We start from the raw sequence: 230,686 nt of genomic DNA, 5'->3' as shown, positions 1-230,686 counted from the left end.
ATTTTCAGGGGATGTTTTTGGAAGTCATTACCATGATAAAAGATTGTTTGATGACCAAGTTAGCGATTTCTTTTATGCTTTTAAATATTACTATGACCATATTATGAGACCTTTTAAATCTTATGTTTTAAATGCTTTAAAACTGTATGACAAACTTAGTATAGAGATAATAGCACCTCTACACGGTCCAATATTAAGACAAAAACCCTATAAATATATGGAATATTATAGAAATTGGAGTCAAAAAGATTATAAAGAGATTAGTCATGGGAATAAGATTTTATCAATTTTTTATATTACAAGTTATAAAAATACAAGAGACATGGCTGAAGCAATTTTCGATGGAGCTGAAAGTGTTGAAGGGATTATAGCAAATGTTTATGATTTAACTTCCCTAGAAGAATCAAATATGATAAATATTTTAGAAGAAAGTGATGGAATTTTAATTGGGTCACCAACAATTAACTCCGATGCTCCTAAACCAGTTTGGGATTTACTCTCTTGTATGATGTATCTAGAAAAACGTGGAAAAACCGGTGGTGCTTTTGGTTCATATGGTTGGAGTGGCGAAGCTGTTGATATGATTAACCATAGGCTAAAATCATTAAGCTTTAGAGTACCTCCAATGGAATCTATGAAAATAAAATTAATCCCTACAAAAGAGGAGCTAAACCAATGCTATAGTTATGGGGTAGAATTCGGTGAAATTTTAAATGGTAAAATGATTGAAATTACTATGAATTAATTGGTGATGGGTATAAACTACAGTAACTTTGACTAAAACTATTACTTATACTCATCACCTATTGATTTAATTGTTAAATTACTTATTTACCAATTTTTTCTGCGATAGCTTGGATATCGGCATCTGATAAAGAGGCAACTTGTCCTTTCATAAGAGCTTTCATTGCTCCACCGTAAGATCCATCTTTATAACCTTTTAGTGAATCTACAATCTCTTGCTTAGTCATATCTTTAATAATTTTAGATTTTCCTAAAGCAACCTTCTCACCATTTGCACCATGACATGCTACACACTTTGCATATGGATTTGCAAAAGCAACACAAGCTAACACTGAACTTAAAAGTAAAACTTTTTTCATTTCTTCTCCTTTTTTTATATTGTTTGAAAAATTGTAATAAAAAATTGTGGAAAAAAAATAGACTCAGGTCAAGAAAATATTTTTTTTATTCTATTAGTTAAATTTAATCTTATTGCACTATATCTCATAACTTTAGATAAACTTTTCCATTGAGTTTTTTCATAACATGGATTTTCACAATTTCTACATCTAGGTTTAATCTCATGGGGGCACTCTTTTAATCTATCAAAAGAGTAAGAGATTAAGGTATTACACTCCTCGCAAAGAGAGATAGAAGTTTCAAAGGAAAGATTTTTATACTTGAATTTATAAAGATTGTTTTTTTGATTTGTATGTTTATCTTTACAATATTTTGTAAAAAATCTATTTAAAGTATCAACTTCACTTTGAAATTTTTCTTCTGTCATAATATTTTTATTACCCTATTTTTATTGTTAAATATTTTTTCAACTCTATCTTGCCAAAGTTTTCCAAACTCTATTTTTTCATCATTTGTTGCTTTATTTTCCATTAGTTTTTGCATAATCTCTTGGATTTTCTTATCTGGTTCAATCAAAGTAGGATTATAGATAATTTCTACTGATTCTTTTGTATCTACTCTTGTAAACTTTACATTTGTAGTAATTTTATCATTAAATTTCATTAATCCATATCTAGTGAATCTACCATTTAAACCTTTAAAACCTAAAGTTTCAGTAGCACCTGTAATTTGGCTTATCACATTTGCAATAACTCCTGCAACACCATCTTTTGAATCCTCTTTAAAACTTACAAAAATCTCACCTCTTTTAGGGGTTTCATTTTTGTAAAGTTCTTTTAGGGCAACTTGTGTCATTAGATATGCTCCGGCAACAGTTGGACACGAGTGCCCTGCACTTTTTACTATATCTAAATATGAAAACTCTACTTCACCATTTTCCACTGAACCTAAGATTGCTGATAGTTCATCTTTTAATTTTATGGTTTCAATTTCATCAAAAAATTTTGGATATCTCATCTATTTTCCTTTTATTGTTTTATTCTTACTAATGTTTTTGCATATCTAACTGACCAAATTATAAACATAAAAATCCAAAGCCAAGAGCTAAGGTGTAAAAATCCCATATAAATCATTGAATCATTTAAAAATAAAACTGAGGCTAATATTCTTGATACAAGCACCACTTGTGTTAAAACAAATACAAATTTTGTAATTTTATCTGCAATAATTTTTTGAGCTGGTACTGCATGACCCATAACAACCCTACTTCCAAAACCTATAAGTAAAGTTGCAACAAATCCTAAAGCGAAAATATGTAATGACAGTTTTAAAGAATAAATTTCAAAAATTGATTCAATAAATAAAGCTATAAAACCTATTTCAAACCAAATAAAAGAGATAACTTTTATTGAGATAATTGCAGGAGATTTTTTATAAATATTTAAATTGATAACAATATATCCAAAAAATATCATCGCAACAAAAGAACTAATTTTTAAGAATAAAGAGAATTCAAATTGTAAAGATATACCTAAACACAAAAATATAAGTGTTGATATTTCTCTTATATATTTTGGTTTTTTCCATGATAAAGTTTGCATATATGAACTGTAAAATGCAGGAATCATTCTTTGGGCAACTAAAAAAACTAAACTAATTAAATATGAAAAAAAGATAAGTAAAGATAAATTTATTTGAAAAACAACTTCTAAAACTAAAAAAATTGCACCAAATAAAAATACTAAATTTAGATAAATTGAATCTTTTTTAAAAGTTGCACGACCTTGTTTTATTGTGTCATAAAAAATCTTTACAAAATAAAACATCACTAAAGCAACTACTATTTTTCCTATTTTTTCAAAACCAATTAAAACTAATATAGAAGCCATTTGGAAAATAAACCAAGGTATTAAATATTCGTTTTTTGTAATAACTTTTGAGCCATTAAACTTAGGCATAACAGTTATTAGAAAACCTAAAAAAGCATTTGTAAATACTGTATAGTTTAATCCAAAGCCATGAATTAAGGCAAAATCTAAAGGTAATTTTCCTAAAAACGATATAAATGTTAATAACATAGAAACAAAAGCAAAAAATATTGCAGCGGTAAAATATAACTGGTGTGATTGAGAAGTAAATCTATCCCACCATTTCTCTTCTATTTTTGGTATAAAACCATTTTGATTTGTTGAAAATTGCAAATTATTCCTTATTTAAAAAATGAAAAAACAAATATAGCAATTTTGATAATGTATATCATTGACATATGTCAATAAAAATTTAGTTCTTTTAAACTAGAATGTTAAAACAGTTTGAAAAATGGGGTATATATGTTTTTTGGTTTATTTAAAAAAAAAGAGTGGAAAAATGAAAAAAAGCCAATTTATGTTTGCAAACATTGTAAATTCACTTGTAAATCCTGTGATGAGATGTATTGTTTTACTTGTTATGCAAATAATGCTAACCCTTGCCCTAGATGTGGCAAGAGAAATATAGATTTCAAAAAGTAAAAAATCTTATATTTTTAGTTTAATTCACTAAGTCCAGAAACCTTATAAATTACATCTTTTAATTCATTCAGTTTTTTAACCACAGCATCATTACATGGTTTATCTAAATTGTATCTAGTATCCATAAATTCATATATATTGTCTATATTTGAAAACACTTCTTTTATCAATTGTTCTTTTATTTGTTCTTGAATAGTCATAGAAATTCCTTTTAAAATTATCCACTTATATGCAATTTTTATTCCCAAATTCTAATTTCTTTTCAATGGAACACTATGTGCATTATTCATTTTCAATAAAAATGCTAAAAGGAGAGATGATGAGTTGTTCATGTACATCAAGTAGCACACAAGAAAGTTTAGAACAAGAGGTAATGGATAAGATTAACAATCACCCATGTTATAGTGAAGGGGCTCACCAACACTATGCAAGGATTCATGTAGCAGTTGCCCCTGCTTGTAATATTCAATGTAATTACTGTAATAGAAAGTTTGACTGTTCAAATGAATCTAGACCAGGTGTTACTTCAAATAAATTAAGTCCTGAAGATGCTGTTAAAAAGGTATTATATGTTGGTGGTGATATTCAACAACTTTCAGTTGTTGGTATTGCTGGACCAGGAGATGCTTTAGCTAACCCTAAAAAAACATTCGACACATTTAGAATGTTACACGAAAAAGCGCCAGATCAAAAACTTTGTTTATCAACAAATGGACTTAAACTTCCAGATTATGTTGATGAGATGATAAAATATAATGTTGACCATGTTACAGTTACAATCAATTCTGTTGATGAAACTGGTGAAATTGGTGCAAAAATTTACCCATGGGTTCACTGGAATCACAAAAAAGTATTTGGAGCTGAGGGTGCAAAAATTCTTTTAGAACAACAACTAAAAGGTATTAAGATGTTAGTTGAAAATGGGATTTTAGTAAAAGCAAACTCAGTACTTATTCCAGGAGTTAATGACCAAGAATTACCAAATGTAGCTAAAAAGCTTAAAGAACTTGGTGTATTTTTACATAATATTATGCCTTTACTTTCTAAAGAAGAGTATGGTACATATTATGGATTAAATGGACAAAGAAGTGCAACTGACCAAGAGGTTATGGCTGCACAAGAAGCATGTGGTATGGATATGAAACTAATGAGCCACTGTAGACAGTGTAGAGCAGATGCTGTTGGTTTAATTGGTGAAGATAGAGGGGAAGAGTTTACTCCTGATGTATTCCAAGATATGACTTGGGAAGCTTTAGAAGAGCAATATGATATTGAAGGTAGAAAGAAAAAGCACGAAGTTATTGAAAACTGGAGAGCTGCACTTGATGCTGCGAATGATAGAATTAAAATCGAACAAGCTTCAAAAGAGGAATTAAGTAGTACAGGTGAAACAAAACTTGTAGCTGTAACAACTGCTGGAGAGGGAACAATCAACCAACACTTTGGTAATGCAACAGAGTTCTTAATCTACGAAGTTGGAGACAAAGCACTTAAGTTTGTAATGCATAGAAAAGTTGAAAATGCTTACTGTAAAGGGCCTGAAGATTGTGATGGTTCTTATCCAATTGAAGAGATTAAAAATACACTAAAAGATATTGATATTCTTTTAACAGAAAAAATAGGTGGTTGTCCACAAGATGAACTTAATACAATTAACTTAATCTCAGATGATTCATACGCACTTCAACCAATAGAAAAATCTGTTTTTGAAGCTGCAAAAAAATATTTCTTCCAAGAAAAACAGTTAGAAGCTGAATTAGGGTAATCCCTAATTCATCCCCATAATATTTATAAACGGAACACTTTTTGCATCTATTAGTTTAATACTAATAAAGAGGTAAATTAAATGTTTCTAATAAACGATACAACTTTAAGAGATGGTGAACAAGCCCCATATGTTGCATTTAATACTAAAGAAAAATTAGATATTGCTAAAAAACTTTTTGAAGCTGGTGCCGATGAACTTGAAGTTGGAATTCCAGCAATGGGACAAAAAGAGCAAGATGATCTTAAAGAGATATTAGCATTAAATTTACCTATTAGAATTATGAGTTGGAATAGAGCAACTCTTAATGACTTAGAAGCTTCAATAAATTGTGGATTAAAAGCCGTTGATTTATCAATCCCTGTTTCAGACATCTTAATAGATGTGAAATTTGGTGGAGATAAAGACAAACTTTTAAGACAATTAGAAACTGTAGTTTTAGAAGCTAAAAAAGAGGGGCTTTTTGTATGTATTGGAGGGGAAGATTCTAGCCGTGCTAACTTAGATTTTTTAAAAGAGATTATGAGTTTAGGAAAATCTATAGGAGCTGATAGATTTAGGTATTGTGATACCGTTGGGATATTAACACCCCAAAAAACATATAAAAATATAAAAGAGTTAAGTTCATTAAAACTGCTCGATATTGAGATGCATACACACAATGATTTTGGTATGGCAACAGCAAATGCAATTTCTGGTTTTGAAGCAGGAGCAATGAGTGCTAATACAACTGTAATAGGTTTAGGTGAACGCGCGGGCAATGCATCATTCGAGCAGGTTTTAATGAGCTTAACAAGACTTTTTGGAAAAAATGTAGATATAAACTCTGAAAAATTAAAATCTTTAATTCAAAGTGTTAGTCTCGCCTCAAATAGAAGAATAGATACAAATCTTCCAATTATTGGTGAATATATCTTCGCCCATGAATCAGGAATTCATGTAAATGGAATGATGAAATCAAAATCAGCTTATGAACCATTTACCCCAAATGAAGTTGGTTTACAAAGAGCCTTTCCTATTGGAAAACATTCAGGAACCTCAACTTTATTATATCACTTACAAGCAATGGGAATTAATCCCGATAAAAAAAGACTTCAAGAACTTTTACCAATAGTAAGAGAGATTGTTACAAATAGAAAAAAAGTATTAGATAGTACTGAATTAAAAGAGTTATACCTATGTTCGTTGGATATTTAAGAAACGATTTTGAAGAGGATATCTCTGATTTATTAGAAAGTGATAAACTTTTTGAATTGGAGTTATTAAAACAAACCTATAATGTATTTCCACAATATTGCTTTGCGGCATATGAAAATGGAAATATTGTTGGTGTAGTTAGTGCCTATGAATTTCATAAACACATTTTTATAAATGTTATAAATGTTTTAGAAAACTATGAAGAGGTTTTAACAAGACTTTTAAAACTTCTCATACAAAACACTTCTAGTATGAATATTTTTGTATTAATTGATTTTAAGAAAAAACAGTTTGTTGAAGCTTTTAATTTTCAAGAACATTCTCTATTTGTTAGATATATGCATAGTGGAGAAGCAGTTCCTTTTAATTTTTCAAACTCTATTGCAAAACAAGTTAGTGGTGAAAACTATGATGATGTTTCAATAAAAATTGATAAACAAGTATTTATGGACAATAGAGAAGATTACATAAAAACAGATTGTACCTTTTCAAACTCTTTAAAACTATCAACCCAAACAGGGTTTTTACACTCATATGTAGTAAATAAAAGATTTATTAGAGTTTCACCTTGGCTTATGCAAAGTGAGTCTTATTTAGATGCAGAAAAACTTCTAAGGGGTGTTTTATACTATAGGGGATTAAAAAAGATTTTCGCCTATGCTCCAAAAGATGTAAAAGAGATAACAGAGCTTTATGATAGTTATAAATTCAAAAAAGATGGTACCTATTCCTTAATGTACTTAGGGGAGAAACCTGAATTAAAGTTAGAAAATCTATATGCAATATAATCAAAAAATATATAAAAAATAGACAATAAATTTGAAAAAAGGAGATGAAATTATGGCAGGATTAACTGAAGAACAAAAAGAGAAGAAAAAAGAACTAGCAAAATACAAAAGAAAAGTTGTTGAACTTGCTGGTGTTGTTCATGATATTGTTGAAGATACTATCTGGACAGATTATGATAAATTACCAGATTTAAGTGAACAAATTGCCGTTGCTATGAAAGAAGTTAATGCTTTCAAAGAAGCACATCCATACTTAAAATAATTTGGAAATATTATGGAAGATTTAAAAAATAAAAAAATCTGCGAATGTGGAGAAAAAACAATCCAAGAAGCAGTTAATATTTTTCAAGGAACTGATCTTCCATATAAAAAAGCCAAAAAACTAGTAACTGGATGTAGTAAGACTTGTTGTAGAAAGCCTTTAATGGCTTTATATAATATGGTTGACTTTGGATTTATTGATTATGAAGAGATCTCTTTTTTAATAGATGCAATGAATGATAGGTTAAAGGGATAATAATGAGTGATATTGATGATTTTGTAAGATGGGTAAGAACTAATAGATTAGAATCTACCATTTCAACAAATGATGATGATATATTTATGATGACCCATCTAGATTTGACTAAAAAAAAGATTCGTGAATTGCCTGAATCAATTCATGTTTTAAAATCTTTGAGTGTATTAAAACTTTCAAATAATAGACTTTCTAAGCTTCCTGATTCAATTGGACAATTAAAAAATCTAAAAAACCTTCAATGTGAAAACAATCTTATTGAAAAACTACCTCCATCTATTGGAAATTTAGAAAAATTGATGATTTTAAATCTAAATGGTAATAGATTAGAAACTTTGCCTGAAGAGCTTTATAATCTAAAAGCACTTACACGACTAACTTTAGCAGCTAATAAAATCAATAAATTAAGTCCAAGTTTAGGCAATCTTACAAAACTATTATATTTATCATTGGATACTAATGAATTAAAAGAGCTACCCGACTCTTTTTCAAATATGAAAACTTTATATTATTTAGATTTGTCATTTAACCACTTAAGTTATCTTCCAGAGTCAATTTCAGCAATTGATGAGCTTGAAACATTGCTTCTTGAAGGTAATCATTTAAAAAATTTACCCTCATTGGAATCTCACGATATGTTAATAAAACTTGATTTAAGTGATAACAACCTCAAATCATTGGATTTTAATGTTAGTAAATTAGAAGATTTAAAGATATTTATTTTAGATAATAATGACCTTGAATACTTGCCAGATGAGATTTGTCAATTAAAAAAATTAACAAGTTTAAGTGTTAGTTCTAATTCTTTAATCAAGTTACCTAATAATTTAGGAAATCTTGAAAAGCTTGAAGAATTGGATATTGAGGACAACAATATTGAAAGTTTGCCAGATTCAATTGAAGAATTGATGAATCTAAAAAACCTTTATATTGGTGGAAATAAAGATTTATCAAGACCTTTAGGAATGGATCTTGAATATTGTGATGTAGTTTAACAATTTAACAAAGGAGGAGAAGACTATGAGCGAATTTGAAATTATGGAAGTAGAAGTATTAAGTTTACTTCAAAGAAATGCAGACGATGATTATGCAAAAAATACACTTGCACCGTGGATTGCAAAAACATCATTAAGAATGGGGCACTTATACTCAGACTTAGGATTAATTAGCAGAAAAGAGATGAACAGGCTTATGACTAATAACTTTGCATCTTTAGCTAAAATCAAACCAAAAGATGTAAGATGGAAAAAATACCTTTATGACTCAATTGGTAAAACAGCTCCAGCTTGTGCAACTTGTAGAGATATATCAAATTGTTTTAATTGTGAGTTAGCTTCTTAAAGAGCTAAACTCATTATATATATCTTTATTTTTTGAATAAATTTTATAAATCACTTTATCGTAAGTAAATTCAAGATAATTTGCTTGCAACCATAACCTATGGGATTTAGAAGCTTTAATTCTATCTTCATCACTAAGTTTTTTATTTAGATAATCTTCTGCTATATCATCATCTATTCCATAAATTGGGTCTCCTAATATTTTATGCCCAATTGAGTATAAATGTACTCTTATTTGATGTTGTCTGCCCGTTATAGGTGTAACTTCAACTAATGTAATATCTTTTTTTTCATTGTATTTTAAAGGTTTAATGTGTGTTATTGACTCTTTACCCTCATCTTTTTCACAAGTAGTCATCCTAACACCAATAGCTTTCCCCTCTTTTTTTAGATTTTTATCAATTGTTTGTTCTTTTTCAATTTTCCCTTCAACTATTGCAAGATATGATTTTTTATACTCTTTGTTTTCAAACATTGTTGCAAGTTTATTTGTAACCTTCTCATTTTTACCCACTAATACTAAGCCTGAAGTTTCTGCATCTATTCTATGAGCTTGGTTTGCATTCTCTCCTAAATGATACCTAATCTCATCCAAAAGAGAGTAAGGAGTGTTCTTTGATATAGGATGAATCATCAAGTTTGAAGGCTTATCAAAAATTGCAAAATCCTTAAAAATATGTAAAGGTTTTAAACCTCTAGAAACCCCCTCAAAAAGTGCTATGTAAATGCTATCTTCTCTTATTAATTCATTGATTTTGTAAGGGACATGATTTGAATCAAAAACTCTTGCTCTTGATATCAAACGATTGGCAGAACGGGGCTTGTAGCCCAAATCTTGCAACATAAATATTTGTATTTTTTTATTTTTTATAGCATCAAATTTCTTTAAAGTAAACGGCAATATTATTTCCTGAAATTAAGTAAAAATTCAACAAAAATTAAACAAAATCTTTGTCTTATTTAGATAGCATATCATACTTAAATTATCAGAAAAAATTGATAAAAACTAATAGAGAATAGATTATAAGGGATTATAGGATGGTTGAAAGATATGCTAGAGAAGAGATGTCAAAACATTGGACTCAACATGCAAGATACGCAGCATGGTTAGAAGTAGAAAAAGCAGCAGTAAAAGCTTGGAATAAATTAGGATTAATTCCAGATGATGATTGTGAAAAAATTGTAAATAATGCAACATTTTCAGTTGAAAGAATTGAAGAGATTGAAGCGGTAACTAAACACGACTTAATTGCATTTAATACAAGTGTTTCAGAGTCATTAGGAGATGAATCAAGATGGTTCCACTATGGTATGACTTCATCTGATGCAGTTGATACAGGTGTAGCTCTTCAAATGAGAGACTCTTTAAAAATCATAATTGAAGATGTTAAAATGTTAATGGAATCAATTAAAAAAAGAGCCGAAGAGCATAAGTTTACTTTAATGGTAGGAAGAAGCCATGGTATTCATGGTGAACCTATTACATTTGGTCTTACATTAGCTGTTTGGTATGATGAAGTTGCAAGACATCTTAAAAACTTAGAGGAGACTATGGAAGTTATTTCTGTAGGTCAAATCTCAGGAGCTATGGGTAACTTTGCCCACGCACCACTAGAACTTGAAGAATATGCAATGGCTGAATTAGGTTTAAAACCTGAACCTTGTTCAAACCAAGTTGTTCATAGAGATAGATACGCTAGACTTGCAACTGCCTTAGCACTTTTAGCATCATCTGTTGAAAAGTTTGCTGTTCAAGTAAGACACTTACAAAGAACAGAGGTTTATGAAGCTGAAGAGTATTTTGCAAAAGGTCAAAAAGGATCTTCAGCAATGCCACATAAAAGAAATCCAATTTTAACTGAAAATATCACTGGACTTGCTAGAACTATTAGAGCATATGCAGCTCCTGCTATGGAAAATGTTGCATTATGGCACGAAAGAGATATATCTCACTCTTCAAATGAAAGATTTTGGTTACCAGATGCATTTATTACAACAGACTTTATGTTACATAGAATGAACAGTGTAATTGCTAACTTAACTGTTATGCCTGAAAATATGATGAAAAATTTAAACTTAACTGGTGGTTTAGTTTTCTCTCAGCGTGTTTTACTAGAATTGCCTAAAGCTGGAGTAAGCAGAGAAGATGCTTACAAAATCGTTCAAAGAAACGCTATGAAAGTTTGGGAAGAGATTCAGCAAGGTAAACCAACAATAAATGAAGAGGGTGAGTCTTTATACTTAGGTCACTTATTAGCAGATGAAGACCTAAGAGCAAAACTATCTGAAGAACAAATCAGAGAGTGTTTCAACTACGATTATTATACAAAAAATGTGGATGCTATATTTAAAAGAGTATTTAAATAATTAACTTATAAAAGGGATAGGGGTTAAACTAAGATGGCAATAATGATTCAAAAAAGAAATGGTAGAAAAGAGGTTTTAGATATTACTAAAATCCAAAAGATGACTATAGAAGCTACTCAGGCTCTAGATGGTGTATCTCAAAGTGAACTAGAGCTAGATGCTCAAATTAAATTTATTGATGGAATGAGTTCTTCAGATATTCAAGATGCATTAATAAAAACTGCAGTTGAAAAAATTGATATTGATGTCCCAAATTGGACTTTTGTTGCCGCAAGACTTTTTGTATTTGACCTATATCACAAAGTTGGAAAAGTTACTCATGGAATCAAAGGTGAACCTTACTGCCATTTAAAAGATTACCTAAGATATGGAAAAGAAGCAGGAAGATTACTTCCTTCTTTAGGTGAAGGTTATGACTTAGATGAGTTAAATGATTATATTGACCCATCAAGAGATTACCTTTTCAACTATCTTGGAATCAAAACATTATACGATAGATATTTAATCAAAAATAGAGATGGTAATCCAATTGAATTACCACAACAAATGTTTATGGCAATTGCTATGTTCTTAGCACAAGATGAAGAGAATAAACAAGAAAAAGCAAAAGAGTTTTATGATGTAGTTTCAAAATTTGAAGTTATGTTAGCAACTCCTACATTATCAAATGCAAGAACAAATAGACACCAATTAAGTTCTTGTTATATTGGTTCAAGTCCAGATAATATTGAAGGTATCTTTGATGGATATAAAGAGATGTCACTACTTTCTAAATATGGTGGTGGTATTGGTTGGGACTGGAACCAAATTAGAGCATTAGGTGGAGTTATTGATGACCATAAAAGTGCTGCTGGTGGTACTGTTCCATTTCTTAAAATCACAAATGACATTGCAATTGCAGTTGACCAATTAGGTACAAGAAAAGGTGCTATTGCTGTTTACCTTGAGCCTTGGCATATGGATATTGTCGATTTCATCGATTTAAAGAAAAACTCTGGTGAAGAGAGAAGAAGAGCACATGATTTATTCCCTGCACTTTGGATTACAGACCTATTTATGGAAAGAATTGCTGAAGATTCATACTGGACTTTATTTGACCCATATGAAGTAAAAGATTTATCTGAATTACATGGTGAAGCATTTATTGAAAGATATATTGCTTATGAAAATGATGAATCAATCACTAAAGAAAGAATGAAAGCAAAAGAGTTATGGAAAAAAATCTTAACTTCTTATTTTGAGTCTGGTTCTCCATTCCTTTGTTTCAAAGACAACGCAAATAGAGCAAATCCAAACAACCATGTTGGACATATTAGAAGTTCTAACCTTTGTACAGAGATTTTCCAAAATACAAACCCTAACCACTATAAAATCAAGTTAGAATATGTAGACGGTACAATTGAAACTTATGAAGAAGATGATTTAGTATTAGTTGATGGTGGACAAGAGAAAAAAGCGAACAAAGTTACAGCTCTTGATTCTGTAAATGGGAAAAGAGTATTTATTGTTGAGAAAGAGAAAACAGATGGAGATACAGCTGTTTGTAACTTAGCATCAATTAACCTTTCTAGAATCAATACAAAAGAGGATATTGAAAGAGTTGTTCCAATTGCAGTTAGAATGTTAGATAATGTAATTGACTTAAACTTCTATCCACTTAGAAAAGTAAAAGCAACTAACTTAAAATCAAGAAGTATTGGTCTTGGTGTTATGGGTGAATCTCAAATGCTTGCGGAACAAAAACTTGTTTGGGGAAGTAATGACCACTTTAAAAAGATTGATTCAATTATGGAAGCAATCTCATACAATGCAATTAAAGCATCAAGTGAACTTGGTGTTGAAAAAGGTGTTTACCCAACATTTGAAGGTTCTAACTGGTCAAAAGGTATTATGCCACACGACCATGCACCACAAGCAGTTAATGCACTTGTAGATAAAGACCTTTTTGATGCTGGATATGATTGGGATGCATTAAGAGAGCAAGTTAAATCAAAAGGTATGAGAAATGGATACTTAATGGCAATTGCTCCAACTTCATCTATTTCAATCCTTGTTGGAACAACACAAGCTATTGAACCAGTTTATAAAAGAAAATGGTATGAAGAGAACTTATCAGGACTTATCCCTGTAGTTGTACCAAACCTTAGTCCTGAAACATGGACATATTATACACCTGCATATGATGTTGACCAATTAGATATTATTAGAGCTGGTGCAGTTAGACAAAAATGGATTGACCAAGGGCAATCTTTAAATATCTTTATGAGTTTAGATAAAGCAAGTGGTAAATACCTACATGAGATTTATATGTTGGCATGGAAACTTGGACTTAAATCTACTTATTATTTAAGATCTCAGTCTCCTGAAGCATCAAATGATGTAGAGGATAGAAGTATGGAATGTTCAGGTTGTCAATAAGATAACCTTACATTTTTGTCATACAAAAAGTTTTGTAAATTAAATAAAATATCAAAAAATATAGAGGAAAATTAAGTGGGAAGAAAAACAATATATAACCCAGAATCAAAAGAGAACTTAAACGACAGAAGAATTTTTGGTGGAAACCCAGATGGTATGATTAACTTTACTAAGATGAAGTACCAATGGGCATTAAATCTTTGGGATACAATGGAAGCAAATACTTGGTTTCCTAAAGAAGTTCAAATGACAGGAGATGCAAAAGATTATAAGTATCTTACTGTTGCAGAAAAAAGAATGTATGACTTAGTTTTATCTCAATTGATTTTTATGGATTCATTACAAACAAATAACCTAATGGATAATATCAATCCATATATCACAGTTCCAGAAATCAATGCTTGTCTTTCAAGACAATCTTATGAAGAAGCAAACCACTCTAAATCATACGCAGTTATGGTTGAATCTATTTCTGATAATACAGATGAGATTTATGATATGTGGAAAACAGATGCTAAATTAAAAGAAAAAAATGATTATATCGCTGCTGTTTATAAAAACCTTGCAGGTGATATTACTGATGAAAAAATCGTTTTAGCAATGTTTGCTAACCAAATCTTAGAAGGTTTATATTTCTATGCTGGGTTTGCTGCTATGTATGCACTTGGTAAATCAGGGAAAATGTTAGGTTCATCTCAAATGATTAGATTTATTCAAAGAGATGAAGTAACACACTTACTTTTATTCCAAAACATGATTAACTCAACTAGAAAAGAAAGACCTGATTTATTCACACCAGCACTAGAAGAGCAAGTAAGAGCTATGTTTAAAAAAGCTGTTGAACTTGAAGCTTCATGGGGAGCATATGTAACTCAAGGTCAAATCCTTGGATTTACAGATGCAATTATTGAACAATATATTCAATACCTTGCAGATAGAAGACTAGAAGCAGTTGGATATAAACCAATGTATAATGTGAAACACCCTATTCCATGGGTTGATGGTTATGCATCGTTTAATGATCAAAGAACTAACTTCTTTGAAGGAAACGTGGTAAATTATTCTAAGGGTTCGATAGACTTCGACGATTTTTAAAAAAGAGTTTCATTAATAACTCTTTGTTGGAATTTCTGCGTTATCGCAGAAATTTCACTAGTCACTTACTACAGTAAGCTCCTAATAAAATCTCCACTCTAGCCTTGAACTTCCTAAAAAATTGCAATCACTAAAACTCTTTTTAGATATAATATTTAAACTTATTGATAAGGAAAATGAATTTGAAAAAAATTATAGGTTGGACATTATTTGTAATTGGACTGATATGTATTTCTATTGGTATTGAAATAATATGGTCATCAGTAATAATGGTTTTAGGAATAGGAATAAGTCAATATAAATTTACAAGAAGTAGTAACATAAAAGACAATATATTAAAAAGTCAGAATATTAAAAAAATAAGAAAATTGATAAAATAAAAATAAAAGGTAGAATATGTTTAATTTTAACTTTTAGTGGATTTGCTTTTGCACTGACTACTCAAGTAAGACATTTAGCTGGATATTTTGTGAATGACATTTTATTTGTGTTGTTATTTATTTTTATAGCTTTAGTAGGAATGTATTTGTCTACGCCATATTTGGAAAAAGTGATGAAAGAAGGTGAGTGGTAAATTAATAAAGAATAAAATAGAATTGAGTGTGTAGTCCTAACAAAAATAGAAATATGATTCATAATGACTTATTAACTGAAAAATATTTATATGAAATGGAAAATTTGCGCCATATAAAACCCAGCCTTTGTTAAAGCCAAGGATTTTGGAATAATTTTTGGTAAAGAACGAGTATGTTTGAATAAAAAGAGTGACTAACTCACTCTTTTTATGAGTTACGCAGTTCAAAAAATTATGAGAAAATTCAAGGGAAGTCGTAAGACCTTTAACAACTTGGCTGGTTGTTTTTGCCATACTTTTTTCAATAAAAAAGTATGAAAGCGAAGAACAAAAGTTCTTCAAGAGAAAAATTATTCCAACTTAGAAAATTATGATAAAATACCAAAAAAGTTAAAGACCTCAAACTCTTTAACCACTTACGTTCTTCCTATTAAAAAAGAAGAAGAAATAAAATGGAAAACAATGATACAAGAATCAACCACATTAGCGACAATCACACAACTTATACAAGTATCAGTTGCACCAGTATTTTTAATAGCAGGTGTTGCCGGGCTTTTAAATGTATTTACAGGAAGACTAGCAAGGATTATTGATAGATTAGAGAAATTAGATAACTCATTAGTTCAAGCAGAAGAAGAAAATCCAAATTTTAAGATGACAGAGGCTCAAGAAAAAAGAAGAAAGTTTCTAGTTAGACGTATGCAAAATATAAATAGAGCAATTTTCTTTGGTACAACTACAGGGTTTATGATTGCCTTAGTTATCTTTAGTATATTTGCAAGTTCATTGATGAATTTTGATGCACATTTTGTGATATCTGTTTTATTTATTTTTTCTATGGTTTCACTAATTGTTGCCTTACTTTTATTTTTAATAGAGATACATGATACAACATCATTTATCAAAGGGAAAAGTCACAATATCAAATTAAAGTAGTGAATAAATCTTCATTACTTTACATTTTCTTCAACTTGTTATAAAATCTATATTATGGAAATAGGAAACAACACTTCAACATACGGCTTTAATGTCGACTATTTTTCAAGGGCAAATGCTCAAAAACAAATTGTGTCAGAAAAAAATGGGACACAAGAAGATACAAGAGGTCTTGAAAAAAATGATGCCTCAAAAAAATCTGAAGAGAATAAAGAACAATCAAATAAAAATAATACAGAACTTACCCAAGATGAAAAACTTCAACTAAACCAATTAAAAGCTGCAGATACAAAAGTTAGAGCCCACGAAGCAGCACATCAAAGTGGTCCAGCAGCTTCAGGTGGAGCTTCTTTTACCTATGAAAAAGGGCCAGATGGTGTTATGTATGCAGTTGCAGGAGAAGTTCCTGTTAGAATACAAACAGGCTCAACTCCTCAAGAGAGTATCTCAAATCTACAAGGTGTAATTGCTACAGCATTAGCTCCAGCAGACCCAAGCCCTCAAGATTTATCTGTAGCTTCAAAAGCTAGGGTTATGTTAATGAAAGCTCAACAAGAGTTTGCACAAGAGATTCAAGATAAGTTATCAAAATCAAATGAATATTCCCAAAATGCAATAAATCAGTATGAACAAAATAGTAATTCTGAATCAAATGATAAAAGTGCAGAGATAACAGCTTAAAACAAATCTGCTAAAGTAGCTCCAAAAAAATAAAATTTTTTTATTTAGAAAAAGTATCAATATTTATATTAATACTCTATTCTAAAATAATTGGCAGAACGGAAGCTACTAAAAGTAATGCCATAAAAATATTAAAGATTCTAATACTTTTTGTATTTTTAATAAATCGTTTTAAAAATACTCCCCCTAATGCCCAAGTATTACATGAAACAATAGCTGAAAGTAAAAAGATAAAAGTCAAAATTAAAATTTGTCCATAGTTATCCTCTTTTGCTGTTATAAAAATAGAGATAGCTGTAACACCCATAATCCAAGCTTTTGGATTAACCCACTGAAATATAGCTGCTTGTAAAAAAGTAAAAGGTCTACTATCTCCATCCTCCTTCACATCATAGGTACTTGTATTTGTAGCTATTTTATATGCCATCCAAACAAGATATAAAATTCCAACTATTTTTAATACAGATAAAACAATAGGATATTTTTCAAAGATTATTCCCATTCCTAATCCAATTAATAAAAGCATAAAAGGAAACCCAACTATAATTCCCCCTATATGAGGAATAGTTCTTTTAAAACCAAAAGTTAAACCTGAAGATAAAAGCATAATATTATTAGGTCCTGGTGTAATTGCACTTGTAATTGCAAATGTTCCTATAGAAAAAAGCATAGTAAGGGTAAAAAAATTTTCCATCTATTTCTCTCCATATAATTTTAAATAAATTTTCTCTCCAAAAGAATTAACAACCAATGCTGAAACAATTAAAAATGATGCAAGTATTTTTATTAAACCAATTTGTTCATGAAATATAAAATATGAACCCATAAGTCCAAAGATTGGTACTAACAATGAAATTGGAGCAACACTAGACACAGGATATTTATGTAACAAATTATTCCAAACCCAATATCCAAAAAGTGTTGTTGGATATACTTGAAAAAGAATAGAAAATATTGCTGTATTATCTAAATGTTCAAAAAAACTTGTAAATACAATCTCCCCTTGTGTAAAAAATGCTAATACAAAAAGAGGAAGAGGAGAAAATATACTAGCCCATACCATAAAAGAAAATAGGTTTTTTGTTCCTGCTTTCTTTACAATTATATTTGTAAAGCTTAAAGATAGCGCAGCAACTAAAATCAAAACTAATCCAATAAAAGTAACCGAACCATCAGTTACGCTAATAATTAATGTCAACCCTAATATTGCAATTGCAAATGCAAATTTTTTTAGAATATCTATCTCTTCTTTTAAAAACAATCCCGCAAGAATAACAGTAAAAAATGCACTAAACTGTAAAATAAGTGATGCCATTCCAGCGGATACTCCAAAATATATCCCTAAAGATACAATTCCCCATAAACCAACTCCAAAAAGTAAGCCATAAGTAATTATATATTTCATACTTACATTTGGTTTTTTAATAAAAAATATCAATGGTAAAGAGCATAATAAGAACCTCATTCCTGAAAGTATAAATGGATCAAGAGAGGTTAATCCTAGTTTTATTACAGAGAAATTAACTCCCCAAATAAATGTAATTAATATAGCTAATAAAAAATCTTTTTCTTTCATAAATACTCTTTTTAAAAATAAAAACATATTTTAGCTGTAAATTTTTTTTTACTCTTTACTATTTATGTTATAAAAGTTATCTATTTTTGTCATAAAAAGTGTTATAATTTGTTTTACTTTTTATTAAAGGTTGTTGATTTGCAAAAAAGAAAGACATATAATAAAAATATTCAAATAGTAAACGACACTATGTTTTATATTTATGAACATATTGATACAGATATAAATATAGATGAATTAGCGGCAAGTTTTGGTATAAGTAAGTTTCATTTTCATAAAGTATTTAAAGAGTATATGGGGATAAATCTATATGAAACAATAAAATCAAATAGATTACAAAAAGCTTCAAGTCTTCTTTTGACAAATAAACTTTCTACAATTACAGAGATTGCAAATTTATGTGGATATAGTTCTCAAACATCTTTTATCAGAGCTTTTAAAGAGAGATTTCATCAGACACCAAAAGATTGGAGAAATGGTGGATATAAGGAATATTCAAAATTAATTTTAGAAAAATCAATAATCTCTTTTTATAAAAAACCTGATTTTAATATGCTTCAACCAAAAATTGTGAAAACTACTCCAAAAAAAATGTATTATATTCGAAATAAAGGCTATATAACAGAAGATGCAAAAAAAGTATGGAGACAACTATTAGCTTGGGTTTATACAAATAATATTAAAGAATACGACCAAATAGCAATCTATCATGACAATCCTGCTATAACTCCCCATGAAGATTGTTTCTATGTTGCAGGGATTATTCCTAAAGAGGATATTGATTTATCAAATACTAGTTTGCCCTCTTTTATGACCCCTGAAGCATTATACGCCACCTTTGAAATAGATGGGAAAATAGGAGATGTTCTTAGATTTATTCAGTGGGTATATCATGAATGGTTACCTAAAAGTGGCTTTGAAACTACAATAAAACCATCTTATGCAATATTTAGAAAAAACCAATTTTTAGAAGAGGATGAAAAGTTTGAGGGGACTTATTATATCCCTATTCAATATATTTAATCAAAAACTCAAATAATTCTTAAAATCTTTGTGATAAACTACATCACTTTATTTTGGAGTTCAAAATGTTTACAGAGATAATTACACCTAGATTTTTAGAAACTGATGCCCTAGGACATATAAATAATAATTCTTATGGAGTATGGTTTGAAGCTGCAAGGGATAAGTTTTTTCGTATTTTTAATCCCAATTCAAATATAAAAGAGTGGAATCTAGTTATGGCTCATAGCTCTTTTGATTTTTTAAGTGAAGTTTTCTGGGGAAAAGATGTTGTTATAAAAACAGGAATTTCAAAAATTGGAAACTCTTCAATTGAATTGGTTCATGCCGTTTATCAAGAGAATAAATTATGTACAACAGGAAAAGCTATAATCGTTCATTATAATTTTAAAACGAAACAATCAATGAAAATACCTGATAATATTAAAGATAAATTAGAAGAACATATTTTTCAAAAAAATTGGCCTAAAGAGATAAAAGAATTAGGAGATTAAAATGATAAATGTAAATAGACTAGACCACTTAGTTTTAACAGTAAAAGATATAGAAAAAACTGTAGATTTTTATACAAATATTTTAGGAATGCAAAAAGAGATTTTCAAAGTCTCAAGAGTTGCTTTAAAATTCGGAAACTCTAAAATAAACCTACATGAACTTGGAAATGAATTTGAACCAAAAGCACAAAATGTAAAAGAAGGCAGTGCAGATTTATGTTTTATTGTAGATAACTCTTTATATGATGTAAAAGCTTTTTTAATTTCACATAATATAGAAATAGAAGAAGGTATAGTTAAACGAACAGGAGCAAATGGAAACATCCAATCAATTTATATAAGAGACCCTGATTTAAATCTAATAGAACTATCTACTTATATCTAAAACCTTTCCCACTATATGAACCTCATCTTTATTATAAACTAGATGTGAAAACTCTGGGTTTATAGAAATAAAGTTCTGGGAAGTTTCATCATACTTTTTAACCCACATTTTACCTTCAAAATGAACCACATAAATTTTTTCATCTAAAACTATTTTTTGTGATAAATCTACAACAATTACCTCTTTATCCAAAATCTTTGGTTGCATTGATTTTCCATCTACAATTAAAGCAAAAAGAGACTTTTCATTAAACTCTTCATCATTTATTAAATCCCTTTGTATTATTAGTACTTTTGTTTTATTATCATCAAAAATATCTATATATTCTAATTTTATAGTATCTATTTTAAATCCTTTTTTATAAGTAATATTACAAAAATACTCTTGTGAAGAACTAAAAAGATATAATTTTAAATGGAATTTGAGATTTTAATTTATATCACTATTTTTTTAACTCTTGCAGCCTTTGTTCATGGAAGTGTAGGGTTTGGCTTCCCTATGATTGCAACACCACTCATAGCAATGTTTACAGACCTTCAAACAGCTATTATTTATACACTTATTCCAACACTACTTGTTAATATACTTAGTATTAGAAGTGAAGGAAACTTCTTTGAAGCTGTAAAAAAATTTTATCCTTTAGCTATTTTAGCTATGATTGGTAGTGCTATAGGTACTCAAATTATAATTTACTTTAACACCGATTTATTCAAGTTTATTCTAGTATTTGTAATTCTTTTATATTTGTTTTTTGATTACAAAAAAGTAGAATTCCCTTTTATTCGTGAAAATCCAAATATCTCTAAAACTATATTTGGGATTGGCTCAGGAATAATTGGAGGTCTTACAAATGTAATGTCTGCTACATTAATCATATATGTTTTAGAATCAAAGTTTACAAAAAAAGAGATAGTTCAATCTTTTAATATCTGCTTTTTATTTGGTAAAGTAGTTCAAATTATTCTTTTCACTTGTGCAGGTATTTTTACACAAACAGAGATATCTCAATCTTTATTGCCATTAGTTTTTATTTCAATTGCTATATTTGTAGGTATTAAAATTAGAAATAAAATAAACCCAGTTGCCTATGCTAAGATGGTTAAAGGGGTACTTTTTTTAATAGCTATTGCCCTTTTTATTCAGACAATTTAAATATTTACAAAAAACTATTTTTCTAAAAAATTGTTTTTGATTCTTTCTAAAAGATTGCAAACAAGTTCCTTTTCCTCTTCTGTAAAACCTTTATATGTCAAATCTAAAAGTTTTGTAGAAATCACATCAATTACAATATATTTTGTATCAAGCCCTTTTTTTGTGAGCCTTACTAAAGTACTTCTACTATCATCTGTGTTTTTTAACTTTTCAAGAAGTTCCATTTTTTCTAGTTTATTTACAAGTGCCGTAACTGTGGACTTATCTTTATTTATCTCGTGGGTTATTTTACTCATAGGAACACCCTGCTCATTATTGTAAAGAACTACAAGAATACTTCCATGAGAGGGTGCTAAACCATCAAGATTATGTTTTTTTAATTCCTCAACAATAAGCTTGTTTGCACTATTATCAATAGTTGCTATTGTTGAAATAATTGAATTTGTTTCAATCATTAGTTTTATATCCTACTATTTTTATTAAAATAATAACCATAATTTCTTTAAAACTATAAAGTTCAATTAAAATTTCCCATTATTATTTAGCCATTTTTCTTTAGATGGAATCTCTTCTATTGTATCCCAATGTTCTACTATTTTTCCATTTTCAACTCTAAATAGATCATAAAAAGAGTGTGCTTTTCCATGCCATGAACCTTCACTTACAGTTAAAACAAAATTACACTCACCAAGTATTTTATGAACTTTTTTGTAAATGAACATATCGTTTTGACTAATTAGATAATCTATTGCTTCTTTTAAACCATCAAGTCCATCTTTTACATATGGATTGTGTTGTAAATATTTTTCAGTTGAAATATATTCTGTGATTTTATTAGGGTTTTTACCCAATAAAATATCTTGAACAAAGTTTTTAACTAACTTTTTATTTTCTTGAGTCTTATCTAAATCAGTAATATTACTTTCCCCATCAATTTGACCTCTTCCACTTGCAGTTACTTCAACAACTTCTTGAAGATTGTCCCAATGTTCTACAATTTTTCCCTCTTCAAATCTAAAAATATCAAAACCAATTTTTGGACCAAAAAAATTGTATTTTGTATGGGTAAATACAAAATCACCATCTTCAAATACTCTTTTTACATCAACTTTGGCACTATTTTTAGGAAGTTGTGATAAAAGTTCACCAAAACCTGATATCCCATCTTTAACAGCTAAATTATGCTGAATATATTTATTAGGATTAATATACCCTACTGGCTTTGTATTTCCATTCTCTATAGAGTTAAGTAGCTCTACAACTTTTTGTTTGTTTGTAATCATTTCATTCTCCTTTGATTGTTGAGCAAATACACATCCACTAAACACCGAAGCAACTAAAAAAGATGCTAAAAATTTTTTTGTCGTAATTAATTTCATGTTTATTCCTTTTTATTTTAGTTTGATATCCAACTAAACAGATAAGTGAATTATAGTTTGATATCAAACTAATGTCAAGTCTTTTTAAAATTTTTTTTAAATTTGTTAGTTAATGCTTATCTTGAAAGTGGCAAAGTAAAGTAATATTGATGAGGAGGGAGTTTTTAAAACGCATCCTCTTTGTGGTAGTATTTATTTACCCCATTAAAACCTTCTAAAAAGTACAAAAAGTGATTTACAGTTCTAATCTCTTCTTCTGTAATTTTTCCTTTTAAGCTAGGCATTGTATCAAAGTGTTTTACAACACCTTCAAGACAAATTGATTTTGATTTATTAGGATTATTTACATATTCTACTAAGAAATCTGCAGTTTCCATTAAATGAAATTCCCTATCATCTGGGCTTCCAATTTGAGATTTTAATCGAAATGAGATTTGATTTCCCGTTGGGGCTAAAAGTTTAAGGGTTCTATTATCCTCTTCTAAAAAGTTTTTTAAAAGAGTTTGCATTTGTATTGATTTTTGATGACAGCTACTACATTTTGCCTCAAATATCTTTTCCCCTTCATTATACAACTTTCTGTCAAATTCATCTGGCAAAGCAAATAAATAACTAATAAAACAGAAAAATAAGGCTACAACTTTCATTATTACTCCTTTTTATTTAACAATTTAAACATCTGGGCTAAATTCTCAAAGTCCTTTTCATTTAGGTTGTAAACTTGTGCTTGCATAATACCCCCTAAACCACTTATATTTTTATTACTATTTTTATACTCTTTTAACGATTTTATAAACTCTTCTTTTGATAATTGTGAAATCTTAATACTTCTACCTAATGCCGCAATTTCGCCTTTTACACCATGACATGCAACACATCTTTTATAAACATCATTTATATCATTAGCTAATAGATATGAACATAGTGATATTAGAAAAAATAAAGTTAAAATTTTATTCATATATATTGCTCCTTTCAATGCATTTTTAGATTATATTTAAATGCAAACAAATTAAACTTAGAATTTTTTGTTAAATAAAATACTTATTTTTCCCCTTGTTTTAAAGAATTTTGATTAACAATAAGATAGAATGTTATACAAAAATAAAAAAAAGATTAAAAATGAGTTCAGAAAAAAAAGTAATAATTCTATTTTTATTGTTAATTGTATTTATTGTTGGTTGTGTTTATAATCATTTACCAGAAATGATGAAAAAACAACAAGAACTTCAAAATGAACCTAAACAAGAAGTACTTTCAGATAATAATAAAGAGCAAGAACAAATTTTAGTAGATGAAAAACCTAAAGATTTAGAAGAACCAGTAATTCATCAGGATGAAACTTTAGTTGAGCCTAATGAAACAATTCAAGAAGAACCTCCAATTTTAGAAAATACTACAAATGAAACCCAAGATGTAGTTGAAAAAGAAGAAGAGATTATTGAAGAACCAAAAGAACCTTTAATCACGACTCCAGAGAATTATATTAGAGAGGGTGATGAAAAAAGAATTGAAGAGTTATCTTTTCCAACACAAGAACTTCAGCTTCAAATAAATGAATATATAGATAATAACCCAATCTCATTTAAAAGAGGTAAATATACAATTGCAAACAATAAAAGTGTTGACTCAATAAAAGAGATTGTTAGAATTTTAGAAGAAAATCCAAATATAAAATTAGAAATTGCAGGGCATACTGATGCAGCAGGTTCAAAAGATGTGAACTTAATATTTTCCCTTGAAAGAGCGAAAACAGTTGTAAAAGTTATGGAAAACCTTGGAATTGATGAAAATAGAATTAAGGCAAGAGGATATGGTGAAGGTATCCCCAAAAATGCACAAAATGTTTATTCTCCTGAAAACAGAAGAGTTGAATTTAATATTGTAGAGGAATAAAAAGTGATAGAAATAGCATCGGAAATGGTTTTATGTTTAGTAATTGCAGCGATAATTGGTATCCTAATTGGATTTATAATAGGAAAAGCCTTTGGAGGAGATAGAACCCCTGTTTATAACACAGTAACAGCCCATGGTGGTGCAGCAGCTGGTAATATCTACAATAAACCATTAATAAGAAGTGCCCCAAGACCAAATGGAAAAGATATATTAAAAAATATTGAGGGCATTGACGCTGAGTTAGAAGAAAAACTAAATGAATTAGGGATTTATCATTTTGATCAAATTGCTAAATGGAGTCCAAAAAACTGTCACTGGATTGAAGAGTATTTAACTTTAGAAGATGACCAAATTAAAGAACAAAATTGGGTAGAACAAGCAAAAGGCTTATCAACTATTGTATAGCCTTCTGCCTAATTAAAGTTTTCACACAAACTTCTATCATATTATAAACCTTATCAAACCCTTCAAATCCATCAAAAAAATAAGGGTCTGGTACATCCTCTCCGTCAAAACCAAAATCTCCCAATTTAAGAGGATTTTTACAACCTAATTTTTTTAGATTTTTGATATTAGAATCATCTAATCCTACAATAATGTCATATTTTTCAAAATCCTCTAAAGTTACTTGTCTTGCCCTTTGAGAAGAGATATCAATTCCATTGTCTTTAGCAACTCTGATAGAGTTTTCACAGGGTGGTTCACCAATATGCCAACTTCCAGTTCCTGCACTTTCACATACCAAATCAATATTGTTTTGATTACAATATTCATTTGCAATGCCTTCGGCTAATGGCGACCTACAAATATTACCTAAACATACAAAAAGTATCGATTTCATTTGTTTTTTAATCCTATATCGATGTATTTTCTAATCTTGCTAATCTCATTTAAATCCAACTGCGAACTTATAACTTCTTTAGAGTCGTCTCTAGTTTCATCTCCCCATGGTGAGATTACTCCACTCCCTTTTGCCATATTATCATCTGCACTATTTGCAATTAAGACATAACATTGATTTGCTATAGCTAAGGCCTTTGTCATAGTTTCAAAATGGGTTTTTCTTTTAGCTCCCCACATAGATGGATTTAGAATTAAATCTGCCCCTAAAACCTTCAACCAATATTCAGGAAATCTAATCTCAAAACAGATTAATGTTGCAATTTTAATACCATCAATCTCAATGATTTTCATATTTTCTAATTTACCCTTTGCAAAATGTGCAGGCTCATCACCAAGGGGGAATAATCTATGTTTTGACTGACTATGGATAACTTTTCCCTTATGAAAAATATATAAAGTGTTGTAATATTCAATATCCTCTTTTTCAATAAAAGTTAAAGCTATTGTTTTATTTTGTGAAAGTTTTTTTATTTTTTTCTTTGCTTTTATTGCAAACTCTGAAGCTTCATCCATCCTATCATATGAAAAACCTGTCAAACAAAGTTCAGGTGCTAAAATAAAAGAGCCATCTTCACATTTTTCGATTAATTCTAGTAATTTATCAAGATTTTTTTTAAAATTTTTTTTAGTTTTTGTTTGTAGTGCTATTAATTTCATTTAATACCTTTTTAATCAAATTTTCTACTGCATTTTGATATGTAAGTGCAGTTGCATGGGAACTTGCTTCATATTTTGTAACAATTACAGGATTTGTATTTGATGCTCTAATCAATGCCCAGCCATATTCAAAAATAATTCTTATACCATCAACACAAATTATATCATTTATAATAGGAAATCCCCTTTGAGGATTTGTAATCAATTTGTTAAGTTTATCTATTATTAAAAATTTTTCCTCATCTTTAACCTCTATTTCTATATTTGAACTTGTATAAACTTTTGGCAGTTTTTCCACCTCTTTATCTAAATCAAATCCTAAATGAACCAATTCTAAAACTCTCAAAGATGCATATATCGCATCATCAAAACCATAATATCTATCATTAAAAAAAATGTGTCCTGAAACTTCTGCTGCTAAATCTGCATTTAACTCTTTTAGTTTAAGTCTTAGATTTGAATAACCAGTTTTATTCATAATAGTTGTTCCATGAGTATTTATCTCATCAAAAATATTTTGTGAATAGGTTACTTCCCCAATAATAACTGGATTTTTCATTGTCTTAGAAAAAAGATAAGCTAAAGTATCACCTTTTATATCATGATTTCTAGTTAACACAGCTATTCTATCCGCATCTCCATCAAAGGCAAAACCAAGATTTGAATCTATTAGTAAAGCTTTTAAATCGAGTAGATTTTCATTTTTTGAGGGGTCTGGATGGTGATTTGGAAACTCCCCATTTGGTTTTGTATAGATAGCTTTATAATTTAAATCTAATTTATCAAAAATCTCTGTTATTACAGTATCTGCTACACCATTTCCACAATCTATTGCAAAGGAGTTTGGGAGTGATTTTAGATGTTTAAATTCCTTTACCATATAATCAATATATAAAGATTTTGCATCTATTTTTATAGCTTTAAAATTATCTTCTATTTGAATATCTTTATTTTTAACTATTTCTTCATAAAGACCAAGTAATTCTTTATCAAAAAAAGGTTCATTTTTAAAGGTGATTTTAAAACCATTATATTTTTTATCATTATGGCTACCTGTTATCATAATTGAAGCATGGGGTTTGATTTTTTTATCATCTATTTTATACTCTTGATATGAAGCAAAATAATTGACCCCTGTAGCAACAAGTCCTATATCAAGAATATTACAAGAGGCTTTATTTAATCCAGAAACTAAACCATTAAAAAGCTCTTTTGAGTGTGTTCTTATATCATATCCAATAACAATATATAAATCTTCATTTATCTCTTTTTTGAGTCTAATACCAAGAAAATATCCAATCTGTTTTGCTTTTTTAAAATCTAATTGTGTTGGGACAAGCCCTCTAATATCATATTGTCTAAATATAGTTTTATCAATCATGGGTCTCTTTTTGTATAATAATAGCTATTATTATACTCAAAAATTCTTTTCTTCTAGATTTAGTAAAAACTCTTTTTTATCAACACCACTTGAGTAACCACCTAAAGTTCCATTTTTTTGTATTATTCTATGACATGGGATTAAAATTGAAATCATATTTTGACCATTTGCATTTGCAACAGCTCTAGAAGCATTTGGTTTTTTTAAAAGTTGGGCTTCATCTTTGTAAGATATTTTTTCACCATAAGGTATTAGTTGTAAAACTTTCCATACATCTTGTTGAAAAGGTGTACCTACTAATTGCATAGGAATAGTAAACTCTTTTCTTTTCCCTTCAAAATACTCATCTAACTCTTTTTGTAAACATTCAAAATATTTATTATGTGCAGGTATTGCTTCTGTATTAAAAAACTTTTGAATCTTTTCAATTTGTTTTTCAAGGTGTTTTGAATTAAAAAAACTCAATAAACAAATCCCTTTTGAAGTAGCAGCACATAACATATCTCCCAAAGGTGTAGTAATTGTTGAAGTTGCCAAAATATTTTTCTTTATAGTTTGTTTATATGGTCTCATAGAATATCCTTAGTAAGGGAGAATTTTAACATAAAAGATATAATATCATATGCAAAATGAGATTAACAAAAAAATAAAAGTTTTATATGTTGAGGATGATGATATTGCAAGAGAAAATGGTTTAGAGTACTTAGAAAACTATTTTGAAAACTTATATGAAGCATCAGATGCATTAAGCGCTTTAAAACTTTATGGTGAAATTAAACCAGAAATCATAATCACAGATATTCAAATGCCAAAACTAAATGGCTTAGAGTTTATAAAAAATATTAGAAAAAAAGATAAAAAAACTCAGGTTATTGTTTTAAGTGCATATTCAAATAAAGACTATCTTTTTTCTGCCATAGAATTAGGTTTAGTAAAATATTTAATAAAACCTATAAAGGAAAAAGAGTTTGAAGAAGCTTTAAGTCTTTGTATAAAACATATAGAAAATGATGATTCAAATATTATACATCTATCTGAGAATTTTACTTTTGATTTGTATAACAAAACTTTAGTAAATGATGGTGAACTAATAAAACTAAGAGCAAAAGAACTAGAACTGCTATTTTTACTTTTATCTAACAAAAATAGATATGTTACCTACAAAGAGATTGAAAATTTTGTATGGAAAGATTCAGTTATGACAAAAGATGCTTTAAAAACTTTAATGAAAAATTTAAAAACAAAAATACCAAAAAATATAATTAAAAATCTTTCAGGAAGTGGATACAAAATTGATCTATGATTTAAATATAGTTTTAGCTTATGGTATAACCTTTGGAATAGTTATAATGACCATTGTTTACACTTTTGTTAGATATATCTATTCTAAGGATATATTTTATATTAGTTATTGTTTAACACAATTTTTCTCTTTAATTTTTATTGTTTCTTCTAGTAAATTGTTTAATATACCTCATCTTATAGAAGAACTTTCACTACTCTTAGCAACTTTATCTTCTTTAGTTTTCGCAATAAATTTTTATGAGGGTAAGTTTTTCCCAAAATTAGAAACCTTTAAAGAATTAGTTATAAACACAATCATTTTAAATATAATTATACTAACTGCTTTTTATCACTATATGCTTTTTGAATATCTTCCATATACAATTATTTATGCCATTTTATTTATATCTGTTGCATTTAATTTAAAGGATGGATTTAAAGCTAATTTTGCATATGTAATAGGTTGGTCGATTTTTTGTTTTGTAGTATTTATTTTTGATTTTAAAACCTATTATGAACATCAAGGTTTTATGGACTTAGTTTTAGTTGCCTTTGCCATTGAAGCAATACTGTTTACTTTATCCCTTGCTTATAAATATAATAGTCTCCAAAAACAAAACAAAAGTATAGAGGATATGCTTTTACAACAATCTAGACTTGCTAAATCTGGTGAAATGATAGAGAATATTACCCACCAATTTAGACAACCCCTTAACAATATTTCATATATTTTAATCAATTTTAAAAAAAGATTTGAAAATAAAAAACTAGATAGTGAATATTTTGAAAAGAAACTAACTCAAGCAAATGAACAATTAGACTTTTTATCAAAGACAATAGATGACTTTAAAGAGTTTTACGCACCCTCTAAGAAAAAAGAGTACTTTAGTATTAAAGAGGTAATTGAAAATGTTTCTACAATTTTAAGTGCAGATTTAAAAAAAAGAAATATCCAAGTTTTTATTGATTTTAAAGTAAGTGAAGAGATAAAAATATTTGGTATTAAAAATGAACTTTCTCAAGTTTTATTAGCATTAATCTCAAATGCAAATGATGCATTAAAAGATACAGAAAATCCAATGATTAAAATTGAAGTTGATTCTACTTCCGCTGAAGTTATAATCAGAATAATAGATAATGCAGGTGGTATTAAAAAAAGAGATTTAGATAAGATTTTTGAACCATATTTTACAACAAAAGAAAATGGTTCAGGAATTGGTTTGTATTTAACAAAGGTTATTATAAGAGATAGTTTTAATGGAAAAATAGAAGTAGCCAATAATAAAGAGGGAGCGGTTTTTTCCCTCTTTATTGAAAAAGCTATTTAAGTAAATCGTTTCGTGGATAGATAAAAGAGCTTTCTTTTATCACATTTATTTTTGGATTGTTTTTATCATAAAATTTTATTTTAGTTTTTAAGGGAGTATCTTTTTTATTTGATAAAAGTAATTTCTCTTTTACCTTAATAATTAAAACTGTTTTCACCCTTTGTTTTGGATTTAAATTAACTTCTCTAAATCTTTTTACTTCATATTTGTCATTATCTATTAATTCAACACCTAAATTTAAAGTTTTTCTGCTTGTATTATGTAAAGTAATTAGATAATTATTTGAAACTAAACCATTATCTTCAATATTGTAAAGTTTTGTGGTTTTATTTATATTAACTAAAAACTCTTCTTTACCCGATGCAAAATATCCTGCTAAAACAATACAAAAAACTAAAGATGCTAAATAAGCAATATTTCTCTTTGAAAAAATTGTATTGATTCTTTTTTTAATTACTGCATTAGTGCTTCCCCATTCAATAAGTGAAGCTTTTCCCAGTTTAGCCATTACTTTACTACAAGCATCAGAACACTCTAAACAGTTGATACACTCAACTTGTAAACCTTTTCTAATATCAATATGGGTTGGACATATTTTAACACAAGCTTCACAGGTTGTGCACTCTTCATTTGAATTCCATTGCTTCACATCAAAAATAGATTTTTGTCCATTATTATAAATATTGCCACCTCTATTTGTATTATATAAAACCTGTTTAGTGTCATCATCATATAAAACTGACTGTATTCTAGAATAAGGACATGCAAAGGTGCAAAAATCTTCTTTCATAAATATAATATCAAATATTAAAAATAATGCGATACTTATAACAAACATGAAAAGAATAAGATGTTCACTTGGATTTTGTATATAAATAAAAAAATCCTCAGGGGGAACAAAATATAACATAAAATTTGATGCGGCAACAAAAGATAAAATTATCCATAAAAATACACCAATATATTTTTTGATTTTATTATTATTTTTTGAATAATCAATATCTTTTTGTTTGTTTTTTATTCTCCTTAAACCTAAAAGCCATGACTCAATTAAGTCTCTATAGATTACTCTAAATATAGTTTGTGGACAGGCCCATCCACACCAAACTCTACCAAACATTGCTGTTAATGCAAAAATCCCAATAAACAAAAACATTAATAAAAACGGCATTATATATAGTTCATTCATATTAAAAACAAACCCTATAAAATGAAATTGCAATTTATCAAAGGATAAAAGCAAGATATGGTTTCCATTTATTGTTATAAAAGGAAGCAGAAGTGTAAAAATTGTAATTACACCATAACTTATGTATCTTTTTTCAGAATAGTTCATATTTCTCTCCAAATTTTTTATTGTGACACTTTAGTGACAAACGGTGTTCATTTAGTGGCATGGAATTCTTTTTTATAATTTTTGTTATAATTTTGAAAAATTTAAAGGAAAATATATGTTAGAACTTTCAAATATCTATCTATTTTTAATAGCTTCATTTTTATTATGTCTTGCTCCAGGACCTGATAATATCTATGTCTTAACCCAAGGGATGACAAAAAGTAAAAAAGCTGCTGTAATCACAACCTTAGGTTTAACAACAGGAATTATTGTTCATACAACAGCTGCTGCATTTGGAATCTCTGTAATTTTCAAAACTTCTGAAATAGCTTTTAATATCGTAAAATATGCTGGAGTTGCTTATCTACTTTATCTAGCATATCAAGCTTTTAAATATAGAAATGAGCCTTTAGATTTATCTGTACAAAACTCATCAGGTGAATTAAAAAAACTTTATATAAAAGGTTTTTTTATGAATGTTTTAAATCCAAAAGTTTCAATTTTCTTTTTAGCATTTTTACCTCAATTTGTCACACCAGCAAATGGAAATGTTCCTATGCAGATGATTACTTTGGGTTTAATTTTTATGGTCTTAACAATTATTGTATTTTCATCAATTGGAATAGCTGGTAATGTTTTAAGTGCAAAACTTATAGAAAAACCTAATATTGTTAAATATATGAATATCATGACCTCTTTTGTTTTAGGTACTCTTGCCGTAAAGTTAGCCTTATCTTCAAGATAGAAAATTTTTAATAATTTATTTAATTATATAGGAGTATAATTAGATAAAGGAGAAGTTATGAAAAATCGTTTTATCTATTTGATATCTATTATTTATCTAATTACTGCAACTACTTTATTTGCTCAAACAAAACGGTATGAAGTTAAGTCAGCAGTTATAAATTACAAAATAACAGGTAGTGGCTCTATGATGGGGATGCCCACAAAATTAAGTGGAAATAAAACACTTTATTTCAAAAATAATGGGGCAATTGAATTATCTAAAGAACAAAGAGTTCAAATGATAATGGGACAAGAAGAAAAAGAAGATGAAATAGTAAAATTTGACAATGGTGTGATTTATAGTGTTGATGAAGAAGAAAAAGTAATTTATAAACAAACTATTTCAAAAGAGCAAGAAACTATATACTTTAATCAAGATGGTGAAAAAGGATTAAAATCTCTTGGCGGTGTAAAAGTTGGTAGTGAAAAAATAGCTGGATATAAGTGTGATATTTGGGACTTAAGTGGAGTTTCTATGTGTATTTATAAAGGAATCCCTTTAAAAATAAAAACTGAAACTATGGGGATAATAGAAACTCAAATTGCCACAAAAGTTCAGCTCAATATCTCAATTGATGAAAATAAATTTAAATTACCAAACTATCCTATTAGAACCATTAAAGATATAATGGAAGAGAATCAAAAACAAATGGAAGATTTGTCTCCAGAACAACAAAAAATGATGGAAGAGATGATGAAAAGTATGGGTGAGATGTTTGATCCAGAAAAATAAATCAAAGTTAAACTAATGGCTTATGCCATTAGTTTACTTCATCGGTGTATACACATACATTAAAATCTTCAACTAAACCGTTTTTATCCACACAATGTGTTTCAAAAAAATTAGTAATATATGGTTTATTACAATGAAGTTCGAAAGCTTCTTTTGATTCCCAAATCTCATTAAATACTATAGGAAATGATTTACCCATTGCATTTGGATGTTCAATATGTTTTGTTACAATATATTGAATACACCCATCTTCTCTGGTTGTTTGTGGTTCAAGACTTTGAAGAGTCTTTAAAAGCTCTTGCTCTTTTCCCTCTTTTGCTTTAAATGAAGCTATACAGTATATTTTTTTTGACATTATCTTATTTGTCCTTGACCATAAATTTTATATTTAAATGTTGTTAAATCATTTATTCCCATTGGCCCTCTTGAATGAAGCTTATTTGTTGAAATACCAACTTCTGCACCTAATCCAAAAGCTCCACCATCAGTAAATCTTGTACTTGCATTTGCATATACACAAGCAGCATCTACTTCATTTAAGAACTTATTTACAATTGAATAGTTTTCACTAATAATTGCTTCTGAGTGACCTGAACCATATTTACCTATGTGAAGAATTGCTTCTTCTACATTTTTAACAACTTTTATATTTAATATATTTGCTAAATACTCAGTATCATAATCTTCATGGGTAGCACAATCTATTTCAATATATTCTCTAGTTACTTCACAACCTTTAAGTTCAGTCCCCGCTGCAATAAAAGCCTCATATAAAGGTGGTAAAATATAAGCAGCTACTTCTTTATGAACTAATAAAGTCTCCATTGCATTACAAACACCTGGTCTTTGAACTTTTGCATTTATTGCTATTTGAATCGCTTTTTTATGATTTGCATCTTTATCTATATAGATATGACAAAGACCTTTATCATGTTTTACAACTGGTACTGTTGCATTTTCACTTACATATTTAATTAATGCAGCTCCACCTCTTGGAACAATAAGGTCAACATACTTATCTTGTTTAATTAAGTTTGCAACACCTTCACGACTTGAATCTGGTAAAAGTGCAATGGCCTGTTCAGGAAGTTTGTTTTTAGCTAATACATGTCTTAAAACATTTGCAATAGCATTATTAGAGTGTTCAGCTTCTTTTCCACCCTTTAAAACACACACATTACCACTTTTAAAACATAATGCTGCTGTATCAGAAGTAACATTTGGTCTGCTTTCATAAATGATTCCAATAACACCAATTGGAATTGAAACTTTTTGAATATTTAATCCATTTTCAGTAACCCATCCATCAAGAGTTCTTCCAACAGGTTCTTTTAGTGTTGCTATCTCTCTAATAGCATCAGCCATACCTTTAACTCTATCACCATCTAGATATAGTCTATCAAGTAAGGCATCAGAAAGGTTGTTTAGTTTACCTTCGCTCATATCTTTTGCATTACAACTTACTATAAAGTCACAATGATCCATAAGAGCATCAGCCATTTCATTTAGTACTTTGTTCTTTACTTCACCACTAAGTGTAGATATTTCTCTACTGATTTTTTTTGATTCTTCTAAGAATTGTGTCATGTAATTTTCCTATACTCTTTACATTTTGAAATATTTTATCTAAAAAAGCCTAAGAAAAGGGGAGTTTAGTTGAGAGTGGCAGTGAATGTTTCACTGCCAAAAAGTGTTATTAAAGTTGAGCGTTAATCTTATCCGCTAATGCTTGTTTTGATTGAGCACCAATAACTTGGTCAACTATTTCTCCATCTTTCATAAATAAAATTGTTGGAACTGATCTAACACCATATTTTACTGCTAAATCTTGTTGTTCGTCTGTGTTTACTTTACAAATGTTTGCTTTTCCATCAAACTCAGTTGCTAATTCATCAATTACGGGAGCAATCATTCTACAAGGTCCACACCATGGAGCCCAAAAGTCAACTAAAGAAACACCTGTTCCTACAGTTGAATCAAAGTTATCAGCTGTTAATTCAATATATCCTGCCATTAAATATCCTTTTAAAATTTTTTGTGCATGAATATTAACGGAATAGTGAACAAAAGTCAAGTACATACTAAATAGTATTATAGTTACTTTTAGGTAACTATAAAAAAGATTTATGTAAAATATGAGTATTAGGGGAGTTTGATATGGAAGCAAAAGAGTATAATTGTTTTTTTCAATTGGCAACGGATATGATTGGTGGGAAATGGAAAGGCATGGTTCTTTGGGCATTAAAAAAAGATGTTAAAAGAAATGGTGAGTTAAAAAAGCTTATACCAAATATTTCTCAAAAGATGTTAACTCAACAATTAAGAGAACTAGAAGAAGTAGGAATTGTTGAACGTATTGTTTATCCAGTAATTCCGCCAAAAGTGGAGTATAGATTAACTTTAAGTGGGAAAAAACTTATACCCATATTAGAGCAATTACATGATTGGGGAAAAGAGTTTGCAAAGGAAAATAGTATAAATATTATAAAAGATGCAAATTGTGTGATTGATTAATATGAAAACTTTTGAAAACACTTTAGATAAAACATTCCATTTCTCTTCATGTGATATATGTGATGCTGCTTGTTGTAAAGGATCAAATGGAACCATTTATTCCCAACTTTTAATTGAAGATTTTAAAGAAATTTTTGAACGATTTCCAATTGTTTTTATGATAGGTGATTTAAACTACCTAAAACCTGTTGTACTTCTTACTAATGGTTGTGATAAATGTAGATACCTTTTAAATGAAAGATGTTCAATTTATGAAAAGAGACCTTCTATTTGTAAGGTTTACCCTTTAAGTCCACACTTAACAAATATTCCTTTTATAGACCTATCATGCCCTGCTGTAGGAGAAAAAGGTGAAATAATAATAGATAATGGTTCCATAAAAAAACCATTTCAACATAAAGTTTTTAAAGATTATCAAAACAAATATATTGATATGCATTTCCATTTTGAAAAATTCAATAAAGCGGAAAATTTGAAATTTTTAATAGAGATAAGAGGAAACAAATTTTATAAATTTAAAGAGGATTTTGAAGATGAATATTTAAAACTCCATCTCTCCTCTTTAAAAAATCTTGATAAATATTTTAAAATTTAACTAAATATCTTCCCACAGCTTTTCCTGCTAATAAAGCTGTATAAGCTGCTTTAACTTCATCAAGACTTATCTCATTTGTTAAATTATCTAAACTATCAATTTTAAAATCACCTGCAATTTTTTCCCACGCAGCTATTTTTTTCTCTAATTTTGCTTCAACAGAATCAATACCAATTAATCTTATTCCTCTTAAAATAAAAGGGAAAACATTTGTTGGTAATTCATGGGATGATGTTAAACCACAACAAGTAGCAACCCCATCATATTTTACAACTTTTAGTGCTTCAGCTAAAATATTCCCACCTACTGTATCAATAACTCCATCATACTTTTCACTTCCCATAGGTCTTTTATTCTCGACATCAAAATCTGCTCTTAATATAACCTCTTTTGCTCCAAGCTCTTTTAAAAATGGTATTTTGTCCTCTTTACCTGAAATAGCTGTTACATTAAATCCTAATTTACTTAAAATAGATACTGCAATTGAGCCAACTCCACCCGTTGCCCCTGTTACTAGAACTTCACCTGATGTTATACCATTATTTAATAATTCATTTACAGAAAGTGCCGCTGTTAGTCCAGCTGTTCCATATGTCATAATCTCTTTATCTGAAATGCCCTCTGGTATTTTTACAAGCCATGATGCTGGAACTTTTACAAATTCAGAGTGACCACCATCTGTATTCATCCCTAAATCATAACCCGTTACTAAAACTTTTTCACCAACTTCAAAATCATTTGAGTTTGATTCTACGATTGTACCAGCAACATCAATACCTGTAACATGAGGAAATACTCTTGTAACACCTGGATTTCCAATAGAACTTAATGCATCTTTGAAATTTAATGATGAATAAGTTGTTTTTATTAAAACCTCATTTTTACTAATTTGTGGTTTGTCAATCTCTTTAACACCTGATTGGAATTTTTTATCTTCTAATTTTTCTACAACATAAGCTTTCATAATTCTATTCCTTTTAAATATTTATTTAAAAGGGACCATTTTTTTAAGACTTCTTTTAGCAAAAGAAATAAATTCTCTTTAAAGAAGCCTTGTGCACGCACTCTCTTTGAGAAATCCTAAAGAGAGCAACGAGTTGCTCTTGTCCCATTTAATTTTGTAAAAGTCTAACAAATATATGATATAATTGCAAGTACTAACAAAAAACATAGGTACTATCTAAAAGTATACTATGTGATTTTATGGAGTTTATGATGACAAAAAGAATAGAAGTTGAAGAAAATTTTGAAAAATGTCCTGTTGAAACTGCCCTTGATGTTTTAGCAGGAAAATGGAAAATTTTAATTTTATGGTATTTAAGACGTGATACATTAAGGTTTAATGAACTTCAAAAACTATTACCTAGAGTTACTCAAAAAATGTTAATACAAAAACTAAGAGAGCTTGAAGAGGATGGGATTGTTCATAGAGAGGTTTATCCAGTAGTACCCCCAAAGGTTGAGTACTCTTTAACAAAATATGGTAAAACTTTAAAACCTATTTTAAAACAGATGTATTTATGGGGAGAGATTCACAAAGAAAAATTTCCAAAATAAATTATTTTGGTTTTTTTAGGGAAAAATAGATTACTGAACTAATTCCAGCATTTGATAAAATCATTGTCATAATCATAATTTGATACCTTACAGCAATTAAAGGGTCAACTCCAGATAAAATTTGCCCTGTCATCATTCCAGGTAAAGAAACAAGACCTACGGCAAGTAAAGAATTAATTTGAGGTATCATACAAGCTTTAAAAGCTATTTCCCTTGCTTTTTCAAACTCTTCGCCCCTTTGAATCTCTTTTTCAAATCGTTCAATAGCTAGGGATAAAGCATTCATTGCATTTGAGAATACCATTCCCGCAATTGGAATTACATACCTTGCTTCAAAGGGTGGTTTTAACTCCAAAACAAGTATCACTATAATACCAAGATTTATAAATCCAGAAATAGCTACAGAAGAAAATATTTGACCATAATGTTTTAAAGATTTATTACTAGTAACTCTTAATGTAATCCATGCGGAAATAGTAATCATAAAAACCATAATTGCTAAATCAACATAAATACTTTTTGTTTCAAAAATAAAAACTAATAGGTAACCAATTGCAATAAGTTGGATAACCATTCTAAAGGTTGAAATTAATATTTCATTACTGTTAAATGTCCATTTTTTATAAAAATACCAAACAAAGATAAGTGGAATAAAAGTAAGAGATAAATTAAAAAATGATATTGTTTGCATAAACTATCATTGATTAGAACTAAGTAAATCTTTCAAACTATCTAAGGGATTTTTACCATCTAAGATTAGTTTTACTTCTTTTGCTATAGGAGTATATATTTGATGCTTTTGAGATAGTTTATTTATAGCTTCAGCAGTCATTACACCTTCAGCTACTTCCCCTAACTCTTCTAAAATCTCTTCGATTGATTTTCCCTGAGCAAGTCCAAGTCCAACTCTGTAATTTCTACTTAGTGTACTACTTGCAGTTAAAAACAAATCTCCAGCTCCTGAAAGTCCAATAAAACTAGACTTTTTAGCTCCAAAATGTTTTCCAAATCTCTGCATTTCAACTAAACCTCTTGAGATTAAAGATGCCCTTGCATTATTTCCAAGATTTAATCCAGCACAAATACCACTTGCAATAGCAAGAACATTTTTGTATGCGCCTGAAACTTCTGCACCAATTACATCTTTTGAATAATATACTTTCAAAAAGTTCGGGAAAAATGGTTCAAACTCATTATAAAGTTTTTTTGATTTTGAATTTATAACAATAGCAGCAGGAAGCCCTTTTATAACTTCTGCGGCAAAAGAAGGGCCAGAGATAAAGCCAATATTTTTTGAAGGGACAAACTCTTCATAAATCTCATTTAAAAATTGTCCACTTGAAGCTTCAATCCCTTTTGAAGCAACAAGTATTTTTTGATTTTTATATACAAAATTATCTCTCAACCATTGTTTTATTTGTTGCGCAGGAATTGCAATAACTAAATATTCACAATTTAAAGCAGTATCTAAATCAACAAAATTTCTAATATCTTTTTTTGTTCTTGATGTTATTAGACATTCTTGTTTTTGAGAAAGAGCGAAATGTAGGGCTTGTCCCCACTTTCCTGCTCCTATTACTGCAATTGAGTTTTTTGTCATTTATGATAATCTTTGCTTTAATAATTCATTTACTTTTGCTGGGTTTGCACTACCTTTAGAAGCTTTCATTGTTTGACCAACAAAAAATCCAAATAGTTTTTCTTTCCCACTCTTATACTCAGCAACTTTATCTTCATTTGCAGCTAAGATTCCATCAATAATCTCTAAAATAGCTCCATCATCAGATACTTGTTTAAGTCCAAGTTTTTCAATAACTGCATCAACTTCTACATCATTTTCAACTAAATAATCTAAAACCTCTTTAGCTGCTTTTCCAGATATTGTTCCATCTTCAATTCTTTTTACAAGTGTTGCTAATGTTTTTGCTTCAACAGGAGAGTTTTCAATAGAAACACCTTCTTTAAATCTTCCTGGTAATTCAACAGTTAACCATGTAGCCGCATTTTTACCTGAGATACCCTCTTTCATCATCTCATCAAAATAATGAGCCATTTCTAAAGAAGCAGTTATTACAGAAGCATCATACTCTTTAAGTCCAAACTCTTTTACAAATCTCTCTTTTTTCTCATCTGGAAGTTCAGGAATTTGTGAATATTTTTCCATCATCTCATCAGTTATGATTAATGGTAAAAGATCTGGGTCTGGGAAATATCTATAATCAGCGGCGTCTTCTTTTCCTCTCATCGATCTAGTTTCACCTGAATCTGGGTCAAAAAGTCTTGTTTCTTGAACAATCTCTGTATCATGAATCCCATCTTCCCATGCTTCAATATGTCTATTTACTTCGTATTTAATAGCTTTTTCAATGAACTTAAATGAGTTCATATTTTTAATTTCGCATCTAGTATAAAGTTTGTCATCACCTTTAGGTCTAATAGATACGTTAACATCACATCTAAAAGAACCCTCTTGCATATTTGCATCACTAATACCTAAATATCTTACAATTGAATGAAGTTTTTTAAGATATAAAATTGCCTCTTCTGCATTTCTCATATCTGGTTCAGAAACGATTTCAAGTAGTGGAGTTCCTGCTCTATTTAAGTCTACATGGGAAACACTTCCTGCATGGATATTTTTACCTGCGTCATTTTCTAAGTGAGCTCTTGTTACACCTATTGTTTTAGAAGTTCCATCTTCAAAGTCAATAACCAATTCACCAAGACCAACAACTGGTACTTCAAATTGTGAAATTTGGTATCCATTTGGTAAGTCTGGATAAAAGTAGTTTTTTCTATTAAAAATTGATTTTTGATTAATTTGTGATTTAAGAGCAGTTCCAAGCATAATTGCTTTATGCACTGCTTCTTTATTTAATACAGGTAAAGCTCCTGGAAGACCTAAACATGTTGGACAAACATTTGTATTAGGCTTTTCCCCAAAACTTGTTGCACATGAACAAAAAAGTTTTGACTTTGTATTTAACTGTACGTGTACTTCTAATCCAATAATAACTTCAAACATTGATGACATCTCTCCTCTACCTTACTATTTTTATATCTGCAGATAGTTTTAGTTTCTCAAAATAATCTTTTAAAAATGTTTGTTCTCTATCTTGCATAATTATGTTAAAAATTCTATCTTTTACATCTTCAAAAGCTATTGTTTGTTGATTCTCTTTTTGAACAATCATTAATGTAACAAATTGTTTATTTGATGTAAAAATTGGTGTAAATTGATTTATGTTTGTTTCATTAATCACATATCTTAATTGGGGATTTAAATTAGTTTGGTCTAAATCAACTGGAGCTCTAGTAACGCCTGGTAAATTTACCATTGGATTTTGAGTTGCATTAATTAAGTCTGCTTTATTTGCTGAAGAATACTGAATAGCTTTTACATTTGAAGCTGCTTTAAATTGATTTTGATTATTTTCATAATAGATTTTTAAATCTTCTTCAGTAGCAATTTTAACATTTCCTCTAACTAGCTTTTGAGTTAGTTTCTCTCTAATAATTTGCTGTTTTGTTTGTTCTTCATAAGCTTCATAATTTTTATATTTTTGTTTAATTATTGATTTGAAAGTATATAAATCCATACCATTTGAAGCTGCAATTTTTTCTAAATAATTATTTACATCAAAAATATCAGCTGTAATATTGTTTTTTTCAACTATTTCTTGAAATAAAGCCTCATCAACTAATTGACTAACTGCTTCTTCTTTAGAAAGGTTTCTTTCAACTTTTCTTTTTTCAATATCATAAAGAGTGATTGGTGTATCATTTACAACTAAAGCTATCGCATCAACCATACCTGCAAATGCAACACTTGAAGTTAAAAGAAGAGTAAAAAATACTTTTTTACCTGTTGACAGAATTCCATATTGTTTCATCATTTTATCCTTTTTCTTAAAAACAGATATTTTACCAAAGAAAAGGTAAATATCTGTTTTGTCAAAAAAAGATTAGATGTTTTTAGCTTTTGAAGTTCTATCAATTAGATAGAAAATTGAGTTATAATCTAATCCTGAGTATTCACTAAGACCAATTTCACATGTCTTAGAAGTAGAAAATGCAAGTTTTGCATCTTTTACATCATCTTTTAAAAATCTTAGTGCTGATTTGTTTAATTCTGGGAAATTGAAACCTCTATCTCCTGCAAATCCACAACATTTTACATTTTCAGGAACAATAACTTTTTTAGCACACATACTAGCTAACTTCACAAAGTTTTCATGTAATCCCATTTTTCTTGTTGTACAATTTGTATGAATTGTGATTGGGTCATCAATTTTTTCAAATTCTAATGCATCAACTAAATATTCAAGAGAGAAATCAATTGGTTCATAGATTTTCATATTTGAAGAGAAATTATCAAGCATCTTCTTAGTACAAGTACCTGTTTCACAAAGTACTGGAATCTCACCATTATTTGTGATTTTTAATAACTCTTTTTCTAATTCATCCGACTTCATTTTTTCTTGTTCTTTAAACCCTTTTGAAGCAAAAGGGGTACCACAACAAAGTTCATTTAAATTATCTGGAAATAAAATTTGAAAACCAGCTTTTTTAAGAACTCTAACTGTTACATCAAATAGTTCTTCTTCCACGCTACTTTCGCTACTTTTACCCATAGACCTTGCTAAACAAGATGGGAAATATACAATTTTTTTATCACTTGATTTTTGTTCAAATGTAATATCAATATTGGTAGCCTTTGGTAGATATGGTGACCATTTTGGAATTGCTCCACCTGACCATTCTCTAAATGTTGATGTAAGTGAATTCATAGAAGCAGTTCCTAATATCTTATGAACTAAATTTGCTCCACCTAAACCAAATCTCATTCCACTTAATGTTGAAGCATAATTGTTTGCAATTTTTGTTGCAATAGAGTTTGCTCTAGGAGTAATTTGTTCGTATCTTAGATGTTTTGTTAATGCTCCTGTATCAATTTTTACAGGACATGCTGTTGCACATAAAGAACAAGCTGCACAAGTATCAACTCCATCATATTGGTATAGATCTTTATACTCTTTAGCTTCTTCTAATTTTCCTTCACTTTCTAGTTGTGAAATAAGTCTATTTAGTGTAATTCTTTGTCTTGGAGTTAGTGTTATATCATTTGAAGGACAAGTTGGTTCACAAAATCCACATTCTATACATTTATCTACTAAATCGTTAGTTGCAGCCATTGGTTTTAAATTTTTCAAGTGAGCTTCTGCATCATCATTGATAATTACACCTGGGTTTAACAAGTTTTTTGGATCAAAAAGATTTTTAATTCTTTTCATCATTTCATATGCAGTTTTACCCCATTCAACCTCAATGAAAGCTGCCATATTTCTTCCTGTACCATGTTCAGCTTTTAAGCTTCCCTCATATTTAACAGCAACAGAATTTACAACATCATTCATAAACGCATCATATCTTTTCACCTCTGATTCAATTGAAAAATCTTGAGTAAATACAAAGTGAAAATTCCCTTCTAAAGCATGGCCAAAAATAAGTGCTTCATTGTAACCATGTTTTTTAAATAGTTCTTGAAGTTCTAAAGTTGCTTCTGCTAATCTTTCAATAGGATAAGCAACATCTTCAATAATAACAGTAGTTCCAAGTTCTCTAACTGCTCCAACTGCTGGAAATAAACCTTTTCTAATTTTCCAATATAAAGTATACTCAGCTACATCTTTAGTAAAATAGATATCTCGTACTACTTTAAATTCAGCTAATAATTCTTCTAGTTGTTTAATTTGTACATCAAGTGCTTCATCGCTAACTGCTCTTGTTTCAATTAATAAGGCAGTGACATTTTCATCAAAATCTTTGATGTATTCGGGCATAGCTGGGTCATTTTCAATACTTCTAAGCCCTGCTCTATCCATTAACTCAACAGCATCAACAATAATTGTTCCTGCTTCCCTTGCAAGTTTTAATTTTGTAACAGCATTACATGCCTCTTCAACATCTTTAAAATAGATTAAGGCACTTGATTTATCTTTTAAATCTTCAACTGTTTGGTAAGTAATCTCTTCAATAAAAGCTAATGTTCCTTCACTTCCAATAATTAGGTGTTGTAAAATCTCAAACTCATCTTCAAAATCAATTAATGCATTTAAAGAATACCCACAAGTATTTTTGATTTTAAATTTTTTCTCAATTTTTGCTCTTAATTCTTCGTCATTTACAGTATCAGATGCAATTTGTTTTAAACCTTGTAAAAAGTCACCATGTGATTTTCTAAATGCTTTTTTTGATTCTTCACAAGCTGTATCTAATTTTGTACCATCTTTAAAAATAAGCTTCATTGATGATAAAGTCTTGTATGAGTTTTGTGAAATACCACAACACATACCAGAAGCGTTATTTGCGGCAATTCCACCAATCATCGCGGCATTAATTGAAGCTGGATCTGGCCCAATTTTTTTACCAAATGGTGCTAAGATATTATTTGCTTCAAGTCCAGTTAAACCTGGTTCTAATGAGATTAAAGATTTATCATCTGAAACTCTAAAGTCTCTAAAGTTTCTTGATGTAACAATTAAAATTGAATCAGAGATTGCTTGACCTGAAAGAGAAGTTCCAGCTGCTCTAAATGTAGAACTTAGTTCCATTTCATGTGCCAATTCTAAAATTGTCGCCACCTCATCTGCATTATCAGTTTTGATAACAATTTTAGGAGTTAGTCTGTAAAATGAGGCGTCAGTGCCATACGCATAAGTGTGTAATTTATCTGTAAAGATATTCTCTTTTTTTAGTTTTTGTGAAATTTGATTAAAAAAATCTAGATATTTCCCTTCTAACATTATCTTTCCTTATTTCTTCATTTTTATTAATTATATATTTTTTGTGTGATATTAATATGTTATTTTAGGGCTATTCAAGGCGTGGGACCGTGTAGATTCTTTGTTGAGGATCATCAATAAAACTGTTCATCCTATCACAAATTTGTAAGATAATATTTTCAATTAAATCAATAACTAATGACATTTTCACCTTTAAAAAGAGAGTTTTAAAACTCTCTTTTAATTACATATCTGCACTCATACCGAAAAATTCTGGATAGAATGCAACTATAAATAATACTATAATTTGTATTGCAATAAAAGGAACTACCCCTTTATAAATTTGTCCCGTTGTAACACCAGCTGGGGCACATCCTTTTAAATAGAACAATGAGAACCCAAATGGTGGGGTTAAGAACGATGTTTGTAAGTTCATTGCAATTAAAATAGCAAACCATACTGGATTTATTCCAAGTGTTTCTGCTACTGGAATTAAAATTGGAACAATAATATATGAAATTTCAATAAAGTCAATAAAGAAACCTAATACTAAAATTGCAAGCATTGTAAATATTACAAATCCCCATTTTTCATCACCCGGTAAACTTAACATTGCATGTTCAACAATCTCTTCTCCACCTGTATATGAAAATACCATAGAAAATGCTGTAGCACCAATTAAGATACCAAATACCATAGATGTTACTTTTACAGATTCTAAAGCAGCTTCTTTTACCATATTAATAGTAAATGTTTTATACATTAAAGCTAATGCAATCGCACCAATACACCCAACTGCAGCTGATTCAGTAGGAGTTGCAACACCTGCAAAGATAGAACCAAGTACAAGAATAATAAGAGTTAATGAAGGGATAATATCAATTAAAGCTCTAAATACTTGTTTTTTCTTGCTTCCACGATTTGGATCTGATGGAATTGCAGGCGCCATATTTTTATTTGCGAATGATAAAATCAAAATATATAAAATATAAGCTCCAACAAGTGCAAGACCAGGCCAAACTGCAGCAGCAAAAAGGTCCCCAACAGGAACTTGAAACACGTCACCTAAAATAATTAATACAATAGATGGAGGGATAATCTGTCCTAATGTTCCTGAAGCACATATAGTTCCGCAAGCCATTGGGGTATTGTATTTATATTTCATCATAACAGGAAGTGAAATAACACCCATTGCTACAACTGATGCTCCAACAACACCTGTAGATGCTGCTAATAATGTTCCAACTAAAACTGTTGAAATTGCAACACCACCTCTAATTTCTCCAAATAAAAACCCCATAGATTCTAAAAGTTTTTCAGCAAGACCTGTTTTTTGTAAAACAATACCCATAAAAATGAACATAGGAATCGCCATTAAAATTGTACTTTGTTGAATAGAGAAGATTCTAAAAGGCATAAACTCAAACATAGATATACCTTCAAGCCAACCTTGACTTAATAAATCCATGAATAATTCACCCTCACCTGCATTTGAGAATATTTCAATAAACCCAGCTGCTATACCAAAAAATACAGAAACAGCTGCAAATGTAAAAGCTACAGGAAAACCTATAATTAGCATAAACAAAGCAGTAAAAAACATAACTATACCAATCATTTAGATTCTCCTTTCTCTATTTTTTCATCATCTGTACCATCAATATTTACAATATGATGTTCATGTCTTTCTAAATCACATTTTAAGTTCTCAATTTCACCTTTTAAGTTATACTCATCAAGTACACTATAACCTTTATATATATTAAGATTTTTGATAAAAAATCCAATTGTAGTGATAATTAAAAGTAAAAAAGATAGCGGAATAAGTGCTTTAACTATCCATCTGTATGGTAATCCACCTGGGTCTCCACTCCCTTCCATTGTATTTAATGCTTCTCTTACAGGAGCCAAAGAATCAATTCCAACTAAAATAGAAATAGGTAGAATAAATACTATTGCCCCAAACATATTAATCATTGCTTTTTTTCTTGGACTTAATCTATCATAAACTAAGTCAACTCTAACATGTCCATCCTCTTTTAGTGTATAACTGATTCCGATTAAAATAATTACTGAAAATAGGTGCCATTCCATCTCTTGCATTGCAATAGAACCAGATTTAAAAAAGTATCTCATAACAACATCATAAAATACATTTAAAATCATAAGTACCATTGCAAAAGCTGTCACAAGACCGATTATATCTGCAAACTTATCAAAACCACGTTCTAGTTTTAATAACATAAAAATTCCTTTGGGTATATTGTGTATATGTTAATAGGTAAGAAAAACATATCCTTCTTACATTTATCTTACCTATTTTTAAATAAAGCAACCCCTAAAAAAGGGGTTGAAGTAAAAAGATATTATAAGTTATCTTTTAAGTAAAGATAATCAGACATCTCTGTCCATTTTCTAGCTTTTTTCTGATATGCTTCTTGTGAATCTAAAATCTCTTTTAATAAAGGATTTTTAGCTTTCATCTCTTCTCTTAATTCTAAGTTAACTTTTTTCATAGCATCCATAACTTCTTTTGGGAAAGTTTTGATTTTAATATTTGGATAATCTTTCTCAATTGATGCCCAAGCTTCTGCACTCATATGGTAGTTTTGTAAATACATATCATGTGCTGCAGCTTTCATTGCAGTTTCAACGATTGCTTGTAAATCTTTTGGTAATTTATTAAACGCTTTTTCATTGATTAAGAATTGTAAATCTAATCCTGGTTCATGCCATCCTGTATAATAATATGGAGCAATTTTGTTGAATCCCATGTTGATATCCATTCCAGGCCCAACCCATTCAAGAGCGTCAATAGTTCCTCTTTCAAGTGAAGTATATAATTCACCTGGAGCAATATTAGTAACAGTTAATCCTAATTTAGCCATGATTTCACCAGCAAATCCTGGGATTCTCATTTTAAGACCTTTTAAGTCATCAACAGTATTAATCTCTTTTCTGAACCATCCACCCATTTGGTTTCCTGAACTTCCACCTGGATAAGATAATACTTTATGTGGTGCATATACTTTTTGAGTTAATTCTTTACCTCCACCATAGTAAAACCATGCATATTGTTCTGGTGTAGTTAAACCAAATGGCATAGTACTTAAAGGTAATGTATTGATATCTTTACCTTTCCAGTAATATGATGCAGAGTGACCCATTTCATATTGACCACCTTTAACCATATCTAAGATACCAAGTGCTGCTTTGTGTTTATTTGATGCATCAACTCTAATTTTAAGTCTTCCATCAGACATCTCTTCAACCATTGCTGCAAATTTTTTAGGTGCATCAATAAATGGTGATAGAGTTGGTCCCCAAGTTGTTGCTAATTTCCATTTGTATACTTTTTTTGCCATAGCATCTGTTGTTGCTAATCCAGCAACTAATGCAGTTGCTACAAGTAGTTTAGTAGTTTTACCAAACATATTCATGTGATCTCCTTTTTTTGTGTCTCGAAAAAATTGTAACAATCATACATGATAATGATATGACATTTTAGTAAAATTTCATGATAAAATCCCTATAAATCGGGCTTTGTGAGCATATGTTCATAAAAATAGCAAATTGCTATTTCCATGCTATTTTTGACTATTTAGTCCACTTTAAATTTATATCCAGTATCAACTACTGTTTCAATATAATCTTTTTTTACAACTTTTCTTAAACGTCTAACAAGACTTCTAATTGATTCAATTGATACAAAAGAACCTTCCCAAACATAATTTTCTATTGCCTCATAAGTTAATACTTGATTCTTTTTTGTTAAAAATAGATTGATTAAGAGTCTCTCTTTCTTTGTTAATCTTTGAGTTTCACCATCAATTGTTATTGTTGAAGATTTATAATCAAAGTAACAATCTTTATCAAAGGTGATTATATCATCTGTTATTTGACAAAGTCTTTCAACTTTTATTTCAAGTTCATCTATAAAAAATGGTTTTTTTAGATAATCATTACATCCAAAATCATATGATTCTTTTATCACATCAAGCTCAACAGAAGCTGAAATTATGATAACTGGAACTTCTGAGTAAAATTCTCTAATTTTTTTTAAAATTTTTATCCCATCAACATTTGGCACATTAATATCTAATATAAAACAAGAAAAACCTTCCATTATATTATTGAAGGCTTCTTTACCATCAACATAACTAAATACCTTGTATCCTTTTAATTCAAGCCTTTTTTTTATTGTTGAATTTAGCTTAACATTGTCTTCAAGAAGCATTATTTTCATTTGCTAACCTTTTATTATGAGGAAGTTTAATTGTGAATATAACATGTTTGTCTTTATTTTTTACATTAATTATACCATTCATCTTGTCTTCAATTATTACCTTTGCCATATAAAGTCCAAAACCTGTACCATCTTTTTTAGTAGTAAAATATGGTTCAAATATTTTGTCAATGATATTTTCATTTATATTTCCAGCATCATCAATAATCTCAATTGTAGTATAGGTATTACAACTTGAGATATTTATAGTAATATTGTATTTTTTTGAACTGTTTTTTTCTAAAACTTTATTTTTAGCATTATTTATCAAGTTTAGTAAAACCTGTTTAAACTCATTTTCATACCCATAAATTAAAAGTTCCTCTTTATCATACTCATAATTGAAATGAAGATTTATATTTGAGTAAAATATTTGTTTACCGATGATTTCAAAAATATCTTCAAAGGCTTTTCTAATAGCAAATAGTTTTTTACTAGTAGAGGGTTTTAAAAAGTTCCTAAAGTCACTTAGGGTTTTTGACATATATTTTATTTGAACCATTGAATCATTTACAAACTCTTTTACTTGAATATCTTTTAATTCATTTAATAAAAATGAGGTTTGTATATCTTGAACTTGCGCTGATAATTCAACTAAAGGCTCATTCCATTGGTGGGCAATGGCAGCTACCATATCACCCATTTCAGCTAGTTTTCCTTGCTGTATTAAAAATTGTTTTTGTTGTATTCTTTCTGTTATATCATCCATTATACAAACAATTCCACCAATAGAACCATCATTGTCTAAATATACCGCTTTATTTATAATTATATGACGCATATGATTGTTTGGTAGATGAAGTGTAACTTCAGATGTATTAGTTCCATGGGTTTTTAGAAGTTCTTCATCTACTTGTTTATTTTTCTTTGCTACTGCTGGGTCAAAAAAATCTTTAGCTGTTTTCCCAATAACCTCTTTTTTAGGAACACTTAAAAGTTCGCAAAATGCTTTATTACAACCTAAAAACTTACCATCTTTGTTTTTATAATAGATTGGATTAGGCAAGGTATCAAGTAATACTTTATCAAATTTGATTCTATTTTGTAAATCTTTTTCAACAATTTTTCTTCTTTGAATATTTGCCTTCATTGAAAATACCATAATAAGTAAAACCGCAATTATAGTTACAGTGATTATTACTAACTTTGTATATTTTCTAATAAATGTATGGGGTTCATTTATTATTGTGTAATCTTTTAAAATCTCTGAAACATCTAAATCAAATCTATTTAACTCATTATAATCAAAAAGATATTTGTTTGGAGATTTTTCTAAAACTGGAATATCATAAACTTTTTCACCATTCAAAACCCGTAAAGCCATTTTAGAAACAGCATCTCCTTGAGCTTTTGCAGACGTTAATAAACCTCCAACAATCCCATAATCTAAGTAAAAATCCCAAAGTCCATAAAGGGGAACTTTAGCTACCTTTCTAATCTCTTTTACACTTTGTCTATAAGTAAAGTATTTACCTGTTTTATCTTTAAACAGTAAAACCAATAAAATGGCACTATTCGAATCTAGTTTTGTAATCTCATTTTGAATATTTTTTATATCTAAATCATCTATATATTCAATTTTTAATCTATTTTTATATCTTTTCATAATTGGTTCTAAATCTTTTTTCATGGCCATACCAGTTTTAGATTTATCATTGATAATTATTAATTTCTGTAAATGTGGTTGGAGATTTAAAATCAGTTCAAAGTTTTTTTCTAAATCAACTTGCTCTACAACTCCACTCATATAGTGGGTTACAAAATTTTCATCTAAAATTGATTTATTAAAATTATTAATTCCACAAAAAAGTACTGGGGAGGTGGGAAATAAAAAATCGTGGTATTTAACTAAAAAATCAAAAGCATTGTTATCACTTACAATAACCAAATCAAATTTTCTGTTTGCAATTTTTTCTTTATATAAATTTGCTAATTTATAAAAATAGTTTTCCCCCGCAACCCTTTTTGTATCCATATAAAAAGTTGTAAGTTCAATATTATCGTAGGGTTCAAAGTTTTTTTCTATTGCTTTAGAGATGTCATCTGTCCATTTATACCCTTTATGATAAGAATGAATCAGTAACACCTCTTTATTTTGTGCATATAAAAAGTTTAAAAAAAGTAATAAAAATAGGATTGTTTTTTTCATAAAAGATTATATCATTAATCAATAAAAATTACATATCCTGATTTTGGTCCATGGGCTCCTATTACTAATGATTGTTCAATATCTGCAGTTTTAGATGGACCACTTACAAATACACCATATGTTGATTTATCAAAGTTTATTTGCTCATAGGCTTCATGCATATTATGAACAATATTATTCTTATCTACTACAATAACAATATTTTGAGCAATAAAATATAAACTTCTATGTCTATTCTCTGGATTATTTAACCATACCGCCCCATTTTCAGAAACTGCAAAATCACCTTTTACAACTGCTAGATCTATATCTTTTAAATTGTGAGGGTCATTTTCTCCATTAGCATCGAAATTTCCAAGGGTAAAACCATCAACATTTGAAGCTATTTGTTTCTCTTCTGGATATAACTCAGAAATTGTTTTATCCAATTCCTCTTTTTTTATAAAAAGGGCTTTCCCCCCTACACTTTCAAGCATTGTAGAAAACTGCTCATAGGGATTTTCATATTTAATCCCAATATTTTTATAAGAAGGTAACTCTGTATCAACAACTACATTATTGTTTCTAATGCTTTGTAAAATTTGCTCTTTACTTGTCATTTTCTAATCCTTCTTTGTAAATCTCTTTAAAACTTTTCTTTGGAAAAGGTGGTAACTCTCGTCCCTCTCCCCAAACATTAAATTTATTGTATAAAAGTGCCCTTGGCATAATTGGCACTAATTTTCTTGCAACTTTTCCTGCAAATGTAAATAGTTTTGGTTTTGTCATTAACCAAACAGCAGCTTGCATAATAAGTTTTTTCTTAGTTGATATGATATCTTTTTCCCTTAAATCTTGTCTGTGTGTATATAGTTGAGAATCAAGGTCAATTTTAACAGGACACACATTTGAGCAAGAACCACATAATGAACAAGCAAATGATAAAGTTTTATGTTTTTTAGGATCTCTAAATGTCCCTAATGTAGAACCAATAGGTCCAGGAATAACATAATCATACGAATGACCACCACTTCTTCTATAAATTGGACAAGTATTCATACAAGCCCCACATCTAATACAGTTTAAAGCTTTTTTATAAGATTTAGATTGTAAGAAGGGACTTCTTTTATTATCAACAATAACAATATGCATCTGTCCACCTTCAATTGGTCCATGAAAATGTGATGTATATGAAGTTATAGGTTGTCCCGTTGCACTTCTTGCAAGTAATCTTGTAAATACACTTAAGTCTTCAAGTCTTGGAATAATTTTTTCTATTCCCATACATGCAATATGAAGTTTGGGTAAAGAAGCACCCATATCTGCATTTCCCTCATTTGTACAAACAACTACTCCACCTGTTTGTGCTATAGCAAAGTTAACCCCAGTTATTCCTGCGTCTGCATTTAAAAACTTTTCTCTTAAGTGAGCCCTTGCTGCTCTTGTTAAATATGTTGGATCAGAATTTCCCTTTTCAGTATTTAATTCTTTATGGAAAGTATCAGAAACATCCTCTTTTTTTAAGTGAATTGCAGGAAGAACAATATGTGAAGGAACCTCTTTTCTAAATTGAACAATTCTTTCACCTAAGTCTGTATCAACAACCTCTAAACCTTTACCCTCTAAATAAGGGTTTAAGTGGCACTCTTCCGTTAACATAGATTTTGATTTAACAACTTTTTTTACATTGTTTTCTTTTAAAATCTTATATACTATTTCATTATGCTCTTGTGCATCCTTTGCAAAATGAACTTTAATCCCTTTTTTAGAAGCGTTCTCTTCAAACTCTAAAAGATATTTATCAAGGTTTGCCATAGTATGTGTTTTTACTTGATCTGCAAAAGTTCTTAATTGTTCCCATTCAGGAATAGATTTAGAAGCTCTATCTCTTTTTTCTCTTACAAACCATAAAGCTTTATCATGCCAATGCATTCTTTCATCATTTGCAACAAACTCTTTTGCTTTAAGTGGGTGATTATGTACGCTCATTTTCTACTCCCCTACTAAAATTTCAGTTATATGCATAACTTTTACTGGTAATTTTTCTCTATTAATGATACCTTCCATATGCATTAAACAAGACATATCTGCACCTGTTATAATTTGTGCATCTGAATCAATATGATCTTTAATTCTATCTTTTCCCATAGCCACAGAGATATCAGGTTCTGTTACGGAAAAAGTTCCCCCAAAACCACAACACTCATCTTCTCTATTTAATTCAACAAGTTCTATACCTTCAACCATCTCAAGTAAGTTTCTTAGTTTATTGTTATATGGGATATTTAATTCAGTTGGTGTCCCTAAATCTAACATTCTATGTCCATGACATGAATTGTGAAGACCAACTTTGTGTGGAAATTTAGCATCTAATTTTTCAACTTTTATAACATCATGTAAAAACTCACTAATCTCATATATTGATGTTTTTACCTTATTGTACTCTTTATCATCTTCTTCAAAAAATGGTTTATAATGATCTTTTACTGTTACTACACAAGATCCCGTTGGAGCTACAATATAATCATATTTTTTAAAAATATCTACAAACTGTTGTGCTAATACTTTCATATCCTTTGAACATCCCGAATTTGACATTGCTTGACCACAACATGTTTGCTCCATTGGATATTCAACTTCAATATCTAATTTTTTTAAAATGTTTAATGTTGCAATACCACAATTAGGGTAAAGTTCGTTCATAAAACAGGGAATAAACAAACCTACTTTCATTTTCTCTCCTAGTCTGCCTTTTGGCTTTTTCATTATTTAAGTCATTCTAATATCATTATATAAGAAAGGTGTGATAATTTAGAATAAAAAGTTATCTATTTTTAATATTTTTTATATCTATTTTTAATATAATAAAGGAAAAATGCAAAAAAAGACAACTCAAGAAAAACATACACAAATAGCAAACTATACAATGAACTATATATACAATTATATAGATACAGATATAAATATCGATAAACTTGCAAATAAATTTGAAATTAGTCGTGTTTACTTTCAAAATATATTTAAAAATCAAATAGGAAAAAATATTTACGAAGCGATTAAAGATATAAGATTGTATAAAGCTTCTAATTTACTACTTACTAATAAGTCATCTACAATTAAGCAAATTGCTAATATGTGTGGTTACTCTTCACAAACTTCGTTTATAAGAGCATTTAGACTAAGGTTTAATCAAACTCCTAAAGAGTGGAGAAATGGTGGTCATAAGAACTATTCTAATAATATTTTAAAAGATATTGATATCAATTTTGATGAAATTAAAAATCTTGACAAAAGTGAACCAAAAATCGTAAAACTTAATCCTATGAAAATTTATTATCTAAGAAACAAAGGGTACAGTAAAGAGTCATTAAAAAAAACATGGCAAAAAATTCAAGCTTGGATTTACACCAATAATATAACAAACTATAAGGAATTAGCTTTTTACCACGATAATCCTGTAATCACACCAGCAAATGATTGTGTATATGTTGCGGCAGTTTTTGTTGAAGATAAAATAGATTTATCTAATACAAACCTGCCCCATTTTAAAATTTCTGGAGGATTATATGCTTCCTTTGAGATTAGTGGAGTTCATGGGGATATTTTAAGATTATTACAATGGGTGTATCAAGATTGGCTTCCAAAAAGTGGATTTGAGACTACGACAAACCCCGCACATACTGTACTAAGACAAAACCATTATACTCATTCAAGTGGAAGGTTTGAAGCAACTTTATATCTTCCAATACAATATGTTTAAGAAAGTTTTGAAAATCTATTTTTCAATAAATATACTTGTGTCATTGGGTAAATATGGATTTGAAATAGTTACTTTGTTACTTAAACTATTACAAAAATTGATAATTGATTCTTCTTTTATTTTATTAAAGGAGTCTTTTTTTAGAAAATTAAAGGCAAAACCTTTAGTTGAAGAATTAAAACATTTTTCTATTGAATAAAAAAACTCTTTCTCTTTTAATATATTTAAAGCTCCACTACAAATAATATAATCTTTGTGGGGTATCTCTTCTTGTAAAAAATTTAAAATCTTAAATTTATGATTAGGAAATCTTTTTTTCGATTCATTTATCATAAAATCTTCACAATCAATACCTAAATATTCTTTAGGTATAAGCTCTTTATTTTGTAAGAAATATAAATAATCAGCAAAACCACAACCCAAATCCAAAATTGAAGAGTTTTCTAAATCTTTTTGAAAAAACTTTGTCAAAACTTCAAATCTAATATACTGATTTTTCATTGAGTTCCAGTGAACTCCCCTAGCTGTAACTCCAAATTTTTCATAAGAAGTTTTATAAAACTTATGGTTTAAATTAGACATCTCTATTTAGTTTTTCTATAGTAACGCCGTTATCTTTAATAAATTTAGATACAACTTCGGAATTTGTATGTTCATAAGCTCTATCATAAACAATTCTTTTTATTCCAGCAGCAATTAAATTTTTTGAACACTCACTACATGGTTCCAAAGTTACATAAATAGTACCATCTTCTATACTTATACCTTTTCTAGCTGCCCAAATAATAGCATTCATTTCTGCATGAATCTCATAAGTTTTTGACCAATCATGATGTTCTTTTGTATATTCTTCATTCCAATGTTCACTACAATTTATATATCCAGCTGGGGTTCCATTATATCCTGTTGATAAAATTCTTCCATCTTTTACTATAACTGCACCAACTTGTTTTGATACACATTTTGAAGCACTTGCAATTTCATGGGCTATGTTGATAAAGTTTAGGTCACTAATCATGATTTTCCTTTAAAGTTATATATTAATTGCAATAAAATCATAGATTAATTACAAAAATAAAAACTTCTATTTTTTTGTATATTTTTAGTAAATTTTAGTAAATTTCATACTAGTTTTACTTTAAAAAGAGTAGATTTTTTAAAAAAATCAATTTTTAAAAAAGAAATTATAACAAATTTTATGGTATTATTGCCTAAATTTAAAAAGAAAAGGTTAAATATGGATTTTAAAGAAGTAAAAGAATTAATAAGAATTTTTGATAAAAGTGAATTAAGTAAATTAAAATTAAAAGAGGGTGAATTTGAATTAGCTATGCAAAAAGGTTTTGAAGGTGGTACTGTTGTAACTCAAGCACCAACTGCTGTAGCTGCACCTGCACCAGTTGCAGTTCCTGCACCAGCTTCTACTGCAAATAATACAGTAACTTGCTCTACTGAAGATCCAAGTGTATGTGGTGATACAATCAATGCACCTATGGTTGGAACTTATTATTCTTCACCATCTCCAGAAGCACCTGCATTTGTTAAAGAGGGAGATACAGTTAAAAAAGGTCAAACTTTATGTATCCTTGAAGCTATGAAAATTATGAATGAAGTTGAAGCTGAATTTGATTGTAAAATCTTAAAAGTATTAGTTGAGAATTCTGCACCAGTTGAATATGATATGCCACTTTTCTTAGTAGAAAAAATATAAGCTGAGAGTTTCATATGGCTGAAATAAAAAAAATATTAATCGCTAATAGAGGTGAAATAGTTCAAAGAGCTATTAGAACTATTAGAGAAATGGGCAAAAAATCTGTTGCTGTTTATTCTGCAGGAGATAAAAATGCAGCTTATTTAAAACATGCAGATGAAGCTATTTGTATCGGGGATGTTAAATCTATCGATTCATATTTAAATATTCCAGCAATTATTACTGCTGCTGAAATTACAGGATGTGATGCAATTTTCCCAGGATATGGATTTTTATCTGAAAATCAAGATTTTGTAGAAATTTGTAAATTACATGGAATTAAATTTATTGGTCCATCAACAGAAGTTATGGAAAAAATGGCTGATAAATCAAAAGCTAAAGATGAAATGATTAAAGCTGGTGTTCCAGTTGTTCCTGGTTCTGATGGAGCTGTACACTCTGTTGAAGAGGGGAAAAGAGTTGCCTTAGAGATTGGATATCCAATTATGGCTAAAGCTGCTGCAGGTGGTGGTGGTAGAGGTATGAGACTTATTGAGTCTGAGGATAAATTTGAAAACCTATTTACTGCTGCATCTTCTGAAGCATTAGCTGCTTTTGGTGATGGGACTATGTACTTAGAAAGATTTATTAATAACCCAAGACATATAGAAGTTCAAGTTATTGGTGACTCACATGGTAATGCAATTCATGTTGGGGAAAGAGATTGTTCTTTACAAAGAAGACACCAAAAAGTTATTGAAGAATCACCAGCAATTTTATTAAATGATGATACAAGAAAACATTTACATGAAGTTGCTGTTAAAGCAACTAAATATTTAAAATATGAAGGTGCTGGTACATTTGAATTCTTAGCAGATGATAAACAAAATATCTATTTCATGGAAATGAATACAAGACTTCAAGTTGAACATCCAGTTTCTGAAATGGTTTCAGGTCTTGATATTGTTGAGTGGATGATTAGAGTTGCTGAGGGTGAAGAATTACCTTCTCAAGAATCTATTAAATTTAGAGGTCATGCAATTGAAGTTAGAATCACAGCAGAAGACCCAAATAACTTCTTACCTTGTCCTGGAAAAGTTAAACAATGGTTTGTTCCAGGTGGAAGAAATGTAAGAGTTGATTCTCATGTTTATGCTGGATATGTAGTTCCTCCATACTATGACTCAATGATTGGAAAACTAATTGTTTGGGGAAGAGATAGAGAAAAAGCTATCAATATTATGAAAAGAGCATTAAATGAATTTGAAGTTGAGGGGATTAAAACAACAATTCCATTCCATCAAAAAATGATGGAAAATAAAGACTTTATTTCAAATAACTACGATACAAAATATTTAGAAAACTACAAAGGTTTAGAAGACCTATAAATAAGAGTGGGGAACCACTCTTATTCTATAAAAGCTTATATTTATCTTAATTTAGATATAATCCGCCACTTACACGAAAATATAATCTATAGTTTACTTTGAGTCTGCAATTTCAAGGTCCTGTTTAAATATCGATTTACACAGTTTTTTAATTTAACACTTAGTTTTGAGTTAAAGGTTATATTGGTGTGTATTAAATTTACATATTAAGGTAACAAATGACTTTTAACGAGTTTAATTTTAAAGAAAAACTACAAGCTTCAATTGCAGAAGCTGGGTTTAAAGAACCAAGTCCAATTCAAAGAGATGCAATCCCTGTAGTTTTAGAGGGGAAAGATATTGTTGGACAAGCACATACAGGTACAGGTAAAACTGCTGCATTTGGACTTCCATTATTAAATATGATGGAAGCAAATGGTAGTGTTGAAGCTGTTGTTATTGTTCCAACTAGAGAGCTTGCAATGCAAGTTTCAGATGAGTTATTTAGATTTGGTAAAAATCTAAAAATTAATACAGCAACTGTTTATGGTGGACAATCATACTCAAGACAATTAAAACATATTGAAAATGCAGGTATTATTATTGCCACTCCAGGAAGATTTTTAGATCTTTTAAAAGGTGAAAAAATCAATATTAAACCATCTTTTGTTGTTTTAGATGAAGCAGATGAGATGTTAGATATGGGATTTCTTGATGATATAAAAGAGATTTTTACATATCTTCCTGAGCAAAGACAAACATTATTGTTTTCGGCAACTATGCCAACAGCTATTAAAAACTTAGCTAAATCTATTTTAAAAGAGCCGGAATTTATTACAATCACACAAAGTGAAGTTACAAATTCAAAAATCACTCAATCATTTTATGTAGTTGACGAACATGAGAGAGATGATGCATTAATTAGATTATATGATTTTAAAAATCCAGAAAAATCTATTATTTTTTGTAGAACAAAAAAAGAGGTTGATAGACTTTCTACTTTTTTAGTATCTCAAGGTTTCTCTGCAAAGGGACTTCATGGAGATATGGAACAAAGACAAAGAGAAGAGGCTATTAAGGCATTTAAAAAAAGTAAATTAGAGATTTTAATTGCTACAGATGTTGCAGCTAGAGGACTAGATGTTAATGATGTAACTCACGTATTTAATTACCATTTACCATTTGATTCTGAATCTTATGTTCATAGAATCGGAAGAACAGGACGTGCTGGTAAAGAAGGTATGGCAGTTTCAATTGTTACTCCACATGAATTTAGAATGTTACAAAAAATTCAAAAAGATACAGGTGGAAAACTTGAAGCAAAAGTTATTCCAACAATCAATTCTGTAAAAGAGAAAAAAACTGATTCTTTAAAAAATAAAATTATTGAACAAAAAGTTTATGATTCGGGAATTGAATTAGTAGAATCTTTAAAAGAAGCCTATGACTTATCAACAATTGCTCATAAATTAGCTTCTATTTTAACAAATGACACATATGTTAAAGGTGGAAACTACATCGGGAAATCAGAAAATGATATCCAAAGACTTTTTGATAGACTTCAAAATGATAGAGGTGGAGATAGAAACTCTAGAGGTAGAGGTCGAGGTGGATACAACAGAGGTGGTAGAAACAGAAGCGATAGAAACGACAGAGGTGGAAGATCTAGAAATAGAAATTCATCTGATAGAAATTCATCAGAAAGAAGAGGTAGAAGAGCTTAGACTCTTCCTCTTTTACACTTAAATACCATAATAGTTTTTAAGTGTTTTCTTTGCTTTTTTATAAGCTTCCTTTGAACTTTTCCCAAATCCTCTAAAAGCACCATCTTTATTAAAAAACTCAATAGTATTTAAGTTACCTTTTTTCATAGTAATTACTCTAAATACATCATACTTCTTTTTAATTTTAGAGATAGTGTGAGAATCTTGTTCTCTAATGATTGAAATACTCATTTTGTCTCCTTTTTATTTATTTTCTCTATATTTTATGCCTATATTACATAAAATTTTTCATTTTGTCAAGGATTACTTAAAATAAATGATTTTTTTAGGAGATAATCCCTCGCAAATTTTAAAATTTATAAGGAATAAAATATAGACTTTTGAATGTATTTAAGTATTTTAGTAATAAATTTTTTAAGCTTTATTAAAGAATTTGTAAATAAGTTCCCAGTAAAATCCTATCAAACTTAAATTTCAAAACAATTACAAAAAAGGATACTCATTGGATATTAACACAATGGAAAGTTTTGACAGGGCTAGGGAAAAAACCTTACCAGGTTTTGCAAAATTATCACTGGCACTTTTATTTATGGTAGTGGTATTTTTATGGTCTTACAATTCTCATGGTGGAATTCAAAATCACATGTTTTTAGTTATAGGTGCAGTTTTTGGTGCATATATGGCTATGAATATCGGTGCAAATGATGTCGCAAATAATGTTGGGCCAGCAGTTGGTTCTAAAGCAATTACATTAATGTGGGCTATTGTTATAGCTGCAATATTTGAAGCTGCTGGAGCTTTTATTGCTGGTGGTGATGTTGTTAAGACAATTAAAAAGGGTATTATCGACCCTGCTATGATTTCAAATCCTGATATCTTTATTTGGGCAATGACAGCGGCACTGTTATCTGCTGCTTTATGGTTAAACTTTGCAACTTCTATTGGAGCTCCTGTTTCAACTACTCACTCAATTGTTGGTGGAGTAATGGGTGCAGGAATTGCAGCGGCTGGATTCGCGATTGTTTCATGGGGAACAATGGGTAAAATTGCTGCTTCATGGATAATCTCTCCTGTATTAGGTGGTATTATTGCCGCTTCATTTTTATACTATATTAAGCGTAATATAATGTATAAAAAAGATTTAATAGAAGCCGCAAATAAATTTGTACCCATTTTAGTTGCTGTTATGACATGGGCTTTTTCTACATATATCATTTTAAAAGGTATTAAAAAACTTATTAAACTTGATTTCTTTACAGCAGCTGGAATCGGTATTGTTATTGCTGTAATTTGTTATGTTTTAGTTAAACCAGCTATTGCAAAAGCTTCAAAAAAGATTTCAAATGATAGAGAGGGTGTAAATACTTTATTTACTATTCCTTTAATTTTTGCAGCTGCACTTTTATCTTTTGCCCATGGTGCAAATGATGTTGCAAATGCTATCGGACCATTAGCAGCAATTAGTGATGCTGTTATGAGTGCAGGAATTAATACTAAAGTTGGTATTCCTTTTTGGGTAATGGCAGTTGGTGCTGTAGGTATCTCTATAGGACTTGCTTTATATGGACCTAAATTAATTAAAACTGTTGGATCAGAAATTACAGAACTAGACCAAGTAAGAGCCTTTTCAATCGCAATGGCTGCTGCTATTACTGTTATTATAGCTTCACAATTAGGATTACCTGTATCTTCTACACACATTGCAGTTGGTGGTGTTTTTGGTGTTGGTTTTTTGAGGGAATTTCTTGACTCATCAGAATCAAAATTTATTGCAGATACTAGAAAGAAATTTAAAAAAGATAAAAAGATTCTAGAAAACTATGAACTAGAATTAGTAAAACTTGAAAATTTAGAGAAAAAAAGTAAAGCAGACTATGTAAGAATTGCAGAACTATATAGACTTATTGATGAAAAAATTGATCAAGTAAGAGAAGAAAAAAGAGAGTTCAAACTTGCAAAAAGAGTAAAATATGTAAAAAGAGATGCAGTTAAAAAAATTATAGCTGCATGGATTATTACTGTTCCTGCTGCTGCATTATTATCTGCTGCAATTTTCTTTATGATTAAAGGTATTATGGCTTAAAAGCTTAGGTACTACTACATTATGATAAAATGTCCTTTTTATTAAAGGACGTTTTATCGAAGCACTTATTTCAGTTTCAACTATATATCTATTTATTATTATTGGATTTACATTTAAAAAAGTATTTAAAGAGCAAGTAAACGATAGAACACTTGTACTTTTAAGTCTATATTTTTTATCACCAATTCTTTTATTTTGGGGATTAACAAGAGCTCCTATTACAATGGAGTTTTTAACTGCACCCTTAATATATTATATTGCAATTTTTATATGCTTATTTTTTGTATATCTTTATTCACTAAAAGCTTTTAAAAAACAATATCAAGATAAATCAATATTTTTAGCAACTTCTTTAGTGGGTAATACTGGAAACCTTGGGATTCCCCTTGGTATTGCTTTATTTGGTATTCAAAGTGTTCCTTATACCTCAATTATAAATATCGCAAATGTATTTTATATCTATATTTTTTCTGTTTATTTCTTTGCAGGGGATAAATTTAACTTTAAAGATTCAATTAAAGAGATATTAAAAATCCCAGCAATTCATGCTTCAATCTTGGCTTTAGTTTATAACTACAATGGCTTTACTATGAATGATGATTTTGAAAAACTTTTTACCATGGGAGCTTATGCTGCAATTGTAATTCAACTTGTAATTTTTGGTATTTTTATTGCTCAAGTTAAAGTACGAACTGCCAATTGGAAATTAGCATTTAATATCTCTTTATTTAAACACATTATTTTACCTTTAGTTGGACTTTTTGTAATTTTACAATTTGAAATTGACCCTATGATTGCTGCAGTTATCTTTTTAGAATTGACAGTCCCCCTTGCAGTTAATAATATAAATTTAGCTTCTTTATACAATTGTAAACCCATTGATACAACTTTTTCTGTGTTAGTTGGTTCTGGGATATTTGTTTTACTGATGTATTTTTATATTATGATTATTCAACATTTTTTTGGTTTATAAATTATGTGTGGAATTTTAGGTACAAATTTTCTTAATTCAAATTTCGATAAGGCCTTAGAGAATTTAAATAACAGAGGTCCTGATTTTAATAAAAAAGTTCAACTAGATAATAAACTTTTTGGGCATACAAGATTATCAATAATTGATTTAGATAATGAAGCAAATCAACCTATGGTTTTTGATGATATTTTAATTGTTTTTAATGGGGAAATATATAACTATAAAGAGCTGATAAAAAAGGAAAAGCTAGAAGTTAAAACTGCTTCAGATACTGAGGTTTTAATTAGACTTTATCAAAAATATCAAGAAAAATTTTTAAATAAAATAAACGGAATGTTTAGCTTTTGTATTTATGATATAAAAGAGGATAAATATTTTTGTGCTAGAGATAGATATGGTAAAAAACCTTTTTTCTATCATTTTGATGGAAAAAATTTTATTTTTTCAAGTTCTATTAAATCGATTATTCAAATACTTGGGACAACTCCAAAGTTAAATAAAGTTGCTCTATCTCAATATTTACAGTATTTTGTCCCTTTAGGTGAAAATAGTTTTTATCAAGGAATTAATGCCCTAGAAAGTTCAACATATATGATTTTAAAAGATAATACCCTTTCACAGAAAAAGTATTATAAAATAAATACATATAAAAGAATTAAAACAGAAGATGAGGCTTTATCTTCAATTGAAGAACTTCTATTTAAATGCGTTGAATCTAGACTAGTCTCTGATGTGGAAGTTGGAAGTTTATTAAGTGGGGGTATTGATAGTTCGTTAATCTCAGCACTCTATTCAAAAATAACAAATAGAAAAATCAATACTTTTTCAATTGGGTATGATGAATATAAAAACTATTGTGAACTTGATTTTGCAAAAATTACAGCAGAACACATTAATTCTAATCATCATCCTGTAAGTATTTCAAAAAATGATTTTATAGAATATTTTGAAGATACTTTATTAGCCTTAGAACAACCCCATGGGGATAGTGCGGCAATTCCTTTGAATATTTTAACAAATAAAATTCACAATATGGGAATAAAAACAGTTTTAAGTGGTGAGGGTTCTGATGAACTGTTTTTAGGATATGACAATTATGCAAAATTTTTAAAATATTATGATTTTGAAAAAACTTTAAGTGAAGATCAAAATGGATTTTTAAACTCTATAATTAGTGCTTTACAAAATAACACTAAAGAGAGTGAATATTTAAGAAGAATCGTTAAGAAACAGACTTTATACAATTCATTTGGAGAAATTTTTTCAGATTCACAGAAAAAAAGATTGTTTAACAAAGTTCCAACTTTTAAAGCAGAAAATCCTAAAAAAGACCCTGTTGACTGGATGAGTTATATAGATCTTAAAATTTGGCTAGGAGAGGCTTTATTAAGTAAAGTTGATAGAATCTCTATGAGAAACTCTTTAGAGGTTAGAACGCCGTTTTTAGACTACAGATTAGTTGATTTAGTTTTTTCTATTGATTCAAAAATAAAAGTTGGGGATACAAACAAATATCTTCTTAAAAAAATTGCATCTAAATATATCCCTGAACAAATTATTAATAGAACTAAAAAAGGTTTTAATTCTCCATTTAATGAATGGATTCATGAAGAATATAAAGATTCAATTTTAGATACTATTTTATTTGTTAATAAAGAAACTTCATTATTCAATGAAGAATATATAAAACAAATCTACAATTTATCTAAAAATAGAAAATTTAAACAACATTTATGGAGTTTATTTATTTTCTCAATTTGGTATAAAAAGAATTATATTTTTTAATAAGTCTTAAAACTATATAATACGCAAGATTGAAAGGATAGATGCATGAATTTATTAATCCCTGTTGATAGTAATAAAAGGCATGAAGCTTTAATTACAACACTTGACACCTCAACATATTGGGCTTTTGTAGAACTAGATGAAGGACAAATCTCAAGTTGTAAGTTTTATAAAGACAGAAATGAAATTCAAGCTTTCATTGAAACGGTAGTTGTAATTAATGAAGCTGAATATGTATGGCAATTCCAAGAAGAAGGTATTGCAATTTTAGTTGCACCAAAACAAAGAAGTATTGATGAGATTGTAGAAGCTTTTTTATTTAGTGAACTACATGATTTAAGTATTTAAGTTCTAATAAGATAATATTTCACTCTTTTGGTCGTATAACTCAGTGGTAGAGTGCCACCTTGACATGGTGGTGGTCACTGGTTCAAATCCAGTTACGACCACCATTTTCATATAATAATTTTTAATAATTAAAATATATATTTATGATATTTTATTTTAAGTAAAATTTAATCATAATACGTAAGATTTACTTTATTTATGACTAAGGACCGACTTGAGATATTTTGAACTTACTACTTTATTCATTGCCATTGCCATCTCTTTATTTCTTGGCATTAATCTATTTATAGTTAATAGTATCGAAAAGTCTAAAGATCACTTAGCATTAATGATTGAAAATGAAATCCAAAACCATCCAACTGCCTCACAAAATATTGATAATACTGATGTAACTTATGATGAAAATGGTTTTGAAATAGATAATAACGAAAAAGATAACCCAAGCCTCACAGAATCAGAAATTTCTAACTTTGACATCAAAAATAAATAACATTCTTAATTAATAATCTGTTAAAATTTTTTAATCTATTTAAAAAAGGGAAAAAATGAGAAATTTAGTGAAAATACTAGTTATAGTATCTTTAGTTGTAAGTTTTTCTTCTGCAAAAAAAGTTTACAAACTAAAAATGGCTACTACATGGGGACCAACCCTATCTCCATTGTTTGATGCAGCAGTTAATATGGCTAAAATGGCTGAAGAGATGTCAAATGGTGAATTGAAAATTAGGATTGATGCTGCTAATAAGCATAAAGCACCATTTGGAGTTTTAGATATGGTAAAGGGTGGTCAATACGATTTAGGACACTCTGCTTCATATTATTGGAAAGGTAAAGATATTGCAACACTGCCATTTACATCTATGCCTTTTGGTTTAACTGCACCTGAGCAATATGCATGGTTTTATTATGGTGGCGGTTTAGAATTGATGCAAAAAGTATATGCAAGACACAACCTTTATTCTTATCCAGGGGGAAGTACTGGAGTTCAAATGGGTGGATGGTTTAGAAAAGAGATTAATAGCGTAGATGATTTAAATGGTATTAAAATGAGAATCCCAGGATTTGCAGGTGAAATTATGGCAAAACTTGGTGTACAAGTAACAAATATTGCTCCAGGTGAACTTTATACAGCATTAGAGCGAAATAATATTGATGCTTTAGAGTGGGTTGGACCATCAATGGATATAAATATGGGATTTCATAAAGTAGCTCCATATTATTATACTGGATGGCATGAGCCAGCATCAGAAATGCATTTTATGGTTAATAAAAAAGTTTTTGATAAATTACCTAAACACCTTCAAGCAATTTTAGAGAATTCTATGAAATTAGCAGCTTATAATATGTATGCACAAAACTATGATATGAATGCTACTGCTTGGAAAAAGATGAAAGAAGAGTATCCTTCAATTCAAGTAAAAACTTTCCCTAAAGAGGTTATGGATGCTATGAAAAAAGCGAATAAAGAATTAAGGGAAGAGTTATCAGCTAAATCTCCTGAATTAAAAGAGGTTTTAGATTCTCAAGATGAATATATTAAAAAAGTAAGAGAATGGACAAAAATGTCTGACTATTTATATATTAAAGATAATATATAAATCTAATCTATTGATGTGATTAGTTTTTTCTAATCACATCATAAATATCTGTTCTTCTGTCCTTTAGATTATTTACACTTCCAATATTATGCAACTCTTTTAAAAGCTCTAAATCAACGTCAGCAATTAAAATCATCTCGGTATTAGGTGTAGATTCAGCTTTTATACCATTTGATGGAAAAGCAAAATCACAAGGGGTAAATACTGCAGATTGTGCATACTGTATATCCATATTAGTAACTTTTGGAAGGTTACCAACACAACCTGCTATTGCAACATAACATTCGTTTTCAACGGCTCTTGCTTGTGCACAAACTCTAACTCTTGAGTAACCATTTTGGGTGTCCGTTAAAAAAGGAACAAAAAGTATATTCATTCCATCATTGGCAAGTAATCTACTTAATTCAGGAAATTCAGAATCATAACAAATCAAAATTCCAATTTTTCCACAATCAGTATCAAAAGTTTTAATCTCATTTGAACCTTGTAAACCCCAAACTTTTTCTTCATCAGGTGTAACGTGGATTTTTGCATATCTTTCAATCGTCCCATCTCTTTTGCATAAAAATCCAACATTTTGAAGAATACCATCAACTAACTCTGGCATACTTCCAGTGATAATATTTATATTATAAGATATTGCAAGGGCAGAGAATGCATCTTTAAATTGTGGAGTATATTCTGCAAGTTTTCTAATAGCATCTGCTTCACTAAGGTGATTGTATTTAGCCATTAAAGGTGCGTTGAAAAACTCTGGGAATAGTGCAAAGTCACTTCTATAGCTTGATACAGATTTTACAAAATACTCTGCTTGTTCTAAAACCTCATCAATATTTTTATAAGGTCTTACTTGCCATTGAATAAGTCCTAACCTAATTACTAGCTTTTCTTGCATAGGTTTTGTTGTTGCTTTAGTATAATAAATATTATCCCATCTTAGAAGACAAGCATACTCTTTACTCTCAATATCCCCTTCAAGATAGTTTTTTATAACCCTTTTTACATAAAAATCATTTGATAATTGAAAATTTAAAACTGGGTCATAGATTTCCCGTGATTTTACCTTTTGAATATACTCTTTAGGACTTATCTCATTTGCATATTTTGCATAATTTGGTATTCTTCCACCAAAAATAATACCCTTTAGATTTTTTTCTTCACATAGCTCTTTTCTAAACTCATAAAGCCTTCGTCCAAGCCTTAAACCCCTAAATTTTTTATTAATAAAAATATCTACTCCATAGAGCATATTTCCATTTATATCGTGGGTATTAAAACTATAATTGCCCGTAATCTCTTTATAACTATGGGTATCATCAAATTTATTATAATCAACAATAATGGATAAAGCGAATCCTGCTAATTCATCATTTATTTTGATTCCAACTTGTCCCTCGGGAAACTTTTCAATTAATGAATAAAACTCCTCTTGAGTCCATGTCGAATCATCAAGATGTCTATATTCATTTTCCATCAATCGTACAATCTCTAAATGGTCCTCTTTTTTTAGATAAACCAATTCTATTTTGTCAATTTGTTCAATATCTTCCATCTTTATTCTTTTTTATTTATTAAAAACCATTTGGATTAAAACCACCTGTTGGATCAAAACCTGTGTCAAATCCACCTGCAAAACCTGCTCCAGTCATATATTGCATTGACCTATCCTCAAAGCCATTTTGAACAGATTTCATTCTTAAATTCATTATATCTGTTTTAGGGTCTATAAATTGTGGGCATACCATTGTACAGTTTCCACATAAGGTACAGTCCCATACTCCATTATCTTGTATTTTTTCTAAGGTTTGTACCTTGTGTGACTCTTTTTTATCATCAACATATCTTAAAGCTCTTGTTAGGGCATATGGGCCTAAAAATTTATCATTTACTTCATATATAGGGCAAGAGCTGAAACAACTTTGACAAAGGATACAATTACTTTGTGTGTCTATTAATTTTTCATCTTCTTTACTAATTGTAGTTTCTTCTAGTTTATTTAAAAAAGTGTTTGATTTTTTTAAAAGTTTTGATTCGTGTTCTAAATCAACAATTAAATCTTTTATAACTTTTGTATTTTTAATGGGTTCTATTAAATCATTTTCATTTAATTTACTTTTACAAGCTAATTTTTCTACTCCATTTACTCTAAGGGAACAACTTCCGCAAATACCTGTTCTACATCCACATCTAAAAGCTAAAGATTCATCATATTTTATTTTCACTTCAATAAGTGATTCTAAAATAGTTTTATTATCTTTTATATCATAATCTACTATCTCATCAATATCTTGTTCACTGTTAAATCTTTTTATTTTGATATTCATAGAACATCCTCAAAGTAGTTTTTTATTTTGCCATCTTTTAATAAACAAACACTGTTTTTTTCATACTCTAAAGATTTATCTTTAAAATCTACTCTATAATGGGCTCCACGACTCTCTTTTCGTTCAATTGCACATAAAAGAATAGGTTCACATAGGGTAATTAGATTTTTTAGTTCTAATAGTTCAATGAGATTTTTATTATATATTTTATCTTTGTTTTTAATACCAATTTTTGAAATCTCTTCTTTCTTTTTATTTATATAATCTAATGCCTTTATTAATTTCTTTTCTTCCCTAAATAATCCTACATTTACAAAAAAAAGTTTCCCTATCTCTTTTTTTATTTTTAAATAGTCTAAATTAGTTTCTTTTTCAAATATCTCTTCTATTTGTTTTTCATTTTTTTTATATTGGATGTCAGATATACTTAAATCATCAATTTCTTTTGCACTATCACTTGCATTTTTACCTGCAACTTGTCCAAAGGTAATAATTTCTAATAAAGAGTTTCCTCCGAGTCTATTTGCCCCATGAATTCCACTTTGTGAACACTCACCACAAGCATATAAGTTTTTTATACTTGTTTTTGCATCAATATCTGTCTCAATACCACCCATAGTATAATGTGCTGATGGATTAATTGGTATTAAATCCTCTTCCATTTTTAGATTTAAAAAGTCGATTACGAGTCTTCTTTCTTGGGGCATAGCCTCTTGTATTTTCTCAATACCAAGATGCCTTAGGTCTAAATAGACTTTTTCCCCATCATGATTCTTTTTAAAGATTGCCCTTGCTACTTCATCCCTTGGTTTTAATTCATCAATAAATCTATTTCCATCTTTATCAACTAAATAACCACCCTCACCCCTTGCACTTTCACTTATTAAAATGTTTTTATTTTCTAATGTAGTTGGGTGAAATTGAATAAACTCCATATTCGATAATTTTGCTCCTGCTCTAAATGCTGCTGCTATTCCATCACCAGTTGATACAAAAGAGTTAGTTGTAAATTGATGATAAAGACCAGCATATCCACCTGTTGCTAGTATTACAGTTTTAGCAGCTATTTGAATAAGTTCAGAAGTTTGCATATTTAGTACAATTGTACCCTTTACACAATTTTCTTCTACTATTAAATCTAATAAATAGTGTTCATTTAAAAACTCTATCTCTTCTTTAATACATTGGTCATAAAGTGTATGAAGTATTTTTAAACCTGTATAATCTGAGCTGTAGCAGGTTCTTTTAGCTTTTGTACCTCCAAATTTTCTTTGGGCAATACCATAATTTTTATTTCTACTAAAAGGAACTCCTATTGAATCTAACCACATTAATGTATTTTTTGAATTTTCACATAAATATTTAATATTTTTTTGATTTCCTAAATTATGGGACGCTTTATAGGTATCATTTATATAATTTTGATTGTTATCATCATTGGTTTCATTTAAAACAGCATTTATTCCACCCTGAGCTTGACAAGTTTGAGAATGGGTAGGATATGTTTTAGATACTACAAGTACTTCACTGCCATTTTTTTTTGCGTTTAGTGCGGCAGTTAAACCTGCTCCCCCTGAACCAATTATCAATACATCAATCATTTTACTCCCAAAACTCTTTTAAAGCTTCTTTTTGTTCTATAGTTTTTTCTGTAATTGAAGAATCCTTAATTGATATACTAGATTCTTCTCCTATATTTAAATTCTCAATCTCTTTTAAAGCTGCTTCCAAATCCATTTCACTAAGTTCTACTTTTTGTTGTTCAATTTTAGTTTGTTTCTCATCTTTAGTAACTTTTATCTCTTCATTAATTTTTTTATTTGAGTTTGTATTCATCTGTTTTAATCTTAGATAATCTTTCATCATTTTTTCATATTCTGAAAATTCTAATAACATAAAACCAGGTTTACCATCACGTAAAATTATTGCTTTTTCAATCTCTTTTTTATTTAACCTGTCAAATATTTTTTTACTCTTTCTTATTAACTCTGTAGATGAATACATCTCTTCCGAAGTGTAGTGTAAAGGATCCATAATTACTCCTATGCGAATTGTAGTATGTATTATACTATGTATTCTTGTATGTTGTCAAATACTAAATCCATTACCCTATTTCTTGCTTCAGTTGAACCCCATCCAATATGTGGTGTAACTATAAGTCTATCTTTATTTTGTACATTATTTAGTGGATTAGATTTTAACATTGGCTCTTTACTTACTACATCAAGCCCACAATATAGTGATTTATCACTATCTAGTCTATCCGCTAAATCTTTTTCATTTATTATTCCACCTCGTCCAACATTTACTAATATTGCTCCATCTTTAAACAAATTTAGATTTGATTTATTAATCAAATTAAAAGTTGCATCATTTAATGGAGCATGTATTGTTACAATATCAGATTGTGATAATAATTCTTCTAAACTTTTTTGCTCAAAATTTGTATTTGAATTCTTACCAGAAGTAGAGTAATAGCTCACATTACAACCAAAGCTTTTTGCTATAGATGCAACTTTTGTTCCAATTTCACCTAAACCAATAATTCCCCAGTTTTTGTTTTCTAATTCATAAAAAGGTTTGTCAATATGTGTGAAGATATCTGACTCTCCCCAATTACCTTTTTTAACATAGTCAATATAATAATTTAATTTTTGCACAAAATGGAATACATGGGCAAAAGTTACTTGTGTTACACTTGCTGTTGAATAACCAGCAACATTTTTTACTACTATACCTTTTTCTTTTGCGAATTTAAGGTCAATGTTATCTGTTCCTGTAGCTGTGATACATATAAGTTTTAAATTAGAGTTTTCCATTATTTTTTTATCTATTACTACTTTATTTGTAATTACTATATCTGCAGTTTTAACTCTATCAAGAGTTTCATCTTCATTTGTTATGTCATATATAGTTAAATCACCAAGGGTTTCAAATTTACTTATATCAATATCATAACCAATTGTTTTTCTGTCTAAAAATACGATTTTCATTTTGTATACCTTTACATATTTTATTTAGTAAAGGTACCAAAATTTATTTTAATAAGCTATTATTTGTTTTTACTCGAGAAAATTTGTTCTGCCCATTCAGTAATTGGACCTCTAAGAACCTTTTGTAGTTTAATTGCAAAAGTGTTAACTAATTCACTTTCATTTTTTGTTGAGTTTAAAAGTGTAGTTAATGAGTTTGTATGTTTATTTACATAAAAGTTATCAATTTGCTTATTACTTCCTAATACAACAACTTTACATGAGTTATCAATTCTAGACAATACCATTTGCATAGTTTTATTTGACATATTTTGAGCTTCATCAATAATTACAAAAGCATTTGATAAAGTTCGTCCTCTCATCTCTCCAACCCACATGGTTTCTATCCCATAGTTTTGAATAAGTTGTTCCACTCTTTGACTAACTTCTTGATCATCTAATTCTTGAATATTTTCGTTGTTTTTTCTATTTGATTGTTTCTTTTTATATTCAGTTCTAATAATATAATCTAAACTATCCATCAAAGGATGATTATAGATTTTAAATTTTTCTTCTAAACCTGGAAGATAACCAACATCTTCACCCTTATCCAATGATTCTATTGAATTTCTAATATATATAATTCTTTGGAAAAATTTTTGTCTAATAAGTTTTAATGCTCCACTTAAAGCTAATAAAGTTTTACCTGATCCAGCTTTAGCCTCTACAATTAAAACATTGTGAAAATGTGAAAGTATGGCATTTGAGAAGAAAAGTTGCTCTTTATTAAGTGGAACAATTATTTGATTTCTAATTTCACTTTCATCTAAAAGATAGATTCTTTTATTTTGTATATATGTTAAAATTACTTGATCAGAACTTTTAACCTTAAAACAATAACAAAAATTATATGGTTTATAATCTTCATCAAAATCTGTTATTAATGAATCCTCTAAAAATTCTGTTTTTTCAAATGGAATTTCAATACTCTTTATAAACTCATAATTAAACTCTTCTTTATCTGAACCAATTAAAGAATCTGTTTTTATATCTAGGCTTACAGCTCTTGTTCTTGCCATTATATCAAGTGATAAAAATGTAATATCAGAATTTTTATAGTGTTTAAAACAATACTTTGCAACTTCTAAAATCTTTCTATCATTTATGATATTTGGTGCAACATTTTTTGTATTAACTTCATAATCTTCTTTTGAGATTACATCTATTGTTGCATTTTTATTTCCATAAATTTCAAGTCTAACAATTTTATGTCCATCTTCATTGTTAGAACTTATGATATCAGAATTCTCAAGTATTCTTGCAAACTCTCTTGCTTGAAAGTTTATCTCATCAAAACCACTTTTTTTTGTGTCAATTTCATCTAATACAGTCTCAGGTAATACAATCAGATTTTTATTTTCATCACTAAGTTTGAAAATATTTGTAGCATCTTCAAGTAGGATATTAGTGTCTAGTACATAAATTTTATCGAAATTCATTCAGCATCTTTTGGTGTTTGTTTTAATACTTTGTATATTATAAATGCTCCAAAAATTAGTGTGATAATAGTAAACAAAATAGAAAAAGTTTTTGTAATTACATAACCTACAATTAAAATAGATAATACAGTAGGAACTTCATTATATGCTCTAAAGTAATTACCACTTTTTGTAAAATTCCCTTTTTCCAATTGAACTCTATGATATTCTAAAGAAAAAGAATATGCCATTAAAATTAGCACAGTAACAATTTTAGCTTCCATCCAACCGTCACCTTGCAATAAATCTGGTCTTAGATAAATCATAAAAACACCACTAATAAAGGTTGCCCACATTGCAGGTAAACCAATATATTTGTACATTTTATATTCTTGAATTTTCACTACATCTACAAAGTCTTTTTTATTTTTATGTTCTGTATGATAAACATAAAGTCTTGGTTGATAGAATAACATAGCCATCCATGACATCATTGCCATAACATGAAAAACAACTATCCATAGATAGTACTCTAGAAAAATGTCCATTTGCGCCCTTATAGTTTTAATCTTGATTTTTTATTTTTAAAAGCCATTCATTTAATGTTTTTTCGTACCCTACATTTGACGATTCATATACTCTTAAAGGCTTTGTCAAATACTCTTGCTTTACCCATCCTCCAAAATCGTGTGGATACAAATATCCAACATGCTGACTATCTAGATGTTTTGGTATATCCAAAATTTTACCATTTTTTACTTCATTAAGCGCTTTATTGATTCCCACATATGCAGAATTTGATTTGGGACATGATGCTAAATATACAACACACTGTCCTAATATAATTCTACTCTCAGGATATCCAATTTTTGATGTTGCTAACATAGTACTTACTGCAAGATTTAAAGCATTAGGGTTAGCATTACCAATATCTTCACTTGCAAATATTACTAATCTTCTTGTAATAAATTCAACACTCTCTCCACCATCAATTAACCTTGCTAAATAATATAATGCTGCATCTACATCAGAACCCCTAAGGGATTTAATCATTGCACTTGCTAAATCATAATGGGTATCTTTAGAACTAACTCCATCACCAATTACATTTACTCTTAACTCTTTTAATGTTTCATACTTTACATCTAAATCAATTTTAATGGCAAAATTAAGAAGATTTAACATAGCCCTTGCATCACCACTACTTGATAAAATTAAGTACTCTCTAGCCTCTTTATTTATCGTTATTTGTGTATTGGCAATTGCTTTGTCAAGAACCTTAGTCATATCATCTTTTGTAAAGGCTTTAAACTCATATAAAAAAGACCTAGACCTAATTGCACTTGTTAAAGTAAAAAAAGGATTTTCTGTACTTGCACCTATAATTATAGCTTCATAGTTTTCCATTATAGGAAGTAAAACCTCTTGTTGGTTTTTTGACAAACGATGAACTTCATCAATAAACATAATTGGTTTTATCAGTGAGTCTTTATATCTTGTAAAAATCTTTCTTAAATCATCAATTTTTATCGTTGTTGCATTAAAGTAATAGTAATCTGTTCCAATATGTTTTGCAATAATTTTTGCTAGAGTTGTTTTCCCCGTTCCAGGTTTTCCGTAAAAAAATAGATGGGGTATCTCTTTTTTTTCTATTAGTTTGTAAAGAGCTTTGTCTTTTCCAATAATGTGAGTTTGTCCAACAAAATCATTTAGATTTTGTGGACGTAATTTGTTAGCTAAATCATTCATTTTCGTTTAGGAATAATCTTAAATCTTTATATTCATCTTTTGTTAGATATCTTGATTTTCCTGTAGGAAGATTGTTTAGTGAAATTCCACCAAATTCAAATCTTTTTAAATCCATAACTTCTAAACCAAAATGTCCAAAAAATCTTCTAAGTTCCCTATTCTTTCCTTCTGCAATTGCAACTTTTAGTTTAGAGAAATTTTTATTATTTGAGATAATTTGATATGCAATAAATGGCTCAAAATTCATCGATTTTATTTTCGATTTTTCATGTGCACCTGTTGTTGCATCTTCAAGTTCAAGACCATTTAACATGGCCTCTTCTACTTTTTTATGGATTTCACCATTTACTTTTATTTTATAGATTCTTTCAAGTTTTGAATGCATTAATTTATTAGCAACATCAACTGAATCTGTTAAAAGTATTAAACCCTCACTTGAATAATCAAGTCTTCCAATTGGCATAAAGTGTTTATATTTTTTATCTAAAGAATCAAAGATAACTTTTCTACCTTGAGGATCATTTTTAGTTACAAGTTCCCCTTTTGGCTTATTATACATTATTACTGTATACATTCTATTTTTATCTTCTTTGATAATCTTTTTACCAATCCTTACAATGTCATCAGGTTTAACTTTTGTTGCAAGATTTTTTACAGGAGTACCATTAATTGAAACTTTGCCCTCTTCTATTATCTTATCCGCTTCTCTTCTTGAATAATTACTATTATGAGAGATAAATTTATTTAATCTAGTTTCTTCTTCAACTTGCTCTTCATTTTTGCCTTTCATGGCATTCCTTTGGTTTATTTTATACCTGCTTCAATCAGGTCATGAATGTGTAAAACACCAACTATTTTTTTATCTTTATCAGTAACAATCAATAATTGAATTTTAAAATCTTCAACAATCTTAAGTGCATCACTTGCCAAGATATTTTGGTCATCAATAATTTTAGGATTTTTTGTTGCAATCTCTTCAATTTCACAATCCATTGAAAAGTCATCATTCATTAAAGCTCTTCTTAAATCTCCATCACTTAATACAGAGCTTAACTTACCCTCTTCGTCAGTAATTAAAACATTTCCAAGTCTACCTTCACTCATAATTACAATTGCATCTTTTAGCTTTGTTTCACGTGAAACAATTGGAAGATTTTCAGTTCTTAAAAGGTCAGAAACTTTAATAAATAGCTTTTTACCTAAACTTCCACCAGGGTGAAATGATGCAAAATCCTCTTTTTGGAAATTTCTTTTTTTCATTAAACAAACTGCAAGTACATCACCCATTGCCATAGTTAATGTTGTTGAAGAAGTTGGTGCAGTATCTAAAGGACAAGCCTCTTTTGAAACTGAGATATCAAAAAAGAAATCTGAGTATTTACCTAAGGTAGATTTTTTACTTTTTGCCATTGCAATTAATGGTATATCAAATCTTTTTAAATGGGGAAGCAATTGAATCAATTCTTCACTTTCCCCACTATATGAAATACCTAAAACAATATCATCTTTACCAATCATACCTAAATCACCATGCATAGCTTCAGTAGGATGTAGGAAAAAAGATGAAGTTCCTGTACTTGCTAATGTTGCAGCAATCTTTGCACCTACAAGTCCTGATTTTCCTACACCAGTAACTATAAGTTTACCTTTACAATTAACTATTAACTCAATAGCTTTTTCTAAATCAAAATCAGAAATATTTTTCGAAGCATTTATTAATTCATTTGCTTCTGTATCTAATACCTCTTGGGCAATTTTATTAAAATCCATTTTCTACCTTATATAACAAAAATTGTTGGAACTATCACTGGGTATTTTTTATATTTTCTAACACAATGTTTTCTAACAACTTTTCTAATTTCATCTTCAACAATTTTATTGTTTTTGAAGATACCCTCTTTTACATTTTCTAAGAAAGTTAATAATAAATCTTCAATCTCTTTTGAAAATTGTTTATCTAACTTATCTGGTACTAAACCAAAAGAAGAAACTCTTGGTCTTTGTTCCATTTTTCTATCATTTTCATTAATTTGAGCAACAATCATAACAACACCTTCGTTTGCCATTGTTTGTCTATCCATAACAATATCATTAGAAATCTTGTTATTTAATTGATTGTCAATATAAATTTTTCCAGTTTTTACTGACTTAACTTTTTTTAGATATTTTGGACTAACTTCAACTTGTTCACCATCACTCATAATATAAGTGTTTCTTTCAAGAACACCACAATCTATACCAGTTTTTGCATGTTTAACTGCATGGTTATATTCCCCATGAATTGGCATAAAGAATTTAGGTTTTACTAATCTTAACATTAATTTTTGCTCTTCTTGTGCAGCGTGTCCAGAAACATGAATTTCGCTAAAGTCTTGATATGCTACTTGTGCACCAGCTTTAAGTAAGTGATTAATTATTTGAGATACACTTGCTTCATTTCCAGGAATTGCTTTAGCCGATAGGATAATTTGATCACCTGGCTTAATTTTAATATGTCTATGCTCATGAATAGACATTCTATAAAGAGCACTCATAGATTCACCCTGTGAACCTGTAGTTACTATTAATACTTCATTATCTTTATATTTATTAACTTCATGTGCATCAATAAATTGATCTTTTGGGAATTTTATATAACCTAAACTCATTGCTAAGTCTAAGTTTTTTTCCATTGATCTTCCAATAACACAAACTTTTCTACCATATTTCATAGCATGATCAATTGCTTGAGCAACTCTATGAATATTTGAAGAGAAAGTTGACATTATAACTCTACCTTTTGCAGTTGAAAATAATCTATCAAAAGTAGGACCAACAGTCTTCTCAGATTTTGTAAAACCAGGAGAATGAGAGTTTGTTGAGTCAGACATTAATAATAAAACACCCTCTTCACCATAATGTGCAAATCTATGTAAATCTGTAGGGAAACCATCAATTGGAGTATGGTCAATTTTAAAGTCACCTGTATGGATAATTGTTCCAGCTTCTGTTTTAATTGCTAATGAAGAAGCATCAATAATTGAGTGAGTAATATGAATCCATTCAATCTCAAAATCTCCAATTTTAATAGGAACTCTTTTTTCTACTGGTCTAAAGAATTTTCTATGATCTTTGATTTTATGTTCATCAAATTTTGAACCAATCATCTCTAATGGTAATGAAGTACCATAAATTGGAAACTGTAATTCTTTATAAAGATAAGGCATTGCACCAATGTGATCCTCATGTCCATGTGTAATTACAACAGCTTCAATTTTATCTTTGATTTGTCTAATATATGTAAAATCTGGGATTAAAATATCAACACCATGCATATCTTCATCAGGGAAACTCATACCAACATCAACAATAATTGCAGACTTTTCAGTCTCAATTACCATCATATTTCCACCAATTTCACCTAATCCTCCTAAAGGAGTAATTCTAACTTTTGCATTAGTTGAAAGGTTTAACTTGTTATGTGGATTTAATCTATCTTTATGAGATTTTTCATTTATAATATGAGCTTTTTTTAAGTCATTTATCCAAGCACTATTTGTTTTTGATGTATGAGTTTTTGCCCTATTACTATTACTAGATCTTCTTCTTTTTTGTTGATTATTAGTATTTTTTCTTTCACCATTATCTTCAGTAGAATCATTAGTTGTAGTATTATTTTGATTAGCTTGTTTGTTACCTTGATTGTTATTTCTAGGTCTTCTTCTATTGTTTTGTTGTTTTGGTTTTTCTTCGTTTGAAGAAACAGTTTTTTTAGCTATATCTTCTTGATTTTTAGCCTCGTTTTTTTCCATTCTTAACCTTTGTATACATTTGGCTATACAAAGACGCACTTACTTCATGAGGTCTTAAAGTCTCTTTTATATTAAGTTCATTGTAGATATTAGATAAAAATTCTTTATCAATAACAGATGAAAGATTTTTAGATAGTTTTTTTCTTGGTTGAGAAAAACATGCCTTCAAAAACTTTTTAAAATCTTTATCTAATTCTACATTTGTATCTTTTGACACATATAGAATTGAAGAGGTAACTTTTGGTGGGGGATCAAAAGATTCTGGAGGTACATCAAATAGTAACCTACACTCTTTTGAAACCAGTTTTGTAATAACCCCTAAGGAAGAAAACTCTTTATCACCCTCATTTGCGGAGAATTTTTCAGCCACTTCTTTTTGAATCATTACAATTATATTTTCACAGTTAACATCTTCAAATGCTCTTAATATAATATTTGTTGCAATATAGTAAGGTAGATTGGCAATTAAGTCATATTTGCCTTCATATAAACTACCTTTTTTCTCCCAAGCATCTAAAACATCAGTGTGGATCAGTTCAAAACGCTTTTCTTCTATCTCTTTTGCAAACTTAGAATTTAATATACCGATTAAATCGGTATCGACTTCATATGCAGTCGTGTCTTTGTACTTGACTAAATTTTTTGTCAAATCACCTAATCCAGGGCCAATTTCCACAATATGATTATTATTATTGGGCATCGATTGGATGATCTTGTTAAGTACGGTATGATCTTTTAAGAAATTTTGTCCAAATTTCTTTTTTGCTATAACTTTTTCCATAAGAACCAAGAGTATATCTGCTTTTAACTTACAATTAGATAAGATTTTTACATAAAAATGAAGGAACTAATTTGAGTTATTTTGCAAAAAGAATCATCCCATGTCTAGATGTAAAAGATGGTAGAGTTGTAAAAGGTGTAAACTTTGTGGGTTTAAGAGATGCTGGAGATCCTGTAGAAGTTGCAAAAAGATATAATAATGAAGGTGCAGATGAGATAACATTTTTAGATATTACTGCTAGTCATGAAAATAGAGACACTATAGTTGATATTGTAAAAAGTGTAGCTAAAGAGGTCTTTATCCCTTTAACTGTTGGTGGTGGTATAAGAAAGCTTGATGACATCTATAAACTCCTTAATGTTGGGTGTGATAAAGTTTCAGTAAACTCTTCAGCAGTTGTTAATCCTGACTTTATTAATGAAGGTGCAAAAAGATTTGGAAGTCAATGTATAGTTGTAGCAATTGATGTAAAAAAAGTTGCTGATGGCTCTTATCATGTTTTTGTAAAAGGTGGTAGAGAGGATACTGGAATTGATGCTTTACAATGGGCAAAAGAGGTTTATGATAGAGGTGCTGGTGAAATACTTTTAACTTCTATGGATACTGATGGTGCTAAATCTGGATTTGAACTTAATATTACTGAAAAAATTTCATCTTTAGTTGATATTCCTGTTATTGCAAGTGGTGGAGCAGGAACAATGGAACATATGAAAGAAGCCTTTACTCATGGTGCAAGTGCAGCATTAGCTGCATCAATTTTCCATTTTAAAGAGATTGATATAATGGAACTAAAACACTATTTAAGGGAAAATAATATACCTGTAAGGATATAAAATGAAACTATTGAGTCTACTTGTTATTCCAATTTTTCTTTTCTCTTTTGAGTTAAAATTTGAAAAAAAATTTAAGCATGAACTTCCTCATGACACATTAACAACAAATATTAGAATAACTATCGATGATGATAAGCAAAATAGATTAGAAGAAAGATTAAACAAATTTAATGAAAAGATAAAACAATATGATAAAGTTGAAAAAAAGTTCATAAGCTTTTCAGTAAGACCTAAGTATAGGCATGCAATGAATACACCAAAGGTATCAGGATACATTGGTGAATTAAGATATAAAGTAAATTCATATAAAGCACAATATATGGATGAATTTATTTCAGAACTAACTAAACTAAAAAGAAATAGAGATACTGAAATTTCATTAACTAATCTTGCTTGGAGTGTACCTGAAGATACTTACAATGTAACTTTTGACTTATTAAGATTAGAAGCTATAAATTGGGGAATAAATTACACTAATAATATAACTAACGATTTAAATAAAAAATGTACTTTAAAAAGTATAGAGATAGATAAAGAGAATCAATTAATGAGTATCGATACAGGTAAAATATATTCAACTAGTAACATAAAAGATAAAAGAATCCCTATTCCTGATACAAAACAAGAAAATATAGTTATATTTGCAAATTATAAAATGGAGTGTGAATGATTGTTTGTGCAGGAAGAAATGAAACCTTTAGTTTTGCAGAACCAATGGGAGTTGGACTTATTGAGTCTGCCATTAATTTAACAAGAAGATGTTTATTTGATAAACCAGACTTCTTATTGTTTATAGGAAGTGCAGGAAGCTATGGCGAACACAATATTTTTGATATAGTTGAATCAAAAAGAGCTTCTAATTTAGAAATATCATTTTTAAGAGATGATTCTTATACTCCCCTAGATAATGTTTTAGAGTCAGAGAATAAATTAGTTAAAAATGATACTATAGTAAATAGTTCAAACTATATATCTACTAATTTTGAGCTTGCAAAAAACTATAATAACTATGGTATTGGTATAGAAAACATGGAGTTTTTTTCTATTGTACAAGTTGCTCGTGAATTCGAAATACCCGTTGCTGGGATATTTGTTATAACAAACTATACAAATAAAAATGCACATGAAGATTTTATGAAAAACCATAAAGAGGCCATGTCTAAACTAACGAAATATCTTATTGATAAAAATATTATCAAATACGATGCATAACAAACACTTTTACGTTAAAAACTAACATAATAGTTTTTAGGACGTTTCACGTGAAACAAGGAAAGGATAAAATTGGAAAATTCAATTTACGATTACACACTAGATGAATTAAAGGAACAATTAAAACCTAGCTTTAGAGCAAAGCAAGTTTATAATTGGATATATAAAAAATATGTAAACTCTTATGATGAGATGAAAAATATTCCAAATGATTTGAAACAAACACTAAAAGAAAATTATCCAATTAATATTCTTGAAATTGTTAAAAAAGAACAAAGTACTGATGGAAGTATAAAATATCTATTTAAACTAAGAGATGGTCATACAGTTGAATCTGTTTTACTACTTATGAAAAAGAAAAAAGTAAATGAAGATGGTTCAATTGAAAGAAGTGAACAGTTTACAGTTTGTATCTCAACTCAAGTTGGATGTAAAGTTGGTTGTACTTTTTGCCTAACAGCAAAAGGAGGTTTTGTAAGAAACCTTACAGTTGGAGAAATAGTTGACCAAATAGTTGAAATAAAAAAAGACAATAATATTGCTGAAAATAAATCTTTAAATATTGTATTTATGGGAATGGGTGAACCTTTAGACAATTATAATAATTTTGTTCACTCAGTAAAGGTCTTTTCAGAAGAAGAAGGACTTTCAATAAATAGAAGAAGACAAACTGTTTCAACATCTGGACTTTCTTCAAAAATTGAAAAACTAGGTAATGAAAACTTAGGAATTCAACTTGCTATATCTTTACATGCAGTTGATGATGAATTAAGAAGTGAACTTATTCCAATGAATAAAGCATACAATATTAAATCAATTATTGATGCAGTTAAAAAGTTTCCTGTTGATGCTAGAAAGAAGGTTATGTTCGAGTATCTAGTTATAAAAGATAAAAATGATGATATAGCAAGTGCTAAAAAACTCTTAAACCTACTTGATGGAATTAAAGCTAAAGTAAACCTAATTTATTTTAATCCATATCCAGGTACTTCATATCAAAGACCCGAAAGGAACGATATGATAAAATTCCAGGATTATTTAACAAGTAGAGGACTACTATGTACGATTAGAGAATCAAAAGGTCTTGATATCTCAGCGGCATGTGGTCAACTAAAAGAGAAGGACGCCAATGCAAGCTCTTGATTATGCAATGTTAATTTTTATTGCAGCCGTTGCAATTTTTTCAGCAATAGGCTTTTTTATGAATAACAACAAAAAAGACAAATAAGGAAAATTATGACAATTACTAGATTTGCTCCAAGCCCAACTGGATATTTACATATTGGTGGATTAAGAACAGCTTTATATAGTTTTTTATGGGCTAGAAGAAATAATGGAACATTTAGATTAAGAATAGAAGATACAGATACTCAAAGAAACAATGAACAAGCTATGAGTGCAATACTTGAAGCATTTGAGTGGGTAGGTTTAAGTTATGATGGTGAAGTTGAGTATCAATCGCAAAGATTAGAAATCTATAAAAAATATATTCAGCAACTACTTGATGAAGGTAAAGCTTATCATTGTTATATGAGTAAAGAAGAACTTGATGCTTTAAGAGAAACTCAAATGGCAAATAAACAAACTCCAAGATATGATGGAACTTGGAGACCAGAAGATGGTAAGACTCTACCTGAGATTCCTGAAGGAATTGAGCCTGTTGTAAGAATTAAAGCTCCTCTTGAAGGTAAAATTACATTTATTGATGGTGTTAAATCAATTATGAATTTTGAATGTTCAGAAGTTGATGATTTTGTAATTGCAAGAAGTAATGGTATGCCAACATATAACTTTGTTGTAACTATTGATGATGCACTAATGGAGATGACTGACGTAATTAGAGGGGATGACCACTTAACAAATACTGCAAAACAAATCATTATCTATGAAGCATTAGGATTTAATGTACCAAAATTTTACCATGTGCCTATGATTAATAATCCACAAGGGAAAAAGTTATCAAAAAGAGATGGTGCACTTGATGTAATGGATTATAAAAGAAAAGGGTATCTACCTGAAGCACTATTAAATTTCCTAGTAAGACTTGGATGGTCAAATGGTGATCAAGAGATATTTTCAATGGATGAGATGTTAGAACTTTTTGACCCAACAAATATTAACAAGTCAGCATCTTCATACAATGAAGAAAAACTTTTATGGTTAAATGCACACTATATCAAAAATGTTTCTAATGAAAGACTTGCTCAAGAATTGAAATTTTTTGATTGTCATTTAGAAGGTCATGATAAAAAAGAGATGATATTAGATCTTTCAAAAGAGAGAGCTCAAACTTTAGTTGAATTAAAAGAAGCAATAAATAAAATTCTTGAAGTTCCAACTGAATATGAAGCAAAAGGGAGTAAAAAGTTTGTAAAAGAAGATACTATTAAAATCTTAGAAACATATTTACAACTATTAGAAGAGAAAAAAGATACTCTTCATTTAGCATGTGATTATGAGTTAATTACAAAACCATTTATTGAAGAATTTGAGTTAAAATTCCCTCAACTTTTCCAACCAATTAGAATTGCATTAACAGGAGGAACACAAGCTCCATCTGTTTATGATATTATGGCAATTTTAGGTTTTGAAGAGGTAAAAAAGAGAATAAACAACGCAATTGAGAGAAATTTCGATAAATAATAAGAAAATATACTTGCTAATTATCAATAAATAGGGCATAATGTTCATTACTTTAATTAAGGAATAGGAATAATGAACATTTATGTTGGTAATCTATCATATAGAATGAGTGATAGTGATTTAGAGAAAGTTTTTGCTAAATTTGGCGAAGTTAAAAGTGCTAAAGTGATTATGGACAGAGAAACTGGTAGATCTAAAGGATTTGGTTTCGTTGAAATGATGACTGAACTTGCTGGAAATGAAGCTATTGAATCTTTAAACGGAAGTGAAATTGAAGGTAGATCGCTTAGAGTTAATGAAGCAAAACCAAGAGAAGAAAGACCTAGAAGACAATACTAATCTTTTTCTTTTTTTAATTTTCTAGCAACTGTACGTAAAATTTTGATTTTTAATAAGTTTAATATAATGAAACTTGATTAAGGAGAAGAATTTTATGTTGGTTGTCACACTGTCAAAATAAATTTTCAAGTTTCATTATATTTGTGTTGGTTGTTGTCATCGTTTTTCTAAAACTGTAAGAGTATTATAAACTTTTTTTGTGTAGTAAACGTGGGATTTATCCACAAATTAATGGGATAAATCACATTTTGCCATATTTCCACCTTTTTTTAGTGCTAATATATAAAATACTGCTGGAATGATAACTAAAGTTAAAAAGGCGGATGATACCATACCACCTATCATAGGTGCGGCAATTCTTTGCATAACCTCACTACCTACACCGTCAATATACATAATAGGAATAAGACCCCCTAAAATTGCAAATAAGGTCATAAGTTTTGGTCTTAATCTAAGAACAGCCCCTTTATAAATTGCATGGGAGATATGTTCTTTTTCCGGTTCTGGGCATTTTTTTACAAGATTATCCATAGCTTCATGTAAATAAACTAACATTACAATTGATGTTTCAGCAGCAACACCAAGTAATGCAAGGAATCCAACAATAACAGCAATTGAAATATTAAAGTTTAAATACTCTAAATAGAATATACCACCTGTTAAGGCAAATGGTAGAGTAAAGAATATTATAAATGTATATATAATATTTCTAAGGGCAAAATATATTAAAATAAAGATTATTACAAAGGTCAATGGAATAATATAAGTTAATCTTTCCATTGCAGATTCTAAATACTCACTCTGCCCTGCCCACTCATAATAAAATCCTTCTGGAAGCTTTAAATCTTTTAATAAGTTCTTAGCCTCTTGTTTATATGCTGTTGCAGAAATATCACTTTTAGGAGTAATATAAATAAAGTTAACATTTAAAGCTTTTTCAGATTTAATTACAGAAGGACCCTCTTCATATTTTAACTTAGCAAACATACTTAAAGGTTGGAATCCAAGTTTCGTTTTAACTTGAAGATTGTTTAATGAAGTTATATCTTCCCTTTGTGTAGTTTCAAATCTTAAGCTAATAGTATATCTTTCTAATCCATCTAAAAGGGTAGAGATTTTAGCTCCTGCAACACCTAAAGAGATAGTAGAAAGGATATCATTTTTTGTAATACCAAACCTACTTATCATCTCTTCATCAAGATTTATATTTAAATAATATCCTGAGTTAATTTTATCAGTTGATACTGAAAGTGTTTTATCAAACTTTTTTAATATCTTTTCAAATTCTGCCGCTTTATCTTCTAAAGCTTGATGGTCATTACCATAAAGTTTTATCCCTAAAGGTGTTCTAATACCAGTTAGAAGCATATCAATTCTACCTCTAATTGGGTAAGTCCATGAATTTATAAGTCCAGCAACCTGAAGTTTTTTATCCATCTCAGACATAAGTTTTTTATATGTCATTCCAGGACGCCATTGATCTTCTGGCTTAAAAGTTACAATTGTTTCAATCATGGCAAGGGGAGCAGGATCTGTTGCACTATCTGCACGACCAGCTTTACCAAAAACTGTATCAACTTCTGGAAATGATTTTAAAATCTTATCTGTTTTTTGTGTTAACTCTTTAGATAAATCTACCCCAATACCATATGGTGTTACAGGCATATACATAAAAGTTTGTTCATTCATCATTGGCATAAATTCCCAGTTTTGTTTTTTATATACTGGATATGAAGCCAATAAAGTCCCAATAAAAATAAGTACAACTAAAAACCTAAGTTTTAGGGATACTTTCAATAAAGGGGAATAAAGTTTCACAAAAAATCTGTTTAACAAGTTTTTATCTTCACTTAATATTTTACCTTTGATAAAAAATATCATAAGTATTGGTACAACTGTAATTGATAGAATTGCTCCTGCAATCATTGCAAAGGATTTAGTATAGGCTAAAGGTGAAAATAATCTTCCCTCTTGACCTGTTAAAGCAAAAATTGGTAAAAAAGAAACTACAACTAAAATCAAGGCAAAAAAGATTGGACGACCAACTTGTTTAGCAGATTTTATTATAATTTGTATTCTTTCTTCATTTGAAATATTTTCTTTACCTTGAAGATATTTATGGGCATTTTCTACCATAACAATAGTTGCATCAACCATTGCACCAATAGCAATTGCAATACCCCCTAAACTCATTATATTAGACCCAAGTCCAAAAGCTTTCATTAGTAAAAAAGTTAATAATACAGTAATTGGTAGAGTAATAATTATAATAAGTGCACTTCTAAAGTGAAATAAAAATAAGGCACTTACAATCATAACAATAATCGACTCTTCAATTAATGTGTGTTTTAGTGTATCAATAGCTTTATCAATTAAAGAAGTTCTATCGTAGGTTTCTACAACTTCAACACCCTCAACCTTTAAAGTTTTGATTTTTTCTTTAACTGCTTTTATAACAGCATATGGATTTTCTCCATATCTTACAACAACAATACCACCAACTGTTTCACCTTGACCATTTAAATCAGCCATTCCTCGTCTATTTGATGATGTTATATTTACATCTGCTATATCTTTTATTTTTAGAGGGATAGAATTGATAGTTTTAATTGTAATATTTTCTATGTCAAATCTATTTTTTAAATACCCTTTAGCTTGAATCATATGTTCAAAACCATTTTCTAAAATGATTCTTCCACCTTTTTCATCATTATTTGATGTAAGAACTTTTTTTATCTCATTTATAGAAATATCATATTGAACCATTTTATCTTGGTCTAGTGTAATCTCATAATTTTTTATAAACCCACCAATAGATGCTATTTCACTAACACCATCAACTCCAAGTAAGGCAAATTTATAATAGTAATCTTGCAATGATCTTAACTCATCAAGTGATTTTGTATCTGATTTTAAAGCATATTCATAAGCCCACCCTACTCCTGTAGCATCAGGACCAATTGCAACATTAACACCTTGAGGGAAAGTTCCTTGTAATTGAGACAACTGCTCTAAAATTCTATTTCTTGAATCATATAAATCTGTTCCATCTTTAAATATAATATAGATTAAAGCATTTTGAAATGAACTCATAGCTCTTACTGTATCAATATCAGGAAGACTCATAAGGTTTGAAATAAGTGGATAAGAAACTTGTTCTTCAATTGTTTTTGGACTTTGACCTGGCCATTTCACTTGTACAATAACTTGTGGTGGAGATAAATCAGGTAATGCATCTAAACTTGTATTTTTAACAGCCCAAAAAGAGGCAAATGTTAAAACTATTACAGAAAAAAGTACAAGAAATTTATTTCTTATACTATAAGAGATTATACTTTCAACCATGATTTAATCCTACCAGTCATCATCATCTGAACTATATAGTCCATTTGTAATTGCATCTGAATCAAGTAAGAATAATGCATTATCAACTACTTTTTGTCCCTCTTTTAAACCATCAAGTATCTCATATTTATTTGAAGAGATTCTTTTTGCTTTTATCTCTATTGGTTCAAACTGTGATTTTGATAGTTGTTCAAAAGCATAATATTTATCGCCTTTAGATAAAACGGCAGTTTTAGGTAAAGTTAAAATCTCTTTTTGGGTATCTCTTATTAAAACTTTTGCAAACATATTTGGAAATAGTTTTAAATCTTTATTTGGAACAATAAATCTTACATCTACAGTTTTAGTTTTTAAATCAATATTTGGATAAATCTTATCAACTTTTGAAATAACTGGTTTTTCAAATCCATCAATAGTGATTTTTGCTTCCATTCCCTCTTTTAAAAATGTTAAATCTTTTTGATAAACAGAAGCAATAAACCAAAGTTCATCTAAGGGTGCAAGTTGTAAAAGTAGCTTCCCTTTTTTTACAAAACTTCCATTATTTATACTTTTATTTAATATTATAGAATCAATTGGAGAATAAATAGAAATCTCTTCAATAATATTTTTTGAATTTACAATTTTGTTAATAGTTTTTTTATCTAAATCTAAAGATTTTAATTTTTCAATATTTCCCTTTAGTAAATTCTTGTTAATTCTTTTTGCAATCTTTATCTCTTGCGAAATTGAATTTATCTCATCTGAATAAAGAGAAAATAAAGATTCACCTTTTTTTACAAATTTATATTGCTCATTAGCATCAAGTTTTGTTATATATCCATCAAATCTAGTAACAACGTCATAAATTTTTGTTTCATTAATCTTCATATGCCCATAAAAGCTTTTTAAGGTACCTATTTGCTCTTTTTTTACTTCTGTAAGCTTTTTATTGAACAACTGCTCAACTTCAAGAATTTGAGCATTTAGTACTGCAAAGCCTAATAATAGGGATATTATGAGTGTTCTCATTATAAATCCTTGTCAAAATAGTAAGTTTTTGCCAAAGAAGTAAAATAATTCTCTTTTTCATCAATTGCTTTTAATTTATATTTGATTATTTCATTTTGGTTTTTTATTAATACTCTTGTATCAATTTTTTTATACATTAAAGTTGTATTATAGTTTTCAAGTATTTTTTGTAACTCTTCTTGTTTTGGAAGAATCTCTTTTTGAATAATATTAAAAGTTATTAGTGAATCATCTAGATTTTGTTTAATTGTTTCAATTTTATTTTTGAAATTAAATTTTATATCTTCTAATTTATGTTTTAGTTGTACAGATTTTAATTTTGCTTTTGTAGCTTTTATATCTTCACTTCCATAAACAGAAAGTGGAATGGCAAAAGATAAATTAACATAATCTTCAAATTTTTCATCCCTTTGGAAATATGTTAGATTCATTTTTATATCTGAATATTTTTTTTCCTCTTCTAATGAAGAGATTTTTGAACTTTTTTCGATAAGTTTATTTAGTTCTAGAATTTTTGGATGACTTGAGATATCAATAGAAATATTCTTTTCTTCTAAACTTGTATCAAAATCAATTGTTTCAATTTTTTCATAGGTAAGTTTTTCTAGTTTTAGTTTTAAGCTATTAAGTGCCCTTGTAAGTTTTGAAGAGTTTAATTTTAATTCTTTATACATAATTTGTGTATTGATAATCTGTTCTTGAGAAGCTTTATTATATTTATAAAGATTTTTTAGAAGAGACTCAAGTTTTTTTGTATTTATTTTAAACTCTTCAAATAAAGCTAATCTTTCTTCAATAAGCTTAATTTTAAAAGCGTATTCATAAACTAAAGCTTTTAACTCTAACTTTTTATCTTCCAGTTGAAGTTTAGATATTTCATAATCATCAACTGCAATATTTTTTGAAATCTCTAGTTTATCGCCTAGGGGTATATTTTGTGTAATTCCTACAAAATGTGCCTGCATAGGCTCTTTATCCCTTTTTGTTATATCATTTAATTGTAAGTCTGTAGCTCCAAAAGATAAAATTGGATTATTCCACTTATAAGATAAAGAGATTTGTTCTTTTAAAACATCAGTAGAGCTGCTAATTTCTTTTAACGTATAGTTTTTCTCAAGTAAAGAGTTAACTAAATTGTCAAGGGTTTGGGCATTTGATGTTATTACAAAAAATGAAGCGATAACTAAAGATTTTTTTAACATGGTAACTCTTATAGATTTACACTTGATCTAATTTTATGAACTTCACCATCTGCTGTTTTAAACATTAAATGGTATTGCCAAGTTCCACCCATTGAAAAGTTGATTAATATTTTATATTTACCATCAACTAATTCTGCTTTTCCTACTTGTTCCATATATGGCATCCCTGGCATCTCTGGCATGAAAAACTTTGCTTTAACTTTTGCATCTTCTAATGCTTTACCATCTTTTGAAAGTGTTACATAAAAAATATTATCACCAACAACTAATGATTTTTCTGATACTAAATTTACATCATATCCATCTTTTTTTCCAGAAAGATTAATAGGTTCAGCCCATAAAAGACCAACAGTAAGCGCTAAAATAGAAATTAATTTTACTAATTTCATTTTTACTCCTTTAAAAAATTTAACGAAGTATAAAAATCTAATGGGGAAAAAGTGTGGAAGGAAATGAGATTAAAACTTTAAAATAAAAGTTGTACCCTCGTTAACTTTAGAATCAACTTGAATATCAATGTTGTATTGAGTAGTAATATTTTTTACAATATTAAGCCCTATTCCAAAGCCTCCACTTTGAGTTGTGGCTCTAAAGTATCTATTAAAAATATCATTTATTTTTTTTTCTTCTATACCTATTCCAGTATCTTTTATTGTAAGAGTATTGTTTTTTAGTTCTATAAAAATTGAACCTTTCATTTTATTATATTTTACAGCATTTGAAAGCAAGTTATTAAATAATCTAATAAAATCATTTTCATCAATAAAATAGTTTGTATCCTCTAAAGAGGTAGAAATAGATATCTTTTTTCTTTCTGCTAAAGCTTCAAAATATTTTAACTGTAAAATTATTACCTCTTTAAGATTTATATTTTTAAAATCTTCCTTTTCTGAGTTATCTTCTAAAAAAATATACGTTAAATCTTTATATATTTCAGAAATTTTATTAGCTGCTAATTGAATTCTTTTTATCTGTTTTTTAGTCAATTCTTCACTCTCACTTGACATCAAAATTGCACTAATTGGAGTATTTAACTCATGGGTTGTATCTTTTATAAAATTGTTGAGTTTTTCCCTTTCATCTTTTATTGGTTTAAGAAGAAGTTTCGCAAGGTAAAAACCAATTAAAGCTAAAATAGAATATACAATTAAAAATAAAGTGATAATATCTACTTGCATTTTTTTTAAACTTTTAAATAAAAGGTTTTCTTGGATTACAATATAAGCAACACCCAAATGCCCATAAGTAGAGTCATTAACTAGTGTAAAGTTTTGTTCATTTTGAATAAATTGTTTTGTAAAATCAATTTTTTCATTTAAATTACCAATAATCAAATTTTTATCTTTATCATAAAAAGAGATTTTGTAAATATCATTTTTTAAAAACTGTTTTAAGTCTAAAGAGCTATCACTCATATGAGTAAAAATAATCCTTGAAGAGATATTTGAAACAACATTTTGCATTCTTGTTTTTGTCAAATCAAAATATAACTTTTTTTCATTTTGATAATAAAGTATTGCAATTAACATCATCAAAAATAACGAACCACCTAAATATAGTGCAAAAAACCTATAAAATGTTCTCTTTTCATTTCTAGTTAAATCGATATTAAACTCCAATATAAAATTTTGAAGATTATATCATAATAGGTTTTTTTGTTTATAAAAGTTTTCCACACACTTTCCTCATAATTTAAATAAAGTTAAAAATAAAAGGATATGAAATGTATGGATATATGAATATGAACATGACAATGTTTCATGGCTTAGGAATGTTAATTTTTTGGTTTATAGTTTTCTTTTTAATTTTTTCATTTTTTTCAAAAGATAAAGAAAAAAAAGAAGAGACTCCCTTAAATATCTTGAAAAAAAGATTAGCAAAGGGTGAGATATCTAAAGAAGAGTATGACGAACTAAAAAAGACTTTGTCAAAATAAAAATAAAGAGGATAGAATGAATAAACCTTTTTTAATAATTACTACTATAATCATTGGACTTTTTACCTATGGTATAAGCGTTGAAAATAACAAAGTTGAAGGAAGATGGTATACAAAAGAACAAGTAAACTTTGGTAAAGAGGTCTTTATAAACAATTGTGCTTCATGCCATGGAAAAAATGCAGAAAAAACAGTTAATTGGAAAACAAAACTATCAGATGGTTCTTACCCTCCCCCTCCACTAAACGATAAAGCCCATGCTTGGCACCATCCAAAATGGCAACTTATGAAGATAATAAATGAGGGAGGTGCAGCTTATGGAGGCAAAATGCCATCATTTAAAAAAGTTTTAACCCAAGAAGAAAAAGAAGCAGCAATTGCATATTTTCAAAGCTTTTGGTCAGATGAGATTTATGAACTTTGGAATGTTAAATTAAAAGGTTTAAAAGAAAAGAAATAAAATTTTATCATCTACTGAAAAACCCCAAAGATAGTAACTCTTTAAGGTTTCTTTAGGAGGAGATAATGAAAAAGTTTTATATTACTAAAACTTGAATTTATTATATTAATATAAAGTGTACTATGTGTGGAGTTTTATAACTTTTTAACCTTTAATCTTAGAGAATTTAATACAACAGTAACAGAACTAAAACTCATAGCTATTCCTGCATACATTGGACTTAACATTATTCCAAAGAATGGATATAAAATTCCTGCTGCTAAAGGGATTCCTAAAATATTATAAGCAAAGGCCCAAAATAGATTTTGTTTTACAATATTCATACTTTGATGTGAAAGTTTTATACTTTTTACAACAGAGTTTAACTCATTGTTAATCAAAATTATATCCCCAGCATCTTTTGTAATATCAGCTCCAGAATTAAGGGTAATACCAATATTTGCTTGTTTGATTGATGGTGCATCATTTATCCCATCACCGATAAACATAACTTTTGCATCTTTTTGGAATTTTTTAATAACTTCATATTTTTGTGTTGGTATTACTTGAGAATAAACTTCATCTATACCCAATCTTTTAGCAATAATTGAAGCCGTAATTTCATTGTCCCCTGTCAATAAAATTGGAGTAATATTCATATTTTTTAAATCTTTAATTACATCAACTGCTTCATCTTTTAGTTGGTCTTCTAAACAAATAGATCCTATTGTTTCTTTATTTATAGCTACAAAGATTACTCCATTTGTATTTTTTAACTCTTTATTATAATATTCATTATGCTCTTTTGAAATAATTACATTTTCATCATCAAGAAGTTTTTTATTACCTAAAAAGTACTCCTTTTCATCAAACTTTGCTTTTATACCATGTCCTGGAATAACTTGAACATCTTGAATCTCCAATGAACAATTTATATCTTTGTTTTCTATAAAATTTACAATAGCCTTAGAAATAGGATGTTCACTATATCTTTCAATTGAACCAACAATTTGAAAATATTTTTCATCTATATTTGTTTTTGAAACACTAATGTTTCCTTTTGTTAGGGTTCCTGTTTTATCAAAAATGGCATATTTTATCTCTTTTATTTGTTCTAATATCTCTGGATTTTTAATCAAAATCCCCTCTTTTGCTCCCCTGCTAACTGAACTAACTATCGCAATTGGCGTTGCTAATCCTAAAGCACATGGACAAGAGATAATAAGAACACTAATACTTGCAATAATCGCATTTTGGAAATCTCCTATTAAAATACCCCAAACAAAAAAGGTAAGTATAGAAATAGCTATAACTGATGGTACAAATATATTTGCAATTTTATCTGCAAACCTACTAATAGGTATTTGTTTACTTTGTGCAGATTTTAAAAGAGAGATAATCTTCGATAAAGTAGTATCTTGTAATTCTTTTTGAACTTTAACTTTGATAATTCCATTTGTGTTTAATGTACCTGCTAAAACTTCATCATCAACTTTTTTAAATACGGGCATTGATTCACCTGTTATCATAGAAGTATCAATATCAGCTTTCCCTTCTACAATAATTCCATCCGTTGGTATTTTATCTCCTGTTTTGACTAAAACAATATTATCTATTTTAAGAGTGTTTGCTAGTACAGTCTCAACACTTTTATCATCTTTGATTAAATTAGCATTTTGAGGGGCCAGATTCATAAGATTTTTCAAAAAATCACTTGCTTTTTGTTTTGAATTTTCCTCTAAAAATCTTCCTAAAATCATAAAAGTTATAATAACAGCTGCCCCATCAAAGTACATAAATCGTAAATGTTCAGGGAATAAAGATGGTAAGAATAAAACAAATGTAGAATAAAAATATGCAGCACTAGTTCCAAGTGCAACTAATACATTCATATCGTAGTTTTTATTTGTCACAGCTTTGTATGCAAGTTTATAAAATCTTGCTCCACTATAAAATTGAACTATTGAAGCAAGAGCAAATATTACATAAGGTTTGATTGTCTCATCTAAAATATTGAAAAAAGCAAAAATAAAAATTGTAGAAGTGATTAAAATAGATGTAAAAAAAAGTTTTTTAAGATGATTAAAACTTCTTTTTTGCTCCTCTTCTAAATGTTTAAAATCCTCTTCAACTTTATATCCTAGTTTTTCTATACTAGAGATTAGTTTCTCTTTACTGAAAAGTTCAGGGTCTATACTAAATTCACCTTCACTTGAAGCGAAACTAACTTTAGTATCAATAACTCCCTTTTTTTTACTTAAAAATTTTTCAATTCCATTGGAGCAATTAACACATGTCATACCTGAAATATTTAGGTTTATTTTCTCCGTTTTCATTTTATTACTCTTCTATAATTTCGAATCCAAGTTCTTCCATCTCTTTTTTAAATTCAGATTCTTTAGTTTCATTTTCTATATTAACAGTTACCTCTTTTGGTGTAACATTTAAATTAACTTCTATTTCACCAAATTCATCTTCAAGTGATGCTTTGATCATATTTGCACAATTATTGCAAGATATGTTTTGTGCTTTATAAGTTTGTTTCATTTTAATCTCCTTATCTTTTTACTATAAATTGTCCCATCATTCCAGCATCTTCATGTTCTAAAATATGGCAGTGGTACATATATGGAAACTCTTTTGTTGATTCATGTTCAAATTTAACTGCAATCTCTACCGTTTCATTTCCATAAACTAAAACTGTGTCTTTTAAACAAGTTTCATTTTCAAATGTAGCTTTTCCATCCCTAGAAAGAATCCTAAAACTACAACCATGAATATGGAAAGGATGGGGCATCCTTTGTTGATTTTTTATTCTCCAAATCTCTACTTTATTTAATGGTACAATCTCATCAATTCTATTCATATCCATTTGTTTACCATTTATAGCTAACCATCCTGGTCTCATATTTAAAGTAAACTCTCTTATATTTTTTGTAGCAACATTTTTATATTCTTCAATTTCAATAAGGGTACTTGGTATAGAAAATTTTTGAGGTTTTTCATTTTTTACTAAAATTTTAAGAAGGGGTTTGTTACTAAAACCATCTCCAAAATATATCTCTTTGCCAGCTAAATCTGAAAAGTCTACTAATATTTCAGCTCTTTCAGCAGAAGCTAAAAGTAAGGTTTTCATTTTTACAGGTTTAGGAAGGAAGCTTGAATCTCCAGCTATTTGAGTAAACTCTCTTAAGTCATTGAACATAAACTTATTTATTCTTGCATTTGAACCATTCATTATTCTAAATCTAATAGTTTTAGGTGATACTTCAAGAATAGGGTCAATCACGCCATTTACTAAAGAGATTGAACCTGTAACTCCCATCATAGTATCATGCATAGATTGTTTATATAAAAACTGACCTTTCATATCAAATCGTCTATCTTGAAAAACTAATGGGATATCATCTATTCCATACTCCTTTGGCAAATTTAAAGAGTTAGAATCTTCATCTTCAATAATAAATAATCCTGCAATTCCCATAAACACTTGGTATCCAGTTTTTTCATGGGTATGGGGATGATACCAACACATTGAAGCTCTTTGTTCAATTTTATATTGTGTAGTCCAAGAGTTATTTGGTTTAATTGAACGGTTTGGTCCACCATCACTAATTCCAGGTACCTTTAACCCATGCCAATGCAAAACTGTATTTTCTTTAAGAGAGTTTTTCACATTTATTTTAACGGTATCATCTCTTTGAACTTTTATAGTTGGTCCTAAAAAATCTGTATTTACTCCAAAGGTTTTTGTTTTTGCACCATTTAAAAACTCAACACTTCCCTCTTGAACGGTTAAATTAAACTCTTTAATACCATCTCTAATCTTAGGCTCTAAAATTGGTGGAATTGGAAGAGGTTTTGAAAAAGCTGGAAATAATGATATTTTAACTGTTGTTGTATTAGCATTTAAAAATGTAGTTGAACACCCTAATATTCCTAGTTTAACAAAATCTCTTCTTTTCATAACATTCCCTATTTAGTGTTTTTCATAAATTGCTGTAGAACCATCTTTTTTAATAGATAAAACATTATAAGGTTGTTTTACATCTCCTTGTTCCATCCCTGGACTTCCTATTGGCATACCAGGAACCGTAATACCTACAATATCTGGTTTTTCCTCTAACATTTTTTTCACAGCAGAATAATCAACATGACCAATTACTATATAATTATCAATAATAGCTGTGTGACAAGAAGCTAAAGAGGGGTTAATCCCTAGTTCGTTATTTACACTATTTACATCGTTTACCATTCTTACTTTTACATCAATCCCATTTTTTTGCATAATCTCAGTCCATTTTGTACAACATCCGCAATATGGAGTTTTATATACAATCATCTCTTTTGCTGTTTGAGCGAAGCTTAAAGTAGCTGCAAATAGAGTTACAAGTAGTGTTTTTTTCATCTTATTTCCTTTATAAATTTTTTATATATTTTGCTAAAGTTGGTATTTTCTCATCAGGGATATTTTTCATTTGTTGTTTCATAATTTCCCCAAAACCATAATCATTTATAGACCCTGATTTATACCCTTCTAATTTTTTAATCAAAGTAGTAATATTTGAATCTTTTAATGAGGGTACTGCATTCATATAGATTTTTTCTGCTTTATTTCCATGACAAAATTTACATGAACTATATAAAACAGCTCCCTCATCAAAGGAAAATAAATTTGTTACGAATATAAAAAAAATTAATAGATTTTTCATTTTATACCTTTTTTAAATCTTTGAGATTATGACTTTTTAGCGTGGAGAAAGTATGGAAAGTTTAATATTTAAATATAAAACTAATGATATACTTACAAAAATTGGACAATTTAGGATAATAAATGAAAGTTTTATTACTTGAAGATGACACTTTATTAAATGAGATTATTGAAGAGTTTTTACTTGATTTAAACTATGAAGTTGTAACAACTTATGATGGTCAAGATGCCCTTGAAGCTATATATGAAAATAAATTTGATTTACTTTTATTAGATGTAAATGTACCTTCAATAAATGGCTTAGACTTACTAAAAAGTTTAAAGGAAAACTCTATTGATATCCCTACAATTTATATCACATCTTTACACACTTCTAATGATATGAAAAATGGTTTTGAAGCAGGAGCTGATGATTATATTAAAAAGCCTTTTCATTTAAGTGAATTAGAACTTAGAATAAACAATATAAAAAGACTAAGACAAATAGAGAGTAATGGAAAAACAAAATTATCAGATACAATTGAATATGATTTTGATAGTAAGATATTACTTAATAATGGGATTAGTTCAAGACTTTCAAAAATAGAAGCAAAGGTTTTTGAATACCTTTTAAAAAATAAAAATAAAGCTGTATCAATTGAGGAGATTGCCAACAATAATTGGGTTTATGATGAAGCTCCAACAGATACTACTATTAGAACTTATATAAAAAATCTTCGTAAAATATTGGGTAAAGATAGAATTTTAAATATTAAAGCTATAGGGTATAAACTTAGCCTTTAAAATCTAAAGTAAAAGTAGTTCCCTCTTTCTCTTTTGATTGAACATCTATTTTTATATTATATGATTTACAAATATGATAAACGATATTTAATCCAATACCAAAACCACCCTGCTCTTTTGTAGCTCTATAATACCTATTAAAAATATCTTCAAGTTTTTCTTCAGCAATACCTATACCTGTATCTTTAACTTTTAAAACACTATTTTTTAGTTCTATATCAATAGAACCACCTACAATGTTATATTTTATAGCATTTGAAACTAGATTATTAAACAATCTTATAAAATTTTCTTTATCAATTATAAATTTTGTTGGCTCTAAATTTGAAGTGATTTTTAATCTTTTTTTAGAAGCAAAAGAATCAAAATATTCAAGTTGTTCAACTATTATCTCATCAAGGTTTAGATTTGTTAATTTCTTAGGTTTTTTATTATCTTGTAAAAATAGATATACTAAATCTTTGTAAATTTCAGAGATTCTTTTTGCACTTAGATTTATCCTTTGTAGATTTTTTTCTGTTGCTGGTGCACCCGCTCCTGTACTCATTAAAATAGCTGTAATAGGGGTATTTAACTCATGGGTTGTATCTTTGATAAAATTGTTCAATTTTTTTCTTTCATTAATAATTGGAGCAATAAACATCCCTGCTAAATAATAAGCAATAACAGTTATAGTTGAAAAAGTTAAAAAGAAATAAAAATAGAGTTTTTCAAGTAACTCTTCTATTCTCCCATGATAAATATTCTCTTTAATTACAATATGATAAACCCCTAAATGACCCTTAGGTGAACTTTCAACGAGAACATAACTATCATCAATTTTTTGAAGTTTTTTTGATAAGTCAATCTCTTTGCCTTTACTAACTAAAAGATTTCCTATTAACTTTTCATGTTGCTTATCATACAAAGCATATTCATATTTTATAAAATCTGCTAATTTTGTTGTATCTATTGTTAAGTTTGCCATATGGGCATAGATGATACTTGAGGATACTTTACTTGCCACATTTTGCATATTTGAAGTGATTAAATCATATTGGAGTTTTGATTCCATTTTATAAAATAAATAAAATATTATACTAAGTAAAATAAGTGAAGAACCTAGATAAAGTCCTAAAAATCTTCTAAAGGTATTTTTTTCACTTCTTGTTAAATCTATAACCAACCCCTTTAATCGTTTCTATATACTCATCACCCACAATTTTTCTAATATTTTTTATATATGTTCTAATTGTAGAAGAAGTTGGTGAATCTTCATATGACCAAATATTTGAACTTAATTCATCTTGTGATACACATCTATTTGTATTATTTAAAAGATATTTTAAAATTTGTGCTTCCTTTAAAGGAAGTTTTGTTTTGATTGAATCATTATCAATAAAATTTAGTTTTGTATTAAACTTTAGATTTTCACCTATAACTAATTCGTCATCTTCCATATGAAGAAGTCTTTTTATATTGTTTATTCTAAGCTCTAACTCTTTTAATTCAAAGGGTTTTTTCAAATAATCATCAGCCCCTGAATTAAAGCCCTCTTCCACATCATCAACAGAATCTAAAGAGGTTGTAAAAATAGCTGGAGTTGTAATATTATTTTCTCTTAATGATTTTAAAAACTCAAAACCTGTCATATTTGGAACATTTACATCAAGTATAAGTAAATCAAACTGCTCATCATAAATTATCTCACTTGCTTGCATTCCATCATAAGCAACTGTTACATCATAGCCTAGGTCTATTAAGAACTCTTCAACTATTTCATTAAGTATTAAATCATCTTCTAAAAGTAGTATTTTCATGGCAAATATTATATCACATAATAAAAAAATTAATCCACACATACTCTACACACTTACTTAACAAAACTCAATTATACTTCCAATAACAAAACATAAAGGAGCACGAAATGAAACTTATTAAAACTTTTCTTTTAACATCAGTTTTAGGTTTAGCATTAGCAAATGCCACACCTCATACTCTTGATAAATCTCATAGTGAAGTTGGTTTTTCTGTAAAACATTTGATGATTACAAATGTAAAGGGTGAATTTACTGACTATGATGCAAAGATAGATTTTGACTATAAAACAAAATCTTTTAAGATGCTTGAAGCAACAATTAAAGCAGCATCAGTTGATACTGGAATTGAAAAAAGAGACAATCACTTAAGAAGTGAAGATTTTTTTCTAGCAGAAAAATATCCAAATATTACTTTTAAAATGAAATCATATAAACCTGATGGAGATGAAGGGATGATGATTGGTGATTTAACAATTAGAGGAATCACTAAAGAGGTAAAACTAAAAATTGAAGATCTTGGAACAATAAAAGATTTAAAAGGAAATAATAGAGTTGGATTTACTATTGAAGGTAAAATCAATAGAATGGATTATGATTTAAAATGGAATAAGGTTTTAGAAGCTGGTGGCTTTGCAGTAAGTGAAACTGTAAAATTAATTGTAGAAGTTCAAGCAGTTGAACAATAAATAATATAAAATACCATTTAAAAATAAAGGAAAAGATATGAAAAAAAATACTAAAATCAAATTAGCTGGAGTTCTTTTAGGAGCTGCTTTATCAAGTACAGGTGCTTATGCAGGAAGTGGTTCTTGTGGTTCTTCAAAATGTGGTGGAGAAAAGAAAATAGAGAAAAAAGGTTCTTGTGGTTCTGCTAAATGTGGTGGAGAAAAGAAAAAAGAGATGGCTGATGAGATGAGTGGGAACTCAGGTAAAAAAACTGAAATGGCTAAATGTGGTGCAGATATGAAGAAAAAAGTTGAAGGTGCTTGTGGCGCTGGAAAATGTGGGTGAAATGGTGAACAATAATGATTAATCTTAGAGGTTGTGGTTTAGGTTTAAGAAGTGATTTTTTACTTGATATAAAAAAAAGTAAATTTCAACCAGATTGGTGGGAGGTAACTCCTGAAAACTGGATGCATATGCCAAAACTTTATGAAAAAGCATTTGAACAAGCAGTTAATTCTAGACCTACTGTAGCCCACGGATTATCATTATCTATTGGTTCTGTTGACAAGCTAAATAAAAAGTTTGTCAAACAGATCAAAACTTTTTTAGACAGATATAATATAGAATACTATTCTGAACATCTATCTTTTTCCTCACTTGAGGGGAAACAATCCTATGAATTACTTCCTGTTCCAATGACAAAAAACATGGTTAATTTTATAAGCGATAAGATAAAAGAGGTTGAGAATATTATTCAAAGAAATTTGATACTTGAAAATGCAACTTATTATTATGCCCCTTATGCCGAAATGAGGGAAGTTGATTTTATTAATGAAGTATTTGAAAAATCTGGTGCAAAAATGCTTTTAGACGTAAACAATGTATTTGTTAACTCTGTTAATCATGGTTTTAAAGCTAGAAAATTTATAGATGAGATAGATAAAAGCAAAATTGCCTATATGCATATGGCTGGACATTATAATGATGAAGACTCAAAATTAAAAATTGATTCCCATGGAATGCCAATATGCTCTGGAGTTTGGAAGTTATTAGAATATACACTTAAACAAGTTGATGCCCCTGTTATGATTGAAAGGGATAATAATATTCCCCCACTAAGTGAATTAGAATTAGAATATAATCAAATGAAAGAGATTGTAAAAAGAGTTAGAGATGCCCAAAAATAATAGTTTAGAAAAAGATATTCAAAATAGATTTTTTAACATTTTATTAAAACAAGAAAAAGGATATGAAACAACAAATATAGAAGTTTATCAAAAACTTGTTTTCACAAGATATGAAGAGGTTATAAGAAACTCTTACCCCCTTTTAATAAAAAATATTAATCAAATTACTTTGGATAAATTAATAAACAAATTTATGAAAAACACCCCTTCAACCCCTTTTATTTGGAAAATTCCAAAAGATTTTAAAAAGTTTGTAAAAAAAACAAAAGCTTTTGAAAATAGAAAATATTTGTATGAACTTATGTATTATGATTGGATAGAGATTGAACTTTTTATGAAAGAATACAAAACATATAAAAAGGGTAAATTTTCTTATGAAAATAGATATAAAGTATCTAAAAGTGCTAAGTTTAAAGCTTTTAAATACGATATTATCAATAAAAAAATTCAAGAAAAAAGAGATAATTTCTTAGTAATTTATTATGATTTTGAAGCTGATGATGTAATATATAGAGAGATTAATCAATTGATTTTTGAATTGTTTAAAAGAATTGATAAGAAACAAAGCATTGGAAAAATTTTAAAACAACTTTGTAAAGAAAATGATATAGATTATAAAGAGGCTAAAAAGATTTTAGCCCCTGCTTTAGAAGAGTTGTATATAAATAAAGTTTTTATTTAACTCCTACATTTTTTAACAGATTTTGGGTATAAAAGTAAGCAAATATAGCTGCACTATAAATCATAACTAAAATACCAAACCATAAATAAAAATAGTCAAGTGCTAACCAAACTACAAGAATATAAGCAACTAAATATTTTGCAATAATCTGCCTATATAAAGCTATATATAAAATCATTTTAGGTTTTTTTATAGCTTGTAAAGTTGAAACACAAATAAATAAAATCACATAAGCATAAAATATCCATACTTCAACAAGTAGATAATCAAGCCCATATCTAATAACTTCTAAATCTGAATCAAATTGTGAGATTATCAATTTCCCAAATATATATAAAAATATAATCCCAAAAGTAGAGATATAAAAGCCATATTTTAGTGCTGTATTTAAAGTCTCTTGAACCCTATCATATTTTTTTGCTCCAAAGTTGTTTGAGATAATAGATAGAACAGCTGAACTAAGTCCAAGGGCAGGTAAAAGCATAAGCTGTTCAACTCTAAATCCTATTCCATATCCAGCAACTGCTTTTACCCCATAAAGTGTAACAAAATACATCAAGATAATAGAACCAATCGCCATAATAAGCATATTCATAGAAGAGGGGATACCTTGAATTATAAAATCTTTATAGATTTTTAAATGGGGATAAAAATATTTTAAATTCTCAAAATGAATAAGTTTTGTCTCTAATACTTTTTTTAACATATAAATATTATTTAAAACTTGAATTAACACTGTAGCAAAGGCTATTCCTGAAATTCCCATTGCAGGAATAAACCAAAATCCATATATAAAAAGTGGATTTAAAATTAAATTTGCAAAAAAACCAAAAATCAAAGTATTTCTATAAGATTTTGTATCTCCCCTTGAGACTAAAATTGCATTTAATGCAAAATTTGTCATAAAAAAAATTGTCCCTGTAAGTATTACATTTATATAACTTAATGAGGTTTCTAAATACTCACCGCTTGCCCCTAATATTTTAAACAAAGTAGGGGATATTATAAAACCAATAATAGTTAAGGCTACTGCTAAAATTTGCATAAAAAATATCCCTTTATGGGCATATAATGAAGCAAGAAATTTTTTGCTTTTTCCAGATGCATTACCTATTAAAGCAGTAATTGCTGAAGAAAATCCATATCCAAGTCCAATAATAGTAAAAAATATCATAAAAGATAAAGATAAGGCAGAAATTGCTTGAGTTGAAATAAGTCCTGCATAAAAGGTATCAACTACATTATACATTGTATTAAAAAACATACCTGTACTTGCAGGGATTGCTATTTGTTTTAAAAGTGATGGGATATCATCTGTTAAAAGGTGCTTTGATTTAGTTTTCATATGTCATCACTGCCTTGAATTTTTTGAATGATAACCAAATAAAGTTAAATATTTATCAAAAAGAAAATGAAAAAATAGGGAGAGTGCATGAAAAGGAAAGATATCATTCAATCTTAAGATAAATATTTACTTTATAAACGTAGTATAAAAGATTAAAGTGATATAAACGTGGCATTTACTAAATTAAATCAGAAAAATCCTCATTTAAAATTAAAAGTTTTCTATCTTTTTTATTAAAAATAAATCTTGAATCTTTTCGTTCAATAGCTTTCATTATTATAAGTTTTATTTCTCTTTCACTTTTATTGTGTCTTTTTAAATATAAAGTAAAATCAACAATAGAGATAAATTTTTCTTTTGTTTTTTCTTGGGGTTTCTCTTTATTTTCTTGCTGACTTATAAGTTGGGGTTTATATATTGAACGCATCTCATTAAAAGCACTTTGTAAAAGTTCAATCTCTCTATTAAAAACACCTATAATTCTTTTTTGATTATTCTCTAACCTTAAAATCTCTGATCCATGTTGCTTTCTCATCCATTTAATAGACTTTTTTAATAATAATATCTGTTCATCTTTTGCTTTAACTACTTCTTTTATAGTCTCTTTAAAAGTAATCATTTCAACTTTTGGTTCTTCTTCAGAGTTTGTAGCAGTTGGAGAGATTTTTTGAGTATCGTTTATATAAACATAAGTCTTACCAGACTTTTTGATAGATTTTAATTGGTTTTTTTTAATTCTATAATGTACCCCTTGGAGAGAAATACCTAATATTTCAGCAGCTTGAGCTGTTGTAACTAATCTCTCCAAAGTATACCTTACATTTTATCGCTGTCTATTTCAATAACAGTGTGTACATTTCCACGAGGTTTAAAGTCTGCAACAACTTTCATCCATCTTGGTTGTAATTTTTCATAAAGTGTATCAAAAATTTCATTTGCACTATTTTCATGAGAAACTTCTCTAAACATGAAAGAGTTAATATAAATTTTTAATGCTTTTAATTCTATAACTAATTTATCTGGCGTATATTCTAAATAAATTGTTGCAAAATCTGGATATCCACTTCTTGGACATTTTGCCATAAACTCTGGCAATTCAATTTTTATTACATAGTTTTTTTCATTTTTATTTGGCCAGAAATTTTCTTCATTATTGATGTCAAATTCTACAATCTCTTTTTCACCATATTTCATTATATTCTTATCCTTTTAATATTTTTATATTAGATATATTTTTTGTTAAAAGTGCCATTTTATCATAATTTTACTTACATAATTTAGATAAATATCTTAATAAATTTTTAAAACCTTTTTATAAGAATAGTTTATAGTATAATAGCTTACAAAATTCATACTTTGGGGAAAGACTAATGAATACAACTTATGATATTGCCATAATTGGCGGAGGCCCTGGTGGCATAGGTACTGCCGTAGAAGCAGCGGTACATGGAGTAGAGAGAATACTACTAATTGATAAGGCAGATAATCACTCAAGTACTATTAGAAAATTTTATAAAGATAATAAACGAGTTGATAAAGATTGGAAGGGTCAAACAGTAGAAATTGAAGGAAATATTCCTTTTATGGATGGAACAAAAGAAACAACATTAGACTTTTTTGACCAACTTTTAGATTATGAAAAAATTGATACTGCATTTAACACAGAAGTAGAAAATATACAAAAAGATGAAAATGGAATTTTTCAAATCTCAACTGCCACTCAAGGTTTTAAAGCAAAAGCTGTAGTAATAACAATTGGAAAAATGGGAAAACCAAATAAACCAAGTTATAGAATACCACCTTCAATAAAAGAGTTTGTAAATTTTAACTTAGATAAATGTAGTGAAGGGGAAAAGATACTAGTTGTTGGAGGAGGAAATAGTGCGGCAGAATATGCCTACGAGTTAGCTGATGAAAACAACATAATAACTTTAGTTTATAGAAAAGATGAATTCACAAGACTTAATCCTGAAAATGAAGATATTTTGTATCAATACAATGGGCAAGAGAAACTAAGACTAAGACTAGGTACAGATATAATATCCTTAGAGAATGAACATGGAAAGGTAAAAGTGAATTTTGATGATGGTTACTACACAATATATGATAGAATTATTTATGCAATAGGTGGAACATCGCCTGTTGATTTTCTAAAAAAAGTTGGTATCCAAACTGATGATAAAGGGAAACCAATATATGATGAGCACTACAGAACAAATGTAAAAGGTATGTATGTTGCAGGAGATATTGCATTTAATACCGGTGGTTCAATTGTAACAGCTCTTAATCATGGTTACCATATTGTAAACTCTTATTTAAAAAGGACTGGAAAAATTTATGCCTATACGGACAAGGTGGAAGAGTATTTCAAAAACAATCCAGAGTTTAAACACTAAGTTAATATTGTGTTAGTAAAAAAATTAGTTAATCAAAATCTTTTTTTACTTGGCACATTAACCATACTTTTTTTCTCATTAAATTCAATATTTTGTAAAGCAGCCTTACAAAATAATTCTATTGATCCATATTCTTTTAGTTTTTTTAGACTATTTTTTGGAGTTATCACACTATTTTTAATATCTCTTTTTATAAATAAAAAAAACACCTTAGATTTAAAAAGCAATTGGCTAAATGGATTTTTTCTTTTTTTATATGCAATTTGTTTTTCATTTTCTTATATTAGTTTGGATGCAGGTCTTGGGGCATTAATATTATTTGCAGTAGTTCAAATAACAATGATACTTTTTGCTTTTATAAAAAAAGAAAAATTTGGATTAAAAAAATTAATAGGTATATCTTTAGCATTATGTGGATTGTTTTTTTTACTCTATCCAAGTAAAGATTTTTCAATCTCTATTTTCCATTTTATATTAATGGTAATAGCTGGATTTGCTTGGGCTTTTTATACCTTATTAGGAAGAAACAGTACAAATGCCATAAAAGATACTTCAAACAATTTTTTTAAAGCTTTTATTATCACTATTTTATTTGTTTTTCTTTTTATTGATGATTTAAACATCACTTCAAGCGGTTTATTCTGGGCGTTTTTATCAGGAGCTATTGCTTCAGGTTTAGGTTATTCAATTTGGTATTTTGTTTTAAAAGATTTAAAAATAGTAACAGCAAGTGTACTTCAACTTCTTGTACCTGTAATATCTATATTTATAAGTATAATTTTTTTAGATGAAAAATTAACCATAAGTTTATTAGTTTCAACTATTTTAGTTTTAGGTGGTATTTTTATAAGTTTAAAAGAAAAAAATTAACTATTTAATAAACTCCAATTATTTGCTTCATAACATTGAGAACAATTCATATACCTTTCATCCTCTTCACATAAAACACAATAATTTAAACTATTTTCATCAAAATCTTTTTTTTCACTAGATTTTGGATTTTTAGAAGCCATAAAACTTACATTTAAAACTGGATCTTTAACTAATTTATTAGCAGTTTCTGTGGTGATATTAATATTTCTTGCTACTGCTCTTCTTATATTCATACTACTTGAATTATGTAATTTCTCAAGTTCAACTGGACAAGTACTTGTTTTTGCTCTTTCTAATAATTGACTTTCTTGGTTCATTTCTAAATTCATTCTTTATCCTAAAATTTTATTAATTGATATGCAAATTATATACCGTGATGAATTAATATTCATCAAAAAATGAGACATTATATAGTATATTCTTAAATTTAGCAAAAATAATTGATTTAAATCAATTATTCAAATAATTTTTAGAATAAATATAAGATGATTTAAAAAAGGAGTTTTTATGCCCCACTTACAATTTGAGATAAATAAAAAAATATCACAAGAAACAAAAGAGAATTTTGTTAAAGAAATAAGAAAAACTTTTTCTGAAATCATGGATACAGGAACCGATCATATAGCAATTTCTATTAGAGAATATAACAAATATAATTTAACAATTGGACGAGCAAATCCAAATGATGATATTTGTTTAATGAATTTAGATATTAGAGAAGGCAGAACAATTCAACAAAGAAGAGAATTAGCTTTAAGATATATGTCTATTGTTAATGAACTATTTGAAGTTGAAAATAGAAATCAATATATTACCTTTACCCAACACAGCGGGGAAGATTTTCATTTAATAGAAAAATACCTTGATAAATGGGCTACAGGAGAAGACCCTTTAGCATAATATTTCTATGATATAATGAAATATTATTTTGAAGGACTTTTAATGATTTATAAAATATTTGTATTTTTTCTATTTAGTTTATTTTTATATGCCAAACCAATATCATTTGAAAATGATGTAAAACCTATTTTAGATAATAGATGCGTTGTTTGCCACTCTTGTTATAACTCACCTTGCCAGACAAAATTTAGTTCATTTGAGGGGATTACAAGAGGTGGAACAAAAACTGCAATATATGAAAATAGGATAAAACCAATTGAACCAACAAGATTATTTGTTGATGCATTAGATGAAAAAGAATGGAGAGATAAAGGGTTTTATTCTATTACTAAACCACTTGATGAAAACAACACAAGTATTATGGGTCTTTTTTTAGAACAAAAACAAAAATTTCCTATTAGCAAAGGGGATTATGCACCCGAATTAGATGATTTAACATGCCCAAAAGATTTAGATGAATTAGAAAAATATCTTGAAGAAAAACCATATCATGGGATGCCTTATGGGTTTCCAGCTTTATCAAAAAATGAGCATAAAATAATAACTAAATGGTTAAAAAATGGTTCTATTGATGATAGAAAAAAAGATATAGAACAACCAAAAGAACTAAAAGTACTTGAAGAATTTTTAAATAAAAAGGATATGAAACATAAAATCACTGCAAGATATATTTATGAACATCTTTTTTTAGCCCATATAAAATTTAACTCTTCAAATGATTTTTATCAAATTCAAAGAAGCTACGATAAAGAGGGAAAAAATCCTGTAAGAACAAGACTTCCATATGATGACCCTAAGAAAAAATTTTATTACACCTTTAGAAAAATAAGTTCTACAATTGTTCATAAAACCCATATGGTCTATGAAATTGATGATAAAAAAATAACAAGATATAAAGAGTTATTTATAGATAAAAAATGGTTCCCAACACAAAATATTAGTTATGAACCAAAAATAGCTTCAAATGCTTTAATTGCGTTTAGTCAAATACCTTCAGAATCAAGATACCAATTTTTGCTTGATGATATCCATTACTTTATAATGACCTTTATCAGGGGACCAGTTTGTAAAGGACAAATTGCATTAAATGTGATAAATGATCATTTTTGGATTGCCTTTAAAGACCCAAAATATGATGAAACAATCTTAAATAAAAAATTTTTAAAAGAAAACGCCTCAAATCTTTCTTTGCCAAATAAATATGGTGCAGATACGCCTTTAGTTAAGAGTTTTAATTTTATAAAATATGATAATGAAACAATTGAATATTATGAAAATAAAAACAAAATATATAAAAACAAAAGTTTAAATCTTGAATCAATTTGGAAAGGTAATAAAGTAAATAAAGAGGATAATGATGCCATTTTAACGATATATAGACATTTTGACTCAGCTTCTGTTCACAAAGGTGCACTAGGAAATATGCCAAGGACAATGTGGATAATTGATTATCCACTACTTGAAAGATTGTATTATTCACTTGTTGCAGGTTTTGATGTTTTTGGAAATACTCAACATAAAGTATTAGTTAGAAAATATATGGATAGACTTCGAATTGAAGGAGAAAGTAACTTTTTAGAGTATCTTCCTAAAAGCTCAAGACAAGAGGTTTTTAATAGTTGGTATCAAGGTTTTCTTGCAAAATATTTTGTAACATATACACCATCATCAAATGAAACATCAATAAACTATGAAACAAAAAATCATAAAGAAGAATTTATTGAAAAAATTCTTGCTTATACAAATACCAAAAAAGATAAAATCAATTTTATTGAAGAGAAATATCTTGAAACACCTATTTTAAATAGATACTCAAATAAAAAAGATATTGAGCAAGCCCTAAAAAAACTTACTTTAGTTGATAATTTAAAAAAATACAAAGAGTTTTCAAGTACAAATTTTAATCTTTTTTATATAAGGTTTAAACTAAAAACTCAAGATTTGATTTATACAGTTGTAATAAATAGATGGCATGATAATGTTGCTTTTATGTTTGAAGAGGATGAAAGATTAGATACAAATAAAGATAATATTAACATAATTGAAGGTTTTGTTGGTTCTTATCCAAATTATTTTGTTGTAGTAGAAGAGGGTGAAATAAGTAATTTTTTTAATATCCTACTAAATTATAATGAAAATGAAGAAAATCTAAAAAATTTTTTTATTAGAAGAAGTGATAAAAACTTTTGGGAAACATTTGACTGGTTTCAAAATAAATTTTATGAGATAAATCCTAGTAGAGCAGGGCTTTTTGATTTAAATAGATATTATCACAAAAGTTTCAATTAGTAGAAATTATTCTACTAATTGGATTCTAAAAACTTATCATCTCTTGCAATTTTCCCATAAAAAAACTCAAATACGATAGAGAATAAAAGAAAAGAACAAAATATAATCAATGCATTTAAATTTTTTTCATAGGTATTATATAAAAGAGTTAAAAGTGCCGTAAAACTAACCAAACTTGATAAAATAAGAAGATATTTATTTGCATCTAATTCTTTATACATTTTTAAAGCACTTATATTTATTATTGTAAAAATTAATAAAAAACTTGCACTTGCAATTATCGCTATTTTGGTTATATCAATACTATTTGCCATAACCAAACTAATAAGTGCAGTTGAAACAACCCCTGCAAAAGGAATATTATTTCTTTGTTCGTTTAGTTTTTTTGGTAACTCACCATCCCTTGCTAGGGTAAAACCTAATCTTGCATTTCCATAAACCGTTGCATTTATAGCTGAAAAAGTTGCTAATAAAGCAGCAATTGTTACAAGGACAAAACCAATATCTCCTAAAGCAGGTTTAGCTGCAACAGCCAAGGCATAATCCTTTGCTTCAAGTAGTTGTTTTTCATCTACTGTTCCAACTGTTATATATGCAATTAAAAGATATAAAACAATCACCAAAACAACTGATATATAAAAAGCTCTTGGAAGATTTTTCTCTGGATTTTCAATCTCTTCAGAGGAGTTTGCAATTAACTCAAAACCTTCATAGGCAACAAATATAATCATTCCTGCTACAAAAATAGAAAAAGGGTCAGAAAAATTTTCTATGGCAACTCTTGAACTATCTACGTAAGTAAAGCTTGTAAAGATAATTAAAAGTAACAAAACAACTTTTATTATAACTACAACTAGCTCTGAACGACTTACAAAAGTTGCACTTACCACATTTATAAAAGAGGGTACTAAAATAGCAAGGGAGATTAGAATATGTTCTAAATAAAAACCCTTTAAAGTTGGGAAAAAAGTTTGGGCATAGGAAGCAAATGATATAGAGTATAAAGAGATTGTTACTAAATAACTAATCCATAAAACTAAATTTAAACTTCCAGATAATAGATTATGACCGAAAGCATTATCTACAAAAACCACTGTTCCACCTCTACTTGGGAATTTTACAGAAAATTTTGCATAAGAATAAGAAGTTAATAAAGCAACAATTCCTGCTAGTAAAAAGGCTATTACAGTAGCTCCTTTTGCAAAAGAAACAGCTTCACCTAAAACAGCAAAGATACCACCTCCAACCATTCCACCAACACCAATTGAAACAGCACCAAAAAGTCCTATCTTTTTATCTTTCATATAAATACCTAAAAATAAATTTCAACATTTTAACATAATCTATTTTTTTATATTGATGGTTTATAATCTATAAATGAAATCTAATAATACATTTACAAAAATATTTACCCATGAAAAACTGCCATTTTTGGAACTCAGATACTCTAATAATACAAAACACTATAAAGAGCATATTCACGATACATTTTCTATAGGGATAAATTTAGAAGATAAATCAATCTATACAAACAAAGATAAAAAATATAATTTTGATGTGGGGATGATTGCAGTTGTAAATCCAAATGAAGTACACTCATGTAATCCAATAAAAGAAACTCCAAATCTGTATTATATGCTTTATTTAGATGAAAAATGGTGTTGTGGTATTCAAAACTTAGTTTGTGATGAAATTAGTACCTTTAAAGCCTTTCCTGAAAATATTATCTACGATATTAATCTTTATAATGAATTTAAATCTTTATGTGAAAATATTTTTAGTGATATTGACTACAATGAAAAAGAGGATGAACTTATAAACTTTTTTACTAAACTTTTTGGAAAATATTTAAATAAATCAACAACAAAAGTTGAGGACCCACTTTTTGATAAAATTTTAGATTTTTTAAATAAAAACTATAAAGAAAATATCTCTTTAGAAATAGTTTCAGAAAAGTTTGGATTAAATCCCTTTTATGTAATTAGGCTTTTCAAATCAAATATAAATATGACTCCCCATACATATTTACTAAATATAAAAATAAATAGGGCAAAAGAACTTTTAAAAAAAGGAGAAAGTATTGTTGATACTGCTTTAGAGTGTGGTTTTAGTGACCAAAGCCATTTTCATAGAAATTTTTTAAAAATCGTTGCAACAACTCCAAAATCTTATCAAGATAATTTCAAAGTCAATTTTGTACAAGAATAATTTTTTATAAATTTCTATAATCCCCTTATGGAAATTTATTTAATTAGTTTTTTATCATTAGCTTTAGCGCACTTTGTTGCACTTTTAAGTCCTGGTGTTGATTTTTTCTTGATTCTTACAAACTCTTCAAAACATGGTAGAGCTTCAGGAATTATAACTTCAACTGGTATTGCCTTTGCAAATTTAGTCTATATTTTATTAGCTTTGTTTGGAATAACTTTAATAAAAGATAATCAAACACTATTTCTTACTATAAAAATATTAGGATCTTTTTACCTTTTGTATATAGGTTTTTTATTATTAAAATCTAAAAAAAGGGAACTATTTTCAAAAAAAATAGAAAAAAAAGATGAAAAAAAAGATGTAATTAAATACTTTCTTATGGGTTTTTTATCGGCGATTTTAAATCCAAAAAACTCAATTTTTTATTTCACTATGTTTTCTATTTCAATACAAAACCATACACCATTTTATGTTCAAAGTTTTTTTGCTTTATGGATGTTTTTAGCTGTATTATTATGGGATATCTTTGTAGTTTATCTTGTAACAAATGTAAAAAGTAAAAATTTTTTAGAAAAATATTCAAATAAAATAGAAAAAATCTCTGGTTTCATTTTACTTTTTTTAGCACTTTCTATTATCTTTAACACTTTTTGATATAATTTTGTCTACATAATTTTTAGGCTTTATTCTTAAAGCCCTTTAGAGTTTTGCTTCTTTTAGTGAAATTTACTTTCACTGTTGAAAAGAAGATATAAAATCATAAGGTCCCTTTTAAATAGGGACTATTTTAAAGGATACAAAATGGCAATTGGATTTATAGGACTTGGAAATTTAGGTCGAGCAATAGCAAGTAGACTAACTGATATGGGTGAAGAGTTGAAAATTTATAATAGAACTAAATCTAAAGTTGAAGATTTAAATTATGAAATAAAAGATTCACCAAAACAATTAATTGAAGATTGTGATGTTGTATTTATGTGTTTATTTGAGTCAAGTGCAGTTAAAAATATTTTTGAAATGGAAGATGGATTATTAAGTGCTGATTTAACTGGAAAAACTATTATTGACTTAACAACAAATCATTATGAGATGGTTTTAGATTTTCACCAACAAATAGATGAAAAAGGTGGAGATTATTTAGAGTCACCTATTTTTGGAAGTGTTGCTCCTGCACTTCAAGGTTTAGTTACAATAGTAACTTCAGGAAAAAAAGAAACATATGAATTATGTAAACCATATTTAGAAAAAATAGGAAAAGAGATTTTCTATCTAAAAGAACCGGGTAAAGCTTCAAAAATGAAACTTATCAATAATCTATGTTTAGGTTCGTTTATGGCTACTATTGCAGAGTGTACAGCTCTTGGAGAGATGTGTGATATTGAAAAACCAAAATTACTTGAAATTCTTGGAGTGGGTGGTGGTCAATCACTAGTTTTAAAAGCAAAAACTCAAAAATTAATTGAAGAGGATTTTTCTGCACATTTTTCAAATAATGCAATTTATAAAGATTTACATACTTTACAAGATTTAGCTTATAGTTTAAATCAACCTCTATATTCAGCAGCTGTTCCAAAAGAATTGTTTGGAAAAATGAAAAAAGATGGAAGAGGTGAAGAGGACTTTTGTTCTATTTACCAACTATTTAAAGACTAAATTAGATGTTAAAAGGGATTATTACTCTCCTAGTATTTCAATTTCTAGGGGAGTGTTTTGTAAAACTATTTGGACTTATTGTTCCAGGGCCTGTAATTGGTATGCTTTTATTACTTCTGTTTTTGATGATAAAAAAATCTAGCTTTGAATCTCTAGATAATGCAGTATTCTTACACCTAAGATACTTACCACTTCTATTTATACCTGCAGCTATGGGGATAATTACACAAGCAGATATAATCTCAAAAGAGTTTTGGGCAATTACTATTTCACTTTTAGTGGGGACAGTTATTGCTTTGGCATTTAGTGCTAAATTTATTGATATTTTAACAATAAGAAAAATAAAAAAGAATGAAAAATGAATTTTGAAGCTTTAAATGAATATATAACAACAACTCCACTTTTATGGCTTATATTAACATTGGGTGCTTATAAAGTTGGAATAATCATTTATGAAAAATTTAATAAACATACTTTACTTCAACCAATAGTAATAGCCTATGCAATTATTATGAGTACTTTAATAATAAGTGGAAAATCTTATGAAGAGTATTTTAAAGGTGTTGAAATAATACATTTTTTCTTAGGACCTGCAACTGTTGCATTAGCATTGCCTTTATACAACAATTTAAAGCATATAAAAAGCCTTTTTATACCTATTGTGCTAACTTTATTCATAGCAGGCTCTTTTTCAATTATAATTGCTCTAGGACTTCTTTATTTACTTGATGCAAATATGGCAACTATTTTATCAATGGCAACTAAATCAATCACTGCACCAATTGCGATTATCACTTCTGAACAAATTGGAGCTATACCTTCCCTTGCAGTAGGGTTTGTAATAATAACAGGAATCATTGGAGCACTTTTAGGAAATCTTATATTTAAAGCTATAAAGATTAAGCATGATACCTCAAAGGGTTTTGCACTTGGTCTTATTTCCCATGGAATTGGAACTGCAAGGGCTGTTGAAATGGGAGAAAAGGCAGCTGCCTTTTCAGCACTTGCTATGGGACTTTGTGGGGTCTTTACAGCTATTTTACTTCCATTAGTAATTCAATTTATAAAATAAATTAAGAAGCAAGAGCAGCTAAAAAAGCCTGCTCTTGGTATTTTTTTAATTCACTTGGTTTCTCAATAGTATTCTTTTTTTCAAAGGAAGAGATAGTTTGAGCAGATATAAGTTCAACTTCACATAAAGGGTTTAATTGAATTAAACCCTCCATTTTAAATGTAACTGGTCCACCTGCAAAATTTCCTTTTTTTGCTCTTTTTTTAATAACAACCTTATCTATGAAATTTTGTTCTAAAAAAAGTAAAAACTCATTACAAAATTTTCTTATATCATCTTGGTTTTCATCATTTTCCAAAATGATTTTTTTTATTTTTAAATCAATATATTCACCATCATTTATAACAACTAATGATGCTATATTTGATTTTAATTCTATTCCACATATTTTCAATTTATTGCCTTTATTGCTTTATATTGAAAGTATAGAATAAAAAAATTGTTTGGCTTAATTTAATGGCAATATGTAATGATTTTTATTTTTTAATAACTCATTTTTTGGAAATTGGTAATTTTATAATAAATTTCGCACCTATATACTCTGTACCTTCAAAAGTATATTTTTCATTTTCTACACTTAAATTACCATTCATATGATTATCAATTATATCTTTTGACATATGAAGTCCTATCCCAGTACCTTCATTCCCTTTTGTAGTAAAATAAGGCTCAAATACTTTATCAATTAATTCTTTTGGTATTCCACCTGCATTATCTTTTATTATAATTACAGCATTGCTAGACTCTTTAAATATATCAACAAAAAGTAATTTTCTATTTTCACATTCATTTAAAGCATCTTTTGCATTTGAAATAATATTCATTAAAACTTGAATAAACTCATTTTCTATTCCAGATATATTTACATCATTTAGATTTTCAATTAATTCAATATCTATAGATTTTAATTTTGAACCAATCAATCCTAAAACCCTTTCATAACTATTTTTTAAATTAAAAAAAGTTACATATTTATCATTCTTGAAAAAGTCTCTAAAATCATTAATTGTATTTGACATATATTGAACTGTATTTGTAATTTTCTCTAAACTTTCAATATGTTCTTTTTCATCTATTTCTAACTCTAATGATTTTTTTAGTAGTACTCCAGAAGCTGCTGCTGAAATAACTGAAAGAGGTTGTCTCCACTGGTGAGCAATATTTTCTAACATCTCTCCCATTGCTGCCATTTTAGATTTTTGAATTAGTTGACTCTCTTTTTCTTTTAGTTTAAACTCCATCTCTTTTTGTAATGTTATATCTAAAAATGAGGCAACATAATAAATAACTTCACCTTTATTATCTAAAATAGACTGAATTGTTAAATGCTCATTAACAATAGTTCCATCCTTATGCTTATTAGTAATTTCTCCTACCCAAATATTTTTCTCTTTTAATGATTTTTTCATCTCATCATAAAAGTTTTTATCATGCAAACCAGATTGTAAAATCTTAGGGCTTAGACCTTTTACTTCAGAAGCTTCATACCCTGTGATTTTAGTAAAAGCTTTATTTACTAAAAGAATTTTCTGATTTTTATCGGTAATTGTAATTCCATTTTGGGTTTCAAAAGTAACTGCTGCAATTTTTAAAACGTTATGGGAGTCTTCTATTCTTTGAAGCATTTGATTTACTTCTTCATATAAAATTCCATACTCATTTTTTTCTTTTGTTTGAATTCTTTTTTTATAACTATTTTTTAATTCAATTTTTTCTAAAAATTTAACAAGGTTTAAAATTGGATTAGTGAATTTTTTAGCAAAATAGAGTGTAAGAAAGTATGAAATTAAAAACATCAATGACAAAATAATTATTACAACAGAAAGATTTTTTTTGATAACATCAAAGAGAGTTTGTACTTGAAATTCGTATTTAACTGTACCTAACTTACTATTTTTATACATTGTAGCACTATAAAGTTTCAATATATTTCCATCTAAAAATAGTTTATCCAATACTATTTCTGGTAAAGATTCAGGATTTAAACTTTTGCCATCTTTACTATATTGAAGGATTGGTTTCTTATCTAATTTATATAAAACCATAGATTCTAAAGTAGAGAAAGATTTTAAAGAGTCACTAATATCAGCAGCTGCCGATACATCATTTAATAAAATCAATTTAGCAAAATCTTGAGCCAAAATTAAACTAACTGTTTTAGAAAGTTCAATTTTTTGTTCATATTGATTTTGCATATACCAATATACAAAACTTCCATAACCTATTAATGCAGTTAACAATGTAACTGACATTATAATAAAAATTAATCTTTTTTTTATGGAACCATTATAGGTTGGTAAAGATTTCATCTCATTCTTTAGATGGGTTTTGTATTGGTACTTCTGAATCATTTCCCCACTCTGTCCATGAGCCATCATAAACAGAAACTTTATATCCCAACTCTTCTAAAACTATAAAGTTTAATGCAGCTTCAGCTCCACCATCACAATATAAAATAATCTCTTTATCTTTTGGAATATTTTTATATACCTCTTTTAATTGCGAAATATCTTTCATTACATTTCCATTTTGAGTAACTTGATAATTTTGTGTACAAGCATAATTTTGGGCACTTGGAATATGTCCAAATCTCTTAGCTGTTGATTCTTTTCCTTGATAATGAGACTCTTTTCTTCCATCAATAATAGTTTTATTTCCAATAGACATCAATGTTCCAAGTTTTGTTTCAATTTTACTATTATCAATCCTTGGAACAAACTCTTTTCTATTAGGTTTTACTATTTTATTTGAAGTTGGAATATCAAGCTTTGTATCTTTTGTAAACCCATATTTAAAAATACCTACTTCTTTATGTCCAAAAGTCTCTAAAATCCAATAAAATCTAGCCGCCCAAATAAAATCTCCATTATCATAAGCAACAACTTTACTATTGCTATCAATTCCTGCATTACTAAATAAATCTTTTAGAAAGTCCAATTTTGGCATAAAAAATTTATCATCAAATAAAGATTTTAATCCTGGAACATTAACTGCATTTTTTATATGAAGTTCTTTATAATCTTCACTTGTTCTTAAATCAATAATCACTAAATTTGGATCATCAAAATTTGTTTTTAACCAATCTAAAGAGACTATTGCTGGAATATTTTTATTTGAAGCAAATAAAATATTTATTGAAAAAAATAAAAGGAAAAATAATTTAGTAAATTTCATGGCATATCCTTTTTTTGTATAAAAAAATAAATTATATCATAGTTTGGAAAAATAAATAAATTTATAATTTTTTAAATTATATTAAACTTCGTCTAGCTTTTTTTGATATTCATCATTAAGCTCTTCAAGCTTTATTTGTAAATCTAATAATTCAGATTCTTTTTTAGCCTTATCATTTCCATTTAATGTTGGAATAATTGCTTCTAATGATTCAATCTCTTTTTTAATAGGAGATGTAGCTTTCGATTTTTCTGCAACGATGATTGATCTTAATTTTCTAATCTCTTTTTTGTTTCTTTTTGGTTTAGTAGGTTTTTTCTTCTCTTCAACATCCTCACCTTCATCCCAACCAATTTTTTCTAAGAATTCATCATAAGTTCCATTGAAATAATCTGCTCCATTGTTTGTAAATACAATCAATCTATCACATGTAGCTCTTAATAATTCTTCTGAGTGAGTTACAATAATACAAGAGCCAGGGAAAGCTTTAATTGCATTTGTAAGTGCATCAATAGAATCAATATCTAAGTGGTTTGTAGGCTCATCTAGAAATAATAAGTTTACATCTTGTGCAATAATTTTTCCAAGCATAACTCTAGATTTTTCACCCCCAGATAGAAGTGAGATTTTTTTCTTAGCATTATCACCACTAAACATCATCAGTCCACAAATAGCTCTAACAACTGGCTCACCAAGTTTATTGTTTACACTATAAATCTCATCCATAACTGTGTTATCTTGATTTAGATGTGAAATATTTGTTTGTCCAAAGTGACCAAAAGTACAAGATGGATGGAAATCAACTGTTCCTGTTAATTGTTGTAATTCACCTGCAATAGTATTTAAAAGAGTTGATTTACCTTTACCATTTTTACCTATGATTCCTACTGTTTCACCCTTTGAAAGTGCAAAAGTGATATTTTCAAAAAGAATTTTATCTTTTTCATATCCAAAACTTAAGTCTTTTACTTCAACTAAAAATTTTGCCGCTGTTTCTTTGTAATTGAAATCAAAATCTAAATTTGAAGCAAAATCTAAGTCCTCTAAAATCTCCATTTTTTCTAAGATTTTAACCTTTGATTGAGCTAATGTAGCAGTTGCTGCCCTTGCTTTATTTTTTGCAATAAACTCTTCTAAATCTTTGATTTTTTTCTCTTGAGCAATTTTTTGTTTTTCATGGTGTTCTTCATTTGCCATTAATTGTTCATAAAATTTTCTAGTTCCACCTTGAATCATAAAAGCACTTCTTCTAATAATTCCAAGTGTATGAGTACAAACTGAATCCATAAACTCTCTATCGTGGGTGATAAGTATAACTTCACCTTGAAAAGATTTTAAAAACGCTTTTAACCATCTAATAGAAAGAATATCTAAGTAGTTTGTAGGCTCATCTAGTAATAACATATTTGGTTCAGTTAGTAATAGTTTTGCAAGATTAATTCTAATTTGATAACCACCAGAAAATGATTTAGGGTCTTTTGTTAAATCCTCTTCTGTAAATCCAAGTCCAAATAGTATCTTCTCAGCTTTATAAATATTGTATTTATCCTCTTCACTTAAAGCTAAGGCTGTTTCATCTACTAAAGTTTTTTCAGTAAAATTAAAATACTGCTTTAAAGCACCAATTTTATAACCCTTTGGAAAATTGATATCACCACTATCTTGTGGCTCTTCCCCTAAAATAAGTTTAAAAAGTGTAGACTTTCCAGTACCATTTCTACCTACAAGACCTACTTTATCACCAGCATTTAGTCTTAGGTTTAAATCACTATACAAATCATTTGTTGGGTAGCTTTTTGAAATATTAATTAGTTCTATCATGTAATCTTCTTTGGATGGTTTTGTTTTGAATTTCGGATTATAGGGAATTGTTGGTTATATATTTATAAAATTTAATTTATACCCTTAAATCATTTTTTCTTTATCTTATTTTTTATAACTTTTAAGAAGCTTTTCACAGGCTAATTTTAATTCATTTATTTTTTTTGTGATATTTGTATGTAAGTTGTTATCTCCAAAAGACTCTATATCATTTAATATTTCATAATAATAGTTTAAATTATGAATAATCCCTATTATATCACTTAAAAGTAGATAGTTTTCTTCATCATCAATATATTCAGAATAGTTATTTTTTAACAATAACTCTCCAATATTTGATAAATATTTTGTTAGTTTTTTATAAAAATAAAAAGTTAATTGTATACTATCATTCGTGTTTCTTTCATTTAAACTTAAAACATCATTTTCATTATCATTTATTTTAGTTACTATTAATGCAAGTTGTAATCTTAAACTTTTAATTTTACGTTCTTTATTTATATTTTCTATTTTATTTGTATTATTGATAGATGCTTTAACACTAAAAGATGCAATAAATGCTGAAATTATAATACCTATTGCTCCTAATAAAGGTGTTTTTTCCTTTGTAATAATAATTATGTCTAATATAAAAAATATTAAAAGAAAAAACAAACAAAAAGCAATAAAATAAAAAAAATAAAGCACTCGTCACTCCTAAAAGTCATATTTTACTTAAGGTCAAGGCAAAGATTAGTTTTTGCGAAGGAGCCTACTAAAAGTAGGTGACTGAGTAAAAACTCATCTCCAACGCTGAGATTATTTAAAAGATGACTTTTAGACTAAACGTCTAGATGTTCAACATCTTTCGCGTGTTCCTCGATATAGTTTCTTCTAGGCTCTACTTCATCACCCATAAATAAAGTAAACGTATCTGATGCAACTTCTGCATCTTCAATAGTTACTCTTAATAATCTTCTATCTTCAGGAGTCATAGTAGTTTCCCATAATTGCTCAGGGTTCATCTCACCAAGACCTTTATATCTTTGGATATAAGCACCTTTTTTAGCAACTCCTTCAACTTCTTCAAGAAGTTCGATTAAATCTCTTCCACCAAACATTGAAACATCTCTTTCAATTAATTTGTTATAAATATAAGTTGCTTCAGAGAAATATGGAGATGCGAATAATTCATCATCAATGATTAATTCTTCTAACCCTTCATTTGTTTGAACAAATAATTGAATCATCTCTTCAGTTCTATTTGTAGTTAAGATATTGTAACCTTTGTCTTCAATAAATGAACTTACTTCTTTGAAAAGATCATCTTGTTCAAGTTTTACTAAATCAGAGTTTTCAACTAAATGTTTAATAACTTCAATTAAAGAATATCTTTTTTCTAATTGATTTAACATACCTCTATATCTAGCAACTGTTTTAAATAAGTCAATCATATCATTTACGCCAAGAACACTATTTTCATAGTTTTCAACTCCATTTTCAATTAAGAAGTTTGATAAGGCAGTATCATCTTTTAAGTAAGTCTCATTTTTACCTTTTTTATATCTGTATAAAGGTGGTTGAGCTATATATAAATAACCTTTTTCAATAATTGGTCTTAAAAATCTAAAGAAGAAAGTTAAAAGTAATGTTTGAATGTGACTACCATCAACGTCGGCATCGGTCATAATAATTACTTTATGATATCTGATTTTTTCTTCATCAAAATCTTCACCAATTCCACAACCCATAGCTGTAATCATGTTTCTGATTTCATCAGATTTTAAAATTTTATCAAGTCTAGATTTTTCAACATTTAAAATCTTACCTTTAAGTGGTAAAATTGCTTGATAAACTCTATCTCTACCTTGTTTTGCTGAACCACCTGCAGAATCCCCTTCCACCAGGTATAATTCTCTAATTTCTGGGTCTTTAGATTGACATTCAGCTAATTTACCAGGTAAAGTTCCTACTGTCATAGCATCTTTTTTTCTAGTTAAATCTCTAGCTTTTTTAGCTGCTTCTCTTCCTCTAGCTGCCATTAAAGCTTTTTCCATAATAGCTTTTGCTTGTACAGGATTTTCTTCAAAATATTTATCTAAAACTTCTGAAGTTAATTTTTGACAAATTGGTTTTACATAAGATGAACCTAATTTACCTTTTGTTTGTCCCTCAAATTGTGGTTCAGGAACTTTTACAGAAACAACTGCAATTAAACCTTCTCTTACATCATCACCAGTAATTTTTGTATCTTTTTCTCTTGCAGCTGCATTTGAATTTACATATTTAACGATACTTCTTGTAAGTCCAGCTTTAAAACCAGCTTCATGTGTACCACCATCAATTGTTCTAATATTATTAACAAAAGATAATGTTTTTTCTGTATAAGTTGAGTTATACATTAAAGCAATATCAACTTCAACATCTTCTACTCTTTCAGAAAATGCTACAGCATCAGAAACAGCTACATCTTTATTTAAATCTTCAGCAAATTGTCTAATACCACCTTCAAAATGGTAAACTTCTTTTGTTTTAGTAATTTCATTTTCTAAAGTAATAGAGATAAATGAATTTAAGTATGCAACTTCTCTAAATCTTTTTGCAAGTGTTGCAAAATCGTAAGTTGAAACTTCAAAGATAGAATCATCTGCTAAAAATTCAATTGTTGTACCAGTTTTTCTTGGAGCATCACCAATTACTTCTAAAGGAGATTTTGGAATACCTTTTGAAAACTCTTGATAATGAATTTTACCTTCTCTATAAATTGTCATTTTAAGTTCAGAAGATAAAGCATTTACAACAGATACACCAACCCCATGTAAACCACCTGATACTTTATATGTATCTTTGTCGAATTTACCACCAGCATGAAGAACTGTTAAAACAACTGTTGCAGCACTCATATTTTCAGTTGGGTGCATAGCAGTAGGAATACCCCTACCATCATCTTCAACTCTAATCCAATGATCTTTAGTCATAGTAACTTTAATGTTTCTACAATATCCAGCCATAGCCTCATCAATAGAGTTATCTACAACTTCATAAACCATATGGTGAAGACCATTAATATTTGTATCACCAATATACATACCTGGTCTTTTTCTTACAGCTTCTAAGCCTTTTAAAACTTTAATATTATTTGCGCCGTACTCTTGTTGACTCATATTTTCTTATCCTTACTTATTTTTCTAAAACAATTGGCATTACAATTGTAAAGAATTTATCATCTTCTAAATAAAATGGTAAATTTGATTCATTAAATCCAATAGTTACATTTTCTTTATTTGTTTGACTTAAAAAGTCTAAAAGATATTTAGCATTAACTGCTAAATAAAATTCATTGTCTATATTTAAATCAATATCAATTTGTGTTTTTGATTCTGTATCTTCATCTAAAGATTCAAAAATTATAGATTGAGGTTTAAATGTGATTTTAATATTTGAAAATAAAGATGTAACTAATTTGATAGATTCAATTAACATGTTTTTTGGAATCTCTAAATTATATTTTAAATTTTGTGGAATGATTCTTTCATAATCTGGGAATTTACCATTAATTAGTTTTGTAAAAAATCTCATATTTGTATTTGAAACAATTAAATTGTTTTCATCATAAGAGATTGTTGCATTATCTAAAAATAGTTTTTGAATTTCAATTATTGCTTTTTTAGGAATAATAAATTGAGCTTCAGCATTTGAAATGTTTTGTAAAAATGAAATTGCTAATCTTCTAGTATCAGTTGATACAAAATTAATCTTAGAGCTTTTTATATCTATTAATGCACCATTTAACTCAAATTTAGGATTGTTATTATCAATTGCAGGTGTAATTTTTCTAATAGAGTTGATTAAATTAACAGTTGAAACATCTAAATTTTTTAAATCTTGATTTAAAATTAATGATGGATATTCATCTGCATCATACATAGGTAATTTAAATGTTGATTTATTTTGTTTAATAACAAGATTATTATCAGCAGTTTCTATAATAATATCTGAATCTTTTAATCTTTTAATTATACCTAGTAGGTTAGATCCATTTACTGTTGCTTTTCCGTAAAGTGATTCAGTAATTGTATCAATACTACATTCTAATCCAATTTCATAATCTGTTGCTTTTAGAATAAGTTTAGAATCATTTACTTCTAAATATATATGTGAAGTAATTGAACTCGCATCTTTTTTTTCTAAGAATGGTTGCATTGATGAGATTATATTCTCAAATATGCTCTTTGTTATTATGAATTTCATTTTATCAGCTCCTATTTATTATATTAATTAGTGGTAATAGTAGTTCATGTGAAAAGATGAAAACTTTATCCTAGACCCTATCCTACAACATTTTGTGTATGTGAATAAGTATCATTAAAAGTTCACAGCTTTTCACATTTGCTAGTCTAACTTATTTTTACCACTCCTTAATTTATGATTTTATTCTTCAAATTTTGGATGATTAATTTGAAGTTTTCATCTGTTTCAATTAACTCATTTGTCTTTTGAATATTTTTAGAAATAGAACTATGATCTTTCATTCCTAAAAATTTTGCTATATCAGGCATAGAGTTGTGTGTTAATTCTCTTGCTAAATAGATTACTACTCTTCTAGCATTTGCTACAGTTGCAGTTCTCTTTTTAGACTTAATATCACTTGGTTTGATATTTAATTCATTTGCTACAAGGGTAATTATATCAGGAAGTTTGATATTTTCCTTTTTTTCCTTGATTTGTTCTTTTAATAAATTTTGAGCTAACTCCAAATTTATCTCTTGATTTAGTAAAGAAGCACTTGCATTAATTCTAATTAATACTCCTTCAATCTCTCTAATAGAGTTATCAAGGTTTGTTGCAATATAGTTAATAATCTCTCTACTTAAATGGATTCCATTAAGTTCACTTTTCTTTTCAATAATAGCAATTTTTGTTTCAAGTCCAGGTAATTGAATATCAGCCGTTAAACCCCATTCAAATCTTGATTTTAATCTATCAACAAGTCCTGCAATTTGTGAAGGTATTCTATCACTTGTCATAACAATTTGTTTTTTTGCATTGTGTAATTCATTAAAGGTGTGAAAAAACTCCTCTTGAGTTTGTTCTTTTCCAGATAAAAATTGAATATCATCGATTAGTAATACATCACATTTTCGATATTTACTTCTAAAGTGCTCCATATTTTTATTTTTAATTGAAAAAGTAAAATCATTCATAAACTGTTCAATAGTCACGTAAATAATTGTTTTACCTTTTTCAATGGCATCATTACCAATTGCTTGTAAAAGGTGAGTTTTTCCAAGACCTGTTCCACCATAAATAAACAATGGATTATATTGAACACCAGGTTTTTGTGCAACTGCTAAAGAGGCATTATATGCCATTTGGTTAGAACTTCCTACTACGAAAGAATCAAAAGTATATGAAGGGTTTAATATAGTACTTTCGGTAGCTTCATTTTTGGCTTTTTCAGAAATAATCTCTTTTTTACTTTTCTTTTCACCTGCAATTTTTATTTCAATGTCAGGTTTAGTCCCATCATATATTTCAAAGCAGTGTTGAATAATTTGTGTATATTTGCTTTTAATCCATGCCCCTACATACTTATTTGATACTTCAAAAACTGCTAATTTGTCATCAGAAGAAATTTTTTTGTATGATAATTGTTTTAGGTATCTTTTGTAATCAGCTGGATGTGCTTCTTTTTCTATAATATGTAAAAACTCTTTACTTGTCATTAAAACCGTACTCTTTGTATATAAATTCTAAAGATTATATCTAAATTAATATAAATTTAAAAATATTAAATATTAATTTTTAATTATAGAATCAATTACTTCAAGTGCATCAAAATGGTTTGTTAGTGTTAAAAAGGCTAAATAGTTGTCAACTAGCGTTGTAACATTGTCAATAGATTTATCTTTTATTTGCGTTATTTTATACTCGGCTTCTTGTAAATCAAGTATACTTTTTATACCGTGAGAGAACTCTTTATTTACTATATTTTTTGTCAAAACTGCTGCTTCTAGAGCTTTTTCATAAAGACTAATAGATCTAATTGCAGAGTTTATATTTGCACGAGTTTCTTTGTATTGAAGTTTTAAATCATCAAGTAAAGCTTCAATATCTTTTTGAGATGATTTGATATTTAGTTTAGAAGCTCTTTCTAATGAAGTATAATATCCCCCTTTATACAAAGGGATTACAAGGTTTATGGAAAATTCTCTATTCTCTTTATAACTAGAATCTGAGGTATAACTATTTTCTACTGATACGTTTTTTGTATACTTAAGATTTAAACTCAATTTTGGTAGATGATTATTTTGAGCATCTTCTAATTCATGTTTATGCATTTGCATAATATTTTTAAGTTTATCAACTTGTAAATTTGAATATATTTCATCAATTTTTACTAAATTTATTTTAATCTTTTTTAGATTATCAGATGTAAAAACAATATCATCTAAACCTGGGATTTTAAAATCAAGTCCATCTCCCATATAACTAATTAGTTTTTCTTTATTAACTTTAAATAAAACTTTTTCTTTTTCTAAGTCAATATTAGTTTGATTAAAATCAGATTCAACAGTTAAAAGCTCCGTAATTGTAGATAAATCCATCTCATATTTTGTTTTTAAAAGCTCTTTTTTGGAATCTAAATATTCTTTAAATTTCGATAACATTGTTATCTTATTTTTTGATTTTATAAGAGCTAAATATATATCTAAAAGTTCTTTTGCCAACTTTTGTTTTTCTATATCTAAATCGTTTTTATAAGATTCATATTTAGATTCTTCAATATCCATCTTTGAAGCAAGGTTTCTATCAAATAAAGGTTGTTTTAAAATAACATTATAGTTTTTAACTTTTTGTTTTATATCTACTTTAAATAAGTTACTTACAGGAATATCTTTATAATTATTTTGGGTGTATGAACCATAAAAATTAACCTCCGGTAACATTAATGATTTAACTTGATTTAAATTCTCATGATTTGCTTTTAATTTATATTCTAAAGATTGTATTCTTTTAGAATTTTGCAAAGATAATTCATATGCTTTTGAAAATTTTAAAGTCTCTGATGCATAAAATTTAAATGGAATAAAAAGAAGTAAAAAACTTATTAAACATAAGCTATTCTTCATTTAAACTCCTATTAAATCTGTCTAATAAAGGTTTTAACATGTAACTTAATACAGTTCTATATCCAGTTTTTACCATTATTTCTGCTGGCATTCCTGTAATTAGATTAAAGTTATAATTTTTAATCTCTTCTTTACCCTCTTTACTTAATTTTAATTTAATTTCATAATAAAACTCTTGATTTTGTTCATCATAAAGTGTATCAGCAGATATATAAGTTACGATTGCATGAATCTTGTGAGATTTTTGAGTGTTATATGCAGAAAAAACTATATTTGCTTCTAAACCAATTTTTACTTTATCTATATCTGTAGATTTTATTGCACCTTCAATTATTAAGTCAGTATCTTTTGGAACAATTTCCATAATATCTGTACCAGCTTTTATAATTGAGTCTTGAGTATAATCTGACACACCAACAATATAGCCATTAGCTGGGGCATAGATTTTTGTTTTATTCAATTTGTTTCTTAGTGAATCTATTTTTAATTTTACAGTATTGATTTTTGATGTTGCAGAAGTTAATTCCTCTAAAGTATCTTTTTTAAAATCATTTAAAAGTAATACTATTTTTGTAGATAACTCATTTATTTTTTCATTTAATTCAGTTTTTTCTTTTTCATTATTAATTATTTCTGCACTTAGTTGAGATGCTTCCCTTTTGAATTTTCTTAAATCAACTTTATTAATCAATTTTTTTGCATAAAGTTTCTCTAATTCTGCAATCTCTTCATCAATTGATGATTTTATATAGGTATTACTTTTTAATTTGAAGTTTATTGCTTCAATCCGTTTTTTTAATTGTGATATTTGTTTATTTAATATCTGTTTATTTTTTTTAATTGATTCTATTGTGCTATTAAACAAATCGATTTGTTCATCAATAAGTTTTTTATCTTCTATACCCTCATCAAAGGTAATTGATTTTTTATTATTTTGTTGTGCTAAAAGTCTAGATTTTAGTGCTAAAAGTGTTTGATATTGGAATAATTGAGTATCTAATTCAGATTTTGATTGGGTATCATCTAACTCAATTAATATTTGTCCTTTTTTTACATAATCACCGTCATTTACGTATATTTTTTTTATTATGCCACTTTCTATACTTTGAATTTTTTTCTTATTTAAACCAGCGGACACTTTTCCAAGGGCAGTAACATTAATAGCAAGGGGAGCAAAAGTTGCCCATCCTCCAAATATTATAAACACAATTATTATAACACTAAAACCAAATCTAGTTATTTTAGATGAATCATCATTGGGAGCTTTATACATTTTCATTATCTACTTTAAAAAATTGATTTTTATTAAGAACTTCTTGTGTATTACCATAATCTTTTAATAAGCCATTTTCAATTAAAAGAACTTTGTCTGTAATATCTAAGATATTGTCTTTATGGGTAATTATTATTACAGTTGTGTTATTTTCTTTTAAACTTTTTATACTGTTTAATAAAGCTTGTTCACCCTCTTTATCCAGGTTTGAATTAGGTTCATCTAATATTACAAGATTTGGATTATCATAAATAGCTCTTGCTAAACCAATTCTTTGTTTTTGTCCACCAGATAAACTATCTCCAGAATTAGTGATTTTTGTTTCATAACCTTTAGGAAATTTTAAAATTAAATCATGAACGCCAGCTTTTTTTGCAGCTAATACCACTTTTTGGGAATCTAGTTTTTGAAATCTAGAGATATTTTCACTAATTGTCCCCTCAAATAACTCAATATCTTGAGGAAGATAACCAATTTGTGGGCCAATTTCTACTTTATCAAACATAGAAACATCAACCCCATCAATTTTAACTTTTCCTCCAGATAGAGGCCAAATATTTAAAATACCTTTTATTAAAGTTGATTTTCCTGCACCACTTTTTCCCATAACAGCTACAACATTGCCTGATTCTATTTCTAAAGAGATACCTTTTATTGTTTCATTTTTTGTATTAGGGGGAGTAACAACTATATTTTCAAGTACAAGATTAGCATCTGTAATTTTTAAAGATATAGTTTTCTTTTTTTCTGGAAATTTATTTAATAATTCATCAATTCTTTTATAACTTGTTCTATATGCAATAAAGCCTTTCCATCCTGATATTATTAAATCGATTGGTGAAAGAGCTCTACTCATAATAATAGATGCAGCAATCATAGTCCCAGGAGTAACTTCATATCCAATTGCAAGATAAGCACCTATACCAAGGGTAAGTGATTGTGCCATAAGTCTAATACTTTTAGAGATGTTAATCCAAATACTTGCACTATAACTAGCATCATTTTGTAAATTTAAAAAACCATAATATTTTTTATGCCATATTTTTCTTATATTTTCTCTCATCCCCATAGAATTAATTACTGCCGCATTTTTTAAAGAAGAATCAATATATATATTTGAAGCAATATTATTTTTACTTGCTTCATTTAAATTTTGTGAAGTAGCTATTTCATTCATTACAGTTACACCTAATAATATTAGAATAACGATAATTGCAAAAACACCAAAGGCAGTATGAAAAAGAAATAAAATAATTACATAAATAGTAATCCAAGGGGCATCAAAAACAGCAAAAATACTTTTTCCTGTCATAAATTGTCTAATTCTAGTTAAATAGTCCAGATAGGATGAATTAGCGCTTTTTGGGTCAGTGAGTTCTAGTTGAAATAATGAATCAAAGATTCTATTACTTATTGCATTATCTATACTACTACCAATTTTTATTAGTATTTGTGAACGAACTATTTCTAATAATGCCATGGTAATAAATAGAATAATAATCATAAAAGTAAGAACAAAAAGTGTGTTTTCATTATTACTTTTTATAACTCTATCATAAATTTGTAACATATAAATAGGCGGTACTAACATTAATATGTTAGTCAAAAAGCTAAATAAACCCACAATTAAAAAGGTTTTTTTATTTTTTTTAAGTGTAGATTTTAATTCTGAAAATTTGTGTTCTGAAGACAAAGAAAACCTTAATTAGTAAGTTAAAGAGGGATGTAAGTAGGTTTTAACCTACTTACAAATAATTAGCAGCAAACTCCGCAATCGTCAACACCATTAACGTCAACATTTACGTCCGCATCAACATCAACGCTAATTGAGTCAACTACGTCAGCTACGATACCAGTAACAGCACCTAAAAGACCACCAACTAGTCCTACAACTGTACCAATTAATCCACCAACTAAATCAACAACAGTTGAGATTAAACCACCTACTAATCCGATCACAGGAGTTAAAATACCACCTAATAAAGATCCTAACATTCTTCATCCTTATAAAAAAATTAAGTAATTAAATTACTTATATAATTATTGCCATTGTTAACTTAAATAAAAATAAAAATTATATATAAATCACTTATTTTCTTATCTTATTATAAAATTTATAATTATTTAATTAATCTGTACTTTTTATTCTTTATTGTATTAGTATGTGAATAACTAAATCCCTTTAAGTGAAAATTTATGGAATTAATACCATTATTAAGTACATTTAATATGTGAAATAAAAAAAAAGGGAAATGTGAAAAAAGTGAAAATCTTAGGAATTGATCCTGGAACAAGAAATTGTGGTTATGCAGTTATTGAAAAAAATGGAAGAGAAATAAAACTGCTTGAAGCAGGTCTTGTAAAAATAAAAACAAAAATACTTCAAGAGCAAATTGTGGAGATGTGTGAAGGTTTAGAGATAATATTTAAAAAATACGATTTAGATGAAGTTGCAATTGAAGACATGTTTTATGCCTTTAACCCAAAAACAGTAATAAAATTAGCTCAATTTAGAGGAGCAATCTCATTAAAAGTATTACAAGAGTTCGGGCATTTTTCTGAATATACACCATTACAAGTAAAACAAGCGGTAACAGGAAATGGAAAAGCACAAAAAGAGCAGGTGGCTTTTATGGTTAAAAGATTACTTGGAATAAAAAAAGAGATAAAACCACTTGATATTACAGATGCAATTGCTATAGCACTTACTCATTCTCAAAGAATTAAAGGTTAAATATGATTAGTGAAAATTTAAAAAATAAAGATTTATGTAAAATAAGAACTATAACTTCCTTTATAACTTTGTCAAATGATAAAAAAACATGGGAAGAAGCTATAAAAAAAGTAGCTATGTTTAGTAAAGAATTATTAAATGACTTTAATTCTCAAGGATATGAGGTTCAAAGTGTTAGAATTGTAACCAATGCCTTTGGAGAATATTTAAATACTACAAGTTTAGAAAATACAATAGAAGATATGAATTATTTATCTAAACTTCTTAATAGTGATTCTTTTCCAGATATAAGGATTAGATTTGCAATTGGTGAAGCACAAAGTGAAAAAGAGATTGAAATGATTCCCCAATTAATTAAATTATTTGGAGATATTTGTAATATTTGTGTAAATGTACCAACTGATAATTTAGGATTTCCTGATAATAACTTAACATTAAAGTGTGCAAAAGTAGTAAAAGATATTTCAAAAATAACAACAAATGCAGAAGGGAATTTTAATTTTACTATAAACTATAATTGTAAAGCACATATTCCTTATTTTCCAGCTTCATATCATAATAGTAGTGATGTTGATTGTTTTGCAATAGGTTTTGAATCTCCTGATTTGTTAGTTGAGGCTTTAAAAACTTTAGATGAAAATACTGACCATAATAAAAAATGGGAAAATGCCTTTGAAGTTATGAAAAATTCTTTACAATACCATGTGGATAATGCCTTAAAAATAGTGGAAAATTGTCAACATGAAAATAAAACAAAATTTATAGGAATAGATAGTTCAGCAGCTCCATCAAAAAATTGTAGTTCAATGGTTGATGTTTATAAACTTTTGGGAGTTGAATATTTTGGTGCAGCTGGTTGTATAGAAGCATCGGCAATGTTAACTAAGGTGTTTAAATCAATAAAAGGTTGTGACTTAATTGGTTTTTCTGGTTTAATGTTAGCAGTTATTGAAGATGAGGGTTTAGCTGAAGCTACAAAGAAAAATCAATTTGATATAAGATCATTGCTTACTTATTCATCGGTTTGTGGAATAGGGCTTGATACAGTGCCTATTGAGGGTGACTCTACAATTGAAAAAATAGCAGATATATGTAGAGATACTGGAATGATGGCATTTAAATTAAATAAACCATTAACTGTTAGAGTTTTTCCAGTACCTAATTTAAAAGCTGGAGATATCACAAAATTTGAAAGTGATGATTTATGTAATGCCGCTGTTTTAAGGATTCCATAAAATTAAAAAATTAGTTTAATTAAATTATCTTTTGAAATTTATTTTAAATTCTATTATAATTCGACCAAACAAAGAAACAATTTAGGATATGTAATGAAAAGAATTGGGATATTATCATCTCATAATGGAAGCGGTTTTGATACTATACAAAAAGCCTGTGAAGAAAAAATTTTGGATGCGCAAGTTGTGTTAGTAATATCAAATAATTCTAATGCAAAGGTTTTAGAAAAAGCTAGTGAAAAAGATGTACCAAATTTTTTAATAAATTCAAAAAAATACCCAGATGAAGATTTAGACTTAAAAATAACAAATCTTATGAAAGAGTTTAAAGTAGACTATATATTTTTATCTGGATATATGAAAAAGATTGAGAAAAACTTGGTAAGTACATTTGAAAATAAAATTATAAACTCTCACCCCGCACTTTTACCAAAATTTGGAGGTAAAGGGATGTATGGTACCTTTGTACATGAAGCGGTTATTAAAGAAAAAGAAAAAGAATCAGGTTGTACTATTCATTTTGTAAATGAGAATTATGATGAGGGAAAATTTATTTTACAAAAAAGTATTAAACTTGAAGAAGATGAAACAGTAGACTCTTTAGAGGAAAAAATTAAAACTTTAGAATCTAAAACAATTATTGAGGCTTTGAAAACCTTAACAAATAAATAAAATGATAGAACTATTAACAAATAATGAACAGTATATTTTATTTTTTTTATTATTTGTTTTTATTTTAGTTTATGCAGTTTCAAAATTAAATTATAATCAAAAACTTGAAAAAGAGGTTAATAAACAACTTCAGGAGTTAAGGGAAAAAGATAAACTTTTAGTTGCCCAATCTAAACTTGCTGCTGTTGGTGAAACCTTGGCTCATATTGCCCATCAGTGGAAACAACCATTATCTCAAATAAATTCTGTGGTACTTAATATAGAAGCAGATTTTGAAGAAAAAAAGCTAGATGCTAAAAAACTTGAAGAGCATTTAAATGAGATTGAAAAATTAACTTTTTATATGAGTGATACAATTGAAAGTTTTAATAATTATCTTCAACCAAATGAAGATAAAGAAGTTTTTTCAATGAAAGATGCCTTTGATAATGCCTTTGCTTTAGTTTATAAACTTTTAGAATCAAAACAAATTGAGTGTAAATTTGAAATTATTGAGGATTCAAAAGTTTATGGAGTAAAAAAAGAGTTTGTTCAAGCAATACTTGTAATTTTAAATAATGCAAAAGATGTGTTAGTAGATAATCAAGTGAAATCCCCTAAAATAAATATACTTATTAAAACAAAAGATTCAAAGGCAATTTTAGAAATAAGTGATAATGGCGGGGGGATACCTAATGAGTTTTTCCATAAGATTTTTGACCCATACTTTACAACTAAACCCCACTCAAAAGGTACTGGTCATGGACTTTGTATGGCAAAAATGATAGTTGAAAAATCAATGCATGGAAAATTAAATGTAAAAAATGAAAAACTTGGTGCAAAATTTTCAATTTTATTAGCAAGGAAAGATAATGAATAATTTAACTATTCTTTATGCTGAGGATGAAATAGAAACAAGAAAAAATTATGGAAACTATTTAAAAAGAAATTTCAAAGAGGTTTATATTGCTCAAAATGGAGAAGAAGCCTTAAAATATTATGAAAAATTTGAACCAAATATTATGCTTTTAGATATTAATATGCCTTTTATAAATGGTCTTGAGTTAACAAAAAAAATTAGAGAAAATGATAAAAAAACAAGAATAATAATTTTAACTGCTCATTTAGAACAAGATAAATTACTTTTTGCAGCTGAGTTAAATTTGACAAAATATTTACCTAAGCCAATTTCTAGGATGAAATTAAAAGAGGCTTTAAATGAAGCTGTAAATCAGTATAAAGAGTTAAATGATGAATCTTCAAACTTTGAACTAAAAGAGGGATATATTTTTAATAAAGATTCTAATAAATTGATTTATAAAGATACTGAAATAAAATTAACTAAACATGAGAGTCAATTTTTAGTACTTTTAACTTCAAATAAAAATAGGATTTTTACCTCTGATGAAATTTATAATTATCTTTGGGATGAAGTTGATATCTGTGAAAGCAGTGCAACGAAATTGAAAGATTTAATAAAACGTTTAAGGAAAAAGCTTCCAAAAGATTCAATTGAAAATATCTATGGAGCAGGGTATAAACTAAATATAAAGGAAAAAAAATGAAAGTTAGACATATAGAAAAATTAATGGTAGCAGGTCTAGGAGTAAGAACAAATAACAATAATGAGATGAATCCTGAAACAGCTAAAATTGGTCAACTTTGGGATGATTATCAAGATAAAAATATTTTAGGAAAAACTTTTAATAAAGCTAATAAATCGTCAATGTATGGAGTTTATTCAGATTATGAATCTGACGTAAATGGAGATTATACAGTTACCGTTGCAGTTGAAGTTACAAAACCAAAAAATGCAATTATTATAAAAGACCAAAGATATTTAGTTTTTTCAAAAGAGGGTGAATTACCTGAAATTGTTATTGAGTGCTGGAAAGATGTTTGGGAATATTTTGAAAAAGATAGTGAATATGAACGTGCTTATACAATTGATTTTGAGAAATATTCAAAAGAAAATTTTATTGAAATATATGTATCAATAAAATAGTTTTTCTAATAATAAATAATGAAAATTATTCAATAAAGAGTATAATTGTTTAAAAAATATAATTTATATATGACACAAGTCATAAATGAAGGTAATCTATGAAGAAAAGAATTGGAATATTAACAAGTGGTGGAGATTGTCCAGGTCTTAATGCAGCAATTAGAGGTGTAGCAAAAGCTTCATATGAACTTTTTGATTGTGAATTTGTTGGAATTTACAATGGTTATCAAGGATTAATAGATTATAAATATAAAGAGTTATTAGCAAGTGATTTTTCTGGTATTTTAACTAGGGGTGGGACAATGCTTGGGACTCAACGAACACCTTTTAAAAATATGAGAAATATTGAAGATGATGGTGTTGATAAAGTCTCAAATATGATTAAAAACTATGAAAAATTAAAATTAGACTGTTTAGTTACTTTAGGGGGTAATGGTACCCATAAAAATGCAAATCTTTTAAGGGAAGAGGGCTTAAATGTTATTGGTTTACCTAAAACAATAGATAATGATATTTATGGGACTGATGTAACTTTTGGTTTTCATAGTGCCGTTGATATCGCAACAGAGGTAATAGATAGAATTCATACAACAGCAGACTCTCATGATAGAGTTATGATTATTGAACTTATGGGAAATAAAGCTGGATGGCTTACTTTATATGCAGGACTTGCAGGTGGAGCTGATGTTGTTTTAATTCCAGAAATTCCATATACCCTTGAAAAAGTTCAAGAAGCACTTAATAATAGAAGAAAAAAAGGTAAAAACTTCTCAATTATCGTTGTAGCAGAGGGTGCAATAAGTAAAGAAGAATCAGAAATGACTAGAAAAGAGTTCAAAAAACATCGTGCTTCAATGCCCTACCAAACAGTATCTTATAGATTAGCTGCACAACTTAATCAACTTGGATTTGAAACTAGAGTTACAGTTCCAGGTCATCAACAAAGAGGAGGGGCACCATCTGCTTATGACAGAATTTTAGCAACAAAATTTGGTGTTTATGCCGCACAACTTATAAAATCAGAAAGATATGGAAATACTGTTTCAATTGTAAATAATAAACTTCAAGCAACCCCTTTAGAATATATGGCTTTAAAATTAAAACCAGTAACAAGAGATGATGAAGTTTATAAAACAGGTGAAATTATGGGATTAACCTATGGAGAGTAAATAAAATTTTTTAAATAGATTTTTTTGCGATTTTTATTTACTACAATAAAATTTTTTAAATAGATTTTTTTGCGATTTTTATTTACTACAATAAAATTTCTAATGGAATATGTAGTTATTAAATTAATTATCTCTCCCTCCCTTATTAATTTAAATAATTACATAGGAGATTAGTAAGTTTATAGGTTAATTTATTGCTGATAATATTAGTATATAAATTTTTGTTGATCGAAAGGTCTGAACTTAAAAATAAAATAATTAAAATTAAATCATTAAGCCCCTTTTTTAGAGGGGCTTTTTTATTTAAAAAGAGTATGCTAGTGTAAAGTTAATTTGATTTAAATCGCTAGCCGCTGAATTTTCATCTTCATTTACATTAGTTAAACCAAGGTTTGCATTTAATTTTTTTGTTATTGGGTACCCTAGCCATAAAGTTGTTTCTTTTACTTTTCTTTTATCATTTCCAGATAAATAGTCAGTTTGTCCATATAATAATGTAGAACTTAAATTTCCAAATGATTTACTTACACCTAAATATAAAGTTTGAGCATCTTTTTCATATATATAATCCCCCTCTTCCATAGGGTCAATTGTCTCACCACTACTTGTCCAACCTGGGAAAGCTGCCTCTTCATCTACTTTAATAAAACCAGCATATGGAGTGAATCCTAATACTGTAGTACTTGCAGTTAAATGAATTAAGTTAGAATCTTTTATTGACGAATCATCCTCTTTACTTGAAGCATAGTGAATTCCAAAAGAAAAATCACCTAATTTAGCATCAGCTTTTGCTCCCATAATATCTCTTATATCTGGTTCAATTCTATCATAGGCACTAAGGGTAAACATATCATTAAACTTATGATTTAAAGCTATTTGAAAAACTCCATCATGACTATTTACTTTACTTACAGGTCTATAATCCCTTGCATAAACTCTACCATTTCTTAGTGTCCAAATGGCTTCTAGTGAAGTGTTTTCAATATTTGCATCAATTTTAATTGCATCATTTGTTTTATTTATCCAATATGATGAGATAAATTGTCTACCTGCTTTTATTGAAAAGTTATCATTTGGTTCATATGATAAAAACAGTTCTTCTATATCAACATTCTTATTAGTTCCAGTTTCATAAAATCTACTAGATGCATCTCCCTTACCAGTTCCTGTATTTGAGTTATCATCATCTTCATATATAGTTGCATAAGCTCTAAATTTTGAAGTTAATGCAAAATTGTTCCAAATATCTGTTTCATATTTTAATGCAAATGAGCCAACAGAATAAGCACTGCTTCTGTAGTAAGTCCCAGAATCTATATCAAAATCTCTATTTTCATAAGTAGATGTAACTTCACCACTTATTTTTCCATTTGTCAAAGCATCAGCCAAACTTTGAGCGTTTGCAGTACTATAAATAGATAATGCTGCAATAAAAGATAAACCTAAATTTAATCTTTTCATTTTTTCTCCTTATTTAAAATTTTCAAATGATAAAGAAAATAAATAGGAAAATAATCGATTAGAAATCTATTGTAATTCGATTTTTTTTCGATTTTTTCTTGTTAAAGTTTCAACATAAAGTTCAAAAAAGGATTAGAAAATGGAAACTTCAAGAAGAGACTTTCTTAAAAAAGGAGCACTTGGGTCTGCAGCAATTGCAGTAAGTGGTAGTTTAAGTGGTGTAGTTGCAGGTGAACTTGCTAATAGAACGGAAAAAATTCCACATGCTTCTCACTTTGGACCATTTCATGCTCATGTAAGAGATGGGAAAATAGTTGATATAACTGCACAGTTAGATTCAGATGCAAACCCAACAGTTATGGTAAAAGGTTTAGCAGATAGAGTTATGACTAATTCAAGGGTTAAATATCCTGTTGTTAGAAAATCTTATCTTGAGGGAAAGGGAAGAGGAGATTTAAGAGGTCAAGAGGAGTTTGTTAGAGTTTCATGGGAAGAGGCTTTAGATTTAACTGCAAAAGCTATCAAGAAAGCTCAAAAAAATGGTGGGAATCAGGCACTTTATAACTCTGCTTATTCAGGATGGGCACATCCAGGTGCATTTAAACCAAATGCTATGGCAGGTAGATTCTTTAATCAAATTGGTGGAGCAGTTGGAACTGCTGGTGAGTATTCAAATGGGGCAGCTGGTCCTACAAATGTAGCTATTGTTGGAGATATGGAAGTTTACTCTATTCAAACTGCCCATGAACAAATCATAGAAAATACAAAAGTTATGGTTTTATGGGGAGCTGATGTTTATAAAACAAATAGAATTGGTTGGGCTGTGCCAAATCATAGAAATATTGATGCTTATGAAGAGTATAAAAAAGCTGGAATTAAATTTATTTCTATTGATCCAATTTATACAAAATCTGCACAAGAGTTTAATGCTGATTGGGTAAAAGTTAGACCTGGTTCTGATGTTGCTTTAATGCTTGGTATGATGAATTATTTATACAAATCAAAAAAATATGATGATAAATTTATTAAAAAATACACTTATGGTTTTGATAAGTTTTTACCATATTTACTTGGGAAAAGTGATGGTATTGATAAAACTGTTGAATGGGCATCAAAACTTTCAGAAGTTCCAGCTTCAAAAATTAAAGAGTTAGCTGAAATTATGGTTTCAAATAGAACTTTTATTGCAGGAAACTGGGCAATGCAAAGGGCACATCATGGGGAGCAAGTTGATTGGACTTTAATTACTTTAGCTTCAATGATTGGACAAATTGGACTTCCTGGAGGAGGATTTGGTTTTTCTATGCATTATGCAGGTGGTGGAGATGCTTCTTCAGGAAAAGCAACGGTTGGTGGGATGAGTCAAGGTGGAGGAAATAAAGTTAATTTAAATATTCCTGCATCTAGAATGAGTGATTTAATTAATAATCCAGGTAAAAAAGTTACTTATAAAGGGAAAGAAGTTACTTATCCAAAAGTTGAGTTTATGCTTTGTACAGGTTCATCTCCAATTGGACATCAACCAAATGTAAATGAGTTAGTTGAAGCTATGAAAACTCTTGACACTATTGTTACAGTAGATCCTTGGTGGACGCCTACAGCAAAAATGTCAGATATTGTTTTGCCAGCAACTACAACTTTAGAAAGAGATGATATTACTTCAGGTATGTCTTACTCTCAAGATAGAATCTTTGCTATGAAAAAAGTTGTTGAACCTAGATATGAATCTAGAGATGATTATGTTATTTTTGCTCAACTTGCAGCTAGATTTGGAAAAGAGAAAAAGTTTACTAGAGGAAGAACTGCTTTAGAGTGGATTGAAAGATTATATAAAAGATCTTATGCTGCAAAAGAGATGAAAATCTCATTTGAAGATTTCTGGAAAGAAGGTGTTGTAAAATATGATATCCCTGATAGTGCAAGAAAATATGTTAGACATGAAGCTTTTAGGAAAGATCCAGTTAATAATAAACTAAAAACTGAAACAGGAAAAATTCAAATTTACTCTGAAAAATTTGCAAGCTTTGGGCATGATGATTTTAAAGGACACCCATTTTGGATGGAGCCTGCTGAATGGTTAGGAAACAAAAAATTAGTTAGTAAATATCCTTTACATTTAGTTTCTCCACACCCAACATATAGAGTTCATTCTCAATTAGATAATACATGGGTACAAAGTGTTCATAAAGTTCAAGGTAGAGAACCAATTAGAATATCTCCAAATGATGCAAAAAAATTTGGTGTAAAAGATGGTGAGATTGTTGAAGTATTTAATGATAGAGGTTCATTACTTGCTGGTGTTGTAGTTACAAATACAATCAGAGATGGTGTAGTTGCAATTGAAGAGGGAGCTTGGTATTCACCTGAAGATCCAACTAAAAAAGGTTCTAGATGTAATTCTGGTCAAGCAAATCTTTTAACTTCATCTAGACCAACTTCATCTATGGCACAAGCAACAACTGCAAATACTTGTTTAGTGTCGATTAAAAAAGCAGGTGCTGTTAAACCAAATATGGCTTATCAACCACCAGTGATTATTGGAGCATAATATGAAAAATTTATTTAAACTTGTTATTTTAGTATCACTTTTACTTGGGTGTTTTTCCCAAGTAAATGCAAGTGAACAATTCATCTTTCAAAACACAAAATTAAAAGGTGAAGATGGAAAAATGGTTGAACTTTATCTTGGAGTTCCTGTAGAGATTTTAAAGGATATGGATAAAGAGGCAAAGGTATCAATAAAAGGGTTTATTGATGGAAACAATATCTATTCAACAAAAGAAAAAGAGCTTTTAATTGCAAAAATGGATGAGGGATTTAAACTAAATAAGAAAAACTCTAACCAAGTTGAATTAGTTGGAATGGTTGAAAAAGAGTATTTAACCCAAAATAGTGCAGAAGTTTGGGAAGAACATGAAGAGTTTTTTTATGAAATGTGTACTCAATGTCATGCTGCGCAAGTTGTAAATCATCATACTATGATTGAATGGGAAGCACTATTTACACCTATGAAAGGTTTTGCAAAACTTGACGAGGAAGAGAGTGCATATCTTTTAAGATATTTAAAATCAAATGCATCAGATGGTTTAATCAAAACTTCTCACTAAGATTTGATATAATCACTACAAGGAGTCATTATGCAAAAAGAGTTATTAGAGAAACTACAAACATTAACTATTCTTTATGCAGAAGATGAAGAGGGTATAAGAAAGAATATTGCTGATAGTTTACAATACTATGTAAAAGAGGTATTTGAAGCTTCAAATGGTGAAGAAGCCTTTGAACTTTATAATGAAAAAAAACCTGACATTATTTTTAGTGATATTCATATGCCCTTGTTAAATGGCATTGACCTTGTAAAAAAAATAAGAAAAAATGATAGGCAAACACCTGTAGTTATGATAACTGCCCATACAGATAAAAAATATCTTATGGAAGCAGTTGAACTACATATGGAAAAATATTTAGTAAAACCAGTTGAATTAGAACCTTTATTTGAGGTTTTAGAGTCTTGTGTAAATTTACTTGAGATAAATAAAGTTATTAAGTTAAAAAGTGATGAAAACTATAGTTATGATTTTGATAAAAAACAATTGTATTATAAAGATGAGATAGTTGTTTTAAATAAAAAAGAGATACTTTTTTTTGAAGTTTTGATAAAAAACCAAAATAGAATTACTAGTTATGAAGAACTTCAAGATAAAGTTTGGGGTGATGATATTATGACGGATAGTGCTTTACGTTCACTTGTTAGAAATCTTAGAAAAAAACTTCCAACTGATATAATTATGAATCTCTCTGGTTCAGGATATCGTTTTGTTTAAAATCTTTAAACTAATATCTTTTATTTTAATTTTAACTATTTATTTAGAAGCTTCATCTCATATTGTAAAAGAGTTTGAGTTTAGAGAAGATATCTCTTCAAAAAATATAGCATCTAAGCTTCATCCAAAATCCCATATAAATATATTTTTACCATCAATTCCATATTCATATATTGCAAAAGCTACAAATGCAGGTCTTATTAGATCTTATGATAATGAAAAAGGTTGGGTATATGATTTAGCAAAAAGTCATAAAAGAGTTGATGATTTTACTTATATTTTTGAATTAAGAGAAAATCTAAAATTCCAAAATGGCGATGTTTTTACAATAGATGATGCTATTTATAATCTTAATTTTTTTAAGAAGAATCCTTTTTTGTATACAAATATTAACAAAATAGATTTTGATGTTTTTAAAGTTGATGAAAGACATTTAAAAATTGTATTAAAACAAAAGTATGAGATGTTTTTAACTGACCTAGCAAGGGTCTATTTTTATACAAAAGAGTATATTCAATACTATAATCCTGTTGGTGGAGAAACTGGAACTGCAAATAAAGTTGCAGGGGAATTTGGAATGGGACCATATATTATAAAAAGTGGTTATGCACTAGGGGATAAACAAACAAATAAAATTGAATTAATTGCTAACCCATATTATTGGAATTATAATTACCCCAAAATAAAAAATATAACAGTTTATACGCAACTTGATATAAATAAAGCAATCGAAGATATTACAAAAAATGAGGGAAAACTAGATTTAATGCCAATCCCATTTAATAAAAAACTTGAAGTTATTTTATCCCCTTATTCAAAGCTTATTGTTTCAAAATCGACAGATAATTTTGTACTTTTTTTTAATTTAATAAATGGAAATAAAAAGCTTTTAAATAAAGAGGTAAGAGTTGCTTTAAATCAGGCCTTAAATCAAGAAAATTTACTTAATTTTGTTTATAAAAATGAAGGCAAAGTTTCCCCTTTTACGACATCAATAAATTATAAAGTTGTTGAAGAAATTGCTAATGAATATATAATAAATGAAAAAAAATTATCTCAAAACCAAATTAATAAACTATTAAACGGATTAGAATTAGAGATTTTTACTCAAGATAGATTTTTATTCTTATTGAAAGGCATTGAATATCAATTAAAAAAATATGGGGTTAAATTCAACTACAAAATCACGACAAGTGAAAAAGATATATATAAGCAATTACTTAATACCAATAAGAATAAAAATACACAAAAGTGGGATATTTTAGTTTGGGGAGATGATGACTGGTATTATCAAAATCCTTGGACGGTATTTTTTATTTATGAAAATAATAGTGTTTGGTCAACAATTCCAAAAGATGAAAAAATGCAAGAATATATTCAAAAGTATTTTATTACAAAACAAAATAGTCAGGAATTTAAAGAGGTTGTAAAAAATATTTTATTTCAAGCTAGAAAAGAAGCTTATACATTAAGAGTACCCTCTTTAAATAAAGTGATTGCAGTTAATAAAGAGCTTATTTATAAGCCTTACCAAGGTGGTATTATTCCACTTTGGGAAATAGAAATCAGTAAAAATCATTGGTCTGTTAGAGAAGAAAAAAACTATCCTAATGATTTAAAAAAAGCCATAAAACCAAAAAGATTTTAAGATGATTAAATTTATAAAAAAAATGAATATTAAAATAAAATTAGGAATTTTATTTCTTATTTTATGTGTATCAATTGCTATATTAGGATATAAAACAATAGTTATTAGTGAAGATAATAAAAATACTTTAAAAGAGGTTCATAGTAAGTCTCAAGCTGTTTTATCTTTACAAAACAATGTTATTACTCCTTTATATAGTTTAAGACAGTTAAATCAATCCTTAGTTATGGCACCCAATAAACAAATAAGAAGAAAAATTGAAGAGGATATAAATAAGATTGAACTCGATTTAGACAAGAACTTTAAAAATACTAAAAGATTTAGTCTCAAGATTTTTGAGATGTGGGAGAGTTACAAAAAACATATTCATCAAACAAAACAATATTTAGATGAAGAGTTTGAGGAGGGCGCATATATTAATGTAACTACTATCAATAAAAAACAATTTGATTTATTAATAATTGAACTTTTAAATCTTCAAAAAACCTCTTTAAACAATTCAAGTATTGCATATAACGATGCAGTTACAAAAACAAAAGAGATTAAGTTAGAAATATTTTTAAGTATTGCCATACTTTTTTCTTTTGCAGTGATTATAGGATGGCTAATTTCAAGTAATATTTTAAACTCAATTTACAAAGTTCAAAATGGCTTAAATGATTTTTTTAAGTACTTAAATGATAAAAAAACCAAGGTTAGTAAAATTGAATTAAGTACAGAAGATGAGTTTAAGCAAATGGCAACAATAATCAATGAAAATGTTCAATTAATTAGTAATAATATTGAACAAAATGAAGCTTTAATTAAAGATGCTACAAAGATACTTGAAAATATAAAATGTGGAAATCTAGGAACTAGAATTAATCAAGAAACAAATAATGAATCATTAAATGAATTAAAAATTATGATAAATGATATGATTGAAAATTTAGAGGATAAAATACAGCGTGAGATAGATCAAAGATTAGAACAGGAACAAATATTAATACAACAATCAAAATTAGCTTCAATGGGAGAGATGATTGGAAATATTGCCCATCAATGGAGACAGCCACTTGCACAAATATCTGCCATTCACATGAATATGAAAGTAACATATGATTTCAACAAATTTGATAAAAAATATCTTGATGAAAAGATAAAAGAAGCAAATACTTTAACTTCGTATATGTCTCAAACAATAAATGATTTTCAAAACTTCTTTAAACCTCAAGGTGAAAAAGAACTTTTCTCTATAAAAAAAGCTTGTGAAGATGCCTTTTATATCATTGAATCATCATTAAAATATCATGGTATAAATTTAGAATTTGATGTTATTGAAGATAGTGAAGTTCTAGGATATAAAAATGAATACTCACAAGTTATTTTGAATATATTAAGTAATGCAAAAGACATTTTCTTAGAGAGAAAAATAGAAAGTCCAAAAATAAAGATAGAGATAAAAGTAGGAGAAAATTATTCTATTGTAAAAATTCAAGATAACGCTGGTGGGGTAGAAAAAAGTATTCTAGATAAAATTTTCGAGCCATATTTTACAACTAGGCACAAAACACAAGGAACAGGCATTGGGCTTTATATGGCTAAAAATATTATTGAGAGAAATATGCAAGGTTTTATAAATGTTAGAAATTTTGAAAATGGAGCATTATTTACTATAAAAGTTTTGAAATAATTATAATAAAAAATATACAGTTAATTTAAAAAAATAGAATTTTTTGACCTTTTTATTCCCCTTTTCTCCTTTAAAATATTGATATAAATATTTTAAAAAGGGTTAAAATGGAAAACTTACTTCGAACCCCACTTTATGAAAAACAGCTTGAAATAAAGTGTAAAATGGTTCCCTTCGCTGGTTGGGAGATGCCAATACAGTTTGATGGAATCTTAGCTGAACATGGCTACTGTAGAAATGATGTAGCGCTATTTGACACTTCCCATATGGGAGAATTTTTCTTCAAAGGAGATATAAAAACTTCTGGCATAAATGAAGCAACTTCAATCAATATAGAAGCACTTAACATTGGTAAATGTAAATATGGATTTTTACTAAATGAAGAGGGTGGGGTTATTGATGATTTGATTATTTATAGATTATCCTCTGATGAACTTATGATAGTGGTAAATGCTTCAAGGGCTGCACTTGATTTTAAAACTATTACAAGCAGACTTAAAACTGGAATTTTAGATGATAGGTCAAAGGAAACTGCAAAACTAGATGTTCAAGGCCCAAACTCAAAACAAATCTTACAAAAATATTTTGACACAAATTTAGATGACTTAGGATTCTTTTCATTTGTACAAACAACTATCTTTGGAAAAAATTGTCTTTTAAGTAGAACAGGTTATACAGGTGAACTTGGTTTTGAACTTTATATTGATGGTGAAACAAGTGTACAAATTTGGAATACACTTATAAATGATGGAGTTAAACCAGCTGGACTTGGAGCTAGAGATGCCCTTAGACTTGAGATGGGATATAGCTTATATGGAAATGACTTAACTGAAGAGATTACTCCCCTTGAAGCAAATTTAGGGATGTTTGTAAATCTAAAAAGAGATTACGCTGGAAAAGCTGCCTTAGAAAAACAAAAAGAAGAGGGTTTAAAAAGATTATTAATCCCTTTTAAAACTACTTCAAGAAGAAGTGCTAGAAAAGATTTTGAAGTTTACCAAGATGATAAAAAAATCGGTTTTGTAACTTCAGCTGCTTTTTCTCCAACACTAAATGTTGGTATTGGATTAGCAATGATTGATGTTGATAGTTTTGATGGTGAAAAATCATTTGAATTAAGGGATGCAAGAGGTGCTATTGAAGCAAATAAAGCATCTTTACCTTTTATAAAAAAATAAAATAAGATTAGGAGAAATAAAATGCAAAAATTTAGTGAAGAGCATGAGTGGGTAATGGTTGAAGGTAATATTGGAACAGTTGGAATTTCTGAGTATGCAATTGAACAATTAGGTGATATTACATTTTTAGAATTACCAGAAATTGATGATGAGTTTAGCGCAGGGGATAGTGCTGCTTTTGTTGAGTCGGTAAAAGCTGCAAGTGATATTTATACACCAGTTTCAGGGAAAATAATTGAAGTAAACGAAACATTGTTAGATACTCCTGAACTATTAAACCAAGATGCAAATGCTGCCTGGGTTTTTAAATTAGAAATTTCAGATGAATCTGAGTTTGAAGAGTTAATGGATCAAGCTTCATATGATGAATATACAAGCTCACTATAGGAGATAAAATGCCATATACTCCCCATACGCAAAATGAAATTAAGCAGATGCTTGATGTAATTGGTTTAGAAGAAGAATCACAACTTTTTGATCAAGTACCAAGTAACTTAAGAGTCTCAACACTTAATATAGAAGATGGAGTTGATGAGTTTACAGCTTTCGAAAAATTTAAAGAACTATCTTCAAAAAATGTTACAGATAAGGTGATGTTTTTAGGTGGTGGTTACTATGACCATATAGTTCCAAGTGCCGTTGATGCCCTATCAGGAAGGTCAGAGTTTTATACAGCATATACTCCATATCAAGCAGAAGCATCACAAGGAACCTTACAGGTTTTATATGAATACCAAAGTTTAGTATGTAAATTAACAGGTATGGATGTTTCAAATGCCTCTATGTATGATGGTGCAACAGCTTTAGCAGAATCTGCACTTATGGCAGTTAGAATATCAAAAAGAAACAAAATCTTAGTAGATGGTGGAGTAAATCCTACATATATCAAAGTTGTTCAAACATATTTAAAGTTTAGAGAAATTGAAGTTGAAGTTATTGATTTAAATGGTGTTGAGAGTAACCTTGAATCAGTACTTGAAAAGATTGATGGAAGTATAGCTGGTTACCTTTTCCAAAGCCCTAATTTTTTTGGTTCAGTTAGTGATTTTGCTAGCATCATTGAAAAACTTCATGAAAACAAAGCTTTAGCTGTAATGTCTGCTTATCCTATTTCACTTGGAATTTTAAAGGAGCCAGGAAGTATGGGTGTTGATATTGTAAGTGCAGATGGACAATGTTTAGGAAACTATCTAGCATTTGGTGGGCCATCGTTTGGAATGATTGCTACAAAAGATGCATATATTAGAGATTTACCTGGAAGAATTATAGGAAGAACTTTAGATAAAGATGGTAAAGAGATGTTTGTATTAACTATGCAAGCAAGGGAGCAACATATTAGAAGACATAGAGCAACTTCAAATATTTGTTCAAATCAGAATCTACTAGCTTTAAGAAGTACTATTTTTATGTCTTTAGTTGGACGTGAAGGATTAGTTGAACTTGCAACATCAAATCATAGTAAGGCAGAGTACTTAAAAGAAAAACTTTCAAGTATGGAAGGTGTTGAGATTTTAAATGAGTCTCCTACATTTAATGAGTTTGTTATTAAAACTCCCGGTACAGCAACAGATGTAATTGAACAAATGAGTGCAAATGGTTTTTATGCTGGAATAAACCTTGGAAATATATATGAAGGTTTAGAAAATGCTATTTTAGTATCAGTTACAGAAAAAAGAACAAAAAAACAAATGGATGAGTTTGTAAAAGTTTTAGGAGAAGTGATATGAATCCAAAAACAATATTTGACAAAAGTGTAGAAGGAAGAAAGGGTATTGCTTTACCAAAACTTGATGTTCCAGTTGCATCTCTTGATGATAAATTATGTAGAGAACAAAAAGCAGAACTTCCAGAACTTAGTGAATTTGATGTAGTAAGACACTTTACAAACCTTTCAACAAAAAACTTTGCGATTGATAAGAACTTTTATCCACTTGGTTCTTGTACTATGAAGTATAATCCAAAGATTGCTGAAAGAGTAGCTAGCTTAGAAGGTTTTTCTTCTATTCACCCACATATAGTAACTAATAACATGAATGAAGATGTTCAAGGGGCATTACAAGTTATTGATGAGTTAGAGCAAAAACTATGTGCAGTTACAGGTATGAGTGCATTTACAACTACCCCTCAAGCAGGAGCTCATGGTGAGATGTTAGGAATTATGATGATTCATAAATACCATGAAAGCAAAGGAAATAAAAGAAAATATGTAATTGTCCCAGACTCTTCCCATGGTACAAACCCAGCAACTGCGGCAATGGTTGGATATGAGGTTATTACTATTAAATCAGATGCCACTGGTGCTATGGATTTTGATGCATTTAAAGCAAAGATGTCTGATGAGGTAGCAGCTGTTATGTTAACTGTTCCAAATACACTTGGGATTTATAACAAAAAAATAAAAGAGATTTGTGATTTGGCCCATGAATATGATGCGATGATGTATTATGATGGAGCAAATATGAATGCTATTATGGGTGTTGCAAGACCTGGTGATATTGGATTTGATGTTATTCATATCAATGTTCATAAAACATTTGCAACTCCACATGGTGGTGGGGGACCAGGTTCTGGTCCAGTAGGAGTAAATGAAAAATTAAAACCATTTTTACCTGATTTAGGGATTAAAAAGAAAGATGGTGTTTATGAATTTACTACAGGTGGAGTTGATTCTATTGGCAAAATCTCACCATTTTTTGGAAACTATGGAATTAGTTTAAGAGCATTAACTTATATGACTGTTCTTGGTGGAAATGGGATGCAAAATGCAAGTTCTAAAGCAGTGTTAAATGCAAACTACATAAGAGCAAGACTAAGGGAGCATTTTGATACTCCATATGATACTTTATGTATGCATGAGTGTGTATTCTCAGCTAAAACTCTTGCAAAAGAGTACAAAGTTACAGCTATGGATATTGCAAAATATCTACTTGATTTTGGTTTACATGCACCAACGGTTTATTTCCCATTAATTGTAAAAGAAGCAATTATGATAGAACCAACTGAAACTGAAAATAAAGAGACTTTAGATGAGTTCTGTGACAAGATGATTGATGCAGTGAAGTTGGCAAAAGAGGATGCAAGTGCCTTTAAAGAATTTCCAAAAACATTAGGGGTTTGTAGACCTGATGATACTAGAGCTATCAAAGAACTTGATGTTTGTAGTTCGTGCTAAAAACTAAGGATTTATTATGACGATGAGAGAACACATAAAAAATAGTGACAATGGAAGAAAACCAGAGTGGCTTAGAAAAAAGCTTAATTTTGGAGCACAAAAAGAGATGGACCAACTTCTAAATGATGTTGGTATCCATACTATTTGCCAAGAAGCAAAATGTCCAAATATAAGTGAGTGTTTCTCTAAGAAAAATGCAACCTTTCTAATCCTTGGAAGAATTTGTACTAGAAGGTGCTCTTATTGTAATGTTGAAACTGGAAAACCAGGAAGTGTAAACAAAGATGAAATAGAGCAAGTAACTACTTCTGTTAAAGCTTTGGGATTAAAATATGTGGTTATTACAAGTCCAGCAAGGGATGATTTAAAAGATGGTGGGGCACAGCAGTTTTACGAAGTAACTCAAAATATTTTAAAAGAATTACCAGATACAAAAGTTGAACTTTTAATCCCTGATTTTCAAGGTGATATGAACTCACTTAAAATAGCTGCCCAATCTGGAGCAGTTGTTTTAGGTCATAATATGGAAACAGTACCAAGTTTGTATAAAATCAGAAAAGCAGCAAACTATAAAAGAAGTCTTCAAGTATTAAGAAAATTAAAAACTTTAGCTCCTAAAAATGCCAAAACAAAATCAGCTATTATGGTTGGTCTTGGGGAAACAGAAGAAGAGGTTGTTCAAGTAATGAAAGATTTAAGAGATGTTGGGTGTGATTATCTAAGTATTGGTCAATATTTAGCTCCATCAAATGAGTTTACAAAAGTTAAAGAGTATGTAAAACCATCGCAGTTTAATAGATATAAAGATATTGCTTTAGAGCTTGGTTTTGAATATGTTCATTCAAGTCCTTATACTAGAAGTTCTTATTTAGCACATGAATACGTAGGAGAATAGTATGTATGATGTAATAGTTATTGGAGCAGGGCCAGCAGGATATGAAGTAGCTTCTTTATTAGGAAGTGGTGGAAAATCTGTTTGTGTGATAGAAAAAGATGAAAAACATGTTGGAGGTACTTGTTTAAACTGGGGATGTATTCCAGCTAAAAACTTTTTAGAGTCAGCTATTTTTGTAAAAAAAGCAAAGTATTTTGAATCTTGTGGAGTTGATATCTCTATAAATGGTTTTGATATGAGTAAACTAAAAGCAAATACTTGTAGACTAATTTGCGATACAAAAACTGGTGTTTTTAATATGCTAAAAAAAGGTAAAGTTGAAATCAAATATGGAACAGCATCTTTTATAGATGAAAACACGATTAAAGTTTCTAATAATAAAAATTCCGAAGAACTGACAGCCACAAACTTTGTAATAGCATCTGGCTCATCACATAGGGAACATCCACTTTTAAAACTTGATGGTAAAAATATTATCTCAAGTAAAGAAGTTTTTGAACTAGATTCACTTCCAGAGTCTATTTTAATTGTTGGTGGTGGAGCTATTGGGTGTGAATTTGCTACATTTTTTAATTCTCTTGGAACAAAAACTCACATAGCTGAGTTTACACCAAAACTATTACCTGCTGAAGATGATGATTTAGGTAGAACTATTAAAAGAGAGTTTGAAAGAGATGGAATAAAAGTTGATGTTAAGGCAAACATCACTTCATTTGAAGTAAAAGAAAATGGTGTTGAAGTAATACTTGATACAGGAAAAAAACAAGAGGTCTTAACTTTTGAGAAAATCTTAGTATCAATAGGTAGGGTTCCAAATTCTAAAGCTCTAAATCTAGAAGTAGCAAATATAAAAAGTGATAGGGATTTTGTAGAAGTAGATGAAAATTTAAAATCAATTTCAAATGATAAAATCTATGCTATTGGGGATGTGATTAAAACTCCAGCTTTAGCTCATGTTGCTTTTCATGAAGCAAAAAGAGTTGCCCAACAAATTTTAGGACAAGAAGTATTTACGCAAAAAGCTATTTTCCCATCGGTTACATTTTGTTCACCTCAGGTTGCAAGTATTGGAGTTAGTGAAGCTAAATTAAAAGAAGAGGGCGTACCTTTTAAAGCTAAAAAAGTATTTTTCAAACCAAATGCAAAGGCAAAAATAAAAGGTGATGATAGTGGATTTATAAAAATCCTTTATAATACTGAAAATAACAAAATATTAGGAGCAAGTATAATTGGAAATGATGCAACTGAATTAATACATGAGTTTTTAGTAGCTATAAATTCAAATCTTACAATGGATGATTTATCAAAAATGATATTTGCCCATCCAACACTTAGTGAGTCTATTTTAGAGGCAGTAACTCACTAATTTAAATCAACATCTATCTACGATAAAGTAGGTAGATGCCACTTTCTATAATAAGCCACAAGTCTTAACACAATACCAAAAATAAATATTGCTAAAAGTGTAACTTTGTTTATCTCATAAAAGTAATCTGTTGCAATTATTACAAATGAGATGATAATAGCTATTGCACCATAGAAGTCACTTATTAAAACTGCAGGAATTCTATTTATAACCACATCTCTTAAAGTACCACCACCAATTGCTGTTAAAAGTGAAAGTAAAACAATACCTATAAAATTAAAATCCGCTTTCATAGCTATTAATGCACCTGAAATAGCAAAAGAAGCTAATCCAATGGTATCTGTAATAACAAAAGCAGTTTTTCCCTCTAAATCTGGTATTTTATGAAGTTTGAATATTACTGCTAAAACAAGAGTTCCAAGAACTAATAAAATAGGAAGATTATTTGTAAAAATATATGGTGTTTTATTTGCAATAACATCCCTAATCATTCCACCACCAAAGGCAGTTAAAAAAGCAGATATAAAAATACCTAAAATATCTAGTTTCATATGTACAGCAATTAAAAAACCACTAATTGCAAAAGATATGATCCCAACAATATCAGCAATTTCAAGTGCAGTCATCTTATCCCTTAAGTTTTTTCGAGATTATATCTTATTTTCTATTTATAAAACTTGTGAGAATAACTATGAGTTTACATTTAGAATAAAGTTATTACTATTATTTTCTTTATTATGATGATATGAGATTTCAAAACCATGTTTGTCTATGATTTTTTTTACAATGCTAAGACCTAGTCCAAATCCATTTCTTTGGGGAAGCTCTTGGGTAAATGCTTGAAGGTAGTATTCAATGTCACGGGATAATTCTTCCCCGAAACTAATAACTTGAATATTATTTTTTGATGATGAGATTTTTATTGGAAATTTTATACTATATTTTAAAGCATTATCAATTAAGTTCTTTAAAGCAATACATAAGTAGTAAAAATCACCTTCAATTTCAAAATCATCTTTTATATCTAATTTTATTTTTTCTTCATTATCAAAATGTATTTTTTGTAGGGATTCTATTATAAGTTTTTTATTGGTAAATTTTTCAAAATTTAGCTTTGAAGAGTTTAATCTTTCTAACTCTATTAATTCATTTGTTAATATTTCAAGGTCACTGAATATTTTCTTCATTAATTCTTTTTGTGAAAAATCATCAATTTTTTCAATTGCAAATTTTCCTCTTGCTATTGGTGTTCTTAGTTCATGTCCAATATCTCTTAATAATTCTTCCCTTGTATTTATAAGGTTCTCCAATTTAGATGCCATATTGTTAAATGTATCTGCAAGTTTTCCAATCTCATCATTTGATTTTATGTCAACTCTCGTGGAAAAATCACCATTTGCAAATTGAGTAATTTGTTTAGAGATTTGCTTTAAAGGTGAAAAAATCTTAAGTATAAATAAAAAGATAATAATTAAGGCTAAAATATCAAGAACTATGAGGATATTTAATATAAGTTTGTCGTTGATACTTCCTTCATCTTTAGTTTGAAAAATATATTCATCATTTAAATATTTTATCTGAAGTATAAACTCATCTTGAAAAAACTTTTGGAAAATCTTAACAAAGCCGAAGGTCAAATTTTCTTCATATAAAACTTCATTTTCTAAACTTTCAAAATTGTTAATTCTTTTTAGACCATATTTTAATTCTAATTCATTTATTTTGTTAATATCATTAAAATTATCCAAAATTTCGTAAGAGATTTTTGCATATTTTTCTTTTATTAAACTATCAATTCTATTTGAGTTAATAGTGTCCATCCAAAAACCAATAATACTCATAAGAATAAAACTAAATGAAAATAAAATTAGAATTTTTTTAAATATAGACATGAAAACCTTTTCTAAGAGATTAATTTATACCCAACACCCCAAACTGATTTAATATATTTTGGTTCCTTTGAATCATCACCTATTTTATATCTTATATTTGAAATATGCATATCAACAGTTCGATTTTTTGTATTAGGTTCTAAAGATGTATTTTCTATAATATCTTCCCTTGAAGCTATTCTATTTGAATTATTAACTAAAAACATAAAAATTTCAAACTCAACTTTAGTAAAATCAATTGGATAATTATCCACTAAAACTTCCCTTGATTTTGTATTTATTTCAAAGTCACCAATTGTAAAAGTCTCTTGAGTTGATTTTTTTAATATATAGTTGATTCTTAAAACAAGCTCCCTTGGCTCATAAGGTTTAGCTAAAAAATCATCAGCTCCTAGTTCATAGCCATGGATTTTATTACCAATATCACCTCTAGCAGAAGAGATTATAATTGGGATATCAATGATAGATTTAATTTTTCTAAATACATCAAACCCATTTAAATCAGGGAGCATTAAATCTAATACTACAATATCGTAATTGGTATTTCTTTTTAATTCTTCTAGTGCATCAATTGGATTTACAAAAGCAATACAATTTAAACCAAAATCTTTTAGATAATCAACTATGAGTTCATTCATAGTTGTATCATCTTCAATTAATAATATATTGTTAGTCAAGTTCCCACTCCTCAATATAATGAGCAAGTCTTTTTCTTTGTTTTTTGTCCAAAATATTATGAATTCTTTCTATTTTATATGCTTCAATCTCAAGATGCTTATATTTTAAATCTTTTAGTAAGGCTATAAATTCTTTTTTATTAAAATCATTTTCTTTTAAAAGATCTTCAATTTTTTCTTTTACATGGTGTTTATATTTTTGAAGTTCTTTATAATCCTCATTGTAATCGATTAAAATATCTTTCAAAAGGGTATATTGTTGGGAATTTAAATTCAAAAAATCAAAATTTTTATACAGATTGTATTTTTGATTTTTATAATATTTATGTTTGTATTCTTCAAAATCCTTATAATCATCATCTGCATTTAAAAATACAAACAGACTAATTAAAACTAGAAATATCTTTAATATTTTCATTTTCTATTAATCCTTTCTCAATATCCGTATGACAAGCCTTACAATTAGCCTTACTCTTTATATCATTATGATTAAACAAATCTTTTGGAATATCTCTATGGGTTTTTTTCCAAAATTGTGTTTGTGACATTGCTATTATATCTTTATCTTCTATTGATTTCAAAAAGTTTAAACTTCCTTGCATAGTTGAGTTTTCTGCACTATTTTTTACAAGAAAATCTAATATAACTTTTGTATCATTTTCATCTAAAGAAGCATCATCTCCAAAGTGATTTTCTAAATCACCCATTAGTTTTACCCAAGATTTTTTAGGTAAAAGATGGGGAGGGATACAGAGTGTGGCATGATGCACACTCGGCTACAAACAAAGAGTTTTCTTGTTTATAGTTAACGGGTTTAAAAACTGAGGCTGTTAAAACATTTTTTGGAGTATTTAAATTAAATAGTAAAAAACCTATAAATAAAACTGCCATAATAAATGCAAATGTTTTTTGATAAAAATTAACTGTGATATCCTCTTTTTCATCAGTCATTTTATATCCATTTGCAATTGAGTTTAAGGTTTTATTTTTCCCATGTAAAACTTTATCAACTAAGACACCACCTAAATGAGCTACAATTAAAGCAATTAAAACACCTGTAAAAAATTCATGAATCTCTTCAAATAGTTCCATTTCTCTAAAAAATGAGCTATTTAAACCTGAAGCTATTCCTCTTCCCTCTTGGATACCAAAGGCTAAAACACCAGTAACAATAGTTAAAAAAACTGTTACTAAAATAGCAATCATTACAAATGAAGCCATAGGATTATGACCTACATATTTAGACTTGTCTGTTAACATTTCACCTAAAAATTCTTTTGCTTTTTTTATACTAAGTGGAAAGTCTTTAAACCTTGAATGTTTAGGACCAAATAATCCCCATCCTATTCTAAATAAAAGCAAAATAAAAATAGAGTAACCAATTATTGCATGGTATTGTAATAAATTGTCATCATCAGTTAAAAAAGCCAATAAAATAAATACAGCAAATAACGCGTGAAAAACTCTAGTGGGTAAACTCCATATATATGATTTTTGCATTACCTTATCCTTTTTAATTAATCGTCCCATCTTCCATAGTTTGGTATATTAATATTATCTTCATCATACCAACCTTTTTTTGCATCTGTGTGACAAGCAGTACAGTTGCTTAAACTTTTTACCTCTTTTTGAGTTATAAATCTTTTTGGAACTTCTCTGTGTTCTCTTTTAAATTTTGGAATATCAGTGATTGCTAAAAAAGTTTTTGATTTTGGAATTGATTGTGCAAATTCTGCAATTTCTCCATATAATTTTTTAGTAGAATCACTAGAGTTAGCAACTAAATACTCTTTTATCATCTGTGTATCTTCTTCGTTTAGTGAAGCATCTGTATTAAAGTGCTCTGATAGATTATTCATCATTTTTATCCAAGATCTTTTTGGTAAAAACTGTGCTTGATACGCCATATGACAGCTTGAACACTCATTTTTAAAAAGAGTCTCTTTTGTATTCATATCATTTGCCATAAGTGATGTAATTCCTATTGTTAGTAGTAGTAAATATTTCATTTTATCTCCTTACTTATTTATGATGTAAGTTATTACATCACCTTTTTCTTTTGCTGTTCCTTCTCTTTTATAAACATCATTGAAGTTTCTTCTTAACCATTTTTCAATAGTTTTAACTTTTGTAAATCTTTTTGGATTTGCTTTTGGTGATAGTGGTTCTATCTTTTTCCCTGTAAAAAAGTTTTCACCTGTTTGGTTTAGATTTGCTGTATGACATGATACGCAAGATATCTCTTTTCCTTTTTTACCAATATGTTTAGATGTGAAAATCTCTTCACCTCTTTTATAATCAAAACCTTCAAAAGTAGGGTTTTGACTTTGCACCTCTTTTTTTAAACTATTTAAATAGTCATCAACTACACTCGCATTTGCAAAACTAATTACAAATAATCCTATATATAAATATTTCATTTTTTCTCCTTTTCATTTTAAAAGTATAAATCAATAGTTTCAAGTTACGGGCTAAACTTTCTTGACATTTTCTTTACAATTAAAAAACTAAAACCAAAAAATTTTGTTGTATAATCTTTTCTTTTTTAGGAATATATTATGAATAGTAAACTTATCAAATATCAAAATGAACCAATCTATTTGCTTTTTGTAGGACTTTTAGCAGCTTCTTTTTTTTCAGCAACATTTTTAATCAATAGAAGTATTTCCCTTGATGGTGGACATTGGTATTGGTCTGCTTCATTAAGATATTTCTATACCCTTTTATTTTTAAGTGTGGGATTTATCTTTTTAAAAGGATTTAGATTTTATAAAGCAATTTTAAAAGAGTATTTTGAGAATATTTTATTTTGGAGTATAGCTGGGACTATAGGTTTTGGATTCTTTTATTCACTTATTTGTTATGCTGCAGATTTTTCCCCTGCTTGGGTAGTTGCAACAACTTGGCAAATGACTATTTTAGCCTCACTTTTTGTACTTACTTTTTTTGGTAAAAAGTTATCAAAAAAGATATGGTTTTTTACACTTGTTGTTTTTATTGGAGTAACACTAGTAAATCTTAGTCATTTTGATTTATCAAATCTAGATAAACTTCTTTTAGGTTCAATCCCAATTTTAATAGCAGCTTTTTCTTACCCCACTGGTAATCAATTGGTTTGGGAGAGAAAAATAAAAAAAGAACAAGAAGGTGTGAATATTCATGTATTAAATAATAGTTTTGCAAAGGTTTTTTTACTTATTTTAGGAAGTTCACCTTTTTGGTTGATTTTATATTTTTTTATAAATCCAACGCCCCCAAGTTCAGGACAGTTTATTAGTGTAGCTTTAGTTTCTATACTTTCAGGAGTTGTTGCTACAACACTTTTTTTATATGCAAGGAATCATGCAAATACAACAACAAAACTTATGCTTGTGGATGCCACACAATGTGGTTCGGTATTTTTTGCTTTATTTGGAGAAGTTTTATTTTTAGATGGTAGTTTCCCAAATACAATAGGTTGGCTTGGATTAATTATAACTATTAGTGGGCTTTTATTTTTAACTAAATCTAAATAGATGTAGTTGTAATAGTGTCTTTGAATTTTTCCCTTATTGCTAAAAATTCATCTAAATTTTCAAAGAAGATATCAACAAGTTTTGGGTCAAAGTGTTTACCTTTTTCTTCTTTGAATAGTTTAAAAATCCTTTCATCATCCCAAGCTTTTTTATAGCATCTATCGCTTCCTAAAGCGTCAAATACATCTGCAATGGCAGTTATTCGTCCATAAATATTTATCTCTTCTTCTTTTAAACCATTTGGATAACCTGAACCATCCCATTTTTCATGGTGCTCTTTTGAGATTGTTGCGGCCATTTTCAAAAGAGGTCTTTTTGAGTGTTTTAACATCTCATAACCTAATTGTGCATGGGTGTTCATTATCTCTCTTTCATTGTCATCAAATCTTCCAGGTTTATTTAAAATGGCATCGGGAATAGCAACTTTTCCTATATCATGCATTGGGCTAGCCATTTTTAGCATCTCAGCTTCTTTTTTATCTAATCCATAATATAAGGCAAAAAGTTTTGAGTATTCAGCAACTCTTTTAACATGATTTCCTGTTTCCTTTGATCTACTTTCACCTATTGCACCCATTGTGAAAATAACTTCTTTTTGTGTATCTTCTATTTCATTGTTAAGTTTTTTTATTTTCTTTAATCCATTTTGTACTTTTTCTTCAATTTCATCAACGGTTAATGCGACATTTTTATTAACTTTGATAGATAAATAGATTATAAAAGCTAAGGTAAAAAATAAAATAAAAGTTATAAATGACCTAATGGTTGTCAAAAATTCTTTTGATAAGAGGTCAATATCATTTTGAATTTTTTCATTTATATTTTTGTTTTGTTTTAATGAATTATATATTTTATCTTGAACTGATTGTTGTTTTAATTGTAGTTTTTTAGAATTAATAGCATTTTCACCTAATTGTTTAATTACTATTTTGTAAGATTCTAAATCTTTATTTTTTAGAAAAACACCTAAACTATCTACTTTATCAAGCCATTTATTTAGATATTGAGTAGATTTTTTTTGAAAAAGTACCTCTTTACTATAATACTTGATATCAGAAAAGTTTTTAAGTAGATTAAAATCTTTTTTCTCTAATATAAAATCTTCTAGTTTATTTCGTAAACGATTTTCTAAAGGGTATGTTTCTATAAATTCATTATTTAATTTTATTTTTTCTCTTTGTAATTGAAAGAGGGTTTCAAAGGATGTTTCAATTTGTTTTTCATTTGTTGCTAAAATATTTAACTGATTAAGAACACTTTTTTCTTGATGCATATCCTTTAAAACATAATCAATAAAATCTTTTTGTGTATCATTGATTAGCATATAATGTAAAGTTTCAAACTCTTTTTCATAATTAATAAATCTTGTCTCGATTTGTTTTAATCTAGCCTCATTTTGAGATATTATAATATCTTTTGTCAATGAGGTCATATTTTCTTGCAGTAAAATTAGTTTTGTGATATTTTTTTTAGATTCTTCATTTTCATTTATTTGGTATAAAATTATGCTGTTTGCTATAAAAATCATTAATATAAGGATTGTAATTAATAAAAAACTATACTTTACTTTATTTTTAATATGCATTTAAAACCCCTTTATCTATGAAAGAGAAGTTTAAATTTTGTTCCTTTGTTTTCAGTACTCTCTACTTCAATTTTACCATTATGTAAAGAGATAATTTTTTCACTAATAGATAATCCTAATCCAGTTCCACCACTATGTTTATTTCTACTTTTATCTACACGATAAAACTTCTCAAATATCATTTTTAAATTATTTTTATCTATTCCTATTCCAAAATCTTCAACTTCGATTATTATTTTATCATTTAATATATAATTTTTGATTAAGACTTTAGATTTATCATGACTAAAAATGATAGCATTTTTAATTATATTTTTTAGTGCAATTTTTAAAAGCTTGGCTTCTCCTTTTATCTCATGTGGCTCATTAATTTCTAATATAAGTTGAATATCTTTCGTTTTAGCAAAATTCTCAAGCTCTTTTTTTGAATCAATAGCTATCTCATCTAAATATATTACTGTGTCGATATTTTCAGTTGAAAATTCATTTTTTGCTAAAAAAAGTAAATCATTTACAGTCTCTTGAATTGATAATATTTCATCTAAACAAGTGGACAATGTTTTTTTGTAATCATCTTTATCTCTATCTTTTCTTAAGGCTATTTCTATTTCACCTCTTATAATTGTTAGGGGTGTTTTTAATTCATGGGATGCATCTGAAGAAAATTGACTAATTTTTTCAAAGGAATTATCTAATCTTGATAAAAGATTATTTATCTCTTGTCTTAATAAATCAATTTCATCTTTTTTATTATTATTTATTTCAAGCCTTTTTGATAAATCTTTTGCACTTATATCTTTAAGACTAACAAGAATATTTTCTATTGGTAAAAAAGATTTATGGATTAGGAAGTATCCTCCAATTATGGAAAATATTAAGATTATGGGAACAATAAAGATTAAAATATAAAAAAGATTTTCAAAGGTTGAATTTAGGACTCTATAGTCAGTTGCTACTTCTACTACATAAGTTTTTTCATCTAAAGTGATTTTCATTTTTGATAAAACATATGTATCATTTCTTTCAAAATAGATAATATCTTTTTTTAAACTATGAAGTTTATTTATATCATATTTAAAAATATCAGGAAATTTAGTACCATTTATTTTAGTAACTTTTTCATCTACTTGAAGAAGTCTAATAAATAAAGGTTTAAATTTATATTCTATCTCTTCATGGAATATATCTTTGGTCAAATCATCTTTATGGTCAATAATATCATCAACTACATCTAAGAGAACAATTTTAAGAGTAGATTTGATTTTATCTAAACTAGAAATTTCTAATGTCTTATATAAAGAGAAAGAAAAGACTCCAAGGATGATAATTTGTATTAGAATATTATATATTAATAGTTTTTTTTTGATAGATAAATTATTCATCACTTATTTTAAATCCCATTCCTCTAATTGTTTTTATAAGTTTTTTTTCATAGGGTTTGTCGATTTTATTTCTTAGTCTATAAATATAAACATTTATAATATTGCTTATATTATCATCATCTAAACTACTTAGGGATTCACTTATTACTGTTTCAGATAAAACTTTATTTTGGTTTCTTATTAAAAATTCTAATAATGAAAACTCTTTTGCAGTTAGAATAATTTTATCTTCATTTCTAGTTACTGTTTTTTTTAATAAATCTAATTTTAAATCAGCTATTTGAAGTGTTGTTGAAACTAGATTATTACTATTTCTTAATTGAACTCTAATCCTTGCAAGTAATTCACTAAAAGAAAAAGGTTTTGAGATATAGTCATTTGCTCCAATATCTAAGCCCTTTACCTTATCTTCAATACTATCCTTTGCCGTTAACATAATAATTGGAGTATTGATTTTCTCTTCCCTTAGGGTTTTACAAACTTCAATTCCATCTTTAATAGGAATCATAATATCAAGTAAAATTAAATCGTAAGTGTTAACACTTGCTAGATAAATTCCCTCATCACCATTTAATGAATAATCAACACTATATGATTCTTCTTGTAAACCTTTTTTTAAAAAATTTACTATCTTCTCATCATCTTCAATTATAAGTATTTTCACTTGTAAACCTTAATAATGCAATCTCACTATTTGCTTTATATCTATAATCTATACCCCATGTTCCAATCCCTTTATTTACATAAATTGGACAATCATTTATATAATGCAAACCATTTAAAAATGGCTGAAAAATTTTGACAAAATAATGGAAAGGCCAAATTTGACCACCATGGGTATGTCCACATAAAAATAAATCACAATTTGATTTTAGCGCAAGTTTATAGTCTTTTGGTTGATGGGCAAGGAAAATCTTTTTTTTGTTTTTTTCTAAAATACTTAAAAGTTTTTTTTCTTCTCTTATATGTCCAAAAAATTTAGAAAATCTATCACTAATACCTGCAAGTAAGATGGTTTCATTTTTATATACTATTTTTTCATAGCTATTATCTAAATAAGTTATATTTTGTAGTTGTTTAATTAAATCTTTTAATCCATAAACTAAATCATGGTTTCCACTAATGAAGTAAGTTTTCCCCTTTAAAGAGTTTAAAATAGACAATTTATCTTTTATATATTTTACTTTGCAATCAATTATATCTCCAGTTATTACTAAAATATTGTAATCTAAACTATTGCACATATCCACTAATTTTTTTATCTGCATTTTAGAGGTTTTTTTGTTTATATGTAGGTCTGATATTTGTAATATAGTAAAACCATTTAGATTTTTATCAAAAGTTTTAATATCTACATAATTTACTTCTTTGATTTTCATTTAAAAATGTTGTCTAAATCATCTTTTGTAATAAAATCAATAGATTTTATAATTCCATCTTTTAAAGTATATAAAGTAGATTTTCCCTCTTTAGATATAAACCTTTTGTCATCTTCATCATAAATAAGTAAAATCTCATGGTCATATTTACGCATTTTAGGTAAGGCAAAAAGTTTTGTAATAATAGATGGCATACCTGAGATATTTGCTATAAATACGGCTTTATTATTTTTTAAAAAAAGTGGATATTTTTTTGAAAGATACTCATTGATATTTGCCCCTGTATCTTTTTCAAAGGATACAATGATTTTTTCTATTGAATCATCTATAGTTACTTTTTTATCATGTTGATTTAAGATAGAAAAAGTCTCTATTTTATCCCCTATTTTAAACTCTGAAGCAAAAAGGGATAAACCCATTACTAAAAGACTTAAAAGTAATCTTTTCATCTATTTTTCCTTTAAATTAAAATTATATGTTATATCTATTTGATCTCTTACTGTTAAAAAAAACATTGTTGGTGGCTCAAGTAAAAAGTCAGTTAAATTAATAGAAAAGTCTCCATTGATAGATATATCATTATTGTTTTGAGTAATATTTGCTAAAGAATCTATCTGTTTATATATATTATTCATTTTTAAAAGTCCTTTTATTTCATACTTCTCTTCATTTTTATTAATTGAAGAGATTTCAAAAGAAATTTTTGGAGATAATTTTACGTTTAACACTTCATACATATGTTGGTCTCTATCTTTATTATCGCTAACAAGGGATAAAGTCTCAATTTCAAAAATACCTTTTATTGATTCTATATCTTGTTTTTTTGATAACCTTACATCAATTTTTTTTGTTTGGGGATCAATGGTACTATCTCCAAAAACTTCTGTATGGGCCTTAATTTGACCATTTTTTAAATAAAGTTCATTTGCATTTACTAATAAACTTACAAATAAAATCAATACTAATTTATACATTCTTTCTCCTTTGTTTGAATATTTTTTTGAGTGTATAAGAATTGAATAAAAACTACTAAAAAAATTGTTGGTACAAATAATGTTAGATTTTCTAAGGCTGTAAATAAACCTGCACCAGAAGCTATCCAACCAATAAAAATCATATATATAGAGAGTTTTTTAAGCTCAATTTTTCTTAAAGCTTTTAAAATTGTTACATTGTAATATGAGATTACAAATGGATAAAAAATAGATAATAAAAAGCTTTCTTCAAGAAAATAAAACAGATAACTAAGGGCAAATAATATAATTATGAAAAGCTCATTTTCAAATTTTTGTAGATTTATTTTAAAAGCACTAAGCACACCTAAAATATGAAATACTATGATTTCAAAAGTGTAACCATTTCTCCAAATTGAAATATCACTATTTCTTGAAAGAGTTTCAAAAAGTGCAGAATCTAAAAAAATCCATAAAATCATAATTAGTAATGAAGAGGAAACTAAATTATTGTTTGTTTTTTCTTTCTCGTTGGGAAGGAAAAAAGATGATATAAAAACTATAAAAGTAAATAAAAGTGCAATAAACTCTCTTTTTGCTGGGTCATAATTAAACAATAAAGTCCCCACTGAATAAGATATTACAAGGGCTAAACCTATTTCTAGATATGAGGCTTTTTTTAGTTCATTTATAACAAGTGGAGCTAATGCACCAACACTAACACCTAAAATAAATAGTTCTATTAAATTAAAGTTTGGATAGAAAAAAGTTAGTAATAGTTGAATAAATAAAAATACTTTTATTTTTGTTTCACTTTTTGCAGAAATTTTATAACTTAAAAAAGAGCCAATAACTCCTCCTATTGGAAGTGGAGCAATTAAGTAGATATTTGAATTAAAGTATTCAACAATTCCTGTTTGAGCAATAAGTAGATAATAGCATAGTTCAAAACCTATAAAAAATACAAGGGCTATTTTTGACATAGAAAATCCTTTTTATAGAAGAATAGAAGATAAAATGAAGCAAACAAGATATCAAATAGTGAAACTATAAGTGCCTCAAAACCTAATAATTGTTTGTAAAAAAGTGCAAAAAATATTGAGCTTAGAAATACTCTTATTAAAACAGTAAGTTTTGTTAGTATCATCTCATACTCTTTAAATTTTATAGCCATAAAATGAATAACTCCTGTTATACTTACAAAGGCAAAAACAATATATTCGTAATCTCCAGTAAATTTAAAACCTAGAAGAGGATATGTAAAACTTGCAAATAAAATTAAAAATATTCCTCCCAATCCATCTGCAAAAACACCTATTAAATTATATTTCTGAATATTTGTAGTTTGTAAATTAATACTTAAAAAAGTTAAAACTGATAAAAAAGTGATTATTCCAAATATTGTTCTAAATGCCCATAGTTTTTGAATATCTATATTTAAAATAGTGTTAAAAACTCCTGCTTGTATAAATCCAGAGATACTTAAAACAGTAAAGATTCCTAATAGTCCAACTAAATAGATATTGTAAAAACTCGATTTTTTTAATTCTTTTATGTGGGATACGAACATTGATATAACCATAAAGAAAACTCCAATACCCATTGCAACATGGGCATGGGCAACTATTAGATCATTTCTGTGAAATAACCATCTAAGTTCAGGGATAAATAAAATATTCCCTTCAATATCAACAAATAAAAAAGCTAATATTGAGATTAATAATGCTTTTTTTGCAAAGAATTCAATCTCTGAATCTTTGTACCACTTATAAAGAAGAGGGACATAAAATAATGTAAGCCACTGTAAAAACCATTCTTGTTCATATGTTAAGTGACCAATAAAACTTCTATATAGAACAGAAGCAAAATAAAAAATAGTTGGTATTATCCAAAAAATATTCCATTTAGCAGTAAAACTTTTTTTGTTTAATAGTTTAAAAATTAAATAATAAATTGGTATTAAAGATAAACTCATCCCCAAAGTATTGTCTCCATGGGGTCCAGAGATTGTACTTTCAACTTGTCCAATAATTGGATTCATTAAAATTAAAAGGGCAATGGGTGCAATAATTGTAATCCATAAGCACACTTTTATCCATAAGGGGATTAATTCATATGCTTTTATGTATTTATATAAAGAGAGTATATAAAATATTCCTGCAAGTGCTAAAATAAAATTTAATTCATATGGGAAGTCATAAAATGCTAAACCTCGAAGATTACCAAATAATAAGGAACTAATCATAAAAATTAAAAATATATACCAAAATATAGTATATAAATTAAGATAGAATAATCCCTCTTCACTAAATACCTTATCTTTATTGATTAATAAAAAAGGAAGATAAGATAACATTAATGGAATAAAACCATATAGCATTAAACTAATATGAAGAGACCTTATATTTGCAGGATTTAAAGTTTGTGAATCAACATAAAAACCTAATAGATTCATTGAGTATATTATTCCAAATGTTAAACCTAAAAATAAAAATACTAGAGATACTTTAAAGTGTTTATTTATTAAATTATTAAAACTATTTGATTTGTCCATCTTTTACCTCATAAATTTTATCTGCCATTTTTGCTAAATCTTTATTGTGTGTTGCAACAATTATTGTTGTTTCTTTTTTTGATAAATTTTTAAAAAGTTTAAATACTTTTTGTGCATTCTTAGAATCAAGATTTCCAGTAGGTTCATCAGCAAAAATGATTTTTGGCTCATTTATTAATGCCCTAGCAATAGCTGCCCTTTGTCTTTGTCCACCTGAAACTTGTGTTGGATATTTAGATTTAATTTTTTGAATATCCAGTAAAGTAAATATTTCATCGATTTTTTTTGTATTGGCTAAATCGTTTGCTAGTTGAACATTTTCAAGGAGGGTAAGATAATTAATTAGATGATGAAATTGAAAAACAAAACCAATATTTTCTTTTCTAAACTTATTTATATTTTTTATATTTGAGTATTGTTCCTCTTCATAAAAAAGAGTTCCTTCTTTTGGTTTTAAAAGTGTTGATAAGATTGAAAGAAGTGTTGTTTTACCACTACCACTTTCCCCTATTAAGCAAATAAATTCACCTTTTTTTATTTCTAGGTTTATATTTTGTAACGCAATATCTCCATTATAGTTATGGCTTATATTTGAAGCTTTTAATATCATATCTTATCCCCTTGCATCAAAATTATAGGGTCAGTTTTTGAAGCATTTAAAGCAGGTATAATTGCTCCTAAAATAGACATAGTAATTGAGCAAATAAATAGATAAAATGCAAGTTTTATAGATATCTCACCATTTACATAGCCATGAAAAAGCTCAGAGTTTTTGATTAAAATTAAAATTAAATTTGATATGAAAAAAGAAAAAATAAAACTTAATACACCAAGTATTGAACTTTCTAAAACTATTTGAAACACAATTGATTGAGTAGATATCCCAATGGCTCTTTTAATGCCGAACTCACTTTTTCTTTGATTTATAGTAATACTCATAATACTAACAATCCCAAGTAAACCTAGAAAAAATGAGATAAACCCAATTAAATTTGATGAGGTTTGAATTATTTTAAACTGATTATAACTATCTACAAAATTTTGTGTTGATTTAACTTCTATTTTGTCACTTAATTTTTGTATATCTGAAATAACTTTTTTGATGTTTGTGTTGTAGTTGGTATTTACTAAAATCATTGATGCACTTTTATTAAAAATTTCACTTGCATCATTTATATTTATTACCACACCACCATTTTCAAAACCAATATCACTTTTAAACACCCCTGATATTTTGAATTTTTTATTGGCAATTTGAATTGTATTTTTATTTTCTAGTGATTGATAAATTGAGTTTCCAATTAAAGCTTCTTCTGTTTTTGGATAATTACCTTGGGCGATTTTATAATTAGAAAATCTATTTGAAGTAACGCCATAAATAGCAACTATTGGAAGTTCTTCAACGGGAGATGCTCCAACAATAATTGCTGAACTTTTTGTTGTTGTATCAAATTTATTTATTTTTTCTAGTAGTTTAATATCTACATTTGAAAAAAATGTATCAGAGATTTTTGCTTGAGTTACTATAATATCTCCATCATTTTTCAATAAATTAGAGTACATAGAGATAACTCCATTTGAAATGGAACTAATCAAGAAAATAGAAGTTATTGAGAATAATAAACTTGCAAATATTAAAATAGTTTTTAATTTATTTGCATTTAATGCCTTTAAAGCAATGGTTATCAAAAAAATTCCTTTTTATTTTAAGGAATTTTATTTTTTATTTATGACACCTTTATGAATGGAATATGAAATTTTATTCATATTTCTTTAGAAGATAGATAACTTTGTTTTTGTTGTAAAGAGTTCTAAAGCTTTTGTTCCAACTAAAGAGTTACCCTCTTTATTCAATCCAGGTGAGTAAACACATATTGCCATTTTTTGTGGTACTATTGCAACTATACCTCCACCAACTCCACTTTTCCCTGGAAGTCCAACATGAAATGCAAAATCACCAGAAGCATCATAGTGTCCACAAGTAAGCATAAGGGCATTTATTCTTTTTGCTTGGGCAGCACTTACAATCACCTCTTTTGTTAGAGGATTAATTCCATGATTTGCTAGATAAAGCATTGAGTTTGCCAATTGTTGGGTGTTCATCATGATTGAACATTGTCTAAAATATGTGGAGATTACATCATCTATATTATTTTCAATATTGCCAAAACTTTTCATTAGGTTTATTAAAGATAAATTTCTAAAACCATGGGCTAGTTCTGATTCATATATCTCATTGTTTGCTTGAATTCCTGCATATCCACATTGTTTTTTTATAAAATTTAGAATTGTATAAAAGGTATTGCTTTTATGTTTTGAGTATAAGGCATCTGTTGTTACTATAGCCCCTGCATTTATAAAAGGGTTTCTTGGTATTCCTTTTTCGTATTCAAGCTGTACTAAGGAATTAAAGGGATTACCAGATGGCTCATAACCAACTCTTTTATATAGATTTTTACAATAAATTTTAAGAGCTATTGTGAAGGTGAAAACCTTGGAAATACTTTGTATAGAAAATAGTTTTTGGCTACATCCAATACTATGTTGTTTTCCATTAAGTTCAATTATACTCATTGCAAAGTCATTAATATTTGAATTTGCAAGGGCAGGAATATAATCGGCAACTTTCCCTTCTTTTATAAAGGGCTGAATCTCTTCTTCTATCTCTTCAATTATTTTTTGATAATCCATAAACACACCTTAGAATTTTTTTTATGATATTAAATCATAGAGTATAAAAAGTGGTTTTTTTAAATTCTTTCTTTATTTTAAGTCTATTTTATTCATCGATTTTTACAGCATTTACACTATATCCAATCCCTTTTACTATTTTTATAGATTTCTCCGGTATCTTTTTTCTTATTCTTTTAACCAAAGCTCTAATATTCATAATTGTAGAAGGTTCTCCTTCCCAAACATATTCTTCAATCTCATCAAAACTAAAAACTCTATTTATATCTTTTGTTAAAAGTTCTAATAATAAAATCTCTTTTCTTGCTAGTTCGATTTTATTATTGTCATTTGTTAAAAGTCTTTTTGGGATATCATATATGAATTTTTCCCCAAGACTTATTTTTGAAACTTCTTTAAAACATAGTTTTTGTATTTTATGGATTAATTCATACATAAAAAATGGTTTTTTTATATAGTCATCACACCCTGTTTCATATGATTTTTGAATTTTTTCTAAGTCATGGTTTGAACTAATTATAATTGTAGGTACATTTTTGTGATACATTTTAATAGATTCTAAAACAGAGATTCCATCTAAAGAAGGCACATTTATATCTAATACAAAACATGAATAACCATCTAAAATTTTATCTAAGGCTTCTTCTCCATCACTTACTAAATCTACAATATAACCATGTTTATTTAGGGCATTTTTTATTAGTTTTGATAATCTTTCATTATCTTCAAGAACCAATATTTTCATTGTAAGTCTCCAGTTTAATTATAAATTTTGCGCCATTTTTTACATTTTGTGCTTCTATTTTTCCACCAATTTTATCTTCTATAATAAGTTTTGCCATATACAAACCGATTCCATGCCCTTTATTTTTTGTTGTAAAATATGGCTTAAATATATTTTCAATAAATATTTGGGGAATACCACCTCCATTATCAATAATTTCAATTTGTAAATATTTTTCAAAATTGTTTAAATTTATTGTGATTTCGCCTTTTTTTATATTCCCAATTTTCTTTTGTTTTATAATGGCATCTTTTGAATTATTTACAATATTAAGAAGAGTTTGCATAAACTCATTTTTATAACCTAATACTGTTAAATGGGTTCCTTCCTGAACATTTATATCTACATCAATATAGTTATATTTTAGATTGTGTCTTATAATTTCTAGCATTTCACTTATTGATTCATGAACATCAAAAGCTATTTTTTTAGTAGATGGCATAATGAATTTTTGGAAGTCATTTATAGTATCAGTCATATATTTAACTTGCACCATAATATCGTTAACATATATATTGTTTTTCCCATCAAAATTACTATCTTCATTATAGGCTTGTTTTTGAGCAATGGTTGCAATCTCCACTAAAGGAGCTTTCCATTGATGTGCTATTGATGAAAAAACTTCACCTATTTCAGCAAGTTTACTTTGTTGGATAATAAACTCTTGATGTTTTGATTTCTCTTTTATAGCTTCTTTTTCTTTTGTTATATCTGTTAAAACAGTTACAGTCCCACTAGTATTATAGATATTTTCAGTATAGTTTGTTTGATTTATTATGTAAAATTTCTCTTGGGTATTAGTTTCTATTCTTAATAGATTTTCAGTTTCTGATTTATTTATAAATTTTTTTAAACAATCAATTATTGGTTTGTTTTTATAGTTTTTCATAAAATCACAAAAAGTTAAATCTTTATTATCTGGTGTTTTATATTTCATAAATTCTTCAAATTTAGTATTATATTCGACAATTTTCCCATCTTTGTCTTGCCAAACAATTGGATTATCTATGGCATTTAATAAAATTTTGTCTAATTCTATTCTTTGTTGAGAGATTTTTGATCTTTGGATTCTTAGTACTAAATTGTGTATTAATCCAAGGATTAAAAGAACTAAAAATGGACTGATTATAAAAACAATATCAATAAATTCTCTATACTCATCAAAAAAAGTTTTTGGGGTATTTATTAGTGTATAGTTTAAATTCATTCTTTCTAGTTTTATATTAAACTCTTTGATTTTTTTGTAATCAAAAATATATTCATATGAGGTATCAACTTTTATAAATGAAAGTTTTAATTGATTATTTAAAATTCTTAAAATATCAACACCGGCATTTTCTCCTAATTTTTGAATATCTACAAGTTTCCCTCCCACTGAACCTTTTCCAATAAATAATGTATCAGTTGAGAAAACAGGGATTTTACATGAATCTATCATTGAAGCAATTTCACTGTTTTTATTTAAAGAACCATCTTCATTATTGTAAAAACGTATAAAAAATATTGCTTCATTTTTTTTATACTTTGAGAATTTTTCCTTTAATTTATCTAGGTTTGAACTTCGAATATATTCTATTTCAATATTTTTATTTAGATTATTTATAGCATTTCGTATATATGGGTCTGTATGGTCTCCATTTTTACTTTTGTCATTTATAATATATAGTTTATTTAATTTTGGGATTGATTTATTTATAATTTGAATAGTTTCGTCAATTGCTCTTTTCTCTAATACTCCAGATACTTTATCTGTTAAGTTATAGAAGTCAACATCTTTTTGGGAATATTGTTCAATACCTACAAAATATAGTGGTTCATCTTTAAAAAGTTCATTGTAGTTTTTCAGCATGAATTCGTAGGCAAAAGTATCAACAGCAACAATTAGATTGTAGTTACTTTTTCCTAGTTGTAGTTTATATAGTTCTTTCATTTTGTTGAAATATTTTTCTGATGCAATTCTTTTTGAATCCATATATAAAACATTTACATTGGTTTTTGTATTGTATAAAGTTTTTTCTATTCCGTTGATTACCTTATCACTCCATTCAAAACCTCTATGGTAAGAATTGATTATAAGTACGTTTTTATTTGATTGTGCAAATAAGGATATATTTATTAGTATTATAAGTAGTAGAAGAGTTTTTATTCTCATTAGATATCCTTTATATTTTAGATATTTTATCTAAGAAATAAAAAGGAGAGAATTAAATTCTCCCTTTTTATTAATATTTAAAAAACATCTCTTGAAGTTGAGCTTTGTTATGAGTTTTTGTTAATCCTAACATTAATAAAACTCTTGCTTTTTGAGGATTTAAATTATCAGTTGCAATAAATCCTAATTTCTCATCATCAACTTCACCATGTAAGTTTGTTCTACCTGTTCCTACTCTACTACTTCTAGCTACTACTACACCATTACTACTTGCAATAGCTAAAGCTTCTTGAGTTTTTGGGAATAAGTTTCCATTACCCATTCCAGCATGAACAATACCTTGTGCCTCAGCTTTTACTGATGCTTCAACGAATGCTGCTGTATCATTTGCATGACCATACACAATATCAACTCTTGGTAATTTATCAATTTTTTCAATATCAAACTCTGTATCAATTGTATTTTTTCTAAGTGGAGTCATATAGTAATTTACATTTCCATAATAAACTGTTCCAATTTTTCCAGTATTTACTGATGCAAATGCATTAACTGCAGAAGTATTTGTTTTAGTTACTTCTCTTGCACTATGAATCTCATCATTCATTACAACTACAACACCTTTATTTAAACTTTTTTCAGATGTTGCAACGCTTACTGCATTGTATAAATTAAGTGGTCCATCTGGGCTCATTGATGAACCTGATCTCATTGAACCTACTAATACGATAGGTTTTTTACTTTTTACAGTTAAATTTAAAAAATATGCAGTTGCTTCCATTGTATCTGTACCATGTGTAATTACAACACCATCTACATTATCTTTTTTTAATAGTTCGTTTACTCTTTTTGCAAGTTTTAGCCAAACTTCATTTGTCATCTCTTGAGAACCAATATTTGAAATTTGTTCCCCTTTAATCTCTGCCATATTATTGATATCTGGAACAGCTGCTAATAATTTATCAACTGTAACAGCACCTGCAGAATAAGAACTATTTACAGAAGAGTCACCAGCACCAGCAATTGTTCCACCAGTAGCAAGTATTGTAATATTTGGTTTAGCCATTAGAAGCGATGCTCCAACCATACTTAATAACGTTAATTTTCCTAATAAATTCTTCATTTTTTCTCCTATATATTTCTTATTTTTATAAAATAATTCCACCAAGCATAAATCCGAAAATTACACTTAATGTAATAGCAATTACACCTGGAATCATAAATGGGTGGTTGAATACTAAATTACCAATTCTTGTACTTCCTGTATCATCCATTTCAACTGCAGCTAAAAGTGTTGGATAAGTTGGTAAAACAAATAATGCACTAACAGCGGCAAATGATGCAACTGCAGTTACTGGGTCAACACCTAATGCAAGTGCAGCAGGCATTAAAGCTTTTGTTGTTGCACCTTGAGAATATAAAAGCATACTTGCAAAGAATAATGCAACAGCTAACATCCATGGATATTGATTTAATAATGTACTTGCGAAATCTTTAATCTCAGCTAAGTGTGCACCAACAAAAGTTGTTCCTAACCATGCAACACCAAGAACACAAATACAAGCACTCATACCTGATTTAAATGTTGAAGCGCTTATGATTTTTCCTGTATCAACTTTACAAGCTAAAGTAATAATTGTTGCACAAGCTAACATGAAAACCATAATTGCAGCATTTCTAGGTAAACTTGGATCTACAATAATTCCAACTTTTTTACTAATTAAGGTTGCATAAGTAACTACTGAAAGGATAGTAAGAATAAAAATTCCAACTGAAAGTTTTGCACCTTTTTTAATTTCAATATTGCTTTCACCTCTAAGTTTAACAAGACCTTTTTCTAATCTATCTTTATAAACAGAATCATCTTTTAAGTCTTTTCCTAAAAAGTTACTAACAAAAGCTGTAATCATACAAGCAGCAAAAGTTGTAGGGATACAAACAGCTAATAACTGAATATAACCAACACCAAGAGGCTCTAAGATACCACTTAAAAATACAACAGCAGCAGAGATTGGAGAAGCTGTAATTGCTATTTGAGAAGCAACAACTGCAATACCTAAAGGACGAGATGGTCTAATACCTTGCTCTTTCGCAACTTCCGCAATAACAGGAAGTGTTGAATAAGCTGTATGTCCAGTTCCAGCTAAAATAGTCATAAAATATGTAACTGTAGGTGCTAAATATGTAATATGTTTAGGGTTTTTTCTTAAAATATTTTCAGCAACTTTAACCATATAGTCTAGTCCACCAGCAACTTGCATTGCAGCAATTGCTGCAATAACAGACATAATAATCAAAATTACATCAATAGGGATACTCCCTGGTTTTAAACCAAAGAATAAACATAAAATTAGAACACCTAGTCCACCTGCATAACCAATACCAATACCGCCCATTCGGGCTCCTAAAAATATTGCACCAAGTACAACAATAATTTCTAAACCTAACATTTTTTTCTCCTTCTGTAAGTTTAAGTGAACCTATTTAATTAATCTAGGTTTGATCATATTTTCTGGTCTTATAATATCTTCAAGTTCTTCTTTAGTTAAAAGACCTCTTTTTAAAACAATGTCATAAACTGATTGCCCACTATCAAGTGCTTCTTTTGCAACTGATGTTGAGTTTTCATATCCAATATGTGGATTTAATGCAGTTACTAATCCAATTGAATTAACAACTAAATTTTTACAATGCTCTTCATTTGCAGTAATTCCTTTTACACATTTATCTGCAAGTGTTTCAAACGCACTTTTCATCATATTCATATTATTAAATAAGTTGTATGCGATAACTGGCTCAAAAACATTTAATTGTAATTGTCCACCTTCACTTGCCATTGTAATAGTCATATCTGTACCAATAACTTGGAATGCAACTTGATTTACAACTTCAGGAATAACAGGGTTAACTTTTCCTGGCATAATTGAACTTCCTGGTTGCATTGCTGGAAGATTTATCTCATTTAATCCAGCTCTAGGCCCTGAACTTAAAAGTCTTAAGTCATTACAAATTTTTGAGATTTTTGTAGCAATTCTTTTTAATACTCCAGAGATTTGTACATAAGCACCTGTATCTTGAGTTGCTTCAACTAAATCTTTTGCAGTTTTAAATGGTCTTCCTGTAACATCTTGAAGTTTTTGTTCTACTAAATGAGCATATTCAGGGTGAGAATTGATTCCTGTACCAATTGCTGTTGCTCCTAAATTCATCTCTCTAACTAATTGTTGAGATTCAAGTAATCTTTGAATATCCTCTTCAATCATTGTTGCAAATGAATGGAACTCTTGACCTAAAGTCATAGGAACTGCATCTTGTAATTGTGTTCTACCCATTTTAATTACTTCACTAAATTCATCAGCTTTTTCACTAAATGCTTTTCTAAGAATAGTCATAGAATCAACTAGTTCATATATTTTTTCATATAAAGCAATTCTAAATGCAGTAGGATATGCATCATTTGTTGATTGTGATTTATTTACATCATTGTTTGGATGTAGAAATGCGTATTCACCTTTGTTATGTCCTAAAATCTCTAAAGCAATATTTGCTATAACTTCATTTGCATTCATATTTACAGAAGTTCCTGCTCCACCTTGGAACATATCAACTACAAATTGTTCATGATATTTACCTGCAATAAGTTCATCACAAGCTTCGCAAATTGCACTTTTTTTATACTCTTCTAATAATCCTAATTCATAGTTTGCTAAGGCACAAGATTTTTTAACCTTTGCAATTGAAGTTATAAATGTTGGGAAATTAGAAAGTGTTATTCCTGTTATATTAAAATTTTCTTTTGCTCTTAGTGTTTGTACACCATAATAGATTTCCATTGGAATTTCTCTGTCTCCAATCAAATCGTGTTCTATTCTTTTTGTCATTTTTTTTCCTTTTTTAATTGAAGCTTAAAAAAATATATTAGCTTCATTTTTTATATGTTGTAATTGTAAACCTCTAAAATGAACTAAAAGTTATCTTTTAGACACTTTTTGAAAATAAATAATCAAAATGAAACTAAAATATAAAACTTTTAAGACTTTAAGCAAAGTTTTAGTATAATCCGCGAAATTAAAAGAAATTATCATAAAGAGAATAAATGAGAGACATTAGAAATATTGCCGTAATCGCACACGTTGACCACGGTAAAACTACACTTGTTGATGAATTACTAAAACAATCTGGTACTTTCGCAGCTCACACGCAAGTGGATGAAAGAGTAATGGATAGTAATGATATTGAGAAAGAAAGAGGTATTACAATTCTTTCTAAAAATACAGCTATTGATTATGAGGGAGTAAGAATTAACATTATTGACACTCCAGGTCACGCCGATTTTGGTGGAGAAGTTGAGAGGGTTCTTAAAATGGTTGACTCTGTTTTACTTCTTGTTGACGCACAAGAGGGAGTTATGCCTCAAACAAAATTTGTTGTAAAAAAAGCTTTATCTTTAGGACATAGACCAATCGTTGTTGTAAATAAAATAGATAAACCTGCAGGTGAACCTGATAGAGTTGTTGATGAAGTATTTGACCTATTTGACCAAATGGGTGCAACAGAAGAGCAATTAGAATTCCCTGTTATTTATGCAGCAGCTAGAGATGGTTATGCAATGCATGCCCTTGAAGATGAGAAAAAAGATTTACAGCCATTATTTGAAACTATTTTAAATGAAGTTCCAAAACCACAAGGTAGTGAAGAGAATGGTCTTCAACTTCAAGTATTTACTCTTGATTATGATAATTTCATTGGAAAAATTGGTATCTCTAGAATTTTTAATGGAAAAATTTCAATGGGTGAAACTGTAATGCTTGTAAAAGCAGATGGTGAAAAAGTAAAAGGTAGAGTTACTAAACTTATTGGATTTAAAGGTCTAGATAGAATTGAAATCAAAGAAGCAGGAGCTGGTGATATCTGTGCTGTTGCTGGATTTGAAACAATTGACGTAGGTGATTCACTTTGTGACCCAGCTAATCCAATGCCACTAGATCCTATGCATATTGAAGAGCCAACACTTTCAGTTACATTCGCAGTTAATGATTCACCATTAGCAGGTACTGAAGGTAAGTTTGTTACTTCAAATAAAATTGATGAAAGATTAAAAGCTGAGATGAACACTAATATTGCTATGAATTATGAGCAAATTGGTGAGGGTAAATTTAAAGTTAACGGTAGGGGTGAACTTCAAATTACTATTTTAGCTGAGAATATGAGAAGAGAAGGTTTTGAATTCTCTATTGGTAGACCTGAGGTAATTACAAAAGAGGAAAATGGTGTAACTATGGAACCATTTGAACACTTAGTAATTGATACTCCTGATGAGTATTCTGGAACTATCATTGAAAAATTAGGAAAGAAAAAAGCAAACATGACAAACATGGTTCCTATGGGTGCTGGATTTACAAGGTTAGAGTTTGAAATCCCAGCTAGAGGTTTAATTGGTATTAGAACTGAGTTTTTAACTGATACAAAAGGTGAGGGTGTTATGAATCACTCATTCTTAGAATTTAGGCCATACTCTGGAAATGTAGAATCTAGGAAAAATGGAGCACTTGTATCCATGGAAAATGGTGAAGCATTAGGTTTCTCAATTTTCAACCTACAAGAAAGAGGTGTTATGTACATTAAGCCTCAAGATAAGGTTTATGTAGGAATGGTAATTGGTGAACATGCTAAATCCAACGATTTAGATGTTAACCCAATTAAAGGAAAGGCACTTACAAACGTAAGAGCTTCGGGATCAGATGATGCTATCAAGCTTATCCCGCCAAGAGTTATGTCTTTAGAAAATGCACTAGAGTGGATTGAAGAAGATGAGTTAGTTGAGGTTACACCTCAAACGATTAGAGTTAGAAAAAGAGAGCTTGATCCTACGGTTAGGAAAAGAGCTGCTAAGAAGGCGAAATTCGCTGAATAGCAGATATCTTTATAAGAAACCTACAAGGGGGAGAGCTTTTGGCTCTTCCCCTTTTTTTATGCAAATTTTAAAAAAAGGAAAAGATTGAATTGCGATGATGTCTCGAAGAGATTAATTAGAATAAAAAAAATATAGGAGATTTTTTATCTCCTATATGAAGGAGATAAAAAAATGAAAACAGAAATTAATACAAATAAAAAAGATTATGTTATTGTTATTATAATTTACTTTTTGACAATAGCAACTACATTTGTAACAATAACCTAGCACTTGTATGTAAATGAAAAACTTTATGTTATAATGAAAAGAAAAAGAGACTATTATGAAAAAGTTATTTATTTTTTTCTTTTTATTATTTAGCATATTTTCATATCTGGATGCTAAAATTGTTCCATCAAAAAAAGTTTTTTATATAAATTCCTATCACTCTGGGCTTTATTGGAGTGATGGGATTGAAAAAAGTATTAGAAAAATACTTTTTAAATCTAAGATTCCCATCGAATTTAAAAGAGTTGAAATGGACTCTAAGCGAAATAATGATGAGAAATATAAAATAAGAATTGCCTTAGAAATCAAAAATCAAATTGAAAATTTTAAACCTGATGTAATTATTACTTCTGATGATAATGCTATTAAATATGTTATTTTACCCCATTTTAGAAACTCAAATATTCCAATTGTCTTTTGTGGAATTAATGGAACAATAAAAAAGTATGAACAATTACCTAATAATATAACTGGAATGGAAGAAGTCCAACTTGTTTTAGAGATGATTGAAACTCTTAAATCATATTCAAAAAAAGAAAAAATCGCATATTTAAAGGGAGACTCATTTAGCTCTGTAACAGAAGTTGAGTTTTTTGAGAAAAGAATAAATAAAAAAATAGATGCAAGATTTGTAAAAACCATAGATGAATGGAAAGAAAATTTCAAAGATTTACAAAATAGTGCAGGAATACTTCTTATTGGAAATGGCGGAGCTATTAAGGAGTGGACAAGATATGAAAAAGAACTTGAAAACTTTGTTAAAGAACATATTAAGATTCCTGTTGTAACTTGGGATTATGATACTATGAAATTATCCGTTTTAGGCTATACAACAAAGCCTGAAGAACAGGGTGAGTGGGCAGCAAATACAGCACTAAGAGTTTTAAATGGCGAAAATATAAAAAATATACCAATAGTTGTAAATAAAAAAGCAAACATTTATATAAATACAACTTTAGCAAAAAAGCTTAATATTGTTTTTCCTTTTGAGCTTATAGATTATGCAGAGATAGTACAATGATTAAGAATAACTCTTTACAAACACAATTATTAGTATCAATTCTTTTATCAATAATTATAGGTATAGGGGCCATATTTTACTTATCTTACAATGATTTAAAAAAAGAAATTGACTCTAGAAAAACTGTTTTATATGAGGAAAAAATCGACAATATAATTTATTTAATTGAGCAAAAATACCAAAAACTTTTAAAAACTCAAATGGTAGAATCCTATGAAAAGGCCTTTAAAGATGGGACTTTAAAAGCTATAAAAGAGATTTTTGATAAAGATGAAAAAGATATATACCCTTTTGTTATAGATGAAAATAAAAACTTAGTTATACATAGAAAATATAATGTTCAAAATAGTAATCTTTATAAGAATCAAGAAGAGTATAAAAAAATATTAAATCTAAAAAATGGGAATTTTCTAATAAATAGGAAAAATGATGAAAGATGGATTGTCTTTAAGAGTTTTGAACCATGGGATTGGATTGTTGGATATAGAATTAATTTAGATGAAAAATATAGTGAACTTAATAAATTTCGACAAAGTTTTTTAATAATTTCACTTATAGTTTTATCTATAATATCACTTATTATCATTTTAATTGTAAAAAATGTATTAAAACCTATTGATAATCTATCCGATGCTACAAAAGAGATTTTAGCAGGAAACTTAAATACAAAAATTGAGATAAGTGGTGTAAAAGAATTAAAAGAGTTATCATCAAATTTTGAAAAAATGAGAAACCATATTTTATTTGAAATGGAAGCTTTGCTAAAAAGTGAAAAAGAGATAGAAGGATTAAATAAAAATCTTCAACAATTGGTCGAAGAAAGAACATTAGAATTAAAAGAACAAAAAGAGGTTTTTGAGACTTTATTTAATGATTCTAAAGATGGCCTTTCGATGCTTTCCTTTGAGGATGGGAAATATATAGATTGTAATAAAGCCTTTTTAGAGATTTTTGGATTAAAGGACAAAAGTGAAATTATAGGGAAATCTCCTTATGCTTTTTCCCCTGAGTATCAAAAAGATGGTTTAACTACAAAAGAAGCTTTAAAAGAAGTTTCAAAAGAGTTTAATAAAAATGGCAGTGCAAGATTTGAATGGATTCATAAGAAGCCTAATAATGAAGAATTTTGGACTGAGATTATTTTATCTAAAATTGTTCTAGACTCTCAATTAGTAATTTATGGAACAGTTAGGGATATTTCTGAGAAAAAAGATTTAGAAGAACAATTACATTATAGAAATATTGACTTGCAAGAATCTAATGATGAACTAGAAACAATAATTGAAAATTTAAGGGAAACACAAAATAAACTTATTGAGTCAGAAAAACTAGCTGGTTTAGGTAGTTTAGTTGCAGGAGTTGCCCATGAGATAAGCACTCCAGTGGGAGTTGGTTTAACTGGTTCTTCCCATCTTGAGTTTTTAGCTGAGAATATTTTAAATAAATATCAATCAGGTGAAATGAGCGAAGAGGATTTAGAAAACTATTTAAAAACCTCAAAAGAATTAGTAAGTGTTATTAATTCAAATCTAAATAGAACAGCTGATATTATTAGAAACTTTAAGCAAGTTGCTGTTGATCAAACAAGTGAACAAAAAAGATTATTTAAAGTAAAAGAATATATAAGAGGACTTTTAATAAGTATTGATTCTTTAATGCAAAATAAAAAAATTGATATTAATATTGATTGCGATGAAGATTTAGAGATTATCTCTTATCCAGGATTTTTTGCACAAATTATTACTAATTTAGTTGTTAATTCCTTAAACCATGGTTTTAAAAATAGGAATAGTGGAAAGATAGATTTTAAAATAGAAAAAATTGATAATAATTTAAACTTTAGGTATTCAGATAATGGAATAGGGATTAAACAAGAAAATCTTTTAAAAATATATGAGCCTTTTTTTACAACAAATAGGCAAGAGGGTAGTTCAGGTTTAGGATTGAATATAATATATAACCTTGTTACAACAAATTTAAAAGGCTCTATAGATTGTCAAAGTGAGTTAGATAAGGGTGTAAAATTCACAATTAAGATACCACTTTAAGAACAAAAACTCTAAATTTAGCACTAAAATATCTAAAACGCTAAAAAAATAAATACAGTAAAAATACGATTTTATCGAAACTATTAAACATGTACAAATATTTAATATTTAATTTTTAGCAATTAAACTTGACAAGTGCTAAAAAATATGTTAATATTCCAATAACTTGATAAAAAGCATATCAAGAAAAATTCATTTTTAAAGGAGTTTAATATGTTATTAACAAGATTTGACCCTTTTAGACAAATGAGGGAATTAGAAAAAAGTTTTTATAATTATCCTTCAAACGAAGGAGTAAGTGGATTTATTCCTGTGGTTAATACTAGAGAAGGGGATTCTTCTTTTTATATTGATGTTGATTTGCCAGGTGTTAAAAAAGATGATATAAAAGTAGATTTAGAAAAAAATGTTTTAACAATTTCTGGTGAAAGAAAAACAAAAGAAGAGGTAAAAGAAGAAGATTATTATAAAGTTGAAACTTCATTTGGTAAGTTTTCAAGAAGTTTTACCCTTCCAGATAATGCCGATGTAGAAAATATAGAAGCAAAATCTGTTGATGGTGTATTGGAATTAGTTATTCCAAAACTAGATGAAAGTAGAAGTAAAAAGGTTATTAGTATTCAATAAGGGAAGCTTTTAGCTTCTCTTAAAAAATAGTGGAAAGAGGTAGTGTTTTCTCCATTGAAAAATTTAATTTATAAGATTTTATTTTAAAGATTTGAACAGATTTTAGATTTTCTTATTCATACTATTTAGCCCTAATTATATACCACTAAAAAAAATTATTCCAGCTACCTCTTTCCACTGTATTTTATAATTTATATCAAGAACTTAGATTTAATAAAGTTATTTCAGAACTAGCACCAAGCCTCATAGGAGGACCCCAAAATCCTGTTCCTTTATTTACATAAATTTGTGTATTTTCATTGTGTTGATGTAAACCTTTTACATAAGGTTGTTGAAGTTTTACAAGATAATTAAATGGAAAAATTTGTCCTCCATGGGTATGACCACTTAAAACTAAATCCACATCTTTTACCTCCTCTATAAATTTTGGTTGGTGAGCAAGTAAAACTGTTGGATTATTTATCATTCTTCCATCTAGAGCTTTTTTTAAATCTGGAACATAGGCATTTACCCTTAAACCTATTAAATCGTAAACTCCAGCTAAATTAAAACCTTCATCCTCTTTTCCTATATATACATTTTCATTTTCTAAAGTTTTTATATTTAAAGTGTTTACATATTTAATAATATTTGTTACGTTATGAAAATATTCATGGTTACCAACTATAAAATATGTTCCATAATTAGATTTTAAATTTTTCAGTTCATCTAAAGCATCTTTTGCAAAATCTAAACTTGTGTCAACTAAGTCTCCTGTTATTACAACTACATCTGCCTCTAGCTGATTAACTTTTTTGACTAAATCAGAAATAAAATATTTATCTATTAATCCACCTATATGAATATCACTTAATTGAACTATTTTTTTTGGTTTGGCTAAACCTTTTATTTTTACATTAACCTTTTCAATCTCTACCGTCTTTGCATTTTGCATAGCCTTTGCATTTACACTAGTTGCAACACTTATTGCACCTATATCTAAAGTTTTTTTGAAAAAATCTCTTCTTTTTTCATTAACTGGAATTACTTTTAAAACTCTAGAAAATATTTCATAAAAAACTGTAGCTACAAACAATAAAAAGATTATTCCAATGGGAATTGATAGTAAAAAATATGCCCAGTTTGGTATTGTTGGATTGTATCTTGCAAATAGATATCCTATGACACCTAAAAGATTTACTGCTAAAAAAATATTAATCACTAACTTCAATTTATTTGAAAAATGAAGTTTTCGAACTAATCTTCTTGATATTAGTAAAGTAAGTATTGACATGACACTAATAAATAGTGTTATAAATATATAAAATCCCATAGGGAAATCTTATCTAAGGAAGATTAATAAAAATTAAATAATAGACAATAATTTAAAAGTTGTAATCTTATAGTAACCCATAAAAAGTAATATTTCAATAAATTTAATAATAAAGGAAAATAATGAACCATAAAAATGCCCTTAAAAGTTTAGTTGCAAGTTCAGCTATTGCTTTAATTTTCACAGCCTGTAGTCAGCCAGAATTGGCTTCAGTAAATAAAGATGGACATAATGATATTTATTTCAAACCTGTTGCTGCTCCTATAATGGATGCCGAAAAGAAAAAAATCATGACTTCAAGTGAAGTTGTTATAAATGGAGACGTTCATAAGATTGGATGGCATACAATTGCAAGAACTGGACAAAAACTTCCAAGTTTAGATGGTAAAACAATGGAGATTTTTGGGCAAGTTAAAAATGAAATGGGACAAGCTATAAATCATAAAGATGGAAGTCCATTTATTTGTAAAACTAGTAAAGATGGTTCAGGTCCAGATCATACAACATTACATGAAAAAGATGGTAAACTTTTTGCAATTACTCAATTTGAGTGTGGACCTGGAGCTATGTATATCTCAAGATTGGAAAAAACTCAAGAGGGAGGATTAAAAGCTGTTGCAACTAGTCATATCTCTCAAGCTGAATTTGAAGGTGGATGGGTTCATTGTGCAGGTATGAAAACTCCTTGGGGATCACATTTAGGTTCTGAAGAGTATGAACCAAATGCTAAAAAAGTCCAAAAAGATGAGTATTATCAAAACTTTGATTTATATTTTAAAGAGGGTAAAGCAGCACTTAACCCATATTTCTGGGGATGGACTCCTGAGGTTACAATTACAAACTCTAAGGGTGATACTGAATATGTAAAACATTATTCTATGGGTAGATTTGCTCACGAGTTAGCTTATGTTATGCCTGATGAAAAAACAGTTTATTTAAGTGATGATGGTACAAATGGAGCTTTATTTATGTTTATTGCTGATGAAGCAAGGGACTTAAGTTCTGGTAGATTATATTCTGCAAAATTATCTCAAAAAAGTGATAAAAATGGTGGTGCTTTTGATATTACTTGGATAAATCTTGGTAAAACTGATGATGCAACTATTAGAAAAGCTATTGAAAAAAGACTTTCATTTGAAGATATATTCTCTTCTGTTACTCCAGATGGTGCTACATGTCCAAGTGGATTTACATCAATCAATACAACTGCAGGTCATGAGTGCTTAAAAGTTAAACCTGGAATGGGAATTATTGCTTCAAGATTAGAATCAAGAAGATTTGCTGCTTTAAGAGGTGCAACTACTGAGTTTAGAAAAAAAGAGGGAATCACATTTGATAAAACTAATGGAAATGTTTATCTAGCAATGTCAAGAATTCAATATGGTATGGAAGATTTTGCAAAAAAAGGTAAGAAAAATGATAAATATGATATTGGTGGGAATAATGACATCAAACTTCCATTAAATAGTTGTGGTGGAGTTTATAAACTTCCTGTTGGAATTGCAAAAGACTCTAAAGGTCTTGCAATTGATTCTAAAATGGTAATAACTTCAATGTCTGGTGAAGTTATGGGTGAGATGAAATCATATCCTGAAGGTGGTGAGTTTGATGGAAACAAATGTGCAGTTGATAAAATTGCAGAGCCAGATAACTTAACATTTATTGATAACTCAGATATCCTAATTATAGGTGAAGATACAGGTGCTCACCAAATTGATTATATCTGGGCTTATAATGTTAAAACTAAAGATATCACTAGAATCTTAACTTCTCCATATGGTTCTGAAACAACTTCTCCATTTTGGTATCCAAATATTGGTGGAAATGCCTATATGACTACAGTTATTCAACATCCATTTGGTGAATCTGATAAAGACAAAAAAGATTCAGCAGCAGATACTGAATCTTGGATTGGTGTAGTTGGACCATTCCCTGCATTTAAATAAATATATTTAAAACCTAAGGGGATTTTCCCTTAGGTTTTTTATTTCTAACTATTTTAAACTAAGGCACAACTAAATGTTAAAAAAACAACTTATTATTTTAATACTACTAAATAGCTATCTTTTTTCCCTTGAGGTAGATTTATTACAAAACAAACTATTAAATTCTTCACCATATATTACTTCTCAATGTTATACAAAAACAAAAGATGATAAAAACTTATTACATAATCCATGTTATAGCTGTCATTCAAAAAATAAAGAACCAAACTATACTATGGGTGATGATGATTTACAAGAAGCTTACGATTTTCCAGGGCCTGCTTTAAAAAATCCTTGGACAAACCTTTTTAAAGATAGAACAAAAGAGGTTTCAAAAATTAGTGATAAAGAGATTTTAGATTATATAAATAAAAGCAATTATATTAAAAATAATAAAATTATATTAAAAGAAAAACTAAAAAATATCCCTAAAAATTGGGATTATAATAAAAATTCTAAATGGGATGGGTATATTCCTGATTGTTATTTTAATTTTGATAATGAGGGTTTTGATAAAAATCCAAATGGTGAGTATACAGCTTGGAGGTCTTTTGCATATAGACCATTTCTAGGAACATTTTGGCCTACAAATGGAAGCACTGATGATGTGATTATTAGACTTGGTAAAGATTTTAGAGTAAATGAAAATGGAAAGTTTGATAAAGAGGTTTATAAATTAAATCTTTCTATTGTTGAATCTTTGATTAAACAAGCTGACGTAAAAATTGATGCAACAGATGAAAACAAATATGGTTTTGATATGAACCAAAATGGAAAATTTGATATTGCAGAAAAAATTGTATTTAAATGGAGCCAACCAAAATATGATAATGAAACTTTTAAAATTTCAGGTTTCTCAATGACTTATGTTGGAAAGGCTAAAAAACTTCTTGAAGAAAATAAAGTGATGATAGCACCAGGTCTTTATCCAATTCAAACAGAATTTCTACACACAGTTAGATATATTGGTATTGATAAAGATGAAAAAATAGTTATGACTCCACGTATGAAAGAGCTTAGATACGGGAAAAAAGTTAGGTGGCATTCATATAGTGAACTTAAAAATCTAGGTCTTTCAAAACTAAAAGGAAAAAATGATAATCCAGATAGGTTAGATCAATTTTTAGGGGACTTTGAAGTTGGTATATATAATGCCTTAGGATGGAAATATCAAGGTTTCATTGAAGATGCAGAAGGTGAGCTTAGACCTCAAAGTTATGAGGAAACACTATTTTGTATGGGATGTCATAACAATATTGGAGCAATTGCTGATTCTACCTTTGTTTTTCAAAGAAAATTAGAGGGTAATAGTTTTCAAAATGGATGGTATCATTGGAGTCAAAAAGGGCTTGAGGGGATAACAGATAGATTACTAAAAAATGGTGATACTGAGTATGTGCAATATTTAAAAGTAAATAATGCTGGGGATGAGTTTAGACAAAATAAAGAGATTATGGAAAAGTTTTTTGTTAAAGGCTGGGAAGAAGATAAAGAAAATATTCAAAAAGATTTAGATGAAAAGTTAGAAAATCCACATGCTTATCAAAAACAGTATTGGAAGTTAAAAGAAAAAGAGATTGAAAAATTAAAAAGGGATATTGCTTATTTGATAATGCCAACTGCAAAAAGGGCTCTACAACTTAATAAAGCATATAAAGTAATTGTTGATGAACAAAGTTTTTCTTTAGGAAGAGAAGCCCATGTTAAACCTATAATAAATGTACATAAACAAGTAAGTGATGGTCAAGAAACTAAGTTACAGAAAGTGTTAAATGAGTAATCTAATTTATTTTAGATTACTTGCTTTTACTACAGATTTATTTAAAGCTTTTAGAAGATTATCAATATCTTCTAAGGTTTGTGAATAATGTATTGAAATTCTAATCCAACCTGGCTTTTGTTTAATCTCTTCTTTAGTGTTAAAGCCTAATAAATCGTGTCCATAAGGTCCCGCACAAGAACAACCTGCTCTTGTTTGAATTCCATCATTTTCAGAAAGCCTTTCACAGATATCATATGGATTTATATCTTCAATATTAAAAGAGATAATCCCAATATTTTTTGAATCAAGATTCCCGTAGATTTTTATATTTGGGATTTTCTTTATCTCTTCTAAGAAGTGATTTAGTAACATATTCTTTTGGTCACAAATAAACTCAAAACCAATCTCATTTCTAAGCTTATATGCTAGTGCTGCACGAATTAGTTGTAATATTCCCGGTGTTCCAGCTGTTTCTCTAGTTGTAATCTCTTTTTCATACTCTTGCATTTGTGAGTTTACATATGAAACTGTACCACCACCTGCGAAAGATGGAGCAAGGGAATTGTCAATTAAAGAGTTCCTAACAACTAAGATACCACAACTACCAGGACCTCCTAAAAGTTTGTGGGGAGAGATAAATAAGGCATCATATAGTTCACAAGGGATATTCATATATGGACTGCTTGCCGCTGCATCAAAACAAACTGTTGCACCGTAAAGTCTAAGTAATCTTGAAATCTCTTCATAGGGTGTTACAATCCCAGTTACATTTGAAGCGATACAAAAACTTCCAATTATCTCTCTATGTCTATTCTCTTGTAAGATTTCCTTTAATTGTCTTAAATCAACTAGTCCATTTTTATCAAGTTGAATTCTTTTTACTTCACATAAAGCTTCTCTGTAGCTAATCTCATTTGAGTGATGCTCATAGGGACCAACAATAACTAATGGAAGCTTTTTTTTAGCCACTGTTATATTAAATCTTTTTAATGTTGCAGGTGGGATATATATTCCAATTAATTCTTGAAATTTTTTAATAGCAGCTGTTGCTCCACAACCACCAGGGATAATAGAAAATTCATCATTCAATTCTAATGAGTTTTTTAAAGATTCTAAGGCTTCATTATAATATTGATTTGTAATGTTGGCATTAGCAGATTCTTTTGAGTGAGTATTTGCGTAAGTTTCTAATACATCTCTAATTCTATTCTCTACTTGTCTAAATCCAAGTCCCGAGGCTGTATAATCAAAGTACTCTTTTTTGCTTTTGCCAATGGTGTTATATCTTATAAAATCTAATACATTTGTATTTTCATCAAAAAATGGTCTAAAAATATCTTTTTTCATGTAATAATTTTAACTTATTTTTATTATAGATAATATTAATAAACCTAGGAGTTTTAACTCCTAAGATTTATTTTGCTTTAGTTAATAAAAAGTCTCTAAAGTTTGAAAACTCAGAATTTTGGTAGTCTATGACTAAATTTTCTATAGTTTCATTTACTTTATTCAATGGAAATTTTATACCAGTTTTTTTGTTAAACTGTGAATTAGCACCTTCTAAAAATCCACCAACTAGAAGTTCAAACCCTTCAGTCATAACCCCTTCCTCATCTCTTGTTTTTGTTCCCATAAGTCCAATATCAACGATATGTGGATGGGCACATGAGTTTGGACATCCGTTTACACTTATGGTTACTCTTTCACTAAACTCAGGAAATTTTGTTTCCAAGTGTTCAACTAGATTTTTAGCAACACCCTTTGTTTCAGAGATTGCAAATTTACAAAAATCAAGTCCTGTACAAGCTTGAATTCTTGCTTTAAAATTAGATGGGAATGGTGAAATAGCAACTTTTTCTAATTCATCAGCCATATCTTTTGCATTTTGTGATGGCACATCAGTTATTACAATATTTTGAGTAACTGTTGCTTTTAACGCTTTTGCATCATACTTTTCAAAAATAGAAATTAAGTTGTTTAATCCATCTAAACCAATATGTCCAGAATTTAAAGCACATCCAATAAAACTTGAACCTTCAATTTTTGATTCATGAATACCAAAATGTTCTCTATATTTTGAGTGTGTATATTCAATCTCTTTTGGCGTTTTGATTTCAAAATCAATATTTTCTTTAAGAGTATCAACAAACTTTTCTAATCCCCAAAATTCAATTAGGTGACCAAGTCTAGCTTTTGTTCTTTTTTCTCTTAATCCATGGTCTCTATAGATTCTAGTAATCTCTTGTGTTAAAGGAATAATTTGCTCTTCAGTTACATATCCAATATGCTCAGCAACTCTTCTATTTGAAGCTAAACCTCCACCAACGCTTACAGCAAATTCAATTTCTCCATTTTCTTTTTTAACTGCATTGAAACTTACATCTTGCATCTCATGGTGCATACAGTTTTTAGAACATCCATTCACACCAACTTTATATTTTCTTGGAAGATTAGAAAATTCTCTATTCCCTTTGAAAAATGCGTTTAAGTTTTCAACAATATGTGTAACATCAGCTATCTCTTCATGGTCAATGCCATTTACTGGACAAGAAACAACATTTCTTGGTACATCCCCTGCTGCAAAAATTGAACTTAATCCAACAGTCTCAAGTAATCTAAATACTTCTGGTAAATCTGCAACTTTTATAAAGTGAAACTGTAAATCTTGTCTTGTTGTAAAATCAGCAGTTCCCCTTGCGTGTTTTTCACAAATTTCAGCCATAACTTTTAGTTGAGGTAAAGTTAATTCTCCCCCTATAAGTTTAACCCTAAGCATAAAATACAAGGTATTATCATCTTCCCCTTGTAGATTTTTATTTTGTGTGTACATTCCATACCATTTAAATCTATCAATATCTTCAGGGTCTACTTCTTCACCAGTTTGGGCATATCTATGGATGTCCTTGATTACATCAAGTCCATCCTTTTCTTTTTTTATTCGCTCAACACGTTGAGCTTTTGTTTCTTTCTCTGCCATTGATTTATCCTAAAATCTCTTTACAACCCCACTCAGGGAAGTTCTTTCTAATATATGCATTTAACTCAATCTCTGCTTGAGTATAAACTTTTTTCTCTTCTTCTAAATGTGCAAAGCCTTCAATAGAACTCACAATCATACCAGCACCAACAGTAGAATTAGTATATTTGTCAATAATAATAAAACTTCCTGTATATCTATTCTCATGATATGGGTCTACTGCTATTTCTCTATCTAAAGATACAGTAACTTTTGCTATATCATTTAAAGCAAGTTCATTTGCATCAACCTCTTCAAATGTATTAATATTCTTTTTAAACTCTATTGAATTAAATGCTCCATTTAATACTGATGTAGCTCTTTTAATTACATAGTTTTGGTTTAACTTTAATGGAGTCTCATCCATCCATACTACCATTGCTGATAAATGATTAGATACTTTAGGAATATCATCTGATTTTACAATCATATCCCCTCTTGAAATATCAATCTCATCTTCAAGTGTAATAGTTGTTGCCATTGGAGCAAATGCAGTTTGAATAGTTTCAACTTGCTCATCTTTTCCAATTGGTCTTAAATCTTTAATATCATTAGATACTATTGATTTAACTTTAGATGTTTTTCTTGATGGTAATACAGTAATTTCATCTCCAACACTGATACTTCCACTTGCAATAGTTCCAGAAAACCCTCTAAAGTTTAAGTGTGGTCTTATTACATATTGAACTGGCAATCTAAATGAATCAGATTCATCCTTATGAATTGGCGTAGTATCAAGAATCTCCATTAAAGGTTTATCTTTATACCAAGGTGCTTTAGGAGAGTTTGTTAATATATTATCTCCATCAAGTGCAGAAATAGGAATAAATTGAATATTTAAATCTCTATTATGAGGTAGGTATTCAATAATCTCTTTATAATCTGCTTTGATTTTTTCAAACACATCTTCTGAAAAATCAACTAAATCCATTTTATTAATAGCAACTACTAGGTTTTTAATCCCTAATAAAGATGCAATATATGAGTGTCTTTTAGTTTGAGTTAAAATACCTTGTCTTGCATCAACAAGAATAATTGCTAAATCTGCTGTTGATGCTCCTGTTGCCATATTTCTTGTATATTGTTCATGACCTGGAGTATCTGCAATAATAAATTTTCTTTTATCAGTTGAGAAAAATCTATAGGCAACATCAATTGTAATACCTTGTTCTCTCTCACTTGCTAATCCATCAACTAAAAGTGCTAAGTCAATTTTATCACCAGTAGTTCCACTTTTTTTACTATCTTTTTCAATAGAAGCTAATTGATCTTCAAAAATCATCTTTGAATCATAAAGTAATCTTCCTATTAGTGTAGATTTACCATCATCAACACTTCCACAAGTTATAAATCTAAGAATCTCTTTATTCTCATGCTCTTTTAAATATTGTTCTATATTTGTTGCTATTAAATCTGATTGATGTGCCATCTTAAAAATACCCTTCTTGTTTCTTTTTCTCCATTGATGCATCACCATCACTATCTATTAATCTTCCTTGTCTTTCACTTGTTGTACAAACTAACATCTCTTGAATGATTTCAGGTAATGTTGTTGCTTCAGAGTTTACTGCTCCAGTTAGAGGATAACATCCAAGTGTTCTAAATCTAACTTTTTCTTTTTTAGCTGTACGTCTTAGCTCTTCAGGCATTCTCTCATCATCAACCATGATTTTTGTACCCATATATTCAACTACTTCTCGCTCTTTTGAGAAGTATAAATCAGGAATATCAATATTTTCTAAATAGATATATTGCCAAATATCTAATTCTGTCCAGTTAGACAATGGGAATACTCTAATTGATTCACCTTGAGTATGTTTTCCATTATAGATATTCCAAAGTTCAGGTCTTTGGTTTTTTGGATCCCATCTATGGTTTTTATCTCTAAAAGAGTAAATTCTCTCTTTTGCTCTAGATTTTTCTTCATCTCTTCTTGCTCCACCAAATACTGCATCAAACTTTTGGATATTTAGTGCATTTTTTAAACCTTCTGTTTTCATAATATCTGTATGTAAAGCAGATCCATGTTCAAAAGGTGAAATATCCATTTCAATTCCTTTTGGGTTTGAGTAAACGATTAATTCCATACCTACTTCTTTAGCACGTCTATCTCTAAACTCTATCATCTCTTTAAATTTCCATTTTGTATCCACATGCATTAATGGAAGTGGCGGAGGTGCTGGGTAAAAGGCTTTTTGTAGCAAGTGTAACATCACTGAAGAATCTTTACCTACACTATAAAGCATACCAGGGTTACTAAACTCTGCTACTACTTCTTTCATTATGTGCATTGATTCTGCTTCTAGTTGTTTTAGGTGTGTTAGTCTTTCTTGACTTATATTAATTTCATTCATATCTATAATTCCGTTAATTTTTTATTTTGCGTGTAAACCACACTCTTTGTGTTCTGGGTTTTCCCACCACCATCTACCAGCTCTTATATCTTCACCAGGTTTAATGGCTCTGGTACAGGGTGCACATCCAATACTTGGAAAACCTTGGTCATGTAGTTTGTTATATGGAACATTATTTGCTTTAATGTAATCCCATACATCCTCTTCACTCCAGTTTATAAGTGGGTTTACTTTGATAACTTCAAAGTTTTCATCCCATTCAACAACTGGCATATCTACTCTTGTCACACTTTGTGTAGCTCTTAATCCTGTAATCCAAACTTTTAAAGGTTTTAAAGCTCTTTTTAGTGGTTCAATCTTTCTAATACCACAGCATCTTTTTCTGTTTTCTATACTTTCAAAGTGCCCATTTATTCCTTGAGTTGAATACAACTCTTGCACATCATCATTTAAAGGGAAAAAAACATTTATTTTTACCCCATATTTTAGATTTGTTGCATCCATTACATCATAGGTTTCAGGGTGTAATCTTCCTGTATCTAGAGTAAATATATTTGCATTTTTGTCAATTTTTAACATTAAATCAGTTAAAACTTGATCCTCTGCACCTAAACTACTTGATAAAGCTGTTTTGTCTTTGTACTCATTTATGAAGTACTCTAAAATCTCACTTGCCTCTGCTCTTGCAAACTTCTCATTTAATACGTTAATCTCATGCATATCTATTACCTATATTTATTTTTTATCAAATTTGATAATCTGGTTCCTGTACTTTCCCAAAAGAGATCTTATTCCAAGCTCTTTCATGAAAGTAGTATAGGGCCATTTTTGTAAATAGTTCTATTGAACCAATTGACGCGGCCATAGTAAGGTTACCAGTTATAAAATAGGAGATGATTATAGTATCAAGTGTTCCGACAGTTCGCCAAGAGACAGTTTTAGCAATGGATCGTCTTGCCTTTTCTGCCATTTTTACCTCTCAAACTAAATGTTTATATGAGAGGATGAGTTTTTACTCATCGTCATATAATCCTGAACTTAAATATCTCTCACCTGTGTCACAAAGAATTGTAACAATCGTTTTACCTTTGTTTTCTGGTTTAGAAGCTATTCTTGTAGCTGCTAAAACATTTGCACCTGCTGAAATTCCAACTAATAAACCTTCAGTTTTTGCTAATTCTCTTGAAGTTGCAATTGCATCTTCATTTGAAATTTTAACAATCTCTTCAAATAAATCAGTATTTAATACATCTGGAACAAATCCTGCACCAATACCTTGAATTTTATGTGGACCTGGCTTACCACCACTTAAAACTGGAGATGCTTCAGGCTCAACCGCAACAACTTGGATATCTGGGTTATGTTGTTTTAAAACTTCACCAATACCAGTAATAGAACCACCTGTACCAATAGCTGCAACTAAGATATCAATTTTTCCATCAGTATCTGCAAGAATCTCTTTTGCAGTTGTTTTTCTGTGGATATCTGGGTTTGCACCATTTGCAAATTGTTGTGGAATAAATGAATTTGCTGTTGTTTCAGCTAATTCATTTGCCTTATCAATTGCACCTTTCATCCCTTTTTCTGGCTCAGTTAATACAAGCTGGGCACCTAAAGCTTTTAAAAGTTTTCTTCTTTCAATACTCATTGATGATGGCATTGTAAGGATTAATTTAATTCCTAAACCAGCACAAACTGAAGCTAAAGCAATACCAGTATTTCCTGATGTTGGCTCAATTACAGTTGTTGATTCATTGATTAGACCTTGCTCTAAAGCAGTTTTAATCATATTTGTACCAATTCTATCTTTTACAGAGTGAGTAGGGTTCATAAACTCACATTTTCCAAGAACAGTTGCACCTGATTCTTTACTAGCTTTGTTTAATTTTACCAGTGGTGTATTTCCAATTAATTCTGTAACGTTTTCTGCAAATTTCATTTTATATCCTTATAATTTGTCCCAAATTTTAAGGGACCTTTTTCATATCTTTCTACTTTTTATCAGTGGATATAAAATCCACTTAAAAGTAGCAAATTCTAAAGAGAACAACGAGTTGTTCTTCTCACCTAGATACTGTAATGTAAAAATTCGTTATATTTATCTTGATAATCATCAAGTTGAGCCAAAGAGATATTAAAAATCTTCTTAGTATTTTCTTTTGCTTCGTCAAAAAATATGTTCAAAATAGGGTTTTCAGTGCTACTATCAATAACTTTTAAATCACCCTCTAAAGCAATTAAAATATCTTTTACTAAAATATCTTTTGGTTCTTTTGCCAAAATATAACCACCTCTTGCACCTCTAATACTTCTTACAAGTTCTGCTCGTCTTAGTTTACTAAGCAGTTGTTCTAAGTAGTTTTGAGGAATATTAGCACTTGAAGATATCTCTTTGATTTGAACTGGAGTATCTTCTTTGTGCTTACTAAGTTGGTACATAGCTGTTAAACCATATACCCCTTTTGTTGAAATCAGTGGCATAATTAAACCTTTTTAGCTTAATGCTTGCTCTAAATCTTCAATTAAATCTTGTGGATCTTCTAATCCAATAGATAACCTAATTGTAGTCGGATTAATACCAGCATCTTTTAACTCACTTTCAGTCATTTGAGAGTGAGTTGTTGAAGCTGGGTGTACAATAAGTGATTTAGAATCACCAATATTTACAACTACACTAAATAACTTCGCTGAATCAATTACTTTTTTAGCAGTTTCAAAATCTGCTACTTCAAATGAGATAAGACCTGATGCCTTACCATCTTTAAAATATTTTTGTGCTTTTTCATAATATGGACTTGATTCTAATCCTGGGTAATTTACCGATTTTACTTTTGGATTAGCTTCTAAAAATTTAGCAACTGTTAATGCACTATTAGAATGTTTTTCCATTCTAATACCTAAAGTCTCAATTGTTTGTAACAATAACCAAGAGTTATGAGGAGATTGACAAGCTCCAATATCTCTTAATAAGTTTAGTCTAATTCTTAGACAAAAGTTTGGTAGAGGAACATCTACATAAACTAAACCATGGTATGAAACATCTGGCTCTACAAAGTGATAATATCTTTTTGAATTCTCTTTAAAAAACTCTGCTAAACCATCTCTTTCAACAATAATTCCACCAATTGCTGAACCTTGACCATTTGTATATTTTGAAGTTGAGTGAACAACTACATCTACACCCCATTTAATTGGGTTAAACAACGCAGCACTTGCTACTGTATTATCACAAATAGTTAAAACACCATTTCTTTTTGCAATCTCTACAATTTTCTCTACATCTGCAATAGCAATTTGAGGGTTTGATAAAGATTCAAAGAAAATAGCTTTTGTATTTTCATCAATTTGTTCTTCTAAATCAGAGGCATCTGCACTTTTAAATACTTTTGTTGAGATTCCAAATCTTTTTAAAGTATAAGTTAAAAGTGTAACTGCTCCACCATAAAGCTTATCAGAGATTAATACATTATCTCCAGCTTCTGCTACATTTGCAACAGCATAAAAAATAGCAGATTGTCCAGAAGCTACACAAATAGCCGCTGCACCACCTTCTAATTGTGCAAATCTTTGTTCTAATACATCAGTAGTAGGGTTTGTTAATCTAGAATAGATTGAACCTAACTCTTTTAATGCAAATAAATTTGCTGCATGTTCAGCATCTCTAAATGCATATGCAGTTGTTTGAGCAACAGGTACATTCATTGTTCCCCATCCCTCTTTATTGTTATATCCACCATGAACTGCAATAGTTTCTTTTCTCATATATCCCTCCATTTACCTTTTGTAAAGTCTATTATTTTAATTCTTATTGAAATTGTATAGTATTTTAAAATAAATGTCAAGTAATTTGATAAAAAATATTAAAATTACCTATTTAATGGTGTTTATAGGGGATATAATAATACTTTATTAAATTAGTATAGTATAAAAATAGATCATAAAAACTCAATATTAATAGTTGAGATTTATCAAATAATAAGGTTGCATATGCAATAGTTGTATATACAATTAAAGGTTTTATATGGAAATTACTTTACAAAAATCTATTGGATTTAAAATAAATAAAGTCGCAAACAATTTAAATAGCTTATTTAATCAAATTCTATTACCCTTTGATATAGCAATTGAACAAAGGGTTACATTAGAGATTATATCTCAAGAAAAAGAGGCTACATTAACAAAAATCTCAAACACTTTATCAAAAGATAAAACTACTATTAGTAGAACATTAAGAACATTAGAAAAAAAAGAACTTATAAAAAAAGTATTAAGTAATGATGATAAAAGAGTAAGTTTTATTATATTGACAAAAAAAGGTGAAGAGACATTAAAAGCTTCTCAAAATATTACACATAAGTTTAGGGAATCTCTTGTTTCAAAGCTAGATGAAAAAGAGATGGATACACTTTTCAAACTTTTAAATAAAGTTGATGAGGGTGTAAGGGATTACGAATAATGAAAAAAGCAATAAATCATATTTATTTAATTATATTATTATCGATACTCTCTTCTGTTGCTCCCATTGCAACTGATACTTATATCCCCTCAATTCCTGATATAGCAGAAGCATTTCATGTTGGTATTGAAAAAATTGAGATTACCTTATCAATTTTTTTGATAGGTTTTTCTGTTGGACAAATTTTTGGTGGACCAATGTCAGATAGATTAGGAAGAAGAAAAAGTTCACTTTTTGGTCTTTTAGGGTTTGCACTTTTTAGTTTTGTTATGATTTTTAGTGCAAATGTTTATCAATTATGGATTTTTAGATTTATTGAAGCTTTTTTTGGAGGAATAGTAGTTGTTAATGCAATGGCAACTGTAAGGGATAGATTTCATGGTCAAGAAGCTGCAAAGGTTTTATCATTAATTGGTACAATTAGAAGTATAGCTCCACTTATAGCTCCTGCAATTGGTTCATTGATTATACATTTTTATTCATGGGAAGCTGTATTTTTATTTTTGACTTTTTATGCTTTGATTGTGGCTTTTTTAGTTTATAAAGATTTAGATGAAAGTTTTACCTATGTGAAACAAAGTATTTATCATTCTTATAAAATAGTCCTTAGCCATAAAACAGCAATGAAAGCAATGTTAACTTTATCTTTAGGGTTTTCAGGATTTTTTATTTTTATTTCCAAATCCTCTTTTATCTTTATTGAACATTATGGGATATCAACTGACCATTTCCCTTTCTTTTTTGGGTTTAACTTTGTGATATTGATTGCAATGATAAGAGTGAATTTATATTTTTTAAAAACAAACACACCTTTATTTTTAATCAAAACAAGTTTAATTATTCAAATAATTATTGCAATTTTATGGGCTTTAACTGCTGATATTCAAACCCTACCTTTAACAATGGCTTTAATGGCGGGTTATATGAGTATGATGGCATTTATATTTGGTAATTGTATGGCTTTAGCATTGGAACATTTTAAGAAAAACGCAGGAGTTGCCTCTGGTGTAGTTGGTGTTTTACAATTTGGTTTAGGTGCCATTATTTCATCTTTGGGGGTTTTATCCCATGGTGAGTCACTTGTACCAATTGGAACTAGTTTAGCATTTATCTCATTTGTAGCGTTTTTAATTATAAGAGGCTACAAAAAATAGGAGTTTTTTATGGAATTATTAAATTTAACTATGAGTTGGATTGGATTTTCAGTACTTTTCATTTTTATTATTGGATACTATTTTATTGCAAATGAAGAAAAGTATGAAATTGATAAATCTGTTCCAGCTTTGTTTATAGGTATTGTCTCATTTATATTAATCGCAATTTATTATTACATGAATGGATTAAATATCCATCATGTCCATGATGAGGCAGAAGCTGTTATCTTAGAGATAGCAGAAATCGTATTTTTTCTTTTTGTTGCAATGACATATATTGAATCCTTGATTCATATGGGTGTTTTTGATAGTTTGAAATATAATTTAATCTCAAAGGGGTTTACATATAGAAAACTTTTTTGGGTTACAGGATTTTTAGCATTTTTCATTTCTCCTATTGCTGATAACCTTACAACCGCTCTTATACTTTCTACTGTTTTAATCACTATTGAAAAAACTAAAAAAGAGTTTTTAGTTCCAGGGGCTATTAATATTGTTGTTGCTGCAAATGCTGGTGGGGCTTGGTCCCCTTTTGGTGATATTACTACTTTAATGGCATGGACAGCAGGAAAAGCACACTTTGTAGATTTTTTATTTTTATTTCCCTCTTCTATTATAGGTTATTTAGTTACGGCATTTTTACTTTCAAGGGTCGTACCTGATACAAAACCTCATTTTGACCCTGATAAAGAGGAAAAACCAAAAATGAAAGAGGGTGCTACAAATATTATCTTCTTAGGAATAATAACTATTATTTGTGCTGTAATCTCCCATCAAGTTTTAGATTTCCCTGCTATGTGGGGTATGATGTTTGGTTTAGTACTTTTAAAACTACACTCATATAAATTAACAAAAAGATTTGGGAAAGAGCATTTTAATGTTTTTGAATCAATGGCAAAAATTGAAAACAATACCCTTTTATTTTTCTTTGGTATCTTAGCAGCAGTTGGAGCTTTATATTTTATAGGATGGTTAAGTTTAGCTTCAATTGTTTATCAAGAAGATTATTTAGGGCCAACAATGGCAAATATTGGTGTTGGTTTTTTATCTGCTTTAGTTGATAATGTTCCTGTTATGTCTGCAATTTTAAAAGCAAATCCCAATATGGATCTTTCAAATTGGATGTTAGTTACTCTTACTGCTGGTATTGGAGGTTCTTTAATCTCTTTTGGTAGTGCGGCAGGTGTTGGAGTTATGGGAAAATTAAAAGGTATATACACCTTTGGATCACATTTAAAATATGCATGGACAATTTTGTTAGGATATTTTGTATCTATTGCAATTTGGTATTTACAGTTTGTGGTTTTAGGCTTGAATTAAAAAACTAAATTAAAAGTAGTTTTCTACCAAAGGGTATTTTGTTTTTATTTGCACTTAATACCCATAAAACTTCATAAGATGGTGGGATTTTTGGAAAAATTCCTTCACCATCTGTAAAATACAAAACCATTGAACTCATTGGAAGATTTGCATCAATAAACTCAAATACTGGTCTATAATCAGTCCCTCCACCACCTTTTAATGGAAAATCTAATTTATCACCACCTCTAAAACTATAATGACCTTGAACCTTTGCATCTGCAATTATAAGTTCAATAGAAATAGCAGGAAAGTTTTGCATAATAGATTTAAACTCTTCTGTAAAAAGACCTAGTAATTCCTCTTTGATACTTCCAGAAGTATCAATTGCCACAACAAGACTTAGTGTATCACTAGTAAGACTTGGCAGGGCAATTCCCCTATGGATATGTTTTTTATTTGGGGGCATAAAAGCATAGTTGTTTCTCATATGTTTATTGATTGCATTATAAAGTTCAAATCGCCAATCGATATTATTAGCTTTCATTTTTTTTGTAAATCTTTCAAAACCACTTGGCATTAAAGATTTTCTTTGGGCTACTTCTTTTGCAAGTGTTGCGGCATATTCCCAGTTTTCTTCATCTTTTTCATCTAGTTCGTGTTTTATTTTATCCATATTTCTAAATATAGAATTTTTAAGTTCTTCATTTGAATTTATTAAACTATTATCACTTTTTTCATATTTTTCATCAAAGGCATTTGTCCCTTGAAGTTCAACTTCCTCTTTTAGTTTTTCATAAATCTCTTCAGAATACATATTTTTAAATTCTTTATTATAATTAGCACCTTTAGGGATTTTTAGACCACTTTTTTTTAGAAGATTATTGATTGCAAAATCAGTTGCAAGTTGCCAAAGCATACCTTTTCTATTTAATTTTCTTTGTTGATGGGATAAGATATGGTGCATAACACAATTTGTAAGAATAAATTTTAATTCATCTTTTGAACAAGATTCTATAAATGCAGGGTTGTATTTAAACCTAACACCATTACTTGCGTAATAATTAATCTGTTCATCTTCTTCATGTTTTAGCCTTGAAGCTAACATTCCAAAATATGGATGTTGGGTTGTTAGTTGGCTTTTTGCTTTTACTAAAAGGGTATTTGCATCCATAATAAATGGAACTCTTAATGTAATAGTTTATTAAAGTTTTTTAACCACAATGGCCAGTTTTTTAGATAGTCAACTTCAATATTTCTTTGCCTTAAATCTTGGACTATCATAACAGCAAATTCACCTGGAAGTTTTAGAGTATAAGATATAAGATTGTTTAGTTCATCTGTTGAAGATTCCTCATCTATTCTCATAGATAATGAGGTACATAAAATATGTAATGCAGAGGTTTCAGTGGGAACATCTTCACAGGTTCCATTTAAAATCTCATCCATATTTGGCAAAGATTTTTCAACAGCTTTAAATGCTAAAAATGAAGCAGCTAACTCTTCTCCTATAGCACCTGCTATCATTGTTAAGAGTAATTCATCTATAGGCTTTGATAATAAGATTTCATTTACATACTCCCAAGTTCTTGGTGTTGCAAAGGCTTTTTCATCGTTTTGAGTATTAAATGTAAAAAGTGCATCGGGTCTATAAGATATAAATGCTAATATTGAAGTATCAATATTGTTTTGTTTTGCCCATATTTGCCAATCTTCTACATATGGTTCCATTTCAAGGTGTACAAATCTGTTTGCAAGAGGCGAAGCCATTCTAAATACTACACCTCTATCACTTTCTCTATTACCTGCTGCAACTATTGACCAACCATCAGGGAGATGATATTCCCCAATTTTTCTATCAAGTATTAGCTGATAGGCTGATGCTTGAACCATTGGTGCAGCTGTGTTTAATTCGTCTAAAAATAAAATTCCCTCTTTTATTGTACCATCGGGTAAAAATGAAGGGGGAGCCCAAACTGCAGAGTCATTGTTTGAATTGAAAAATGGAATACCTCTTAGGTCTGTAGGATCAAGTAGGGAAAGTCTTAAATCTATACAGTCAATACCTTTGTCCTTTGCAATTTGGGCTACGATGGATGATTTTCCAATACCAGGAGGACCCCACAAAAAAATAGGAATTTTTCTACTTACAAGATGTGAAATGGCGTGCTTTGCACTTTTGGGGGTCATAAAATTCCTTAATATTGGACTAAGAGTGTGTTTGCAAAAAGTGTACCAATGGTTTTAAAAAACTCATATTTACATTAAAAATTGTATAATCAGATTTTATAAAGAAAGGTATATATTGAAAATTGCAATTGTTGGTGCAGGTGCAGCGGGGATTATAGCAGCTATTACAGCTAAAAGAGAAAACAAAAACTTAGATATTGATATTTTTGATGTGAATAATGGTATTGGGAAAAAAATACTTGCTTCAGGAAATGGAAGATGTAATATCTCTAATATTGATTGTAGAGTTGAAAACTATATAGGTGAGAATCCATCTTTTTGCTCTTATGCCCTAAAACAGTTTGATTTTAAAGCCTTTGAAAAATTTTGTAAATCAATTGGACTTTTACTTGATATAAAAGAGGATGGAAAAGTTTATCCCTTATCAAATGAAGCAAAATCTGTTGTAAGACTTTTAGAAAACACACTTGAGTCATTAGATGTGAATTTAATTTTAAATGAAAAAGTAGTAGATATAGAAAAACTAGATGAAAAGTTTTCTATAAAAACAGAAGAAAATGAGTTTAAAGAGTATGATAAGATATTAATAAGTTCTGGACTTGGTGCCGCTCCTCAACTAAAAGCCACTGAAGATGGTATGAATATCGCTTGTAAATTTGGACATAGTTTTAATATGACATATCCTTCTCTTGTTGGACTTCAAACCTCTTTTGAATACGCTTCAAAAGTACAAGGGGTAAAAAAAGAATCACAAGTTAGTTTATTTATAGATGGTCAAAAAGAGAATGAAATCTTTGGAGATGTTTTATTTACTAAATATGGAGTTAGTGGTTTTGCAATACTTGATATTTCTCAATATGCAGTTTATCCTTTATCTTTATATCAAGATGTACAAATCTCGATAAATTTATTTCCTAAACAAAATAGAAATGAAGTTTTAGGGATGATTGAATCATTGTTTAAATCTCTACCAAATCAAAATGCCTGTGAACTTCTAACAGGTATTATCTCAAATAAACTTGCCCCTGTAATATTTGAAATGAACAATATAGATAAAGATTTAAAAGCAAAAGATATAAATGCAAAACAAATAAGAGCAATTGTTAATTCACTAATAAACTTACGAATGAAAGTAACTGATACCCAAGGGTTTAAATATGCAGAAGCAAGTGGCGGTGGTATTAGAACTGATGAGGTGGATAGTAAAACATATGAGAGTAAGAAGTGTAAAGGGCTTTATTTAGCTGGAGAAGTACTTGATATAGTTGGAAACCGTGGTGGATATAATCTACAGTTTGCTTGGGCTTCAGGTTTCCTTGTTGGAAAGAACATATTTAAATAATAAAATGAATACTTTTAGAACTAAATATATTTTTCCTATTTATAATATTTTAAGAATGAAAGAATTCCATTATGAAAATGAATTCTCCAATATAAAATTTAAAATTAATCTTCAGACATATGAAGAGGGAAAAAATCATTATGATGAATGGTTAAAAGTTTTTGATACTGAGGATAAAAAGTTAGTATATGAACTTTTTGATTTAGTTAAAAAACAAGAAACAATTTATCGTTATTCGGAATCCAAAACTTTATTGGTGATAGATTTTGAAACACAATATTTTAGTAATGAAGTTGATGATATAAAAAGTTTTGAAGAAAATGAAAAAAAGTTTAATTATTCAGTGATACTAAGAAGTATTCTTGAAACATTAAATTTGATTTTGCCTTATGGATTAGGATATTACAAATATATTAGTAAAGAAAATAATTTATATCTAAGTTTACCATTTCATGAAGGAAACACAAATTTTTTTAATGGTTTTCAAGTTCATACTCCTCATGAAAAACCATATAGTTTTTCACCCTTAGTTGATTTTCGTTTGATGAGATTAAAAAAAGAAGATTTTAATCAGTTTGAAAGTGTTTTACTAAGAGTTTACGGATTAAATACAGAAAAGCTAAATCAATATTCTAGAATAATAAAACAATCTATTGATTATCTTCAATTAGCAAAAACTTTTTTAAATTCTGAACAAGTTTTTGTAACTTTAATGATTGCTATTGAAGCTATGTTTAAAAAAGAACAAGATAAAAAATTAGCTACTTATATTAAATGGATTGGAAAACTTTTACAAAAAGAAAATAATAGAGGAAAAATACATAAAGCGGTTGATGATTTTATTCCACTTAGAAATAATATAGTCCACGGAGATGAATTTCTTGATAAAAATGAGATGGATAAAAAAGTTTTAGAATTGTATGAATATGTTAGACAATGTATTTTAGCTATTATGGAAATAAATAGTAAAAAAGAATTAGTAAATTATTATGATGATTTATTTAAAGAAGTTGAGAAAGAGTATTTAGAAAAAATATCTAAAATCTCTCCTTCAAAACAATAAGTTTTTTAATCTTCCCAATCTCAAAATTTCCCACATTACAAGTAATTTTTTCATCACTCATAATCAAAGGTCTAACCTCTTTATGTGACTCTCCTTCATATGTAAAGCTGATAAGATTTCTATCCTCAATTGCTTTTTGTAAAAACCTTTTTTCTATACTCATCTTAATCTCTTTTATATTTATTTCTTTTATTCTAGTATTTTACATAATCTATACTTTTTTACACTTATTTTAGTTTTTTGAAAAAATATTTTTCGGTAAAATATAGCTGTAGAGTCCTATTTATAGTCTCTTTAGCCTTTATATAAATTTTTTTTACATTTTATTTTTTTTACATTTTTTTAACATAAACTAATCTCATATCTAAAAAAAAGGAAAAGACAATGACAAAATTTGGTTTAAAACTTTGCAAAAATCTTACTATGAGTGCACTTTTAGTTGGTGGTTTAGCAACTGGTGCAATTGCATCAAGTGTTGAAAAAATCCACTTTCTAATTCCAGGTGGAGCTGGTGGTGGATGGGATGGTACTGCTAGAGGTGTTGGTGAAGCACTTAAAAACTCTGGATTAGTTCAAGAAACATCATTTGAAAATATGTCTGGTGGAGGTGGTGGTAAAGCCATTGCTTATATTATTGAGACAGCAAAAAAACAAGAAGATACTTTGATGGTAAACTCAACACCAATTGTAATTAGGTCTTTACAAGGTGTTTTTCCACAATCATTTAGAGACTTAACATTAGTTTCTTCTGTTGTAGCAGATTTTGGTGCTTTAGTTGTAAGACCAGATTCAAAATACCAATCTTGGGCTGATTTAAAAGCTGAATTTGATAAAAACCCTAGAAAAGTAAAAGTTGCAGGTGGTAGTTCAAGGGGTTCTATGGACCATTTAGTAGCCGCACAAATTTTTAAAGCAGCGGGTGGAAATCCAAAAGCAGTTAGATATGTACCTTATGATGCAGGTGGAAAAGCATTAGCTGGTCTTTTAACTGGTGAGGTTGATGTTCTTTCAACTGGGCTTGGTGAAGTTTTAGAAAAACACAAAAAAGGTGAAGTAAAAATTATTGGTATCACTTCTGATGAAGGTGTTGATGGAATTCCAAGTTTTAAAGAAATGGGTGTAGATGCATATTTTGCAAACTGGAGAGGATTCTTTGGTGCGCCAAATTTACCACAAGAAAAAGTTGATACTTTTGTAAAGGTATTAGGTGATATGTATAAAACTCCTGAATGGGAAACTGTTAGAAAAAGAAATGGTTGGGGAAATCTTTATAAACCAGGAAAAGAATTTGAAGCTTTCTTACTAAATCAAGAAAAGGTTATTTCAGACCTTATGAAAGAACTAGGTTTCTTATAATAAATAACTTTACATACAATCCTAAAAAGAACAACTTTTATTCTTTTTAGGATTTGCTTCTTAAAGGAAGTCAACAATATAAAGGTCCCAAAAAACAGGGACTATTTTTAGGACTACAAAATGACAAAAAATGTAATAGGCTCAATATTCTTTTTAGCTTTTTCATCTTTTTACTTTTTTAATGTGTTTAGCATTAAAGAGATGCCAGGGGCTGAATGGGAAGTTATGACACCTTCAACTTTTCCTTTTTATTTAGGAATTACAGGGATAGTTGTCTCACTTCTACTTTTAGTTTTATCACTTTTAAATAAAGATAAAGACTTTTTATCAATGGATTATTTAAAAAGTTTAGATTTTAAAACCGTAGGATATTTTGTAATAGTAATGATTTTTTATGGATATACAATTAGAACTTTAGGGTTTATTATTGCAACTATTTTATTCCTAGCCGCAGGGTTTATTATCTTACAAGAGAGAAATATAAAAAGAGTATTATTAATATCAGTGGGTGTATCGGTAGGATTTTATTTATTATTAAACAATGTTTTAGGTGTTTATATTGATCCAGGAATGGTAGTAGAATATTTTATGGGAGTTGAGTAATGTTAGATGGTGTAATGCAAGGGCTTACAACTGCCCTTTCAATGTATAATATTTTGATGGTTGCCGTAGGATGTTTTGCTGGGACATTTATTGGGATGCTTCCAGGTCTAGGACCAATTTCTGCAATTGCTTTAATGATTCCTATTACTTATGGGATGGATCCCTCTTCAGGGTTAATCCTAATTGCAGGTGTTTATTATGGAGCGATTTTTGGAGGTTCAACTTCATCTATTTTAATTAATGCTCCAGGTGTTGCTGGAACGGTTGCATCATCTTTTGATGGTTACCCAATGGCAAAAGCAGGAAATGCTGGAAAAGCTTTAGCAATCGCGGCTTATGCTTCATTTACAGGTGGAACAGTTGCCGCTATTTTTTTACTTTTTGCGGCACCTGCATTAGCCTCAGTTTCATTAAGTTTCCAATCTTCTGATTATTTTGCTTTGATGGTTTTAGGTTTAACAGCAGTAGCAGCTTTTTCTGGAAAAGGAAAATTTTTAAAAGCGGCACTTATGACAATTTTTGGTTTGATGTTAGCTACTGTTGGGACAGATTCAGATTCAGGAATTGCAAGATTTACCTTTGGAAGAATGGATTTAATTGATGGTATCTCATTTTTACTTTTAGCAATGGCGGCCTTTGCTTTATCGGAAGCATTGATGAATATTTTAGAGAGTGAAGATCACAATGATGAACAAAAAGCAGAATTAAAAAAAGATATTGGTAGTTTAAAACTTACTAAAGATGAAGTAAAAGAGATGGTCCCTCCAATTGCAAGGTCATCAGTTTTAGGTTTTTTTGTTGGGGTTTTGCCAGGTGCAGGTGCTACAATTGCATCATTCCTAGCTTATGGTATGGAAAGATCATTTGCTAGTGCAAAAGAGAAATTAAAATTTGGTAGAGGTAGTATAAAAGGTTTAGCGGCTCCAGAAAGTGCAAATAATGCAGCAAGTTCGGGTTCATTTGTTCCTTTATTAACTTTAGGTATTCCAGGTTCTGGAACTACAGCAGTTATCTTAGGAGCATTAATCTCCTATGGGATTCAACCAGGTCCAACTATGTATGTGGATAATCCTGCAATTTTTTGGTCAGTAATTATCTCAATGTATATTGGTAACATTGTATTATTGATTTTAAACTTGCCATTAATTCCATATATAGCGAAGTTATTGACAATGCCAAGACAATTGTTGCTACCTTTAATTATATTTTTCTCTTTAGTTGGAGTTTATTTAGTAACATTTAACAATTTTGATATTTATATGATGACATTGTTTGCTGTTGTTGCTTTATTTTTAAGGATTATTGACTTTCCAATGGCTCCAATGATTTTAGGATTTATTTTAGGTGGAATGATGGAAGATAATTTAAGAAGGGCTTTAACTATTAGTGATAGTTCTTTTTCTTTTCTTTGGGAAAGACCAATTACTTTGTCAATCTTAGTTTTAACAATCATAATTTTATTCATGCCAGTTATAAGTGAACTTTTAGCTAAAATGAGAAATAAGAAAGAGGCTTAATCTAAGTCTCTTTTTTTTAAAAGAGGGTGATTTATGGATAAGTTTAAACAATTTACAGTTTTATATATTGAAGATGATGAAGGTGTTAGAACAGTAAACTCACGTTTCCTTTCTCGTATGTTTAATGAACTTTATGAGGCTAAAGATGGAGAAGAAGGATATGAACTTTATAAAAAATGTCATCCTGATATTATCCTAACTGATATAAATATGCCTAAACTAGATGGTATATCTCTTGCAAAAAAAATAAGAAAAGAAGATAAAAATACAAAAATTATAATCTCAACTGCATATAGTGATAAAGAGTATCTTCTTGAAGCAATTGAGTTAAATTTAGAGAAATATATAATTAAACCATTAAACAGTAGAAATTTACTTCCAGCTTTAACAAAGGCAGTTGAAGGATTAGAAGATGAAAAAAATGTCAAAATAGAATTATGTGAAAACTTTTATTTTGATAATAAAACCTCTTTATTTTATTTAGATGATAAAGTTCTTGAGATGACAAAAAAAGAGTTGTTATTTTTAAAACTTTTGGTTTTAAACAAAAATAGAGTGGTTTCATATGAAGAGATAGAAAGATTTGTTTGGGGTGATGAGTATATGAGTTTAAACTCCTTAAGAACAACAATTGGATTTTTGAGAAAAAAAATACCATTTAATTGTATTAAAAACATTTCAAATATGGGGTATAAATTAAAGCTTGAAAAATAAGTACAAAAAAGATGTAGAGGTTAGTGTAAAGAAAACCGCTTTACTTGGTTCTACAATAATTATTCTAATTGTTGCTACAGTTATTGGTTCAAGTCTTATAAAGACAGAATATAACAATTTCAAATTACATATAAAAAATTTTAAAAATACACTAATAGAGAGGGAAAAATTTTATATAAAAACTTCTGTAGAAAATATCAAAAATGATATTGAATTTGAAAAAATCTCTATTTTAAATAATAAAAAACAAAGAATTAAAAATCAGTCAATAATCGCTTACAATCTTATAAATTCTTTATACTCTCAAACAAAAATGTCTTCAAAAGAGGAGATAATTGATTTAATAAAAAGTGCAATAACTAATATTGCAAAAGAAGAGAATGATATCCACTATTTTATCTTTGATACCCAAGGAAACTTACTTTTAAATACAGAAAATCCAACTGAAGAGGGTGTAAACTTTTTAGATTTTGAAGATATAAATGGTGTAAAATTTATTAATGAAATGATTGATAATAAAAAACAAGAACAAAAATATGTTGAATATTTTTGGTATAAACCTAGTAAGAAAATCACCTTTTCTAGACAGTTTAAACCTTTGGGAATAATTATTGGTTCCTCAAGTTTCCTTGAAAGTAGAAATGAAGAGTTAAAAGATAAGCTTTTAAAAAAGATTATGCTACAAAAATTTAATCAAGAAGAATTTTTATTTATCTATCATATAAATAGCTTAAATAATATCTTGGAGCAAAGTACTTTATTAATTGATAGAAATATATACAGTGAAGATGAAGATTTAGAAGCTATTGAAAAGTTGATGATTGATACAGGTTATAAAGGTGATGAATATATTAGTTATTCAAATAATCAAAAAATCATCTATGGTACCTATCTTACAAAACTTAGATTCTTTATTGGTATTGGAATTAACCTTTCTCATATTTATGATATTGTTCAAAAAGAAAAAGAGATATCTTTAAAAAATATGAATGAAAATATCTCAAAACTTATTGTTATCATTGTAATTATGGCATTTATATTTTTTATTATTTCAGTTGCCTTTACAAAAAGAATTGAAAAGCTTTTAAAAGTATATAAAGAAAATGTAATACTAAATGAAGAAAAATATCAGTTGCTTTTTAATTATAGTAATGATGCTTTTTTAATCTCAGAAATAAAAAATCATAATTCATCAATTATAAGTTGTAATCAAACAGCTTTAGAGTTAACTGCATATGAAGATAATGAGCTTATAGAACATGACTTTTTCTCTTTATTTGAAGGCTTAGGGTTAGAGGAACTTAAAAAAAATAAGTCTTTGTTTAAAACTGTAAAACTAAAAACAAAAGATGAAAAAATCAAAAATGTTGAGGTTAATGTAATCATCTATGATTATGAAAACAAAGAACTTTTATTTGCTTCATTAAGAGATGTTACAGAAAGAACAAAGCTTATTGAGGAAAAAGCAAAACAAGATAATATGCTTATTCAAAAATCAAAAATGGCAGCTATGGGGGAGATGATTGGTAATATTGCTCACCAATGGAGACAACCTTTATCTCAGGTTTCGGGATTATTCTTTGATATAGAATCAGCTTATGACTATAAAGAATTAGATAAAAAATATCTTAGCCAAAGAGTTGAAGAGGCAAATGATTTATTAGAATATATGTCTAAAACAATTGATGATTTTAGAAACTTTTTTAATCCTAATTCTAAAATTGAAGATTTTTTTGTAACTGTTGCATTGTCTAATGCAATAAATATAATTAGTTCAACTTTAAAATTTCATAATATTGAACTTGAAATAGATTGTAGTGAAACTTTTCATGTAAATGGTTATAAAAATGAATACTCTCAAGCTATTGTAAATATTATCTCAAATGCAAAAGATATTTTAGTTGAAAGAAAAATCCAAAAACCAAAAATAAAAATCTATAACAAAGAAGTAGATGGGAAAGAAACCTTATTTATTGAAGATAATGCTGGTGGTATTGAAGAAGATATTATTAGTAGAATTTTTGAACCATATTTTACAACTAAACGTGATTATGGGACAGGAATTGGACTTTATATGACAAAACTTATTATAGAAGAGAAAATGAAAGGCTCTATAAGTGTTGAAAACTCAGAAAAAGGGGCCTTGTTTGCTATCAGAATTTAATTTTAATTCATTTATAAAAATGATATACGCCTTATGTGTAGGGTTAATTGGCTCCTTGATATTTATCTATTTTCATCTTCCCTTACCTTGGCTTTTAGGGTCTATCCTTGCAACTTCTTTAGCTGTTAGATTTGAAAAACTTCCTATCCAAAATCCAAAACTTTTTGCATCCCCTGCTAGAATAGTTATTGGTCTTACTATTGGAAGCTCTTTTACACCTCAAGTTTTAGAATATATTGGTAGCTACTTTTTTTCACTACTATTTATAATTCCTTTTTCGGCAATTACAATCATTGCAGGTCTTATATATTATGAGAAGTTTTTAGGTTTTGATAAAAAAACTGCATATTTAAGTGCTATGCCAGGTGGGCTTATTGAGATGATTATAATAGCAGAAGAGATTAAAGCAGATATTGCAAAGATAACTTTAGTTCAATCTTCAAGACTATTTTTTATTGTGGTTTCACTCCCCTTTATTATTCAATATATATTAGGTATTGATATTAGAGGAAATCAAACTATTACAACATCAGTTGTAAATGTTAACTTATTGGAATTGATATTTTTATTTGTAGTGGGAATTTTTGCTGCAGTTTTTGCAAAAAAGATTAAGTTATCTGCAGCATTTTTAATTGGTCCTATGATAATTAGTATCATCTTACATTTAACAGCAGTTGTTACTACACCAATGCCAGATGAACTTTTAAAATTTGTACAAGTTGTTTTTGGAACTTTAATTGGATTTACTTTTAAAGGTATAAAGTTAAGTGAAGTTATGAAAACTCTTTTAGGAACATTTGGGCATTTTTTAATACTTATTTTTATCTCATTTATTTTTATAGTAATAGTATCTTCACTTTTTGATTTTGATTTATTATCTATTTTACTAGCATTTTCACCGGGAGGACAAGCTGATATAAACTTAATTGCTATCTTAGTAGGAGCAACAGTTCCATATATAACCTTACATCATATAGTAAGACTTTTTATTGTAGTAAATATTGCTTATTTCTTTGCAAAAAAAATATAAAACTGAAATTTTTTATAAATAAATCTATACTAAATATTAAAAGTGTTGTTTCATAATATTTTATATTTTTTACATTTTTTACTTGTAATATAAATGTAAATGTACTTATTTTAAGGATAAATTATGATTTATGAAAAGATGTTTTTCCCAATTGGTGGTGGTGATGAGTTAGAAGAAAGACTATATGGTGCTTTTTTAATTGCAAAATACTTTAATACAAGATTAGAGGTTTTACAATCTTATTATAAAACTTCAAAGGGTATAGCAGATGGATTATTACTGCCCCATGATATTCATGATTCTATTGAAGAGGTTTTACGAAATAGAATTGAAAGTGAAAAACATGAGTTTTTAGCTTTGGTTGAGAAAGTTAAAAAAGATGTTGGTATTGTTGAAGATGAAAATCTGAAAATTGATTTAAAAATAAAAGAGGGTGTTAGAAGTTCAATGATTGAACTATATTCAAAAATCTCTGATATTGTAATTACTGCTACTCCACCTTCAGGAATTCCAACAGCTACCTTTGAAACTATAACGCAAAGAACTGGAAAGCCTGTAATTATGTTCCCTAGAGTTATGAGAAAGTTTTCAACTGATTCTATTGTAATTGGATGGAATAACTCCCCTCAATCTTCAAGGGCTCTAACATCTTCAATACCACTTTTGAAAATGGCAAAAAGAGTTGAAATTGTTACTGCTGGACAGTTTATTGAATATGGCTCATTATTAGAAGATATGGTTGAGTATTTAAAACTACATGGTATTAATGCAACTGCTAAAATTATAAAAACCACAATGGTTCCAGGAGAAGCCCTTCTTAATCATGCAATTGAAGGAAATTTTGATATGATTGTTGCAGGAACCCATGGACATAAAGGTCTTAGAGAACTTATGCTTGGTGGTACAACTAGATATTTTCTAGAAAATGCCCATATCCCTGTTTTTCTATCGTATTAAGAATTAAGGGGATTATCCCATTAAGTAATAGTTTGATATACTAGTATATTAGATTAATACTTAGTGGGAGAGTAGGATATGATAAATGCAACACAAAAAGCTTATAATGAAATATTAAGAAGAATACTTAGTTTAGAGTTGCCACCTGGTACATATATTTCAAGAAATGATTTAGCAGAACAATTAGAGATTAGTAAAACTCCTATTAGAGAAGCATTACAACTTTTAGAACAAGATAAATTAGTAAAAATTTTTCCTCAGTCTAAAACCTTGGTTACTAAAATAAATATTGATGAGATTAAAAGAAGTAATTTTTTTAGAGTTGCAGTTGAAATAGAAGTTTTAAGAGAGATGATTGAGAAATATGATGAAAAAACTCTTGCAAAGATTGAAAGAAATCTGAAAAAACAAGAAGAGATTTCAGAAGATGTAACAAGATTAAATGAGTTTGATGAACTTGATAAAGAGTTTCATTCAATAATGTTTAATTCAATTGGTCAAGACGAATTAAATGAACTGTTAAGATCTAAAATGGGTCATAAAAAAAGAGCGAATAGACTTGAGCTACCAATTAATGGAAAAATAAAAAAGCTTTATGAAGACCATAAATCTATTTATGATGCAATAAAAGAGAAAAACTTTAAAAAAGCAGAAAAGGCAATGAGAACTCATTTATCTAGAACAATTTCTAGAATAGATGACTTAAAAAAAGAAAAACCCTATTTTTTTGATTAATTGAAAGAATTTTATTTTTTTTACATTTTTTTAAACTAATATGTTCATATATGAAGTAGTTAATTCATTCAGCTTTCCCGCAGCTCCTCCCTTCCTAAGGAATAAGTCGTTAAGCTACTTCATATAATTTTGACTCTCAAGATGGAAATATGAACATAATCAATAATTTAATCAGAGGTAATAAACTTTATAAAAAATATCAAATTGATGAATTCAAAGAAGCTTTAGATGACTCTGTTAACAATGGTCAAATTCTGTTGATTTTTATAGTGTTGCTGCTGCTATTGAATATGCACTTGATATACTTAATGTATCACATATTATTATATGTGGACATTCTCATTGTGGGGCTTGTGAGAGTTTATATAAAGATATCCCAGAACAAAATACTTTTATAAAAAAATGGCTAGAAATAGCTAAACCTGTCAAAGATTTTACCTTAAGAGATAAGCTTATTTATCCAAATAGAGAAGAACTTTATCGTGCTACTGAAAAGAATTCTGTAATTTTTCAATTGAAAAATTTAATGACTTATCCCCAAGTAAAAGAAAGAGTTGAAAATGAAACTTTAAAAATTCATGGTTGGTACTATAATTTATTAGATGGCTCTTTACTGGTTTTTCAAAAAGAAACTAATAGTTTTGAAAGTGTAGACTAAAGAGGTTTAGCCTCTTTAATCTAAATATATCTATTAAGAGCTTTTGTTTGGTTTCCATTAAACTCAACAATTTTATCAAGTCTAATTACTGTTCCATCTTCCATTTCAATAAATTCTTGTAAATTAACATTTTTTATGTCTACAACTTTACTGTGTAACTCTTTTTGTTTTTTATCGTCTTTATAGACAATATCACACTCTTCATGCTTAACAGCAGCATCTTCAAAAACTTCATACAATTCGTTTGAAACATTTACGTATCTATTCATAGTTTATCCTTCCTATAATTCAAGCTTGTCTAAAATGTTAAAAAACATTTCATGCTCTTCTTCGCTAATTTTAGATCTTAACTCTTCTCTAAATGAGGTTACTGATGATATTGTTGATTCAAGAATCTCTTCACCTTTTTTTGTAAGTGATATTTTGTTAGATCTTTTATTATTAGCATCATTTACTCTTGTTATAAGTCCTTTTTTTTCAAGGGAACTTAATGAGCGACTTATTGTTGCTTTATCTTTACCAAGGAGTTTTGCAATTTTTGTCTGGTTAACATCAGGCTCAAATTTTATAATCTCTAAAGTTGCTCTTTGTTCAATTGCAATTTCATAAGGTAGTAATGCTTTGTTTAAGGTATAAACAACACTATTTGAACTTCTTATCAATCTATAAGCAATTGAATCTTTTAATGCATACTTCATAATTCTCCTTTAGTTGTGTATGCAATTATTGCATATGCAACCTTTTTTAAAGCTTATATTTTAAACTGTTTTTAGAACTTTTTATTATAATAAGAAAATTTTTTAGGATTTAGTATGTTATTAATTATATATTTTTCAATTGCTGTTGGTGTATCATTTTTATGTTCTATACTTGAAGCAGTTCTATTATCAATAAGTGCTTCTCATATTGAATTAGTTAAACAAAAAAATAAAAAACTTGGATTACTAATGGAAAAACAAAAAGTTGATATTGATTTTTCCATTGCAGCAATCTTAACTTTAAATACCTTTGCTCATACCTTAGGTGCAGCAGGAGTTGGAGCAGAAGCCGCAAAAATATTTGGTGAAGAGTATATGTTTTATATATCAGCAGTTTTAACTATTTTGATTTTAGTATTTTCTGAAATTATTCCTAAAACGCTAGGTGCATATTATTGGAAGAGTTTAGCTGGTTTTAGTACAAGGGTTATAAAACTTTTAATCTACATTACTTACCCAATTATTATAATTATGAAAAAAATTACAGCACTACTTGCTGATTCGAAGAATAATGTTATTACAAAAGAAGAACTTATAGCAACTGCAAAAATAGCTGATGAAAATGGAATTATTAGAAGGGAAGATAGTGGAATAATTGAAAATGTTCTACAACTTCATGATATAAGAGTAAAAGATATTTTAACCCCAAGAAGTGTAGTTTATTCTATACAAGAAAATGATTATTTAGTAAGTTTTGAATCTAATAAAAATGATGCTATTAATTTAAAAAAATTAAAAGAGTATTCTAGAATTCCAATTTTTAGGAATAATATAGATGATATGGTAGGTTTGGTTATTTCAAAAGAGTATTTCTATGAAAAGATTACAAATGAATTAGAAGATAAATTAAGCCTAATAAAACCAATTTTGGATGTTAATGAAAATGTGCCAGTATCAAAATTAATTGATATGTTTATAGAGAGTAAAGAACACATGTATTTAGTTGTTGACAATTATGGACAAACAGAAGGGATTGTTACCCTAGAAGATGCAGTTGAAACTTTATTAGGTCGAGAGATTGTAGATGAATTAGATTCCCATGTTGACATGAGAAAAGTAGCTAGAAGAAAGATGTTAAGATTGAGAGCAAAAAAAAATATTATGTAGTATTTTAGTTAGCCTTTAATCTTATTTACTATAATTACGAAAGAATTTTTTTGAGGGAAAGATATGGATAATAAAATAGAAGAACCAAAAACAACATTTGAAAAAAAACTTGCACAAGAAAAATACAATGTAAATGTAGCTTTTTATGTTCATCTTAAAGAGTACAACAATACAGTAAGAGAAGAATTAGATAAAAGATTAGAAGAGGTTTTTTTCTATTCAAGGGGAGTTGAATGGAAATTTGACAGTTTTGGTATTGAAAAAGCAGGTTCTAGAAACAAAAATATTGTTGGATATTTTATTTTCAGAACAGCAAATATAAGTGAACTAAAAAAACTTTTCTTAGAATATTTCAAAGATTATGAAAATGCATTAAAAATAACTTGTTCAATTGCTGAATATCAAAAAATAAATGAAAGTTTTTTTGAATTAGACGTTTAAATAGATAGAGTCAAGTACTCTATCTTCCTTTCATCCCTTATCTTTATTGTTAATAAGCTGTTAAAATAAATATTTTATAATTTCAATATATTAATTAAAGGATTTAAGATGAGCTTAAAAAAGATAACTTCACTTACTATGATGCTTTCTATATTAATCATGGCATATACAGGGATAATGCTATTTATTGCACCTCCTGGGAGAATAGCAAATTGGGCAAATTGGGAAATCTTAGGTTTAAGTAAAGAACAATATGGACAAGTTCATACAACTTTTATGGTTCTTATTTTAGTAATGACCATTTTACATGTTTTTTATAACTGGAAACCAATAACTAGTTATATGAAAAATAAAGCAAAACAAATGATTGTTTTTACGAAGGATATGTTAGTTGCAGTTGTATTGACTTTAGTTTTTTTAGTTGGAACATTAACTTTCATTACCCCTTTTTCATCATTTTTAGAATTTGGTGATGGCATTAAAAACTCTTGGGAAAAAGAGTATGGTACAGCTCCATATTCACATGCTGAATTGTCATCTTTAGAAAGTTTTTGTAAAAAATTAGGTTTTGATATTAAAGAGAGTGAAAAAATATTAAAAAACAATAATATTATATTTGAACCAAGTCAAAGTTTATCACAAATTGCAGATGATAATTCAGTTAGTCCACAATTTATTTATAATCTTTTAAAAGTAAATTTTGAAAAAAATGGTCAAGAGATTATTGAATTAACAGGGCTTGGGAGAAAAACTGTGAAAGAGGTTGCAAGTACTTTAAAACTTTCTACTGATGAGTTTATCTCAAAATTAAAAGCTTTAGGGGTTGATGCTAGTAGTGAAGATAAATTTAAACAAGTTGCTGAAAAATACGATATGAGTCCAATGGATATTATGATAAAACTAGGGTACAAAAAACCTGAATAGAAGTAAGCTTAAAAGCTTACTTCTCAAAAAGCTTTAAAATATCTTTTGGTGTATCAACAATATATTTTGCTCCATTTTCTATTAATTCTCTAGGTCCTCTAAAACCCCATTTTACTCCAACAGGAATCATTTTTGAATTAATAGCAGTTTTTATATCAACATCACTATCTCCAACAAAAAAAATGTTTTCTGGTTTTATATTAAAAGAGTTGGCAATTTCAAGAGCAACCATTGGATTAGGTTTTTTAGGAACATTTTCTTTTTGTCCATGAATCTCTAAGAAATTATAATCACTAAAAAACTCTTCAACATACTTGCATGTAAAATAGTGGGGTTTATTAGAAAGTATTCCAATTTTAATATTTTGTTTTGTTAATTGCTCTAAAACTTCATAAATACCATCATAAGGTTGTGTATTTAAATGATGTTCTTGATCATATACCTCTTTAAATCTATTTAATACTTTTTGTTTTAAATCTTCATTACTATTTTTTGGAACACAGTTGTTAACTAAAACAGATGCTCCTCCTCCAACAAAATTTTTATATTCAGAGATATCATGTAAAGGCAGATTAAACTCTTCTAATACTAAATTAGCACTTATTGCAATATCTTTTAATGAATCTATAAGTGTTCCATCTAAATCAAATATAATAGCTTTGTTTTTCATATAAATCCTAATGTTCTTTTATTATATGTCTTGAAAAAATAATTGATAAAATAATAGCAAAGAAAGTTAACATGGAACTTATTAAAAAGACTAAATCATAACTTTTATTCAAATCATAAAGATAACCAGCACCTACAGGAGCAATTGTTTGGCATAGGGCAAAAAGCAAAGTTACTAAAGCTAAAACTTGTGCATTTTTTTTCACATCAAAGTGGATAGAAGTAAGTAGTGTTATAAGTGAAGGCACACTCCAAACAGATATTCCAAAGGTGATAGTAGATATCCAAACAGCAATAAAATTTAAGTCGAGGGTTAATATAAAGTTAGAAATTGTTTGTAAAATAAAAACCAAAATCAAAGCTTTATAGGCGCTTGTTTTATCTGCAAGAATACCAAATATATAACCTGAAAAAATACTCAAAAATCCAACTAAAGCCCAAAAGTCTCCCGAGATAGAAGTACTAAAATTGTATTTGCTAATAACTGCACTTACAAAATATGTAACATAAACAGCATAAGTTAGTCCAAATATCATATATAATATCCCAACCTTCCAAAAGGAGCTTATAAAAAAGTATTCAAAGGCTTTTGATTTTAATTCACTCAAATGATGTGAGGTGTCTTTTTTTATCCCAATTTGTGAAACAAAAGCAAAAACAACCATAATACAACTAAATAAAATCCATGAAGTTTCCCAAGCATCTATTTTAACAATACTTTCAACATATGGAACAATTTGTCCAGAAATTACAATTGCAACTCCACTTGCACTAACTACTATTCCTATAGCTTTTCCCCTTATATCTTTTGGTATCTCATTTGATAAGTAAGACATAATTGAGATATTTGAAATACTTGCTAAAAATCCTGCAAGGCAATAGAAAAAAGAGATAAGTAGGTAGTTTGAAAAAACTGTCATAAGTACCATAAATAAAGCTTGCAAAATCATTGTAGCAAAGATAAGTTTATATGTTGGGTATTTTGTATATAAAGAGTTTACAAATAAAATACCAATGAAGTATCCTATAAAATTAGCTGTACCTATAAAACCAACTTGGGTTGTTGAGAGTTCTAAAGATGCTTGTAGATTTGGTAAAATCATGCCAAAAGCAAATCTTCCAAATCCTAAACAAGAAAATAGAATTAAAAAAGCTGATAAAATTTGTTTTATATAAGGTTTCAATTTTTTAGTTCTATCACTTCATTTGATAATTCATTTTCATCATTTTCTTGAATAGGAAAATTTTTGATTAGAATCTCATTACATTGTTTTATCGCTTTTATATAACCATTTGAAATATTGTTATTTTTTACATCTTTGATAAATTCATCAACAATATTTTGCCAATAAGAGTCATCAATCTTTCCTTTTATGACACTATCTGTAATAATTTCCACATATTTTTCATCTAAACTAACAAAAAACATAATAGCCTGCTTTGTTTTTATTTTTTGTAAACCTAGATTAGCAAATTGTTTATTTGCATAAATAGATGTTTTTTCATATTTGTATGATTTTGGAAGTAAAGATAAAAGTGCTTTATTTGATTTATCAAAAATAAAATAAAAGAAGATAAAACTTAGTGTTTGTATTTCAAATAGTTTTATACTATTGTTTTCAAAAACTAACGTTATAAGTGAAATAATAGTTGTGATAAATAGGCTTAAAGCTATAGTTTCAAATTTATATGAAGATGATTTTTTAGTCATAACTGCAACAAGTTCAGCTGAACTTTGTTTCTCAAGGTTTTCAATCTCTTGTGAGATTTTTTGTTTTTCATTTTCGTTTAAATACATTACCATCCTCCACTAGCGCCACCGCCACCAAAACTTCCGCCACCTCCACCGAAGCCACTAGAACTGCTAAATCCTCCACCTGAAGAGAAACCACCAAAACCTCCATTATATCCAGTACCATAAGAGGGATGAGTACTAGAATAAGAATCATAAGAAACTTTTTTTGTAGTTAAATAAACAATAATACCAATAACAAAGTATGCAATGGCTGCAAATAATAAACTTTGGGTAAAGCCAATAGCAAAAGTACCTGCAAATCCCCCTAACATACTAGAATGAAATAGTTTACTAATCTTCATATTCTTAAATTTTCTAGTAGCTCCACCTAATATAGCAGATATAAATATTATTGCAAAAAATAGGAAAAACCAATTTTCAGAAGTTTCATTTAATACTCCATAATCACTTGGTTTATATTCACCCTTAATAGCTTTTATAATAGCATTTGTTGCCTCACTAATACCACCATAAAAATCACCTTGTCTAAACTTTGGTTTTAAAACATATTCTATAATTTCATGGGCTGTCTTATCTGTAAGTACTCCTTCAAGACCATATCCAACTTCTATTCTCAGCTTTTTTTCAGCCATTGAGATGATAAGTAAAACTCCATTGTTTTTATCTTTTTGACCAATTTGCCAATATCTTCCTAACTGATAACCATAATCTGCTATATCATAACCATCTAGGGAGTTTAGTGTTACTATTACTATTTGATTAGAAGTATTTTTTTCCTCATTTTCTAATATAGAAGATAGTTTTGTCTCCTCTTGTTTTGATAATATTTGAGCATTATCAACAACTCTTCCTGTAAGGGAAGGAAAAGTTGGAGCTGCAAATAGTATATTTTGTAAAAGAAGAAAAGATACTATTGTTAGAACTATTTTTTTCATATTAGAAATTTACTTTTGGAGCTTCTTGTTCTTGAGGTGATGCTGTAAAAGTTTCCTTTACTTGTGCCTCTGGATATATTATTGCTGCAACTATTTTACCAGGGAAAGTTCTAAGTTCAAGATTATAAAGTCTTACTGTTTCTATATAATCCCTTCTTGCAACAGAGATTCTATTTTCTGTCCCTTCTAGTTGAGATTGAAGTGCTAGAAAGTTTTTGTTTGCTTTCAATTCTGGATATCTTTCAACTACTAACATTAGTTTTGATAGGGCAGAACTTAGAGCTCCTTGTGCTTGTTGGAATTGTTGAAAAAGTTGAGGGTTAGATAACATCTCAGGAGTTAAGTTGATTTTTCCAACATTTGCTCTTGCTTGGGTAACTTCTGTTAAAGTTGATTTTTCATGTGATGCATAAGCTTTTACTGTTGATACAAGGTTAGGAATTAAATCTGCTCTTCTTTTGTATTGGTTTTGAACTTGAGACCAAGATGCTTTAACATTTTCATCCAATTTTGGTACATTATTTATATTTGTTGCAATTAAGGCAATAATTGCGATAACAATTACACCTAGCCCTATTAAAAAAGCTTTCATTTTTTTAACCTTTATTTAATTTTATGGTATAGTATTGAAAGTTTGATTAACAAATAATGAAAAGAATTTTTAATAAGAGATATAATGGAAAATTGGAAAGATGTAATTAATATTGAAAAAGAAAAAGATTATTTTAAAAATCTAAAAGAGCAAATTGATAAAAAATATGAAACCACAACCGTGTTTCCCCCTAAAAATAAAATATTTAATGCCTTTACAAAATCTTCTTTAGAAGATTTAAAAGTAGTAATTCTAGGACAAGATCCTTATCATGGAAAAGGTCAAGCACAAGGTCTAGCTTTTTCCACTCCTAAAGAGATAAAAAATCCACCCTCAATGGTTAATATTCTAAAAGAGATAAAAGATGATTTAAAAAAAGATTCTTCTTGTTTAGATGGAGATTTAAACCCTTGGGCAGAAGAGGGAGTGCTATTATTAAATACAATTTTAACGGTTGAGGAATCAAAACCAAAATCACATCATAAATTAGGATGGGAAATTTTCACTGATAATATAATAAAATACATCTCACAAAATTGTAAGGATGTTGTATTTATCCTTTGGGGTGGACCAGCAATTGCAAAGTCTAAAATAATCGATGAAACAAAACATCATATTTTGACTGCTCCCCATCCAAGTCCTTTATCTTCGTATAGAGGTTTTTTTGGATGTAAACATTTTAGTAAAACAAATGAAATTTTAAAAAGTTTAGGAAAAAAGCCAATTAATTGGTAAAAGGGAAAAAAATGAAAAATATTTTCTTGAAGTTTATAGTTGTTTTAACACTTGTTGGTTCTTTGTTTATTCTAAATGCAAAACAAGGTGAGAAATTTATTCTTATCCTTAAAGAATCAAATATAAATGGGAAAGTTTTATATAAATTAAAAGATAAGCTATCATTAAATGAATTAGAAATAAATAATAGTTTAAAACGTAACTATATGTTACAAAGAATACTAGAAAAGATTTTTGACCATGAAGATGAGTATACTGATGAAGAATTGTTTTTCGTTGATACACTAATTGATAAGGATGGTAATGAGTGGACACTTAGTGTTAATGTTTTAGATAATAATTCTTCTGTTTCACAATTTATTTCAAAAAAAGATGATTTAATTATAAATGGATGGATAAATAGAAATAATAAAGATATTTTTGGTCTTAAAATCTTTAACTTTTAAAATAAATAACTAAAAATCAATATATTTATGTAACATTAAAACATATTTTCCTAAAATAAAATTTAATTTAATAACAAGGTGAAGGAATGATTAAAAAAGTAAGTTTAAAGAAAACGAGTTTAGTGAGTATCTCGCTTGCTACTTTATTATTTACAGGTTGTGCGGCACCATCTTTTACAAAAGTTGGAACAACTGCAACTGGAGAAAAAGTAGCTATAACTAAACAAGATGTTCATGCAAAAACAAAAATGAGTGAAACTATATTTTTAGAGCCAGTTGATCCAAAAGATCAAATTATCTATTTCAAATTTAGAAACACTTCAGATGAAGAGCTTGAAATTATGCAAAAATTAAAAGCAAAATTTGAAAGTATGGGGTTCATTGTAACAAGGAATCCTAAAAAAGCTAATTTTATGGTGCAAGCAAACTTACTTAAAGTTGGTCAAATGGATGAAAATGAACAAAAAAATTATTTGGCATCAGGTTTTGGAGTGGGAGCAGCAGCAGCTGGTGTAACAATGTTAACTGGTGGTGGATATGGTAGAGCTGGAACTGCTGGATTAATTGGTGCAGTTGTAGGTTTAGGTATAGAAGCAGCTAGAGTTAAAGATGTCCATTACGCAATGGTTACTGATGTAGAGATTAGACAAAGACCAATGAAAGGTGAAACTGTAACTCAAAATGATAGTATGTCAGGACAAATGGGTAGAGGTTCTGTAAGTAAACAAAGTTCTACTATGGAAAATGTTCAATGGAAAAAATATAGAACAAGAATTGTAAGTTCTGCTTATGCTCCTGGTTTAGAGTTTGAGCAAGCTAGACCATTTTTAGAAGATGGACTTGTTAAATCTTTAGCAGGTACAATGTAATTATGTAGGTATTCATCTTTGATGAATGCCTATATTCAAGGTTGATTATGGAAGAGAAATGGTATTTAGAAAACACTGGGAATATTAACCAGATGTTAAGAGTAAGAGATGATATTGATTTACCTCAAACAATGGAAGAGTTTCCACACTTAGTTTTATTAAAACACAATTTTCATGTTGCTGATGATATTATGTTCCCTGATCCTGCTTGTTTGGCTTTTTTTACTGCTTTTGAGAATAATCATTTAGAAAGTTTAGAAGAAGAAAACAAAATTGCTTTATTAGCTGTTGATATTTGTGAAGGATTAATGCAACACTATATTTATTGTAAAGATCCAGAAGAAGCTATTTATGCATGTATAGATTTTTTGAAATCAAATGATTTATATAAATGTGATTTTGAAGTTTATAATAATGATTGCGGAAAAAGATTAGAAGAGTTTTTCTAATCAGTTTCTCTTTTTTGCCAAATATAGGTTTTATAATACCAATATCTATGACCTTTTGATGGAAATTTTTTAATATCTCCAAATATAAAATCAACAATTTTTCTACTATTTTCATCAAGGGATGCACCCTTTGAAACAGATTGTGCAAAACCATTTTTAAGCATAGTAAATATTTTTTCTTCTTCTTCTATAAAATCTAAGTATTTCATTTTTTGAAGTTCTCTAGTTCTTTCTGATGAAAGGCTACTAATATATTCTTCAAACATTAAATATGCATCTGCTTTTTGTTTGTTTTTACTATTGAAAAAAGCATGGCTTGCTCTTTTTACATTTTCTTTAATATCTAAACCCATATCAATACATTGTTTTTTATCAAAATCATCTTCTGTATTTGTTTTTATAACCAATGGTTCAGACTCTTTCCCTTTAGGTTCTTCTTTTTGTATAACAATGGTTTCATCTATTTTTTCTGAATCTACTTGTTTGGGTTCTTTATTATCTTTTTTACCTAAAAAATTGCTAAACATTTTTTCTCCTATATTGGATCAATCAATATTATTACTTAATTCTTTTAAGAAATTATAAAAATTCCTATTATGTAATTTACTAATATGTAAATATATATAAGCAACAACAACTAAATTTAAATGTATCATAGCCTCTTGAAAAGAAAGATAGATAAATAAAATACCTGTAATTAAAATAAATACTGGATATACAATTTTTATTCTTTCTTGATCGTTTTCAAAAGCAAGCTTATAGTCTTTTAAATTCTTTTTTATAAACTCTTTATCTTCTGAAGTTAATTTTTTTTCATTTTTCAATACATCTAAACCCTTTAATACATCAAGCTTCTTTTTATATTGAAGATACTTATATAATAGCGCAGCTAGTAAAGCCACTGAGATTAAATTACTTATTAATTCCAACGGAATTTGAAAATCCATACTCTTCCCTCAAATTGATTTTGATTATTCTATTATAAATGAGATTAGATATATATAATATTTTGCAAAAAATAAAAGTAATTATAATGATTATAAATAAACTTTAAAGTTATTATAGATAATATAAAATATTATATTAAAGGAGTTGAAATGAAAAAGATATTAGTCACATTGCTAATGGGTGTATCATTTATGTTTGCAGCATTAAATTTAAATACTGCAACAAAAGATGAACTTATGACAATAAAAGGTATAGGTGAAAAAAAAGCAGAACAAATAATTACTTTTAGAAAAAGTAAAAAAATAGAAAATGTAGATGAGTTGTCAAAATTAAAAGGTTTTGGACCAAAGTTAATCTTAAATATAAAAAATGAGATAAAGGTTAAATAATATCGTATTTGGGAGTGATTATAATTTATATTATAGCCACTTCCAAATTTTTAAATTTTTTGATAAAATATTTTTAACCTTAAAATTAGGATTTAATATGAAGATATCAGGTAACTCATTCTGTCCATGTGGAAGTTTAAAAAAATTTAAAAAATGTTGTAAAGTATTTCATGAAGGTGATTATGCAAAAAATGCATTAGAGCTCATGAAATCAAGGTATAGCGCATATGCAGCAAATAATGCAAGTTATTTAATGGAAACAACCCACCGGGAAAACCCAGATTACTCTTCTGATATTAAAACTTGGGAACAAGCACTACATGATTACTTTGATCATACTACTTTTCAAGGTTTAGAAATCTATGATTTTATTGATGGTGAAACTGAAGCTTACGTTACTTTTAAAGCTATAATTTCACAAGGAGCTATTGATGCCTCTTTTGTTGAAAAGAGTAAATTTGTAAAAGTTAATGACAAGTGGCTTTATCATAGTGGAAAGTTTATAGGTTAAAATAAAACTTCTTAAATAAAGATTTTGATAAACTCCTATTTATATTATTCAAAAGAGTTATTATGAAAATTTTATTAGCACCTGCAGAAACAAAAAATAGTGGAGGGGAATCCCCTTCTTTCTCAAAAGAAAACTTTTCTTTTCCCCAACTTTTCTCAAGAAGAGAAGAGATTTTAAATATTTATGAAGATTTATTAAAAAATTCTACAATTGAAGAGTTATCAAAATGGTTTGGATTAAAAAATCTAAAAGATGTGGAAAAATATAAAGAAAGTATAGCCAATAAACCTACAATGAAGGCAATAAATAGATACAATGGAGTTGCCTTTGATGCTTTAGATTATAACAACTTACAAAGTGAAGAACAAAAATATATTGATGAAAATGTTGTTTTGTTTTCAAATCTTTTTGGTCCAATTTTAGCAAAAGATTTAATTTCTGACTATAAATATAAACAAGGAGCAAAGCTTCCAAATATTAGTGTAGAAAAATTTTATATGGATAATTTTACGGAAGCTTTAGATGATTTTGTTGGAAATGAAGTTATTGATTTAAGAGCAGGTTTTTATGAAAAGTTTTACAAGGTTAAAAAGGCTGAAGTATTAACATTTAAGTTTATTAAAGATGGAAAAGTTGTTTCCCATTGGGCTAAGTTTTATAGAGGAAAAGTTTTACAAGAGATGGCAAAAAATAAAATCACTAATCATAGTGAATTTATGGCAATGGAAATTCCTGGTTTAAAACTAAATGAGATTCAAGAAAAGAAAAATATAAAAACACTAATTATGGATATTGTTTAGATATCCTTGTTGGGTAAACGTTTATTAAATAAAAAGATTAAAGCAAAAGCAGAAAATATAGAACTATATAAGAATAGATATTCTCCATATAACCACCCAGCAATCAAAGCACCTAAAAAGCCCCCTAGACCATAAGCTACTCCATACATAAATTGTTGGGCTAGCTTTTTGTTTGAATATAAAGAGTATAAATATATAATAACTGCACTATGATAAAGACCAAAAGAAAAAGCATGAATACTTTGTGTAAAAAAGGTTAAGGCTAAATTATCAGGATAAGCAAATAATAAAAACCATCTAATTATAGTAATAGCAATAGAAAATTTAATTATGTTTAATAGATTTCTTTTTAATAGTGGTGCTTGAAAATAAAGTAAAATAATTTCACATAAAACACCAAATGACCAAAGGTAAGATGTCATCTGCAAACTTATCCCATGCTCCGTTTCATATATTGTAAAGAAGTTATAAAACCCTCCAAAACTTAGTTGCATAAAAAATAAGCTAACCCAAAATGGCCAATACTTAAAAAATGAAAATGGTTCATCTGTTATACTTTCATCGTGATTTACATCATCATATTTTAAAAGTAAAAGGGCGAATATAACTGTTAAGATATTAACTGCTAAATAGTAATGAATTGCTACATATGGATTAGCTAAAAATTGTCCTAAAAGTAATGAGATTACAGTAAACCCAATTGAACCAAAAAGTCTTGATTTTCCATATCTATCTTTACCTAATATTTTTACAGCATTTACTTCTAAATAAGGTAATATCAAAGATAAAGAAGCACCAAGTATTGCATTGTTTACCATAAATAAATAAAAACTTTCTATTGTTAAATAAAAAGAAATAGAACAAAAAATAGATAAAAATAGTGCTGTTTTAAAAACGAACTGATTTAATTTTATATGTTTTAAAAATAAAAAAGGTGTTGCAAATCTCATTAAAGGAGCTAGGGCAAATACAATTCCAATTTGTAGTGCACTATAATCTAAATCGTGTAATACTTTTGGTAAGAAAATTACATAAACACCAACAGCAGCAAAATAAAAAAAATAAAATGCTGATAATTTAAAAAATAGCATTATTTTTTTTCTGAGATAACTGTGGTTTTAGTTAGTATATCTTGTATTGTTTTTTTGTCTTTTCTAAAAAAAGGCAAAATTGCAAGTATAATTGTTGTTGCTGAGAATATAAATATCAAATATCTTAAAATTGCTTTTGGTATAGAGATTTTATTTTTTGTTTCATTATCAACAAGTGTTATAGAATAAGCTTTATATCCTGGAGTTTGTCCTTTAATTATCCAAAAGAGTACTACAATTAGGCCATAGGTAAGTGCTGTTAACCATCTAGCTTCTTCGCTTCCTTGAAAATCCTCTTTACCTTCCATAATTAAATAAGTAGTTACATACATTATTGGCATCATTATCATAAACATGTCAACAATAAATGCTTTAATTCTATTTCCTATTGGAGCTGATGTTAAACAATCAGTATCCTCTACTTTTGTAGATTCCTCTTTTGCATTTCCTTGTTTAACATCTCTCCATCTACTCATAGTAAAACTTAATTTCCTCTACTACCAGGTTTATAAGCAACACTTCCCTCTTTACACATAGGGCATTCTTCTGGAGAATACATTTCAAAAGTAAAGTCTTCTAATGCAAAAAGTGGTTTATCTAATGGAAGTTTACAATTATCTTTTGCTTCTATATCACTTCCAACTCTAGAACAAAAACCTCTATTTGCTAATGCAGCATAAGCCACAATATTTCCACCAGCACTTTCAACTTGTTTTGCTGCTTCTAATGCAGACCCACCAGTTGTAATGATGTCTTCACAAATAATATAATTTTCACCTTCTTTAACTTCAAAACCTCTTCTAATTGTCATTTCACCATCTACTCTTTCTGCAAAAATAAATCTTACATCAAGTGCAGTTGCAAGTGCAAAACCTGCAATTAGTCCACCAAGTGCAGGAGAACAAACAGCATCAACTTTTATTCCAGATTCTTTAATCTGCTCTGCTAATGCTTCAGCTAAAAGTTTAGCTGTTTTAGGATTTTCTAAAACCTTTGCTGATTGTAAATAAAATGATGAGTGGTTCCCTGAACTAAGTTTAAAGTGACCTTCTAATAATGCTTGAGCATCTTTATAAATTTGTTCTACATTCATAATTAAACCGTTAAAATTTCTTGTTCTTTGTCTTTTAAAATTGCATCAGCTTTTGCAACATAAGAATCAGTGATTTTTTGAATTTCATCTAATGCTTTTTTATTCTCATCATCAGTAATCTCTTTTTCTTTATGAAGATTTTTTACTTGATCGTTTGAGTGTTTTCTTATATTTCTGATTGCCACTTTTGCATTATCAGTCATACCTTTAGCTTGTTTAGCACTCTCTTTTCTTTGCTCAACTGTCATTGGTGGGAAGAATAATTTAATTACATCTCCATCATTATTTGGGTTAACACCAATATTAGCAGCATTAATTGCATGCTCAACATCTTGTAAAAGATTTTTTTCCCAAGGATTTACAACAATAGTAGTTGCATCAGTTGCAGTAACTGAACCTACTTGGTTTAATGGAGTTGGAGTTCCATAATAATCAATTTTAACACTATCTAATACAGTAACATTTACTTTTCCTGTTCTTAGTGTTTTATAATCTCTTTTTAATGCTTCTAGAGATTTTTCCATATGCTCTTTTGTTTCTGAATATATTTCATTTAACATTTATACTCTCCTTTGTATTTTGTATTGCTTTTAAAAATCGAACAAGATTATACCATTATAAACATATGATAAGTTTTATATAAAGAATTTTAGGAGTTTTTATGAGGATATGCCTTGATGGCATATCTCATTTTTTATATAGTTTATTAGTTGTTTTGTGGTTGTGTTGGTACTACAGGTGCAGCAGGTGCAGTTTGTTCCACTGGAGTAGTAGGAATTAAAGTATCAGTTTTAACACTATCAACGGCACTTTCAAGTTTTTCTTGATTGTATAAGTAACCTAAAGTTACTGTATTAATTACAAATAAAAGCCCTAAAAACATTGTTGCTTTACTTAAAAAGTTTCCTGGACCTTTTGCTCCAAATAATGAATCATTACTTCCGCTATATGCCCCAAGTCCAATACTTGAACTTTTTTGTAGTAAGATTGAAATAGTAATTGCAACTGCTAAAATGAACTGAATTATCAATAGTGTTGATGTCATATTAAGTTTCCTTTAAAAAAATGGATTGTATTTTACTAAAATTTTATTAAAAAAAGGTTAAAATGCTCTTTATGTCAGTAAAAAACGAGTTTTCTAAATACGCAAAAGAGTATAATAATTTCAATATAATTCAACAAATCGCTGCAAAAGCTCTTGTTCGTGATATAAAATCAAAACCAAAAAAAATTTTAGAAATAGGTTGTGGTTCTGGACAAGTTTATAAATATATTAATTGGGAAATTGAAAGATATGATGCTATTGATTTTTCCCCTTCTATGTGTGAACTTCATCCAAGGGGTGAAAATATAGAAATAAATTGTTTTGATTTTGACTCTCGTGAATTTGAAGTTTTTTTAAAAAATAAGAGATTTGATATAATTTTATCCTCTTCGGCAATGCAGTGGTCAAAAGATTTAAAGAAGCTTGTAAAACAACTAAGCCTTTCAACTGATGAAATAAATGCTGTCTTATTTACGTCTAATACTTTTAAAACAATTCAAGATATTACAAAAACATCTTCACCAATTTTATCTGTTGAGAAGATAAAAGAAGCATTCTTAAACTGTTTTATTTGTGAGTTTGAGATTCACAATTATAATATAGAGTTTGATAATAAAAAAGATTTATTTGATTATATTAAAAAATCAGGTGTTAGCGGAGGCTCTTCAAATTTAGATTTTAAAAAAGCAAAAAAACTTTATAAAGAATACACTCTAAACTATTTAGAGTTTGAAGTAATATTTGTTAAAACGGTTTCTAAAATATAAAGTTCATATCTAATATATTTAAAATTCTCACTATCTTCTATTGATATTAATTTACAAAACTCTTCAAGTACCCTGGCACTCTCTTGGGCTCTTTTAAAATTTGCTATTAATATAGAGTTTAAATTATCACGATTTTGTTCACTTTTTATTGAAGCTCTTAATACATCGTTTTGTACATCTCTTGTTTCTAAAAGTTCAGTATAATTTGAAGTTCGTGCTTTGTGTCTTAAATTTTTTAGTTTAAGGGCAGTATTTTTGTCATTATAGATATATCTAAAGATATCTTCCACAACACGAATACCTTCACGAAGGCGATTTAAATTAGCATCAATAAGTCTTAGATTGTTTTTTTCTTCCATGGAAGTATTGTAGAATAATATAGCTTCGAAAATCGAAGCTATATTAGTTTTTGTTAGTCATCGCTATTTAAGATTCCAAAAATTTGTAATAAAGATACAAATAGATTAAAGAAATCTAAATATAAAGCAATAGCTGCTTCAATTGGTGTTTCGAATCCACCTTTAATAATTTGTTGCGTATCATAAAGAATAAATGCAGAGAATAATAATGCACCAACTCCCGCAATACCTAACTGTAAAAGTGGAGATTGAAAGAAAATGTTTGAAATTGAACCAACAATTAAAATGATTAATGCAATAAATAGCATTTTCCCCATTGAAGAGAAATCTTTTTTAGTTGTCATTGCAAACATTGAAATACCACCAAATGCAACTGAAGTCATCAAAAATGCTTGAGCAACAATTGATGCACCTGAAGGCATCATTAAAATATTACTTAAAAGTGGAGTAATAGTTAAACCACTCATAAATGTAAATCCAAATAATACCGCTAAATTTATACCTGGTTTATTTTTTACTGCAAATAATGCAAATAAAAGAATAAATTCAAGTATTACTAATCCCCAATACCAGCTTGCAATTGTAGATACCATATCTAATCCAATATATGCACCTGCAGTAGCTGCAAGTAAAGAACCAGCAAATAATTGATAAGTTGCTTTTAAAAAGCTCATTAACTGTGCTCTTGATGAATCTACATTAGAGCTGTATTGAGATGTTTCTTGTGTAAGATAATCTCTGTTATACATTGTATTCCTTTCTAAATTTTTTGACATTTTAATATGTTAGTCTTAATAAATCCTTTAATAAATGAAGTTATATTCATTTTATAAATATTGTTATATATATTAACAATGTTAAATATTAAAAAAAGCTAAAAAAGAGGAGGTGAGGAAAACTTTCCAAATTTAAGCTATATTTAATATAAAACTCTTGACAAGGGGTAAAAATTCTATTATAATTCCCGTCCAATTTGAGTGACACACTTAACGAAAAGAAGTTAAGAGTATCGATTCAAACGTTCTTTAACAATAAAAGGTTTGTTAAGATAATAATCTTTATAAACCGAATATGATAAAACTATTTACTACATGAAGATGTAGAGAAAT

242 protein-coding genes and 1 tRNA gene (1 of these 243 cut by a window edge) are annotated in these 230,686 nt (G+C 28.4%); 110 read left to right on the top strand and 133 right to left on the bottom strand.

From position 1 onward, the window contains the following. Positions 1–745: the 3' portion of an FprA family A-type flavoprotein gene (locus tag FDK22_RS05600; protein WP_138151928.1), read on the top strand. Its footprint begins 497 nt before the window's first position; only the last 745 of its 1,242 coding nucleotides appear in the window; its start codon lies beyond the left edge, outside the window; the stop codon is at positions 743–745. Positions 746–827: 82 nt separating this feature from the next. On the opposite strand, the gene FDK22_RS05595 is transcribed toward FDK22_RS05600, so the two are convergent. From FDK22_RS05595 to FDK22_RS05580, 4 genes are all read right to left on the bottom strand, one after another. Then, positions 828–1,103, bottom strand: coding sequence for a c-type cytochrome (locus tag FDK22_RS05595; RefSeq protein WP_138151927.1), 276 nt, complete (start codon positions 1,101–1,103; stop codon positions 828–830). Between the two features lie 68 nt (positions 1,104–1,171). Beyond that, entirely contained in the window at positions 1,172–1,510 is a 339-nt protein-coding gene (locus FDK22_RS05590) for a nitrous oxide-stimulated promoter family protein (protein WP_138151926.1), read from the bottom strand. After that, entirely contained in the window at positions 1,507–2,100 is a 594-nt protein-coding gene (locus FDK22_RS05585; RefSeq protein ID WP_138151925.1) for an FmdE family protein, read from the bottom strand. The genes FDK22_RS05590 and FDK22_RS05585 overlap by 4 nt, the downstream gene beginning before the upstream one ends. A gap of 11 nt (positions 2,101–2,111) precedes the next feature. Next, positions 2,112–3,284 (bottom strand): NnrS family protein, encoded by a 1,173-nt coding sequence (locus FDK22_RS05580; RefSeq protein ID WP_171012924.1) that lies wholly within the window; start codon positions 3,282–3,284, stop codon positions 2,112–2,114. 166 nt (positions 3,285–3,450) lie between these two features. Here FDK22_RS05580 and FDK22_RS15880 point away from each other — a divergent pair, with 166 nt between their 5' ends. Next, positions 3,451–3,579 (top strand): hypothetical protein, encoded by a 129-nt coding sequence (locus FDK22_RS15880; RefSeq protein WP_276309170.1) that lies wholly within the window; start codon positions 3,451–3,453, stop codon positions 3,577–3,579. 28 nt (positions 3,580–3,607) lie between these two features. Here the strand turns inward: FDK22_RS15880 and FDK22_RS05570 are convergent, their stop codons facing one another. Next, the gene (locus FDK22_RS05570) at positions 3,608–3,793 is read right to left on the bottom strand and encodes a hypothetical protein (protein ID WP_138151922.1); all 186 of its coding nucleotides are present in this window, start codon (positions 3,791–3,793) and stop codon (positions 3,608–3,610) included. A 119-nt stretch (positions 3,794–3,912) separates the two neighbouring features. Between FDK22_RS05570 and nifB the strand changes: the two genes are divergently transcribed. From nifB to FDK22_RS05535, 7 genes are all read left to right on the top strand, one after another. After that, the gene (gene nifB / locus FDK22_RS05565; protein ID WP_138151921.1) at positions 3,913–5,358 is read left to right on the top strand and encodes a nitrogenase cofactor biosynthesis protein NifB; all 1,446 of its coding nucleotides are present in this window, start codon (positions 3,913–3,915) and stop codon (positions 5,356–5,358) included. Between the two features lie 81 nt (positions 5,359–5,439). Further along, positions 5,440–6,555: a homocitrate synthase gene (gene nifV, locus FDK22_RS05560; protein WP_138151920.1), complete on the top strand. Its 1,116-nt coding sequence runs from the start codon at positions 5,440–5,442 to the stop codon at positions 6,553–6,555. After that, entirely contained in the window at positions 6,537–7,343 is an 807-nt protein-coding gene (locus FDK22_RS05555; protein WP_138151919.1) for a hypothetical protein, read from the top strand. The genes nifV and FDK22_RS05555 overlap by 19 nt, the downstream gene beginning before the upstream one ends. 52 nt (positions 7,344–7,395) lie before the next feature. Further along, positions 7,396–7,605, top strand: a complete 210-nt coding sequence (locus FDK22_RS05550) for a CCE_0567 family metalloprotein (RefSeq protein ID WP_138151918.1) — start codon at positions 7,396–7,398, stop codon at positions 7,603–7,605. A 12-nt stretch (positions 7,606–7,617) separates the two neighbouring features. Beyond that, positions 7,618–7,860 (top strand): hypothetical protein, encoded by a 243-nt coding sequence (locus tag FDK22_RS05545; protein WP_138151917.1) that lies wholly within the window; start codon positions 7,618–7,620, stop codon positions 7,858–7,860. Positions 7,861–7,862: 2 nt separating this feature from the next. Then, the gene (locus FDK22_RS05540; protein ID WP_228711637.1) at positions 7,863–8,855 is read left to right on the top strand and encodes a leucine-rich repeat domain-containing protein; all 993 of its coding nucleotides are present in this window, start codon (positions 7,863–7,865) and stop codon (positions 8,853–8,855) included. A gap of 25 nt (positions 8,856–8,880) precedes the next feature. Next, positions 8,881–9,201 (top strand): nitrogen fixation protein NifQ, encoded by a 321-nt coding sequence (locus FDK22_RS05535; protein WP_138151915.1) that lies wholly within the window; start codon positions 8,881–8,883, stop codon positions 9,199–9,201. Here FDK22_RS05535 and FDK22_RS05530 read toward each other — a convergent pair. Continuing rightward, complete coding sequence (locus tag FDK22_RS05530; protein ID WP_138151914.1) at positions 9,190–10,101, bottom strand: RluA family pseudouridine synthase; 912 nt, start codon at positions 10,099–10,101, stop codon at positions 9,190–9,192. The genes FDK22_RS05535 and FDK22_RS05530 overlap by 12 nt on opposite strands. A gap of 137 nt (positions 10,102–10,238) precedes the next feature. On the opposite strand from FDK22_RS05530, the gene purB reads away from it, so the two are divergent. The 5 genes from purB (at position 10,239) to FDK22_RS05505 (ending at position 17,271) form a co-directional block, all read left to right on the top strand. Then, a complete protein-coding gene (purB, locus tag FDK22_RS05525; protein ID WP_138151913.1) occupies positions 10,239–11,567 on the top strand; it encodes an adenylosuccinate lyase in 1,329 nt (442 codons plus the stop codon). 33 nt (positions 11,568–11,600) lie between these two features. Then, on the top strand, positions 11,601–13,985 hold the full coding sequence (locus FDK22_RS05520) for a ribonucleoside-diphosphate reductase subunit alpha (protein ID WP_138151912.1): 2,385 nt from the start codon (positions 11,601–11,603) through the stop codon (positions 13,983–13,985). Between the two features lie 75 nt (positions 13,986–14,060). Continuing rightward, a complete protein-coding gene (locus tag FDK22_RS05515; RefSeq protein ID WP_138151911.1) occupies positions 14,061–15,080 on the top strand; it encodes a ribonucleotide-diphosphate reductase subunit beta in 1,020 nt (339 codons plus the stop codon). A gap of 1,036 nt (positions 15,081–16,116) precedes the next feature. Further along, positions 16,117–16,590, top strand: coding sequence for a DUF2721 domain-containing protein (locus FDK22_RS05510; protein WP_138151910.1), 474 nt, complete (start codon positions 16,117–16,119; stop codon positions 16,588–16,590). Between the two features lie 54 nt (positions 16,591–16,644). Further along, positions 16,645–17,271 carry a putative metalloprotease CJM1_0395 family protein gene (locus FDK22_RS05505; RefSeq protein WP_138151909.1) on the top strand — a complete coding sequence of 209 codons (627 nt, stop codon included), beginning with the start codon at positions 16,645–16,647 and terminating at the stop codon, positions 17,269–17,271. Between the two features lie 76 nt (positions 17,272–17,347). Here FDK22_RS05505 and FDK22_RS05500 read toward each other — a convergent pair whose 3' ends face one another. Together FDK22_RS05500 and FDK22_RS05495 are read right to left on the bottom strand one after the other, a co-directional pair. Beyond that, positions 17,348–17,965 (bottom strand): LysE family translocator, encoded by a 618-nt coding sequence (locus FDK22_RS05500; protein ID WP_138151908.1) that lies wholly within the window; start codon positions 17,963–17,965, stop codon positions 17,348–17,350. After that, positions 17,966–18,847, bottom strand: a complete 882-nt coding sequence (locus FDK22_RS05495; protein WP_138151907.1) for an EamA family transporter — start codon at positions 18,845–18,847, stop codon at positions 17,966–17,968. It abuts the gene before it with no gap. A 138-nt stretch (positions 18,848–18,985) separates the two neighbouring features. Between FDK22_RS05495 and FDK22_RS05490 the strand changes: the two genes are divergently transcribed. The 3 genes from FDK22_RS05490 to FDK22_RS05480 all read left to right on the top strand — a co-directional run bounded on the left by FDK22_RS05490 (position 18,986) and on the right by FDK22_RS05480 (position 20,749). Beyond that, positions 18,986–19,870: an AraC family transcriptional regulator gene (locus FDK22_RS05490; protein WP_228711636.1), complete on the top strand. Its 885-nt coding sequence runs from the start codon at positions 18,986–18,988 to the stop codon at positions 19,868–19,870. Between the two features lie 65 nt (positions 19,871–19,935). Continuing rightward, positions 19,936–20,364, top strand: coding sequence for an acyl-CoA thioesterase (locus tag FDK22_RS05485; RefSeq protein WP_138151906.1), 429 nt, complete (start codon positions 19,936–19,938; stop codon positions 20,362–20,364). Position 20,365: 1 nt separating this feature from the next. Beyond that, positions 20,366–20,749 carry a VOC family protein gene (locus FDK22_RS05480; RefSeq protein WP_138151905.1) on the top strand — a complete coding sequence of 128 codons (384 nt, stop codon included), beginning with the start codon at positions 20,366–20,368 and terminating at the stop codon, positions 20,747–20,749. Here FDK22_RS05480 and FDK22_RS05475 read toward each other — a convergent pair. Then, complete coding sequence (locus FDK22_RS05475; protein WP_228711653.1) at positions 20,732–21,016, bottom strand: S24 family peptidase; 285 nt, start codon at positions 21,014–21,016, stop codon at positions 20,732–20,734. The genes FDK22_RS05480 and FDK22_RS05475 overlap by 18 nt on opposite strands. A gap of 147 nt (positions 21,017–21,163) precedes the next feature. Between FDK22_RS05475 and FDK22_RS05470 the strand changes: the two genes are divergently transcribed. Next, a complete protein-coding gene (locus FDK22_RS05470) occupies positions 21,164–21,901 on the top strand; it encodes a sulfite exporter TauE/SafE family protein (RefSeq protein ID WP_138151903.1) in 738 nt (245 codons plus the stop codon). A 14-nt stretch (positions 21,902–21,915) separates the two neighbouring features. Here FDK22_RS05470 and FDK22_RS05465 read toward each other — a convergent pair whose 3' ends face one another. From FDK22_RS05465 to FDK22_RS05450, 4 genes are all read right to left on the bottom strand, one after another. Beyond that, entirely contained in the window at positions 21,916–22,356 is a 441-nt protein-coding gene (locus FDK22_RS05465; protein ID WP_138151902.1) for a MarR family winged helix-turn-helix transcriptional regulator, read from the bottom strand. 66 nt (positions 22,357–22,422) lie between these two features. Next, entirely contained in the window at positions 22,423–23,280 is an 858-nt protein-coding gene (locus FDK22_RS05460) for a nuclear transport factor 2 family protein (protein WP_138151901.1), read from the bottom strand. A gap of 164 nt (positions 23,281–23,444) precedes the next feature. Beyond that, on the bottom strand, positions 23,445–23,927 hold the full coding sequence (locus FDK22_RS05455; protein WP_138151900.1) for a c-type cytochrome: 483 nt from the start codon (positions 23,925–23,927) through the stop codon (positions 23,445–23,447). Between the two features lie 2 nt (positions 23,928–23,929). Next, the gene (locus FDK22_RS05450; RefSeq protein WP_138151899.1) at positions 23,930–24,241 is read right to left on the bottom strand and encodes a c-type cytochrome; all 312 of its coding nucleotides are present in this window, start codon (positions 24,239–24,241) and stop codon (positions 23,930–23,932) included. A 161-nt stretch (positions 24,242–24,402) separates the two neighbouring features. Between FDK22_RS05450 and FDK22_RS05445 the strand changes: the two genes are divergently transcribed. Together FDK22_RS05445 and FDK22_RS05440 are read left to right on the top strand one after the other, a co-directional pair. Further along, positions 24,403–25,176 (top strand): OmpA family protein, encoded by a 774-nt coding sequence (locus FDK22_RS05445; RefSeq protein WP_138151898.1) that lies wholly within the window; start codon positions 24,403–24,405, stop codon positions 25,174–25,176. 3 nt (positions 25,177–25,179) lie between these two features. Continuing rightward, positions 25,180–25,581: a hypothetical protein gene (locus FDK22_RS05440; RefSeq protein WP_138151897.1), complete on the top strand. Its 402-nt coding sequence runs from the start codon at positions 25,180–25,182 to the stop codon at positions 25,579–25,581. Here the strand turns inward: FDK22_RS05440 and FDK22_RS05435 are convergent. The 4 genes from FDK22_RS05435 to FDK22_RS05420 are packed head-to-tail and all read right to left on the bottom strand — an operon-like array spanning position 25,571 to position 28,690. After that, positions 25,571–26,017, bottom strand: a complete 447-nt coding sequence (locus FDK22_RS05435; protein ID WP_138151896.1) for a low molecular weight protein-tyrosine-phosphatase — start codon at positions 26,015–26,017, stop codon at positions 25,571–25,573. The genes FDK22_RS05440 and FDK22_RS05435 overlap by 11 nt on opposite strands. Beyond that, the gene (locus FDK22_RS05430) at positions 26,014–26,736 is read right to left on the bottom strand and encodes a carbon-nitrogen hydrolase family protein (protein WP_138151895.1); all 723 of its coding nucleotides are present in this window, start codon (positions 26,734–26,736) and stop codon (positions 26,014–26,016) included. Before FDK22_RS05430 ends, FDK22_RS05435 begins: the two co-directional genes overlap by 4 nt. Beyond that, a complete protein-coding gene (locus FDK22_RS05425; RefSeq protein ID WP_138151894.1) occupies positions 26,705–28,117 on the bottom strand; it encodes a phosphomannomutase/phosphoglucomutase in 1,413 nt (470 codons plus the stop codon). Before FDK22_RS05425 ends, FDK22_RS05430 begins: the two co-directional genes overlap by 32 nt. Before the next feature lie 36 nt (positions 28,118–28,153). Beyond that, positions 28,154–28,690, bottom strand: a complete 537-nt coding sequence (locus tag FDK22_RS05420) for a methylated-DNA--[protein]-cysteine S-methyltransferase (protein ID WP_138151893.1) — start codon at positions 28,688–28,690, stop codon at positions 28,154–28,156. A gap of 49 nt (positions 28,691–28,739) precedes the next feature. Between FDK22_RS05420 and FDK22_RS05415 the strand changes: the two genes are divergently transcribed. After that, a complete protein-coding gene (locus tag FDK22_RS05415; protein ID WP_138151892.1) occupies positions 28,740–29,420 on the top strand; it encodes a response regulator in 681 nt (226 codons plus the stop codon). After that, a complete protein-coding gene (locus FDK22_RS05410; RefSeq protein ID WP_228711635.1) occupies positions 29,398–30,729 on the top strand; it encodes a sensor histidine kinase in 1,332 nt (443 codons plus the stop codon). The genes FDK22_RS05415 and FDK22_RS05410 overlap by 23 nt, the downstream gene beginning before the upstream one ends. On the opposite strand, the gene ccoG is transcribed toward FDK22_RS05410, so the two are convergent. Continuing rightward, positions 30,722–32,065, bottom strand: coding sequence for a cytochrome c oxidase accessory protein CcoG (gene ccoG / locus FDK22_RS05405; RefSeq protein ID WP_138151891.1), 1,344 nt, complete (start codon positions 32,063–32,065; stop codon positions 30,722–30,724). The two genes, FDK22_RS05410 and ccoG, sit on opposite strands and share 8 nt — an antisense overlap. Positions 32,066–32,180: 115 nt before the next feature. On the opposite strand from ccoG, the gene FDK22_RS05400 reads away from it, so the two are divergent. Then, positions 32,181–32,810 carry a LysE family translocator gene (locus FDK22_RS05400; RefSeq protein WP_138151890.1) on the top strand — a complete coding sequence of 210 codons (630 nt, stop codon included), beginning with the start codon at positions 32,181–32,183 and terminating at the stop codon, positions 32,808–32,810. Between the two features lie 57 nt (positions 32,811–32,867). Next, positions 32,868–33,584, top strand: a complete 717-nt coding sequence (locus FDK22_RS05395; protein WP_138151889.1) for a hypothetical protein — start codon at positions 32,868–32,870, stop codon at positions 33,582–33,584. Between the two features lie 28 nt (positions 33,585–33,612). Here the strand turns inward: FDK22_RS05395 and FDK22_RS05390 are convergent, their stop codons facing one another. The 3 genes from FDK22_RS05390 to trxA form a co-directional block, all read right to left on the bottom strand. Next, positions 33,613–33,939, bottom strand: coding sequence for a putative quinol monooxygenase (locus tag FDK22_RS05390; protein WP_138151888.1), 327 nt, complete (start codon positions 33,937–33,939; stop codon positions 33,613–33,615). Beyond that, positions 33,939–35,171: a glutamate-5-semialdehyde dehydrogenase gene (locus tag FDK22_RS05385; protein WP_138151887.1), complete on the bottom strand. Its 1,233-nt coding sequence runs from the start codon at positions 35,169–35,171 to the stop codon at positions 33,939–33,941. Before FDK22_RS05385 ends, FDK22_RS05390 begins: the two co-directional genes overlap by 1 nt. A gap of 109 nt (positions 35,172–35,280) precedes the next feature. Further along, positions 35,281–35,598 (bottom strand): thioredoxin, encoded by a 318-nt coding sequence (gene trxA / locus FDK22_RS05380; RefSeq protein ID WP_138151886.1) that lies wholly within the window; start codon positions 35,596–35,598, stop codon positions 35,281–35,283. A 143-nt stretch (positions 35,599–35,741) separates the two neighbouring features. On the opposite strand from trxA, the gene FDK22_RS05375 reads away from it, so the two are divergent. Then, entirely contained in the window at positions 35,742–36,098 is a 357-nt protein-coding gene (locus tag FDK22_RS05375; protein ID WP_138151885.1) for a winged helix-turn-helix transcriptional regulator, read from the top strand. Between the two features lies 1 nt (position 36,099). Then, entirely contained in the window at positions 36,100–36,693 is a 594-nt protein-coding gene (locus tag FDK22_RS05370) for a YkgJ family cysteine cluster protein (RefSeq protein ID WP_138151884.1), read from the top strand. On the opposite strand, the gene FDK22_RS05365 is transcribed toward FDK22_RS05370, so the two are convergent. After that, the gene (locus FDK22_RS05365; RefSeq protein WP_138151883.1) at positions 36,683–37,657 is read right to left on the bottom strand and encodes a YhdH/YhfP family quinone oxidoreductase; all 975 of its coding nucleotides are present in this window, start codon (positions 37,655–37,657) and stop codon (positions 36,683–36,685) included. The genes FDK22_RS05370 and FDK22_RS05365 overlap by 11 nt on opposite strands. Before the next feature lie 251 nt (positions 37,658–37,908). On the opposite strand from FDK22_RS05365, the gene FDK22_RS05360 reads away from it, so the two are divergent. Then, positions 37,909–38,250, top strand: a complete 342-nt coding sequence (locus tag FDK22_RS05360) for a winged helix-turn-helix transcriptional regulator (RefSeq protein ID WP_138151882.1) — start codon at positions 37,909–37,911, stop codon at positions 38,248–38,250. Position 38,251: 1 nt separating this feature from the next. On the opposite strand, the gene FDK22_RS05355 is transcribed toward FDK22_RS05360, so the two are convergent. The 13 genes from FDK22_RS05355 to FDK22_RS05295 all read right to left on the bottom strand — a co-directional run bounded on the left by FDK22_RS05355 (position 38,252) and on the right by FDK22_RS05295 (position 54,181). Continuing rightward, entirely contained in the window at positions 38,252–38,941 is a 690-nt protein-coding gene (locus FDK22_RS05355) for an ABC transporter permease (protein ID WP_138151881.1), read from the bottom strand. Between the two features lie 6 nt (positions 38,942–38,947). After that, positions 38,948–39,850 carry an NAD(P)H-dependent glycerol-3-phosphate dehydrogenase gene (locus tag FDK22_RS05350; RefSeq protein WP_138151880.1) on the bottom strand — a complete coding sequence of 301 codons (903 nt, stop codon included), beginning with the start codon at positions 39,848–39,850 and terminating at the stop codon, positions 38,948–38,950. Next, entirely contained in the window at positions 39,851–41,275 is a 1,425-nt protein-coding gene (gene gatB, locus FDK22_RS05345; RefSeq protein WP_138151879.1) for an Asp-tRNA(Asn)/Glu-tRNA(Gln) amidotransferase subunit GatB, read from the bottom strand. 16 nt (positions 41,276–41,291) lie between these two features. Continuing rightward, positions 41,292–42,143 carry a peptidyl-prolyl cis-trans isomerase gene (locus FDK22_RS05340; protein ID WP_138151878.1) on the bottom strand — a complete coding sequence of 284 codons (852 nt, stop codon included), beginning with the start codon at positions 42,141–42,143 and terminating at the stop codon, positions 41,292–41,294. 72 nt (positions 42,144–42,215) lie between these two features. Next, complete coding sequence (locus FDK22_RS05335; protein ID WP_138151877.1) at positions 42,216–45,056, bottom strand: FAD-binding and (Fe-S)-binding domain-containing protein; 2,841 nt, start codon at positions 45,054–45,056, stop codon at positions 42,216–42,218. Between the two features lie 223 nt (positions 45,057–45,279). Further along, positions 45,280–46,653 (bottom strand): TRAP transporter large permease, encoded by a 1,374-nt coding sequence (locus FDK22_RS05330; protein WP_138151876.1) that lies wholly within the window; start codon positions 46,651–46,653, stop codon positions 45,280–45,282. Beyond that, a complete protein-coding gene (locus FDK22_RS05325) occupies positions 46,650–47,279 on the bottom strand; it encodes a TRAP transporter small permease subunit (protein ID WP_138151875.1) in 630 nt (209 codons plus the stop codon). Before FDK22_RS05325 ends, FDK22_RS05330 begins: the two co-directional genes overlap by 4 nt. 122 nt (positions 47,280–47,401) lie before the next feature. Beyond that, complete coding sequence (locus FDK22_RS05320) at positions 47,402–48,475, bottom strand: TRAP transporter substrate-binding protein (RefSeq protein ID WP_138151874.1); 1,074 nt, start codon at positions 48,473–48,475, stop codon at positions 47,402–47,404. 161 nt (positions 48,476–48,636) lie between these two features. Then, entirely contained in the window at positions 48,637–49,281 is a 645-nt protein-coding gene (locus tag FDK22_RS05315) for a response regulator transcription factor (RefSeq protein WP_138151873.1), read from the bottom strand. Beyond that, the gene (locus FDK22_RS05310) at positions 49,262–51,469 is read right to left on the bottom strand and encodes an ABC transporter substrate binding protein (RefSeq protein WP_138151872.1); all 2,208 of its coding nucleotides are present in this window, start codon (positions 51,467–51,469) and stop codon (positions 49,262–49,264) included. Before FDK22_RS05310 ends, FDK22_RS05315 begins: the two co-directional genes overlap by 20 nt. Positions 51,470–51,483: 14 nt before the next feature. After that, a complete protein-coding gene (locus tag FDK22_RS05305; protein WP_138151871.1) occupies positions 51,484–52,068 on the bottom strand; it encodes a LutC/YkgG family protein in 585 nt (194 codons plus the stop codon). Next, positions 52,058–53,437: a lactate utilization protein B gene (locus FDK22_RS05300; protein ID WP_138151870.1), complete on the bottom strand. Its 1,380-nt coding sequence runs from the start codon at positions 53,435–53,437 to the stop codon at positions 52,058–52,060. The genes FDK22_RS05305 and FDK22_RS05300 overlap by 11 nt, the downstream gene beginning before the upstream one ends. 3 nt (positions 53,438–53,440) lie before the next feature. After that, a complete protein-coding gene (locus FDK22_RS05295; protein ID WP_138151869.1) occupies positions 53,441–54,181 on the bottom strand; it encodes a (Fe-S)-binding protein in 741 nt (246 codons plus the stop codon). Positions 54,182–54,323: 142 nt separating this feature from the next. Here FDK22_RS05295 and FDK22_RS05290 point away from each other — a divergent pair, with 142 nt between their 5' ends. Then, the gene (locus FDK22_RS05290; protein WP_138151868.1) at positions 54,324–55,208 is read left to right on the top strand and encodes an AraC family transcriptional regulator; all 885 of its coding nucleotides are present in this window, start codon (positions 54,324–54,326) and stop codon (positions 55,206–55,208) included. A 15-nt stretch (positions 55,209–55,223) separates the two neighbouring features. Here FDK22_RS05290 and FDK22_RS05285 read toward each other — a convergent pair whose 3' ends face one another. Next, positions 55,224–55,790: a methyltransferase domain-containing protein gene (locus FDK22_RS05285; protein WP_138151867.1), complete on the bottom strand. Its 567-nt coding sequence runs from the start codon at positions 55,788–55,790 to the stop codon at positions 55,224–55,226. Beyond that, entirely contained in the window at positions 55,783–56,226 is a 444-nt protein-coding gene (locus FDK22_RS05280; RefSeq protein WP_138151866.1) for a deoxycytidylate deaminase, read from the bottom strand. Before FDK22_RS05280 ends, FDK22_RS05285 begins: the two co-directional genes overlap by 8 nt. Positions 56,227–56,445: 219 nt before the next feature. Between FDK22_RS05280 and accB the strand changes: the two genes are divergently transcribed. The 3 genes from accB (at position 56,446) to FDK22_RS05265 (ending at position 59,989) form a co-directional block, all read left to right on the top strand. Further along, on the top strand, positions 56,446–56,919 hold the full coding sequence (accB, locus tag FDK22_RS05275; protein WP_138151865.1) for an acetyl-CoA carboxylase biotin carboxyl carrier protein: 474 nt from the start codon (positions 56,446–56,448) through the stop codon (positions 56,917–56,919). 14 nt (positions 56,920–56,933) lie between these two features. After that, complete coding sequence (locus tag FDK22_RS05270; RefSeq protein ID WP_138151864.1) at positions 56,934–58,286, top strand: acetyl-CoA carboxylase biotin carboxylase subunit; 1,353 nt, start codon at positions 56,934–56,936, stop codon at positions 58,284–58,286. A 218-nt stretch (positions 58,287–58,504) separates the two neighbouring features. Further along, positions 58,505–59,989, top strand: a complete 1,485-nt coding sequence (locus FDK22_RS05265) for a DEAD/DEAH box helicase (protein ID WP_138151863.1) — start codon at positions 58,505–58,507, stop codon at positions 59,987–59,989. Between the two features lie 18 nt (positions 59,990–60,007). On the opposite strand, the gene FDK22_RS05260 is transcribed toward FDK22_RS05265, so the two are convergent. After that, a complete protein-coding gene (locus tag FDK22_RS05260; RefSeq protein ID WP_138151862.1) occupies positions 60,008–60,220 on the bottom strand; it encodes a hypothetical protein in 213 nt (70 codons plus the stop codon). 286 nt (positions 60,221–60,506) lie between these two features. On the opposite strand from FDK22_RS05260, the gene FDK22_RS05255 reads away from it, so the two are divergent. The 7 genes from FDK22_RS05255 (at position 60,507) to FDK22_RS05225 (ending at position 66,776) form a co-directional block, all read left to right on the top strand. Further along, positions 60,507–62,072, top strand: a complete 1,566-nt coding sequence (locus tag FDK22_RS05255) for an inorganic phosphate transporter (protein WP_138152231.1) — start codon at positions 60,507–60,509, stop codon at positions 62,070–62,072. Between the two features lie 40 nt (positions 62,073–62,112). Further along, positions 62,113–63,045 carry an AEC family transporter gene (locus tag FDK22_RS05250; protein ID WP_338078789.1) on the top strand — a complete coding sequence of 311 codons (933 nt, stop codon included), beginning with the start codon at positions 62,113–62,115 and terminating at the stop codon, positions 63,043–63,045. A 3-nt stretch (positions 63,046–63,048) separates the two neighbouring features. After that, positions 63,049–64,830, top strand: a complete 1,782-nt coding sequence (gene asnB, locus FDK22_RS05245; protein ID WP_138151860.1) for an asparagine synthase (glutamine-hydrolyzing) — start codon at positions 63,049–63,051, stop codon at positions 64,828–64,830. A gap of 45 nt (positions 64,831–64,875) precedes the next feature. After that, positions 64,876–65,178 carry a hypothetical protein gene (locus FDK22_RS05240; protein ID WP_138151859.1) on the top strand — a complete coding sequence of 101 codons (303 nt, stop codon included), beginning with the start codon at positions 64,876–64,878 and terminating at the stop codon, positions 65,176–65,178. A gap of 29 nt (positions 65,179–65,207) precedes the next feature. After that, a tRNA-Val gene (locus tag FDK22_RS05235) sits at positions 65,208–65,282 on the top strand. A gap of 110 nt (positions 65,283–65,392) precedes the next feature. Beyond that, on the top strand, positions 65,393–65,668 hold the full coding sequence (locus tag FDK22_RS05230; protein ID WP_138151858.1) for a hypothetical protein: 276 nt from the start codon (positions 65,393–65,395) through the stop codon (positions 65,666–65,668). Positions 65,669–65,723: 55 nt separating this feature from the next. Further along, entirely contained in the window at positions 65,724–66,776 is a 1,053-nt protein-coding gene (locus tag FDK22_RS05225) for a TRAP transporter substrate-binding protein (RefSeq protein ID WP_138151857.1), read from the top strand. Positions 66,777–66,795: 19 nt separating this feature from the next. On the opposite strand, the gene FDK22_RS05220 is transcribed toward FDK22_RS05225, so the two are convergent. From FDK22_RS05220 to rsmA, 12 genes are read right to left on the bottom strand one after another with little or no spacing between them, the layout of a single operon-like run. Continuing rightward, a complete protein-coding gene (locus FDK22_RS05220; protein WP_138151856.1) occupies positions 66,796–68,328 on the bottom strand; it encodes a carbon-nitrogen hydrolase family protein in 1,533 nt (510 codons plus the stop codon). Positions 68,329–68,347: 19 nt separating this feature from the next. After that, the gene (locus FDK22_RS05215) at positions 68,348–69,100 is read right to left on the bottom strand and encodes a succinate dehydrogenase/fumarate reductase iron-sulfur subunit (protein ID WP_138151855.1); all 753 of its coding nucleotides are present in this window, start codon (positions 69,098–69,100) and stop codon (positions 68,348–68,350) included. Further along, complete coding sequence (locus FDK22_RS05210) at positions 69,097–70,701, bottom strand: FAD-dependent oxidoreductase (protein WP_138151854.1); 1,605 nt, start codon at positions 70,699–70,701, stop codon at positions 69,097–69,099. The genes FDK22_RS05215 and FDK22_RS05210 overlap by 4 nt, the downstream gene beginning before the upstream one ends. Before the next feature lies 1 nt (position 70,702). Further along, a complete protein-coding gene (locus FDK22_RS05205; protein ID WP_171012922.1) occupies positions 70,703–71,134 on the bottom strand; it encodes a hypothetical protein in 432 nt (143 codons plus the stop codon). A 29-nt stretch (positions 71,135–71,163) separates the two neighbouring features. Beyond that, a complete protein-coding gene (locus FDK22_RS05200; RefSeq protein WP_138151853.1) occupies positions 71,164–72,093 on the bottom strand; it encodes a D-2-hydroxyacid dehydrogenase in 930 nt (309 codons plus the stop codon). A gap of 59 nt (positions 72,094–72,152) precedes the next feature. After that, positions 72,153–73,571 (bottom strand): PhoH family protein, encoded by a 1,419-nt coding sequence (locus FDK22_RS05195; protein WP_138151852.1) that lies wholly within the window; start codon positions 73,569–73,571, stop codon positions 72,153–72,155. Further along, positions 73,568–74,098 (bottom strand): protoporphyrinogen oxidase HemJ, encoded by a 531-nt coding sequence (gene hemJ, locus FDK22_RS05190; RefSeq protein WP_138151851.1) that lies wholly within the window; start codon positions 74,096–74,098, stop codon positions 73,568–73,570. Before hemJ ends, FDK22_RS05195 begins: the two co-directional genes overlap by 4 nt. Before the next feature lie 16 nt (positions 74,099–74,114). Next, on the bottom strand, positions 74,115–75,299 hold the full coding sequence (locus tag FDK22_RS05185) for a replication-associated recombination protein A (RefSeq protein ID WP_138151850.1): 1,185 nt from the start codon (positions 75,297–75,299) through the stop codon (positions 74,115–74,117). Further along, a complete protein-coding gene (locus FDK22_RS05180; RefSeq protein WP_138151849.1) occupies positions 75,292–76,089 on the bottom strand; it encodes a pseudouridine synthase in 798 nt (265 codons plus the stop codon). Before FDK22_RS05180 ends, FDK22_RS05185 begins: the two co-directional genes overlap by 8 nt. 14 nt (positions 76,090–76,103) lie before the next feature. Then, complete coding sequence (locus FDK22_RS05175; RefSeq protein ID WP_138151848.1) at positions 76,104–77,069, bottom strand: KpsF/GutQ family sugar-phosphate isomerase; 966 nt, start codon at positions 77,067–77,069, stop codon at positions 76,104–76,106. An 8-nt stretch (positions 77,070–77,077) separates the two neighbouring features. Continuing rightward, positions 77,078–79,090: a ribonuclease J gene (locus tag FDK22_RS05170; protein ID WP_228711634.1), complete on the bottom strand. Its 2,013-nt coding sequence runs from the start codon at positions 79,088–79,090 to the stop codon at positions 77,078–77,080. Then, positions 79,071–79,871, bottom strand: a complete 801-nt coding sequence (gene rsmA / locus FDK22_RS05165; protein ID WP_138151847.1) for a 16S rRNA (adenine(1518)-N(6)/adenine(1519)-N(6))-dimethyltransferase RsmA — start codon at positions 79,869–79,871, stop codon at positions 79,071–79,073. Before rsmA ends, FDK22_RS05170 begins: the two co-directional genes overlap by 20 nt. Before the next feature lie 71 nt (positions 79,872–79,942). Between rsmA and hisF the strand changes: the two genes are divergently transcribed. From hisF to FDK22_RS05135, 6 genes are all read left to right on the top strand, one after another. After that, on the top strand, positions 79,943–80,704 hold the full coding sequence (gene hisF / locus FDK22_RS05160; RefSeq protein WP_138151846.1) for an imidazole glycerol phosphate synthase subunit HisF: 762 nt from the start codon (positions 79,943–79,945) through the stop codon (positions 80,702–80,704). A gap of 1 nt (position 80,705) precedes the next feature. Beyond that, a complete protein-coding gene (locus FDK22_RS05155) occupies positions 80,706–81,374 on the top strand; it encodes an SIMPL domain-containing protein (protein ID WP_138151845.1) in 669 nt (222 codons plus the stop codon). Further along, positions 81,371–81,916, top strand: coding sequence for a phosphorylase family protein (locus FDK22_RS05150; protein WP_138151844.1), 546 nt, complete (start codon positions 81,371–81,373; stop codon positions 81,914–81,916). Before FDK22_RS05155 ends, FDK22_RS05150 begins: the two co-directional genes overlap by 4 nt. A gap of 72 nt (positions 81,917–81,988) precedes the next feature. Further along, positions 81,989–83,059, top strand: coding sequence for a dual-specificity RNA methyltransferase RlmN (gene rlmN, locus FDK22_RS05145; protein WP_138151843.1), 1,071 nt, complete (start codon positions 81,989–81,991; stop codon positions 83,057–83,059). A 93-nt stretch (positions 83,060–83,152) separates the two neighbouring features. Next, positions 83,153–84,559, top strand: a complete 1,407-nt coding sequence (gltX, locus tag FDK22_RS05140) for a glutamate--tRNA ligase (RefSeq protein ID WP_138151842.1) — start codon at positions 83,153–83,155, stop codon at positions 84,557–84,559. A gap of 72 nt (positions 84,560–84,631) precedes the next feature. Continuing rightward, positions 84,632–84,898, top strand: coding sequence for an RNA recognition motif domain-containing protein (locus FDK22_RS05135; protein WP_138151841.1), 267 nt, complete (start codon positions 84,632–84,634; stop codon positions 84,896–84,898). Between the two features lie 228 nt (positions 84,899–85,126). On the opposite strand, the gene FDK22_RS05130 is transcribed toward FDK22_RS05135, so the two are convergent. The 5 genes from FDK22_RS05130 to FDK22_RS05110 all read right to left on the bottom strand — a co-directional run bounded on the left by FDK22_RS05130 (position 85,127) and on the right by FDK22_RS05110 (position 91,988). Next, positions 85,127–88,243, bottom strand: a complete 3,117-nt coding sequence (locus FDK22_RS05130; protein WP_138151840.1) for an efflux RND transporter permease subunit — start codon at positions 88,241–88,243, stop codon at positions 85,127–85,129. A gap of 9 nt (positions 88,244–88,252) precedes the next feature. Then, positions 88,253–89,254 carry an efflux RND transporter periplasmic adaptor subunit gene (locus FDK22_RS05125; RefSeq protein WP_138151839.1) on the bottom strand — a complete coding sequence of 334 codons (1,002 nt, stop codon included), beginning with the start codon at positions 89,252–89,254 and terminating at the stop codon, positions 88,253–88,255. Beyond that, positions 89,254–90,456 carry a TolC family protein gene (locus tag FDK22_RS05120; RefSeq protein WP_138151838.1) on the bottom strand — a complete coding sequence of 401 codons (1,203 nt, stop codon included), beginning with the start codon at positions 90,454–90,456 and terminating at the stop codon, positions 89,254–89,256. Before FDK22_RS05120 ends, FDK22_RS05125 begins: the two co-directional genes overlap by 1 nt. A gap of 8 nt (positions 90,457–90,464) precedes the next feature. Continuing rightward, positions 90,465–90,845 carry a FixH family protein gene (locus tag FDK22_RS05115; protein WP_138151837.1) on the bottom strand — a complete coding sequence of 127 codons (381 nt, stop codon included), beginning with the start codon at positions 90,843–90,845 and terminating at the stop codon, positions 90,465–90,467. A gap of 69 nt (positions 90,846–90,914) precedes the next feature. Continuing rightward, the gene (locus tag FDK22_RS05110; protein ID WP_138152229.1) at positions 90,915–91,988 is read right to left on the bottom strand and encodes a sensor histidine kinase; all 1,074 of its coding nucleotides are present in this window, start codon (positions 91,986–91,988) and stop codon (positions 90,915–90,917) included. A 191-nt stretch (positions 91,989–92,179) separates the two neighbouring features. On the opposite strand from FDK22_RS05110, the gene FDK22_RS05105 reads away from it, so the two are divergent. After that, entirely contained in the window at positions 92,180–92,392 is a 213-nt protein-coding gene (locus FDK22_RS05105) for an SHOCT domain-containing protein (RefSeq protein ID WP_138151836.1), read from the top strand. A gap of 16 nt (positions 92,393–92,408) precedes the next feature. Then, positions 92,409–92,852 carry a c-type cytochrome gene (locus FDK22_RS05100; RefSeq protein ID WP_138151835.1) on the top strand — a complete coding sequence of 148 codons (444 nt, stop codon included), beginning with the start codon at positions 92,409–92,411 and terminating at the stop codon, positions 92,850–92,852. Between the two features lie 134 nt (positions 92,853–92,986). On the opposite strand, the gene FDK22_RS05095 is transcribed toward FDK22_RS05100, so the two are convergent. From FDK22_RS05095 to FDK22_RS05075, 5 genes are read right to left on the bottom strand one after another with little or no spacing between them, the layout of a single operon-like run. Then, complete coding sequence (locus FDK22_RS05095; protein WP_138151834.1) at positions 92,987–95,167, bottom strand: heavy metal translocating P-type ATPase; 2,181 nt, start codon at positions 95,165–95,167, stop codon at positions 92,987–92,989. Between the two features lie 4 nt (positions 95,168–95,171). Further along, on the bottom strand, positions 95,172–95,378 hold the full coding sequence (locus FDK22_RS05090) for a heavy-metal-associated domain-containing protein (RefSeq protein WP_138151833.1): 207 nt from the start codon (positions 95,376–95,378) through the stop codon (positions 95,172–95,174). Positions 95,379–95,388: 10 nt separating this feature from the next. Beyond that, positions 95,389–96,798, bottom strand: coding sequence for a multicopper oxidase family protein (locus tag FDK22_RS05085; RefSeq protein WP_138151832.1), 1,410 nt, complete (start codon positions 96,796–96,798; stop codon positions 95,389–95,391). 12 nt (positions 96,799–96,810) lie between these two features. Beyond that, positions 96,811–97,239, bottom strand: coding sequence for a DUF411 domain-containing protein (locus tag FDK22_RS05080; RefSeq protein ID WP_138151831.1), 429 nt, complete (start codon positions 97,237–97,239; stop codon positions 96,811–96,813). A 10-nt stretch (positions 97,240–97,249) separates the two neighbouring features. After that, positions 97,250–97,543: a c-type cytochrome gene (locus FDK22_RS05075; protein WP_138151830.1), complete on the bottom strand. Its 294-nt coding sequence runs from the start codon at positions 97,541–97,543 to the stop codon at positions 97,250–97,252. A gap of 122 nt (positions 97,544–97,665) precedes the next feature. Between FDK22_RS05075 and FDK22_RS05070 the strand changes: the two genes are divergently transcribed. After that, positions 97,666–98,325, top strand: a complete 660-nt coding sequence (locus FDK22_RS05070) for a response regulator transcription factor (protein ID WP_138151829.1) — start codon at positions 97,666–97,668, stop codon at positions 98,323–98,325. On the opposite strand, the gene FDK22_RS05065 is transcribed toward FDK22_RS05070, so the two are convergent. Both FDK22_RS05065 and FDK22_RS05060 read right to left on the bottom strand, forming a co-directional pair. Then, entirely contained in the window at positions 98,315–99,490 is a 1,176-nt protein-coding gene (locus FDK22_RS05065) for a sensor histidine kinase (RefSeq protein WP_138151828.1), read from the bottom strand. The genes FDK22_RS05070 and FDK22_RS05065 overlap by 11 nt on opposite strands. Beyond that, positions 99,465–100,124, bottom strand: a complete 660-nt coding sequence (locus tag FDK22_RS05060) for a response regulator transcription factor (protein WP_138152228.1) — start codon at positions 100,122–100,124, stop codon at positions 99,465–99,467. Before FDK22_RS05060 ends, FDK22_RS05065 begins: the two co-directional genes overlap by 26 nt. A 107-nt stretch (positions 100,125–100,231) precedes the next feature. Between FDK22_RS05060 and FDK22_RS05055 the strand changes: the two genes are divergently transcribed. The 4 genes from FDK22_RS05055 to FDK22_RS05040 are packed head-to-tail and all read left to right on the top strand — an operon-like array spanning position 100,232 to position 102,659. Continuing rightward, a complete protein-coding gene (locus tag FDK22_RS05055) occupies positions 100,232–100,810 on the top strand; it encodes a YceI family protein (protein ID WP_138151827.1) in 579 nt (192 codons plus the stop codon). Positions 100,811–100,847: 37 nt separating this feature from the next. Then, a complete protein-coding gene (locus tag FDK22_RS05050; RefSeq protein WP_138151826.1) occupies positions 100,848–101,135 on the top strand; it encodes an HvfA family oxazolone/thioamide-modified RiPP metallophore in 288 nt (95 codons plus the stop codon). Between the two features lie 14 nt (positions 101,136–101,149). Continuing rightward, positions 101,150–101,977, top strand: coding sequence for an MbnB/TglH/ChrH family RiPP precursor modification enzyme (locus tag FDK22_RS05045; protein WP_138151825.1), 828 nt, complete (start codon positions 101,150–101,152; stop codon positions 101,975–101,977). Next, on the top strand, positions 101,964–102,659 hold the full coding sequence (locus FDK22_RS05040; protein WP_138151824.1) for an HvfC/BufC family peptide modification chaperone: 696 nt from the start codon (positions 101,964–101,966) through the stop codon (positions 102,657–102,659). Before FDK22_RS05045 ends, FDK22_RS05040 begins: the two co-directional genes overlap by 14 nt. Here the strand turns inward: FDK22_RS05040 and FDK22_RS05035 are convergent. The 3 genes from FDK22_RS05035 to queF form a co-directional block, all read right to left on the bottom strand. Continuing rightward, complete coding sequence (locus FDK22_RS05035) at positions 102,652–104,004, bottom strand: MATE family efflux transporter (protein ID WP_138151823.1); 1,353 nt, start codon at positions 104,002–104,004, stop codon at positions 102,652–102,654. The two genes, FDK22_RS05040 and FDK22_RS05035, sit on opposite strands and share 8 nt — an antisense overlap. A gap of 178 nt (positions 104,005–104,182) precedes the next feature. Continuing rightward, entirely contained in the window at positions 104,183–104,812 is a 630-nt protein-coding gene (locus tag FDK22_RS05030) for a MerR family transcriptional regulator (RefSeq protein ID WP_138151822.1), read from the bottom strand. Between the two features lie 8 nt (positions 104,813–104,820). Continuing rightward, on the bottom strand, positions 104,821–105,198 hold the full coding sequence (gene queF, locus FDK22_RS05025) for a preQ(1) synthase (RefSeq protein ID WP_138151821.1): 378 nt from the start codon (positions 105,196–105,198) through the stop codon (positions 104,821–104,823). Positions 105,199–105,374: 176 nt separating this feature from the next. Between queF and FDK22_RS05020 the strand changes: the two genes are divergently transcribed. Both FDK22_RS05020 and FDK22_RS05015 read left to right on the top strand, forming a co-directional pair. Next, the gene (locus FDK22_RS05020; protein WP_138151820.1) at positions 105,375–106,400 is read left to right on the top strand and encodes an NAD(P)-binding domain-containing protein; all 1,026 of its coding nucleotides are present in this window, start codon (positions 105,375–105,377) and stop codon (positions 106,398–106,400) included. A 9-nt stretch (positions 106,401–106,409) separates the two neighbouring features. Continuing rightward, a complete protein-coding gene (locus FDK22_RS05015; RefSeq protein ID WP_138151819.1) occupies positions 106,410–107,270 on the top strand; it encodes a DMT family transporter in 861 nt (286 codons plus the stop codon). On the opposite strand, the gene FDK22_RS05010 is transcribed toward FDK22_RS05015, so the two are convergent. After that, a complete protein-coding gene (locus FDK22_RS05010; protein WP_138151818.1) occupies positions 107,267–107,602 on the bottom strand; it encodes a hypothetical protein in 336 nt (111 codons plus the stop codon). The two genes, FDK22_RS05015 and FDK22_RS05010, sit on opposite strands and share 4 nt — an antisense overlap. Positions 107,603–107,780: 178 nt before the next feature. On the opposite strand from FDK22_RS05010, the gene FDK22_RS05005 reads away from it, so the two are divergent. Together FDK22_RS05005 and FDK22_RS05000 are read left to right on the top strand one after the other, a co-directional pair. Continuing rightward, positions 107,781–108,173, top strand: a complete 393-nt coding sequence (locus tag FDK22_RS05005; protein WP_138151817.1) for a tautomerase family protein — start codon at positions 107,781–107,783, stop codon at positions 108,171–108,173. A 42-nt stretch (positions 108,174–108,215) separates the two neighbouring features. Then, positions 108,216–110,462 (top strand): fatty acid cis/trans isomerase, encoded by a 2,247-nt coding sequence (locus FDK22_RS05000; RefSeq protein WP_138151816.1) that lies wholly within the window; start codon positions 108,216–108,218, stop codon positions 110,460–110,462. A gap of 14 nt (positions 110,463–110,476) precedes the next feature. Here the strand turns inward: FDK22_RS05000 and FDK22_RS04995 are convergent, their stop codons facing one another. After that, a complete protein-coding gene (locus tag FDK22_RS04995) occupies positions 110,477–111,766 on the bottom strand; it encodes an APC family permease (protein ID WP_138151815.1) in 1,290 nt (429 codons plus the stop codon). Between the two features lie 73 nt (positions 111,767–111,839). On the opposite strand from FDK22_RS04995, the gene FDK22_RS04990 reads away from it, so the two are divergent. From FDK22_RS04990 to FDK22_RS04970, 5 genes are all read left to right on the top strand, one after another. Beyond that, entirely contained in the window at positions 111,840–112,670 is an 831-nt protein-coding gene (locus tag FDK22_RS04990; protein ID WP_138151814.1) for an AraC family transcriptional regulator, read from the top strand. Between the two features lie 27 nt (positions 112,671–112,697). Then, positions 112,698–113,327 (top strand): LysE family translocator, encoded by a 630-nt coding sequence (locus FDK22_RS04985; RefSeq protein WP_138151813.1) that lies wholly within the window; start codon positions 112,698–112,700, stop codon positions 113,325–113,327. Between the two features lie 147 nt (positions 113,328–113,474). Then, positions 113,475–114,326 carry an NAD(P)-dependent oxidoreductase gene (locus FDK22_RS04980; RefSeq protein WP_138151812.1) on the top strand — a complete coding sequence of 284 codons (852 nt, stop codon included), beginning with the start codon at positions 113,475–113,477 and terminating at the stop codon, positions 114,324–114,326. Between the two features lie 5 nt (positions 114,327–114,331). Further along, positions 114,332–114,688: a CidA/LrgA family protein gene (locus FDK22_RS04975; RefSeq protein WP_138151811.1), complete on the top strand. Its 357-nt coding sequence runs from the start codon at positions 114,332–114,334 to the stop codon at positions 114,686–114,688. After that, complete coding sequence (locus FDK22_RS04970; protein WP_138151810.1) at positions 114,685–115,398, top strand: LrgB family protein; 714 nt, start codon at positions 114,685–114,687, stop codon at positions 115,396–115,398. The genes FDK22_RS04975 and FDK22_RS04970 overlap by 4 nt, the downstream gene beginning before the upstream one ends. Before the next feature lies 1 nt (position 115,399). Here the strand turns inward: FDK22_RS04970 and FDK22_RS04965 are convergent, their stop codons facing one another. From FDK22_RS04965 to FDK22_RS04910, 12 genes are all read right to left on the bottom strand, one after another. Further along, positions 115,400–115,792 (bottom strand): DUF3010 family protein, encoded by a 393-nt coding sequence (locus tag FDK22_RS04965; protein ID WP_138151809.1) that lies wholly within the window; start codon positions 115,790–115,792, stop codon positions 115,400–115,402. 97 nt (positions 115,793–115,889) lie between these two features. After that, positions 115,890–117,707, bottom strand: coding sequence for a PAS domain S-box protein (locus tag FDK22_RS04960; RefSeq protein ID WP_171012920.1), 1,818 nt, complete (start codon positions 117,705–117,707; stop codon positions 115,890–115,892). 1 nt (position 117,708) lies between these two features. After that, complete coding sequence (locus tag FDK22_RS04955) at positions 117,709–118,572, bottom strand: sulfurtransferase (protein ID WP_138151807.1); 864 nt, start codon at positions 118,570–118,572, stop codon at positions 117,709–117,711. An 81-nt stretch (positions 118,573–118,653) separates the two neighbouring features. Then, positions 118,654–120,393, bottom strand: coding sequence for an ABC-F family ATP-binding cassette domain-containing protein (locus FDK22_RS04950; protein WP_138151806.1), 1,740 nt, complete (start codon positions 120,391–120,393; stop codon positions 118,654–118,656). Positions 120,394–120,498: 105 nt separating this feature from the next. Then, on the bottom strand, positions 120,499–121,080 hold the full coding sequence (locus FDK22_RS04945) for a hypothetical protein (RefSeq protein ID WP_138151805.1): 582 nt from the start codon (positions 121,078–121,080) through the stop codon (positions 120,499–120,501). A gap of 134 nt (positions 121,081–121,214) precedes the next feature. Next, positions 121,215–123,536, bottom strand: coding sequence for a DNA topoisomerase (ATP-hydrolyzing) subunit B (gene gyrB, locus FDK22_RS04940; RefSeq protein WP_138151804.1), 2,322 nt, complete (start codon positions 123,534–123,536; stop codon positions 121,215–121,217). Between the two features lie 16 nt (positions 123,537–123,552). Beyond that, positions 123,553–124,623 (bottom strand): DNA polymerase III subunit beta, encoded by a 1,071-nt coding sequence (gene dnaN / locus FDK22_RS04935; RefSeq protein ID WP_138151803.1) that lies wholly within the window; start codon positions 124,621–124,623, stop codon positions 123,553–123,555. Positions 124,624–124,790: 167 nt separating this feature from the next. Beyond that, entirely contained in the window at positions 124,791–126,098 is a 1,308-nt protein-coding gene (dnaA, locus tag FDK22_RS04930) for a chromosomal replication initiator protein DnaA (protein WP_138151802.1), read from the bottom strand. 72 nt (positions 126,099–126,170) lie between these two features. Then, positions 126,171–127,505: a TolC family protein gene (locus FDK22_RS04925; protein ID WP_138151801.1), complete on the bottom strand. Its 1,335-nt coding sequence runs from the start codon at positions 127,503–127,505 to the stop codon at positions 126,171–126,173. Further along, positions 127,495–128,784 (bottom strand): HlyD family type I secretion periplasmic adaptor subunit, encoded by a 1,290-nt coding sequence (locus FDK22_RS04920; protein WP_138151800.1) that lies wholly within the window; start codon positions 128,782–128,784, stop codon positions 127,495–127,497. Before FDK22_RS04920 ends, FDK22_RS04925 begins: the two co-directional genes overlap by 11 nt. After that, positions 128,771–130,471, bottom strand: coding sequence for a type I secretion system permease/ATPase (locus FDK22_RS04915; protein ID WP_138151799.1), 1,701 nt, complete (start codon positions 130,469–130,471; stop codon positions 128,771–128,773). Before FDK22_RS04915 ends, FDK22_RS04920 begins: the two co-directional genes overlap by 14 nt. A gap of 62 nt (positions 130,472–130,533) precedes the next feature. After that, positions 130,534–130,773 (bottom strand): hypothetical protein, encoded by a 240-nt coding sequence (locus tag FDK22_RS04910; protein ID WP_138151798.1) that lies wholly within the window; start codon positions 130,771–130,773, stop codon positions 130,534–130,536. A 268-nt stretch (positions 130,774–131,041) separates the two neighbouring features. Here FDK22_RS04910 and ruvC point away from each other — a divergent pair, with 268 nt between their 5' ends. The 7 genes from ruvC (at position 131,042) to FDK22_RS04875 (ending at position 136,572) form a co-directional block, all read left to right on the top strand. Continuing rightward, positions 131,042–131,512: a crossover junction endodeoxyribonuclease RuvC gene (ruvC, locus tag FDK22_RS04905; protein WP_138152227.1), complete on the top strand. Its 471-nt coding sequence runs from the start codon at positions 131,042–131,044 to the stop codon at positions 131,510–131,512. A 2-nt stretch (positions 131,513–131,514) separates the two neighbouring features. Next, positions 131,515–132,747 (top strand): DUF711 family protein, encoded by a 1,233-nt coding sequence (locus FDK22_RS04900; protein WP_138151797.1) that lies wholly within the window; start codon positions 131,515–131,517, stop codon positions 132,745–132,747. A 93-nt stretch (positions 132,748–132,840) separates the two neighbouring features. Then, positions 132,841–133,419, top strand: a complete 579-nt coding sequence (purN, locus tag FDK22_RS04895; protein WP_138151796.1) for a phosphoribosylglycinamide formyltransferase — start codon at positions 132,841–132,843, stop codon at positions 133,417–133,419. Position 133,420: 1 nt separating this feature from the next. Next, a complete protein-coding gene (locus FDK22_RS04890) occupies positions 133,421–134,278 on the top strand; it encodes a sensor histidine kinase (protein WP_138151795.1) in 858 nt (285 codons plus the stop codon). Next, positions 134,271–134,963 carry a response regulator transcription factor gene (locus FDK22_RS04885; protein WP_138151794.1) on the top strand — a complete coding sequence of 231 codons (693 nt, stop codon included), beginning with the start codon at positions 134,271–134,273 and terminating at the stop codon, positions 134,961–134,963. The genes FDK22_RS04890 and FDK22_RS04885 overlap by 8 nt, the downstream gene beginning before the upstream one ends. Beyond that, positions 134,960–135,403 carry a GyrI-like domain-containing protein gene (locus FDK22_RS04880; RefSeq protein WP_138151793.1) on the top strand — a complete coding sequence of 148 codons (444 nt, stop codon included), beginning with the start codon at positions 134,960–134,962 and terminating at the stop codon, positions 135,401–135,403. Before FDK22_RS04885 ends, FDK22_RS04880 begins: the two co-directional genes overlap by 4 nt. 98 nt (positions 135,404–135,501) lie before the next feature. After that, positions 135,502–136,572 (top strand): 6-phosphofructokinase, encoded by a 1,071-nt coding sequence (locus tag FDK22_RS04875; RefSeq protein WP_138151792.1) that lies wholly within the window; start codon positions 135,502–135,504, stop codon positions 136,570–136,572. Positions 136,573–136,875: 303 nt separating this feature from the next. Here FDK22_RS04875 and FDK22_RS04870 read toward each other — a convergent pair whose 3' ends face one another. After that, positions 136,876–138,033 carry an Opr family porin gene (locus FDK22_RS04870; RefSeq protein WP_138151791.1) on the bottom strand — a complete coding sequence of 386 codons (1,158 nt, stop codon included), beginning with the start codon at positions 138,031–138,033 and terminating at the stop codon, positions 136,876–136,878. Between the two features lie 139 nt (positions 138,034–138,172). Between FDK22_RS04870 and FDK22_RS04865 the strand changes: the two genes are divergently transcribed. From FDK22_RS04865 to lpdA, 11 genes are all read left to right on the top strand, one after another. Next, entirely contained in the window at positions 138,173–140,581 is a 2,409-nt protein-coding gene (locus FDK22_RS04865) for a molybdopterin-dependent oxidoreductase (RefSeq protein WP_138151790.1), read from the top strand. Between the two features lies 1 nt (position 140,582). Then, entirely contained in the window at positions 140,583–141,140 is a 558-nt protein-coding gene (locus FDK22_RS04860) for a hypothetical protein (RefSeq protein WP_138151789.1), read from the top strand. A gap of 30 nt (positions 141,141–141,170) precedes the next feature. Continuing rightward, entirely contained in the window at positions 141,171–141,857 is a 687-nt protein-coding gene (locus FDK22_RS04855; RefSeq protein ID WP_138151788.1) for a response regulator transcription factor, read from the top strand. After that, positions 141,850–143,505: an ABC transporter substrate-binding protein gene (locus tag FDK22_RS04850; RefSeq protein WP_171012919.1), complete on the top strand. Its 1,656-nt coding sequence runs from the start codon at positions 141,850–141,852 to the stop codon at positions 143,503–143,505. Before FDK22_RS04855 ends, FDK22_RS04850 begins: the two co-directional genes overlap by 8 nt. A 1-nt stretch (position 143,506) precedes the next feature. Next, the gene (locus FDK22_RS04845; protein ID WP_138151786.1) at positions 143,507–145,177 is read left to right on the top strand and encodes a sensor histidine kinase; all 1,671 of its coding nucleotides are present in this window, start codon (positions 143,507–143,509) and stop codon (positions 145,175–145,177) included. Positions 145,178–145,284: 107 nt separating this feature from the next. Then, positions 145,285–146,355, top strand: coding sequence for a glycine cleavage system aminomethyltransferase GcvT (gcvT, locus tag FDK22_RS04840; RefSeq protein ID WP_138151785.1), 1,071 nt, complete (start codon positions 145,285–145,287; stop codon positions 146,353–146,355). A 21-nt stretch (positions 146,356–146,376) separates the two neighbouring features. After that, positions 146,377–146,742, top strand: coding sequence for a glycine cleavage system protein GcvH (gene gcvH / locus FDK22_RS04835; RefSeq protein WP_138151784.1), 366 nt, complete (start codon positions 146,377–146,379; stop codon positions 146,740–146,742). An 8-nt stretch (positions 146,743–146,750) separates the two neighbouring features. Further along, positions 146,751–148,082, top strand: coding sequence for an aminomethyl-transferring glycine dehydrogenase subunit GcvPA (gcvPA, locus tag FDK22_RS04830; protein WP_138151783.1), 1,332 nt, complete (start codon positions 146,751–146,753; stop codon positions 148,080–148,082). Further along, positions 148,079–149,527, top strand: coding sequence for an aminomethyl-transferring glycine dehydrogenase subunit GcvPB (gene gcvPB / locus FDK22_RS04825; RefSeq protein WP_138151782.1), 1,449 nt, complete (start codon positions 148,079–148,081; stop codon positions 149,525–149,527). The genes gcvPA and gcvPB overlap by 4 nt, the downstream gene beginning before the upstream one ends. Positions 149,528–149,543: 16 nt before the next feature. Next, the gene (gene lipA, locus FDK22_RS04820; protein WP_228711633.1) at positions 149,544–150,422 is read left to right on the top strand and encodes a lipoyl synthase; all 879 of its coding nucleotides are present in this window, start codon (positions 149,544–149,546) and stop codon (positions 150,420–150,422) included. A gap of 1 nt (position 150,423) precedes the next feature. Next, complete coding sequence (lpdA, locus tag FDK22_RS04815; RefSeq protein WP_138151781.1) at positions 150,424–151,788, top strand: dihydrolipoyl dehydrogenase; 1,365 nt, start codon at positions 150,424–150,426, stop codon at positions 151,786–151,788. 17 nt (positions 151,789–151,805) lie between these two features. On the opposite strand, the gene FDK22_RS04810 is transcribed toward lpdA, so the two are convergent. The 8 genes from FDK22_RS04810 to FDK22_RS04775 form a co-directional block, all read right to left on the bottom strand. Beyond that, positions 151,806–152,414, bottom strand: a complete 609-nt coding sequence (locus FDK22_RS04810) for a trimeric intracellular cation channel family protein (RefSeq protein ID WP_138151780.1) — start codon at positions 152,412–152,414, stop codon at positions 151,806–151,808. A 63-nt stretch (positions 152,415–152,477) separates the two neighbouring features. Then, the gene (locus tag FDK22_RS04805; RefSeq protein ID WP_138151779.1) at positions 152,478–153,680 is read right to left on the bottom strand and encodes an ArsS family sensor histidine kinase; all 1,203 of its coding nucleotides are present in this window, start codon (positions 153,678–153,680) and stop codon (positions 152,478–152,480) included. A gap of 11 nt (positions 153,681–153,691) precedes the next feature. Further along, positions 153,692–154,357 (bottom strand): response regulator transcription factor, encoded by a 666-nt coding sequence (locus tag FDK22_RS04800; RefSeq protein ID WP_138151778.1) that lies wholly within the window; start codon positions 154,355–154,357, stop codon positions 153,692–153,694. Beyond that, entirely contained in the window at positions 154,350–154,775 is a 426-nt protein-coding gene (locus FDK22_RS04795; RefSeq protein ID WP_138151777.1) for a hypothetical protein, read from the bottom strand. The genes FDK22_RS04800 and FDK22_RS04795 overlap by 8 nt, the downstream gene beginning before the upstream one ends. Further along, entirely contained in the window at positions 154,741–155,064 is a 324-nt protein-coding gene (locus FDK22_RS04790) for a diheme cytochrome c (RefSeq protein ID WP_240534035.1), read from the bottom strand. The genes FDK22_RS04795 and FDK22_RS04790 overlap by 35 nt, the downstream gene beginning before the upstream one ends. Before the next feature lie 19 nt (positions 155,065–155,083). Next, on the bottom strand, positions 155,084–155,857 hold the full coding sequence (locus FDK22_RS04785; protein WP_138151775.1) for a cytochrome b/b6 domain-containing protein: 774 nt from the start codon (positions 155,855–155,857) through the stop codon (positions 155,084–155,086). A gap of 17 nt (positions 155,858–155,874) precedes the next feature. Beyond that, the gene (locus FDK22_RS04780) at positions 155,875–156,366 is read right to left on the bottom strand and encodes a diheme cytochrome c (protein WP_138151774.1); all 492 of its coding nucleotides are present in this window, start codon (positions 156,364–156,366) and stop codon (positions 155,875–155,877) included. 9 nt (positions 156,367–156,375) lie between these two features. Then, entirely contained in the window at positions 156,376–156,777 is a 402-nt protein-coding gene (locus FDK22_RS04775) for a DUF1924 domain-containing protein (protein WP_138151773.1), read from the bottom strand. Positions 156,778–156,915: 138 nt separating this feature from the next. Here FDK22_RS04775 and FDK22_RS04770 point away from each other — a divergent pair, with 138 nt between their 5' ends. After that, positions 156,916–157,872 carry a multidrug resistance efflux transporter family protein gene (locus FDK22_RS04770; RefSeq protein WP_138151772.1) on the top strand — a complete coding sequence of 319 codons (957 nt, stop codon included), beginning with the start codon at positions 156,916–156,918 and terminating at the stop codon, positions 157,870–157,872. Here the strand turns inward: FDK22_RS04770 and FDK22_RS04765 are convergent. From FDK22_RS04765 to aspA, 16 genes are all read right to left on the bottom strand, one after another. Further along, positions 157,865–159,457 (bottom strand): HD-GYP domain-containing protein, encoded by a 1,593-nt coding sequence (locus tag FDK22_RS04765; protein WP_138151771.1) that lies wholly within the window; start codon positions 159,455–159,457, stop codon positions 157,865–157,867. The genes FDK22_RS04770 and FDK22_RS04765 overlap by 8 nt on opposite strands. Positions 159,458–159,468: 11 nt before the next feature. Next, positions 159,469–160,839 carry a sensor histidine kinase gene (locus FDK22_RS04760; protein ID WP_228711652.1) on the bottom strand — a complete coding sequence of 457 codons (1,371 nt, stop codon included), beginning with the start codon at positions 160,837–160,839 and terminating at the stop codon, positions 159,469–159,471. Continuing rightward, positions 160,832–161,503, bottom strand: coding sequence for a response regulator transcription factor (locus FDK22_RS04755; protein WP_138151769.1), 672 nt, complete (start codon positions 161,501–161,503; stop codon positions 160,832–160,834). Before FDK22_RS04755 ends, FDK22_RS04760 begins: the two co-directional genes overlap by 8 nt. Further along, the gene (locus FDK22_RS04750; protein ID WP_138151768.1) at positions 161,484–162,218 is read right to left on the bottom strand and encodes a metallophosphoesterase; all 735 of its coding nucleotides are present in this window, start codon (positions 162,216–162,218) and stop codon (positions 161,484–161,486) included. Before FDK22_RS04750 ends, FDK22_RS04755 begins: the two co-directional genes overlap by 20 nt. Further along, positions 162,215–162,667, bottom strand: a complete 453-nt coding sequence (locus tag FDK22_RS04745; protein ID WP_138151767.1) for a hypothetical protein — start codon at positions 162,665–162,667, stop codon at positions 162,215–162,217. Before FDK22_RS04745 ends, FDK22_RS04750 begins: the two co-directional genes overlap by 4 nt. Beyond that, entirely contained in the window at positions 162,668–163,192 is a 525-nt protein-coding gene (locus FDK22_RS04740; protein WP_138151766.1) for a YceI family protein, read from the bottom strand. After that, complete coding sequence (locus FDK22_RS04735) at positions 163,180–164,154, bottom strand: hypothetical protein (RefSeq protein WP_138151765.1); 975 nt, start codon at positions 164,152–164,154, stop codon at positions 163,180–163,182. The genes FDK22_RS04740 and FDK22_RS04735 overlap by 13 nt, the downstream gene beginning before the upstream one ends. Beyond that, positions 164,142–165,725, bottom strand: coding sequence for a hypothetical protein (locus FDK22_RS04730; RefSeq protein WP_138151764.1), 1,584 nt, complete (start codon positions 165,723–165,725; stop codon positions 164,142–164,144). Before FDK22_RS04730 ends, FDK22_RS04735 begins: the two co-directional genes overlap by 13 nt. Then, the gene (locus tag FDK22_RS04725) at positions 165,709–166,335 is read right to left on the bottom strand and encodes an ABC transporter ATP-binding protein (protein ID WP_228711632.1); all 627 of its coding nucleotides are present in this window, start codon (positions 166,333–166,335) and stop codon (positions 165,709–165,711) included. The genes FDK22_RS04730 and FDK22_RS04725 overlap by 17 nt, the downstream gene beginning before the upstream one ends. After that, complete coding sequence (locus FDK22_RS04720) at positions 166,332–167,414, bottom strand: ABC transporter permease (protein ID WP_138151763.1); 1,083 nt, start codon at positions 167,412–167,414, stop codon at positions 166,332–166,334. Before FDK22_RS04720 ends, FDK22_RS04725 begins: the two co-directional genes overlap by 4 nt. Before the next feature lie 84 nt (positions 167,415–167,498). Beyond that, a complete protein-coding gene (locus FDK22_RS04715; RefSeq protein ID WP_138151762.1) occupies positions 167,499–168,416 on the bottom strand; it encodes a glutaminase in 918 nt (305 codons plus the stop codon). A gap of 88 nt (positions 168,417–168,504) precedes the next feature. Beyond that, positions 168,505–169,161, bottom strand: coding sequence for a response regulator transcription factor (locus FDK22_RS04710; protein WP_138151761.1), 657 nt, complete (start codon positions 169,159–169,161; stop codon positions 168,505–168,507). Beyond that, on the bottom strand, positions 169,142–171,352 hold the full coding sequence (locus tag FDK22_RS04705) for a sensor histidine kinase (RefSeq protein ID WP_138151760.1): 2,211 nt from the start codon (positions 171,350–171,352) through the stop codon (positions 169,142–169,144). Before FDK22_RS04705 ends, FDK22_RS04710 begins: the two co-directional genes overlap by 20 nt. A gap of 70 nt (positions 171,353–171,422) precedes the next feature. Continuing rightward, on the bottom strand, positions 171,423–172,472 hold the full coding sequence (locus tag FDK22_RS04700) for a type II asparaginase (protein ID WP_138151759.1): 1,050 nt from the start codon (positions 172,470–172,472) through the stop codon (positions 171,423–171,425). 25 nt (positions 172,473–172,497) lie between these two features. Further along, positions 172,498–173,799 carry an anaerobic C4-dicarboxylate transporter gene (locus FDK22_RS04695; RefSeq protein WP_138151758.1) on the bottom strand — a complete coding sequence of 434 codons (1,302 nt, stop codon included), beginning with the start codon at positions 173,797–173,799 and terminating at the stop codon, positions 172,498–172,500. Positions 173,800–173,829: 30 nt separating this feature from the next. Further along, the gene (aspA, locus tag FDK22_RS04690; protein WP_138151757.1) at positions 173,830–175,230 is read right to left on the bottom strand and encodes an aspartate ammonia-lyase; all 1,401 of its coding nucleotides are present in this window, start codon (positions 175,228–175,230) and stop codon (positions 173,830–173,832) included. Positions 175,231–175,445: 215 nt separating this feature from the next. Here aspA and typA point away from each other — a divergent pair, with 215 nt between their 5' ends. The 4 genes from typA (at position 175,446) to FDK22_RS04670 (ending at position 181,226) form a co-directional block, all read left to right on the top strand. Beyond that, entirely contained in the window at positions 175,446–177,263 is a 1,818-nt protein-coding gene (gene typA / locus FDK22_RS04685) for a translational GTPase TypA (protein WP_138151756.1), read from the top strand. 322 nt (positions 177,264–177,585) lie between these two features. Next, positions 177,586–178,551, top strand: coding sequence for an ABC transporter substrate-binding protein (locus FDK22_RS04680; protein WP_138151755.1), 966 nt, complete (start codon positions 177,586–177,588; stop codon positions 178,549–178,551). Continuing rightward, positions 178,548–180,599 (top strand): ATP-binding protein, encoded by a 2,052-nt coding sequence (locus FDK22_RS04675; RefSeq protein WP_138151754.1) that lies wholly within the window; start codon positions 178,548–178,550, stop codon positions 180,597–180,599. The genes FDK22_RS04680 and FDK22_RS04675 overlap by 4 nt, the downstream gene beginning before the upstream one ends. A 213-nt stretch (positions 180,600–180,812) precedes the next feature. Next, positions 180,813–181,226, top strand: a complete 414-nt coding sequence (locus FDK22_RS04670) for an Hsp20/alpha crystallin family protein (protein WP_138151753.1) — start codon at positions 180,813–180,815, stop codon at positions 181,224–181,226. Between the two features lie 196 nt (positions 181,227–181,422). Here the strand turns inward: FDK22_RS04670 and FDK22_RS04665 are convergent, their stop codons facing one another. Beyond that, a complete protein-coding gene (locus FDK22_RS04665; protein WP_138151752.1) occupies positions 181,423–182,538 on the bottom strand; it encodes a metallophosphoesterase in 1,116 nt (371 codons plus the stop codon). A gap of 122 nt (positions 182,539–182,660) precedes the next feature. On the opposite strand from FDK22_RS04665, the gene FDK22_RS04660 reads away from it, so the two are divergent. Together FDK22_RS04660 and FDK22_RS04655 are read left to right on the top strand one after the other, a co-directional pair. After that, positions 182,661–184,484, top strand: a complete 1,824-nt coding sequence (locus FDK22_RS04660; protein WP_138151751.1) for an alkaline phosphatase PhoX — start codon at positions 182,661–182,663, stop codon at positions 184,482–184,484. Positions 184,485–184,557: 73 nt separating this feature from the next. Continuing rightward, a complete protein-coding gene (locus FDK22_RS04655; RefSeq protein ID WP_138151750.1) occupies positions 184,558–186,303 on the top strand; it encodes a hypothetical protein in 1,746 nt (581 codons plus the stop codon). A gap of 6 nt (positions 186,304–186,309) precedes the next feature. Here FDK22_RS04655 and FDK22_RS04650 read toward each other — a convergent pair whose 3' ends face one another. The 9 genes from FDK22_RS04650 to FDK22_RS04610 form a co-directional block, all read right to left on the bottom strand. Continuing rightward, on the bottom strand, positions 186,310–187,632 hold the full coding sequence (locus tag FDK22_RS04650; RefSeq protein WP_138151749.1) for an aminotransferase class V-fold PLP-dependent enzyme: 1,323 nt from the start codon (positions 187,630–187,632) through the stop codon (positions 186,310–186,312). A gap of 67 nt (positions 187,633–187,699) precedes the next feature. Then, positions 187,700–189,262, bottom strand: coding sequence for a nitrite/sulfite reductase (locus FDK22_RS04645; RefSeq protein WP_138151748.1), 1,563 nt, complete (start codon positions 189,260–189,262; stop codon positions 187,700–187,702). Between the two features lie 4 nt (positions 189,263–189,266). After that, a complete protein-coding gene (gene cysN, locus FDK22_RS04640; protein WP_138151747.1) occupies positions 189,267–190,730 on the bottom strand; it encodes a sulfate adenylyltransferase subunit CysN in 1,464 nt (487 codons plus the stop codon). 1 nt (position 190,731) lies between these two features. Beyond that, a complete protein-coding gene (cysD, locus tag FDK22_RS04635) occupies positions 190,732–191,655 on the bottom strand; it encodes a sulfate adenylyltransferase subunit CysD (RefSeq protein ID WP_171012918.1) in 924 nt (307 codons plus the stop codon). Between the two features lie 21 nt (positions 191,656–191,676). Further along, positions 191,677–192,375, bottom strand: a complete 699-nt coding sequence (locus FDK22_RS04630; protein WP_138151746.1) for a phosphoadenylyl-sulfate reductase — start codon at positions 192,373–192,375, stop codon at positions 191,677–191,679. Between the two features lie 25 nt (positions 192,376–192,400). Then, positions 192,401–192,625, bottom strand: coding sequence for a DUF2061 domain-containing protein (locus FDK22_RS04625; protein WP_138151745.1), 225 nt, complete (start codon positions 192,623–192,625; stop codon positions 192,401–192,403). A 42-nt stretch (positions 192,626–192,667) separates the two neighbouring features. Beyond that, positions 192,668–193,594, bottom strand: a complete 927-nt coding sequence (cysK, locus tag FDK22_RS04620) for a cysteine synthase A (protein WP_138151744.1) — start codon at positions 193,592–193,594, stop codon at positions 192,668–192,670. A gap of 128 nt (positions 193,595–193,722) precedes the next feature. Next, the gene (locus FDK22_RS04615) at positions 193,723–194,136 is read right to left on the bottom strand and encodes an RrF2 family transcriptional regulator (RefSeq protein WP_138151743.1); all 414 of its coding nucleotides are present in this window, start codon (positions 194,134–194,136) and stop codon (positions 193,723–193,725) included. Positions 194,137–194,148: 12 nt separating this feature from the next. Continuing rightward, on the bottom strand, positions 194,149–195,417 hold the full coding sequence (locus tag FDK22_RS04610) for an O-acetylhomoserine aminocarboxypropyltransferase/cysteine synthase family protein (protein WP_138151742.1): 1,269 nt from the start codon (positions 195,415–195,417) through the stop codon (positions 194,149–194,151). A gap of 259 nt (positions 195,418–195,676) precedes the next feature. Here FDK22_RS04610 and FDK22_RS04605 point away from each other — a divergent pair, with 259 nt between their 5' ends. From FDK22_RS04605 to nhaD, 3 genes are read left to right on the top strand one after another with little or no spacing between them, the layout of a single operon-like run. Further along, on the top strand, positions 195,677–196,111 hold the full coding sequence (locus tag FDK22_RS04605; protein WP_138151741.1) for a MarR family winged helix-turn-helix transcriptional regulator: 435 nt from the start codon (positions 195,677–195,679) through the stop codon (positions 196,109–196,111). Next, entirely contained in the window at positions 196,111–197,265 is a 1,155-nt protein-coding gene (locus FDK22_RS04600) for a multidrug effflux MFS transporter (protein ID WP_138151740.1), read from the top strand. Before FDK22_RS04605 ends, FDK22_RS04600 begins: the two co-directional genes overlap by 1 nt. A 9-nt stretch (positions 197,266–197,274) precedes the next feature. Continuing rightward, a complete protein-coding gene (gene nhaD, locus FDK22_RS04595) occupies positions 197,275–198,585 on the top strand; it encodes a sodium:proton antiporter NhaD (protein ID WP_138151739.1) in 1,311 nt (436 codons plus the stop codon). 4 nt (positions 198,586–198,589) lie between these two features. On the opposite strand, the gene FDK22_RS04590 is transcribed toward nhaD, so the two are convergent. After that, positions 198,590–199,738, bottom strand: coding sequence for a vWA domain-containing protein (locus FDK22_RS04590; RefSeq protein WP_138151738.1), 1,149 nt, complete (start codon positions 199,736–199,738; stop codon positions 198,590–198,592). Positions 199,739–199,752: 14 nt separating this feature from the next. Next, positions 199,753–200,754, bottom strand: coding sequence for an AAA family ATPase (locus FDK22_RS04585; RefSeq protein WP_138151737.1), 1,002 nt, complete (start codon positions 200,752–200,754; stop codon positions 199,753–199,755). Between the two features lie 115 nt (positions 200,755–200,869). On the opposite strand from FDK22_RS04585, the gene FDK22_RS04580 reads away from it, so the two are divergent. Together FDK22_RS04580 and FDK22_RS04575 are read left to right on the top strand one after the other, a co-directional pair. Next, positions 200,870–202,096 (top strand): BaiN/RdsA family NAD(P)/FAD-dependent oxidoreductase, encoded by a 1,227-nt coding sequence (locus FDK22_RS04580; RefSeq protein ID WP_138151736.1) that lies wholly within the window; start codon positions 200,870–200,872, stop codon positions 202,094–202,096. Next, positions 202,074–203,159, top strand: a complete 1,086-nt coding sequence (locus tag FDK22_RS04575) for a HEPN domain-containing protein (protein WP_138151735.1) — start codon at positions 202,074–202,076, stop codon at positions 203,157–203,159. The genes FDK22_RS04580 and FDK22_RS04575 overlap by 23 nt, the downstream gene beginning before the upstream one ends. On the opposite strand, the gene FDK22_RS04570 is transcribed toward FDK22_RS04575, so the two are convergent. Further along, on the bottom strand, positions 203,134–203,322 hold the full coding sequence (locus FDK22_RS04570; protein ID WP_138151734.1) for a hypothetical protein: 189 nt from the start codon (positions 203,320–203,322) through the stop codon (positions 203,134–203,136). The genes FDK22_RS04575 and FDK22_RS04570 overlap by 26 nt on opposite strands. Before the next feature lie 221 nt (positions 203,323–203,543). Here FDK22_RS04570 and FDK22_RS04565 point away from each other — a divergent pair, with 221 nt between their 5' ends. From FDK22_RS04565 to FDK22_RS04525, 9 genes are all read left to right on the top strand, one after another. Then, positions 203,544–204,515 (top strand): tripartite tricarboxylate transporter substrate binding protein, encoded by a 972-nt coding sequence (locus FDK22_RS04565; protein ID WP_212744979.1) that lies wholly within the window; start codon positions 203,544–203,546, stop codon positions 204,513–204,515. A gap of 120 nt (positions 204,516–204,635) precedes the next feature. Then, the gene (locus FDK22_RS04560) at positions 204,636–205,118 is read left to right on the top strand and encodes a tripartite tricarboxylate transporter TctB family protein (RefSeq protein WP_138151733.1); all 483 of its coding nucleotides are present in this window, start codon (positions 204,636–204,638) and stop codon (positions 205,116–205,118) included. Continuing rightward, positions 205,118–206,635, top strand: a complete 1,518-nt coding sequence (locus tag FDK22_RS04555) for a tripartite tricarboxylate transporter permease (protein WP_138151732.1) — start codon at positions 205,118–205,120, stop codon at positions 206,633–206,635. Before FDK22_RS04560 ends, FDK22_RS04555 begins: the two co-directional genes overlap by 1 nt. 33 nt (positions 206,636–206,668) lie before the next feature. Then, positions 206,669–207,349 (top strand): response regulator transcription factor, encoded by a 681-nt coding sequence (locus tag FDK22_RS04550; protein ID WP_138151731.1) that lies wholly within the window; start codon positions 206,669–206,671, stop codon positions 207,347–207,349. Next, complete coding sequence (locus tag FDK22_RS04545; protein WP_138151730.1) at positions 207,339–209,513, top strand: cache domain-containing protein; 2,175 nt, start codon at positions 207,339–207,341, stop codon at positions 209,511–209,513. The genes FDK22_RS04550 and FDK22_RS04545 overlap by 11 nt, the downstream gene beginning before the upstream one ends. Before the next feature lie 19 nt (positions 209,514–209,532). After that, the gene (locus FDK22_RS04540; RefSeq protein ID WP_138152222.1) at positions 209,533–210,543 is read left to right on the top strand and encodes an AbrB family transcriptional regulator; all 1,011 of its coding nucleotides are present in this window, start codon (positions 209,533–209,535) and stop codon (positions 210,541–210,543) included. Between the two features lie 123 nt (positions 210,544–210,666). Continuing rightward, the gene (locus FDK22_RS04535; protein WP_138151729.1) at positions 210,667–211,500 is read left to right on the top strand and encodes a universal stress protein; all 834 of its coding nucleotides are present in this window, start codon (positions 210,667–210,669) and stop codon (positions 211,498–211,500) included. A 78-nt stretch (positions 211,501–211,578) separates the two neighbouring features. Next, the gene (locus FDK22_RS04530; RefSeq protein ID WP_138151728.1) at positions 211,579–212,235 is read left to right on the top strand and encodes a GntR family transcriptional regulator; all 657 of its coding nucleotides are present in this window, start codon (positions 211,579–211,581) and stop codon (positions 212,233–212,235) included. A gap of 283 nt (positions 212,236–212,518) precedes the next feature. Continuing rightward, the gene (locus FDK22_RS04525; RefSeq protein WP_228711651.1) at positions 212,519–212,893 is read left to right on the top strand and encodes a carbonic anhydrase; all 375 of its coding nucleotides are present in this window, start codon (positions 212,519–212,521) and stop codon (positions 212,891–212,893) included. Positions 212,894–212,913: 20 nt separating this feature from the next. Here FDK22_RS04525 and FDK22_RS04520 read toward each other — a convergent pair whose 3' ends face one another. Then, the gene (locus FDK22_RS04520; RefSeq protein WP_138151727.1) at positions 212,914–213,162 is read right to left on the bottom strand and encodes a hypothetical protein; all 249 of its coding nucleotides are present in this window, start codon (positions 213,160–213,162) and stop codon (positions 212,914–212,916) included. 12 nt (positions 213,163–213,174) lie between these two features. Beyond that, a complete protein-coding gene (locus FDK22_RS04515; protein WP_138151726.1) occupies positions 213,175–213,591 on the bottom strand; it encodes a MarR family winged helix-turn-helix transcriptional regulator in 417 nt (138 codons plus the stop codon). 114 nt (positions 213,592–213,705) lie between these two features. On the opposite strand from FDK22_RS04515, the gene FDK22_RS04510 reads away from it, so the two are divergent. The 3 genes from FDK22_RS04510 to FDK22_RS04500 all read left to right on the top strand — a co-directional run bounded on the left by FDK22_RS04510 (position 213,706) and on the right by FDK22_RS04500 (position 216,123). Further along, on the top strand, positions 213,706–214,758 hold the full coding sequence (locus tag FDK22_RS04510) for a CNNM domain-containing protein (protein WP_138151725.1): 1,053 nt from the start codon (positions 213,706–213,708) through the stop codon (positions 214,756–214,758). 63 nt (positions 214,759–214,821) lie between these two features. Continuing rightward, positions 214,822–215,199, top strand: a complete 378-nt coding sequence (locus FDK22_RS04505; protein ID WP_138151724.1) for a hypothetical protein — start codon at positions 214,822–214,824, stop codon at positions 215,197–215,199. 108 nt (positions 215,200–215,307) lie between these two features. Continuing rightward, complete coding sequence (locus tag FDK22_RS04500; RefSeq protein ID WP_138151723.1) at positions 215,308–216,123, top strand: DUF4405 domain-containing protein; 816 nt, start codon at positions 215,308–215,310, stop codon at positions 216,121–216,123. Between the two features lie 16 nt (positions 216,124–216,139). Here FDK22_RS04500 and FDK22_RS04495 read toward each other — a convergent pair whose 3' ends face one another. The 5 genes from FDK22_RS04495 to FDK22_RS04475 are packed head-to-tail and all read right to left on the bottom strand — an operon-like array spanning position 216,140 to position 220,075. Next, entirely contained in the window at positions 216,140–216,793 is a 654-nt protein-coding gene (locus tag FDK22_RS04495; RefSeq protein WP_138151722.1) for an HAD family hydrolase, read from the bottom strand. A gap of 7 nt (positions 216,794–216,800) precedes the next feature. Further along, a complete protein-coding gene (locus FDK22_RS04490) occupies positions 216,801–217,976 on the bottom strand; it encodes a YbfB/YjiJ family MFS transporter (RefSeq protein ID WP_138151721.1) in 1,176 nt (391 codons plus the stop codon). After that, on the bottom strand, positions 217,973–218,590 hold the full coding sequence (locus FDK22_RS04485) for a TPM domain-containing protein (protein ID WP_138151720.1): 618 nt from the start codon (positions 218,588–218,590) through the stop codon (positions 217,973–217,975). Before FDK22_RS04485 ends, FDK22_RS04490 begins: the two co-directional genes overlap by 4 nt. Beyond that, on the bottom strand, positions 218,590–219,483 hold the full coding sequence (locus tag FDK22_RS04480; protein WP_138151719.1) for a TPM domain-containing protein: 894 nt from the start codon (positions 219,481–219,483) through the stop codon (positions 218,590–218,592). Before FDK22_RS04480 ends, FDK22_RS04485 begins: the two co-directional genes overlap by 1 nt. Before the next feature lies 1 nt (position 219,484). Beyond that, a complete protein-coding gene (locus tag FDK22_RS04475) occupies positions 219,485–220,075 on the bottom strand; it encodes a LemA family protein (protein ID WP_138151718.1) in 591 nt (196 codons plus the stop codon). 84 nt (positions 220,076–220,159) lie between these two features. On the opposite strand from FDK22_RS04475, the gene ung reads away from it, so the two are divergent. From ung to FDK22_RS04455, 4 genes are all read left to right on the top strand, one after another. After that, positions 220,160–220,810 (top strand): uracil-DNA glycosylase, encoded by a 651-nt coding sequence (gene ung / locus FDK22_RS04470; RefSeq protein ID WP_138151717.1) that lies wholly within the window; start codon positions 220,160–220,162, stop codon positions 220,808–220,810. 11 nt (positions 220,811–220,821) lie between these two features. Further along, positions 220,822–221,256: a hypothetical protein gene (locus FDK22_RS04465; protein WP_138151716.1), complete on the top strand. Its 435-nt coding sequence runs from the start codon at positions 220,822–220,824 to the stop codon at positions 221,254–221,256. A gap of 86 nt (positions 221,257–221,342) precedes the next feature. Then, positions 221,343–222,125, top strand: coding sequence for a complement resistance protein TraT (locus tag FDK22_RS04460; RefSeq protein ID WP_138151715.1), 783 nt, complete (start codon positions 221,343–221,345; stop codon positions 222,123–222,125). Positions 222,126–222,172: 47 nt separating this feature from the next. Next, complete coding sequence (locus tag FDK22_RS04455; protein WP_138151714.1) at positions 222,173–222,574, top strand: DUF695 domain-containing protein; 402 nt, start codon at positions 222,173–222,175, stop codon at positions 222,572–222,574. Here FDK22_RS04455 and FDK22_RS04450 read toward each other — a convergent pair. Together FDK22_RS04450 and FDK22_RS04445 are read right to left on the bottom strand one after the other, a co-directional pair. Then, entirely contained in the window at positions 222,571–223,101 is a 531-nt protein-coding gene (locus FDK22_RS04450; RefSeq protein WP_138151713.1) for a hypothetical protein, read from the bottom strand. The two genes, FDK22_RS04455 and FDK22_RS04450, sit on opposite strands and share 4 nt — an antisense overlap. A gap of 18 nt (positions 223,102–223,119) precedes the next feature. Continuing rightward, the gene (locus FDK22_RS04445) at positions 223,120–223,521 is read right to left on the bottom strand and encodes a hypothetical protein (protein ID WP_138151712.1); all 402 of its coding nucleotides are present in this window, start codon (positions 223,519–223,521) and stop codon (positions 223,120–223,122) included. 150 nt (positions 223,522–223,671) lie between these two features. Here FDK22_RS04445 and FDK22_RS04440 point away from each other — a divergent pair, with 150 nt between their 5' ends. From FDK22_RS04440 to FDK22_RS04430, 3 genes are all read left to right on the top strand, one after another. Further along, a complete protein-coding gene (locus FDK22_RS04440) occupies positions 223,672–223,911 on the top strand; it encodes a ComEA family DNA-binding protein (RefSeq protein ID WP_138151711.1) in 240 nt (79 codons plus the stop codon). 97 nt (positions 223,912–224,008) lie between these two features. Next, positions 224,009–224,422 carry a YchJ family protein gene (locus FDK22_RS04435; RefSeq protein ID WP_138151710.1) on the top strand — a complete coding sequence of 138 codons (414 nt, stop codon included), beginning with the start codon at positions 224,009–224,011 and terminating at the stop codon, positions 224,420–224,422. A gap of 62 nt (positions 224,423–224,484) precedes the next feature. Then, positions 224,485–225,222, top strand: coding sequence for a YaaA family protein (locus FDK22_RS04430; protein WP_138151709.1), 738 nt, complete (start codon positions 224,485–224,487; stop codon positions 225,220–225,222). On the opposite strand, the gene FDK22_RS04425 is transcribed toward FDK22_RS04430, so the two are convergent. The 5 genes from FDK22_RS04425 to secG all read right to left on the bottom strand — a co-directional run bounded on the left by FDK22_RS04425 (position 225,219) and on the right by secG (position 228,451). Further along, positions 225,219–226,313, bottom strand: a complete 1,095-nt coding sequence (locus FDK22_RS04425; protein WP_138151708.1) for an MFS transporter — start codon at positions 226,311–226,313, stop codon at positions 225,219–225,221. The genes FDK22_RS04430 and FDK22_RS04425 overlap by 4 nt on opposite strands. After that, the gene (locus FDK22_RS04420) at positions 226,313–226,789 is read right to left on the bottom strand and encodes an RDD family protein (RefSeq protein ID WP_138151707.1); all 477 of its coding nucleotides are present in this window, start codon (positions 226,787–226,789) and stop codon (positions 226,313–226,315) included. The genes FDK22_RS04425 and FDK22_RS04420 overlap by 1 nt, the downstream gene beginning before the upstream one ends. 8 nt (positions 226,790–226,797) lie before the next feature. Continuing rightward, positions 226,798–227,406, bottom strand: a complete 609-nt coding sequence (gene pyrE, locus FDK22_RS04415; protein WP_138151706.1) for an orotate phosphoribosyltransferase — start codon at positions 227,404–227,406, stop codon at positions 226,798–226,800. A 2-nt stretch (positions 227,407–227,408) separates the two neighbouring features. Beyond that, a complete protein-coding gene (gene frr, locus FDK22_RS04410) occupies positions 227,409–227,966 on the bottom strand; it encodes a ribosome recycling factor (RefSeq protein WP_138151705.1) in 558 nt (185 codons plus the stop codon). 146 nt (positions 227,967–228,112) lie between these two features. Next, complete coding sequence (secG, locus tag FDK22_RS04405; RefSeq protein WP_138151704.1) at positions 228,113–228,451, bottom strand: preprotein translocase subunit SecG; 339 nt, start codon at positions 228,449–228,451, stop codon at positions 228,113–228,115. A 71-nt stretch (positions 228,452–228,522) separates the two neighbouring features. Here secG and FDK22_RS04400 point away from each other — a divergent pair, with 71 nt between their 5' ends. Next, a complete protein-coding gene (locus FDK22_RS04400) occupies positions 228,523–229,218 on the top strand; it encodes a methyltransferase (RefSeq protein WP_138151703.1) in 696 nt (231 codons plus the stop codon). Here FDK22_RS04400 and FDK22_RS04395 read toward each other — a convergent pair. Together FDK22_RS04395 and FDK22_RS04390 are read right to left on the bottom strand one after the other, a co-directional pair. Then, on the bottom strand, positions 229,170–229,577 hold the full coding sequence (locus FDK22_RS04395) for a thiamine-phosphate pyrophosphorylase (protein ID WP_138151702.1): 408 nt from the start codon (positions 229,575–229,577) through the stop codon (positions 229,170–229,172). The two genes, FDK22_RS04400 and FDK22_RS04395, sit on opposite strands and share 49 nt — an antisense overlap. Before the next feature lie 53 nt (positions 229,578–229,630). Then, positions 229,631–230,326 (bottom strand): Bax inhibitor-1/YccA family protein, encoded by a 696-nt coding sequence (locus FDK22_RS04390; RefSeq protein WP_138151701.1) that lies wholly within the window; start codon positions 230,324–230,326, stop codon positions 229,631–229,633. Positions 230,327–230,686: the final 360 nt, after the last annotated feature.

It is taken from the genome of Arcobacter arenosus, from assembly GCF_005771535.1.
Lineage (GTDB): Bacteria > Campylobacterota > Campylobacteria > Campylobacterales > Arcobacteraceae > Halarcobacter > Halarcobacter arenosus.
This window is presented reverse-complemented; position numbering and strand designations above follow the sequence as displayed.

Bases quoted from the DNA above. Each gene is read 5' to 3' on its own strand.
- FDK22_RS05545 (WP_138151917.1), top strand. From the start codon at position 7,618: ATGGAAGATTTAAAAAATAAAAAAATCTGCGAATGTGGAGAAAAAACA.
- FDK22_RS04530 (WP_138151728.1), top strand. From the start codon at position 211,579: ATGATAAATGCAACACAAAAAGCTTATAATGAAATATTAAGAAGAATA.
- FDK22_RS05125 (WP_138151839.1), bottom strand. From the start codon at position 89,254: ATGAGAACACTCATAATATCCCTATTATTAGGCTTTGCAGTACTAAAT.
- FDK22_RS05080 (WP_138151831.1), bottom strand. From the start codon at position 97,239: ATGAAAAAAACACTACTTGTAACTCTATTTGCAGCTACTTTAAGCTTC.
- FDK22_RS04780 (WP_138151774.1), bottom strand. From the start codon at position 156,366: ATGAAATATTTACTACTACTAACAATAGGAATTACATCACTTATGGCA.
- FDK22_RS05465 (WP_138151902.1), bottom strand. From the start codon at position 22,356: ATGATTGAAACAAATTCAATTATTTCAACAATAGCAACTATTGATAAT.
- FDK22_RS05595 (WP_138151927.1), bottom strand. From the start codon at position 1,103: ATGAAAAAAGTTTTACTTTTAAGTTCAGTGTTAGCTTGTGTTGCTTTT.
- FDK22_RS05085 (WP_138151832.1), bottom strand. From the start codon at position 96,798: ATGAAAAGAAGAGATTTTGTTAAACTAGGAATATTAGGGTGTTCAACT.
- FDK22_RS04715 (WP_138151762.1), bottom strand. From the start codon at position 168,416: ATGGATTATCAAAAAATAATTGAAGAGATAGAAGAAGAGATTCAGCCC.
- FDK22_RS04420 (WP_138151707.1), bottom strand. From the start codon at position 226,789: ATGAGTAGATGGAGAGATGTTAAACAAGGAAATGCAAAAGAGGAATCT.
- FDK22_RS04455 (WP_138151714.1), top strand. From the start codon at position 222,173: ATGGAAGAGAAATGGTATTTAGAAAACACTGGGAATATTAACCAGATG.
- FDK22_RS05220 (WP_138151856.1), bottom strand. From the start codon at position 68,328: ATGGAAGATATTGAACAAATTGACAAAATAGAATTGGTTTATCTAAAA.
- FDK22_RS04865 (WP_138151790.1), top strand. From the start codon at position 138,173: ATGGAAACTTCAAGAAGAGACTTTCTTAAAAAAGGAGCACTTGGGTCT.
- FDK22_RS04505 (WP_138151724.1), top strand. From the start codon at position 214,822: ATGGATAATAAAATAGAAGAACCAAAAACAACATTTGAAAAAAAACTT.
- FDK22_RS04985 (WP_138151813.1), top strand. From the start codon at position 112,698: ATGGAAATTTATTTAATTAGTTTTTTATCATTAGCTTTAGCGCACTTT.
- FDK22_RS04440 (WP_138151711.1), top strand. From the start codon at position 223,672: ATGAAAAAGATATTAGTCACATTGCTAATGGGTGTATCATTTATGTTT.
- nifB (WP_138151921.1), top strand. From the start codon at position 3,913: ATGAGTTGTTCATGTACATCAAGTAGCACACAAGAAAGTTTAGAACAA.
- FDK22_RS05090 (WP_138151833.1), bottom strand. From the start codon at position 95,378: ATGAAACAAACTTATAAAGCACAAAACATATCTTGCAATAATTGTGCA.
- FDK22_RS04710 (WP_138151761.1), bottom strand. From the start codon at position 169,161: ATGAAAATATTGGTTCTTGAAGATAATGAAAGATTATCAAAACTAATA.
- FDK22_RS04700 (WP_138151759.1), bottom strand. From the start codon at position 172,472: ATGAAGAATTTATTAGGAAAATTAACGTTATTAAGTATGGTTGGAGCA.
- FDK22_RS04920 (WP_138151800.1), bottom strand. From the start codon at position 128,784: ATGAAAATGTATAAAGCTCCCAATGATGATTCATCTAAAATAACTAGA.
- FDK22_RS05350 (WP_138151880.1), bottom strand. From the start codon at position 39,850: ATGACAAAAAACTCAATTGCAGTAATAGGAGCAGGAAAGTGGGGACAA.
- FDK22_RS04590 (WP_138151738.1), bottom strand. From the start codon at position 199,738: ATGGATGCAAATACCCTTTTAGTAAAAGCAAAAAGCCAACTAACAACC.
- nhaD (WP_138151739.1), top strand. From the start codon at position 197,275: ATGGAATTATTAAATTTAACTATGAGTTGGATTGGATTTTCAGTACTT.
- FDK22_RS05460 (WP_138151901.1), bottom strand. From the start codon at position 23,280: ATGAAATTAATTACGACAAAAAAATTTTTAGCATCTTTTTTAGTTGCT.
- FDK22_RS04655 (WP_138151750.1), top strand. From the start codon at position 184,558: ATGTTAAAAAAACAACTTATTATTTTAATACTACTAAATAGCTATCTT.
- FDK22_RS04785 (WP_138151775.1), bottom strand. From the start codon at position 155,857: ATGCAAAAATCATATATATGGAGTTTACCCACTAGAGTTTTTCACGCG.
- FDK22_RS05470 (WP_138151903.1), top strand. From the start codon at position 21,164: ATGGAATTTGAGATTTTAATTTATATCACTATTTTTTTAACTCTTGCA.
- FDK22_RS05420 (WP_138151893.1), bottom strand. From the start codon at position 28,690: ATGAGACCATATAAACAAACTATAAAGAAAAATATTTTGGCAACTTCA.
- FDK22_RS04790 (WP_240534035.1), bottom strand. From the start codon at position 155,064: ATGGGTGATTTAGAAAATCACTTTGGAGATGATGCTTCTTTAGATGAA.
- FDK22_RS05555 (WP_138151919.1), top strand. From the start codon at position 6,537: ATGTTCGTTGGATATTTAAGAAACGATTTTGAAGAGGATATCTCTGAT.
- FDK22_RS05520 (WP_138151912.1), top strand. From the start codon at position 11,601: ATGGCAATAATGATTCAAAAAAGAAATGGTAGAAAAGAGGTTTTAGAT.
- FDK22_RS05050 (WP_138151826.1), top strand. From the start codon at position 100,848: ATGAAAAAAAATACTAAAATCAAATTAGCTGGAGTTCTTTTAGGAGCT.
- FDK22_RS05295 (WP_138151869.1), bottom strand. From the start codon at position 54,181: ATGAAAGTAGGTTTGTTTATTCCCTGTTTTATGAACGAACTTTACCCT.
- FDK22_RS04900 (WP_138151797.1), top strand. From the start codon at position 131,515: ATGATTAGTGAAAATTTAAAAAATAAAGATTTATGTAAAATAAGAACT.
- FDK22_RS05095 (WP_138151834.1), bottom strand. From the start codon at position 95,167: ATGAAAACGGAGAAAATAAACCTAAATATTTCAGGTATGACATGTGTT.
- FDK22_RS05185 (WP_138151850.1), bottom strand. From the start codon at position 75,299: ATGAATGATTTAGCTAACAAATTACGTCCACAAAATCTAAATGATTTT.
- typA (WP_138151756.1), top strand. From the start codon at position 175,446: ATGAGAGACATTAGAAATATTGCCGTAATCGCACACGTTGACCACGGT.
- secG (WP_138151704.1), bottom strand. From the start codon at position 228,451: ATGACATCAACACTATTGATAATTCAGTTCATTTTAGCAGTTGCAATT.
- FDK22_RS15880 (WP_276309170.1), top strand. From the start codon at position 3,451: ATGAAAAAAAGCCAATTTATGTTTGCAAACATTGTAAATTCACTTGTA.
- FDK22_RS04520 (WP_138151727.1), bottom strand. From the start codon at position 213,162: ATGAATAGATACGTAAATGTTTCAAACGAATTGTATGAAGTTTTTGAA.
- dnaA (WP_138151802.1), bottom strand. From the start codon at position 126,098: ATGACAAGTAAAGAGTTTTTACATATTATAGAAAAAGAAGCACATCCA.
- FDK22_RS04450 (WP_138151713.1), bottom strand. From the start codon at position 223,101: ATGTTTAGCAATTTTTTAGGTAAAAAAGATAATAAAGAACCCAAACAA.
- FDK22_RS05060 (WP_138152228.1), bottom strand. From the start codon at position 100,124: ATGAAAATACTACTTTTAGAAGATGATTTAATACTTAATGAAATAGTT.
- FDK22_RS05170 (WP_228711634.1), bottom strand. From the start codon at position 79,090: ATGGAAAAAAACGAGGCTAAAAATCAAGAAGATATAGCTAAAAAAACT.
- FDK22_RS04465 (WP_138151716.1), top strand. From the start codon at position 220,822: ATGAAAAATATTTTCTTGAAGTTTATAGTTGTTTTAACACTTGTTGGT.
- FDK22_RS05265 (WP_138151863.1), top strand. From the start codon at position 58,505: ATGACTTTTAACGAGTTTAATTTTAAAGAAAAACTACAAGCTTCAATT.
- gyrB (WP_138151804.1), bottom strand. From the start codon at position 123,536: ATGAGTCAACAAGAGTACGGCGCAAATAATATTAAAGTTTTAAAAGGC.
- FDK22_RS04570 (WP_138151734.1), bottom strand. From the start codon at position 203,322: ATGAGTATAGAAAAAAGGTTTTTACAAAAAGCAATTGAGGATAGAAAT.
- FDK22_RS05040 (WP_138151824.1), top strand. From the start codon at position 101,964: ATGCCCAAAAATAATAGTTTAGAAAAAGATATTCAAAATAGATTTTTT.
- FDK22_RS04495 (WP_138151722.1), bottom strand. From the start codon at position 216,793: ATGAAAAACAAAGCTATTATATTTGATTTAGATGGAACACTTATAGAT.
- FDK22_RS05425 (WP_138151894.1), bottom strand. From the start codon at position 28,117: ATGATTGATAAAACTATATTTAGACAATATGATATTAGAGGGCTTGTC.
- FDK22_RS05210 (WP_138151854.1), bottom strand. From the start codon at position 70,701: ATGATTGATGTATTGATAATTGGTTCAGGGGGAGCAGGTTTAACTGCC.
- FDK22_RS04810 (WP_138151780.1), bottom strand. From the start codon at position 152,414: ATGACTGCACTTGAAATTGCTGATATTGTTGGGATCATATCTTTTGCA.
- FDK22_RS05285 (WP_138151867.1), bottom strand. From the start codon at position 55,790: ATGTCTAATTTAAACCATAAGTTTTATAAAACTTCTTATGAAAAATTT.
- FDK22_RS05195 (WP_138151852.1), bottom strand. From the start codon at position 73,571: ATGAATTTCGATAAAATTTATGTACTAGACACTAATATCCTACTTGAA.
- gltX (WP_138151842.1), top strand. From the start codon at position 83,153: ATGACAATTACTAGATTTGCTCCAAGCCCAACTGGATATTTACATATT.
- FDK22_RS05360 (WP_138151882.1), top strand. From the start codon at position 37,909: ATGACAAAAAGAATAGAAGTTGAAGAAAATTTTGAAAAATGTCCTGTT.
- FDK22_RS04795 (WP_138151777.1), bottom strand. From the start codon at position 154,775: ATGAAAATATTAAAGATATTTCTAGTTTTAATTAGTCTGTTTGTATTT.
- cysN (WP_138151747.1), bottom strand. From the start codon at position 190,730: ATGGCACATCAATCAGATTTAATAGCAACAAATATAGAACAATATTTA.
- FDK22_RS04960 (WP_171012920.1), bottom strand. From the start codon at position 117,707: ATGAAATCTTTACCAACCTATAATGGTTCCATAAAAAAAAGATTAATT.
- FDK22_RS05055 (WP_138151827.1), top strand. From the start codon at position 100,232: ATGAAACTTATTAAAACTTTTCTTTTAACATCAGTTTTAGGTTTAGCA.
- FDK22_RS04445 (WP_138151712.1), bottom strand. From the start codon at position 223,521: ATGGATTTTCAAATTCCGTTGGAATTAATAAGTAATTTAATCTCAGTG.
- FDK22_RS04845 (WP_138151786.1), top strand. From the start codon at position 143,507: ATGATTAAATTTATAAAAAAAATGAATATTAAAATAAAATTAGGAATT.
- gcvT (WP_138151785.1), top strand. From the start codon at position 145,285: ATGGAAAACTTACTTCGAACCCCACTTTATGAAAAACAGCTTGAAATA.
- FDK22_RS05330 (WP_138151876.1), bottom strand. From the start codon at position 46,653: ATGATTGGTATAGTTATGTTTTTTACTGCTTTGTTTATGCTAATTATA.
- FDK22_RS04910 (WP_138151798.1), bottom strand. From the start codon at position 130,773: ATGTTAGGATCTTTATTAGGTGGTATTTTAACTCCTGTGATCGGATTA.
- FDK22_RS04730 (WP_138151764.1), bottom strand. From the start codon at position 165,725: ATGGACAAATCAAATAGTTTTAATAATTTAATAAATAAACACTTTAAA.
- FDK22_RS04540 (WP_138152222.1), top strand. From the start codon at position 209,533: ATGATATACGCCTTATGTGTAGGGTTAATTGGCTCCTTGATATTTATC.
- FDK22_RS04885 (WP_138151794.1), top strand. From the start codon at position 134,271: ATGAATAATTTAACTATTCTTTATGCTGAGGATGAAATAGAAACAAGA.
- FDK22_RS04765 (WP_138151771.1), bottom strand. From the start codon at position 159,457: ATGCATATTAAAAATAAAGTAAAGTATAGTTTTTTATTAATTACAATC.
- FDK22_RS05355 (WP_138151881.1), bottom strand. From the start codon at position 38,941: ATGCAAACAATATCATTTTTTAATTTATCTCTTACTTTTATTCCACTT.
- FDK22_RS04980 (WP_138151812.1), top strand. From the start codon at position 113,475: ATGGCAATTGGATTTATAGGACTTGGAAATTTAGGTCGAGCAATAGCA.
- FDK22_RS05070 (WP_138151829.1), top strand. From the start codon at position 97,666: ATGAAAGTTTTATTACTTGAAGATGACACTTTATTAAATGAGATTATT.
- FDK22_RS05315 (WP_138151873.1), bottom strand. From the start codon at position 49,281: ATGAAAATAATGCTTCTTGAAGACAATGTTAAGCTAAATTCAACAATA.
- accB (WP_138151865.1), top strand. From the start codon at position 56,446: ATGGATTTTAAAGAAGTAAAAGAATTAATAAGAATTTTTGATAAAAGT.
- FDK22_RS04610 (WP_138151742.1), bottom strand. From the start codon at position 195,417: ATGAGAAAAGAAACTATTGCAGTTCATGGTGGATATAACAATAAAGAG.
- FDK22_RS04395 (WP_138151702.1), bottom strand. From the start codon at position 229,577: ATGGAAGAAAAAAACAATCTAAGACTTATTGATGCTAATTTAAATCGC.
- FDK22_RS04510 (WP_138151725.1), top strand. From the start codon at position 213,706: ATGTTATTAATTATATATTTTTCAATTGCTGTTGGTGTATCATTTTTA.
- FDK22_RS05180 (WP_138151849.1), bottom strand. From the start codon at position 76,089: ATGAAAGGCAAAAATGAAGAGCAAGTTGAAGAAGAAACTAGATTAAAT.
- FDK22_RS05000 (WP_138151816.1), top strand. From the start codon at position 108,216: ATGATTTATAAAATATTTGTATTTTTTCTATTTAGTTTATTTTTATAT.
- FDK22_RS04735 (WP_138151765.1), bottom strand. From the start codon at position 164,154: ATGTCAAAAATAGCCCTTGTATTTTTTATAGGTTTTGAACTATGCTAT.
- FDK22_RS05375 (WP_138151885.1), top strand. From the start codon at position 35,742: ATGGAAGCAAAAGAGTATAATTGTTTTTTTCAATTGGCAACGGATATG.
- FDK22_RS05510 (WP_138151910.1), top strand. From the start codon at position 16,117: ATGATACAAGAATCAACCACATTAGCGACAATCACACAACTTATACAA.
- FDK22_RS05505 (WP_138151909.1), top strand. From the start codon at position 16,645: ATGGAAATAGGAAACAACACTTCAACATACGGCTTTAATGTCGACTAT.
- FDK22_RS04480 (WP_138151719.1), bottom strand. From the start codon at position 219,483: ATGAAAAAAATAGTTCTAACAATAGTATCTTTTCTTCTTTTACAAAAT.
- FDK22_RS05445 (WP_138151898.1), top strand. From the start codon at position 24,403: ATGAGTTCAGAAAAAAAAGTAATAATTCTATTTTTATTGTTAATTGTA.
- FDK22_RS05450 (WP_138151899.1), bottom strand. From the start codon at position 24,241: ATGAATAAAATTTTAACTTTATTTTTTCTAATATCACTATGTTCATAT.
- FDK22_RS05585 (WP_138151925.1), bottom strand. From the start codon at position 2,100: ATGAGATATCCAAAATTTTTTGATGAAATTGAAACCATAAAATTAAAA.
- FDK22_RS05200 (WP_138151853.1), bottom strand. From the start codon at position 72,093: ATGAAAATCGTATTTTTAGACAGAAAAACAATTGGTTATGATATTGAT.
- FDK22_RS04725 (WP_228711632.1), bottom strand. From the start codon at position 166,335: ATGATATTAAAAGCTTCAAATATAAGCCATAACTATAATGGAGATATT.
- FDK22_RS05400 (WP_138151890.1), top strand. From the start codon at position 32,181: ATGTTAGAACTTTCAAATATCTATCTATTTTTAATAGCTTCATTTTTA.
- lipA (WP_228711633.1), top strand. From the start codon at position 149,544: ATGACGATGAGAGAACACATAAAAAATAGTGACAATGGAAGAAAACCA.
- FDK22_RS04400 (WP_138151703.1), top strand. From the start codon at position 228,523: ATGTCAGTAAAAAACGAGTTTTCTAAATACGCAAAAGAGTATAATAAT.
- FDK22_RS04500 (WP_138151723.1), top strand. From the start codon at position 215,308: ATGAGCTTAAAAAAGATAACTTCACTTACTATGATGCTTTCTATATTA.
- purN (WP_138151796.1), top strand. From the start codon at position 132,841: ATGAAAAGAATTGGGATATTATCATCTCATAATGGAAGCGGTTTTGAT.
- gcvPB (WP_138151782.1), top strand. From the start codon at position 148,079: ATGAATCCAAAAACAATATTTGACAAAAGTGTAGAAGGAAGAAAGGGT.
- FDK22_RS04565 (WP_212744979.1), top strand. From the start codon at position 203,544: ATGACAAAATTTGGTTTAAAACTTTGCAAAAATCTTACTATGAGTGCA.
- FDK22_RS05500 (WP_138151908.1), bottom strand. From the start codon at position 17,965: ATGGAAAATTTTTTTACCCTTACTATGCTTTTTTCTATAGGAACATTT.
- FDK22_RS05110 (WP_138152229.1), bottom strand. From the start codon at position 91,988: ATGATGTTAATTGCAATACTTTATTATCAAAATGAAAAAAAGTTATAT.
- rsmA (WP_138151847.1), bottom strand. From the start codon at position 79,871: ATGGAAAAAGTTATAGCAAAAAAGAAATTTGGACAAAATTTCTTAAAA.
- ccoG (WP_138151891.1), bottom strand. From the start codon at position 32,065: ATGAACTATTCTGAAAAAAGATACATAAGTTATGGTGTAATTACAATT.
- FDK22_RS05045 (WP_138151825.1), top strand. From the start codon at position 101,150: ATGATTAATCTTAGAGGTTGTGGTTTAGGTTTAAGAAGTGATTTTTTA.
- FDK22_RS04750 (WP_138151768.1), bottom strand. From the start codon at position 162,218: ATGAAAATCAAAGAAGTAAATTATGTAGATATTAAAACTTTTGATAAA.
- FDK22_RS05100 (WP_138151835.1), top strand. From the start codon at position 92,409: ATGAATAAACCTTTTTTAATAATTACTACTATAATCATTGGACTTTTT.
- FDK22_RS04760 (WP_228711652.1), bottom strand. From the start codon at position 160,839: ATGAATAATTTATCTATCAAAAAAAAACTATTAATATATAATATTCTA.
- FDK22_RS05270 (WP_138151864.1), top strand. From the start codon at position 56,934: ATGGCTGAAATAAAAAAAATATTAATCGCTAATAGAGGTGAAATAGTT.
- FDK22_RS05240 (WP_138151859.1), top strand. From the start codon at position 64,876: ATGAATTTATTAATCCCTGTTGATAGTAATAAAAGGCATGAAGCTTTA.
- FDK22_RS05455 (WP_138151900.1), bottom strand. From the start codon at position 23,927: ATGAAAGTTGTAGCCTTATTTTTCTGTTTTATTAGTTATTTATTTGCT.
- FDK22_RS04585 (WP_138151737.1), bottom strand. From the start codon at position 200,754: ATGACCCCCAAAAGTGCAAAGCACGCCATTTCACATCTTGTAAGTAGA.
- purB (WP_138151913.1), top strand. From the start codon at position 10,239: ATGGTTGAAAGATATGCTAGAGAAGAGATGTCAAAACATTGGACTCAA.
- FDK22_RS05550 (WP_138151918.1), top strand. From the start codon at position 7,396: ATGGCAGGATTAACTGAAGAACAAAAAGAGAAGAAAAAAGAACTAGCA.
- FDK22_RS04650 (WP_138151749.1), bottom strand. From the start codon at position 187,632: ATGAAAAAAGATATTTTTAGACCATTTTTTGATGAAAATACAAATGTA.
- FDK22_RS04705 (WP_138151760.1), bottom strand. From the start codon at position 171,352: ATGAGAATAAAAACTCTTCTACTACTTATAATACTAATAAATATATCC.
- FDK22_RS05320 (WP_138151874.1), bottom strand. From the start codon at position 48,475: ATGAATATGTTTGGTAAAACTACTAAACTACTTGTAGCAACTGCATTA.
- FDK22_RS04485 (WP_138151720.1), bottom strand. From the start codon at position 218,590: ATGTATTTAAACGAAAATGAAAAACAAAAAATCTCACAAGAGATTGAA.
- ung (WP_138151717.1), top strand. From the start codon at position 220,160: ATGGAAAATTGGAAAGATGTAATTAATATTGAAAAAGAAAAAGATTAT.
- FDK22_RS05175 (WP_138151848.1), bottom strand. From the start codon at position 77,069: ATGGATTTTAATAAAATTGCCCAAGAGGTATTAGATACAGAAGCAAAT.
- FDK22_RS05020 (WP_138151820.1), top strand. From the start codon at position 105,375: ATGAATACAACTTATGATATTGCCATAATTGGCGGAGGCCCTGGTGGC.
- nifV (WP_138151920.1), top strand. From the start codon at position 5,440: ATGTTTCTAATAAACGATACAACTTTAAGAGATGGTGAACAAGCCCCA.
- FDK22_RS05310 (WP_138151872.1), bottom strand. From the start codon at position 51,469: ATGAAAAAAACAATCCTATTTTTATTACTTTTTTTAAACTTTTTATAT.
- FDK22_RS05430 (WP_138151895.1), bottom strand. From the start codon at position 26,736: ATGAAATTAATAGCACTACAAACAAAAACTAAAAAAAATTTTAAAAAA.
- FDK22_RS05120 (WP_138151838.1), bottom strand. From the start codon at position 90,456: ATGTTAAAAAAATCTTTAGTTATCGCTTCATTTTTTGTAATAACATCA.
- FDK22_RS04870 (WP_138151791.1), bottom strand. From the start codon at position 138,033: ATGAAAAGATTAAATTTAGGTTTATCTTTTATTGCAGCATTATCTATT.
- FDK22_RS04605 (WP_138151741.1), top strand. From the start codon at position 195,677: ATGGAAATTACTTTACAAAAATCTATTGGATTTAAAATAAATAAAGTC.
- FDK22_RS05335 (WP_138151877.1), bottom strand. From the start codon at position 45,056: ATGTTAGAAGGGAAATATCTAGATTTTTTTAATCAAATTTCACAAAAA.
- FDK22_RS05150 (WP_138151844.1), top strand. From the start codon at position 81,371: ATGATTGTTTGTGCAGGAAGAAATGAAACCTTTAGTTTTGCAGAACCA.
- FDK22_RS04975 (WP_138151811.1), top strand. From the start codon at position 114,332: ATGTTAAAAGGGATTATTACTCTCCTAGTATTTCAATTTCTAGGGGAG.
- FDK22_RS04550 (WP_138151731.1), top strand. From the start codon at position 206,669: ATGGATAAGTTTAAACAATTTACAGTTTTATATATTGAAGATGATGAA.
- FDK22_RS04955 (WP_138151807.1), bottom strand. From the start codon at position 118,572: ATGAAATTTACTAAATTATTTTTCCTTTTATTTTTTTCAATAAATATT.
- FDK22_RS04675 (WP_138151754.1), top strand. From the start codon at position 178,548: ATGATTAAGAATAACTCTTTACAAACACAATTATTAGTATCAATTCTT.
- FDK22_RS05435 (WP_138151896.1), bottom strand. From the start codon at position 26,017: ATGAAATCGATACTTTTTGTATGTTTAGGTAATATTTGTAGGTCGCCA.
- FDK22_RS05395 (WP_138151889.1), top strand. From the start codon at position 32,868: ATGAAAAATCGTTTTATCTATTTGATATCTATTATTTATCTAATTACT.
- FDK22_RS04560 (WP_138151733.1), top strand. From the start codon at position 204,636: ATGACAAAAAATGTAATAGGCTCAATATTCTTTTTAGCTTTTTCATCT.
- FDK22_RS04855 (WP_138151788.1), top strand. From the start codon at position 141,171: ATGCAAAAAGAGTTATTAGAGAAACTACAAACATTAACTATTCTTTAT.
- FDK22_RS04890 (WP_138151795.1), top strand. From the start codon at position 133,421: ATGATAGAACTATTAACAAATAATGAACAGTATATTTTATTTTTTTTA.
- FDK22_RS04390 (WP_138151701.1), bottom strand. From the start codon at position 230,326: ATGTATAACAGAGATTATCTTACACAAGAAACATCTCAATACAGCTCT.
- FDK22_RS05485 (WP_138151906.1), top strand. From the start codon at position 19,936: ATGTTTACAGAGATAATTACACCTAGATTTTTAGAAACTGATGCCCTA.
- lpdA (WP_138151781.1), top strand. From the start codon at position 150,424: ATGTATGATGTAATAGTTATTGGAGCAGGGCCAGCAGGATATGAAGTA.
- cysK (WP_138151744.1), bottom strand. From the start codon at position 193,594: ATGAAATTTGCAGAAAACGTTACAGAATTAATTGGAAATACACCACTG.
- aspA (WP_138151757.1), bottom strand. From the start codon at position 175,230: ATGACAAAAAGAATAGAACACGATTTGATTGGAGACAGAGAAATTCCA.
- FDK22_RS04740 (WP_138151766.1), bottom strand. From the start codon at position 163,192: ATGTATAAATTAGTATTGATTTTATTTGTAAGTTTATTAGTAAATGCA.
- FDK22_RS05155 (WP_138151845.1), top strand. From the start codon at position 80,706: ATGAAACTATTGAGTCTACTTGTTATTCCAATTTTTCTTTTCTCTTTT.
- FDK22_RS05280 (WP_138151866.1), bottom strand. From the start codon at position 56,226: ATGATTAGTGACCTAAACTTTATCAACATAGCCCATGAAATTGCAAGT.
- FDK22_RS04925 (WP_138151801.1), bottom strand. From the start codon at position 127,505: ATGAAGAATAGCTTATGTTTAATAAGTTTTTTACTTCTTTTTATTCCA.
- FDK22_RS05010 (WP_138151818.1), bottom strand. From the start codon at position 107,602: ATGAATTTAGAAATGAACCAAGAAAGTCAATTATTAGAAAGAGCAAAA.
- FDK22_RS04555 (WP_138151732.1), top strand. From the start codon at position 205,118: ATGTTAGATGGTGTAATGCAAGGGCTTACAACTGCCCTTTCAATGTAT.
- pyrE (WP_138151706.1), bottom strand. From the start codon at position 227,406: ATGAATGTAGAACAAATTTATAAAGATGCTCAAGCATTATTAGAAGGT.
- FDK22_RS04515 (WP_138151726.1), bottom strand. From the start codon at position 213,591: ATGAAGTATGCATTAAAAGATTCAATTGCTTATAGATTGATAAGAAGT.
- FDK22_RS05300 (WP_138151870.1), bottom strand. From the start codon at position 53,437: ATGAGCGTACATAATCACCCACTTAAAGCAAAAGAGTTTGTTGCAAAT.
- FDK22_RS05385 (WP_138151887.1), bottom strand. From the start codon at position 35,171: ATGACACAATTCTTAGAAGAATCAAAAAAAATCAGTAGAGAAATATCT.
- FDK22_RS04970 (WP_138151810.1), top strand. From the start codon at position 114,685: ATGAATTTTGAAGCTTTAAATGAATATATAACAACAACTCCACTTTTA.
- FDK22_RS04670 (WP_138151753.1), top strand. From the start codon at position 180,813: ATGTTATTAACAAGATTTGACCCTTTTAGACAAATGAGGGAATTAGAA.
- FDK22_RS05340 (WP_138151878.1), bottom strand. From the start codon at position 42,143: ATGAAACAATATGGAATTCTGTCAACAGGTAAAAAAGTATTTTTTACT.
- FDK22_RS05365 (WP_138151883.1), bottom strand. From the start codon at position 37,657: ATGAAAGCTTATGTTGTAGAAAAATTAGAAGATAAAAAATTCCAATCA.
- FDK22_RS04805 (WP_138151779.1), bottom strand. From the start codon at position 153,680: ATGTCTATATTTAAAAAAATTCTAATTTTATTTTCATTTAGTTTTATT.
- FDK22_RS05535 (WP_138151915.1), top strand. From the start codon at position 8,881: ATGAGCGAATTTGAAATTATGGAAGTAGAAGTATTAAGTTTACTTCAA.
- FDK22_RS05590 (WP_138151926.1), bottom strand. From the start codon at position 1,510: ATGACAGAAGAAAAATTTCAAAGTGAAGTTGATACTTTAAATAGATTT.
- frr (WP_138151705.1), bottom strand. From the start codon at position 227,966: ATGTTAAATGAAATATATTCAGAAACAAAAGAGCATATGGAAAAATCT.
- FDK22_RS04425 (WP_138151708.1), bottom strand. From the start codon at position 226,313: ATGCTATTTTTTAAATTATCAGCATTTTATTTTTTTTATTTTGCTGCT.
- gatB (WP_138151879.1), bottom strand. From the start codon at position 41,275: ATGTTTGAAGTTATTATTGGATTAGAAGTACACGTACAGTTAAATACA.
- FDK22_RS04430 (WP_138151709.1), top strand. From the start codon at position 224,485: ATGAAAATTTTATTAGCACCTGCAGAAACAAAAAATAGTGGAGGGGAA.
- FDK22_RS04875 (WP_138151792.1), top strand. From the start codon at position 135,502: ATGAAGAAAAGAATTGGAATATTAACAAGTGGTGGAGATTGTCCAGGT.
- FDK22_RS05130 (WP_138151840.1), bottom strand. From the start codon at position 88,243: ATGGTTGAAAGTATAATCTCTTATAGTATAAGAAATAAATTTCTTGTA.
- FDK22_RS04745 (WP_138151767.1), bottom strand. From the start codon at position 162,667: ATGAAAAGATTACTTTTAAGTCTTTTAGTAATGGGTTTATCCCTTTTT.
- FDK22_RS05260 (WP_138151862.1), bottom strand. From the start codon at position 60,220: ATGAGTATTTCAATCATTAGAGAACAAGATTCTCACACTATCTCTAAA.
- FDK22_RS05540 (WP_228711637.1), top strand. From the start codon at position 7,863: ATGAGTGATATTGATGATTTTGTAAGATGGGTAAGAACTAATAGATTA.
- FDK22_RS05480 (WP_138151905.1), top strand. From the start codon at position 20,366: ATGATAAATGTAAATAGACTAGACCACTTAGTTTTAACAGTAAAAGAT.
- FDK22_RS04630 (WP_138151746.1), bottom strand. From the start codon at position 192,375: ATGCATGAGATTAACGTATTAAATGAGAAGTTTGCAAGAGCAGAGGCA.
- FDK22_RS04860 (WP_138151789.1), top strand. From the start codon at position 140,583: ATGAAAAATTTATTTAAACTTGTTATTTTAGTATCACTTTTACTTGGG.
- FDK22_RS04695 (WP_138151758.1), bottom strand. From the start codon at position 173,799: ATGTTAGGTTTAGAAATTATTGTTGTACTTGGTGCAATATTTTTAGGA.
- FDK22_RS05105 (WP_138151836.1), top strand. From the start codon at position 92,180: ATGTATGGATATATGAATATGAACATGACAATGTTTCATGGCTTAGGA.
- FDK22_RS04460 (WP_138151715.1), top strand. From the start codon at position 221,343: ATGATTAAAAAAGTAAGTTTAAAGAAAACGAGTTTAGTGAGTATCTCG.
- FDK22_RS05305 (WP_138151871.1), bottom strand. From the start codon at position 52,068: ATGACAAGTAAAGAGCAAATTTTACAAAGCATTAGAAACAATAATGTA.
- asnB (WP_138151860.1), top strand. From the start codon at position 63,049: ATGTGTGGAATTTTAGGTACAAATTTTCTTAATTCAAATTTCGATAAG.
- trxA (WP_138151886.1), bottom strand. From the start codon at position 35,598: ATGGCAGGATATATTGAATTAACAGCTGATAACTTTGATTCAACTGTA.
- FDK22_RS04880 (WP_138151793.1), top strand. From the start codon at position 134,960: ATGAAAGTTAGACATATAGAAAAATTAATGGTAGCAGGTCTAGGAGTA.
- FDK22_RS04680 (WP_138151755.1), top strand. From the start codon at position 177,586: ATGAAAAAGTTATTTATTTTTTTCTTTTTATTATTTAGCATATTTTCA.
- FDK22_RS05075 (WP_138151830.1), bottom strand. From the start codon at position 97,543: ATGAAAAATCTATTAATTTTTTTTATATTCGTAACAAATTTATTTTCC.
- FDK22_RS05225 (WP_138151857.1), top strand. From the start codon at position 65,724: ATGAGAAATTTAGTGAAAATACTAGTTATAGTATCTTTAGTTGTAAGT.
- hemJ (WP_138151851.1), bottom strand. From the start codon at position 74,098: ATGGACATTTTTCTAGAGTACTATCTATGGATAGTTGTTTTTCATGTT.
- FDK22_RS05005 (WP_138151817.1), top strand. From the start codon at position 107,781: ATGCCCCACTTACAATTTGAGATAAATAAAAAAATATCACAAGAAACA.
- FDK22_RS05370 (WP_138151884.1), top strand. From the start codon at position 36,100: ATGAAAACTTTTGAAAACACTTTAGATAAAACATTCCATTTCTCTTCA.
- FDK22_RS04995 (WP_138151815.1), bottom strand. From the start codon at position 111,766: ATGAAAGATAAAAAGATAGGACTTTTTGGTGCTGTTTCAATTGGTGTT.
- FDK22_RS05205 (WP_171012922.1), bottom strand. From the start codon at position 71,134: ATGGATCCTTTACACTACACTTCGGAAGAGATGTATTCATCTACAGAG.
- FDK22_RS05215 (WP_138151855.1), bottom strand. From the start codon at position 69,100: ATGAATATCAAAATAAAAAGATTTAACAGTGAACAAGATATTGATGAG.
- dnaN (WP_138151803.1), bottom strand. From the start codon at position 124,623: ATGAAATTCATAATAACAAAGAGCATATTTGAGAATATAATCTCATCA.
- FDK22_RS04770 (WP_138151772.1), top strand. From the start codon at position 156,916: ATGAATAGTAAACTTATCAAATATCAAAATGAACCAATCTATTTGCTT.
- FDK22_RS05415 (WP_138151892.1), top strand. From the start codon at position 28,740: ATGCAAAATGAGATTAACAAAAAAATAAAAGTTTTATATGTTGAGGAT.
- FDK22_RS04950 (WP_138151806.1), bottom strand. From the start codon at position 120,393: ATGATAGAACTAATTAATATTTCAAAAAGCTACCCAACAAATGATTTG.
- gcvPA (WP_138151783.1), top strand. From the start codon at position 146,751: ATGCCATATACTCCCCATACGCAAAATGAAATTAAGCAGATGCTTGAT.
- FDK22_RS04475 (WP_138151718.1), bottom strand. From the start codon at position 220,075: ATGAAAGCTTTTTTAATAGGGCTAGGTGTAATTGTTATCGCAATTATT.
- FDK22_RS04600 (WP_138151740.1), top strand. From the start codon at position 196,111: ATGAAAAAAGCAATAAATCATATTTATTTAATTATATTATTATCGATA.
- FDK22_RS04645 (WP_138151748.1), bottom strand. From the start codon at position 189,262: ATGGCAGAGAAAGAAACAAAAGCTCAACGTGTTGAGCGAATAAAAAAA.
- FDK22_RS05255 (WP_138152231.1), top strand. From the start codon at position 60,507: ATGGAAAGTTTTGACAGGGCTAGGGAAAAAACCTTACCAGGTTTTGCA.
- queF (WP_138151821.1), bottom strand. From the start codon at position 105,198: ATGAAATATGGTGAAAAAGAGATTGTAGAATTTGACATCAATAATGAA.
- FDK22_RS05325 (WP_138151875.1), bottom strand. From the start codon at position 47,279: ATGTTATTAAAACTAGAACGTGGTTTTGATAAGTTTGCAGATATAATC.
- cysD (WP_171012918.1), bottom strand. From the start codon at position 191,655: ATGAATGAAATTAATATAAGTCAAGAAAGACTAACACACCTAAAACAA.
- FDK22_RS05115 (WP_138151837.1), bottom strand. From the start codon at position 90,845: ATGAAATTAGTAAAATTAATTTCTATTTTAGCGCTTACTGTTGGTCTT.
- FDK22_RS04775 (WP_138151773.1), bottom strand. From the start codon at position 156,777: ATGAAATATTTATATATAGGATTATTTGTAATTAGTTTTGCAAATGCG.
- FDK22_RS04660 (WP_138151751.1), top strand. From the start codon at position 182,661: ATGAACCATAAAAATGCCCTTAAAAGTTTAGTTGCAAGTTCAGCTATT.
- FDK22_RS05495 (WP_138151907.1), bottom strand. From the start codon at position 18,847: ATGAAAGAAAAAGATTTTTTATTAGCTATATTAATTACATTTATTTGG.
- FDK22_RS04535 (WP_138151729.1), top strand. From the start codon at position 210,667: ATGATTTATGAAAAGATGTTTTTCCCAATTGGTGGTGGTGATGAGTTA.
- FDK22_RS05035 (WP_138151823.1), bottom strand. From the start codon at position 104,004: ATGAAAACTAAATCAAAGCACCTTTTAACAGATGATATCCCATCACTT.
- FDK22_RS05135 (WP_138151841.1), top strand. From the start codon at position 84,632: ATGAACATTTATGTTGGTAATCTATCATATAGAATGAGTGATAGTGAT.
- FDK22_RS04435 (WP_138151710.1), top strand. From the start codon at position 224,009: ATGAAGATATCAGGTAACTCATTCTGTCCATGTGGAAGTTTAAAAAAA.
- FDK22_RS04990 (WP_138151814.1), top strand. From the start codon at position 111,840: ATGAAATCTAATAATACATTTACAAAAATATTTACCCATGAAAAACTG.
- FDK22_RS05390 (WP_138151888.1), bottom strand. From the start codon at position 33,939: ATGTCAAAAAAAATATACTGTATAGCTTCATTTAAAGCAAAAGAGGGA.
- FDK22_RS04615 (WP_138151743.1), bottom strand. From the start codon at position 194,136: ATGCCACTGATTTCAACAAAAGGGGTATATGGTTTAACAGCTATGTAC.
- gcvH (WP_138151784.1), top strand. From the start codon at position 146,377: ATGCAAAAATTTAGTGAAGAGCATGAGTGGGTAATGGTTGAAGGTAAT.
- FDK22_RS05290 (WP_138151868.1), top strand. From the start codon at position 54,324: ATGCAAAAAAAGACAACTCAAGAAAAACATACACAAATAGCAAACTAT.
- FDK22_RS04665 (WP_138151752.1), bottom strand. From the start codon at position 182,538: ATGGGATTTTATATATTTATAACACTATTTATTAGTGTCATGTCAATA.
- FDK22_RS04625 (WP_138151745.1), bottom strand. From the start codon at position 192,625: ATGGCAGAAAAGGCAAGACGATCCATTGCTAAAACTGTCTCTTGGCGA.
- FDK22_RS05570 (WP_138151922.1), bottom strand. From the start codon at position 3,793: ATGACTATTCAAGAACAAATAAAAGAACAATTGATAAAAGAAGTGTTT.